Consider the following 230,686-nt stretch of genomic DNA (forward strand, 5'->3'; position numbering starts at 1 on the left):
TACCTGACGAAACCCATGAGCTGGCCGACCTGATCAACCTGATGCTCCAGAATCTGCGCGATCTGGTGGGGCACATCAAAAAGGCTTCGGGCAAACTCACCAATTCCGCCCGGGAGATCAACTCCAACGCCCTGGAGATCAGCGCCTCCACCGAAGAGGTCGCCCAGGCCATCGAACAGATTTCCCGCGGCGCCGAAACCCAGGCCGAGATGGTGGAAAAGACCTCCAAGACCATTCGCGAGATGGCCGTTTCCATCGAACTGGTCGCCTCCCGCGCCAAGGAAACCGCCAAGGCGGCCCGGGAGACGAGCCTCACCGCCCAGCACGGCGGCACCCTGGCCACCGATTCCCTGGAGCGGATGAAGGATTTTTTCGACTGCCAGGAACAGATCGGCCGACAGTTCGACGTTTTCAGTTCCAAGCTGCAGAAGGTCGGCAGGATCGCCGATTTCATCGCCGACGTGGCCCGTCAGACCAATCTTCTGGCCCTGAACGCCTCCATCGAGGCGGCCCGGGCCGGGGAATACGGCAAAGGCTTTGCCGTGGTGGCGGATGAGGTGCGCAAGCTTGCCGATGGCTCGGCCCAGTCGGCGGCGGATATCAACGAGATGATCGAAAGCCTGCGGGAAGAGAGCCATCGGGTGCACGAGATCATCCAGGAAAGCTCCCGCACCATCAGGGAGGGGAAGAAAAACATCGACGTGACCGCCACGGCCTTTCAGGAAATCCTCACGACCGTCCTGGAAACCGAACGCAGGGCCAACAGCATCGCCGATCTTTCCCAGATGCAGATGGACGGCTCGGGCAAGATGGTCAAGTCGGTGGACGAGATCGCCAAGGTGGCCGACGATAATGCTGCCGCCACCGAGCAGGTCTCGGCCGCCACCGAAGAACAGTTGGCCGCCATGCAGGATATGGCGCTGGCCACCAATGAGTTGGCAAAACTGGCGGAAGGGCTGCTGGCGGTGGTGGAACGCTTCAAGGTCGACCGCGACGAACCGGATCAGGCGTGACCCGGCACCAGCACGGATACCTCCTTTTTACCCTGCAGGGGCGGCGGTTTGCCGTCAACCTGCTGCAGGTGGCCGAGGTCGACGAACCACCGCTCACCTGGCCCCTGCCCGGCGCGGATCCTTGTTATGTCGGTGCAATGAATTTCCACGACACCATAGTTGCGGTCATGGATCTGGCCGCCTTCCTGGGGCTGCCCAGTTGCCACGACCTGGAAAAGGTCGTCGTGGCCGACCCCCGCATCGCCGCACTGGCCTTTCTGGTTGAGCGGGTCATCAGGATTGCACCGCCGGAGCAGGCCACCCTGGGGGAAGCCCCGGACGATCCCTGCGTTTCCGCCCTGCTTCATCTGCCGGAAGGCGAATGCGTCCTGCTTGACGTGGCCGCTATTGCGCAGCGGGCGGCAGAAACCATAAATCCATAATCTGTTTGAAGATAAAGGTATGAGTATGACAGACGATTCACGCAAACTCCCCCCCCAGAGCCTGGAAGCGGAGATGTCCATCCTGGGGGGGGTCCTGATCGACAACGACGCCATCAACCGCGCGCTGGAGGTCATCGGGCCGGACGATTTCTACCGCGAAAGCCATCGCAAGATCTTCCGGGCCATGATCCGCCTCTCCGATCAGCGCGAGCCGTGCGACCTGATCACCATGACCGACATGCTCAGGAAAGAGGGCGAACTGGAGGAGGTGGGGGGGGCGGCCTACCTGGCGACCCTGGTGGACTATGTCCCCACGGCGGCCAATGTCAGCTATTACTGCAAGCTGGTGAAGGAAAAGTCCATCAACCGCAAGCTGATCTCCGTGGCCACCGAGATCGCCACCCGCGGCTACGACGGGCAAACGGACGTCAACGAGCTTCTGGACCTGGCGCAGAAGGACCTGTACGAGATCTCCGAGAACAAGCTGCGGCCCCAGTACGTGCCGGTGCAGGAGATCATCAAGGACACCTTCAAGATCCTCCAGACCCTGCACGACCGCAAGGAACACGTCACCGGCGTCCCCACCGGCTACACGGAACTGGACAACATGACCGCCGGCTTCCAGCCGGGCGACCTGATCATCGTTGCCGCCCGCCCCTCCATGGGCAAGACCACCCTGGCGCTCAACATCGCCCAATACGCCAGCGCCGAGGCCAAGAAAAAGGTCGCCTCGGTGATCTTCTCCCTGGAGATGGGCAAGGAGCAGTTGGTGATGCGTTTCTTCGCCTCCATCGCCCGGGTCGATTCCGGCAAGATGCGTACCGGCCACTTCCAGGATTCGGATTGGCCCCGGCTGCAACGGGCCGCCAGCATCCTCTACGACTCCAAGATCTTCATCGACGACACGCCGGCCATCAGCGTCCTGGAGTTGCGCTCCAAGGCGCGGCGCCTGAAGCGCGAGCACGACATCGGGCTGATCATCATCGACTACCTGCAACTCATGCGGGGCGGCGCCAATACCGAATCGCGCCAGCAGGAGATTTCGGACATCTCCCGTTCGCTCAAGGCCCTGGCCAAGGAGTTGAACGTGCCGGTGGTGGCCCTCTCCCAGCTCAACCGCAGCCTGGAGAGCCGTGGCGACAAACGCCCCATGATGAGCGACCTGCGCGAATCGGGCGCCATCGAGCAGGACGCCGACGTCATCATGTTCGTCTACCGCGAATCGGTCTATTGCGAGCACTGCCGCAAGCGGGACGGCTCCTGTACCCAGAACCATGAAAGGAATGCGGAGGTCATCATCGGCAAGCAGCGTAACGGCGCCATCGGTACGGTGGAACTGGTGTTCCTCGGCGAGCATACCCGTTTTGAGAACAAAAGCGACCGGCCCGATGCGTGATGCCGTTTCCCGGCATCTCGACGGGGCGGCAGACGTGCGTTGCGACTCCAGGAGGGCAGCATGGCAGAGTTAGTGAAAAAAGGGTCCCTGGGCCATATCCTCTCGTCTTCACAGATCATCACCGAGTCGGATATCGTCAACGCCCTGGAAGAACAGAAACGTTTCGGCATCCGTTTCGGCGAGGCGCTGGTCAACCTGGGGGTCGTCACCCAGGAGGATATCGACTGGGCGCTCTCCAATCAGTTGGACCTTCCCTACATCCGACTGAAGAAGGAGATGATCGACCCGGAAGCCATTGCCCTTGTGCCGGCCGACGTGGCCCGGACCTATAACCTCATCCCCCTGATCTGCACCGGCGGCGAACTGAACGTTGCCGTTGCCGATCCGCTCAACCGGGCGGCGGTCGAAGCGGTCGAGGCCCACACCGGTCTGCGGGTCAACCTGTCCGTGGCGCTGATCCGGGAGATACGCCAGATGGTCGACGCGTGGTACGGCCCGGTCGGCCAGGAGCGTCTGGGCTTCAGTTCCACCGCCTTTTCCGACAAGGCCCTCGAGGCCATCAACGACGATATCGGCGGCGACACGCTGCTCAACTATCTGATGGTGTTCATCATCCAGAATCGTCTCTCGTCCCTCTCCCTGCAACCCCTCGGCGACGAGGTGGCCATCACCGGGAAGCGGGGGGGGATCACCCGTCCCATCGGCACCCTGGCCCCCAATTACTACCCCGACGTCATCCTCCGGTTGCACAGGAGCGCTGCGATCGGTCCCCTGGCCGAACGGAGCGCCATCGGCCTGCTCCCCTTTACCTACCAATCCCGTCCGGTGACCTTCCAGGTCGTGGTCATGCAGGGCCAAGGGGGCGACTACGTCACCCTGCGGACCCATGTCAGCGCCACCGTTCCTCCCCGGGTAGCCGAGCTGCACCTGCCGGTGGCCCAGGAGGCCGCCTTCAACCGGATGGCCCGGGCGCATCGGGGCATTACCTTTTTCGCCTCGCGCAACAGCCAGGAACGGTGCCGTTTCATGGATCTCATGCTGGAGGAGGCCGATACCGCCGGAAAGAACGTCATCATCCTGGGAGAAGGGCCGGGGCGGATGAACAAGCGGTTTCCGCGCATCCCCCTGCCCCGTTCCGAGGCGGACCGGGCCCGGCTGATCATGGACGCCCTGGACCATGACCCGGATGTGCTGGTGATCGAGGACGCCACCGAGGGGATGCCCTTCACCGCAGCCTGCCGCGCCGCCATGCGCGGCAAACTGGTGCTCGCCGGCCTGGAGATACGCGGCACCCGTAATGTCCTGCGGCACCTCCTGCTCTACCAACAGAAAAACTACTTCCTGTCGGGGTTCGTCAACGGTCTGGTCTCCTTCAAGGGGATCCAAATTCTCTGCCCCGCGTGCCGGACCGCCTACGTCCCGCCGCAGGAGGAGCAGGCCGTCATGCATCTGGACCAGCCCCCGGCCGGTTTCTACCGCACCAGCGGCTGCGACGAGTGCGGCCACAGCGGATTCAGCACGCGGCGTTTCCTGGTGGACGCGCTGGTATTCGACGACGAATTCCTGCGGGTCTTCACACAGTCATCGGATGTGACGGCCCTGGACAATTACCTGCGCCAGGTGGAGTATCACGGTAGCGACCAGGAAGGGTTGCGGCTTTTGATGGAGGGGAAGGTGTCGCCGGAGGAGTACATAGCCTCGGTGGTACTGTAAGCCGCGCCCGTATTCACGGCATCTTTGCCCCGGCCTCAATCGCAAAATCCGTAGGCGTTGCCCTTGCTACGCCTGCGGTTTTGCTCAATCGGCCAGGTCAAATCTGCCGCAAATCCGGGCGCGGTCCTCGCGGCAGTTAGTTACGGACAAGTATTTCCTTGGGAACAGTGGAGGGATCCCAACATGGCTAAGATCGATGCGCTTTTCAGGATGATGAGGGAGCAGGGGGCGTCGGACCTGCATCTCTCCACCGGGAATCCGCCTATTTTCCGTCTGAACGGCGAGATGGTGCGGCTTAACTTCAAAAGCCTGGCACATGAAGAACTCCGGGAGGTCCTGTTCGAGATCCTGGACGAAAAACAGCGCGCCCAGTTCGAGGCCACCAAGGACCTGGACTTTGCCTACTCCGTGCCCGACCTGGCCCGGTTCCGCGGCAACATCTTCATGCAGCACCGCGGCATCGCCGGCGTGTTTCGCATCATTCCCACCAAGATTCTCTCGGCCGACGACCTCCATCTGCCGGAGGGGGTGCGGCGCATGACCAACTTCAAGAAGGGGCTGGTGCTGGTGACCGGGCCGACCGGTTCGGGAAAGTCCACCACCCTGGCGGCCATGATCGACCTGATCAATTCCACCCGCAAGGAACACATCCTGACCCTTGAGGACCCGTTGGAGTTCATCCACGAGAACAAACAGTCCCTCCTGAACCAGCGCCAGATCGGCGAGCATACGGAAAGCTTCGCCTCGGCCCTGCGCGCGGCCCTGCGCGAAGACCCGGACATCATCCTGGTGGGGGAGATGCGCGACCTGACCACCATCTCCCTGGCCATGAGCGCCGCCGAAACCGGGCATCTGGTCTTCGGCACCCTGCACACCAACACCGCGGCCAAGACCGTGGACCGTATCATCGACGTCTTCCCCACCGACCAGCAGGAACAGGTGCGCGCCATGCTGTCCGAATCCCTCAAGGGGGTGGTCTGCCAGCAACTGCTCAAGACCGCCGACGGCAAGGGGCGCACCGCGGCCCTGGAGATCATGATCGGCACGCCGGCCATCGGCAACCTGATCCGGGAGGGGAAAACCTTTCAGATCCCTTCCATCATCCAGACCGCCAAGAGGGATGGCATGCAGCTCATGGACCAGCACCTGCTGGACCTGCTCAAAACCAAGCAAATCAACCCGGAAGAGGCCTACCGCTGTTCCATCGACAAGAAACAGTTCGAACAGTACCTCCCTGCCCAGCAGGGGGGGGCGCCGGGGATGCCGGGGCATTGAGGTTGTTGAAAAACAGCCATCAGGCCTTCGTCCTCAAAAACTCCCTTTGTGCGGCGTAGCGCCCCTCATCCTATCCTTCTCCCCCGGGGAGAAGGGATACCGTTACCCTCCCCCTCCGGGAGAGGGTGGCCAAAGGCCGGGTGAGGGCCTCCGCGGGGTTTTCTGCGGGTGCGACGATCTGGCTATTTTTGAACAACCTGGCGTTTCGGCAACCTGAAAGGCCCAACATAGGGCCTTTCAGCCAATTCCGTCTTCGCAACGCAGGGGGCAGGGCAGCATGAACCACATGGGGGCCTTTCAGGAACTTTTGGCAGCATCACCGGTCATCCTGGCCGAAGGGGCGGTCATCGAACGCCTGCGGCGCATGCCCGACATCCGCCTGGACGAGCAGGTGGTCAACTCGGCCCTGATCTACGACGACCACGGGCGGTGCGCCCTCGGGCGGATCTGCCGCCAGTACCTTGAGATCGGCCGCAACTACGGCCTGCCGCTCCTGCTTTCCACCCCCACCTGGCGTGCCGGTCGCGAGCGTATCGCCGCCGCCGGGCTGGCCGGCCGCGACCTGAACGGCGACAACTTCCGCTTCCTGGACGGTCTGCGCCGGGAGCAGGGGGATTACGGCAAGAATGTGATCATCGGCGGACTGATGAGTTGCAAGGGGGATGCCTATAAGCCGGAAGAGGCCCTGAGCGCCCCCGAGGCGCGCGCCTTCCACGCCTGGCAGGCCGAAGCCCTGGCCGCAGCCGGGGTCGATCTGCTCAAGGCTACCACCCTGCCGGCCCTGAGCGAGGCCATCGGCTTGGCCCAGGCCCTGGCGGCCACCGGGCTCCCCTATCTGATCAGTTTCGTGGCCCGCCCGCAGGGGACCCTGTTGGACGGCACGCCGCTCAAAGACGCTATCGCCGCCATCGACAGCCAGGCCTCACCGCCGCCCCTGGCCTACCTGATCAACTGCACCCACGCCTCGGTCTTCCGCCGCGCCCTCTGCCACGAGCGTAACTCGTCACCGCTGGTCAGGGAGCGGGTGATCGGCCTGCTGGCCAACACCGCCGCCCTGAGCCCGGAAGAGCTGGACAACAGCACCGAGCTGGTGGAAGAGGCGCCGGAGCTCTTCGGCGCGGCGGTGGCCGCCCTGCACGGGGATTTGGGTATGAAGGTGCTGGGAGGGTGCTGCGGTACGGACGAGCGCCATATCGACTCCCTGGCGCGGCGCCTTGCCGCCCGGTTGCCACACGTGCAGGAGGGGCTATGACTGCCGCCCCGGCTCGGCTGCGCCCCGGCCGTTACCGGCACTACAAGGGAAACGAATACGAGGTGGTCGCCATCGCCCGCCACAGCGAGACCGAGGAGGAGATGGTGGTCTACCGCCAGTTGTACGGCGACCGCTCCCTGTGGGTCCGGCCGCTCGGCATGTTTCTGGAGGAGGTTCAGGTGGGTGGGCGGCAGGTGCCGAGATTCCAGTGGGTGGGGGAAGGGCATGGGACACTTGATGGGGGAAATTGGGGAAATTTGAAAGTTTAACTTGCAAATTTCCCCCAGTCTTCTCGCCATCCGAGGTATAACGTTATGGCGAGAGTTTATTATAACCAGCGAATGCACGCAACCGCGCCAAGCCCGCACCCCGTGATCCACACAACCGTTACAGTCAATCAAACCATCAGATATTGAGGTATTCGTGGCACTTATCACCCTTCGCGACATAACCCTGGCCTTCGGCGGGCCACCGCTCTTCGACGGCATCAACCTCCAGATCGAGCCGGGGGACCGCCTCTGCCTGCTGGGCCGCAACGGCACCGGCAAATCGACGCTGCTCAAGCTGATCGGCGGCGAACTCCCCCTGGAGGGGGGCGAGATCCAGCGCCAGCAAGGGCTCCGGGTCGCCCTGGTCTCCCAGGATGTGCCCATGGGGGTCGACGGCACGGTCTTCGACGTGGTGGCCTCGGGCATGGGCAACGCGGCCGAGCTCTTGGCCGAGTACCACCGGGTCGCCCACCGCCTCTCCCTGGAGGGGAGCGAGGCGCTCCTGGCCGAACTGGAGGAGTTGCAGCACAAGCTGGAGGAAAGCGGCGGCTGGAGCCTGCACCATGAGGTGGAGCGGGTGTTGAAGCGGCTGCACCTGGACGCCGAGGTCGCTTTCTCTTCACTCTCCGGCGGCACCAAACGCCGGGTGCTGCTGGCAAAGGCGCTGATCGCCGCACCGGACATCCTGCTCATGGACGAGCCGACCAACCATCTGGACATCGACACCATCCTCTGGCTGGAGGATTTTCTGCTGCATCAGGTCAAGACCCTGGTCTTTGTGACCCATGACCGGGCCTTTGCCCGGCGTTTGGCTAATCGGGTGGCGGAGCTGGACCGGGGGCGGATTTATGCCTTCAACTGCGGCTACGACGAGTTCGTGGAGCGCCGGGAAGCGCTCTTGGAGGCCGAGGTTACCCGTCAGGCGCTGTTCGACAAGAAACTGGCCCAGGAAGAGGCCTGGATCAGGCAGGGGATCAAGGCCCGCCGGACCCGGAACGAAGGACGGGTGCGGGCCCTGAAAAGCCTGCGCGAGGAGTACCGCCAGCGCCGGGAGCGCCAGGGCACGGCCAGGATCCAACTCCAGGAGGGGGAGCGTTCCGGCCGCCTGGTGGCGGAGGTGGAGCACGTCTCCTTTGCCTACGACGGCCGTCCGATCATCGCCGACCTGACCACCACCATCATGCGCGGGGACCGGGTGGGGATCATCGGCCCCAACGGCTCGGGCAAGACCACCCTGCTGCGCCTGCTGCTGGGGGAGTTGACGCCGGACCAGGGCGCGGTCAAGGCGGGCAGCCGCCTGGAGATCGTCTATTTCGACCAGATGCGGGAACAGCTCGACCCGGACAAAAGCGTACAGGACAACGTGGGGGAGGGGAACGACACCCTGGTGATCAACGGCAAGAGCCGCCACATCATCGGCTATCTCCAGGACTTCCTGTTCTCACCCGAACGGGCCCGCAGCCCGGTCTCGATCCTCTCCGGCGGCGAGCGCAACCGGCTGCTTTTGGCCAAGTTGTTCACCAAGCCCTCCAACGTGCTGGTGATGGACGAACCGACCAACGACCTGGACGCCGAGACCCTGGATCTGCTGGAGGACCTGCTCCTGGAGTATTCCGGGACCCTGCTTCTGGTGAGCCATGACCGGGAGTTTCTCAACAATGTGGTGGGGAGCACGCTGGTACTCTCCGGCAATGGTGCGGTCCGCGAATACGTGGGGGGATACGACGACTGGCTCCGCCAGGCCGCCGCGGAGGCGCCCGCTGCCCCCGTTGTTACCTCCAAACCGGCACAGGAGAAGGGGCGGCCCCAGAAGGAGCGCCCCCGCAAGCTCTCCTTCAAGGAGGAGCGGGAGTTGGCCGCCCTGCCGGACCGCATCGCCGCCCTTGAGGAGGAACAGGGGCGGCTGCACGCCACCCTGGCCGATCCAGATTTCTACAAGTCGGCCGGTGCCGAGGTGGCCGCGGTCAACAGTCGGCTTGGGGAGTTGGAGCAGGAGTTGGCCGCCGCCTATGGCCGCTGGGAAGAGCTGGAGGCGCTGCAATAGGATGTGCAATCCGGCGGCCGGGGGGGCCGCCTATCACACGCGAAGCGTACGAGGAAACAATGAAAGTCACGGAAAAGCAACTCAAGGCCCGCTGCACCGACCTGAACCTGGGGCCGCTCAAGGACACCGCCTTTGGCCTGAAGATCGAGCGCACCTCCAAGGGGTACACCTGCAGCCTGGTGTACCGGGACAGTACGCCGCCCGAGATACTGATCGCCGATGCCAGCGCATCGGAAGCCGACGCCTGCATCTCCGGCGTTGCCACCACCTCCACGGTCTACAAGGCCATCCAGGGGACCATCAAGCCGGAGTTCGTGCCCCAGGAGGTGTTCGTCAAACAGCATGGCGAGCGCTGCCCCAAGTGCGGCTCCCGGGACATCAACCCCGGCCACATCACCGCGGCGAAAGGGGAATTGGCACAGTGGCACACCTGCGGCCGCTGCGCCACCGCCTGGCACAACCTCTACCGTCTGACCGGGTATGAACTGCCGGTGGTCATGGAGGATGGGGCCGCATCCTGACGGGGCGTGGGAGGATCGGGCCCCTGGCGTAACGCCGGTCGCGGACCGGGATGGTGTTGGTGATCGATCCCCTCAATCTTGCGCATAATTATATACACCCCCTTTGATCCGGTCCAAAGCCGTCAAAGCCCCATCCGTAGCGGGGTTGTCGTTTTCTACCCCTCCACGGGTGTATGGTGTTGCAATACACCTCCCGGCGCGTGCCACCCCCATATCCCGGCCGCGATCTCGCTGTAAAATTATTAAATCAAGTTATGTCGCAATGTTATGAAACTGGTTTCTCCTGGGGAGTGTTTTGGCACGCACGATGCTAGATAAAGGTCAAGAGCGTAACGGATCACAAAATAAAAGGAGGACGCCATGAAAACGTTAGCTACCATTATCGGAACCATCGCACCCGCAACCGCATTTGCAGCCTCTGCTCCGCGTGTCGATGACAGCGGGCTCTTCGTCTGGATCTTTCTCGGCTTTTGTGCGCTGATCGTCGCGGCACAGCTCATGCCGGCCCTCCTGCTCATGTTCGGCATGGCGAAAGGCGTGAAGGGCGTGGTCAAGGGCGAAGCAAAAACGGCAACACACAAGGCCTAGCACAAATCAAGGAGGTAACCATGCAACAGGACCTCTGGTGAAGGGGCCGCGAACCGCGGCCCCTTTTCTTTTGCCCTCATCCGGGCCCCCTGCTCCTCGTGTTGCCAAACCGATAAAGTTGCCTGCAGTAGGCGGCCGAACACCCCAGGAGCGAGATTCAGAACCTGTTCGGGAATGGTCTCCGAACATTCGGGGGCGCCTGGGTGCGCACGTAAGAGACAGCGGCTGTAACGTCCCTCCTGGGGCGTCATTGGAACATCCCTCTGGACAGAGTTTCATCCCCTCTGATAAAGTAGCCACCCCTATGAAAATAAAACGTCTCGAAATATCGGGCTTTAAGTCCTTCGCCGACAAGGTGGTGCTGGACTTCCAGCAGGCGGTGACCGGCGTGGTCGGCCCCAACGGCTGCGGCAAGTCCAATATCGTGGATGCCATCCGCTGGTGCATGGGTGAACAGTCGGCCAAGAACCTGCGCGGCAAGGCCATGGAAGACGTGATCTTTGCCGGCAGCGAGACCCGCAAGCAGTTGGGGGTGGCCGAAGTGTCCCTGGTCTTCTCCACCGAGGACGGCCGGGCACCGGCCAAGTACCTGGATTATGCCGAGATTCAGCTTACCCGCCGCCTCTACCGGGACGGCGAAAGCGATTACCTGATCAACAAGACCCCCTGCCGCCTGCTGGATATCACCGAACTGTTCATGGATACCGGCGTCGGCACCCGCGCCTATTCGATCATCGAACAGGGCAAGATCGGCATGATCCTCCATTCCCGCCCGGAGGAACGGCGCTTCCTGATCGAGGAGGCCGCCGGGGTCACCAAGTTCAAGTCGCGCAAAAATCTGGCCTTGAAGAAGATTGAGGGGACCCGCCAGAACCTCTCCCGCCTGAACGACGTGCTGGGGGAGATCCGGCGGCAGTTGGCCTCGTTGCAGCGCCAGGCGAAAAAAGCCGAGAATTTCCGCGCGTACCGGGACGAACTGCGGGAGATCGAACTGCTCTTCGTGGGGCGCGAGTACCGCGACACCCAGGTCCGGCGCGGCGAGGCCGAGCGGGAACTGGCGGCACTCAACGAGCGTATCCGCGGGGCGTTTGCCGGGGCTGCCCTGGGGGAATCCCAGGTGGAAGAGGCCCGGCTCCGGCTGGTGGAGGCGGAGAAGCGTCTGGCCGCGACCCAGGAGGATATCTTCCGGGTCAGGAGCGAGTTCAGCGCCGCCGAGAACGGCGTGATGTTCCAGCGCAAGGAGTTGGCCGCCCTGGAGGGGAGGCTGGAGCGTCTCGGCGGCGAGGCGGGCGAGCGGGAGAAGCGTCTGGCCGAGTGTTCCGAGCGCCGGGGATTGCTGCAATTGCGCCGGGACAGTTCCACGACCGATACCGCCGCCATGCAGGCCGAGTTGCAACGGGCCGAGGAGGCGTTGGCCGGGCACCAGCAGGCCGAGGAGGAGCTCAACCGCAGGCAGGAGGCCCGGCGCAAGGAGTTGTTCGCGGCCCTGGCCGAGTCGTCCCAACACAAATTCCGTTACGAAACGGCCCAGAAGCGCTTGGCCGGCCTGACGGAACGGTTCGAACGGCACCGCCGCGAAGAGCTGCAACTCAGGGAACGCCGGGAACTGGCCGGCCAGCGCGCCGGTGCGCTGGATGCCCAGGTGGCCGAGGCGCAGGTGGAGCAGGAACAGCTCCAGGTGGAGTTGAACGCCCTGCGCGGACGGGAGGCCGAGTTACGGCAGCGCCTGCCCGAGGTGGAAAAAAAATGGCAGTCCCGGCGGGATGAACTGAACCGCAGTTCGTCTCGTCTCCACTCCCTGCGGGAGTTGGAAAACCAGTTTGCCGGTTACGGTCAGGGGGTGCGCAAGCTCATGAAGGACGAGGGGCTGCGCTCCCGCTTCAGCGGGGTCGTGGCCGATGCCGTCGAGGCCCCGCCCGAGCTTGAGGCGGCGGTGGAGGCGGTCCTGGCGGACCGGCTCCAGTGCATACTCTGTGCGGATGATGGCGACGCCCTAGCGGCCCTGCGCTTTCTCAAGGGGAATAACGGCGGCCGGGCCGGCATCGCTCTCCCTCTGGAGCCTAAGACGGGAACTGTCCCTGTGGTGCCGGGCGCTACGGCGCTGGCCGACCGGATGGCGGTCAGCGGACCGTTCGGCGGCCTGATCCGGTTCATGCTGGCCAATGTCCTGCTGGTGGACGGGATTGCCGACGCCATTCGCTTGGCCCGGCAGCACCCTGAGCTCATTTTTGTCACCCCGGATGGTGATATGGCGGCATTGGGCGGGATCGTGACCGGAGGCTCCGCCGAACAGGTACAGAAGGGGATCATCCATAAAAAGCGGGAAATCAAGGAGTTGGAGGAGGCGGTGGCCGGGTTGGAGCGGGAAACCGAATCCCTGGCCAAGGAACGTGACGAACTGCGGCACCGCTCCCTGGAGGTGGCGGAGGAGTTGAAGGTCACCGGGAGCCAGCTGCACCAGGCCGAGTTGAAGCGGACCGGCCTGGCCAAGGACCGCCAGCAGACGGCCGACGAGATCGCCCGGATCGAGGAGCGTCTGGCCCTGCAGGCCCTGGAGACGGCCACCCTGGACGAGGAGCGGGAAGGGCTGGAGGCCGAGCTGAAGCAGTCCCAGACGCGTTTGGGAGAGACCGGCGATGTCTCCCGGGAGCTTGAGCAGGAGGTGGGACGCCTGAAGGAAGAATTGGAGGCCCGCCGGAAGGATCTGGCCGCCGCCCGGGAGCGGGTCACCGCCATCCGGGTGCAGACGGCCACCCTCAAGGAACAGCATGAGGCCCACCTGCGCGACATCGCCGGCCTGGAACGCCAGGTGGAGGAACTCACCCGGCGCTTGGCCGCCGACCGGCTGGAACTGGAGACGGGTGGCGGCGAGCGGGTGCGCCTGGAGGGTGTCATTGCCACGGAAGCCGAGCGCCTGGAAGGGCTCGTCCGCCGCCAGGCCGAAGCGGAGAGCCTGCTGGCCGGTGTGCGCTCCGCCAGCGAGGAGGCCGCCGCGGCCCTGGCCGAGGCCGAAGCCAGGACCAAGAAGGCCCGTGAGGAGAGCGACGCGGTCCGTCAACTCCAGGCGGATCTGAATCTGCGTTTTTCCACATTGACGATGCAGGCCGAACATTTAGAACGTTCCGTGCAAGAAAACAGTCGCACCAGCATGGCCGAGGTCCTGGCACGGCTGGAAGGGGTGGCATTCGACGAGGCGGCCCGCCGGGCGCGCCAAGTCGAGTTGCAGCGCCTCCTGGACGATATGGGCGAGGTAAACCTCCTCGCCATCGAGGAGTGCGCCGGCATGGAGGAACGCTTCAACTTCCTGTCGTCCCAGAAAAACGATCTGGAAGAGTCGCTGCGCAGCCTCCAGCAGGCCATCCAGCGTATCAACCGTACCACCCGGCAGCGCTTTCTGGAGACCTACAACCAGGTCAACGCCACGTTTCAGGAGGTCTTTCCGCGCCTGTTCTGCGGGGGGCGGGCCGAGTTACGCCTGACCAACGAGGAAGACCTTCTGGAGACCGGCATTGATATCATCGTGCAGCCGCCGGGCAAGAAGCTCCAGAATGTGACCCTCCTCTCGGGGGGGGAGAAGGCGTTGACGGCGGTGGCGCTGATCTTCTCCATCTTCCTGATCAAACCGACGCCCTTCTGTCTGCTGGACGAGGTGGATGCGCCCCTGGACGATGCCAATATCGGCCGTTTCAACGACATGGTGCGGGAGATGAGCGCCGTTTCCCAGTTCATCATCATCACCCACAACAAGGCCACCATGCAGGTGGCCGACACCCTCTACGGCATCACCATGGAAGAGCCGGGGGCGTCGCGGATCGTGTCGGTCAGGCTGCACTGAAGGTGGTGCCGGGAAGAAGGAAGCCGGGGCTCGCCGTGGCCCCGCGGTCCGGCAGGACGGCATGACATTTGTTTTTATGCCCCGTGCGGGTGCTGGTATTTTGTCGTGAGGATATGATAATGCCGTTTCAACGTATTCTGAAAACGCTGGTCGAGGAAACCCCCCGGGCGGTGGGAGCCATTCTGGTGGATTGGGAGGGTGAGGCGGTACAGGAGTGGTGTCTCTGCGATCCTTATGAGATGCGCTTCATCGGCGCCCACAAGGGGATCATCCTGGCCCGGTTGAAGGAGATGCAGGGGAGTGCGCAGGTGGGGGCCATTGAGGATGTGGTGGTGACCGCCAGCGAGCGCCACCTGATCATCGGCTGCATCGACGACGATTATTCCCTGGTGATGGATGTCGACCGCGCCTGCCCGGTGGCCTTGGCGTTGCATCATTTTCGCGCTGCCGTGACGCGGCTCAAGAAGGAGATCTGATGGAGCAGCAGGAAAAGAAGGGCTTTTTCCGGGGGTTGGTGGATAAAATCGCCGGGACCGGGCAACCGCAGACGAATGATAGCGAACCGCCACCGCCGGCCGGGGCGGAAGAACGCCCGGATAGTGGGCCCGGTTTCTTCTCGCGCCTCAAAAACGGCCTGAAAAAGACCAAGGATGGGCTGGTGGGCCGCATCGACGCCCTGGTGCTGGGGAAAAAGGAGATCGATGCCGACACCCTGGAGGAGTTGGAAGAGATCCTGATCACCTCGGACATCGGCGTCAAAACCACGGTGGAGTTGATCCGCTCCCTGGAGCAGCGCCTGGGGCGTAACGAACTCAAGGACGGCGAGGCGCTGCGGGCGGCCCTCAAGGCTGATATCCTGGCGCGCCTGAACGCCCACCATAGCGTACTCGACACCGATGCGCGGCACCCCTTTGTACTGCTGGTCATCGGCGTGAACGGGGTCGGCAAGACCACCACCATCGGCAAGCTGGCCTCCCGTTTCACCGGCAAGGGGAAACGGGTGCTCCTCGCTGCCGCCGATACCTTCCGCGCCGCGGCTGCCGAGCAGCTCGAGGCCTGGGGGGAACGCTCCGGCGTGGATGTCGTCCGCCACAAGGAGGGGGCCGACCCGTCCGCGGTGGTCTTCGACGCCTGCAAGGCTGCCGTGGCCCGGCAGGTGGATATCCTGATCGTCGATACGGCCGGCCGGCTGCATACCAAGGTCAACCTGATGGAGGAGATGAAGAAGATTCACCGTGTCATCAGCCGCGAGATTCCCGGTGCCCCCCATGAGACGCTGCTGGTGCTGGACGCGGCCACCGGCCAGAACGCCGTCTCCCAGGCGCGGCTTTTCAAGGAGGCGGCCGGGGTCACCGGCATCGCTCTGACCAAGCTGGACGGCACCGCCAAGGGGGGGATCGTGGTGGCGGTCAGCCATGAATTCGGTCTGCCGGTCCGCTATATCGGTGTTGGGGAGGCGATCGACGACCTGCGCGACTTTAATCCGCAGGAGTTCACGGATGCCCTCTTCCAGGCCTGACAAACCCGCTGCCAAACAACGCCGAAGGGCCGGAGAAGCCCGAGATTTCACGCAATTAGGGCTTGACTTCACTGTGTCCTCTGGGTATAGTAATCTGTCGCGAAAGGAAGCTTGCATCATGGATCAGGAACTGTTTACAGCGTTGGAAAAGAAGGTCGATGACCTGCTTGACAAGTATTCAAGCCTGAAAGCCGACAACGCCCGGCTGGCTGAGGAAAACGGGCGCCTCCTGGCGGAGCGCGAAGGGCTCAAGTCGCGTGTCGATGCCATTCTCGGCAAGCTCGAAGGAATTTGAATTGCCGGGAAGGCGGCGGCTGCGCCGATACCGGACCGTCTCTGCCGACAGCTGGGGCGGGTGTGCCGGGATACCGGCAAAACACGACAGGTGCCGGTGAACCCCTATGAAAACGACCCATCTGGTGACGGTGCTTGGCCGGGAGCTTTCGGTCAGGAGTTCGGCTTCCGCCGAAAAGGTCCAGGCGGTGGAATCGTTTGTCAACGCCAGACTGCACGAAATCGGCAGTGCCCTCAAGAACGGCGATGCCCAGTTGGTGCTCATGCTGGCGCTGCTCAACGTCAGTGAAGAGTTGCTGGAACTGCGCAGTTCCGCAGAGCGGGGCGGCCTGATCGATGCCTCGCTGCACCGGTTGATGGAAAAGTTGGAAAAAGCGTGATGAGCTCGGAACATCCGGCTGCACGTACAAGGTCTCGTAAGGGAGACTTGATCATATATTCGCACCAGCATCACAATCAGTCCCGGTAGGTGTGGCGACGCTGGTCCCCGCCTGCTGATAACCTGACACCCGCAGAATATATTCAACGACGAAAGGAAGGAATCGCTCCCGAGGAAAAACCAGCGCCCAACCAAATTCTGCGGCACTCACGAGCCATTCCCCTTTCACCCTCCCTGATCGACCTTCCCAGGACCCTCTTCCTCTGGGCACTCTCTACTTGTCTGTTTGTAAACGAATTTTGCGTGGAATCGATAGTATGCCCAAGCGGTCATTACGGCAGCAGATGTTGGCCCTGCGTCTGGCGCTCAGCCAGGAAGCGTGGCATGCCTCCAGCCTGCTGGCCCAGCAAAACCTGCTCGACCTCGAAGAGTACTCACGGGCGGAGTGTATTGCCCTCTACGCCCCGGCGCGCAACGAAGCCGATACCACCGAGATCGTGGCAGCCGCCTTCAGGGCCGGGAAGCGGGTGCTGTACCCGGCCGTCTGCGGGGAACACATGGTGTTCCGCCAGGTGGAGGGACTGGCTAGTCTCGAGCAGGGGAGTTTCGGCATTCTTGAACCGTGCCCCACCGGCGTCGATCACCACGCCGATGAGCCGGACCTGATCGTGGTGCCGGGGGTGGCCTTTGACCTGAACGGGCATCGTATCGGCTACGGCAAGGGGTTTTACGACCGTTTTCTGCGACATCCGGGACGCACGGCCCACTTGGTGGGACTGTGCCATGATTTTCAGATTGTCGGGGGGGCGATCCCGGCAGAAGGGCACGATATACGAATGGAGATCATCGTCAGCGATCGGCGGGTTGTCCGCTGCGGAAGTAACCGGAGCCATCTCGGTGGTCCGGATTAAAAAACAGGCTGGTGCGACCGGAGCGGGGTGGGTGGGACACGACCCCGCGGTAACGCTTCAACAGTCTGATAGAGGAGGTTATTGATATGGAAGTGAGTATCTGGATGGTTGTCACCATCCTGGCGGTGGCCGCCGGGGCGTATTTTGCCGGCACCAGGTTCAGCAAGAAGGATGCGGACGCCATCGTCCGTCAGGCGGATGACCTCGCGAACAAGGTCATCGAGGATGCCCGGCGCGAGGCGGAGACCATCACCAAGGAGGCCGAGCTCAAATCAAAGAACGCGGCCATCGAGGCCAAGGAAGAGTACGAGCGCGAGATGCGGGAGAAGAAGCGTGAGCTCCAGAATCTCGAAAAGCGTTTGTTGCAAAAGGAAGAGAATCTGGACAAGAAGGTTGCCCTTTTTGACCAGAAAGAACTGGATATCCTGAAAAAAGAGCAGGTTCATTCCGCCAAGGAACAGGCCCTTGGCGAACGCGAAGACGAACTGAAAAAGGCGGTCGGTGCCCAGATGGCCAAACTCGAGCAGATTTCGGGCATGACGGCCGGCGAGGCCAAAAAGGAACTGATGAACGCCATGGAGAGCGAAGCCAAACACGATGCGGCCAAGCTCATCAAGGTTATCGAAGAGGAAGCCCGGGAGACTGCCGACAAGAAGGCCAAGGAGATCATGGCTCTGGCCATTCAGCGGTATGCCGGCGAATACGTGGCGGAGCGGACGGTATCGGTGGTGCCGCTCCCTTCCGATGAGATGAAGGGGCGCATCATCGGGCGCGAGGGGCGCAACATCCGTGCCCTGGAGGCGGCTACCGGCATCGATCTGATTATCGACGACACCCCCGAAGCGGTCATCCTGTCCGGTTTCAACCCGGTTCGCCGCGAGGTGGCCCGTCTCTCCCTGGAGAAACTGATCGGCGACGGCCGCATCCATCCCGGCCGTATCGAAGAGGTGGTGGCCAAGTCCACCGAAGAGGTGGAACTCTCCATCAAGGAAGCGGGCGAACAGGCGGCCTTCGACCTGGGGGTCCACGGCATCCATCCCGAGGTGCTCAAGCTGATCGGGCGCCTCAAATACCGCACCTCCTACACCCAAAACGTCTACCAGCATTCGCTGGAGGTGGCGTTCCTCTGCGGCATCATGGCGGCGGAACTGGGGATCAACGTCAAACAGGCCAAGCGTGCCGGCCTGTTGCACGACTTGGGCAAGGCGGTTGACCACGAGGTGGAAGGGTCCCACGCCGTGATCGGGGCCGAGTTGGCCAGGAAGTACGGTGAATCACCGAAGATCGTGCATGCCATCATGGCCCACCACGAGGACGAAAAACCCTCCACCGTGCTGGCGGTGCTGGTTCAGGCGGCCGACGCCCTTTCCGGCGCACGTCCCGGAGCCCGGCGCGAGATGATGGAAACCTATGTCAAGCGTCTGGAAGATCTGGAGCGCATTGCCACCTCCTTCAGCGGCGTAAGCTCTTCCTTCGCCATTCAGGCCGGTCGGGAGATCCGCGTGATGGTGTCCAGCGAACAGGTCAGCGACGAACAATCGCTGATCATGGCCCGGGACATTGCCAAAAAGATCGAGGCCGAGATGACCTACCCGGGGCAGATCAAGGTGAACGTGATCCGCGAGACGCGAGCCGTCGAGTTCGCCCGCTGATCGTCTGCCGCCTGTCCCCTCACATCTATCGCATCCCCCCCTCCCCATGGGAGGGGGGCGTAGAGAAAGCACTCAATGAGCATCAAAATCCTCTTCATCGGCGACATCATCGGCAAGCCGGGGCGTCAGGCCCTTTCCCGTGAACTGCACCGTCTGGTTGACCGGCACGCGGTGGACCTGATCATCGCCAACGGCGAAAACGCTGCCGGCGGTTTCGGCCTGACCACCGAAACGGCCAAGGAACTGTTCGACACGGGTGTACACTGCCTGACCAGCGGCAACCATATCTGGGACAAGAGGGAACAGGTCCCGCTCGTGCTGGCCGACCGCCGTATCCTCCGGCCGGCCAACTATGGCGCGGAGGTGCCGGGTACCGGCAGTGTCGTCGTCACCACCCCGGGGGGCGTCAAGGTTGGGGTGCTCAACCTGGAGGGGCGGGTCTACATGAAGAATCTGGAATGCCCCTTCCGCGTCGCGGATCGGGAGATCGAACTGCTGAGGAAGGAAACGCCGCTCATCTTCGTCGATTTCCATGCCGAGGCAACCTCGGAGAAGTCGGCCCTGGGATGGTATCTCGACGGCCGGGTCAGCGCCGTTGTCGGCACCCACACCCACGTGCAGACCGCCGACGAGCGTATCCTCCCCCAGGGGACGGCCTACCTGACCGACGCCGGCATGACCGGAAGCTTTGATTCCGTGATCGGTATCGGCAAGGAAGAGGCCATCCGCAAGTTTCTCACTCAACTGCCGGTAAAGTTTGAGATTCCCAAGAAGGATATCCGCCTGAACGGGGTACTGGTCGGGATTGACCCGGAAAACGGCAGGGCGCTCAGCATTGAGCGCATTACCGTGGGTTGTTGAGTGCTTTGATGATTTTGGCTTGACTTGATCCAGTGAACGGGCTAGTTTTTAAGCGAACATATTTACTCGGAGGTGCTCCCTGTGGGCATTTTAGTCGGTACCGGTCTCGTTGTCAGGATTGTTCTGTTTATTCTCATCGCCTTCTCGGTCCTGTCGTGGACCATCATCATGTTCAAGTTTTTCCAGATCTACAAGGCCAACAGCGATTCGGAACGCTTCATGGACTTTTTCTGGAAATCCAAACGTTTTGACGCCATCGCCTCCCAGGTGGACCGTTTCACCGGTTCGCCGCTGACGGTGCTCTTCAACGAGGGGTACGGCGAGCTGGGCAAATTCGTTGCGGGGAGCGGCACGACCGACACCAGCGTCCTCAGCACCGACCTGGGAGGGATCGAAAACGTTTCCCGCGCCCTGCGCCGCGCAACCAACTCGGAGATCACCCGTCTCGAAAAGTATACGACCTTCCTGGCGACCACCGGCTCCACATCGCCGTTCATCGGGCTGTTCGGGACGGTCTGGGGCATCATGACCGCTTTCGAGGGGATCGGCAAGACCGGCTCCGCCTCGCTGGCCGTCGTCGCCCCCGGCATCGCCGAGGCGCTGATCGCCACCGCCATCGGCCTGGTGGCCGCCATTCCGGCCGTCATGGCCTATAATCACTTCCAGCACAAGATCCGGGTTCTGATCAACGAGATGGACAGTTTCTCCACCGAGTTCCTCAATATCGTGCAACGCAACGTGGCAGGAAAATAAGCGATGGCAATGGGCGGACGTAATGACAACAGGGGCACGATGGCGGAGATAAACGTCACCCCGCTGGTCGATGTCATGCTGGTGCTCCTGGTCATCTTCATGGTGACGGCGCCGATGATGCAGCAGGGGGTGCAGGTCAACCTCCCCAAGGCCGACACCAAGGCCATGAACCCGGCGGAGGAAACGGTGGTGGTCACCGTCGATAAGAACAACAAGGTCTTCATCAACAAAGAGGAAACCCCTGCGGGGGAATTGCGCTCCAAGCTGACCAGCATGTTCGAATCGCGAACCAAGAAAGAGGTCTTTCTCAAGGCCGATGCCGGCGTTCCCTATGGCGAGGTTGTCAGGATCATGGCCGACATCAAAGGGGCCGGAATAGAACGGCTCGGTATGGTGACGGAGCCGTCTCCGAAATAAGATGATCACAACGCAGGACACACATGACGCCGGAATGGGCGTTAGCTTCAGTATTTCCGCCGTCATTCATCTGGCGGTTTTTTTGTTGCTGCTGTGGTGGGGGCAGCTTTTCCCGACCACGGCAACCGTTCAGGAAACCTATTATGTCGATGTGGTCAACCTGCCGGTAGCCAACCCCCGGGCCGGCAGTCCGACCCAGAAGGGGAACGATGCCGAAGCCCCGCCTCCGCCCCAAACCCACGAAGCCCCGTTGAGCATGCCGTCCCCCCCGCAACCGAGCACCAAGGCGCGCACCGCACCGACCGGAAAAGCCCAAAAGGCCGAGAAAGCCGAAAAGACGGACACCGCCAGCGATACGGCCTTTGCCGAAAAGATGGCGAAGCTTGAGAGCAAGGCCGAGTCCCAGCAACAGGAGGCCGCCCTGGAGCGGCTCCGCAAAAAAGTCAAGACGTCCGGGAGCGGCAGGGCCGGGATGCCGGCCGGCAGCGGCAGCGAGGCCGGCAGCGACTACACGGCATACGTCCAGTCGCGCCTGAAGGACGCCTTCTATCAGACCATCTCCTATACCAGCAAAAATCCCGAGGTCGTTGTCCACTTATATATCGACGCCGACGGCAAGGTGACCCGTCAGAAGATCGAAAAGAGCAGCGGCGACCGGACGTTTGAACTGTCGGTGCTGCGGGCGGTGGAAAAGGCCGGCGATAAACTCGTTCCGCCTCCCAACCACAAGGTCTTCGAGGGGACGTTTGTCTTCAAGCCCAAAGGCATTTCCCGCAACAAGCTGTAACGAGGTCTCAATGAAACTGCTTTTAACCCTGATGCTGCTATTTGTCCTGCCGACCGCCCTCCATGCCCAGCCCGGATATGTCGAGGTGACGGCGCCGGGCAATCGCCAGCTCAAACTTGCGGTCGAAATACCCCACGCGCAAAACGCCGCGTCGAGTGCGGGCGCCGCCAAGGAGATGGCCGGCGTGATCGCCTTCGACATGAACATGTCGGGTCTGGCGAATGCCGAGATCAGGGAGCCGTTGCCGCTTGCCGGCGGCCTCATGTTCGGGGCGACCGATTTCGCCCCGTGGCTGGCTGCGGGGTTCGACATGCTGGTGCGCGGCGAATACAGCATCAGCGGCGACAACCTGACGGTGGAGTTTCGCCTGTACGACGCCCTCAACAACAAGATGATGACCGCCAAGCGGTACTTGGGGAAGAGCAAGGATCTGCGCCGGTTCGCCCACTCCTTCTGTGACGAGGTGCTGCTGCAGATGACCGGCGAACGCGGCCCCTTTACGACCCATATCGCCTTTATCTCGACCCAGTACGGCAACAAGGAGGTCGCCGTCATGGACTGGGACGGGCACAACCTGTTGCCGTTGACCAGAAACGGCTCCATCAACCTTAACCCCGACTTCTCGCCCGACGGGCGGGAGATCGTCTTCACCTCGTACAAACGGGGCAACCCCGACCTGTATAAGCGCGCCCTGTCGAGCACGGTCGAAATCCCCCTGTCCAAACGCAAAGGGCTCAACATCACCGGCGCCTGGTCGCCGGACGGCACGAAGATCGCCCTAGCCCTCAGCAAGGACGGCAACGCGGAAATCTACACCATCGCCAGGGACGGCAGCAACCCGGTGCGCCTGACCGTCAGCCCTGCCATCGAGGTCTCGCCGGTCTGGTCGCCGGACGGCAAACGCATCGCCTTTGTCTCCGACCGGTTGGGCAAGCCGCAGATTTTCGTGATGGACGCCAACGGCGGCAACGTGCGCCGGTTGACCACCGCCGGGGGGTATAACGTCAACCCCCGCTGGTCCCCCAAGGGGGACAAGATCGCCTATGCCCGCATGCATGGCGGGGCATTCCATATCTACGTCATCAATGCCGACGGCAGCGGCGACACCCAGCTTACCACCACGGGGAGCAACGAAAATCCCGCCTGGTCTCCGGACGGGCGTTTCATTGCGTTCAGCTCGAAGAGGGGCGGCCCTGACGGGATCTATGTGATGCGGGCCGACGGCAGTGGCCAGATCAGGGTCAGCCAGGGCAAGGGAAATGGGAGCCAGCCGGCCTGGTCGCCCCGCTGACAGGCTATTTTGAAGAACCGGGGCGGGGCCGTTTCCGCGACGGCGCAACCGGCCAAACACCGGGGATTTGTTTCTCCAACAGGTGTGAAATTATTCCCTATTCGCAATTGCAAATCTTTTTGTCTGTTGTATAATTCGTTAACGCTTTGATAGTCAGGCGGCAGATCATAATAAATCCAAGACCAAGGAGAATTGTTATGAAACGAGGAACCATGGTAGTGCTGGCAGCGCTTAGTCTGGCGGCTTTGCTGGCCAGCGGTTGCGCAAACAAGGAAGTCGTCAAGAGCGAGGAACCGGTTGTCAAGGCCGAGCAGCCAAAGGCCCCCGAAGTTGCCAGGCCGGAAGTCGCACCCCAGCCGACCAAACAGGCTCAGCCTGAGCAGGCTACCCCGGCGGCCGAGCCGATCAAGCAGGCTGAAGCCCCTGTTGCCGCCGCTCCGGCTGCGGAAACCGCTTTTGAAAGCGTCTATTTTGATTTCGACAAATCAGACCTGAGCCAGGATGCCCGTGACGTGCTCAGCAAAAACGCCGAGATCCTGCTGAAAAACAAGCCCGGCATCAAGGTCCAGATCGCCGGCCATTGCGATGAACGCGGCTCGGCCGAATACAACCTGGCCCTGGGTGAGCGCCGTGCAAAATCGGCCCTGCACTACCTGACCACCCTGGGGGTCGCCGCCGACCGCCTTTCCATCATCAGCTACGGCAAGGAAAAACCGGCGGTCGATGGCCACGATGAGGCCGCCTGGGCCAAGAACAGAAGGGATGAATTCGTTATCGTGCAATAAGCACGCCTGCTACACATAGGCGACCGTCATGATATACGCCGGAATGCTGACCGCATCCCGGCGTATTCTTTTCGGGGGGCCCTGCGCGTCGAGATGGGAGTTTGCGAGACGTTTCCCTTGACATTCCGAAAGATAATATATATTGTTTTTCATATATTAATCTATTTCTGGGAGCTACTCGGTGAAACAGGCATTCATTATTCTCATGCAGGTTGTGGTGATGGCGGGGCAGGCAAACGCTGCGCCCGCGGTTCAGCACCTGACCCTGAAGGAGGCCATCGGCGCAGCCCTGGAGAATAACCATCTCATCAGGGCCGCCGGCCACCATGCCGACGCGGCGCGCCAGGGGGTTGCCATCGCGGAATCGTACTACTACCCCTCCCTCACCTTCGAGGAGGCCCTTACCGCCTCCAATGCCCCCACCCAGGCCTTCATGATGAAGCTTGACGAGGCACGTTTCACCCAGAACGACTTTCTTACCAATAATCTCAATCACCCCTCCGCCTCCCATGACTTCAGAACCGCCCTGACGGTCAATCAACCGTTATACCGTCCCTCCATCGCTCCGGCCAGGGAACTGGCCGCCCGGGAGTCCGAAAAACAGGACCTGGGATTGGAGGCTGCCCGGCAGGATATCGCCTTCCAGGTTTTCAGGCGCTATCTGGAGGTGCAGAAGGCGGTTGCGCAACTCAAGGCCGCCGACCAGGCGATCGGAGACGCCCGCGAAAACCTGAGGCTGGCAGGGGTGCGCCGCGATGCGGGGGTTGGGCTGCTTTCCGACGAACTTCGCGCCAGGACGCACCTCTCCGCCGTGGAGCAGCGACTCATCAGCGTCCGTAACGACCTGGAACTGGCAAAGCTGCACCTGGCCGATGTGGTCGGCCTCAAAAACGGACAGGAACTGGACATCGCGGAATCGGCGCCAGCCTTTGCCCCGCCCCTCGCCTCCGAAGACCTGGTGGCCGTAGCACGGGAGAACAGGAAAGAGTTGCAGCAGTACCGTGCCGAACTGGGGAAATCCGAGGCGGCCCTCAAGCTGGCCCGCAGCGCCTATCTGCCCGAAGTGGGCGCTTTCGCCTCGTACCAGATGAACGCCAGGGATGTCCCGTTGGGGGCCGATAACGACGCCTGGGTGGCCGGGGTGAGCCTCACGTGGCAACTCTTCGACGGGTTTCGCCGCTATCGCGACCGGGACCGGGCCGTTGCCGAACGTTCGGCAACGGCCGAGCAACTGGAACAGGCAAACAGGGATATCGCCCTCCAGGTGCGGGAAAACCGCCTGCGAAGGGAGGAGATGGGCAAGCGGCTCGAGGTGGCCCGCAATGCCCTGCGGGATGCCGAAGAGACGGTGCGTCTGCTGACGCGGCGTTTCGAAAATTCCCTGGCGACCATGGTTGACTTGCTGGACGCCCAGAACGCCCTCAATCAGGTCCGCTCGAACCTGGCAGAAAGCGAGGCCAACTATGCCCTGGCCGGTGGGCGGGTCTATCATGCGGCCGGGACATTCCTGAAGGAGATTATGAAATGACGAGGTTTTCGTATCTGCTCGCCGTAGGCCTGTGGGCGGCAATCCTCGCCGGTTGCGGCGGGAAAGGGCCGGAGGCCGGGCACGGGGAACGTTCGCCGGCAGTGGTCGTCAAGGGCGTCCAGGTGGAAACGGTGAAGGCCGTTGCCGTGCCGGATCTCATGGAGGTGGTCGGCACCGTAAAGGCGCGTACCAGCGCCGTGGTTTCGGCCCGTATCCCCGGCACCGTCACCGTGCTGAAGGTGCGGGAAGGGGACCGGGTCAGGAAGGGACAGCTCCTGGCCCGCCTTGATGCCCAGGAAACCGGGGCGACCGGAGCCGCTGCCGTGGCGGGCAGTGACGAGGCCCAGCGCGCGCTGGATGAAGCTCAGGCCCGCAAGCGGCTGGCCGACGTGACGTTCGACCGCTATCAGCGCCTCTATAAGGAGCAGGCCGTCACCCGCCAGGAATTCGACACCAAACAGACCGAACAGGAGGTGGCCGCCCAGGGCGTTGCCCGGGCCCAGGCCCGTTACCGGCAAGCCAGGGAAGGGGCGCGGGCCGCCTCCCGCATGGCCGATTACGCAACGATAGTTGCCCCGATCTCCGGGGTCGTCACTGCCAGGCAGGTTGACTTGGGGTCCACGGTCTTCCCGGCCCAGCCGTTGATGACCATCGACAGCGAAGGGAGTTACCAGCTTGAGCTGGCCTTGCCGGAATCGCTGGCAACCAGGGCCAAGGTGCAGACGCCGCTTCAGGTCACGCTGGATGCCCTGCAGGTGACCATCAGCGCCAGGATCGCCGAGATCGTCCCTTCTGCCGATCCCCAGAGCCGCACGTTCATCGCCAAAGTGCCCCTGGACCGGAAAGGGGTGGCATCGGGTATGTTCGGGCGCGCTTCCATCAGCCTGGGAAGCACGGCCAACGGCATCCTGCTGCCGGAGCGCGCCGTTGTGGAGCGCGGGGCGCTGACCTCGGTCTGGGTGGTGGATCAGGCTCATACCGCGCGCATGCGGCTGGTGAAGAGCGGCAAGAGCGTTGGCGGCAAGGTGGAGATCCTCTCCGGCCTTTCCGACGGCGAGCGGGTGGTGGTGTCGGGCGCGGATAAGGTCAGCGAAGGCGCGAAGGTGGAATAGACCATGGAACGTCTCGGCTTCGCCGGAAAAATAGCCCACGCCTTCATCGACTCCAAGCTGACGCCGCTGATCGTTGCCGCCTCGCTCCTTCTGGGCGTCTTTGCGGTCAAGATGACCCCGCGGGAGGAAGAGCCCCAGATCGTCGTGCCCATGGTGGACATCTACCTCCCCCTCCCCGGCTCCTCACCCCAAGAGGTGCAGGAACGGGTGGTGAAGCCCTTCGAAGGCAAGCTCTGGGAGATCAAGGGGGTCGAATACCTTTACTCCATGAGCCGCCCCGGCATGGGGATCATCACGGTGCGCTTCCTGGTGGGGCAACCCATGGAGGAGTCGCTGGTCAAGCTCTACAACAAGGTCATGAGCAACCGCGGCATCCTCCCGCCGGGCGCGGGGGAACCGCTGGTGGTGCCGAAATCCATCGACGATGTCCCCATCATGTCCCTGACCCTCTGGTCCCCGCGCTATGACCACGCCACCCTCCGCACCCTGGCCCGGGAGGTCTGCGATGACCTGAGAAAGGGCGACAATGCCGCCGAAACGGAGATCAAGGGCGGCTTGACGCGCCAGGTGCGGGTGACCCTGGATGCCCCGCGACTGGCCGGTTACGGCCTCTCGCCCCTCCAGGTGGCGGCGGCCCTGCACAAGGGCAACGCCGCGCTCGCCTCCGGCTCCTTCACCAGCGGCAACCGGGAGATGCTGGTGGAAACCGGCAATTTCCTGGAGAGCGGCGATGCGGTCAAGCGTCTGGTGGTCGGGGTGTACAACGGCAAGCCGGTGTACCTGGCCGACGTGGCCCAGGTCACCGACGGGACGAGGGTGCCGGATACGTATGTCTTCATGGGATTGGGACCGGGGGCCCGTGCCAAAGGCCTGACCGGCGACCCGAACCGGGATTACGCCGCGGTGACCATCTCCATCGCCAAGCGCAAGGGGGCCAACGCGACCTGGGTGGCCGAGGACCTGCTGAAAAAGGTCGAGGCACTCAAGGGGAAAGTGATCCCCTCGGATGTGCAGGTCACCGTAACCCGCAACTACGGTGAGACCGCCAAAGAGAAGAACAACGAACTCCTGTTCCACATGTTCCTGGCGGCGCTTTCGGTCACGATCCTGATCGCCCTGTTCATGGGGTGGCGGGCCGGAGCGGTGGCCGCCATCGCCATCCCGGTCACCCTGGCCCTGACCATGCTGATCTTCTACCTGATCGGCTACACGCTCAATCGCATCACCCTGTTCGCCCTGATCTTCTCCATCGGCATCCTGGTGGACGACGCCATCGTGGTGGTGGAGAACATCCACCGCTACTTCACCACCACGGTGCTCAAGCCGTTGGAGGCCGCCGTCCGCGCGGTGGACGAGATCGGGAACCCGACGGTGCTGGCCACTTTCGCGGTGATCGCTTCGATCCTGCCCATGGGCTTCGTGGGCGGGCTGATGGGACCGTACATGCGCCCCATCCCGGTGGGGGCCAGCATGGCCATGCTCTTCTCCATGCTGATCGCCTTTATCGTGACCCCCTACTTTGCCTACCGCTTTATGAAGGGTGAATCCCATTACGGTTCCGACGAGGCGCCCGAGGATTCAAAGCTGACCGCCTTTTACCGCAAGGGCATGGGGGCCCTGATCCACAACGCCACCCTGCGCCACGGCTTTCTGGCAGGCGTGGTGGTCCTGTTGCTGCTCTCCTGCTCGCTGATCTGGTTCAAGGCCGTTACGGTCAAGATGCTCCCCTTCGACAACAAGAACGAGTTGCAGGTGATCGTCGATGCGCCGGACGGGACGCCGCTGGAGCAGACCGCCCGCATTACCCGCGAGATGGGGGATGCCCTGCGGGGCGTGCCCGAGGTCAGCGATTTCCAGCTCTACATCGGCACCAGCGCGCCCTTCAACTTCAACGGTCTGGTACGCCACTACTACCTGCGCCGTGGGCCGAATCTGGCCGATATCCAGGTCAACCTGCTGCGTAAGGACGAGCGCAGGGACCAGTCCCATGCCATTGCCAAGCGCATTCGGCCGCTGCTGAAGGCGGTCGCCGACAAGTACGGGGCGCGGGTCAAGGTGGCCGAGATTCCCCCCGGACCGCCGGTGCTCTCGACCCTGGTGGCCGAGGTCTATGGACCGGACGATGCCAGCCGTGCGGGGGTGGCCGCCAGGGTCAAGGCGATCCTGGCCCGGACCGCCGGGGTGGTTGACGTGGACTGGTATCGGGAGGACGACCAGCAGAAGGTGACCCTCGCCGTTGACCGGGAAAAGGCCGCCCTGGCCGGCATCCCGGTGGAGGATGTGGCGCGGACGCTCAGGATCGCCCTGGGGGGAGAGGATGTGGGGCTGTTGCATCTGCCCCGGGAAAAGGAGCCGGTCACCATCAACCTGCGCCTGCCGGTCTCCCAGAGAAGCTCCGTGGCCGACCTTTCGTCGATCTCCCTCCCCGGACCCGGGGGCAACGTACCGCTCTCCCAACTGGTGCGGGCCACCCCGGGGGCCGAGGAAAAGACTCTGTATCGCAAAAATTTGAAGAATGTCGTCTACGTGATCGGCGACGTGGCCGGCGAGATCGAGGCCCCGGTCTACGCCATCCTCAAGGTGCGCAAGGAGATCGCCGCCCTGCCGACGCCGGACGGTGCAAAGATCGAGGTGCTGGCCTCGCGGCAGCCGTGGAGCGAGGAACACGTGGGCATGAAGTGGGACGGCGAGTGGCACATCACCTACGAGGTCTTCCGCGACCTGGGCATGGCCTTCGGCGCGGTGATGGTGCTGATCTACATCCTGGTGGTGGCCTGGTTCAGGGACTTTACCACCCCCCTGGTGATCATGGCCCCCATCCCCCTGACCCTGATCGGCATCCTGCCGGGGCACGCCCTGTTCGGGGCGTTCTTCACCGCCACCTCCATGATCGGCTTCATCGCCCTGGCCGGCATCATCGTACGCAACTCCATCATCCTCATCGACTTCGCCGAGATGAAGCGCCGGGAGGGGATGCCCCTGGACGAGGCGATCATCGAGGCCGGCGCGGTGCGTTTCCGCCCCATGCTCCTGACCGCCGCCGCCGTGGTGGTGGGGAGCTTCGTGATCGTCTTCGATCCGATTTTCCAGGGACTGGCCATCGCCATGATGTGCGGCGAAATCGCCTCCACGACCCTGTCCCGGGTGACCATACCGGTCCTGTACTATCTGGTGCAGAGTTGGAAAGAACGGCATAATAAGGGACAAGAGACATAATGAAACCGGGGGACGGGGGAGGGGCCCAATTGGCCCTTTGCCCGCATCCGCCAATCAACATACGAGAGAGGGATTCATGTTCTGGTCGAAAAACAAACAAACGGCGCCGGAAGCGGCGGAACTGGCCGAGCAGTGCCGGAGCGAGGCCGAGGCGCTGTACCGCTCGGGGAAATATCATTGCGCCGAGGCGGTGCTGGCGGTGGTCAGGAACCATTTCCGCCCCGACCTGCCCGAGGAGGTGGTGCAGATGGCCAGCGGTTTCGGCGGCGGCTCCGGCTCCGGCTGTATGTGTGGCGCCGTCTCCGGCGCCACCGTGGGACTGGGGCTGGTGTTAAAGGAAGACAAGAAGCTGATCAGCCATCTTACCCGTGAACTGCATACCTGGTTCAAGGGAAAGTATGGCGTAACCTGCTGCAAGACCATCCGCGCCACCAACGACAAGGGCATCTGCCCGGTATTGACGGGGGAGGTGGCGGGGAAGATAGCGGAGATGTTGGCAAAAAGATAGAAGCGGGCAATTTGCGCTTCTGGAGGATGGAATGCCTGTGGGTGTTCCGCCGCAGAGAAACAGAGGAGAAATACACATGAAGGAAGAATATTACGTCGAACGGGTGGTCCGCATCATCGCCGGGTCATTCATCATCGTCTCGTTGCTGCTGGCCCATTTCCATTCGCCCTACTGGCTCTGGTTCACCGGCTTTGTCGGCCTCAACCTGTTCCAGTCCGGCTTTACCCAGTTCTGCCCCCTGTTCACGATCCTGGGGAAGATGGGGGTGCCGCGGTTTCCCAAGGGGGCCTGCCCGCCGCGGGACTAGCAGGCTGTTGAAAAACTCAGGTTGTTCAAAAATAGTCAGATCGCCGCATCCGCTAGACAAGCCCTGAGGAGGCCCTCACCCGGCCTTTGGCCACCCTCTCCCGGAGGGAGAGGGTAACGGTATCCCTTCTCCCCTGGGGAGAAGGATAGGATGAGGGGCGCTACGCCGCACAAGGTGGCTTTCGAGGACGGCGGCGAGATGGCTGTTTTTCAACAACCTGCTACAGCGTGCACATCACCTGGCGGACCCGATATTCGCCGCCGATGATCAGGTACTCCCCCTCGCCCTTCATGATGCTGCCGGGTAGCAGGTCGTTGTAAAAGAAGATCTTGCTGAGCGGCACCTCGACCCGCCACACCGTGGAGCCGAACTCCCAGGCCCGCTCTTCGTCCGAGGTGAACGAGACCAGGTTGTTCAGGCGGACGATCTGCTCCCGTTTGCCGATCTGCTCCAGCACGCTGTGCTCATTGGCATCGTAGGTGCCCCGGTAGAGGGGGATGTTTTTTGTTGCGGGGTACTTGCGGACCAACTCATACTGGCAGTATTCGTAGAGCAGGTCGAGTTGGGACTGGATGGCGTTGGTGCGGGCGCTCCCCTTCATGACATCCACCGAAAAATCGAAATAGGCCTCGCTGTGGATGTCGGAAATCCTGGCGCGGTGGAAGGTGGGGGTGATGCCCATGCGGCTCTCGACCCAGCGTTTGAGCACCGCGCCCTCGATGGAGTTGGAATCCATCATCCAGCCGCGCAGGAAACGCAGGTAGCTGTTCTTGATGCTTTTGCGGGCGGTGTCGGTGGCCTGGTCCTGCCAGTTGTGGAGCTGAAACTTGACCGACATGAAATCGTTGAAGATCAGGGCGCGCTCCTCCTGGGAGGCGATGGCGGCCAGCTTTTCGAACAGGAAGCGGTTGCCCTCCTTGACGCCCTGAATCTCCAGCGGTTGAGGATTGTCGTTGAAGTGGCGCGAGGCGATAACCCACGGCGGCAGGTTGCAGTAGTTAAAGGAACCGTTTTCCACAGGTTATCACCTCATTGTGAAAGATTACTCTCTCGAACAGGCTACAGAATCTTTGCCAGTTCCACCAGCGTGGCCTTAATGGGGCCGGACACCGCGAAAGCGCTAATCCCCAGTTTTTCCAGTTCACTCTGGGGGTGCTCGCCCATCTGGGCCGTCACCACCGCCCGGCATCCCGTAAGCGCCTCGGCAATCCCTCGCAGGGCGTGGCCGCGCAGCGGGTTCTCCGGGTCGAAGCTGCAGTAGCGTTCCACCCTCTTCTCGTCCACCAGTTTGGCTTCGTTCTGCTCCACGTCATAGATCAAAAAACGCTCGGCATGGCCGAAGTGCTGGTTGATTTCCTTGCCGTCCTTGGATGCGACTGCGATGAGCATACCACCTCCTTGCCGCAATCCGGCAGATTTTTCAAACCTGCCGGATTCCGACCGGCCTTCTACAGTGCGACCGGCTCAAAGGTAAAGCACTTCTTGGAACAGGTGCGGCCGCACGCTTGGCAACCGATGCAGTTGCCGTCGTTCTCGATCTTCATGAACATCTTGGCCGAGTCGTCCTCGTCCAGTTCCTCGAAGGCCAGGACGTCGTGGGCGCAGACCTTGAAACAGCGGCCACAGCCGATACAGAGCTCTTCGTCGATGGACTTGATGAATTGGGGGGTCCATTCCTGTTTGTTCTTGGTCAGGGCGGTGATGTAAGACATGGTTCTTTCCTCCGTTATGATTGTGTGGTGTGGCGCGTGTCCTGCGGGTACATCAATCCTCTAAAAACGAGGTGGCCTGTTCCTTGTTCATTGCCTTTCTGAGCCATGGCGGCGCGTTGCCGCGCAGGACCTCCTGAAGCCGTTCGACGGTCTCCTTCAGGTTTACCTCCGAGCCGGTTTTCATGGGGTGGATCTTCTTGGCGACCAGTTTGGCCGCCGCCGGGCCGCCGATCTGCATGGTATAAACGATGGCGCAGTCGGCGATGGCGCTGGCCCGGGCCATGATGCGATCCTCCTCGTCCTCGGCCGTGGTGATGGCGCTGACGGTCGTGAGAAACCCCGCCTCGTCCGGGCCGACCTCCCAGATGTGGAAGCTCTGGCACTGGCCGAAGTGCTGATCGATCATCTCGCCGGTTGAAGTGGTGAATGCTATTTTCATGGTTGACTCCTTTGCTGAAAAACTTTCCAACAGGGGAAATGCAGTTCACCACAAAGACACAAAGGACACAAAGCTACACAAATAATGATTTCAGTTAGTTGTATGGCAATTTCACAACTGGGGGGACTCAACTTCGAGAGAATGCCCTTTCATCGGTAACTCTGTGAATCCTTTGTGCTCTTTGTGGTGAATAACTGTCGTCCTCAGATCTAATTATGCGCCACCCGCAGCGCTTCCTTGGCATTGGCCTGGAACAGGGTGGCGACCTCGAAGACCAGATTCATGGTCCCCCGGTAGCCGACCCAGACCTTCTGGTGGGCGCCCAGGCGGTCGAAGACCGGCACTCCCGTCCGCAGGTGCGCTCCGATCTTGAGCTTGCCGGCCGCCTGGCGGCCGTTGGAGTTGGCCACCAGCAGATCGACCCCCTGGGCCGCCTCTTCCAGGTCCTCCAGATCGCCCACGGCGACATTGGCGCTCGGCAGTCCGTCCAGCCCCCTGGTGCGGGTAGCGCTGAGGGCCGCCTGGATTTCGCATCCCATGCCGCTCAGGAAGGTGGTCAGCGCCTTGAGGTTGTCCGACTCCAGGGCAAGGGCCACCTTCTTGGTGCCGAACTGGTAGTGGCTGTCGAGCATGGCGTCCATGAGGCGGCTCCGCCAGCGGCGCTGCTTTTCCGGTACGGGGAGCCCGGCGATGGCGCTGAGCGTCTCCATGAAGCGGTCGGTTTCGGCCAGTCCGGTCAGGGAGTTGAACCCATAGGCCGGGATACCGAATCGTTCCTTGAGTTTCAGGCCGGCCTTGGCCAGGGAGTCGCCGATATACAGGGTCGCGACGCTGCGGCCCGCCGTGCGGATCGCATCCACCGTAATGCCGCCGGTGGAGAGGGGGGAAACCACATCGTCAACGTGTCCGTCCATGGCATTGGCGATGTCCGGGATGGTCAGCACCGTCAGGCCGAAGGACTCGACCAACTCCTTGACCTCTTCCACATCGGCGGGCGTGAGGTGCGCGCCCGGCAGCAGGTTGACCTGCCGCTCGATGGCCGGGCCCCCTTCCGGCAGGGTCGCGAGGATGGCTTCCACGGTGGCGGCGTACCCTTCCTGGAGGGAGCCGCAGTAGTCGGGGGTGGATGCCCATACAATAGGCACATCGGCGCAATCGGGGTTTTCCTGGCGGAAGTGGACGATGGCGCTCTGCACGTCGTCACCCATGGTTTCGGTCAGGCCGGAGGTCATGATGCCCACCACCTCGGGCTTGAATTTCTCGATCACCCGCTTGATGCCCTTCTTGAGGTTCTCCCAGCCGCCGAAGATCGCCGTTTCCTCGCTCATGGTGGTGGAATTGAGGGCGATGGACTCCTTGTAGTGCCGCGCCAGTTGCAGGCGTATGAACGTGGAACACCCCTGGGCGCCGTGCAGCAGCCCCAGCATGTTGTCGATCCCCAGGTAGGCCATGGTGGCACCCAGGGCCGGGGAATTCTTCTGCGGGTTGACCGTGGCGCATTTTGTAGAAACCTTGACCCGGGAGGCCGAGAGGTCCTCGGCCAGGAACGTGGCGGCGTGACCCGCAGCCGCGGCAACATCGGCGGCGAGGTCGTCATCGCTTTTTTCCCACGGCGCCGGGGCGTTCACCACCGGCCAGATCGGATTGTTGACCGTCAGGTCGAGCTGGCGGGCAAAGGTCACCATGCCCTCGTAACCGGCGTAGGGGTGGGAGCGTCCATGGTTGATGTCCAGAAACGGGGTCTTGGTTTTGAGCGCCAGATACTTTGTTTTACCGCCGGCCACGATCAGGTCCGGCATCTTCTCGGCCATGACCCCCAGGAGCCCCGCGGTGGAGGTGTCCTCGATAATCTTGGCGTCCTTGTGCATCAGGCTTTTCATGCGGTAGAAATCTTCCAGGGTCGAGTTCTGGGTGCCGGCCGCCAGGATCTCGACGCCCAGTTCCCGCAGGGAGTTGACCATGGACCAGGTCTTGACGCCGCCGGTGAACAGCACGGCCCGCTTCCCCTCCAGCCGCTCGCGATAGGGGGCGATGCGCCGGCGGCACAACTCCTCTTCCTCGGCCAGGAGCAATTCCACCCGGTCCTGCATGGTCCGTTTCTCCAGGCCGTTCACCGTGTTGTCCAGTTCGCGGGCGATGTCCCTGAGCGCCTTGGCCGTGTCGGTCATGCCGTAAAAAGACTCTTCCAGGTAGGGCATGCCGTAGGTTTTCTGCATCTTCTTGGCCAGGTTGGTCAGGGACTTGGAACAGATAATGATATTGAGCTTCGCCCGGTGGGCGTAGCGCAACTCCTCGAATTTGGCGTCCCCGCTGATACAGGAGAGGATCTGGATGCCCAGGCGGTTGAAGAGCGGCATCATGCCCCACAGGTCGCCGGCGATGTTGTACTCGCCGATCAGATTGATGGGATAGTCGCCCAGCACCGGTGGCTCGGCCGTGCCGACGACATATTTGAACAGGATCTCGCCGGCCAGCCGGTTGCCGATGTTTTTGTCGCCGATAAAGCCGGGGGTATTGACCGGGATGATCGGGATGGGGGTCTTCTCCGCTGCGGCCTTGCACACCGCCTCCACGTCGTCGCCGGTCATGGCGGTCACGCAGGTGGCGTAGACGAACATGGCGTTGGCCTGTCCCTTGTAACGCTCAGCCAGGTCCAGAATGGCCTTGTAAAGCTTCTTCTCGCCGCCGAAGATGACGTCGTTTTCCAGCATCTCGGTCGTGAAGCCCCGGCGGAAGAGCTGTGATCCCGAAGAGCGGGCGCCGCGGTTATCCCAGGAGTTGCCGGCGCAGGCGATGGGGCCGTGCACCAGATGGATCACGTCGGTAATCGGCATCAATACGACACGGGCGCCGTCGTAGGCGCAGGAACGTTCGGTGCCTTCGCCGGGTTCGGATTTTTTGCAGAACTTCGGCGCGCCCTTGTCGTGGGTTTCGCAGTCGGTTGTGTCGTACCAGTCGGGCTTTGCCATGATGTCTGTCCCTTACCTCTCTCCGGGAAAACCTGCCGGCTCCCCAATAAAAAAGGCGCGCCATTTTCGGTAAATGGTTGGCGCCTTTGCCAAATATCTTCCCCTGTTTCGGTTATGCATGTCTGTCGTTCTGGTATGCTGGCACTCTGCATGTGGTATGCCAAACTAATTGTTGTAGCAATATCGAATTGTTAGGTTTGGGGATGGGGCAAAGAGAGGGCTATGCGGGATGCTACTGCCGTTTTTTTGTGCACTAAAGCGCCGTGGGAGAGCAGGGGAAGGTGTCGGTGATGACTAAGATGTGGGCATTTGCGTTCGCAACTCCAGCGGGAGAGGGGCTGCTCCCGGTGCGCCGGTGCCACAACCGCGACCTGGGACGGTGGCCGACGACGCAGGATGTTTGCCGGCAGACGGCGGCCTCGCCCGGCCGCAGATACAAAAAAACGGGACGGAATCTGTCGATTCCATCCCGCCGATATTTTCGAGATGCCGGGCAGTTAGCCCTTTGAGGCCCGTTTCCGTTTGGTCGGGTCCAGTTCCTTCTTGCGCATGCGGATCGAGAGCGGGGTCACCTCCACCAACTCATCGTCGTCGATGAATTCCAGGGCCTGCTCCAGGGTCAGGACGCGCGGCGGCGTCAGTTTGATGGCGTCGTCCGTGCCGGAGGCGCGCACGTTGGTCAGCTTTTTCCCTTTGCAGGGGTTGACGTCCAGGTCGTTGTCCTTGGCGTGCTGGCCGATGATCATGCCGCCGTAGACTTCCACCCCGGCCCCGATGAAGAGGGTGCCGCGGGGCTGGAGGGCGTCCAGGGAGTAGGCCGTGGTCTCGCCGTGCTCCATGGCGATGAGCACGCCGTTCTTGCGGCCCGGGATATCACCCTTGTAGGGGGCGTAGTCGTGGAAGGTGTGGGTCATGACCGCCGTGCCGCGGGTATCGGTCAGCACTTCGCCCCGCAGGCCGATCAGGCCGCGGGCCGGGATGACGAACTCCAGGCGCACCATGTCGCCCATGGGACTCATGGCTGCCATTTCACCCTTGCGCGGTCCCATCTTCTCGATGATGACACCCTGGAACTCGGAGGCCACGTCCACCACCAGGTATTCCATCGGCTCCATCTTCTGCCCATCCCGTTCGCGGATGATGACCTCCGGTTTGGACACGGCCAGCTCGAAGCCTTCGCGACGCATATTCTCGATCAGGATCGACAGGTGCAACTCGCCACGGCCCGAAACCTTCAGGGTGTCCGGGGAGTCGGTATCTTCCACCCTGAGCGATACGTTGGTGCGCAACTCCTTGGTCAGGCGCTCCCGGATGTTGCGTGAGGTGACCCATTTCCCTTCCCGGCCGGCAAAGGGGGAAGCGTTGACCATGAAGTTCATGGCCAGGGTCGGTTCGTCGATGGAGACATAGGGGACGGCGATGGGGTTCTCCGCCGAGGCCAGGGTCTCGCCGATGCTGATCTCGTCGAAACCGGCCACGGTAACGATATCGCCGGTTTCCGCCACGCTGATTTCCACCTGTTTCAGCCCTTCGTACCCCAGCAGTTTGGTGATGCGCCCCCGCTGGATCGTGCCGTCCTGTTTGATCATGGCGACGGTCTCGCCGGAGGCGACGCCGCCGTTGAAGATGCGGCCGGTGGCCATGCGGCCGATGTAGTCGTTGTAGTCGATGTTGGCCACCAGCATCTGGAAGGGGGCCTTGGCATCTCCCTGGGGGGGGCGGACATTGCTCTCGATCACGGCGAAGAGCGGTTCCATGCTGCTGGAATCGGCACTGACGTCCAACTTGGCGTAGCCCATCTTGGCGCTGGTGTAGACCACCGGGAACTCCAGTTGTTCGTCGCTGGCGTTCAATTCGCAGAACAGGTCGAAGACCATGTTCAGCACCTCGTCCGGCCGGCTGCCGGGACGGTCGATCTTGTTGATGACCACGATCGGCTTCAGTCCCAAGTCAAGGGACTTCTTGAGGACGAAGCGGGTCTGGGGCATGGGGCCGTCCAGGGCGTCGACCAGCAGGAGTACCGAATCGACCATCTTCAGGACGCGTTCCACCTCGCCGCCGAAGTCGGCGTGACCCGGGGTATCCACGATATTGATCTTGTAGCGGCCATGGTGGATGGAGAGGTTTTTGGCCAGAATGGTGATGCCGCGCTCCTTCTCCAGGTCGTTGGAATCCATGACGCGTTCGGTGATGGCCTCGTTTTCCCGATAGACGCCGGAATGGCGCAGCATGGCGTCGACCAATGTGGTTTTGCCATGGTCGACGTGTGCGATGATGGCGATATTTCTGATACGTTCCTGCATGGTAAAACTCCTAATCATTCAAAATAAAAGGACGGGCATACGCCCGTCCAGATTAACTCCTGTTACTATGTCAGTTTTTCTGGCCGCTGGCAAGCAAATATCGTGTAACAATTCATAATGCCGGATATTTTGCGGCTCTGTTTCGTTGGAAACAGGCTCAGGCCGGTTTTAAACGCCCGCATTCCGTGTTAGTGGTCATGGTACCCCAGCACCACCAGCAGGCAACTCCCGTCGGCAATGACATTGACGTGCCGCTGCCGGCAGAGGGCCACCGCCTCGGGGTGTTCCGCCCCCGGCTGCATCCAGATGTTCTCGATCCCTCTTTCCAGGGCCAGGGGCACCAGCCGGGCAGTTACCTCGGGCGGGGTGATCATGGAGATGCTCTTGACCTGGGGGGGAAGATCGTTGATGGCGGCAACGCAGGCAACCCCTTCGATCTCCTGTTCATTGGGGTTGACCGGTATGGTCTCGTAGCCGTGCTGCAGGTAGCAGCGCAGCACCTTGTTGCCGTACTTGGAGCGATTCTTCGATGCCCCCACGACCCCGAAGGCCGGGGAGGCGAGGAACGTGTCGATTTGTTGCTGCGTGGTCATGTGCGGCTCATTTCTCCGGTCAGACCCGGACCTGTCCGTCGCCGTAGACGATGAACTTGGTGGTGGTCAGATCCTCCAACCCCATGGGGCCGAAGGAGTGCAGCTTGGTGGTGGAGATGCCGATCTCGGCCCCCAGGCCGAGCTGGCCGCCGTCGGCGAAGCGGGTCGAGGCGTTCACCAGCACGCAGGACGAGTTGACCTCGCGGATGAATCGCTGGGCCCGGCCGTAGTCGCTGGTGACGATGGCCTCGGTATGCAGGGAGCCGTAACGGTTGATGTGGTCGATGGCCGCATCCATGTCGTCCACCACCCGGCAGGCGAGGATCAGTTCCAGGTATTCCGCATGCCAATCCTCCTCGGTGGCGGGCGTGGCCGAGGGGGCATAGCGCCGGAAGGCTTCGTCGCCGCGCAGTTCCACCTGGAGCCCTTCCAGGGTGGCGGCGATGCGGGGGATGAAGGCGGCCGCCACATCCTTGTGGATCAGGAGGGTTTCCAGGGCATTGCAGACGCCCGGGCGCTGCACCTTGGCATTGACGACGATCTTTTCGGCCTTGTCGAAATCGGCCGTGGCATCCACAAAGACGTGGCAGACCCCCTTGTAGTGCTTGATGACCGGGATGCGCGAGTTTTCCGAGACAAAGCGGATCAGGCTCTCGCCCCCCCGGGGGATGATCAGGTCGATGGACTCTTCCTGTTTGAGCATCTCCAGCACCCCTTCCCGCTCGGTAAAGGGGAGCACCGCCAGGGCCGCCGGCGGGATGTTCAGGTCGGCCATGACCCGGGTCAGGATTGCGGCGATGGCCAGGTTGGAGTGGATCGCCTCCGATCCGCCCCTGAGGATCACGGCGTTTCCCGCCTTGAGGCACAAGGCGGCCGCATCGGCGGTCACGTTGGGGCGGGCCTCGTAGATGATGCCGATCACCCCCAGCGGGATGCGCATCTTGCCCACCATCAGGTCGTTGGGGCGCTTCCGCATCCCGGTGATCTCTCCCACCGGGTCGGGCAGGGCGGCCACCTCGCGCAGGGCGGCGGCAATGGCGGCAATCCGTTTGTCATCCAGCATCAGGCGGTCGAGCATGGCGGCGGAGAGCCCTTTCCGGCGCCCCGACTCCAGATCCTTGCCGTTTTCGGCGATGACCCGGGCCGCGTCCCCTGCCAGGGCATCGGCCATCCGTACCAGCATGTCGTTTTTGGCGGCGGTGGACAGACGCGCCATAACCAGCGAGGCCTGACGGGCCTCCACGGCGATTTGTCTGATCTGTTCGGCAATACTCATAATCGGTTTCTCCTGCGGCCACGGTCCCGGGCCCGGTGGTATCAGCATGACATCAGTTTACGCAAAAAGTCCCCATCCTTCAAGATAATTACGGTGTTCGTCCGTCACTGCCGGGTGTCTGGAACGGTTGTAATGATATTGACCTGCATTTTCAAAGGAGTATAATAATGTCGTAGGTGACTATGGTGCACAAAGGAGGTGCATGGTCATGAGAGGCACGACACATCTCAGATCTGTACGGGACACCGGTGAAACCGCAACGGTGCCGGTAACGGCGGAGCATGTGCCCGAAACCCGGGGGAGTTGGCTCGAAACCACACGGCTCCCCAGCCTGATCGACGACATGGAACGGATGATGAATGAGATGTTCCGGCGCCCGTTCTTTGAAACGGGCATGGCACCGTTCAGGGGCTTCCTGCACGACATGGGGCGCGGCGGGATGGCGCCATCGGTGGATGTCTTCGAGGACGCGGGCCATATCGTCGTCAAGGCCGATTTGCCCGGCCTGACAAAGAACGACATCACCGTGAAGCTGATCGACAACACCCTTGAGATCAGCGGCGAGAAGAAGAGCGAGGAAAAGGTCGACACCCGCGATTACCTGAGGCTTGAGCGTGGCTACGGCAAATTCAGCAGGACCCTGCGGTTGCCGGAAGGGCTGGACGCCGACAAGGTGACCGCCAGGTTCACCGAGGGGGTTCTGGAAATCAGGGTCCCGAAGGTGGAGGACAAGCGGGTGGTGAAGAATATCGCCATTAAATGACGATACCAGCCATGAGAAGGTGCAACAGACGCGGGGCGGCAGAAAAATGCCGCCCCGTTTTTTACACCCCTGAATCCGTGACGCCTCCATGCCGTGTTTGTCTGGAAGGCCTCAGCCTTCAGGGCGCCCTCCGGCTTACCGGGTGCAGCGGTGGGCCGCAATCACCGCTTTGACCGCCGTCACGACGTCGGCGGCATCCTCTTTCGTCATCTTGGGGAAGAGCGGCAGGGAGAGTATCCGCTCCGAGGCATAGGTGGCCACCGGCAGGTCGCTGTCGGCTATGCCCAGGTGGTCGCGATAGTAGGGATGGTGGTGGATGGCCTTGTAGTGCAGCCCGCTGCCGATGTTGTGCTTCTTCAACTCCGCCATGAACTGGTCGCGGTCGATGTCCAGTTTTTCGATCCTGACCAGCGGCGTGTACAGGTGCCAGGCGTGACGCTGGTCATAGGGGGCATAGGCGGGCAGCGCCAACTCGGCGACGTCGGCGAACTCCCGGTTGTAATAGGTCGCGATCTCGGTCCGCTTCTGGATGAAACTGTCCAGTTTGGGGAGTTGGTGGATGCCGATGGCGGCCTGGATATCCATCATGTTGTATTTGAAGCCGGGCAGGAGGATGTCGTAGTTGGGGGTGCCGCTGGCGGCAAAGCGCTTCCAGGCCTCGCGGCTCATGCCGTGGAATTTGAGCAGGGAGATCTCCTCGGCCAGCGCCTCGTCGGCCGTGCAGACCATGCCCCCCTCGCCGGTGGTGATGTTTTTGTTGGGGTGGAAGGAAAAGATGGAGATGGAGTCCAGGGAGCCGATGCGCCGCCCTTTGTATTCGGTGCCCGCGGCGTGGGCCGCGTCCTCGATGACGGTGAGGTTGTGTTCCCGGGCCAGGGCGAAGATCGGGTCCATGTCGCAGGACTGGCCGGCAAAGTGCACCGGGATGACGGCCCGGGTGCGGGGGGTGATCTTTTCCCTGATCCTGGCCGGATCGATATTGAGGGTGCCGGGTTCGATGTCCGCCAACACCGGTGTGGCGCCGCAGAGGATGATCATGCTGACCGTGGAGGCGAAGGTCATGGGGGTGGTGATGATCTCGTCCCCCTCCTTGATGCCGAGGGCCAGCAGGGTCACGTGCAGGCCGGCGGTGGCCGAGCTCAGGGGGATGGCGTAGGGAGCCCCCACATAGGCCTTGAAAGCATCCTCGAAACGCTTGACCTTGGGGCCGGTGGTGATCCAGCCGGATTTGAGGGAGTCGACGACCTCATTGATCTCGGCGTCTTCGATGGTGGGGGTGGAGAAGGGGAGAAAGGTTTCGCGCATGGAAGAACTGCTCCTTGATGTTTTTGGAGGGCAGCCCGGCAAGGCCGCCCGGTGTATTGAATGGATAAAAGACTACCGGTTCGATATCAGCCGCCGCCGGCCCGCTTCTCCCGCAATTCGCGGGGCGGGGTGGAGCAGCGGAAGCAGGCGGTCCAGTTCGCCCTTTTTGAGGATGATCAGCACCGGGGTATCGCTCTCCCACATCCGCAGCAGCGCCTGCTGGTCGGGAAACCAGGCGGATTGATCCCCCTGTTTGCTGCCGAACTCCAGTTCGTCCAGCTTATCGGTGACCATGATCCGACGCTGGGTGTACCAGGAGACCCCCTGCTGGGGGCCGAAGGTCACGATGCGTGTGTGCGGTCCGGCCAGGGAACGGGCTTGCAGCGCCAGGGGGCGGGAGGATTCGGCCTGGGCGATGGGCACCATTATCAATCGCGGGATGAAAATTACAAGCAGAAAGGAGCAGAGGCAGAGCGTAACCACCATGCGGAGCGGGTTACTGCCCGCAAAGACCATGGCGGCTATCCCCTGTATCAAAAACAGTGCTGCGATGAACGTGCCCCCCGCTGCGGTCACCGGCGGGGCGTTGTTGATGAACTGGTGCAGCGGGTCGCTCAGCCTCGGCAGAACCCCGGCAAGCAGGTCGGCCAGCCCGGGAAGGCGGGCATAGGCCAGGGCCGCGACGCCCAGAATGGTCAGGGTCATGCCCAACAGAATGGAGGCCAGCTTGAGCTCTCGTCCCTGGCCGTCCAGCACCCGGTCGATGCGGTTGGCGATCAGGATGGCCAAGGGCGGAAAGATCGGCAGGATGTAGGGGACCAGCTTGGAGTTGGACTTGGAGAAGAACAGGAAGATCAGAACCGTCCAGATCAGGAGGTAGAGCCCGGCCTGGCTGTCGTCGTGATGGCGGTCGCGCCAAGCCCGTTTCAGGGCTCCGGGGATGAAGAACGACCAAGGGAGCAAGGTTGCCGCCAGGACCGGTAGAAAAAACCAGAACGGCTGATAGCGGCCATGCACGGTGCTGGTGAAGCGTTCAAAGTGCTCATGGATGAAAAAGAAGCGGGCGAATTCGGGATTCCGCAGGGAAACCACCACGAACCAGGGAGCGGCCAGAGCCAGGAACAGCGTCAGGCCGGTGGGGATGCGCATCTCTCCGAGCAGGTTCCAGCGTCCGCTCAACAAAAGGTACAAGAAGATGATGCCGGCCGGGAAGACGATGCCGATCAACCCCTTGGCCAGCACCGCAAGGGCGCAGAACAGATAGAAGGCGTACCAGGGCCCCCCAGTGCTGCGTCGCCCCTCGCGCTGGCTGGCTATGATAAAGGCCCCCAGCGCTGCCGTGAGGCAGAAGGTCAGCAGCATATCGGTCAGGATGATGCGCGACTGGAGCACGAAACCGGCCGCCGTCCCCAGGATCGCCGCCGCAATCAGGGCCGTGCGCCGGCCGTAAAGGCGTCGGGCGATGATATAGGTCGCCAGCAGGGTCAAAAGGCCGCACAGTGCCGACGGGAAGCGGGCGGCCTGCTCGGTGAGGCCGGAGAGCTTGAGGGAAGCGGCGTTCAGCCAGTACAACAGCGGCGGCTTCTCGAAATATTTGACGTAATTGAGGGTCGGGGTGACGAAATCCCCCTGCTCCACCATCTCCCGGGGGATCTCGGCGTAGCGCCCTTCATCGGGATCGATCAGCGGCAGTCCGCCCAGAAACTGGAAAAAGGGGAGGCCCAGGACAAAGGCCAGAATCACCATGTCCCGCAGCCAACCGCTCCCCCCGTCGTGGACGTACCCTTTCAGATCCCTCACGGCGTTTCCCCCTTTGCCCGGCGCACGAGGTCAAAGGGCTCGGCCGCGAAGGGGGGGGTAAGGAGAATGCGCTGGTTGGGGTTGGCGGCATCCGCCTCGATGGAATCTCCCTCCGGCGTCAGGATTTGCATATCCCGTATCGTCAGCCGCTCCGCCCGCATGCCCGGACCGATGAACTCCAGCTCGTCACCCGAACGGATGCGGTTGCGCACCCCGACCACAACCTCGCCGCCGGTACGTGCCGTTTCCACCAGGCCGACGAACTCGTGGCTGCGGATGTAGGCCGAGTGATATTCCTGCCCCACGTTGCGGGGAGCGCCGAAGAGAAAGCCGGTGGTATACCCCCGGTGGCTCAGTTTGGCCAACTCCTCCAGCCATTCGGGCCGGCAGTGCCAGTCGGACGGGTTTGCGCGGTACTCGTCCAGCGCTTGGCGGTAGACCCGCAGCACCGAGGCCACATAATTGATCCCCTTCATGCGCCCCTCGATCTTGAGTGCGGCAACCCCGCTCTGCACCAGTGCCGGCAGATGCTCCAGCAGACAGAGGTCCCGGGAATTGAAGATGAAGGTGCCGTTTTCGTCCTCCACCACCGGGAAGTATTCGCCGGGGCGGGTTTCCTCCACCAGATGATAGCTCCAGCGGCAGGGGTGGGCGCATTCCCCCTGATTGGCGTCGCGGCCCGCCATGGCGCTGGAGATCAGGCAGCGGCCCGAATAGGAGATGCACAGGGCGCCGTGGACAAAGGCTTCGAATTCCACCTCCGGGGCATGGGCCACGGTCTCGCGGATAGCCTCCAGGCTCATCTCCCGCGCCAGGTTGATCCGCCTGACCCCCTGGCTGGCCCAGAACCTGGCGCTCTGCCAGTTGGTGGTGTTGGCCTGGGTGGAAAGATGCAGTTCGCGTTGGGGGGAGACCTGGCGCACCATGGCCATGACGCCCGGGTCGGCCACGATGTAGGCATCGAAGGGAAACGGCGCCGCTTGGCGGAGAAATTCCTCGAGCCGGAGCAGCGCATCGTTGTGGGGATAGCTGTTGACCGTCAGGTATGCCTTCACCCCGTGGCTGTGGCAATAGTCCAGGGCTGCCGGCATCTCCTCGATGTCGAAGTTGTCCGACAGGTTGCGCAGCCCGAAGGAGCGCCCGCCCAAATAGACGGCATCGGCGCCGTAATGGACGGCGATCTTGAGCTTTTCCATGTTGCCGGCCGGAGCCAGAAGTTCGGGGGTATTCACGGATGGTTCCCGTCGTGATGTTGGTGGCTGGATGCGTGGAAAGAAAATGCTAACATATTCTGCCCGTTAATTAAACCAAGAAAAACAGTCGGCCGCAGTTCACGCTTTTGCTTGGCGGCCCCTGCCGCCGTCCCTTCGGTCGAAAAGCCAGCTTTCGCTTGACAAACGAAAGTTTATGGCTTTAATTTATGAAAAAATCCTGACATTTGGAGGAATTATGCCATCCGGCATCCGGTGGGCCGTATGTGTTGCCGCTTCTCTCGCGCTGGCCGGTTGTGCGGCGAACGACCTCATGGTCAAACGCCAGACCGAGACCGAGGCGAAGGTCGAACATCTCATCCAGTCCGACAAGCGGGCCGAACAGCGTATGAATGAGTTGTCCGGCCAGGTCCAGTCCCAGGAAGATCAGGCCAAGGCCGTTAGCGCCCAACTCAAGCAGCTTCAGGACACCATCAGGGAATTGCGGACCGCCCAGGATGAACTCAAGGCGCGCATCACGCTGCAGGCGGCGCCCAAGATCGAGGTCATCAATCAGGAGGCCGCCTCCAAGGGCAAGGATTATGGGCCTCCTGCCGACTATGTCAAGGCGTTCGGCCTCTATAGCGCCAACAGCTTTCCGGCCGCTATCGAGGCGTTTGCAGCATTTCTCAAAAACGACCCCAAAAGCAGCTATGCCGCCAACGCCGTCTATTGGATCGGCGAGTGCCACTATAGCCTGTCCGTGCTTCCCAAGGCGCGCGACGCCTTCAAGAAGGTTGTGGACGATTACCCCAAAAGCGCCAAGGCGCCGGATGCGCTTCTGAAGCTGGGGTATACGCTGGCGGCCATGGGGGAAAAGGATAAGGCTACGGCCGCCTATGAGCGCCTGATCAAGGCCTATCCCGGCAGCCCGGTCGCGGCCAGGGCGCGGGAGCGACTGACCGCCAATTAAGAGCTTGTAGCGTTTCCCGCTGTTTACTCTTTCAGGAACGACCGAGGTGCGTATGAGAATCAAGCTTGCCATGCTGTTGTTCACCGTAGCGCTTTTCGTGCCCGGCCTGGCCCCGGCCGCGGATGAGGAACCGACCATCTACGTCATAAAGCAGGGCGATACCCTCTGGGGCCTGTCCGACCGCTTTATCAAAAGCCCGCGCTACTGGCCGAACATGTGGTCCAGGAACAGCCAAATCACCAATCCGCACCTGATCTATCCGGGGCAAAAGGTTCGGGTATTCCCCGACCGGCTGGAATTCGAGCCCAGGGAACAGGCCGCACCGGCGGCTCAAAAGGCGGCCGCTCAGGCGGACACCATGGCCGAGGTGGCTGCCGAACGCATCTATAGTGTGCGGGGGAGTGAAGGCTTTCTGATGGAGACCGACGCCAAGCCGGCCGGTTTTATCGTCGCCATCCACCATGACCGTATCGTGGCCGGGGACGACGATATCGTCTACACCGATATTGGCAAGGTGCAAGGCGCGAAAGGAGGGGAAAAGTTTTCGGTCTACCGGAAGGAGGGGACCGTCAGCCATCCCGTCACCAGCGAGATCATGGGCGCCAAGGTAATTCCGCTGGGCACGCTGCAACTGACCGACCTGGAGCAAAAGGCCTCGCGAGCCATCATTACCAAGACCTATCAGGAAATCTCCCCCGGCTCCTACCTTATGCCGTATCGCGACGACAAGCGCCGGGAGGTCTCCCTCAAGATGCCGACCAGGGAGTTGAAAGGGTATATCGTCGAGAGCTACAGCGGGACTGAGATCATCGCCGCCGGCGACATCGTCTACATCGACCTGGGAAGCGCCCAGGGGGCCGAGGCAGGCAACATGCTCTATATTGTCCGCGATGTGGCCTTTGACCGGAAATACGTCGAAGGGCGTATCGAGCGCTTGCCCCAGGAGTTGCTGGGGGCATTGGTCATTCTGGAAACCGGTAGAAGAACAGCGACCGCCCTGGTGGTCAAGAGCATCGATGCGATCTATAAGGGCGACAAGCTCGTCAGCCTGACAAAATAAGGATGAACGCACCACACGAGACCGGCCGGGGGGCCGGTCTTTTTTTTCTCTCATGTCCGCGGGAGCGGCGACTGGAGGGTGTGGGACATGGAAGAATTCTACTGGCTGGGTCTCAAGGCGGTGCCCGGCATCGGCAATGTCACCTTTCGACGCCTGCTGGAGCGTTTCGACGCCCCTAGGGCGGCGCTGTCCGCATCGCCTTCGGAGTTGGCGGGTGTCAGGGGGATGACCCCGGCCGTGGTGGGAGCGATCAGGGAAGGGAGCTGGAAGCGCTTTGCCGACGAGGAGTGCCGTCGGCTGGCGGGAAGCGGCGCGCGGCTGGTCACGTTCGTCTCGGCCGACTACCCCAAGTCCCTGTTCGAGATCCCCGATCCGCCCCCTTTTCTGTACGTGCGGGGCGAACTGCGCAGTAGCGAATTGGCCGTAGCGATCGTTGGCTCACGCCGGGCGACCTCCGCCGGGCTGATGGCCACGGGACGTCTCGCCGAGGCGCTGGCCGGGCATGGCGTGGCCGTGATTTCGGGCATGGCCCGCGGGATCGATACCGCCGCCCACAAGGGAGCGCTCCAGGGTGGCGGCAGAACCGTCGGCGTCCTGGGATGCGGCATCGACAAGGTGTATCCGCCCGAAAACCGCGAACTCTTCGAGGCGGTGTCCGAAACGGGGTGCCTGGTGTCGGAGTTTTCCCTGGGGACGTTGCCGCTGGCGGAGAACTTTCCCCGCCGCAACCGGATTATCAGCGGGCTGTCCCGCGGCGTGCTGGTGGTGGAGGCTGCCGAAAACAGCGGCTCCCTGATCACGGCCCAGTATGCCCTTGAACACGGTCGCGACGTCTTTGCCGTTCCCGGCAACATTTCCTTTGCCGCCTGCCGCGGCAGTAACCGTCTGATCAAGCAGGGGGCCAAACTCGTCGACTGCGTGGAGGATATCCTGGAGGAGCTTCCCGGCCGCCCGGCCCTGGACGGGGAGCGTGCCCCGGAGCAGGCCGTCGCACGAACCTTCAGCCTGACCCCCCGGGAAGCCGCCGTATACGAGCTCCTGGCCCGTTCGCCGCTGCACATCGACGACATCATTGCCCAAACGGAATTGACAGCCGGAGAGGTTTCCTCTATGTTACTGCACCTTGAGCTCAAGGGGGCGATAACACCGCTGCCGGGCAAGCATTTTGCCGTAGCGGGGTAATGGTGAAGCAGGCTACGGAGCCTCTCCCCCGTGTGCTGAATTATTATTAATTATATCAGAAGGATGTCTTCATGTCGCAGAATCTCGTCATCGTAGAATCGCCCGCCAAGGCGAAGACCATAGAAAAGTTCCTGGGCAAGGATTACAAGGTCTTGGCCTCGTTCGGCCATGTACGGGCCCTGCCCAGCAAACAGGGCTCGGTGGATATCGGGAACGATTTCGAACCCAAGTACCATGTGCTGCCCGAGAGCAAGAAACATATCGACGCCATCAAGAAGGCCCTCAAGGAATCCGACCGGCTGCTTCTCGCAACTGACCCCGACCGCGAGGGAGAGGCCATTTCCTGGCATCTGCTGGCGGCCCTGGGGCTGGACAAAAAGAAGAATCCGGGCATCGAGATCCAGCGCGTGGTGTTCCACGAGATCACCAAGGATGCCATCATCCATGCCGTCGAACATCCCCGCACCATTGCCGCCGAACTGGTGGACGCCCAACAGGCCCGCTCGGTGCTGGATTACCTGGTCGGTTTCAACCTCTCCCCCTTCCTGTGGAAGAAGATCCGTTACGGCCTTTCGGCCGGCCGGGTGCAATCGGTGGCCCTGCGCCTGGTCTGCGAACGGGAAAAGGAGATCCAGGCCTTTGTCGAGCAGGAATACTGGACCATAGCGGCCCGCCTGGGGGTTGCACCGGGGCAGGAGTTCAAGGCCGGCCTGGTGGCGGTGGGCGGCAAGAAACTGGGCAAGTTCGACATCCCCGGCGAAGAGGTGGCGACCGGTCTGAAAACGGCCCTCCAGTCGGGCGCCTACCGGGTCGACAAGATCACCAAGACCGAGAAGAAACGCACCCCGGCACCGCCGTTCACCACCTCGACCCTCCAGCAAGAGGCCTCCCGCAAGCTGGGCTTTTCGGCCAAGAAGACCATGTCTACAGCCCAGAAGCTCTACGAAGGGATCGACATCGGCGAGGGGGGCACGGTCGGTCTGATCACCTATATGCGTACCGACAGCGTCAATCTCTCCAACCAGGCCCTTCAGGAGGCCCACGACGTCATCTCCGCCGCCTACGGCCCGGAATACGCCCTGGCCAAGCCGCGTCTCTACCGTACCAAGACCAAGAACGCCCAGGAGGCCCACGAGGCCATCCGGCCGACCTATATCTCCAAAACCCCGGCCGAGTTGAAGAAGTTCCTGACCCCCGATCTGCACAAGCTGTACGAACTGATCTGGAAACGCACCGTGGCCTGCCAGATGGCCGAGGCGCTCCTGGATCAGACCTCGGTGGACATCGTCGCGGACCTGGCCGCGCCCCCCGTCGCCGGCCCGTTCAGCGGCGCCCGGCAGGCCGGTCTGCGCGCCAGCGGCACGGTGATCCGGTTTCCCGGCTTCATGAAACTCTATATCGAGGGGCTGGACGATCAGGACGAGGAAAAGGAAGGGTTGTTGCCCGCCATGGGCGAAGGTGCCTCCCTCAAACAGCACGAGATCATCCCGGAACAGCATTTCACCCAGCCGCCGCCGCGCTACACCGAGGCCACCCTGGTCAAGACCCTGGAGGAGTACGGCATCGGCCGCCCATCCACCTATGCCTCGATCATGAACACCCTGGTGGAGCGCAAGTATACCCGCCTGGACAAGAAACGCTTCTTCCCCGAGGATGTGGGCATGGTGGTGAACGACCTCTTGACGGCCCATTTCGCGCGCTACGTGGACTACAACTTCACCGCCGGCCTGGAGGAGGAACTTGACCAGGTCTCCCGGGGCGAAAAACAGTGGAAGCCGCTCCTGAAGGAGTTTTGGGAGCCGTTCTCCACCCTGCTCAAACAGAAGGAGGGGGAGGTCAGCAAGTCCGACCTGACCACCGAGGCCATGGACGAGGCGTGCCCCGAATGCGGCAAGCCGTTGGTGGTCAAGCTGGGCAAGCGGGGCAAGTTCATCGCCTGTTCCGGCTTCCAGGACGGCTGCAAATACACCCGCAACATTGATGCGGAAAAAGGTGCCGAGTCGGCGGAGCCGGTCCTGTCCGACGAGAAGTGCGAAAAATGCGGCCAGCCGATGCTGATCAAGGACGGTCGCTACGGCAAGTACCTGGCCTGTTCCGGGTATCCGGCCTGCAAGAACATCCAGCCGCTGGTCAAGCCCCGGGGCACCGGCGTGGTCTGCCCGGAGTGCAAGGAAGGGGAGTTGACGGAAAAGAAATCGCGCTACGGCAAGATGTTCTACTCCTGCAACCGCTACCCCCAGTGCAAGTTTGCCCTGTGGGACCTGCCGGTGGAGCGGACATGCCCCAAGTGCGGCTTCCCGCTCCTGGTGAAGAAGATCAGCAAGCGCGAGGGGGAGTACGTCAAGTGCCCCAAGGAAGGGTGCGACTTCAAAGAGGGCGGCAAGGAAAAGAAATAAGTGGAAACTCTTACCATCATCGGCGCGGGTCTGGCAGGTTGCGAAGCGGCGTGGCAGGCGGCGCAGCGCGGCGTTTCCGTCGTCCTCCACGAAATGAAGCCCGAGCGTTTCTCCCCGGCCCACCATCTGGCGGGCCTGGCGGAGTTGGTCTGTTCCAACTCCCTGCGGGGGGATTCCCTTGAAAACGCCGTGGGGCTGTTGAAGGAGGAGTTGCGGCGCAGCGGTTCCCTCATCATGGAGGCGGCCGAAGCCACCCGCGTCCCGGCAGGCGGCGCCCTGGCCGTGGATCGGCAACTCTTCTCCGACTATGTCACCGCAAAGATCGCTGCACACCCCCTGATCCGCCTGGAGCGGGGCGAGGTTACCGACCTGCCCGCCGCCGGCACGGTGGTCGTCGCCTCCGGCCCCCTGACCAGCGATGCCCTGGCGGAACCGCTGGCCCGCTTGACCGGGGACCGGCTGTACTTCTACGACGCCATCGCCCCCATCGTTGCCGCCGACTCCCTGGACATGGCCACGATCTTCGCCGCCTCACGCTACGGCAAGGGGGACGGGGACGATTATCTCAACTGCCCCTTGAACGAGGCGGAGTACCTGCGGTTCGTGGATGAGCTGGTGAAGGGGGAAAAGGTCCCGGCGCGGGATTTCGAGAAGATCGTCCACTTCGAGGGGTGCATGCCGGTTGAGGAGATGGCGGAGCGGGGCGTGGAGACGCTCCGGTTCGGCCCGATGAAGCCGGTGGGGCTGGCCGATCCGCGCACGGGCGTGGAGCCCCACGCCGTGACCCAGCTTCGGGCCGAGAACCGGGAACGGACCATGTTCAACCTGGTGGGCTTCCAGACCAAGCTGACCTGGCCGGAGCAGCGGCGCATCTTCCGCATGATTCCGGGACTGGAGCGGGCCGAGTTCGTCCGGCTCGGCTCCCTGCACCGCAATACCTTCATCAATGCCCCGGCCCTGCTGCTGGAGACCCAGCAGCTGAAAAGCGACCCCCGCATCATCTTTGCCGGCCAGATCACCGGGGTGGAGGGGTATGTGGAGTCGGCGGCCAGCGGCTTCCTGGCCGGCATCAACGCCGCATGTCTCCAGCAGGGACGCCCCCTGCCGGTGCCCCCCGCCGAAACGGCCCTGGGGGCGCTGGTGCATCACATCACCAACGCCGACGTGCGCCACTTCCAGCCCATGAACGTCAATTACGGCCTGTTCCCCGAGCTTGCGGGGCGGGTGAAAAAGAAGGAAAAACGCCAGAAACTGGCGGAACGAGCCCTGGAGAAGCTTGAGGATTGGCGCGCCGGTTTGTAGGCGCCCCTACTCTCCGGCCCGGTACTCATCCAGCACGCTGATCTCCGCTTCAGCGCCCCCTCCTTTTGCCCGCCTGCCCAGATCCTCCGGCAGGATGGAAACGATCATCCCCCCCAGGATCAACAGAGCCCCGGCCAGACCATAGATGCCCAGCCGCTCGTTGATCGCGTACCAGGCGTACAGGGCCGCGAAAACCGGTTCGGTGCAGAAGATCAGAGCCGTGTTGGTGTGGCTGATGAAACGCTGCATGGACGTCTGCACCAGAAAGGCGAACACGGTTGCGATCAGCGAGCAGACGATCAGTGTCCACAGAAGCTGGGGATGCCAGATGAAGACCTGCTTGCCGCGGATAACGGCGCCGGCGGTACTCAAGAGGGCCACCATGCCCAACTGGATGGCGGTCAGCCAGTAGTAGTCGCTTTGGCGGGCGAACTCGCCGGTATAGATCAGGTGCAGCGAGACACAGAGGGCGCAGATGGCGGCCAGGATATCGCCGGTGGTCAAGTGCCAGGAGCCGTTGCCGCACAGGAGGAACAGGCCGGCAACGGAAAGGATCACGGCGACCCTAACGGTCTTGGGAATACGCTGGCGCAGCATGAGCGCCGAGATGACCGGCACCATGACGACGTTCAACCCGGTCAGGAAGGCGGTATTGGAGGCGCTGGTGTAGAGCAGCGCGACGGTCTGGAAGGCATAGGAACCGAACAGGAAGACCCCCATCAGGCACCCTTGGCGCAGGGTCCCCCTGTCCAGGCGCTTGCCCTTGATCATGCTGACCGGCAGGATCAGGGCGAAGGCCAGGATGAAGCGCTGGGCCAGAAATACGAACACATCGACGCTTGCCACGGCCTCCTTGACGACCGTGAAGGTCACCCCCCAGAAAAAGGTGGTGGTCAGCAGCAGCACTGCTGCTTTGAATCGGTTCATTGCGTAATGCTCCAGAATCTCGAGGAATGGTTTATTTTTATCAAAAATAGTAATATCCACATGTTTCATAAACGAAGGAGCCCGTGAGGGCAAGTAAAAAGCTGCGACATGGTGTCAATGGTTTCCGAAACGTTACGAACCGGTGTTTTTTTGTTGACAATACCGCGTTACATCCCCTAAAAGAACAGCGTGGTCTTACCATTATCGTTTACAGTTTAATGAAAAAGGAGAGGATCCAATGAAATTATTGCGTACGCTTACTGCAACTGCGGCCTTGCTGGCCGCTTTGTCCCTCACCGCATTTGCCGCCCCCAAGAGCATCAAGGTCGCCACCGACGCCACCTGGCCGCCGATGGAGATGGTTGACACGAACAAGCAGATCGTCGGCTATGATATCGACTTTTTGAAAGCCGTCGCCAAAGAGGCGGGCGTGGCGGCCGTGATCAAAAATACCGCGTGGGACGGCATCTTTGCCGGTCTTGATGCCGGCCAGTACGACGCCATCATCTCTTCCGTCACCATCACGAAAGAGCGCCAGGCAAAATATGATTTTACCGAGCCGTATACCAGCATCGGCCAAATCCTTGTCGTTCCCAAAACCAACAAAACCGCCAAGGTCATTGCCGACCTGAAGGGCAAGAAGGTCGGTGCCCAGATCGGCACGACAGGCGCCATGGAGATCAAGAAGGTCGCCGGCGTCGAACTCAAAACCTATGACGAGATCGGCTTGGCCTTCGAGGACATGGCAGCCGGCCGCATCTTCGGTGTGGTGTGCGACGAGCCGGTTGCCGCCCACTTTGCCCTCCAGAAAAAAGAGTACAAGGACAAATTCAAGATCGTCGGCAAATCCTTCACCAAGGAAGCCTACGGCATTGTCGTGAAAAAGGGTAACAAGGACCTGGTCGCCCTTCTCAACAAGGGGATCAAGGCGGTGAAGGCCAAGAAGCTGGACACCAAGATCCACACCAAGTGGGTGAAATAATTTGCTGAGGAGGGGCGGCTTCCCGGCCGCCCCTCCCCCTGCTCAACGCCCATGTCAAAGAACCCTACATCCCATACCCCCATAGATGTCGGCGACGGAGCCGCCATCCCCAACAAGAACGACGCCGGGTTGTTTACCGCCTGGCGCATCGCTTTTTTTGGCGCGATCTTCGTCTCCCTGTATCTTGCCTTTGGCAAGTCTGACCCTTATTACGAGATCTTCAAATTCGTCCCGGACGGCATCCTGGTCACCTTCAAGGTCACCCTCGGAGCCATCCTGCTGGCCACGTGCATCGGCCTGATCACCGGGCTGGGAAGAATCTCCGGCAACCGGTTCATCAACGGTGCCGCTTCACTGTATGTGGAGGTGATTCGCGGCATCCCGCTTCTGGTCCAAATCTTCTACATCTATTACGCCCTGGGCCGTTTCGTGAAAATCCCGGATATGCTGAGCGCCATCATCGCCATGGCCGTCTGCTACGGCGCCTACATGGGCGAAGTCTTCCGGGCCGGCATCCAGTCCATCCCCAAGGGGCAGATGGAGGCGGCCCTGTCCCTGGGCATGTCCCGCGGCCAGGCCATGCGGCAGGTCATTCTGCCCCAGGCTTTCAAGGTGGTGCTGCCCCCCATCGGCAATGAGTTCATCGCCCTGCTCAAGGACTCCTCCCTGGTCTCCATCCTGGCCGTCTCCGACCTGCTGCGCCGCGGCCGGGAGTATGCCTCGGAAACCTTCAGCTATTTTGAAACCTATACGGTTATCGCCCTGATCTACTTGGTCATGACCCTGTTTTTTTCCAAGTTGATCGGTATCATGGAGGAACGGCTCAATGCAGGAAAATAGCCGACTTATGATAGAGGCGCGCGGAGTCTCCAAGTTCTATGGGTCGTTCCAGGCGCTGAAGAATGTCTCCTTCAGCGTCCGGGACGGCGAAAAAGTGGTCATCATCGGCCCCAGCGGTTCGGGCAAGAGTACCATCCTGCGTTCCATCAACCGTCTTGAGACCATCGACCGGGGCACCATCATCGTGGACGGCATGGATGTCAGCGACCCGAAGGTCAATATCTGCAAGGTGCGGGAAGAGATCGGGATGGTGTTCCAGTCCTTCAACCTCTTTCCCCACAAGACCGTGCTGGAGAACCTGACCCTGGCCCAGACGGTCGTCCGCAAACGCAACCGGCGGGAAGCGGAACAAATTGCCCTGGAACTGCTCAAGAAGGTCGGCATCGCCGAGAAGGCCGCCGCCTATCCGGCCAAGCTCTCCGGCGGCCAGCAGCAACGGGTGGCCATTGCCCGCTCCCTGGCCATGAACCCCAAGGCGATCCTGTTCGACGAACCGACCTCGGCCCTTGATCCGGAGATGATCGGCGAGGTGCTGGACGTTATGAAGAACCTGGCCCAGGAAGGGATGACCATGGTGGTGGTGACCCACGAGATGGGTTTTGCCCGCGAGGTGGCCGACCGGGTCATTTTCATGGACCATGGCCAAATCGTGGAGGAAGGAACGCCGGAGCATTTCTTCACCAGTCCCGACCATGAGCGTGCCAAGCTGTTTCTGAGCCAAATACTGTAATGCGCAGTACGCGCACTCCCTTTGAAGGGGGGATGTAATCAGCAGAACATCACACACAAGGAGGAAGTACCATGAAAAGACGTAATGTCCTTGCAGCGCTGGCCATTCTCGGCGTGACCGCCGCTGCGACCACTCCGGCAATGGCGCTGGAAAACGAGTTCCACGGCATGTTCCAGGCGCAGTACATCAACTCCAACTTCAACGGAGCAGCCACGACCAGTTTCCCCGGTAATAATGCCGCGTCTTACGGCGGAGACACCCAGTACGTCCCCTTCGGTCAGCCCAAGCATGTGTACTCGGCCAACTTCGTCGAGCAGCGCGCCCGTCTCGGCTACACCGCCAAGGCCAGCAGCGACCTGAAACTGGTCACCCAATTTGAGCTGGACTACGCCTACTGGGGCGACAGTTCCTATGGCACGCATCGCAATCACGGTGGTGCCATCGGTGCCGACCAGACCAACATCGAGACCAAGAACATCTACCTGGATGCCAACATCTTCAAGGACGTCAACATGCGGCTGGGCATGATGCCCTATAACGACTCCTTCAAAAGCATCATGTTCGACGCCGACATGGCCGGTATCGCCTTCTCCAGCAGCTACAACAAATTTACCCCCACCATCGGCTTCTTCCGCTTCAACGACACCGGCAACAATAAAGACAACGTATTGGGTCACATGACCAACGACCTGTTCGTCCTGGACGGCAAGTACGAAGTGAACAAGGACCTGAAGGTCGGCGCCGCCTACTACTTCTTCAGAAACAATGCGGATACAATTGACAGCAATGCCGTCTTTACTTTCAATGCTGATGGTGCCATAACCACTCAGCAGGACGTCAAGCTCCATACCTTGGGCCTGAACGCCGAGTACACCGCCGGTCCGCTGACCCTGAACGGGTTCGGTATCCTGGAAGTGGGCACGGTCAACGCGCGTGCCACCACCGCCTACGCCCTCAATGCCGGTGCCAAGTACAAGGTCGGTTCTGGTAAAGCCCATGCCGAGTTCCTGTATGTATCCGGCGATTCCGGCACGACCGGCCACAGCAACGCCTTCTACGCAGTGTTCAATAATGTTGGCACGGCTGAGCACGGTTACTATGACAACGAGATGGTCATCCTGGGCCGCGATAAAAACGCCATGACCACCGACAACTCGATCATCGCCACTGCCGGCAACTTCGGCCAGGGCCAGATCGGCGGCTATATCGGCTATGAACTGCCGCTCACCGACCGCCTGACAACTGCCGCCAATGCCGGCTTTGCCGCCGTGGCCAAGGATAACGGTGCGTTCGGCAAAGCTCACAAGAGCAATTACCTGGGCACGGAGATCAACGCCGAGGCCAACTACAAGCTGCTCGAAAACCTTACCGGCGGTGTCCGTGTCGCCTATGTGTTCCTGGGCGATTACTACAAGGGAGTTGCCTTGAACGGCGAGACACCGGTCAATCCCTATGATGCCAAGATCATCTTCAAGTACTCGTTCTAATTTCTGAAACTGATGGGGCGCTTCTGCGCCCCTGCTTCATTCCAAAGAAAAGGAGCAGACCCATGAAAAAAGTTCTGATTGCCGTACTGACGGCCTTTGCCCTCTCCGCCGCCACCGCGGCCTTTGCAGCCGATGTGAAGAGCAGTGAAAAAGACGAGTGCCTGCTGGCCTCCAAGGGGTGCAAGGATCAGGTGGACAGCATCCAGCAGCGGATCAGGAAGATCAACACCGAGATCAAGAAGGGCAAGAAGGTCTATTCCGCAGAGGAATTGAAAAAATTGCAGCAGAAGCTGAAGGAAGCGGACGAAATTCTGAACAACCTCGATAAGCCGGGTCGCTAACCAGACACTATCTCTCCAAGGGAGGAAACCATGAACTTCAAGAAGAGTGCTGCCCTGTTGTTGGCTGGTGTACTGGCCCTGTCCGTAACCGCCGGCTGCAAGAAAAAGGAAGAGGCAAAACCTGATGCGGCTTCCAAGGCTGCCGGAGACACGGTAAAGATCGGTTTTCTCGGCGCCCTGACCGGTGACGTCGCCATGTTCGGCGCGCCGACCCTGGCCGGCATGAAGATGGCGGCCGAAGAGATCAATGCGGCCGGCGGCGTCAACGGCAAGAAGATCGAGATCGTTGAAGCCGATGACCGCGGCGACAAGCAGGAAGGGGCCTCGGTCACCCAGAAGCTGATCAGCCGCGACAACGTTGTGGCCATCGTGGGCGACCCGACCACCGGCATCACCAAGGTTGCCGCCCCCATTGCCCAGAAGGCCCAGGTCGTGCTGCTCTCGGCCGGCGCCACCGGTCCGGGCGTGGTGGAGATCGGCGATTACATCTTCCGCGACACGCTGCTGGACAGCGTGGCGATCCCGGCCCTGCTGGATTACTACGCCAAGAACCTCAAGTTCAAGAAGGTGGCCATGCTCACCTCGGACAACAACGATTACAGCGTCGGCATGTCCCAGCTCTTCCGTGACTCCGCCAAAGGCGCCGGTATCGAGATCGTGGCCGACGAGAAGATCAAGGACGGGGACAAGGACTTCTCCGGTCAGATGACCAACATCAAGGCCAAAAAACCTGACATCCTCTTCTACTCCGGTTACTACACCGAAGGCGCCCTGCTCATGAAAGAAGCCCGCAAGCAGGGGATCAAGGTCAATATATTCGGCGGCGACGGCCTGTTCTCGCCCGAGTTCATCAAACTGGGCGGCACAGCGGTCGAAGGTGCCATGTCGTATGTCGGGTTCTCCCCCGAACAGGCGTCACCGGTGACCGCCAAATTCATCGAAACCTTCAAGAGCAAGAACAACGGCGCCCTGCCGGGCCTGTTCGACGCCCAGGGGTATGATGCGGTCAAGCTTATCGCCTCTGCCATGACCGCCGCCAAGAGCAACGATCCGAAGGTGTTCAAGGACGCCATCGCCAAGATCAAAAACTTCGAAGGCGTTTCCGGCACGATCACCATCCGCAACAACCGCGAGCCGATCAAGTCGCCGCTCTGCCTGCTGGAAGTCAAAGGCGGCAAATATGTCCTGAAGGCCAAGGTCCCGGTCAAGATGGACTAAGGAGGTTGTTGAAAAACAGCCATCTCGCCACCGTCCTCGAAAGCCCTTTTGTGCGGCGTAGCGCTGCTACGCCTCCGCAGGGCCTTCTGCGGGTGCGACGATCTGACTATTTTTGAACAACCTGAGTTTTACAGCAGAGTACCTTGTAGCGATTCGTGGGTGCCTCCGCGAATGCAAACGCCGTGCGACCATTATGGTTGCGCGGCGTTTGTCTTTTCAGCTTGAACCGGAAAAAGGCTAGGCCTCCTTCTCCTCCATATAGGCGTTGAAGCGTCGCACATGCCCCTGGGCCAGTTCCCGCGCCGCCTCTTCGTTTCTTTCCGTCACGGCGGCCACGATTACCCGCAGGTCGTCGAAATTTTCCTGGAGTATCTTCTTCCCCCGGGGCAGGTAGTTCTCGTAGTAGGTGTGGATGTTGTAATAGACGCTTTCCAGGACGGAGATGAAGAGTTGGTTGCCGCTCATGCGGGCCAGGGCCATGTGGAGCATCTCGTCGGTGCGGATGAAGGCGTCCCACCCCTTGCGTCCCTCTTTCAGATGCTCCTCGGCCTCGGTCAAGAGCTTCCTTAACAGGGCCATGTCCTGCTCCTGCCCCCGCTGGGCCGCCAAGGCCGCCACGCCTCCCTCCATCCCCTCGCGGAACTCGGCCAGGTCGCGCAGGGAAACCGTCCGGTTGCGAATCAACAATCCCAGATTCTCGCTGAGCTGTTCGCTGTTGACCTCCCTGATGATGGAACCCCCGGCCACGCCGGTGCGGATCTCGATCAATCCCTTCTGCTCCAGTACCCGCAACGCTTCACGCAATGTCCCCCGGCTGACGCCGAACTGTTCCTTCAAGTCCCGTTCGGCCGGGAGTTGGCTCCCCGGCTTGAGCGTACCCGCTATGATGCCGTCCTGGATCTGTTCGACCACATCCTGGTAGGCGCGGCTCTGTTTGACATGTTTGAACATGTTGCTATCCTTTCCCAAGGAACTTTTCCCGTTTTTCACGTCCCAAATGGTTAAACCACACTACCATTTTTAGCGGCCCGAGACAAGCGACGGCTGGCCGTTTGCCGTTTTGCCCCCTTGACACCCGGCATAAAATTGCGTAGTAATGGTTAAACCATTCGCAATAGATTCCGTATCACACTCACGGCGGCACAAGGAGAGTCATATGCAGAATCCAGAGATCAACACGAAGATCGTAGCGCGCGGCAAGGATTTCTTTTCCACCATCTCCGGGGAAAAGCCCTCGCTCTTCAACAAAGGGGCTTGGATGGGCAAGGTTATGGACTGGAGCATGCAGAACGAGCAGTTCAAGGTCCAGATGTTCCGCTTTGTGGACGCCTTCCCCTCCCTGACGACCTCCAAACTCCTGACCGACCATATCCGCGAGTATTTCGGCGAGGAGAAGGACATGCCGCCGGTGCTCTCCACCGGCGCCAAGATGGCCGGGATGCTCGGCTCCCTGGGTGGGGCGATGCTCAACAAGTTCATCTCGGCCAATATCCAGGAGATGGCGCGCCAGTTCATCGTGGGCGAAAACACCAAAGAAGCCATAAAGAACATGGAAAAACTGCGCAAGGACGGTTTTGCCGCCGTGGTGGACGTGCTGGGCGAGGCCACCCTCTCGGAGGAAGAGGCCGAGGTTTACGTTACGACCTACCTGGAGTTGCTGGACGCCCTCAAGAATGAGCAGAAGGGGTGGAAAGGGCTGGCCGGCCACGGCGGAGATGGAAATCTGGACTGGGGCCACGCGCCCAAGGTCAATATCGCCGTCAAGCCGACCGCCCTGTTCTGCCTGGCCAACCCCCAGGATTTCGAGGGGTCGGTGGAGGCCATCCTGCGCCAGATGCGCCGGATCTGCGCCAAGGTGGTGGAGATGGAAGGTTTCCTCTGCATCGACATGGAGTCCTACCGCTTCAAGGAGATCACCCAGGAGGTGTTCCGCCGCCTGAAGATGGAATACAAGGAGTATCCCCACATCGGCATCGTGTTCCAGGCCTACCTGAAGGATACGGACAAGGACCTGGCCAATATGCTGGCCTGGGCCAAGGCCCAGAATACGCAGATATCGATCCGCCTGGTCAAGGGGGCCTACTGGGATTACGAGACGGTCAAGGCCAAGCAGATGGGCTGGCCGATCCCGGTCTGGACCATCAAGGCCGAAAGCGACGCCGCCTATGAGCGCCAGGCGCGCCTGATCCTGGAAAACCACCAGATCTGCCATTTCGCCTGCGCCTCCCACAACATCCGCACCATCTCGGCCGTCATGGAGATGGCCAACGCGCTGCACGTGCCCGAGTCGCGCTACGAGTTCCAGGTGTTGTACGGCATGGCCGAACCGGTCCGCAGAGGTATCCTCAAGGTCGCGGGGCGCATCCGCCTCTACTGCCCCTACGGCGACATGGTGCCGGGCATGGGATACCTGGTGCGGCGCCTGCTGGAAAATACCGCCAACGAATCCTTCCTGCGCCAGAGTTTTGCCGAAGATGCCCAGATCGAGCGTCTCCTGGAAGACCCGGACAAGACCGCGGAACGGGAACGGAGCGAACGGGCCGCCAAGCCGAAGAAGGCGGTGGCCGGGCCCGGCGGCCTGCCCCGCTTCGCCAACGACCCCATGGTGGATTTCACCCGCCCTGACCATCGCGCCGCTTTCCCGGCGGCCCTTGCCCAGGTGCGCACCGCTTTCGGCACGACCTATCCGCTCTTTATCGGCGGCCAGGAGGTGATGACCGCCGATCTGATCCCGACCGTCAACCCCGCCAAGCCGTCGGAGGTGCTGGGCCAGATCTGCCAGGCCGGCATCCCCGAGGTGACCAGGGCCATCGCCGCCGCCAAGGCGGTCTTCCCGGCCTGGCGCGACACGCCGCCACGCGAACGCGCCCAGTATCTGCTCAAGGCGGCCGAGATCGCCCGCAGGCGCGCCTTCGAACTGTCGGCGTGGCAGGTGCTGGAGATCGGGAAACAGTGGGACCAGGCCTATGCCGACGTGGGCGAGGCGATCGACTTCCTGGAGTACTATGCCCGGGAGATGATCCGTCTGGGAGCCCCCCAACGGGTCGGCAACGCGCCCGGCGAACTGAACCACTACTTCTACGAGCCCAAGGGGCTGGCGGCGGTCATCGCACCGTGGAACTTCCCGCTGGCCATCAGCATGGGCATGGCCTCCGCCGCCATCGTGACCGGCAATCCGGTGATCTACAAGCCTTCCAACATCACCGGCATCATCGGCCATCACCTGATGGAGATCTTCAAGGAGGCCGGGCTGCCGGCCGGCGTGTTCAACTACGTCCCTGGCCGTGGCAGCGTGATGGGGGACTTCCTGGTGGATCACCCGGACATCAGCCTCATCGCCTTCACCGGTTCCATGGAGGTCGGCCTGCGCATCGTCGAACGGGCCGCCAAGGTCTATCCGGGCCAGCCCAACGTCAAGAAGATCATCTCCGAGATGGGGGGCAAGAACGCGATCATCATCGACGACGACGCCGACCTGGACGAGGCCGTGCCGCATGTGCTCTACTCGGCCTTTGCCTTCCAGGGGCAGAAGTGCTCGGCTTGCTCAAGGGTCATCGTCCTGGATGCGGTCTACGACAGGTTCACGGAACGGCTGGTAAAGGCTGCCCAGGCCTATCGGATCGGCCCCTCCGAGGACCCGGCCAACACCATGGGGGCCGTGGCCGACGCCGCCGCCCAGAAGAGCATCCTCGAGTATGTCGCCTTGGGCAAGCAGGAAGGGAAGCTGCTCTTTGAGAGCCCGATCCCCCAGGGGGAGGGATACTGGGTGCCGCTGACCATTGTCGGCGGCATCACCCCGCAGCACCGGCTGGCCCAGGAAGAGGTGTTCGGCCCGGTGCTGGCGGTCATGCGCGCCAAGGATTTCGACCAGGCCGTGGAGTGGGCCAACTCGACCCGCTTTGCCCTGACCGGCGGCATCTTCAGCCGCAGCCCCGAGCATCTGGCCCAGGCGCGCCGCGATTTCCGGGTCGGCAACCTGTACATCAACCGCAACAATACCGGCGCCCAGGTGGAACGCCAGCCCTTCGGCGGGTCGCGCATGTCGGGCGTCGGCACCAAGTCGGGCGGCCCCGACTACCTGCTGCACTTCATGGACCCGCGGGTGGTGACGGAAAACACCATGCGCCGGGGGTTTGCGCCCATAGAGGCGGACGACGACTGGGTGGAGTAGGGATGCGCCACTTTTTCGCAATCTCGGCGTCAGGCTTCACTTCTCCTCGTGACCCGGCCTGACACGCCCCCTCATCCGCCCCTTCGGGGCACCTTCTCCCCGGGGGAGAAGGGAATGAATTCTTCCCTCTCCCCCGGGGAGAGGGTGGCCGAAGGCCGGGTGAGGGGATAAACCGGATAACGCCTTACAAGAAAAAAGCTCGCCTTGGCGGGCTTTTTTCTTTTCAAAGCAGCAAAACTCTGAAAAAATGCGCGGCATGACGGAATCGACCAAAGGAACCATCTATGCCCTGCTGTCCGTGGGCATGTTCGCCACCCTCGGCACCGGTTTCAAGGTGGCGGTGACCCATCTGGGCAGCTTCTCGGTCGTGGTCTGGATGGGTATCTGGGCCACCCTGGCCCTCTTGGCGTGGCTGGCATGGGAGCGGAGGCTCGGGCTCATGGCGGCCGAATTCCGCCGCCGGCCGCTGTTTTTCGTCCTTGCCGGGGTGATCGGCCTGGGGGTGCAGCAGCTGCTCTGCCTGAAGACCTACGAATATATCCCGGCCAGCCAGGCGGTGATCCTGCACTATACCTATCCCCTGGTCATGCTCTTCTTGTCGTGGCTGCTGTTTCGGGAACGGTCCGGCTGGCGAGCGGTGTTCTGCGTGGCGCTGGGGTTCGCCGGGGTCTGCGTGCTGGTGACGGCCGGCGGCGGGTTGGGCGATGTGCGCCTCTCGGTCGGGGTGGCGCTGGCCATGGGGACCTCCCTCTCCTTTGGCCTGTTCTGCGTGTTGATCAAGCATGCCCGTTTCCCGGTAACGGCCGGCATGTTTCTCTTCAATCTGTTCGGGCTGCTGTTCCTGCTCTGCCTCGTGCCCTTCTACCCCGTACGCTGGACGCCCGGTGGGGGCGACATGCTCCTGTTGGCCTACCTGGGGGTGGTGACCACCGCCCTGGCCCTGATCCTCTGGAACCGCGCCCTGCGCATGATCCCCACCAGCCGCTCGTCCAACTGCGCCCTGCTGGTGCCGATCCTGTCGCTGATCTGCATCGCCCTGGTGCTGAAGGAACACGTATCGGGCATGCAGGGGGTGGGCATGGCGGTCGTCATCGGCTCGGTCTTCCTGAACGTCAAGCTGGCAAACGTATCAAAGGCGTGAGCCCCGAATCCGCGGGGCCCGCGCGGCTCCTCTCGCTTGCATGCCTCTGTCCCGGCGTTGCCGGTCGTATTCCCCTTCCGGGCGGAGTACGTGCAGTAGAGCCGGCATGACGCTCCACGGGCGGCGTCGGGACCCCGGCCATGCCGCTCGCTCCGCCGCACAGGCCCCACGGATTCGGGGCGCGGCCGGATGCGGTTGGTTTGGGCAACTCACCTCTCCCGGATGATAAATCTATGGCACAGACATTCGATTGCGTGAAAGAGGGGATGAAGGCGGCGTGGCCGATCTGCCTGGGGTATTTCCCCATCGGTCTCTCCCTGGGGGTGCTCGCCCAAAAGGGGGGACTGCTCCCCTGGCAGGTAGGGCTCATGTCGATCGTAGTCTATGCCGGCGGCTCCCAGTTCATCGCCGTTGCCATGATCGGCAGCGGCGCCTCCATCCCGGCCATCGTTACCACCACCTTCATGGTCAACCTGCGCCACATGCTGATGAGCTCGGCTCTGGCGGTGCATTTTCCCGGCGTCTCCCGGCGGTTCCTGGCCCTGTTCGCCTATGGCCTGACTGACGAGAGTTTTGCCGTCAACATGGTCCGGTTCAACCGGGGCGACTGGGAGCGGCAGAGCGCCCTGACGCTCAACCAGGCTACCAACTTCACCTGGTTCGTCAGCACCGTGGCCGGGGTCTATGTGGGGCAGTTCATTCCCTCCGGCGCCCTGGGGATCGACTACGCCCTGACCGGTATGTTCATCTGCCTGCTGGTCTTCCAGTTGCGCGGCCCGGTTTTCGTTGCCACCGCCCTGATGGCGGCCTTCTGTTCCGTGGTAGCCTATCTCTGGCTGCCGGGCAACGCCTACGTGATCGTTGCCTCCACTGTGGCGGCAACGGCCGGATTCATGCTGAAACGCTCCCTGCGGCACCGGGGAGGGCGGCCATGAGCGCCACCGGCTACCTCCTGCTGATCCTCTGCATGGGCGTTGTGACCTACCTGCCGCGCATGCTGCCCCTGGTGACTTTCTCCCGCCGGAAACTTCCCCCCTGGTTTGTGGAGTGGCTGGAGTTGATCCCCCCCGCCATCCTGAGCGCCCTGATCGCTCCGACGCTGTTTACCCAGGCGGCGCCACGGCTGTTCGTCCTGGGCAAGATCGAGTTGCTGGCCGCCCTGCCGACCCTGGCCTTCGCCCTCAAGACCCGCTCGTTGGCCGGGACGGTGGTGGTGGGGATGCTCTGCTACTGGGGGCTGCATTATCTGGTATAATTCGACCTGCATCCGCGACACCTCCGCGACACCTCCACGGCTCCTCTCGCGTGACCTGCCCCAGTCCCGGCAGTGCCGGCATGATGCGGAATGGGCGGCGTTGGACTCAGGCCAGTCGCTCGTTCTGCCGTTCAGGCGCCACGGATTCAGGTCTCGTCCCACCCGGAACAGGGCTTTGTGGTTGCCAACGGGGCGGTTTGTGGGTAAAAGGAACAGGTAGACAATAGAGATCGGAGATCGGCAACAATGCATGTGGCGGAATGGAAGATAGGGCCGGAGTCGGTGCGGATGCTGGAGTTGGGGCACCCCTGGATCATTGCCGACACGTACACCAAGCGCTGGCCGACCGGTCAGGCCGGTCAACTGATTGAGCTGGCCGACGGCCAGGGGCGCTTCCTGGCAACGGCCCTGCTCGATCCGCAGGATCGCATCGTGGCACGGGTGCTGTCCCGGGAGCGGATACGCCTGGACCGCGCCTGGCTGACGAAGCGTCTTCAGGCGGCCCTCGAATTGCGCCACAACCATGCCGACCTGGGGGACACCACCGCCTACCGGCTGGTCAACGCCGAGGGGGACGGGCTTCCCGGCTTGACCGTGGACCGTTACGGCGATTACCTGATGGTGCAGGTCTACTGCGCCGGCTGGCGGCCGTACCTGAAGCTCGTGACCCAGGCCTTGGGCGACCTGCTCGCCCCCCGGGGGATCTACGAGAAGAGCCGTCCCCAGAAGACGCGCCAACTGGAAGCGGTCAGCGACACCAAGAGCTACGGCAGGCTGCTTGCCGGTACCGCCGCGCCCCAGCGCCTGGAGGTGCGGGAAAACGGCCTCAGTTTCCTGGTGAGCCTGGAACAGGGGCTGAACACCGGGCTGTTCCTGGACCAGCGCAAAAACCGCCGGGACCTGATGTCCAGGGTGGCCGGCAAGCGGGTGCTCAACCTGTTCGCCTACACCGGCGCCTTCTCGGTGGCTGCCGCCTCGGCCGGGGCCGTCCAGGTGACGAGCGTGGACGCCTCGCCCGGCTATACCGAGTGGGCCAGGGCGAATTTCGGCCTCAACCGGCTCAATCCCAAGCGGCATGAGTTCATCGTGGGGGACTGCCACCAGGTGCTGACCGACCTGGGCAGCCGCGGGTGCCGTTACGACGTGGTGCTGATGGACCCCCCCTCCTTCTCCACCACGGCCAAGAGTCGCTTCACGACCCGCGGCGGCACCTCGGACCTGGTGGCGGCCGCCCTGCCGCTCTTGAGCGGCAACGGCCTTTTGATCGCCTCCTCCAACCACCAGAAGGTGGATACGGCAGAGTATCTCAAGGAGTTGCGCCGCGGCGCGCTCCAGGCGGGCAGCGACCTCAGGGTGGTCGGCCTGGCGGGGCAGCCGGAGGATTTCCCCTATCCGGTGACCTTCCCCGAGGGGCGCTACCTCAAGTACGCCCTCTGCGTGAAGGGGGCCTGAACAGGCTGGGGCATTTCGCTCGATCAGCCGTTCGGCGTCACCGATTCGGAAAAACCTGAATCCGTGGCGCCTCCATGCCTCCACTTGTCCGGAAGGCCTCTGCCTCTGCCGGGATGCTGACAGTCGGCCGCCCGGCGGCGGACCGGCGTGGTGAGAGGCTTGCTGCGGCATGGGCGGCGTGCGGGCTCCGGCTCTTCCGGCAACTCCGGCATTCCGGCGTCGCGGATTCAGGAAAAAACAATGCACGAGGGTGCGCCATGACCATGAACTACGGGTTCCTCAAGGATTTTGCCATTATCGTCGGCGGCCTGGTGACCATCTTCGCCTTTGTCAACGGCCTTCTGGAATACCGGCGCCAGGGGCGGCAGAAGCGGGAGGAGCATTTCACCCTGCTGCGCCGCCGCCTGAAGGAAAACCCGCGGTTCAAGGAGATCTGTTCCCTGATGTTCGCCGACGATCCGCGCCTGGCCCAGATCGACGCCCAGGACAAACGGGATTTCGTCGGCCTGCTGGAGGAGGTGGCCCTCCAGATGAACTCCGGGCTGATCCGCCCGGAACTGGCCCATTATATGTTCGGCTACTACACGCTTAAATGCATGGAGAGCAGGGATTTTTGGGCCAACCTGACCCTCGACGAGATCTATTGGAACCTGTTCCACGATTTTGCCCGGGAGATGAAACGCATGGAGACCTCCTTTGTCTTCGATCGGCGCAAGTTGCGCTTCTGATGCCGCTTCCACCCCATGTCTGTCGGTGGCCATGAAAGGGTGCTACAATAGGAACAGGGATGTGTACGCATCAGAATGTTCGAGGTGCAGGAGGTTTGCGATGAAAATCGTGGCCATGGCGGCGATAGCCCTCTGTTGCACGGTTGCCGGGGGCAACGCCCAGACGTACCGTTGGATCGATGACCAGGGAGTGGTCAATTTTACCGATAGCCTGGAGGCGGTGCCGGCCAAGTATCGCCACAAGGTTCTCAAGGGGCCGGATATCACCACCCGCGACCCGCGGATCAAGGAAGAGATACAACAGCAGGAGGAGCGGGCTCGCCAGGAGGATGCATCCCGGCCGCCGGTGACCACGACGCCTGACTATGTGCCGCCGCCGATGGAGATCGCGCCGCCCAAGGTTGAGAGCGACGAGCTCCCCCCCGGACGGACGCGGAGCCAGAAAATCCTGGACAACATAGAGCGGCGCAAGGCCGAAGAGGAAAAGGCCCAGCAGTCCGGCAGCCAGCAATGAGGGGAATAGGTGGGAGATGTGCGATGATGGGGATGCCATGACGGTTGAGATTCGTGAATCCGACATAACGGTGGAGTTCTACCGCGGGTCCGGGCCGGGCGGCCAGCACCGGAACGTGACCGACTCGGCGGTGCGCATCCGCCATCTGCCGACCGGCATCGTGGCCCAGGCCTCGGAGAGCCGTTCCCAGCTCCAGAACCGGGAGGTCGCCATGGCACGTCTGCGGGTTGCGTTGGAAAAGCGCGAACGCAAGGTGAAGAAGCGCATCGCCACCCGTGTGCCCAGGAAGGCCCGGGAAGAACGCCTGAGCGCGAAGAAGATCGTGTCCCAGCGCAAGCGGCTGCGTACGACGCTCGATTGAGAGACGAAGATTCATGTTTTCCACATCCGGCCATACCATCCACTGGCTCAAACCCGACATCGGCGAGGAAGAGTGGGAATTCCTCAACCATCCCGACAAGCAGGGGTTCTACCGGCGCCATGGCATCGAATGGGAGCGGCTGGTTGCGGCCTTCGACCGGGGGCGGCTGGAGGCGTACCCCCGCTCCGACCGGCTCGGGGGGATCGTGGTGAGCGGTGCCTATCACACCTACGACGACTATGCCACATACCTGGCCAAGGCCAAGCGGGGCTACCGGAAGAGTTACAGCGCCATGGAGAATTCCCTGCAACGCGCCGGCACCCTGACGCTGAAGGCCCCCATCGTCATCTGCTGCCGGGAGGAGGCCCTGCTGTTTTCCGGCTACCGGCGGCTTTGTCTGGCCTGGAATTACGGCATGGTGCCCTATGTGTGGCTGGTGACCCTGTCGTAGCCTCCGGGCGGCAAGTTTTTTGTCAATGATCATGGGGTTGTACCAGTTTACCGGCTGGAGTTTGCGGCCTGGGAACGGGGAAGGGCGATGGCTGACCAGACGATACTGCAACGGATATTCAATGATGCGGGATTTTCCGATTTCCGCTGGATCGATCCTTCCGAGATCGTTGTTGCACAATGGGTGCGGATGAAATGCCGGTTCGGCTGCAACGAGTATGGCAGGAACGCCGCCTGTCCCCCCAACACCCCTGCCGTGGACGAGTGCCGGAAGTTCTTCCATGAATTTCGGTTGGGTGTGCTCTTCCATATCCCCATGCGTCTGGAAGACCCGGAACAGCGGCATGACTGGTCACGGGAGGTCAACCGCGCGCTGCTGGAGGTGGAACGGCAGGCGTTCATCAGCGGCTACCACAAGGCCTTCCTCCTCTTCATGGACAGTTGCACACTCTGCCGGGAGTGCGCCGGCAGCCGGGACCACTGCCGCAATCGCAAGCTGGCACGCCCGTCCCCCGAGGGGATGGGCGTGGATGTCTTTGCCACCGTGGCCAAGTTCGGCTATCCCCTTGCGGTGTTGCCCGATTACGAACAGGAGATGAACCGTTACGCATTTCTGATGATAGAGTAGTTTCCGCCCGGAAAGGGCTCTTCCCCCGACCGCAGCCCAAGGAGGCAGTTTGTCATGAGTAACCTCTTCACACCGCTCGCCATGCGTTCCGTTACCTTCCGCAATCGTATCTTCGTCTCTCCCATGTGCCAGTATTCCAGCCGGGACGGCCTGCCCACCGACTGGCATATGGTCCATCTGGGCAGCCGTGCCGTGGGAGGCGCCGGCCTGGTGATGGTCGAAGCCACCGCCGTGAGTCCCGAAGGACGTATCAGCCCCGACGACAGCGGCATCTGGAACGATGATCATGTGGCGGCATTCAAGCCGATCGTCCGTTTCATCCGCGAGAACGGGGCCGTACCGGGCGTCCAGTTGGCCCATGCCGGACGCAAGGCGTCCTGCGACCTCCCCTGGCGCGGCAGTGGACCGGTGGGGCCGGATGCCCGGGGGTGGCAGCCGCTGGCCCCCAGCCCGGAGCCGTTTGCCCCCGGCCACCCCGTGCCCCATGAACTTACCCTTGCCGACCTGGATACGGTCGAAAACCAATTCCGCGCCGCGGCGCGCCGCTCCTTGGCGGCCGGTTTCCAGGTGGCGGAGATTCACATGGCCCATGGCTACCTGCTGCACGAATTCCTCTCCCCCCTGGCGAACCTGCGGGAGGACGACTACGGCGGCAGCCTCGAGAACAGGATGCGCTTCCCGCTGCGGGTGGCCCGGGCCGTGCGCGAGGAATGGCCCCTGGATTTGCCGCTGTTCGTGCGGCTCTCCTGCGTCGACTGGGCCGAGGGGGGCTGGAGCCTCGACCAGTCGGTATGTCTCTGCCGCCTGCTCAAGGAGCTGGGGGTTGATCTGATCGATTGCTCGTCCGGTTTTGTTGCCTCGGGCGAGCGGGTGCCCTTTGCCCCCGGTTTCCAGGTCCCCTTTGCCGCCGCAATCCGCGCCGAGGCGGCCCTCCCCACCGGTGCGGTCGGCCTCATTACCGACCCGGTCCAGGCGGAACAGATCCTGGTTACCGGCCAGGCCGATGCCGTATTCCTGGCCCGGGAGATGCTGCGCGATCCCTACTGGCCCCTGCATGCCGCCCGCGAACTGGGGGTGGAGGCTGTCTGGCCGGATCAATACCTGCGGGCCGGGAAACAGGGATGAAAAACTGCCCACGGCCGGCCTGGCGACCTCGGCACTACTCGATCCCGTCATCCATGGAATGCCCGAACTGCCGCTCCCACCGTTTCCTCACCGTTTGTCGGGACGGAAGGAGCGGCCGCGGTAATGATTCTTTTCCTTGAGAAAGGTACGGTACTCCAGATCGCGAAACTGGCGGATGTTCTCGATCCTGTACTTGCGGATGATCGGCGGCAGAGTGTCGTGGTGCGCAATTGTCCAAGGACCTTTGTAGCTGGCCGCCCGGTACCAGGAGTTGCCCCAGTAGAGGTAATAGGTGTCATAGGCAAAGACAATATCATAGGGGGTCTCCACACCTGCATAGAAGCCGAGGCGTGGCGGCGTGATGAAGAGCGGCGGGTTCGGGATCACCACGTTGGGCGGACCAACGGCAACGGCTGGCTGGGGGGCCGGGCCGCTGCCGGTGACGTCCCCCGTGGCCGCAGCCGGTGCGGTGGACGCCATGAGCAGGACGGCGGCGATTGATACCACGAAGCTCGTGCGCATGGAGGTCTCCTTTGCGACGGGTTTTTTATTCGAATTATAGCAAGTGTGGTGCCGGCCGGCCATTGCGAATTGCACTCTGGGGGTTACCGACCCTGCGGCGGCTTGCTTGGGACGGTGCAGGAGTATGCCGGGGGGGGGCGGGCGGGAAGGTGGTTTTACCGAGGGGCTCCGGCCGGGCGCGTGGCGCCGATGTCGGTAATATAGACCGTCAGATCGCCATTGGGGCGCCTGATAACAACCTCGTCGTCGAGCTTTTTCTGCAGCAGGGCCTGGCCGACCGGCGAATCGATGCTGATTCGCCCCTGGCTTACGTCGAATTCATCCGGGCCGACCAGCTGATAGCAGCGCTCGTTGCCATCCTCGTCTTCGTAGGTTACCCAGCAGCCGAAGGAAACCATCTGGGGGTTGGCCGGGGGGGTGGCCGGTTTGAGCAGCTTGAGCCGGCTCCCCAGGTGTTTCAGCTTGCGGTCGATCTCCCGCAGCCTTTTTTTGCCGTAGATGTATTCCGCATTCTCGGAGCGATCCCCTTCCGCCGCCGCGTCGGACACCCCCTGAACGATCTTGGGGCGTTCCACCCGCCAGAGGTAGTGGAACTCCGCTTCCAGTTTCTTTAATCCCTCAGGGGTAATCAGGTTTGTCATAAGCCATCCATGCCGATTTATTTTCGAACCAACAAAAATAAAGCCCCGGATTTCTCCGGGGCTTTATCAATCACGCTATAGGATATAAGTGATTAAACCCTGGTAACGTTGGCGGCCTGCAGACCTTTCGGACCACGGGTTATTTCGAACGTAACCCTGTCGCCTTCAGCGAGGGATTTGAAGCCGTCGCCAACAATCGCGGAAAAATGAACGAAAACATCCTCGCCACCTTCCTGCTCAAGAAAACCAAACCCCTTGCTGTCGTTAAACCATTTCACTGTTCCGTTTACCATGTCTTTACCTTCTCCTGATACAACTCGTTTAATGTGTCCGGGACGAACCGTAGACGTTATATCAACGTAACAGTATTTTATCCACAATGTCAAACTTATTAATTATCCGATGCAAAATAATTTATTCCCGCAAAGCTGCCGCGGCATGAGACTTGCCGAGGTAATATTCGTAATTCCCCTCGTAGACGCGCATTTCGCCGTGGTCGATCTCGAATACCCGGTCCACCAGCAGGCGCAGGAAGTGGCGGTCGTGGCTGACCAGCACGACGGTTCCGCCGAACCCCTGCAGGGCCTCCAGCAGGATCTCCCGGGATCTGATGTCCAGATGGTTGGTCGGCTCGTCCAGCACCAGGAAATTGACCGGCCGCGCCAGCAGCGTCGCCAGCACCACCCGGCTCTTCTCGCCGCCGGACAGGTTTTCGATGCGTTTGTCCACCGTGTCTCCCTGGAAGAGAAAGGCGCCCAGCAGGTTGCGGATCATGCCGATAGTGGCCAGGGGCATGGCTGCCTGCACCGTTTCGAAGACGCTCTTCTTTGGGTCGAGGATGTCCATGGCGTGCTGGCTGAAATAGCCCAGTTCCACATTGGCACCCAGATTGACGTGGCCCGCGGTCTGTTCGGTCCGGCCGGCAAGGACCTTGAGGAAGGTGGACTTTCCGGCGCCGTTGACCCCCACCACGGCGATCTTGTTCTGGCGGCGGATGATGCCGGATACCCCGCTGAAAACCGGGTGTACCCCGCCGCCGGGCAACTGCCAGCTCTTGGCCAGCCCCTCCATGACCACTACGTCGTCCCCGCTCCGGGGCGGTTCGCTGAACTCGAAGCGCACCACCCGCTCCTCGGGCGGGATCTCGATGCGCTCGATCTTGTCGATCTTCTTGACCCGCGACTGCACCTGGGCCGCATGGGAGGCGCGGGCGGCAAAACGGGCGATGAACTCCTCCTCCTTGGCCAGCATCTCCTGCTGGCGGCGGTGGCTGGCCAGAAGCTGCTCCCGGCGGATGTCGCGCTCCCGTTCGTAGAAATCGTAATTGCCGCCGTAGGTGGTAACGGTCTTGTTGGCCACCTCGATGATGCGGGTGACGATGCGGTTCATGAAGTCCCGGTCATGGCTGGTCATGAGCAGCGCGCCGTCGAAGTCGTTGGCCAGCCACTCCTCCAGCCAGATGATCGACTCCACGTCCAGGTGGTTGGTCGGTTCGTCCAAGAGCAGCACGTCAGGTTTGAGGGTCAGTATCTTGGCCAGGTTGATGCGCATCTTCCAACCGCCGCTGAAGGACTCCACCGGGTGGTCGAAGCGGTCCGGCCCGATGCCGAGGCCGGTCAGCACGGTCTGGGCCCGGGTGTCCAGGTCGTAGCCGCCCCGATGCTCGAACTCCTCCTGGGCCACGCCGTAGCGCTCCAGCAGGGCGGCCATGTCGTCGTCGGACCGGGGCAGGCACATGGCCGCCTCCATCTCCTTCAACTCAGCCGCCAGGCGCATGGTCTCCGCCGAGCCGGCCATGACCTCCTCCAGGGCCGAGCGCCCCGCCATCTCCCCCGCATCCTGGGAGAAATAGCCGATGGTGGTCCGTTTGGCGCAGGTGATCTCGCCGCCGTCCACCTCTTCTTCGCCGGTGATGATGCGGAAGATGGTGGTCTTGCCGGCCCCGTTCGGCCCCACCAGGCCGTTGCGCGTGCCGGGGAGTATCTGGAAGCTGGCGTCGCGGAACAGGACCTGCGAGCCGTGCTGCTTGGTGATATTGGAAAGGTGGATCATTGGTGTGACGTCGCTCCTCGTACTGGAATGGACTGCACCAGATAGCACGAGCGGCGTCGCCCCGCAACCAATTTTTGCGCCGGCGGCTCCGGGTACTTGACCGGCGGGGAAAGTATGTTTCAATAAACCTGGTGCCCCAAGCGGGACCGAACGAAATCACCGGGTAAAGGAGCTGTCGCCATGAAGGGAAACGACAAGATCATCGAACACCTCAATCTGCGCCTGGCAGAGGAGCTGACCGCCATCAACCAGTATATGGTCCATGCGGAGATGTGCGACAACTGGGACTACGACCGGTTGCACAAGGCCATCGAGAAGCGCGCCATCGACGAGATGAAGCACGCCGAAAAACTGATTGCCCGCATCCTCTTCCTGGAAGGGCGCCCCATCGTCAGCGACCTCAACAAGATCCATATCGGTGCCGAGGTGCCCAAGATGCATGCAAACGACCGGAGTGCCGAAGAGGCCGCCATCAAGGGATACAACGAGAGCATCAGGCTGGCGGTGGAGGTGGGCGACAACGGGACCCGCGAATTGCTGGAGGACATCCTGGAGGAGGAAGAGGCGCACATCGACTGGCTGGAAGCACAGCTCGACCAGATCAAGCAGATGGGTGCCCAGAACTACCTGGTGGAGCAGATGCACTGACAGGCTGTTGAAAAACAGCCATCAGGCCTTCGTCCTCGAACGCCCTTTCGTGCGGCGTAGCGCCCCTCATCCTATCCTTCTCCCTAGGGGAGCAGGGATACCGTTACCCTCTCCCTCTGGGAGAGGGTGGCCAAAGGCCGGGTGAGGGCCTCCGCGGGGCTTGTCTAGCGAGTGCGCCGATCCGACTATTCTTGAACAACCTTGAGTTCTCTCCAGACCGTGACGATGTGGCGGTAATCCTCGGGGGTGTCCATGTCCAGCACCACCCCTTGATCCTCGGTCTCCAGATGGCGGAGCCGCCCCGGGTCGCGGCGGACCAGGTCGCGCAGGGTGCCGGTGTCGTCGAGTTCGTCGAGAATCCCGCGGGGGAAGCAGGTAGGGTGGCCGCGCCTCCCCCCGTGGGAGGGGATGATGATGGCCCTCGGGTCGCGGCGGTGCGCCGCCAGCAACCCGGCGACGGTTGCGGGCAAGACCAGGGGGTGGTCGCAGGGGGCGATGAGGACCCCGCTGACGGTGGGCGGCAGTGCCGCGCGGCCGGTCCTGACCGAGCATGCCATATCGCCGTGTGGGTCCGTGGTCCGCACGATGCGAACCGGATGGCGGCGGGCCTCCTCGGCCACGGCCTCCCCCTGGGGGCCCACCACCACGATGACCTCTTCCGCCCCCCCGGCCAGCAGGCCTTCCAGGCAGCGGGTAATGACCGTCGTACCGCCCAAGGGGAGCAGTTGCTTGCAGGTCCCCATGCGCCGGGAGAGGCCGGCGGCCAGGAGGATCGCCCCGACCCGGCCCGTCACGGTTTTTTCCTGAGTTGGATCAACTGCCCTACGATGCTGACTGCGATCTCCTCCGGGGTCTGGGCGCCGATGTCCAGGCCGACCGGGGTGACGATCCGCCTTCGCTGTTCCTCGCCAACCCCCTCCTGCTCCAGGAGCGCCAGCAGGGTCTCCCGCTTGCGCCGGCTTCCCAACAGGCCCACGAACCCGGCCTCGGTGGCCAGGCATCCCCGCACGGCGTCGAAGTCGTGCAGGTGCCCCGGCGTGGCGATCACCACGAAGCTCTCCCGGTCGAGCGCCAGCTGCCCGAAAGCCTCTTTCCCCGGGGCGCAGACGATGGCGTCGGCCCCGGGGAGCAGGGCGTGGGTGCTGCAGTCGGGACGGTCGTCAACCACGGTCACGCGGAAGCCGCAGGTATGGGCGAGCAGTGTGACCGCCCTGCCCACATGACCGGCCCCGAACATGACCAGGAGCGGCCGGCGCCCCTGGGGGTCGATAAAGACCGTCATGCTGCCGCCGCAGGCAAAGCCCTGCTCCTCGGTCAGCACAAAGGGGAGGGTACGCTGTTCACCGTCGCCGAGGGCGGCCTGGGCCGCCCGGACGCTCTCCAACTCCACCCTGCCGCCTCCCACGCTCCCCAGCACGGTCCCGTCATTCCGCACCAGCATCTTGGCGCCGGACTTGCGGGGGGACGAGCCGCTGTGGGCGACGACGGTGGCCAGGACAAACGGTTCGCCCTGCCGGGCGAGCCGCGCCATCTCCTCGTAGAGTTCCAGATCGGTCATGCCGTGCCCCGGGCGGCCGCTACCTTCTCCGGCGTCAGGGGGAGCGAACGCACCCGGGCGCCCGTGGCGGCGAACAGGGCGTTGGCCACGGCCGGCGCGATGGGGGGGACGCCCGGCTCGCCCACGCCGCCGGGCGGCTCGTCGCTGGGGATGATGTGCACCTCCACCCGGGGCGAGCCCTGCATGCGCACCAGCGGGTAGGTATCGAAGTTGCCCTGCTCCACCCGGCCGTTCTTGAGGGTGATGGCTCCGTAGAGCGCCGCCGAGAGCCCGAAGACGATGCCCGATTCCATCTGGGCCGCGATGGTGTCCGGGTTGACGATCCGGCCGCAGTCGATGGCGCAGACGACGCGATGGACCTGCACCTGGCCCGCGGCATCCAGGGAGACCTCGGCCACCTGGGCGATAAAGCTGCCGAAGGACTCGTGCACGGCGATGCCCCGGCCGGTGCCGGCTGGCAGCTTCGTACCCCAGCCCGCCTTTTCGGCCGCGGTCTGTAGCACGGCCAGGTGGCGGGGATGGTGTGCCAGCAGCGAGCGGCGGTACTGGTAGGGGTCTAAGCCTGCGCTGTGGGCCAATTCGTCCAGGAAGCTCTCCACCACAAAGGCGTTGTGGGAATGCCCCACCGAGCGCCACCAGAGCACCGGCACCCCGTTCGTCGTGGTGTGCAGGTCCACCAGCACGTTGGGGATGTTATAGGATATCTCCGAGGCGCCCTCAACCGAGGTGTGGTCGATACCCCCTTTCACCATGGCCGACTCGAAGGGGGTGCCGGCGATGATGGACTGCCCCACGATGGTGTGGCGCCAGGCCAGGGGGAAGCCCGTGCCGTCCAGGCAGGCGGCGATGCGGTCATACCACATGGGGCGGTAGTAGCCGGCCCGCATGTCGTCCTCGCGGGAGCGGATCACCTTGACCGGTTTCCCGACCGCCTTGGCCACCTGCACCGCCTCGATGACGAAGTCCGACCCGGTGCAGGCCCTCCGGCCGAACCCCCCGCCCAGGAAGGTGGTCTCCAGGCTGACCTGTTCCGGCTTGAGCCCGGCCTCCCGAGCAGCGGCGTTGCGGTCCGCGGTCTGGAACTGGGAGCCGGTGCGGATCAGGCAGCTCTCCTTCTTCAGATCCACGAAGCAGTTGAGCGGTTCCATGGTGGCATGGGCCAGGTAGGGCACCTCGTACTCGGCCTGGAGGGTGCGGGCCGCCTTGGCCAGTTCGGCCGGGGCGTCGCCGTCATGGCGTGCCGCCAACCCCGGCATGGCGGAGAGCCGGCTATACTCCTCGCGCATGGCGGGTGTGGAGATTTGCGCCCACTGCCCCTCGTTCCAGGTAATCTCCAGCAGTTCGCGCCCCTTCTGGGCCGGCCAGAAGCCGTCGGCCACCACCGCCACCCCGGCGGGCACGGCCACCACCTGCTTCACCCCCGGCACCGCCAGGGCCTTCTGCGGATCGAAACCTTTCACCGTGCCGCCGAAGACCGGCGGCCGGGCGATGACCGCGGTCAGCATGCCGGGGGTGTGCACGTCGATGCCGAAGAGCGCCGTGCCGTTGATCTTGGCCGGGCTGTCCAGGCGGTGGATCGCTTTGCCGAGCAGTTGCCGTTGTTTTAGGCCCTTCAGCTTCGGCTCCCGGGGTACCGGCAGTTTGGCGGCCCGGGCCGCCAGGCTGCCGTAGCCGGAGCGCTTGCCGCCGGGGCCGATGACCACGCCGTTCTCGGCCCGGCAGGTTGCAGGCTCCACCCGCCACCCCTTGGCTGCCGCCGCCACCAGCATCTCGCGGGCCGCCGCGCCGGCCCTGGAGAGCCGCTCCCATTCGGAGCGCACGCTGCTGCTGCCGCCGGTCACCATGAAAGGGCCGTACTGGGCATGGTTGTATTCCGGCGCCACCGGTGCCGCCTCGACCCGCACCTTGTTCCAGTCGCACGCAAGCTCCTCGGCGATCAGCATGGGGAGGGAGGTGTAGACCCCCTGGCCCATCTCGGACTTGTTGACGATGACGGTCACGCTGCCGTCGGTGCCGATGCGCAGGAAGGCGTTGGGGGCGAAGGTCGTTGTCGCGGCAGCGGCGGCAGCGGCGCGGCCGCCCAGGGGGATATGGCAGGCCAGGACCAGCCCGCCTCCCGCCAGTAGGCCGGTCTTGATGAAGTCCCGTCGGCTCACCTTGATGATCCCGCTCATGACTGTTTACCTCCCTTCCCGCCCGCGGCGGCGGTATGGATCGCCCGCCGGATGCGGCCGTAGGTGCCGCAGCGGCAGAGGTTGCCGCTCATGGCGCTGTCGATGTCCGCATCCGTGGGGTGGGGCTTCTCTTTCATGAGCGCCACGGCGCTCATGATCTGCCCCGGCTGGCAGTAGCCGCACTGGGAGACCTCGTCGGCCAGCCAGGCCTTTTTCACGGGATGGTTTGCGGCGATCCCCTCGATGGTGGTGACCTTTTTGCCCTGTACCTCGCTCAGCGGCGTGATGCAGGAGCGTTCCGCCCGGCCGTCGATATGGACCGTGCAGGCGCCGCACAGACCCTCGCCGCAGCCGAACTTGGTGCCGGTGAGATGCAGGTGGTCCCGCAGCACCCAGAGGAGCGGGGTGTCGGGGCTGAGGTCCACGGACTGTTTCTTGCCGTTGAGGGAGAAGGTGATCACGGTTTCCTCCTTTAGTATGGCGCTGCCATGGGGGGAGAAGGCGGAGAGGTCGTTCTCATGTCGTGCAGAAAAATTGTAGCCGGAAACCGTGCCATGGCAAGGGGGGGATGCATTAAAATGGTATAAAGTCAAGTGGGGTATCAGGCTGCAATAGCAGTGGAAATGTCTCGGGAAGGGAAAAGGGCGGTTGCCGTAAAATGAGCTAGTGCAGCCTCACCCACCCCCGAACCCCCTCCCGTTGGAGAGACCGGAGTCAGGGGAGGGGGCTTGAATGCTTCAATCTGCTAGGCCCGCTCCAGCCCGGCGAACCGGAGCAGGAGCTTCTTGGGGCCGGCCGAGTTGAACCAGACGATGGCCTTCTGGGATTCGCCGCTCCCCTCGATCTTCCTGATGGTGCCCTGGCCGAATTTGGCGTGGCGCACCTTCATGCCCACATAGACCTCGCCGTACTCCTCCGGCGGCTCGGGAACGATCTCGACCTCGTTGGTCGTGCCGAACTGGGCGGCAGCGGCCAGGTTGTGGCTTGGGGCATATTCCTGGCGGATCGCTGACGTTTGCCCGAACGGCCGCTCCGTCCGGTAACCGCTCACCCCCCCGGTTCCCTCCTCATCCAGCAACTCCCCCGGTATGTCCTTGAGAAAACGGGAGGGCGGGTTGGACTGGTCCTGGCCGAACAGGTAACGCCGCCGGGCGTTCAGCAGGTAGAGCCGTTCCCGGGCGCGGGTCATGCCGACGTAGCAGAGGCGTCGCTCCTCCTCCATGCCGTCCATATCGTCCAGGGCGCGCACATGGGGGAAGAGCCGCTCCTCCATGCCGATCATGAAGACCGCCTTGAATTCCAGCCCCTTGGCGGCATGCAGGGTCATGAGCGTCACCGAGGGCTTGCCCTGCTCCCCCTGTTCCAGGTCAGACACCAGGGATACCTGCTCCAGGAATTCGGACAGGCCGGTCTCGGGGTTCTTCTCGCAGAACTCTTCCATGGCCGCCAGGAGCTGCTCCAGGTTCTCCAGCCGTTCCGCGTCCTCCTCGTCCCGGCTCTCCTTGAGCCGGGTCAGGTAGCCGCTCTCCTCCATCACCATGCGGGCCAGTTCCGGCAGCCCCAGGGATGCGCCGGTCTCACGGAAGCGTTCCATCATGGCGGCAAAGACCGCGACCTTGCCCCGCGGCCCGGCCCCCAAGAGTCCGCTTTCGGCGGCATCTTGCAGGGCGGCGTACATGCTGATTCCCCCCCGGCTGGCCTGGAGGGAAATCTTGTCGATGGTGGCGGTGCCGATGCCTCGGGCCGGGACGTTGATGACCCGTTTCAGGGAGATCTCGTCGGCCGGGTTGTCCAGCACGCGCAGGTAGGCCAGGATGTCCTTGACCTCCATGCGGGCGTAGAACCTGACGCCCCCCACGATGTGGTAGGGGAGCGCCTCGGACACGAGAGCCTCTTCAACCTGGCGCGATTGGGCGTTGGTGCGGTAGAAGACCGCCATCTCCTCCAGGGGGACGCCGTCCGCCCGCAAACGGGAGATCTCGCGGCAGACGGTGCGCGCCTCGTCCCGGTCCGACTCCACCCGCAGGTAGCGGATGTTCTCGCCGGCAGGGTTTTCGGTCCAGAGGGTCTTCCCCTTGCGGCCGAAGTTGTGTTTGACCACCTCGCCGGCGGCCTTGAGGATCGTGGCGGTGGAACGGTAATTCTGTTCCAGCCGGACCACGCGCACGCCGGGGAAATCCTTCTCGAATTCCAGGATGTTGCGGATGTCGGCCCCGCGCCAGGAGTAGATGGACTGGTCGTCGTCCCCCACCACGCACAGGTTGCGCCGTTCCCCCGCCAGGAGCTTGATCAGGCGGTACTGCACCGGGTTGGTGTCCTGGTATTCGTCCACCAGGATCCACTGGAAGCGTTCCTGGTAGGTCTGGCGCACCTCGGGAACGTCGGTCAGCAGGCGGACGGTCTGGATCAGCATGTCCCCGAAGTCCAGGGCGTTGCACTTCTTCAGGCGTTCCTGGTAGGCGGCATAGATCTGCACCAGCCGCTCGTTGAAGATGTCGCCGGTGGCCACGGCGTCCAGGTCCTCGGGGAAGAAGCCCCGGTTCTTGAAGTCGTCGATCTTGGCGCCGATGGTCTTGGGGGGAAAGCGTTTGTCGTCCAGGTCGAGTTCGGCCAGCACATCTTTCAGGAGCCGTTCGGAGTCCTTGTCGTCGTAGATGGCGAAGGACGACTCGAAGCCCAGATGATGGATCTCCCGGCGGAGGATGCGGCCGCAGGCGGCGTGGAAGGTGGCAATCTGGGGCACCTCGCCGCCGCCGAGCAGTTTTCTGACTCGCTCGGCCATCTCGTTGGCGGCCTTGTTGGTGAAGGTCACGGCCAGGATGTTCCGGGGGTGTACGCCCCGCTCCCGGATCAGGTGGGCGATGCGGTGGGTAATGACGCGGGTCTTGCCCGATCCGGCGCCGGCCAGGATCAAAAGCGGCCCCTCGCCGTGCAGCACGGCCTCTTTCTGGGGCGGGTTGAGGTTGGTAAGGAGATTCATGGTTCTTTTTTAGACGCTGGAGGGGGGCGCGTCAAGCGGAAAGCCTTCAGGAAAGCGTCAAACGACCTTTCGCGCGGGGGCCGCATTCATTTTCCTGCGCGTCCGTACACTATGCCGAGCTTGTCCATTCGTCCCCTCAGGGTGCTCGGATTGATGCCGAGCAACTCCGCCGCGCCCCCGCGGCCATGGACTTTTCCCTCCGTCATCCTGAGGACCTTGCTGATATGGAGCGACATCGCTTCATCGAGCCGTAACGGCCCCTCACCCTTTTCTTCCCGGACGGGCTGCGGTTCACCCTCTTTTTCACCAAGCGGCACGGAGTCGAATCTGAGTGGCCCCTCCCGATGTCTGATCAACTCTCTCTCCACCAAATTTTCCAGTTCGCGGACATTCCCCGGCCATCCGTAGTTCGTCAACCTCTCCAGTGCGCCCGGTGCAATGGATGGAGGAATGCCGATCCCGAATTCACGGCATTTCAGCGCCACAAAATGACGTGTGAGAGCCGGGATGTCCTCTCTTCTCTGTCGTAATGGGGGAACGATGATCGGAAAGACGTTCAACCTGAACCACAGGTCTTCGCGAAACTGATTTTCCGTGACCATGGCCCCCAGATCGCGGTGGGTGGCGGCAATGACCCGGATATCCACCGGGATCGGCTTGTCTCCGCCCACCCGCTCGACCTCGCGGTTCTGGAGCACGCGCAGCAGCCGCACCTGCGCCTGGGGCGGGAGTTCGCCGATCTCGTCGAGAAAGATCGTCCCGCCGTTGGCCCGCTCGAAGCGCCCCCGCTTTTCCGCAACCGCCCCCGTGAAGGCCCCTTTTTCGTGGCCGAACAGTTCACTGTCGATGAGGCTTTCCGGAATGGCGCCGCAGTTGACCTTGATGAAGGGGCCGTCCTTGCGGGGCGACATAAAATGAATGGCATTGGCGATGACCTCCTTGCCGGTTCCCGTTTCCCCCATCAAGAGGACGGTGTTGGACAGGGGCGCCACCTGCCGGACCATTTCCATGACGTTGCCCAACCCGGAGCTTCCGCCGATGATTTCGTCCCCCGCCTGGGACAGCAGTTCCCGGCGCAGAAAGCGGTTGTCGTCCAGGAGGATGTCCCGATACTTCACCTCCGCCTCGTGGGCGAGGGCATTGGCGAGTACGACGGCAAACGGTTCGGCCGCGACCGCCAGCAGGTCCAGGTGCTCATTCGTGAAACTTCCCTCGCCCCGGGCGCGGAGGATCAGAAACCCGATAAGCTCCTCTTCTATGCGAAGCGGCACCGCAAGGTCGGAAAATCCTTCCAGCTTGATACGCGGTGCAAAGGCCCGAACCTGTTTGTCCTGATCGGAGGCGGACAGGACAAAGGGGGCGCGCATCTCCCCGACCCACTTCCAAAGTTCTTCGGGGAGCGGCAGGATCTCCCCGGGATTCTCATAGCCGATGGCAGCAATGTGACGACACGCGCCGAGGGTCTTGTCGGCTATGTCGAGAAGCATGAACTCGATGGGGAAGATCTCCCGCAGATAGTCGTACACCCGTCCCAATGCCGTATTGATCTGGAGGCTGCTGCAAATCCTGAGCGTCACTGCTCTGAAGAATTCATCTTTGTCCACCGCCATGATCGTTGCCCCTGATGAGGTCGGTTGCCGGATGCAACTGCCGTATTCAGCAATTTATCCATTTTAGCTGAATACGGCAATAATTAACTGCTGTATTTAACAAACATGGTGAGCATAAGATTATAACACGCTGATTTATATGTATTTATATTTTGGCACGGACTTCGCTAATACCGATGGGATATTGGCTGTTTCACGTACTGCATTCCAGAAAGGGAGATCACATGGAAAGCCTTATCGCAAAAGCGCTACACCTGGAAACCGAGCCTGTTGCCATCTGCTATTCCGACACAAAGCCGGAAGGGGCGGTCCAATTCGCGCCCGGAACCGTCACCTCGTGCGTCATGTTCCTGTTCGCGTCCGCCCTCCGCGGGAAAACCGTCGTTTTCGACCGTGAGTCCTACGGTTGTTTCGGCGGCGGGGTCGGTATCGGGTTGGGCAACACCTATGAGCAGTTTCCGGGGGGAGTCCCGGGTTTCTGCCGCTTCCTGTCCAACGGCAATGAGAGCGACCCGGTTGGGAATGCGATTGGCGAGGGAATGAAAACCGCCGGCGTTCCGGGCCAGTTTGTGGACCAATTCCTCCACGGCGAGCTTTACAAAAAATCGCCGGAACTGGCCGACCAGTTCGTAGCCGATCTTCCGATCATGGAAATACCGGCGCGCTACGTTGTCATGAGACCTCTCTCGCAGATCGTTCCGGAAAGGGACAAGCCGGTTTCGGTGTCGTTCCTGGTGAACCCTGACCAGCTTTCGGCGCTGGTCATCCTTGCCAACTATGACCGGCCCGGTCAGGAGAACGTGGCGATCCCCTATGCCGCGGCATGTCAGGTCATCGGGATTTTGTCGTACAAAGAGGCGGCCTCCGAACGGCAGCGGTGCATGGTCGGTATGACCGACATCTCCGCGAGAAAGAATCTCAAAGGGCAGGGGATGGCGGACAAGCTCACTTTCACCGCTCCTTTCCGCCGCCTCTGCGAAATGGAGTCCCAGGTGCCGGGAAGTTTCTTCGAGAGGACGACATGGGGGAGTATCGTTTCCTAAAAGCTGCACGGTCAGGACCAGCATGCCGCCGAAGTCATGCCGCTTTCCGGGGGGTAAGGAGATTCATGGTTCTTTTTTAGTCGCTGGAGGGGGCGCATCAACGAAACAAGCCCGGCCGTCGGGCCGGGCTTGGGGGAACTGTCCTCAAGGGGGCTACACGAGGCCGTGGGCCACCATGGCGTCGGCAACCTTGGTGAAGCCGGCGATATTGGCGCCGAGAACGTAGTTGCCCGGTGCCCCGTACTCCTCTGCAATATCGTGGCAGAGTTGATGGATGTTGACCATGATGTCTTCCAGTCTCTTCTCGGTGTAGTCGAACTTCCACGAGTCGCGCTGGGCATTCTGCTGCATTTCGAGGGCCGATGTGGCAACCCCGCCGGCATTGGCCGCCTTGCCGGGGCCGTAGACGATGTTGGCGTCCAGGAACACCTTGACCCCCTCGGGGGTGGTGGGCATGTTGGCCCCCTCGCCCACGGCGATGCAGCCGTTTTTCACCAGGGTAGCCGCATCCTTGCCGTTGATCTCGTTCTGGGTGGCGGAAGGCATGGCCACCTGGCAGGGAATCTCCCAGATCTTGCCGTTGGGTACGTACGTGGCGTGCTTGTGGAAGGAGGCGTAATCCTGGATGCGCCGGCGTTCCACCTCTTTCAGTTGTTTGATCAACCCCACATCCAGTCCCTTTTCGTCCACGATGACCCCGTTGGAGTCGGAGCAGGCGATGCACCTGCCGCCCAGTTGGTGGATCTTTTCTATGGTGTAGATGGCCACGTTGCCGGAGCCGGAGACCAGGCAGGTCTTGCCGTCGAACGAGTCCTTGCGGGTCTTGAGCGCCTCGTTGATGAAAAAGGCGGCACCGTAGCCGGTCGCTTCGGTACGTACCAGGGAGCCGCCGAACTTGAGCCCCTTGCCGGTGAGAACGCCCGCCTCCCAGCGGTTTGTGATGCGCTTGTACTGCCCGAACATGTAGCCGATCTCCCTGCCGCCCACGCCGATATCGCCGGCCGGCACATCGGTATGCTCGCCGATATGGCGGTAGAGTTCGGTCATGAAGCTCTGGCAGAAGCGCATGACCTCGTCATCGGACTTGCCTTTCGGGTCGAAGTCGGAGCCGCCCTTGCCGCCGCCGATGGGCATGCCGGTGAGTGAGTTTTTGAAGATCTGCTCGAAGCCAAGGAACTTGATGATCCCCAGGTAGACCGATGGGTGGAAGCGCAAGCCGCCTTTGTAGGGGCCCAGGGCGCTGTTGAACTCAACGCGGAAACCTCGGTTGATATGCACTTTTCCCTTGTCATCCTGCCAGGGAACGCGGAAAATGATCTGGCGTTCCGGTTCGCAGATGCGTTCGATGATCTTGCGTTCCAGGTACTCGGGATGTTTGCTGACGACCGGGCCCAGGGATTCCAGAACCTCCAGAACCGCCTGATGGAACTCCGCCTCCCCGGGATTGCGCTTCAAGACCTCTTGGTAAACGCCTTCAAGTTTTTCATCGAGCTTTGCCATGTCCCCTCCAGTGATTAAAAATGTGGCATATGGTAGTCGAAAACAGGATTTATTGCAAATTTATTAATCACGTGTTTAAATATTGTGCACTGGTGGCGGCGGGCTGAATCGATGTGACCGGTTTTTATGCCGTTGCTTGTTCGGCCAAAGCTGATACCTTTTTTAAAACCCTGTGCATTTTTTTTAGGCGTTTGGCGCGAAAATTTGCACAGCAACGGCTCGTCGGGTTTGCCGGGCCTCGCATTTGCGTAACCCCCTGTGGGTGAGTTGCCCCTGGCAACCCATTAACGTAGCAGCAGAGTTGGTCTTTGTTGTCTTGTGTATACTTTTGACGTGGGTCAAATCGGCACGCTTCCTGCTCATGGTAAACTTCATTCCGTCTTTGGCGGGATTCGAGATTGGGCACCGGAGCCCGGCATTGACCAGAGTGCCGGGCTTATTCTTTTTTAAAATTCAGCCGCGAGGCACTGCAGGAGAACTTCATCCATGCTCGTAGTTGCCTGTATCAAACAGGTCCCCGACACCACCCAGGTGCAGATCGATCCGGTCACCAACACCCTGGTGCGCGAGGGCATCCCCTTTATCGTCAACCCCTATGATACCCATGCCCTGGAAGAGGCGCTGCGCCTGAAGGACCGCTTTGGGTGCAAGGTCGCCGTCCTCTCCATGGGACCGCCCAATGCCGAGGCAACCCTCAGGAAGGCCCTGGCCCTGGGAGTCGATATAGCCATCCTGCTCTCCGACCGGGTCTTCGGCGGAGCCGATACCCTGGCCACCAGCAATGTGCTTTCGGCGGCAATCCGCAAGCTGAACAGCGAGGTGGACGAGGTCGGTCTGGTGCTGTGCGGCAAGCAAACCATCGACGGCGATACGGCCCAGGTCGGCCCCGGCATCGCCACCCGCCTCGCCTACCAGCAACTCACCCTGGTGGACCGCATCGACAACCTGGATGTCGGGGGCAAGCGCATCCGGGTCAGCCGCAAACTGGAAGGACGCCACGAGATCGTGGAGGCGCCCCTGCCCGCCATGCTGACCGTGGTGCGCGAACTGAACCGGCCGCGCTATCCCCGCGTCCCCATGCGCCTGGCCGCGGCCGATGCCCAGGTGGAGGTCTGGAACAATCAGGTCCTCAAGCTGGACGAGCAGTCCATCGGTCTCAAGGGGTCGCCTACCTGGGTCAGCAAGATCTTTTCGCCGGAGCGGGCCAAGGGCGAGATCCTGGGAGACGGCGCCGCCGATCCCGAGGGTACGGCGGCGCTTTTGATCGACAAGCTGCTGGCGAAGGACATGCTGCCGCTGTAATAGATGTGAAACGTGAATAGTGAAACAAATGCTTGAAGTTTTTTCACCATTCATCTGGTTATTGAAGATTTTCTGAACCATTCACCTTTTATCCAAGGAATTCCCATGAGTGAACCACAACCTAAAGTGAAAAAACCCCGGGGCAAGGCGCACCTCATCACCGGCAAGTGTATCGCCTGCGGCGCCCGCTGTCAGAGCGTCTGCCCGGTCAATGCCATCGAGATGAACGATGCCGGCGAACCGATCGTCATCCCGGAGAAATGCATCGGCTGCGTCAAATGCGTCAAGATCTGCCCGGCCAGCGCCCTGGAGATGTTCTTCACCCCCGAGGAGTTGAAGATACTGGAGCAACTGGCGGCAAGCGCCGCTCCGGCCGAAGAAGAGGTGGACGAGGAGGCCGCGGCCCTGGCCAAAAAACTGGCCGCCTACCGGGGAGTCTGGGTCTTCGTCGAACAGACCGAGGGGGAACCGGCCAAGGTCTCCTGGGAACTGCTCGGGGCGGGAGCCCGGCTGGCCGCCTCCCTGGGGGTCGAGTTGTGCGCCCTGGTGATCGGCGACAAGGTGGAACACCTCTGCACCGAGGCCTTCGCCCACGGGGCCGCCAAGGCCTATCTGCTGGATGCGCCGGTGTACCGCAACTACCGCACCGAGGCGTATCTGGAGGCCTGCTGCCACCTGATTGCCACGTACAAACCGGAAGTCGTCCTGATGGGCGCCAGCGGCATGGGGCGCGACCTGGCCGGAGCTGTCGCGACCCGGGTGGCCACGGGGCTGACCGCCGACTGCACCGGTCTGGATATCGACGACAAGCGTAACCTGATGCAGACCCGCCCGGCTTTCGGCGGCAACATCATGGCAACCATCATGTGCGACAAGTTCCGCCCCCAGATGGCCACGGTCCGCCCCAATGTCATGCCGATGCCGGAACGGAAGGAAGGCGCCACGGGCACTATCGTCCGGGTGGACTTCGTGGTCCCGGAGGAGAGCATCCTCACCAAGGTCATGGAGATCATCCGCGACGCCACGAGCAAGGGGCACGTGGACATCACCGGCGCCGACTTCATCGTCTCCGGCGGCCGCGGCATGATGGCGCCCGAGAACTTCGCCATCCTGCAGGAGTTGGCCGAGGAGTTGGGCGGCGTGGTGGGGGCCTCCCGCAGCGCCGTGGATGCCGGCTGGATGCCGGGTGACCGCCAGGTCGGCCAGACCGGCAAGACCGTCCGCCCCAAGATCTACATCGCCTGCGGCATCTCCGGCGCCATTCAGCATCTGGTGGGCATGCAGGACTCGGACATGGTCATCGCCATCAACCGCGACCGCCAGGCGCCGATCTTCGAGGTCGCCACCTACGGCATCGTCGGCGACCTGTTCCAGGTGGTGCCGGCCATAACGAAACGGATCAGGGAATTGAAACAGCAGCAAAGTACCCACTAACATAGCTCCCGAATCCGTGACGCCTCCATGCCACAGTGCCCGGAAGGCCTCAGCCTTTGCCGTTAAGAAGACGCCGGCAACCCGTCCGAGGACCGGCAGAGTGAGCGGCTTGCTGCGACACGGGCGACGTGCGGGCTCCGGATCTTCCGGTCACTGCGGCACTCCGGCGTCACGGATTCAGGCAGTTTTCATTTGCAAAAGATCGAGGTTTAGACATGACACCCAATCCGACCATATTCACCCCCCTCCTGATCATCTCCCTCGGCATCTTTGCCTGGGGGTGTTGGCGCAGGCTCAGTCTGGTGGCCATAGGCCAAGCGGAGAACCGGTTCGACAATATCGGCACCCGCATCGGCGAAATGCTGAAATACGCCTTCGGCCAAAAACGGGTCCTGGCCAAGCCGTTCGGCCTCAATCATTTCGTCATCTTCTGGTCGTTCATCATCCTGCTGGTCTCCAACACCGAGTTCCTGCTGCACGGCGTCTTCCCGTCCATCAGTCTGGCGCACCTGCCCGACGGCATCTATTTCCCGCTCCTCTTGGTGATCGATATCGTGTCGCTTCTGGCCCTCGTGGCGGTGGTCATCGCCATGGTCAGACGGATCATCGCGCCCCCCTATCCCGAGGCCCGCACCATCGAGGCGTTCTTTATCCTGGCGCTGATCGCCACCCTGATGCTGGCCAACTTCGGCATCAACGGGGCCAGGATATCCCACATGCCGGAGAATTATCTCGCCGTTGCCCGCACCTATATGCCGGTTTCGAGCTTTGCGGCCGGCCTGATTACGCCCTCCGCCGGAGCCCTGGTGTTCGGTGTCAGCTGGTGGGCCCATGCCGCCGCCCTTCTGCTCTTCATGTGCTATCTGCCCCACAGCAAGCACATGCACATCCTGACCGCCATCCCCAACTGCTTCTTCCGGCGGCTGGAGAAGCCCAATACCCAACCCCGCGAGGAGTTCGTCAGCGGCAACACCTTTGGCGTCGCCCAGGCGGACCGCTTCACCTGGAAAGATCTGCTTGATTCCATGGCCTGCACCGAATGCGGCCGCTGCCAGAAGGTCTGTCCGGCCAATATCACCGGCAAGCCGCTCAATCCGCGGGCCGTTGTCCACGATATCAAGGTCAACCTGCTGGAGAACGGCGCCCTGCTCAAACAGGGGGCAACGCCGGCTACCCCCCTGATCGGTGACGGGGGCGAGGGGAGCGTGGCCGAAGAGGTGATCTGGGGCTGCACCACCTGCGGAGCCTGCATGGAGGTCTGCCCGGTCTTCATCGAGCAGATGCCCAAGATCGTCAAGATGCGTCGCCACTTGGTGGAGAACGAGGCCCGCTTCCCCGAGGAGTTGCTCAATCTGTTCGAGAACATGGAGGGGCGCAGCAACCCCTGGGGCATCGCCCCGTCGGAGCGCACCAAGTGGTGCGCCCAGATGGAGGTCAAGCCTTTCGACAAGAATACCACCGAGTACCTGCTCTACGTCGGCTGCGCCGGTTCGTTCGACTCGCGCAGCAAGCACGTCAGTGTGGCCCTGGCCCAACTGCTGGACAAGGCCGGCGTCTCCTGGGGCATCCTGGGCAAGGACGAAAAATGCTGCGGCGACAGTCTGCGCCGCCTGGGCAACGAGTACGTCTTCGACCGCATGGCCAAAGAAAACGTGCGGATCTTCACCGAGCGGGGCGTCAAGAAGGTCATCACCCAGTGCCCCCACTGTTTCTCGACCCTGAAAAACGATTACCGGCAGTATGGGCTCGAGCTGGAGGTGATCCACCACAGCGAGTTCCTGCGCAACCTGGTGCAGGACGGCCATCTCAAGCTGGAGGGGACGTCCGCGGAGTTGGGGGCCACCGTGTTCCACGATTCCTGCTACCTGGGGCGGCATAACGATGTGTACGACGCGCCGCGCGAGGTGATCGAACTTGCCACCGGAGCCGCCCCGGCCGAGATGGAGCGCAACCGCAACAACGCTTTCTGCTGCGGGGCCGGCGGCGGCAGGATGTGGATGGAGGAGCATACCGGCGAGCGGATCAACCTCACTCGGGTCAGGGAAGCGTTGGAAGAGAAGCCGGACACCATCTGTGTCTCCTGTCCCTACTGCCTGACCATGTTCGAGGACGGGCTCAAGGACGTGAAGGCCGACAGCGTCAAGGTGCGCGACGTGGCAGAAGTCCTGGCCGAGGCGGCGCTCCGGTAAGCCTGCTGGATAAGGGACTGAAACAATTGTGCAAATTCGTGGCCCCGGCAGTAAATGCCGGGGCTTTTTTGTGGACAATGGCATATTAGATGCACATCAAGTCCGTATCCGATGGTTACCGGGAGGATGCTACATGAAAACAGTTTTGATATGCGACGATGAGCCACTCATCAGGATGAGCCTGAAGGCCATGCTCATGGAGCTTGGCTTCGAGGATGTGCTGGAGTGCGGGGACGGCAAAAGCGCCGTGGAAATGGCCATGGCGAGCTTTCCCGATATGGCGGTGCTGGATGTGGCCATGCCCATAATGGACGGTATAACCGCGGCAAAAGAGATCAAGAAAAAGCTCAAGATCCCCATCATGCTCCTGACCAACTGCTACGATGCCCAGACCGCGAAACGGGCAGCGGAGAGCGGAATTGCCGCTTTTTTAACCAAGCCGCTCCGGGAGCAGGACCTCATCCCGGCTATCGAGATCGCCCTGGCCCATACCGAACAGGTGGAAGACCTCAAGGAAAAGATCGAGGACCTCAAGGAAACCATCGAGAATCGGAAGGTGATTGAAAAGGCCAAGGGGACGTTGATGGAAAAACAGCGCTTGAGCGAGGCCGACGCCTATCGCGCCATGCAGAAACTGGCCATGGACAAACGCAAAAGCCTGCGCCAGGTTGCGGACGGCATCCTGAAGGGGGTATAAGGTCTACCCTGAATCTGTGACGCCTCCATGTCTCCGCTGGTCCGGAAGGCCTCTGCCTTTGCGTTTGAGCACTCTGCGACCATCAGGCGGCGGACCAGCCTGGTGAGTGGGCTGTCACGATACGGCGGCGTTCGGGCCCCGGCTCTTCCGGGCGCTGCGGCATTCCGGCGTCACAGATTCAGATTTACATCATGCTTCCCGCCGGGCTGGCGGCAATCAACCGCCCGGCCAGCGTGGTGATCTCGCTAATCACGTTCCTATCCACCTTCTTCAGCCAGCGCTGGGGAATCCCTTCCATGCCGTAGTAGGCCCCGGCCAGCATGCCGCAGATGGCGCCGGTCGTATCCGCGTCAGCCCCCTGATTGACGGTCCCCACGACGCACTCCTCGAAGTTCTTCCCTTTGAAAAACCAATGAAAGACGGTCTGGAGCGTATCCACCACGTAGCCGGTGGCCAGCCCCCGGTAGGGCTCGAAATGAAAGGTGGGAAACCGGGCCACCAGGCCGTCGGCCTGACGGCGCAGACGAGTCCGGGATGCACCGCAGATCGCCAGGTGCAGAAGTTCTCCCAGGCAGACGCAGGCCGCGTCCGACAGGGGGTTGTTGTGGGTGATGTGGGCCTGTTCGAGCGCATATTTCTTCAACAGTTCACCGTCGGGGAGGGAGAAGAGCGCCACCGGCACGATCCGCATGGCAGCGCCGTTGCCGGCGTCCCACTCGTTCGGGGGCGATTCCAGGGTGCCGTTCAACATGTAGGCGCGGATACCCTTGCGGCAGGTGTCGCCGCAATCCACCGGCCGGGATTTGAGCCAGGCGGCAAAATTGCGGGCGATGCTCTCCACGGACCATCCCTGGTTTTCGACGATTGCCCGGGCGATGCAGAGGGCCATCTCGGTGTCGTCGGTTACCTGCCCCGGCTTCAGGCGGAGCCAGCCGCCGCCGATGATCTCCTTGAAGGTGCCGTATTTTGCGGCAATCTCCGACGCCGTCATGAACTCGACCGTCGCGCCGAGGGCGTCGCCGATGGCCATGCCGATAAAGGCTGCCGTGGCTCTGCTGCTGATTTCTGCGGGATTGTACAGGTTGAACATGGGGCAACCGTCCAGAGGGGAATTGGCAGAACTTCCACGTATCCCTGCTAAGGCCTGCAAAAGCGAAACCAGAATGCAAAATAATATTAATGCTCAAGAAATAGGCATTATCTCGGCCCGCTCCGTCGCCACCAAAGGGTAAAACTGTGGAGGATCAGATGGCAACAGGCCGTTATACGAGCCTTTGCAGCATAATTTGAAATCGAAAGGACTCTCTGGCACGCTCTATGCCTTACCCCTATGCGTAGGACGCATCAGAGGACAATGATATCAACTCAGCGACAAGGCAACGGAGCCTGCGGAGAGAGCCGCAGGCTTTTTGTTTGAAAGGAGCATACCCATGGCGAGTGCATGTGACATGAAGAACAGGATTCAAGGGCACCCCTGCTTTGGCGGCAACCATCACAAAAACGGCCGCATGCATCTGGCGGTGGCCCCCCGGTGTAACATCAAGTGCGGTTATTGCACCCGCAAACACGACTGCGCCAACGAATCCCGGCCCGGTGTGACCAGCCGCCTGCTGACCCCCCAGGAGGCGATCGTCAAGGTGCGGGAGGTGATGGCCAGCCCGGTGGTGGGCCCGATCATCAAGGTGATCGGCATCGCCGGCCCCGGCGACCCGCTGGCCAACGAGCAGACCTTTGAAACCTTCGAACTGGTCAAAAAGGAATTCCCGCACCTCATGCTGTGCATGAGCACCAACGGCCTGCTGCTCCCCGAGTCCATCGACCGTCTCTACGAACTGGGACTGCATAGCCTGACCGTCACCATCAACGCCGTCGATCCCGAGGTTGGAGCCCAGATCTATCGCCATGTCATCTATCACGGTCACCACTATACCGGCGTGGAGGGGGCCCGGATCCTGATCGCCAACCAGTTCGAAGGGCTGAAGCGGGCCGCCGAATTGGGGCTGACCATCAAGGTCAATACCGTGCTGGTGCCGGGAATCAACGATAGCCAGGTGCCGTTGATCGCCGAGCGGGTCAAGAAATTGGGCGCCTTTGTGATGAATATCATGCCGCTCATTCCCCAGGCCGAACTGGCACACATCGAACCGCCCGACGAACAGCGGCTGGCGGAGGTGCGCAAGGCCAACGAGGCCATCATCGGGCAGTTCAGCCATTGCAAGCAGTGCCGCGCCGACGCCATCGGCCTGATCGGGCAGGACGTGACGGTCGGGGAATCCGCCTGTGCGGCACCGCCGCAAGGATAGGGGCGAGGAGTAACCGGGCATGACCATCGAGCCGTTTCGAAAAGAGGATGTGCCGCGTTTTCTGAGGCTGGCCGCCGCTGAGAACTGGGTGGCGGAACCGTGGGAATTCGATTTCCTGCTGTCCACCTTCCCCGACGGCTGTCTCTCGGCGCGGGACGAGGCGGGCGCTGCCGTCGGCTTCGTGACCTCCCTGCGCCACGATTGCAGCGGCTGGATCGGCAATCTTATCGTCGATCGGGACTGTCGCGGCACCGGCATCGGCGAAGCGCTGTTCCTCGGGGCGTTTGACAGCCTGCGGGCGGCCGGCGCCGAGACCTTCTGGCTGACCGCCTCGAAAATGGGCAAGGCCCTGTATGAAAAGCACGGATTCAATAGCACCGACACCATCATCCGCTGGACCGGCAGGACCGGTGCGCCAACGGATACGGCTCCTGCCGCGGCAGGGGCGTGGGACGCGGCCCTTGACCGGCTCGGATGGGGGGATCGGCGCGACGGCCTGCTTGCCGCTACCTGCCGGCGCGGGACGGTCCTGGCGGCTGATTCCGCCTTTGCGGTTATTCAGCCCTGCGGCCAGGCGGTGCAGCTGGGACCGTTCGGCGCCGTTTCGCCGGATCGGGCCGCGCGCCTGCTCGACGAGGCCCTGAGCAGCCTGCCGGCCGGCGTCACCGTGTATATCGACACCCCGGCCTGCAACTCGGGCGCGGTTGCGCTGCTCCAGGAGCGGGGCTTCAGGGATCACGGCACCAATGTCCTCATGTATGCCGGCGTCAAGCCGGATTACCGGCCGGAGTACATCTACGGCCTGGCAACCATGGGCAGCTGCGGATGATGTAAGAGGTTGTTGAAAAACAGCCATCAGGCCTTCGTCCTCGAAGGCCCTTTTGTGCGGCGTAGCGCCCCTCATCCTATCCTTCTCCCCAAGGGAGAAGGGATACCGTTACCCTCTCCCTCCGGGAGAGGGTGGCCAAAGGCCGGGTGAGGGCCTCCGCAGGGCTTGTCTCGCGGGTACGACGATCTGACTATTTTTGAACAACCTAAATTTTTCAACAGTTTAACGAAGGAGGCGACCATGAACGAGCCAGCCATCATCATTGACGATACTACCCTGCGGGACGGGGAACAGACCGCAGGCGTGGTCTTCAGCAGGCGCGATAAGATCGCCATCGCCCGCATGCTCGACTCCATCGGCGTACAGGAGCTGGAATGCGGCATCCCGGCCATGGGCAAGGATGAGCAGAGCGATGTCAGGGCGTTGGTGGACCTGGGGCTCAATGCCCGGCTGATCACCTGGAACCGGGCCACGGTGCCGGATATCCAGGCCAGCATCGACAGCGGCGTCACGGCGGTGGATATCTCCCTGTCGGTTTCGGACATCATGATCCGCAACAAGATCAGGAAGACCCGCGAATGGGTCAAGGAGCAGCTCAAGGTGGCCCTGGGATTCGCCAAGGGGAAAGGGTTGTACGTCTCGGTCGGCGGGGAGGACGCCAGCCGGGCCGATATCCCCTTCCTCATCGAACTGATGCAGATCACCTGGGCCATGGGTGGCGACCGCTTCCGTTTCTGCGATACCCTTGGCATCCTCGATCCCTTCGGCACGTTCGACATGGTGCGCGCCCTGCGTACGGCCGTGCCCGAACTCCCCCTCGAGGTGCATACCCATAACGATCTGGGGATGGCCACCGCCAACGCCATTGCCGGCATCCGCGCCGGTGCCGTGTTCGTCAATACGACGGTCAACGGCCTGGGGGAACGGGCCGGCAACGCCGCACTGGAAGAAGTGGTGATGGGGCTCAAGCATGCCAGCGGCATCGACACCGGCATCGATACCCACCGCTTCCGGGAGTTGTCCCTGTTCGTGGCCAAGGCCTCCAATCGGCCGCTGCCGGCCTGGAAGGCGGTGGTCGGCGAACGGGTCTTTGCCCACGAATCGGGGCTGCACGCCGACGGGGTCATCAAGGACCCCCGGAACTACGAAGGATTCGACCCGGCCGAGGTGGGACTCGTGCGGCAGATCGTGGTGGGCAAGCATTCCGGCACCAGTGGGCTGATCGAACGGTACAAGGATATGGGGATTGCCATCAGCCGTTCCGAGGCCATGCACCTGATGGACAAGGTAAGAAAGATTGCCCAGCAGACGCGGCGGCCGCTCAACAACAACCAGTTGATCAAGCTGTATGGCCTCAAGAAAGCCGCGTGAGCCTGCCTTCTGCGGGGAGGGGCGCATCACACGAAAGGCACCGACCACGGTGCCTTTTTTGTGGGCATACTCGTGAGGGGCGGGGCGAACCGGGAAGATGCATGGGTGCATAATATATGGGCAGTTTGCAGGCGCTCCAGCGGCACGGTGGAGGAGCTTTTTGAAAGAGTTGCTTGAAATTCGGCAGGTTGCAAATTGGCATGTAGGATGCATTAGCCAATAACAAAACATTCGGCATGCTTGGTAATAGCAATAATCGAATTCGGCAAAGGCGCCGCCATTCAGAGGAATGGGGCGCCTTTTTTGTTGCCCCGAACATATCTCGAAGGCTCACGGATTGGTGAGCGAAAGGAGCAGTATCATGAGACAGATCGCAATCTACGGTAAGGGCGGCATCGGCAAATCGACGACAACACAAAACACGGTAGCCGGTCTGGCATCCATCGGCAAAAAGGTCATGATCGTCGGTTGCGACCCCAAGGCCGACTCGACCCGTTTGATCCTGCATGCCAAGGCCCAGAATACGGTTATGGATCTGGTCCGCGAGTTGGGCACGGTCGAAGACCTGGAGCTTGGCGATGTCATGAAGGTCGGCTACGGCGACGTGAAATGTGTCGAGTCCGGCGGCCCCGAACCGGGCGTCGGCTGCGCCGGCCGCGGCGTCATCACCGCCATCAACTTCCTGGAAGAGAACGGCGCCTACACCCCGGACCTGGATTTCGTCTTCTACGACGTTCTCGGCGACGTCGTCTGCGGCGGGTTCGCCATGCCGATCCGCGAGAACAAGGCCGAAGAGATCTACATCGTCTGCTCCGGCGAGATGATGGCCATGTACGCCGCCAACAACATCGCCAAGGGTATCCTCAAATACGCATCTTCCGGCAAGGTCCGCCTGGGGGGGCTTATCTGCAACTCCCGCAACACCGACCGGGAGGACGAACTGATCGAGGCCCTGGCAAAACGCCTCGGTACCCAGATGATCCACTTCGTGCCCCGCGACAATCAGGTTCAGCGCGCCGAGCTGCGCCGCATGACGGTCATCGAGTACTCGCCCGACCACAAACAGGCCGAAGAGTACCGCACCCTTGCCAAAAAAATCTCCGAGAACAAAATGCTGGTGGTTCCGACCCCGCTGGAGATGGAAGAGCTCGAAGAGCTTCTGATGGAGTTCGGCATCATGGAAGTCGAGGATGAAACGATCGTCGGCGTGGCAGAGGCAGCGGCCTAGTTTCGGAAGGCATACGGCAGAGGCTGTTCGCCTCTCATAATCAGAGGAGACCTATTATGTCAGACAAGATACGAAAAGTTGAAGGTATCACCAAGGAGTCGACGGAAGCCTTGATCGCCGAAACCCTGGCGGTATACCCCGAAAAGGCCAAAAAGAAGCGCGCCCCGCATCTGGGCGCCAATGACCCGGCATCCGGTTCGGCCTGCGTCAAGTCCAACAAAAAGACCGTCCCCGGCGTCATGAGCGCCCGCGGCTGCGCCTATGCCGGTGCCAAAGGGGTGGTCTGGGGACCGATCCGCGATATGGTCCACGTCTCCCATGGCCCGGTCGGCTGCGGCTGGTACTCCTGGGGCACCCGCCGCAACATGATGAGCGGCATCACCGGCGTTACCAGCTTTCCGATGCAGTTCACCTCCGATTTCCAGGAAAAGGACATCGTGTACGGCGGCGACAAGAAACTTAAGACCCTGCTGGAAGAGGCCCATGACTTGTTCCCGCTGGCCAAGGGAATCTCGGTCCTTTCCGAATGTCCGGTCGGCCTGATCGGCGATGACATCAACTCGGTAGCCAAACAGTCGGCCAAGGATCTGGACATCCCCATCATCCCCTGTAACTGCGAGGGGTTCCGCGGTGTCTCCCAGTCGTTGGGGCACCATATCTCCAACGATACGATTCGCGACTTCATCATCGGCACCCGCGAGTATCCCGAGCCGGAAAGCCCCTACGACATCGCCCTGATCGGCGAATACAACATCGGCGGCGATGCCTGGTCGACGAAGCCGCTTCTCGAAGAGTGCGGTTTCAACGTCAAGGCCGTATGGACCGGCGACGGCGAGCTGGAGAAGATCGCCGCCACCCACAAGGTCAAGCTCAACGTCATCCACTGCTACCGTTCCATGAACTACATGTGCAAGGTTATGGAAGAGAAGTACGGCATTCCTTGGGTCGAGCTCAATTTCTTCGGTCCGACCAAGATTCGTAACAGCCTCAGGCAGCTTGCCGCGTTGTTCGACGATACCATCAAGGCGAAGGTGGAGGCGGTGATCGCCAAATATGACCCGATCATGCAGGCAGTGATCGACGAGTACAAGCCGCGTCTGGATGGGAAGAAGGTCATGCTGCTGGTTGGCGGGCTCCGCCCGCGCCACACCATCGGCGCATACGAGGACTTGGGCATGGAGTGCGTTGGCTCCGGCTACGAATTTGCCCACACGGACGACTATGACCGTACCGCGCCGGAGATGCCTGACGCCACCGTGGTCTACGACGACCCAGCCGAATACGAGTTCGAGAAGTTTGCCGGCGCCCTCAAGCCCGACCTGATCGGTTCCGGCATCAAGGAGAAATACGTCTTCCAGAAGATGGGTGTCCCCTTCCGCCAGATGCATAGTTGGGACTATTCCGGTCCGTACCACGGCTACAAGGGTTTCGAGGTATTTGCCCGCGATGTTGACATGGCGATTAACAGCCCGACATGGCAGCTGGTGAAGGCGCCTTTCTGATCATGTCGGTTGCCCCTACGGGAAAAAATAACCGTACCGTGGACAGATTGGTCCCGGACGGCTTAAGGAGAGATAAATCATGTCAAACGCACTAGGACTTGAAGTCAAAACGATCGTCGAGACGCCGCCGGAAGAGGTGGAGCGGGTCAAAGAATGGATCAACACGGAAGAGTATAAAGAAAAAAACTTTGCCCGTCAGGCTCTGGTGATCAACCCGGCTCACGCCTGCCAGCCGTTGGGCGCCCAACTGGCGGCCCACGGCTTTGAAGGGACGCTCCCCTTTGTCCACGGCTCCCAGGGGTGCGCATCCTACTACCGCTCGACCCTCAACCGTCATTTCCGCGAGCCGGCTCCGGCCGTGTCGGATGCCATGACCGAGGACGGCGCGGTGTTCGGCGGCCAGAACAACCTGCACGAGGGGCTGGAGAACGCCAACGCCCTCTATAAGCCGAAGATGATTGCGGTCTTCACCTCCTGCATGCCCGAGGTCATCGGCGACGACCTGACCGCCTTCATCAAGAACGCCAAACAGAAGGGATTTGTGCCCAAGGAACTGCCGGTTCCCTACGCCAATACCCCCAGCTTCAGCGGCACCCATATCAACGGTTACGACTCCATGCTGCTTTCGATCCTGCAGAATCTGACCGAGGGAAAGCAGATTGAAGGCCGCTGCACCGGCAAACTCAACCTGATCCCCGGCTGCGACTTCAACACCGGCGATTACCGGGAGTACAAACGCATCCTGGAGGCATTCGGCATTCCCTACACCGTCCTGGCCGACATCTCCGACAGCTTCGATTCTCCCTGCGACGGCGATTACCACATCTACGCCGGGGGCACCAAGCTGGAGGACGCCGCCGACTCCATCAACTGCAAGGCCACCATCGCCATCGGTTCCTACTCCACTGCCAAGACCTTCGGCTGGCTCAAGGACAACTTCTCGGGCAAGCATGCCTCCCTGCCGATGCCCATGGGGATCGGGAAAACCGACGCCTTTATCATGAAGGTGGCCGAACTGTTCGGCAAGGATGTGCCGGCCTCCCTGAAAAACGAACGCGGCCGCGCCGTGGACGCCATCACCGACACCCATCAGTACATCCACGGCAAGAAGTTCGCCGTGTACGGAGACCCGGACTATCTGCTGGGCTACGTCTCCTTCCTGCTGGAAGTGGGGGCCCGTCCGCACCACATCCTCTGCAGCAGAGGAAACAAGAAGGTCGAGAAGGATCTGCAGGCCCTGTTGGATAGCTCCCCGTTCGGCCAGGGGGGCAAGATCTACATGAACAAGGACCTGTGGCACCTGCGGAGCCTTTTGATGACCGACCCGGTGGACGCCATCATCGGCGATAGCCACGGCAAGTTCGCCGCCCGTGATGCGAAGGTTCCGCTGTTCCGTTTCGGCTTCCCGGTTTTCGACCGGGTCAACAAGCATCGTTACCCGTTGATCGGCTACCAGGGTGCCATCAACATGATGACCGAGATCTGCAACAAGTTCATCGATATCAAGGATGACACGTGCGAGGATCGTCAGTTCGAATTGATGCGGTAGGCGGGATGGAATTTCTACAATACGGATAACAGAGGGAGGCGGCCATGGTGCCGCCTCTTTTTATTTGTGAACGGGAGAGCCGGGCGGGACGGGGTCCAACGCATACCTGCTCAACATGCAACCATACGACGGGGAGGTATCCATGGCGCGGGTGATTTTCTACGAAAAACCGGGGTGCATAAACAACGGGAAGCAGAAGGCGTTGCTGCGGGCTGCGGGGCATGACCTGGCAGAGCGCAGCATCCTTACCCATCCCTGGACCGCAGAGGAACTTGTGGCGTTCTTCGGTGCCCTGCCGGTGCGGGAGTGGTTCAACCGGGCCGCGCCGCGGGTGAAAAACGGCGAGGTGGTCCCGGAGCGGATGGAGCCGGACAGCGCCATCGCCGCCATGCTGGAGGAGCCGCTCCTCATCAGGCGCCCCCTGATGCAGTCGGGCGAACGGCGCATGGTCGGTTTCGATCAGGATGCCGTCCATGCCTGGATCGGCCTCTGGCCGGAGGAGGCGCCCCGGCACCGGGAGGATCTGCAGCACTGCCCCAGGACCGGGACGGGAGAGAACTGCACCGAACCCTCAATATGACGGTTTTGTTGCCGGTCCCCCGTTTGATCGGAAACAAGGCGGATCGTTGCAAAAAGCCGCACCTGCGCTCTTTCTCGCTGGTGCGGCTTTTTACATCTCGGTTGGAAGCCTTGGAAGGCGTTTGTGTTACGATCCGGCGAGGTCGAAACGGTCAAGGTTCATTACTTTGTTCCACGCCGCTACAAAGTCGTGCAGAAACTTCTCTTGGGAATCCTCGCATCCGTAGACTTCCGCCAGGGCCCTGAGTTGGGAGTTGGAACCGAAGACGAGGTCGACCCGGGTGCCGGTCCACGTGAGTTCGCCGCTCGTGCGGTCACGCCCCTCGAACACGCCGTCGGCTTCCGGGGCTGCCTGCCACGCGGTGCGCATGTCGAGCAGGTTCACGAAGAAGTCGTTGGTGAGCGTCCCGGGCCGCTTGGTGAAGACGCCGTGCCGGGACTGGCCGACGTTGGCGTCCAGGACGCGCATGCCGCCAAGGAGAACCGTCATCTCGGGGGCGGTCAGCGTCAGCAACTGCGCCCGGTCAACGAGCAGCTCCTCCGCCGATACGGTGTATGCGGTTTTGAGGTAGTTGCGGAATCCGTCCGCAATCGGCTCGAGGACGGCGAACGACGCCGCGTCGGTCTGCTCCTGAGAGGCATCCGTGCGTCCCGGCGTGAAGGGAACGGTCAGCTCATGGCCGCCATTCCTCGCAGCTTGCTCGACAGCGGCGCATCCCCCCAGCACGATCAGGTCGGCGAGGGAGACCCGCTTCCCGTCCGTTTGCGCGCCGTCGAACTCCGCCTTGATCCCCGCCAGGGTCTGGAGCACCGTCGCCAGTTGGGCCGGCTGGTTGACCTCCCACTCCCTCTGCGGCAAGAGGCGGATGCGCGCGCCGTTAGCCCCGCCCCGCTTGTCGGAGCCGCGGAAGGTGGCGGCCGAAGCCCAGGCCGTGGCGACCAGGTGGGAGACGGACAGGCCCGAAGCAAGGATCTTGCCCTTGAGGGAGGCGATGTCCCGTTCGTCGATCAATGGGTGAGTGACCGGGGGGACCGGGTCTTGCCACAGGAGGTCTTCATGGGGTACATCAGCGCCGAGATAGCGCGAGCGCGGCCCCATGTCGCGGTGGGTCAGTTTGAACCACGCCCGGGCGAAGGCGTCCGCGAACTCCTCGGGGTTCTGCTGGTAGTGCCGCGCGATCGGCTCGTAGATCGGGTCGTTGCGAAGGGAAAGGTCCGCCGTGGTCATCATCGGCCGGTGCTTCTTCAACGGATCGTGCGCGTCAACCACCAGGTCCTCGTCGGCCACGTCCCTGGCCAGCCACTGATTCGCGCCGGCCGGGCTCTTCACCAGCTCCCACTCGTACTTGAACAGCGTGTTCAGGTAGCCCATGTCCCAGGTGGTCGGTTTCGCTTTCCAGGCGCCCTCGATGCCGCTGCCGATCGTGTCGCCCCCTGTGCCGCTGCCGAAGCTGCTCCTCCAGCCGAGGCCCTGTTCTTCGATGGGTGCGGCCTCGGGTTCCGGGCCCACGTGCGACGCGGGTCCGGCGCCGTGGCACTTGCCGAAGGTGTGCCCGCCGGCGATGAGGGCGACCGTCTCCTCGTCGTTCATCGCCATGCGCGCGAAGGTCTCGCGAACGTCACGGCCGGAGGCGACCGGGTCCGGGTTGCCGTCCGGCCCTTCCGGGTTCACGTAAATCAGCCCCATCTGCACGGCGGCGAGGGGGTTCTCCAGGTCCCGCTCGCCGGAGTAGCGGCTGTTGGGCTTGTCGCTGGTGGCCAGCCATTCCTTTTCACCTCCCCAGTAGATATCCTCTTCCGGTTCCCAGACGTCTTCACGCCCGCCGCCGAAGCCGAAGGTCTTGAACCCCATGGACTCCAGGGCGCAGTTGCCGGCGAGGATCAGCAGGTCGGCCCAGGAGATCTTCCTGCCGTATTTCTGTTTGATCGGCCACAGCAGACGGCGCGCTTTGTCGAGGTTGACGTTGTCCGGCCAACTGTTGAGGGGCGCAAAGCGTTGGCCGCCGGACCCCGCGCCCCCGCGGCCGTCGCCGGTGCGGTAGGTGCCTGCGCTGTGCCACGCCATCCTGATGAAGAGCGGTCCGTAGTGGCCGTAATCGGCCGGCCACCACTCCTGCGAGTCGGTCATGAGCGCGGAGAGGTCCTTCTTCACCGCCTCAAGGTCGAGTTTGCCGAATTCCTCGGCATAGCTGAACCCTTCGCCCATCGGGTTGCCCTGGGGAGAATGCTGATGAAGGATCTTCAGGTTCAACTGGTTCGGCCACCAGTCCCGGTTCGAGGGGCCGCTGCCGGCAGTGGGCCTGTCAACTCTGCCCGTTACCGGGCACTTGCTCTCTTTAGTCATCGCTGCTCTCCTTTCATGGTAGATTATGCCTGCCCTGCCGTGCGAACCGGCTGGCTCTCCCGGGGCCCGCGTAGGTAACCGGCACCGCCTCAAATTACCGGTGCATGGAAAGTTTTTAAGCATAATTATTAGATAGTAAAAATTACTATAGTTGTGTCAAAAAAAACACCAGCCACCGGGGCAGTTATCCGCCCAGACAGTTTTTACAGATCCCGTAGGCCACCACGCTCCGGTTGTCGATCCTGCCCCACTCTTTGACCGTTTCCGGCAGCGGCGTCTCGTCCATGGACGGCCATTGGAAGTCCATGATCGTGTTGCATCTGCTGCAGATCAGGTGATGGTGGGGAGCGAGCGTCACCTCGAAGCGCCCCTGGCTCTCGACGGTTTCCACCTTGGTAATCATACCATGTCGTGCGAAGGTTGCCAGTGTCCGGTACACCGTATCCAGCGACAAGGTGGGGATCTTTTTGCGCAACCGCTGGTGCAGCGCTTCCGCAGAGGGGTGGTCGGGTGACCGGACCAGTTCGCTGAAGATCTCCAGGCGCTGATGGGTGAGCTTAAGGCCTGCTTCCCGGCAGGCCTCCCCGAACTGTTGTACCTGCTTCTGCAAAGCGTCCATGGTCCGTCCTCTGATCCTTGTTGGAGTTACTATTACTATGTAAGAATAATAACTATCTGCTGCGGGCGTGTCAAGCAACACGCGGGCGGTACGTGCATGCCGCTGTCGATAAATCACCGTCACCCTCGCAGGGAGGCGGCGCGGTCGGCGCAATTTTAAGCGGTACCCTGGTAAAGTGTGGCAGGGGTGGTTATAGTTACTCCATGGAGCACACGGGCGAAATACGCGAGTCATACGAGGAAGAATGGTCGGAGGTCACTCCCGGGCCGGTCGCGTCGTCGGCGATCATGCCTCCTGCCACGGGGCGGGTCCAGCTCTGGGCGCTGGTCCTGGATGCCCGCTCCGTGCCGTGCCGTCTCGAACGCAGCGGGGGCGGCTTATGCCTGTTGGTGCCGGTCAGCCATCTGGAGCGGGCCCGGGAAGAGCTGCGCCTCTTTGAGGAGAAAAACCGCGACTGGCCACCGGCGGCCCCTCCCGCCCGCCCCCTGGCCGAAAATACCCTGGCCACCCTCTCCATTCTGGTGCTCCTGGCAACCTTCCACAACCTGACTCAGCTTGAAGGCATGCTGCTCACCTTTTCCCAACCGGACTGGGCTGCGCTCGGCACTGCCCAGGCCGCCGAGATCAGGGGGGGGCAGTGGTGGCGGCTCGTGACCGCCCTGACGCTGCACGCCGACAGCCTGCACCTGGTCAGCAACCTGGCCATCGGCGGCATCTTTGTCCTCTTCCTCTGTCGTGAACTCGGCTCCGGCCTGGCCTGGAGCCTGCTCCTGGGGGCCGGCGTTCTCGGTAACCTTGCCAATGCCTACGTTCAGGCACCCGGCCATAGTTCGGTGGGGGCCTCCACCGCGGTATTCGGCGCTGTGGGCATTCTGGCGGCGCTCAGCCTGGTGCGGTACCGGCAGCAGTTGCAACGGCGCTGGCCGCTCCCCGTGGCGTCGGCCCTGGCCCTGTTGGCCCTGCTCGGCACAGAGGGGAAAAACACCGATCTGGGGGCGCACCTGTTCGGTTTTCTGTTCGGGACCTGTCTCGGCCTGCTGACGGAATATCTGCTGGGAAGGTACGGCCGCCCCGGCCGCCTGATGAACGTCCTGCTGGCGCTGCTCAGCGCTGTCGTGGTCATTGCCGCCTGGTGGGCGGCGCTGGCGTTCGGGGAGTAATGCGGAGAATTGTTCGCCGCTCCGTCTGGCAGGCTGCAAGCGGCTCGCCTGGGACTAAAATGGCAAACAAGAATATGGCAATCCTGAAACAAATGCTATAATAAGCAAAAATACCGGGTGCGGACGGATTTTGAATGGGCGCGGTTCGACAGGATACCCGTGCGTGGCGGGGAGGGAGGTTCTCCATGAACGTGATTGTGGATCTGTGTATCATACCGATCGGCGTGGGCGTATCGTTATCGCCGTATGTGGCGGCCTGTGAGAAGGTCATTTCCCAGGCGGGCTTGAAGGGGGTGCTGCATGCGAACGGGACGAATATCGAAGGCGAGTGGGATGCGGTGTTCGCGGCGGTCAAACGGTGCCACGAGGTCGTGCATGGCATGGGCGCCCCCCGGATCTCCACGACCATGAGGGTCGGGACGCGCACGGATCGTATCCAGACCATGGAAGACAAGGTGAAGAGTGTGCAGGGTAAGCTGGGAGGAGCGGTTGAAGGTGTCTGACCGGCGGGGCGATGCCGCCAATATCGTGCTGATCGGCATGCCGGGGGCGGGCAAAAGCACGGTCGGCGTGATCCTCGCCAAGCTGGCCTCGCTGGGTTTCATCGACACCGACGTCCTTATCCAGAGTTGCGAGCGCCGCTCACTCCAGAGCATCATCGACTCCCAGGGGTATCTGGCCCTGCGGGAGATCGAGGAACGCATCCTGCTCGGCCTGGAGTGCCGGGGGCACGTCATCGCCACGGGCGGGAGCGCGGTCTATAGCCGGCCCGCCATGGCGCACCTGGCCGAGAACGGGGTTGTCGTTTTCCTGGATGTTGACCTGGCTACCCTGGAGTCGCGGGCTCTGGACCTGGGGAGGCGAGGGATCGCGAAACACCCGGATCAGAGCTTTGCCGAACTCTTCGAAGAACGCCGCAGGCTCTACCTGGCGTGCGCCGATGTGGTGATCGACTGCCGCGGGCTTGGGCACGACCTGGTCTGCACCGAGATCCTCGGCACGCTGCACGTGGCGGGCTAGGAGGAAAAAGGAGATATTGTCATGCCGATTCTTCGCCAGATCGCCCAACTGGGCCAGCCGGTTCTCCGCCAGGAAACCGCCTGTGTCGGCAACCCGGCCGATCCGCTTATCCAGACCCTGATCGACGACATGCTGGCGACCATGGCCGAGGCCAATGGCGTCGGCATCGCCGCCCCACAGGTCTTCGAGCCGCTGCGCCTGTTCATCGTGGCTTCCCATCCCAATCCCCGCTACCCTCAGGCCCCGGTAATGGCACCCACCGCCATGCTCAATCCGGAGATCCTTTGGCGATCCGATGAGATCGAACAGGGGTGGGAGGGGTGCCTCAGCGTGCCCGGCATCCGCGGCCTGGTGCCGCGCAGCCTGCGCATCGGCGTGCGCTACCTGTCCCGCGGGGGCGGGGTGTGCGAGGAGGAGTTGTCCGGCTTCATCGCCCGCGTCTTCCAGCATGAACACGATCACATCAGCGGCATGGTCTTCCTCGACCGGGTCGCAAGCAACCGTGATCTGATCAGCGAACGGGAGTACCTGCGGCTCGTCTCGGCCTGAAGCGGAGGTGCCGTCGAATTCCAGTCCAAATTGAGGAGCATGACATGAAACACCACCCACGTATCGCGCTGGCAGGGCTGGCCCTCCTCCTGGCCATCTTCGGCCACAGCCCAGCCTCGGCCGCCCCCAGTGCGGGCGAATACCGGCTTTCAAAGGGACAGGCCGTGTACGTGCCGGTCTATTCCAATGTCTTCAGCGGGCCGAAAGCGCTGCCTTTCAGTCTGGCGACCATGCTGAGCATCCGGAATGTGGACCTGCACCACCCGATGAGGGTCACCGCCATAGACTACTACGACACCGGCGGCAAATTGCTCCGCTCGCACCTCGCCAAGCCGCTGACGCTGCCGCCGCTGGGCTCCACGTATGTCTACCTGGGAGAGCAGGATACGGCCGGCGGATTCGGGGCCAGTTTCGTCGTCCGCTGGGACGCCCGCACGGCCATCAACGCGCCCATCGTGGAGTGCGTCATGATCGGCGCCAAATCCGGGCAGGGGATCTCCTTTGTCAGTCCGGGGCAGGTGATTAAAGAGAACACGCGCTGACGGCGGGCAGTAAAGAGATGATTTTTACCGGCCGGGATGCTATAGTCCCTGCCCACAAGCAGGTTTGAATCCCATGCGGGGGACGCAGGCAATGACACAGCAGAAGATCTATCTGGTGGGGGCGGGCATCACGGGCTGGGAGGGGTTCGGCTCCAAGGCGCTGGAGATCATCGCCAAATCCGAGGTGATGATCGGCCACCAGCGGCACCTGGATTGCTTTCCCGATTTCGCCGGCGAAAAGATGCTCTTTGGCGAGCTTTCCGACCTCCTGGATTTTCTGAAAAAGACCGAAAAGCGCGTGGCCATACTGGCTTCGGGCGATCCCACCTTCTTCGGCGTCTCCCGGTTCCTGCTGCGCAACCTGGCCAAGGAGCGCATCGAGATATTCCCCAATGTCACCAGCATGCAGTACGCCTTTGCCCGCATCAAGGAACCGTGGGACGACTCCATCTTCGTGTCGGTGCATGGCCGCGGCCTGCAACCGGCGGTGGACAAGATCGTGGCCGCTGAAAAGGCGTGCGTGCTGACCGACAAGAACAATACCCCGGCCGCCATTGCGGCCGAACTGATCGAACGGGGCGCCGAGGGGTACGAGGCGTGGCTCTGCGAAGACCTGGGGCTGCCGGGAGAGAAGTTCACCAAGACCTCGGTGCGCGGCCTGCTGGAGTTGCCGTTGCAGCCTTCCGGCCTCAATATCCTGATTCTGATCCGGACCTACGCGCCGAATCTCACCCACTACCCCCTGATCGGCATCGACGATGAGGAGTTCCAGACCTCGAAGAAGCTGATCACCAAGCAGGAGGTGCGGGCCGTCACCCTGGCCAAGCTCCAGCTGCAGGACGACCTGGTGCTGTGGGACGTGGGGGCCGGCAGCGGTTCCGTCTCCATCGAGGCGTCCAACCTGATGCCCAATGGCCGTATCTTTGCCGTGGAGCAGAACGCCCAGTGTCTGGCCTTTATCCGGGAAAACCTGAAAAAGTTCACGACCCGCAACGTGAAGCTGGTGGAAGGGGAGGCGCCGGACGCCTTGGACGAACTGCCGGACCCGGACCGGGTCTTCATCGGCGGCTCGGGGGGACACTTGGAGGAGATCATCATTACGGTGGACAGCCGCCTCAAACCGGAGGGGGTGGTGGTGCTGAACGCCGTGACCCTGGATACCCTGACCAAGTCGATCGAGTTTCTGGAAGACCACGGCTTTACGACCGAGGCGGCCTGCGTCAATATCGCCAAGACCCGCAACCTGACCGAGTACAAGATGTTCGAGGCCCAGAATCCGGTCTACGTGATCACCGCCCGCAAGGGGAACGAATAATGGCCACGATCTTTGCCGTCGGTGTCGGCCCCGGCGATCCCGAGTTGCTGACCCGCAAGGCCGAGCGCGTCCTGCGCCAGGCGGATACGATCCTTGCGCCGGTATCCAATCCTTCAGAGGCCAGCGTCGCCCTGGCGACGATCCGCGGATTTCTGGATGAAAGCCGCCAGGAGGTCATCGTCCACCAGTTTCCCATGACCTCGGACAAGGCCCGCCTGCTGCACGCCTGGCAGGAGGCGGCCGCCCTGATCGCCGTCCGGGCCGAGGACGGCAAGGATGTGGCCTTCGTGACCATCGGCGACCCGCTGTTCTATTCCACCTTTATCTATCTGCAGCGTATCCTGCGGGAGATCTGCCCCCATATCCCCATCGAGATCGTCCCCGGCATCTCCAGTGTCAACGCCTCTGCGGCCGCGGCCGGCATACCGCTGGTGGAGGCCGATGAGAAGATGGTGGTCATCCCCGCCACCGCCGGCGTGGAGAAGATCGCCTTTGCCTTGGCGCGGTTCGAAACGGTCGTGCTGCTCAAGGTCAAGCCGGTCTTCGGGGATATCCTGGAGCTTATCCGGCAGACGGGCCGCGAACGGAGTACCGTTTTTGTGGAACGGGTCGGGAGCGACCGCCAGAAGGTCCTGACCGATTTTGCCGAGATCGCCGCCCATGCGCCCGATTACCTGTCGCTGATGATCATCAGATGTTCCTGCTGAAGCTTGCCGCCGCCAACCTCCTCATCATCGCCTGCGTACTGCTGGGCAGGCGCGTCCCGTCCCTGGGGGGGCTGATCGCCGCCATGCCGCTCATCAGCCTGATCGTCCTGGTGTGGCTGGCCACGGATCGGCCGGGAGACGGAGCGCTCATCGACGGCTATCTCAAAGGGGTATTGTGGGGGTTGCTGCCCACGTGCGTCTTTTTTGCGGCGGCATACCTCTGTCTGCGGAAGGGGATGGGGCTGCCGGCGGCGCTGGGCATGGGGGGCGTCCTGTGGCTGGGAGGGGCGCTCCTGCACCAATGGCTCTTGCGCTGAGAAGCGTATAACGTCATAAACAACGACGCCTTTCCGAAGAGTACCGGAAAGGCGTCGTTGTTTTCTGGGCAGGACCCCCTAACCGGGGACGTCCGGCAGGACTGGCCGTTACAGCGTGCTCCCCTTGGCGGGGACGATCTCGTCGGTGGCCGGCGCGACAGGAACAGCAGGTGCGGCCGGAGCCACGGACGGCACGGCGGCAGGCTGGCTTGCCGCTGCGGGTGGGGCGGGCTGTTCGACCGGCTTCGGCTGTTCCGCCGGGCGGGGCACCGGCTTGCTGGCCGGTATGGTGCCTTTCTTCTCGTCGTCGGCATCATACTTCAGCAGCGAGACGATATCCCCGAACTGCTTGCCGTAGACCTCCGATTCCTGGGTCTCCCGCAGCAGGAGGTCCTTTTGCCGCTGGTCCAGCGTTCGCCTGATGCCGTCGATGGTTTTGAACTTCAGGTCGGCTTGGCTTGCAAAGTTGGCTTCCGCCTCGCTGAAATCGGGATACTGGAGATTGATCAGGGGCGAGTATGACAGTATCCGCCCGCGGAAGTTGGGGTACTCCCAGAGGATGGTGCCGTCGCCGTCAAGTATCTGGGCAGTCAGAATGAGGTAGTTATAGTCGCTGGTCTGGGACGCCAGCAGGGTGTTGGAGTACACCTTTTCGTTCTGGGTGAGGCCGCTGACTACCAACAGCATGACCGCATCCAGATTGTTTTTCTTGAGGTAGTCCCGCAATTCGTCGGTTTTCCAAAAGTATTTGTTATACCGGATGGTGGCGTCGTCCCGTTTTTCGCTGCGGAAGAAGAGATTGGCGAAGATGCGCTGCGGGTCGCCGTCCAGGAGCGCCACGGTGTAGAAGTTGCCGGTCGCTTTGAGCTTGCGCACGAGTTGCTGCTCATACTTGCGGTTCATGTCGCCAAGCAGGGCGACGAGTTGCTCTTTCTCGGGGTGTTTGATCTCGGAGTTCACATCGACGATGATGGGCGCCACGCCGAGGACCTTGACCTGTGCAGCAAAATGTTCCGCAGGGACATTGAAATGATTCTGGGCGCAACCGAACATCACCGCCAAAAACGGCAACAAGAACAGGCGTTTCATATTTCCTCCTCGGACGTGCTTGATCCTTCATGATTTCGGCATGTTTTATATCAGATGCCCCGCCCCTTTTCCAGCTAATTTGACACCGTGGGGAGCCGCCTCGGGCCGGGTTTTTCCCGTCTCGCCATCATCTGCCGGATACGGGGCCGTCGCACCCCGCCACGCTCCTCCCTCCACGCGTCGCAGGGCGGGCGGCACGCTGGTTACTGCGGCAGCATATTTGGTTGACAATGTTCATGTTCTTCCACTATTCTTGTTCGATAGACCTGCTTATCGAGAGTGGTGGAGGGAAAGGCCCTGCGAAGCCACAGCAACCGGCCAATGAGGCGTCAGGTGCTAATTCCTGCCGAAAGGCAAAGATGAGGGGTGTGCTGTAAACGTCGCGTTTCAGCCCCTTCTCATACCGCGTGAAGGGGCTTTTTCATGTCCGTCGGCATCGTCACGGCACAATCCAGAACCTTCGAGTCCGGCATCAGGCTGGACAGCGGGCGCCTCCTTGCCCCGATCACGCTTGTGTATGAAACCTACGGCCGCCTCAACGCATCCCGTTCCAACGCCATCCTGGTGGAACACGCCTGGACCGGTGACGCCCACCTGGCGGGCAAACACCGGGAAGAAGACGCCAAACCGGGCTGGTGGGACGCCATCGTCGGGCCGGGGCGCCTGCTGGACACCGACCGCTATTTTGTAATATGCTCCAACGTCATCGGTTCGTGCCACGGCTCCACCGGCCCCACATCCATTAACCCCAAAACCGGCAAACGTTACAACCTCGCCTTTCCGGTCATCACCGTACGCGACATGGTGCGCGCCCAAAAGCTGCTGATCGATGCCCTGGGCATCGAAAAGCTCTTCTGCGTCATGGGGGGGAGCATGGGGGGGATGCAGGCCCTGGAGTGGGCCACCCAGCATCCCGGGAGCGTCGCCTCGGCCATTGTGCTGGCGACGACGCCGCGCCCGTCCCCCCAGGCCATCTCCCTCAACGCCGTGGCCCGCTGGGCCATCTTCAACGACCCTACCTGGCGCAAGGGGGAGTACAAGCACAACCCCAAGGACGGTTTGGCCCTGGCCCGGGGCATCGGCCATATCACGTTCCTGTCGGACGAATCCATGAACACGAAATTCGGCCGGCGTTTCTCGGCCAAGGACGGCCAGTTCGACTTTTTCGGCCAGTTCGAGGTGGAGCGCTACCTGAATTACAACGGCTACAACTTCGTGGACCGCTTCGATGCCAACTCCTTCCTGTACTTGGCCAAGGCGCTGGATCTTTATGACGTGGCCCTGGGGTGTGAATCGCTGGCCGAGGCCTTTGCCCCGGTCGCTGCACCGGTGCAGTTCTTCGCCTTTACCTCCGACTGGCTCTATCCCCCCTACCAGACCGAGGAGATGGTTGAGTGCCTGCGCGGCCTCGGGAAGCCGGTGGAGTATCACCTGATCACCTCCGCGTACGGCCACGACGCCTTCCTGCTGGAACACGAAACCTTTACCCCCCTGGTGCGGGACTTCTTCTCCCGTGTGGAACAAAGCGGGGGATTGTGACGCTATGATGCCGGCGCTTGACGAATTCAAAAACAAGGGGCTTCTCAGAAGGTTGCGGCATGGGGTCGGCCGGGCCGTTGCCGACTTCGGCCTGATCGAGGAGGGGGACCGTATTGCCGTGGCGGTGTCGGGGGGGAAGGATTCCTATACCCTGCTGCTGTTGTTGGAGGAGTTGCGGCGGCGCGCGCCCGTTTCATTCGAGATCGTGGCGGTCAACATCGATTCCGGGTATCCCGGTTACCGCACGGACGTCATCGAGCGGTTCCTGCGGGAGAACGGGTTCACCTACCGCATGGTGCCCACCGAGCACTTCACCCTGATCCAGGAGAAGCGCCGCCCCGGTTCCTCCTACTGTTCGATCTGCGCACGCTTCAAGCGCGGCGCCCTCTATACGGCGGCCCAGGAGTTGGGCTGCAACAAGCTGGCATTGGGACACCACCAGGACGATTTCATCGAGACCCTGCTCTTGAACCAGTTCTTTGTCGGCTCGCTCAAGTCCATGGCCGCCTCCATGCTGGCGGACAACGGCGAGACTGTGGTGATCAGGCCGCTGGTGTATCTGCCCGAAGAGGATATCATCCGTTTTTCCCGCGAAGCCGCCCTGCCGGTGGTCTGCTGCTGCTGCCCGGTCTGCGGCACCGCCGACCTGCAACGCAAGCGGATGAAACGGCTTCTGAAAGAGGTGGAAAAGGATATCCCCCACGTTAAGAACAGCCTGTTGAAGGCGATTTCAAACGTACACCCCCGCCACCTTCTTGATCGGCGCTTGCAGGTAGCGCCCCCCGCCCCGTGCACGTCCGTCCCGCCTGGCGGCACGGATGGGCAGCAGGGCTGAAACATCCTTCCGCAGGTCCAGCCACGCCACGTACCCCCCATAGGCAACCGCGATCAATCCCAGCAATACCATCGGTTCCATCGAGCACCTCCATATTGTTTTAGGAAACAATAGCACGGGGATGTGACAGAACATGTCGCTATTGGGAAGAAGGCGCTTTTCGAGGGAGATGCGGCACAAACTGTGGGGAGGAAGGCGGGAAAATGGAGACCGGCCGGGTGTTGTTTCAGGGCTCGCCGCGCTCGCCATCCCCGGAGAGCAGAACCATATCCACGCGACGGTTCTTGGCACGGTTTTCAGGTGTGGAGTTGTCCGCGACCGGGCGGAATTCCCCGTACCCGGTGGCGGAGATCTTTTCGGGCTCCGCGTCGTAGTATTTGAGGAGGTATTTGAGGACATTGGTGGCGCGGGTGGTGGACAGCTCCCAGTTGGATGGGAACTGGGCGGTGCTGATGGGGGCGTTGTCCGTATGCCCCTCGATCCGCAGCGGGTTGTTATACTGGGTCATGACCTCGGCGATGGTGTTGAGCAGTTCATAGGCGCTCTGTTTGATCTGGGCCTGGCCGGAATCGAAAAAGCCTGCCTCCTTGAGGCTGACGATCAGGCCCCGCCGGGTAATGGTGAGGTTGACCTTGTTTTGGGCGCCCTGTTTCACCAGATAAGCCTCGATGGAAGATTTGATCTGGCGGAAGTCCTTCTCCTCGGCTCGGGTACGGGCCTGACCGCTCCGTGACCTTCCGGATGGGGCAACGGACATCTCCGGCTTGATGGTCGGTATGATGCTGATCGGTTTGGACTGGATGACGTTGATCTTGGGCGCGGGCGCACCGGCGGTGACCATGCCGAAGGATTGCTGAAGCGACTGCATGACCTCCTCGACCTTTTTCTTGTCGGTCTGGGACATGGCATACAGGGTGACGAACACCGCGAACAAAAGGGTGATGAAGTCGCCGTAGGAAACGAGCCAGCGTTCGTGGTTCGGATGTTTTTCGGGCTCTCGCTTCAGTGCCATGGCGGGTTAGTGGGCGCCTACAAAGGCTTTGAGCTTCTGTTCGATGAAGTGCGGGTTCTCGCCGTTCTGGATGGCGATCAGCCCCTCAAGGATCATGACCCGCCGCAGCACCTCTTCCTTCATGCGGATCTTGAGTTTGGTGCCGATGGGGATGCAGACGATGTTGGCCACCATCAGGCCGTAGATGGTGGCGACAAAGGCCACGGCGATGCCTGCCCCCAGTTTGGAGGTGTCGGACAGGTTGCTCATGACGTGGATCAGGCCGAGGACGGCGCCGATGATACCGATGGTCGGTGAGTAGCCGCCGGCCGACTCGAAGAACTCGACACTGTGTTTGGTGTGATCTTCGTAGGACATGATGTCGGCTTCCAGGGTTTCCCGCAGCTTTTGCGGGTCAATGCCGTCAACCACCAGCGAGATCCCCTTCTTGATGAAGGGGTCCTTGGCCGACTGTGCCTCCTGTTCCAACGATATGAGGCCGTTGCGCCGCGCCTTGGTGGCGTAGTTGATGATGTCCTTGACAACCGCCTCGTGATCGACCTTGGGGGGGAGGAAGGCGTTTTTGACATCCTTGAAGGCCTTGATGATGGCAGGAAGCGGGAAGCTTACGAACGTGGCGCCAAAGGTGCCACCAAGAACGATCAGGGCTGCGGTCGGCTGAATCAGGGCGCTCATGTGCAGCCCTTCCAACGCAGCGCCGCCGAAGACGGCCCCGAACCCCATTAACAAACCTATAAGTGTTGCTATATCCATGTCCTAGAATTCCTGGCTGTGAAATGGAACGCGCTCGTGCTCGTCGCGATTGGCGATGGAACTGTCTCTGTTCAGCGTGGCCCTGCTAAAAAGATTCTTTTTCGTCTTGTCGAGGTACTTCCTGCCGGTGGGGCCTCCGGCGCGTCGAATGATCCTTGCGCGGAATGCCACGACCTTGGTGATGATGTCGGCAGCGGGTTCCTTGACGATGAAGTGGTAACCGTTGAAGAGTGTTATGACCGTATCGGGTGTCTCCTCGATACTGACGATGTGGTCGGGGTTGACATACATCACCTGCTTGTCCAGACGGGTCAATGGGATCATAATACCACCGGAAATATGAATGTTTGTCTATAAATATCAAAAACCGTGTCAGGTCAAGAAGTTTTTGCCTGAAATTAAAAGCGGCATATTATCGTTCATCACAACAATGTGCATTACAACAATGCATCGATAGCCGCAAAGTCGATGTAGCTTTCAGAGGTGGAGTTGATCAGTTCGATCTTTTCCAGGTCATCCGGGCCGATCTTCGAGACATGCTCCCTGAGGCGGTAAAAAACCTCCGAAGAGGTCTCCTCGACGCGGATATAGGGGATTTTGCTGTCGTCGAGAATCTGCTGGGTGATGAGCGACATGGGGGCGTGCCCGCTGATGACCAGGCCGGTCAGGCGCTTTTTGAAATCCGGTATATGGTGCAGCGAAGAGGCGGTGACAATCAACTCATCCCTCGAACTGGTCACGATAAGCAGCGTGGACTCCTCAAGATGGTCGATGACCCGCTGCGACGATGCCGCTCCCAACTGGATATTATGGCAGATGCGGCTTTTCTCTGCGGGGTTCCCCTTGAGCGGCAGGCCGAGCATCTGGGCCACATGTTGCAAGGTCGGATGGGCCAGGACCGGGCTGTAATCGAAGGCGCTCGTCACCAGCAGGTCGCTTCCGCCAAAGGCCTTTTTCAGATAGGCAAGGGAGCGTTCGCGCTTTTCCGGCAGCAGCTTGTTGACCATGACAACGCGAACGTCGGCTTTTTCCCGCTCGTAGAGTGCCAGGTTCAACTCCACGGCGTCTACCACATTGCCGATGCCGCCGTTGGTAACCATGAGCACCGGTGCGCCCGCCATGGTCGCCACCTGGGCGTTGTTCGCCCCGACCACCGATCCGACGCCACCGTGGCCCGCCCCCTCGATGATCAGAAAATCGTATTTCTGCTCAAGCTCGCGAATCGCGCCGGTGATAAGCATGCGGGGCGTTTCCGGGGCAATCTTGCCGTCCAGGAATTTTCTGGTCGAACCGGGCGTGAGGGTCATGGGCGACATGAGGTGCGCGTCCTCATCCAGCCCGTAAACGCTGGCCACCATGGCCGCATCCATGTCCATGGTCAGGCCGTGGTACTCGATGCACTTGGGGCCGATCGGCTTGATGAAGCCGACCCGCTCATATTTTTTGCGGGCCAGATGCATGAGCGACAGGCTGATGGTGGTTTTGCCGCAATGCTGCCCGGTGGCGGCTATGAATATCTTTTTGCACACCATACTCTGCCATCCTTCCCAAGGCCATGAAACCGTCGAGAGTCCATCGTCTGCCGCCAACCGTGGTTATGCCGTTTCAAGAAACCGGAGGAAGTGCTCTTCGCCGGCCTGAAAATGTAAAAAACGCACCCCCATGCCGCTTTTCTTGACCAGGTGGAAGAGGTTTTGCGGCACTTTCTTTGCCCACATGACCCGGGCATCAACCTGAACCAGCTGGTCATCGACAGTAAATTCGATCCTGATTCTGCTGTTGGGCGGGCAGACATTGGCGCTTTTGATGAACATGCCGGTTGCCGATATATCCTCGCTGAATGCCACACGGTTGGCGCCGTCGATGCCGAAACGGATCGTTAAACGCTTTTTGAGCCGCCGTATAATCCTCTTTTCGGTCATTATGGCCTCAAACTAAAGAGCTTATTCTGTAACGAAAACGCCAAGACTATAGCACAAAATAGCGGATGGGGGAGAAGAATTGAAAAAACGCGGGGTTCAGTTTTTTATTTTCGCCCCTGTGCCGGTATAAATTCGATTGACAGCGTCGCGTCAATACACTAGGTTAATGTAAACGCTGGGGGAGTTTCGACTGAGAGCGGCGCTGCGTCGCGACCCTTAGTACCTGATCCGGGTAATGCCGGCGTAGGGAAGCGCAAACATTCAGATGTTCCAAGCCGCTTCCGCGGCTTTTTGCGTTTTGGGGGCACAGACATGAATATTGTACTGAACGGCGAGACGACAGACATCGCCGCGGGGTGTACGGTCGCCGGGCTTCTGGAACATCTGCAACTCCCGCGCGAACGGGTGGCGGTGGAGGTCAATCTGGCTATCGTTCCCAAGGCGGCCTACGACAGCCGTGGGCTGTCGGAGGGGGACAGGATAGAGATCGTCCACTTCGTGGGCGGAGGATGAAAAACGGGCAGGGAGGCGGTGGGGCAAATTGCGCGCCAGCCCCCTGCGCCTGAAGTCAACACGTTGCTGCACAAGGAGACATGCTGCTATGACAACCCAAAAGGATACATGGACGATCGCCGGCCGCGAGTTTACCTCCCGCCTGATGGTAGGCACCGGCAAATACGCCAGTTTTCAACAGACTGCCGAGGCCCTGGAGGCCTCGGGGGCCGAGATTATTACCGTGGCGGTACGGCGGGTCAACCTGGACCGGAGCAAGGAATCGCTCCTGGATTATATCGACCCCCGGAAATACACCCTGCTCCCCAATACCGCCGGCTGCTACACGGCTGACGACGCCGTGCGCACCTGCCGCCTGGCCCGCGAGGCGGGCATGTCGGATTTCGTCAAGCTCGAAGTGCTGGGGGACGAGAAGACCCTGTTCCCGGATAACGAGGAGTTGCTCAAGGCCGCCCGGATCCTGGTCAAGGAGGGCTTCACCGTGCTCCCCTACACCAGCGACGACGTGATCATGTGCCGGAAGCTGGAGGATATCGGCTGCGCCGCGGTCATGCCGCTGGGGGCTCCCATCGGCAGCGGCCTGGGGATCCGCAACCCCTATAACATCAGGATCATCCTGGAGTCGGTCAAGATCCCGGTGATCGTGGACGCCGGGGTCGGCTCGGCCTCCGATGCGGCCGTCGCCATGGAGTTGGGCTGCGCCGGCGTGCTTATGAACACCGCCATTGCCGGAGCCCGGGACCCCATTGCCATGGCCCGCGCCATGAAGTTGGCCGTGGAGGCGGGACGGCTTTCCTACAAGGCCGGCCGGATTCCCCGCAAGCTTTATGCGAACGCCTCCAGCCCCCTGGACGGCATGATAGTCTGATAGGTTGTTGAAAAACAGCCATCAGGCCTTCGTCCTCGAAAGCCCTTTCGTGCGGCGTAGCGCTGCTACGCCTCCTCATGGCTCTCTGCGGGTGCGACGATCTGACTATTTTTGAACAACCGGAGTTTTTCAACAATCATCTTCACGGCTTCTTGTTACGTATGTTCACCATGTCCCTATGAAACCCGTCGATTTCTCACTCTATCTGATTACCGACCGCACCCAGACCGCCGGCCGGCCGCTTTTGGACGTGGTGCGCGCCGCCCTGGCCGGCGGGGTGCGCGCCGTGCAACTGCGGGACAAGGACCTGCCGGACGGCGAGTACGTGGAACTTGCCCGGGCGCTTCGGGTACTGACCCGGGAGTTCGGAGCCCTGCTCTTCATCAACAGCCGGGTCGATGTCGCTCTGGCGGTGGGGGCCGACGGCGTCCATCTCGGGGCGGCCTCCGCACCCGTGGCCGAGGTGCGCCGCCGCTGCGGTCGGGCGATGCTGATCGGCTATTCCAGCCACGGCCTGGCCCAGGCGCGCCAAGCGGTGCGTGACGGGGCGGATTTCATCACCTTCGGCCCGGTCTTCGCCACCCCCTCCAAGGCGGCCTACGGGGCGCCCCTGGGGCGTGAAGCCCTGCAGCGGGCGGTGGAGGCGCTGCCGGTCCCGGTGTTCGCCCTGGGCGGCGTGAAGCCGGAAAACCTGCCCGCCCTGTGGGAGGCCGGCTGTTCCCGCATCGCCTTGATCTCGGCCGTCAGCGCGGCCCCCGACCCGTGCCGCGCAACGCAGGAGCTCCTGGTAAACCTGGGAAACCCGCTGCCCACCGCAATCCATCACGAACTGCGCATCAACTCCTACGGCCATTACCTGCGGCGGCGCTTCGGCTGCCGGATCAGCAAGGTCAACGTGGACGCCGGCTTCACCTGTCCCAACCGGGACGGCAGCAAGGGAACCGGCGGTTGCATCTACTGCAACAACGTCTCTTTCTCCCCCAAGGACACCCAACCGGTCATCCCGCTGGAAGAACAGCTCGCGGCGGGCATGGCCTACCATCGGCACCGTCTCGGCTCCGGGAAGTTCATCGTCTATTTCCAGAAATACACCAACACCTACGCCTCGGTGGAACTGCTGGCCGACCTCTACCGCCGCGCTCTGGCCCATCCCGATGTGATCGGCATCTCGGTCGGCACCCGGCCCGACTCCCTGACCGACGGGGCGCTGGGCCTTTTGACGGAGATCGCCCGCGATCATTACGTCTGCCTGGAGTTGGGGCTGCAATCCCGGGACGACGCCATCCTGGCGCGGATCAATCGCGGCCATACGGTGGGGGATTTCATCGCCACCGTGAAGCGGGCGGCGGGGCGGAATTTCGACATCTGCGCCCACCTGATCCACGGCTTTCCCGGGGAACGGCGGGAGGAATTCCTCAAAAGCGCCGACCTGATCGCCTCCCTGCCGATCGACTCGGTCAAGCTCCATCAGCTCCATGCCGTCGAAGGGACCGAGTTGGCCGCCATGTACCGCCGGGGCGAATTCGTACCGCTCACCCTGGAGAAATACGTGGCCGCGGCCGCCGATTTTCTGGAACGGCTGCCTGCCCGCGTCACGGTACAGCGTCTGTACGGTTCGGCGCCGCTGGCGATCTGCGTCGCGCCCCGGTGGGGGCTGAAGAACAACCAGATGTGGTTCGCCGTGGTCAACGAACTGCGGCGGCGCGGCACGTGGCAGGGCTTTCTGGCCGGCCGGGGCGCCGGAGAGCGGTGATGTATTCGTTTTCCGCCGGGGAAAGTGCTTTTTTCGACCGGCCGGCGGTGCTATAGTAACCGTCCGCAAAGATGCCACGCTTCTGCCGCACTTAAAATAGTCAAGGAGATTCACCATGTCCGACCTGCGCGTCCGTTTCGCACCCAGCCCCACCGGCTACCTCCACGTGGGGGGAGCCCGTACCGCCCTGTTCAATTGGCTGCTGGCCAGAAAACAGGGGGGCACCTTCATCCTGCGCATCGAGGATACGGATGTGGAACGTTCCACCCAGGCCTCCATCGACGCCATCCTCCAGGCCATGGAATGGCTCGGGCTGGACTGGGACGAGGGCCCCTTCTACCAGACCGACAACTTCGGCCTCTACCGGGAGTATGTCCAGAAGCTGCTGGCGGCGGGCAAGGCCTACAAGTGCTACTGCACGGCCGAAGAGCTGACGGCCAAGCGCGACCAGGCCATGAAGGAAGGGCGCAAGCCCAAGTATGACGGCACCTGCCGCGAACTGGGCGAACAACCGGCCGACAAGCCGTTCGTGGTCCGCTTCCGCGCCCCCCAGGAGGGGGAGGTGGCTTTCGACGACCTGATCAAGGGGCGCATCGCCTTCCCGGCCGAGGAGCTTGACGACCTGATCATCCAGCGCAGCGACGGCACGCCGACCTACAACTTCTGCGTCGTGATCGACGACGCCATCATGAAGGTCACCACCGTGATCCGCGGCGACGACCATGTCAACAACACCCCGCGCCAGATCCAACTCTACGAGGCACTGGGCTTTCCGGTGCCCCGGTTCGCCCACGTTCCCATGATCCTGGGGAGCGACAAGGCCCGCCTCTCCAAACGCCACGGCGCCACCAGCGTGATGGCCTACCGCGACATGGGCTTTCTCCCCGAGGCGCTGGTGAACTATCTGGTACGCCTGGGGTGGAGCCACGGCGACGACGAGATCTTCACCCGCAAGGAGATGATCCAGAAGTTCGACATCACCAACATCGGCCGCTCCGCCAGCGTCTTCAACACGGAGAAGTTGTTGTGGCTGAATGCCCACTACATCAAGACGGGCGATCCTGTCCGGCTGGCCGGGCTGCTCCTGCCCCACTTGGCAACCCGCGGCATCGACCCCCAGGGCGGGCCCGAGGTGGCCGCGGTGGTAAAGACGCTTCAGGAACGGGCCCAGACCCTGGAAGAGATGGCCGACCGGGCCGCGTTCTATTTCAAGGCCCCCGACGCCTACGACGCGGCTGCTTTGGCCAAGTTCGACAAGGAACATCTGCGGGCGGTCTACGATGCGGTGGCCCAAAGGCTGGTCGGTTCCGCCGCAACCACGGTCCCGGAGATCGACGCCCTGTTCAAGGAGATTTGCGCCGACAAGGGGTGGAAGATGGGCCAGGTGGGACAGCCGGTACGCGTCGCCCTCTCGGGCGGCAGCCAAGCCCCCGGCATCGGCGAGATCGTCGTCACCCTGGGGATCGGGGAGGCCGTCAAGCGGATTGTCAAGGCCAGGGAGACCGTGGCGGCGTAGCAGCCTCACCTCTTCCCCTCACCCGGCCTCCGGTCACCCTCTCCCCGGGGGCGAGGGTGGATTCCTGCCCTTCTCCCACAGGGAGAAGGTGCCCTAAAGGGGCGGATGAGGGGGACGAGGTGAATATGAATGCCTTGCCCCCCCGCCTGACATCCCCTCGAAGCGTGGTACACTCTTCACCATGGGCACGACCATCACCATATCCCCGGTGAGCCGCATCGAGGGGCACGCCGCCATCACCATCCGGCTGGACGAGGCCGGACAGGTGGCGGAGGCCCGCCTGCACGTCCGGGAATTCCGCGGGTTCGAATCCTTTTGCCTGGGGCGTCCCTTTTGGGAGATGCCGACCATCACCGCCCGGGTCTGCGGCATCTGCCCGGTCAGCCACGCCCTGGCCGCGGCCATGGCCGGGGAACGCATCATGGGGGTGGACATCCCCCCGGCAGCGCAGCACCTCCGCCGGATTCTCTCCCTGGCCCAGTTGATCCTCAGCCATTCCCTCAGTTTTTTTCACCTCTCTGCCCCGGACATCGTCCTCGGCCTTGACAGCGACCCCACGGAACGGAATATCGTCGGCCTGGCGCGCCACCGCCCCGAGGTCATCCGCAAGGGCATCCGCCTGCGCCAGATCGGCCAGGAGATCGTCAACCTGATTGGCGGCGGCCGCCTGCACCCGGAGCATATCGTGGCGGGGGGCATGGGTGAGCCGTTGGGCGAGGCGGGACGCGACGCCATTGCGGCCCTGCTCCCCGAGGCGCGGGAGTTGACGCGCTTTGCCCTCGATCTGTGGCAGGAACGGAGCGAGGGCTTTCGGTCCGAGATGGGGCCCTGCGGCGATTTCCCCAGCCTGTTCCTGGGGTTGGTGGGCGTGGACGGGTGCCTCGACCATTACGAGGGGCGGCTTACGTTCGCGGATGCGGCCGGCGGGACGGTCGGCGACCTGGCGCCGGAGAGGTACGCCGCCGCCATCCGGGAGACCGTGACCCACGACAGCTACCTGAAACCGACGGAATGCGCCTTTGGCGGGGATCGTCTCTACCGGGTCGGCCCCCTGGCCCGCCTTTCCGTGGCCCCGTTCGCGGCTGCGCCCCAGGCGGAACAGGCCCGCACGGAACTGCTGGGGGGGCGGCGGACCGCCACCGCCAGCCTCGATTACCACCAGGCCCGGCTGATCGAGATGCTCTACGCCGTGGAGCGCATCGCCGGCCTGGTGGACGACCCGCTGTGCGTCGAGCGGCAGGTCCTGGCCCGGGCAGGGGGCAACGCCGCCGAGGGGGTGGGCGTCACCGAGGCGCCCCGGGGCACCCTGATCCACCACTACCGGGTGGACCGTGACGGCCTGTTGACCGGGGTCAACCTGGTCGTGGCCACGGCCCACAACAGCCGCGCCATGGACCTGACCATCACCGACATCGCCCGGCACCACCTCCAAGGGGGGGCGCTCGGCGAGGGGCTCCTCAACCGGGTGGAGCACGGCATCCGCCTCTACGACCCCTGCCTCTCCTGCGCCACCCACGCGGTCGGCAGGATGGGCATGACCGTCGTGCTCAGGGCGGCGAACGGGAAGGTGCTGGACAGGGCCGTCCGGTAAGGCTAGAATAACTCCATGAGTTCGAGTGCATCCCCCTTCAAACTTGCCACAGCCTATACCCCCCGGGGCGACCAGCCCCAGGCCATTGCCGAACTGGTGGAAGGGATCGAGCGCGGCGACCAGCATCAGGTATTACTGGGGGTGACCGGCTCGGGCAAGACCTTCACCGTGGCCAACGTCATCGCCCAGACCGGCCGGCCGGCCCTGGTGCTGGCCCCCAACAAGACCCTGGCGGCCCAGCTCTACGGCGAGTTCAAGGAACTCTTCCCGGACAACGCCGTGGAGTATTTCGTCTCCTACTACGACTACTACCAGCCGGAAGCGTACCTCCCCACCACCGATACCTTCATCGAGAAGGACTCGTCCATCAACGACGAGATCGACAAGATGCGCCACTCGGCCACCCGCAGCCTCCTGACCCGGCGCGACGTGATCATCGTGGCCTCGGTCTCCTGCATCTACGGCATCGGCTCGCCCGAGGCCTATGCCAGCCTGCACATCTTCTTCCACCAGGGGGAGGAGTACGGCCGCGACACCCTGCTGGAAAAGCTGGTGGAGATTCAGTACGAACGCAACGACATGGACTTCCACCGCGGCACCTTCCGGGTGCGGGGCGACGTGGTGGAGGTCTTCCCCGCCTACGACAGCGACAAGGCGCTGCGCATCGAGTTCTTCGGCGACGAGGTTGAGGCCATCAGCGAGATCGACCCCCTGCGGGGGGCGGTACTCCAGAAATTGCCCAAATGCGCCATCTATCCGGCATCCCACTATGTCTCCACCCGCGAGACCCTGGAAAGGGCGGTGGAGCAGATCCGCACGGACCTGGGGGAACGCCTCCGTTATTTCGGGGAGCGGAACATGCTGCTGGAGGCCCAGCGCATCGAGCAGCGCACCTTCTTCGACATCGAGATGATGGAGGAGATGGGCTTCTGCCAGGGGATCGAGAACTATTCCCGCTATTTCGACGGGCGCACGGAGGGGGAGCCCCCCTACACCCTGATCGACTACTTCCCCGAGGATTTCGTGCTCTTCGTGGACGAGTCCCATATCACCATCCCCCAGGTGGGGGGGATGTACCGGGGAGACCGCAGCCGCAAGGAAACGCTGGTGCAGTACGGCTTCCGCCTGCCGGCGGCCCTGGACAACCGGCCGCTCAACTTCCAGGAGTTTGAAAAGCGCATCCGCCAGGCGGTGTACGTCTCGGCCACGCCGGCGGATTTCGAGATGGAGCGGAGCGGCGGCGTCTTCGTGGAACAGGTCATCCGCCCCACCGGGCTGGTGGACCCGCGGATCGAGGTCCGGCCAGCCACGGCGGGGGCGGAGGCTTCCCTCGGCCAGGTGGACGATCTTCTCCACGAGGTCCGGGAGACCGTGGCCAAGGGGGAGCGGGTACTGGTGACTACCCTGACCAAGCGCATGGCCGAGGAGTTGACCAACTATTATCAGGAGTTGGGGGTCAAGGTGCGCTATCTGCACTCGGACATCGTCACCATCGAGCGCATGCAGATCCTGCGCGACTTGAGGATGGGGGAGTTCGACGTGCTGGTGGGCATCAACCTGCTGCGGGAGGGGCTGGACCTGCCGGAGGTCTCCCTGGTGGCCATCCTGGACGCCGACAAGGAGGGGTTCCTCCGTTCCGCCCGCTCCCTGATCCAGACCTGCGGCCGGGCCGCCCGCAACGTGGACGGCCGGGTGCTGATGTACGCCGATACGGTGACCCGCTCCATGCAGGCCTGCCTCGACGAGACCGAGCGCCGTCGCGCCAAGCAGTTGGCCTATAACCAGGAGTTCGGCATCACCCCCGAGACGGTCAAAAAGGGGATGGGCACGATCCTGGGGTCCATCGAGGAGAAGGATTACTACACCCCGGCAAGCGGCGTGGCCGAGACGGCCGAGGAGTACGTGGCGCCCAAGGAGATTCCCAAGCTGGTCAAGAAGCTGCGCAAGGAGATGCTGGCGGCGGCCAAGGCGCTGGATTTCGAAAGCGCCGCCGGGCTTCGGGACCGGATCAAGCGGCTGGAGGAGATGGAGTTGGCGCTGCGGTGAACCCAATTGTCTGGAATCGTTGTTTTTTGTTTGTCTTACGCTTGGTTTTCCCCGTGTCTCCGTGGCAGATTTGCCGTTTGGATCATAGGATCGAAGTTTGAACTTGACCCCTGAGCACCTCACCAACCACTACTGTGAGACCGGCCCCCTTGCCCCCGCAACGGTCACGGCCTTCCGGAAACTTGTCCTGGCCCACCACCGGGCCAACCCCCGCCCCATGCCGTGGCGGGAGACCCGGGATCCCTATTGCATCCTCATCTCCGAGATCATGCTCCAGCAGACCCAGGTGGAACGGGTCAAGGCCAAGTATGCCGAGTTCCTGGCGGCCTTTCCCACGCTTGCCGACTTGGCCGCCGCTCCCTTGCCGGAGGTATTGCGGGTATGGCAGGGGTTGGGCTACAACCGCCGTGCCCTGGCCCTCAAGCGGTGCGCCGAGGAGATCGTGGAGCGCTTCGCCGGTAACTTCCCCACTACGATTGAGGCGCTGGAATCCTTGCCCGGCATCGGCCCGTACACGGCCCGGGCCGTGGCGACCTTCGCTTTCGGGGCGGTAGAGGCGTTCATCGAGACCAACATCCGCACGGTCTTCATCCATTTCTTTTTTCATGGCAGGGACAAGGTGGGGGACCGGGAGATCATGCCCCTGGTCGGGGCGACCCTGGACCGGGCAGATCCCCGCACCTGGTACTACGGGCTGATGGACTACGGCGCGCTGCTCAAGCAGAGCTATCCCAATCCGGGCCGCCGCAGCGCCCACCACACCCGGCAGTCGCGATTCGAGGGGTCGAACCGCCAGCTGCGCAGCCGCATGTTGCGGGCGGTCATGGCGCATCCGGGGATAACGGCGGAAGGGTTGGCCGAACTGCTCGGGGCCGAGGCGGAGGCGGTGCAGAGCAATCTCGAGACCATGAAGCGCGAGGGGTTTCTCTGCAAACAGGGGAAGGGGATGGGGATCAGGGGATAGCAGGCTGTTGAAAAACAGCCATCAGGTCTTCGTCCTCGAACGCCCTTTCGTGCGGCGTAGCGCCCCTCATCCTATCCTTCTCCCCAAGGGAGAAGGGATACCGTTACCCTCTCCCTCCGGGAGAGGGTGGCCAAAGGCCGGGTGAGGGCCTCCTCGGGGCTTGTCGAGCGGGTGCGACGATCTGGCTATTTTTGCACAACCTGCTGAAACAGGAAGAGGGCAGCACCGGTGCTGCCCTCCCTTCAAGCGTCGTCAACCGTTCAAACGGTTACTGTTTGTGGCAATCTTTGCAGGAGGTCGGCCCTTTGGCCATGGTGCTGTGGCAACCTTTGCAGGTCTTGTGGGCCCAGTCCTTGCCGAACCCTTCGATCTTGCCGCCGGCTGCGGAAGCGTGGCATTTCGTACAGTCCTTCAGCATTTCCTGGTGGGCCTTGTGATTGAACGTGACGCCTCTTTTCAGTGTGATCACGTCGGCGGCAAAAGCGGTCCCGGCAAAGGCTGCGATGGCGAGGATGGCGATGGCGGTCTTTTTCATGATTTCTCTCTCCTTGATGGTGGTGTGCTGCAAATTTTTGTATACGTGATAATGCATTGTAAGGCCGAGGTCCGTCAATCTATTTTTTATCCGTGACTTTTCCGGCCGCGTCCCTTGTTTTCCCTGCGGCTTCCGGCAGCTGGTTCGCCCGGGGCAGGGCGCTTGCGTCGACGAGATGGCCGGCTTTTTCATGCTCAGTTGTTCGTTGCTCTGACACAATACATGTTGCGTGCCAAAAGATCAGAATTTAGCAACAGGCTTAAATCATTGCGTTTGTTTGAGGCGGTGCCAAAGGGATGTGCCGGCTCTCTGCCGCAATTGCGGTAGCGCCTTGTTCTTTTGGGATAGATGGCGGCGGCCTGAAAAAGCCTTGCCATGCGGCCCTGTTCATGTAAAATCCCTAGCAGCAGGGAATCACACAGATGGAGGACACGGAGATATGAAACAACTCAACAACCGGCGCGGCTTCACCCTCATCGAGATCATGGTGGTGATCGTCATCCTGGCGCTTCTGGCTGCCTTGGTCGGACCCAAGATCATGGGCCGCACCGACGACGCCAAGATCCAGACCACCAAGACCCAGATCAGAAACCTGGAGTCGGCCCTCAAGCTCTATAAACTCGACAACGGCGTCTATCCCTCCACGGAACAGGGGTTGAACTCCCTGGTGACAAAAACGGCCGTGGGGGTTATCCCCAAGAACTTCAAGGAGGGGGGCTATCTGGAGAGCAAGAGCGTGCCCAAGGATGGCTGGGGCAACGACTTCCTCTATGTGTCGCCGGGCGAACACGGGGATTACGACCTCTACTCCTACGGTGCCGACGGAGCCAAGGGGGGTGACGGGAAGAATGCCGATATCACCAGTTGGGATCTGAAGTAGCCCCTGGTTCGCATTTAAGGTTGAAATTTTGTTTTTCTGCGTTATAGTTGACCGTCTAACCTATTATTTTAATTATGAATAAAAGTTTTTAGCCGGTCTAAAGCACGGTTCTCTATCATCCTTGAGGAGGCAGCATTATGACGCAGAAGTATGTGTATTTCTTTGGCAACGGTCAGGCTGAGGGCCGGGCGGAGATGAAAAATCTGTTGGGGGGCAAGGGGGCCAATCTGGCGGAAATGACCAGTATCGGACTTCCCGTCCCCCCCGGTTTTACCATCACCACCGAGGTCTGCACCGAATTTTATAAGAACAACCAGGTGTATCCCGAATCCCTGACTGCGACCGTAGCCGAAAACCTCAAAAGGGTCGAGGCGCTGATGGGGAGAAAATTCGGCGACCCCAAGAACCCCCTGCTCGTCTCCGTCCGTTCCGGCGCCCGCGCCTCCATGCCGGGCATGATGGACACCATCCTCAATCTCGGCTTGAACGATACCACGGTTCAGGGCATCATCGCCCAGAGCGGGGACGAACGGTTCGCCTATGACGCCTACCGCCGTTTCGTGCAGATGTATTCCGACGTGGTCATGGGCATGGAGAAGGATATCCTCGAACACCTGCTGGAACAGAAGAAGGAGCAGCGGGGCGTCCACCAGGATACGGAGCTGACGGCCGCCGACTGGCGGGAACTGGTCGGGGCGTTCAAGCTCAAGATCAGGGAGGAACTGGGGAAGGAGTTTCCCGAAGACCCCCACGAGCAGTTGTGGGGGGCCATCGGCGCCGTTTTCGGCTCGTGGATGAACCCGCGCGCCATTACCTACCGCAAGCTCAACAGCATCCCCGCCGAGTGGGGCACCGCCGTCAACGTCCAGTCCATGGTGTTCGGCAATATGGGCGACGATTGCGCCACCGGCGTGGCGTTCACCCGCGACCCCTCCACCGGCGAAAACTACTTCTTCGGCGAATTCCTGGTCAACGCCCAGGGAGAGGACGTGGTGGCGGGCATTCGCACCCCCCAGCCGATCAACCGCGTCAAGGACAAGGACGGCAAGCTCCCCTCCATGGAGGAGGTTCTGCCCGAATGCTACCGGCAGTTGGCGGATATCCGCAACATCCTGGAAAAGCATTACAAGGACATGCAGGACATCGAATTCACCATCGAGAAGGGCAAGCTCTTCATGCTGCAGACCCGCAACGGCAAGCGCACCGCGCCGGCGGCCATCAAGATCGCCGTGGACATGGTGAAGGAAGGGCTGATCGACGAGAAGGAGGCGGTCCTGCGGGTCCAGCCCTCCCAGCTCGACCAGCTCCTGCACCCTTCCCTCGATCCCGCCGCCGCCAAGCAGATCATCGCCAAGGGGCTGCCGGCCTCGCCGGGCGCCGTTTCCGGCCAGGTGGTCTTCAGCGCCGATGAGGCCGAGGCCGAAGCCAAGGTGGGCAAGAAGGTGATCCTGGTGCGCATCGAGACCAGCCCCGAGGACATCCACGGCATGCACGCCGCCCAGGGCATCCTCACCGCCCGGGGCGGCATGACCTCCCACGCGGCGGTCGTGGCCAGGGGCATGGGGAAATGCTGCGTGGCCGGCTGTGGCGACATCAAGGTGGACTACGCCGGCGAAACCTTTACGGCCCGGGGCGGCGTGGTGGTGAAGAAGGGGGACACGATCACCCTGGACGGCTCCTGCGGTGACGTGATGCTGGGCGCCGTGCCGACGGTCGCCCCGGCCATGACCGGAGACTTCGCCCAATTGATGACCTGGGTCGATACCTACCGCAAGCTCAGGGTCCGCGCCAATGCCGACACCCCCCACGATGCCAAGGTCGCCCGCCAGTTCGGCGCCGCGGGGATCGGCCTGTGCCGCACCGAACATATGTTCTTCGACGCCGAGCGTATCGCGGCCGTCCGGGAGATGATCCTCTCCGAGGAGGTGGAAGGGCGCGAAAGGGCCCTGGCCAAGATCCTGCCCATGCAGAAGGGGGATTTCATCGGTCTCTTCCGCGAGATGAAAGGGCTGCCGGTAACCATCCGTCTGCTGGACCCGCCGCTCCACGAGTTTCTGCCCCAGGAGGAAAAGGACCTGGAGGAGCTGTCAAAGACCATGAAGGTGCCGGTGGGCGCCCTCAGGCACAAGGTGGAGTTCCTGCACGAATTCAACCCGATGCTCGGTCATCGCGGCTGCCGCCTGGGCATCACCTTTCCCGAGATCTACGACATGCAGGTGCGGGCCATCATGGAGGCGGCCTGCGAACTGGTCAAGAACGAGGGATTCACCATCGTCCCGGAGATCATGATCCCCCTGATCGCCACGGTCAAGGAGCTTCAGGTGCTCAAACAGAACGCCGTGGCCATCTGCGACGAGGTCGTCGCCCGGTACGGCGTCACGCTGGAGTACCTGATCGGCACCATGATCGAGTTGCCCCGCGCGGCGCTGACCGCCGACGAGATCGCCGGCGAGGCCGAATTCTTCTCCTTCGGCACCAACGACCTGACCCAGACCACCTTTGGCCTTTCCCGGGACGATGCCGGTAAATTCCTGCCGTTTTACGTGGACCACGGTATCCTGGCGGAGGACCCTTTTGTGTCGCTTGACCAGAACGGCGTCGGCCAATTGGTCAAAATGGCGGTGGAGAAGGGGCGCGCCACCCGCCCGAAGATCAAGCTGGGCATCTGCGGCGAGCATGGCGGCGACCCGTCTTCGGTCATCTTCTGTCACAAGGCCGGGCTGGACTACGTCTCCTGCTCCCCCTTCCGGGTACCCATCGCCCGGCTGGCAGCGGCCCACGCGGCCCTGGCCCCCTGATCCCGCTTCCCCGCAACAGAGCCTGATTACGAAGGCCCCCCGGAATAATATCTCTCCGGGGGGCCTTCGTTAATTCTCTGCCTGTGGTGTTGGAACGTAACGTTTTAACGTGCTGAATATGTGGGTATATTTTTTTTACAAGCGTTCTTCATTATGTCGTTTTGAGACATTTGGGGATATCGACTGGATTTCCATTCCAGGCTCGTGGCAGAACTGCTCGAAAAATGGTCGCCCTGGGTATAAACGTGGCTAGGAAAGTTTAAAGCGGTTTACCATCTGCTGGAGTTCCGCGGCCGATGTGGCCAAGCCGGAGGCGGCCGACTCCGTCTGCTCAGCCCCGGAGGCGGCCTCGCTGATGACGCGGGTAATGAGATGCATGTTCTCGGTTATGGCCGAGGTGGTTGTGGACTGGCCGGTGGCGGCGGTCGACACCTGGGACACCTGGCCGTGGAGGACGCCGATCTGGCGGAGGATTGCGCCAATGGCCTCGCACGAGTGGCGTACCCCTTCGCCACCTTCGCGTACGCTGCCTGAGCTCTGCTCCATGGAAGAGACCACGTTTCCGACATCCTTCTGGAGAGCGTCAATAATGGTCTGAATCTCGCGGGTCGCCGACGTGGTCCGCTCGGCGAGGCTGCGCACCTCGTCGGCGACCACCGCAAACCCGCGTCCCTGCTCGCCCGCCCGTGCCGCTTCAATGGCTGCGTTCAGGGCCAGCAGGTTGGTCTGGTCGGCGATGTCGCCGATGGTGGCCAGGATGTCGCCGATGCGCGTCGAATTGTCCCCCAGGGATTTTACCGCCTCGGTGGTCTCGGTGATTACCCCCTCGATGGCCCCCATGGTTCCGGACATGCCGGAAATGATCTGTTCCCCCTCCCGTGACACCTGCTCCGCCTCCCTGGCCATGTCGGACATTTCGAGGCATCTGGTGGATATGTCCGTGCTCGCGGTCGCCAGGTTATCGACTGCGGCGCTGACCGAGGCGGCCTGGGTGGCGGCGCTTTCGGTGCCGTCGGCGATGGTTGCGGAGGTCTGCCGCAGCTGCTCCGAGGAAGCGGCGATCTGGCCCGACGTCGTCTGGATCCCCATGACGATTCCCCGCATCGAGTGCTGAAGTTCCCGAAGGGAACGCAGTATGGCGCTCACCTCATTGTTGCGTTTGATCTGGATATCCCGCTGCAGGTCGCCGGTGGCCATTTCCTTGAGATAGCCAATGGTCCTGTTGATGGGCGAGGTGATGGACCAGATGTTGATCCCACTGAACAGGGTGCCGAGAATGGTGAAGAGGATGACGGCCAGGGATGTGGCCGAGAGGGATTGGGTCTGGCCGACCGCTCCGGCTGCGATGATGCAGAAACTGTAGCATATGCAGAGGATGATGATGCGGACGCGGATGGTCAGGTTAAGATACATGTTCCAGAGAGTTTTCATTGAACGTCCCCATTCTGTGCAATGTTTGGACCGCGTGCCGGCGTAGTGCATCGGCTCAGGGATATCCCCTGACGACATGCCACGGGTCCGGATGGTGCGATTCAGCCCCTGGTAAACCGCTTCGCGATTACTGCTCGCCGAACACCAGGGCGCTAAAGATATAGATGTCGCACTCCTTCTGCCAGGCGTTCTCGGGCAGACCGGCCTTGATGCAGGTATGTTTCAGGAAGGTGTCCCGATCCCAACCGTATTCGGTGGCCACCTGGGGGAGCAGGACGCCCCGGTAGCTGTCCTTGACGATATAGAGGCCGTGTTTCCCCACCTGGATCTGGTCGGCCGACGTGATCTTCTCCAGGGGGGAGAGTACCGATATCTCAAGGTTGAAATCGTCCAGGTCCTGGGGTTTCATGGGGTAGAAGCGCGGGTCGCGGGTCGCGGCCGACACGGCCATCTCCTGCACCAGACTGGAGAGCGGCTTGTCCGAGACGAAGTTGCCGATGCAGCCGCGCAGGCGCTCCTGCTGCTTGATGGTCACGAAACAGCCGTTTTCGCAGGCGAGCCCCTTCGAGGGGGGCCCGACCGGGGGGACCTGCCCGGTGGCCACATAGGCGACGATGGTGTCGCGGGCAATCTTCAGCAGTTCCTTCCGTTCCTTTTTGGTCAAAAGTTCCGCCATAACGCCTCCTACCTGTAGTTCTTGCGCCGGAACAGTCCGGTCTTCAGGCTGACGATCCGGTCCAGAAACAGGATGCCGTCCAGGTGGTCCATCTCGTGCTGGATGGCCACCGCCTCGAATCCGGTTGCGGTGATGACCCGCTCCGTTCCCCCCGGCTCGTCGTACCTGACCGTGATCTCGGTGGCCCGTTCCACATCCCCGGTATAGTCCGGCACGCTCATGCACCCCTCGCGCATGACGGCGGTGCCGCTCCGGGCCGTAATCTCCGGGTTGATCATGCACAGTTGGCCGTGGTTGTTCTCCTTGCCGTGCCGGCTGGCCGACACGTCCACCACGCAGACCCGCAGGGTGACGCCGATCTGGGGCGCCGCCACCCCGACCGACCCCGGCCCCTCGCGCATGGTGTCCAGCAGATCCCGGATCAGGTCATGTATCTCGTTGTCAATGGTTACAACCCGGTGGCAGAGTTTCTTGAGCACCGGGTGCGGATAACGCAGGATAGGTTGAGTTGCCATAGGTCAGAGGGCCACCGGCGTAACCACCCGCACGCCGATTTCCACGTTCAGCTCCTTTTTCAGATCTCCCAGCAGCGCTTCAAGCTCTTCAGGGGTTTGCCCGTCCGGCAGGGCCGCTTCCAGCATCATCACGTAGACCGGCTCGTCGTCCGTGCCGATCAGTTTGGTATTCAGGTCCGTGATATTGACGCCCCGCTCCGCCAGTTCATTGGTCACGCGGTAGACGATGCCCGGCTGGTCGGCTCCGTAGACCGAGATCAGGCAGATCTCCCCCGGGGTTTCCAGGCGGGCGATCTCGTCGGCCTGGAGGGTGCGTACGGCCAGGGACATGCCGAGCCCATCGCAGACCGGCTTCAGTTCGTCGTAGAGGCGGCTCTTGCTGAACGGCTTTACATGGGATACGATCAGGATCACGGCAAACTCGCCGGCCAGCATGGTGCAACTGGAGTCGGCGAGGTTGCACCCCAGGCGGAAGAGCGCTGCGGCAATGCCGGAAACGATGCCGGTGCGGTCCTTGCCGACAACGGATACGGCATAATGCAGGATGTCAGGCTGCGGTGTCATATAACCCCCCTCGGGATTCGGTCATGGTCTTCGTGACGGAATCGAATTTGGTCTGCACAAGAAAGAAAATCCAAGTATAATATTTTATCCCGCATATCAGGAAGGAAAATCTCCATGAGCCCCAACATTGTTCGCTCCGTCTGCCCCTACGATTGTCCCGACACCTGCGGTTTGCTGGTGGAGGTGGAGGATGGCCGTGCCGTGCGTGTTGCCGGCGACCCCGCCCATCCCGTGACCCGCGGCCTGCTCTGCCCCAAGATGCATCACTACGAGCGTACGGTCCACTCGCCGCGCCGTCTGGCGACTCCGCTGATGCGCACCGGTCCCAAGGGGGAGGGGCGTTTCGAACCTGTTTCGTGGCCGGAGGCGATCGAGCGCATCTGCACCTGTTGGAAGGGGCTGATCGCCAGCTACGGGGGTGAATGCGTCCTCCCCTATTCCTATGCCGGCACCATGGGGCTGGTGCAGCGGAACAGCGGACACCCTTTCTTCCACAAGCTGGGGGCCTCGCGCCTGGAACGGACCATCTGCTCCCCGGCCAAGGATGCGGGATGGAAAGCGGTCATGGGGGACACCCCGGCCATGGAACCGGGGGAGGTGGAGCAGAGCGACCTGGTGATCCTGTGGGGGATCAACGCCAGCGCCACCAGCATCCACGCCATGCGGGACGTCCAGGTACCCCGGCGGCGCGGCGCCCGGGTGTGGGCCATCGACACCTACCGCACCCCCACCTGCGAGGCGGCGGACGAGGCCTTTATCGTGCGTCCCGGCGGCGACGGCGCCCTGGCCCTGGGGATGATGCATGTCATGGTCCGGGACGGCTTGGCGGACCATGATTTTATTCGTGATAACGTCCTCGGCTTCGAGGAGTTCGCCGCAAAGGTGCTCCCCGAGTGCGCCCCGGAGCGGATGGCGGAGGTCTGCGGCCTGCCCGCCGCTGTCATCGAACGCCTGGCGCGGGAGTTTGTGGCTGCAAAGGCCCCCTTCGTCCGTCTGGGGAGCGGCCTCTCCCGCTACGGCAACGGCGCCATGACCGTCCGCACCATCGCCTGCCTCCCCGCCGTCAGCGGGGCCTGGCAACGTCCCGGCGGCGGCGTGTTCCCCGGCACCTCCACCGGCGGCGCCTTCCCCCTGCACCGGGTCACGCGGGAGGAATTCATGGAACGGCCGACGCGCCTGGTGAGCATGAACCAACTGGGGAGCGCGCTGACCGAACTGGACGACCCGCCCATCATGTCCCTCTACGTCTATCACTCCAATCCGGCCGCCGTGACCCCGGATCAGAATGCGGTCATCAGGGGGCTCGAGCGCAACGACCTGTTTACGGTAGTGCACGAGCGTTTCCTGACCGATACGGCCCGCTATGCCGACATCGTCCTGCCGGCCACCACCTCCCTGGAACAGCCGGACCTGTACCGCTGTTACGGCGGCTACCACAGCCAGCGTTGCGGGGCGGCCCTGCCGCCGGTGGGGGAGGCCAAATCCAACTGGGAGGTGTTCTCGCTTTTGGCGGCCGGCATGGGGTGGGACGAGCCCTTTTTCAGGCTGTCGGCCGACGACCTGGTGGAACAGCTGCTGGACTTCGACACCCCCTGGCGGGACCGGGAGACGACCCGGCGCCTGCGCCAGGGGGAGCCGGTGTTGCTGACGCCCCCCTCGAATCCCAAAGGCGACTGGAAGACCCCCTCGGGCAGGATCGAGATCCTGAACTCCCGGGAGTCGGAGCCCCTGCCGCGCCTGCTCCCCACCCATGCCGCAGGGGACGGCTTTCCCCTGCGCCTGCAGCCGGCCACCACCCCCTATGCCCTCAATTCCAGCTTCTACGAGCAGGACGACCTGCGGGAGAACCAGGGAACCGTGGCGTTGCGGATGCACCCGTTGGATGCGGCTGGGCGGGGGTTGTGTGACGGCCAACGGGTGACGGCATACAATGGGCTTGGCGAGGTGGCATTTGTTCTGCGGGTTACGGAGATGGTTCCGGCGGGGACCGTGGTCACGGAAGGGGTCTGGTGGCGGGAGTTCTGCCCCGGCGAGCGGGGGGTGAACGCCCTGACGTCCCAACGCCTCACCGACGGTGGCCGGGGGAGCACGCTGTACGATGTGGCGGTGGAGGTGCGGGGGGCGTAAGCCCCCTCGGCCACGGTAAAGGCCCCCTCATCCGCCCCTACGGGGCACCTTCTCCCTGAGGGAGAAGGGTCAAATTTTACCCTCGCCCACCGGGAGAGGGTGGCCGAAGGCCGGGTGAGGGGAAAACGCAGGAGTTGGCCTTGCCGCATTCAGGAATTGTGTGATTGAGAATCAACTGAGAGAGCAAGCGCCCCATGCAGCGCTTCAAGAACCATCTCGGTATTCCGCAATACGTCATTATTCCAGAAACGTAGAACTTTTATTCCCGCCCCTTCAAGCTCTTTCGTCCGCTCGCAGTCGTAGGTTGCCTGCTCCTCTGTTGCATGCCCCCCACCGTCAAGTTCAACGGCAAGCCTGCACTCATGGCAATAAAAGTCGAGGATGTACCCGCTTATCGGATGCTGGCGACGGAATTTGAAGCCACAAAAACGCCGATCCCGCAGCAACATCCAGAGTAGATTTTCTGCGTCGGTATGTGTCCCCCTCAGTTCTCGGGCGAATTTGAGAATGTGGCTGGGCACAGCCATGATAGGCTCCCCTCATCCGCCCCTCCGGGGCACCTTCTCCCTGAGGAAGAAGGGTATAAATCTGACCCTCGCCCACCGGGAGAGGGTGGCGCGGAGCGCCGGGTGAGGGGATTCTACCTCTTCCGCAGCACCCGTTTGTCCCCCACCCGGATGGTGAGCTTCTCGCTGTCGAAGTATTCCAGGAGCGGGATGAGGTACTTGCGCGACAGGCCGGTCTGTTCCCGGTATTCGGGCGGGGTGATCTCCCCCTTGGCCTGAAGGAGTGCCACCAGCTTCTCCCGCAGGCCGTCCAGGGCCGGGGCGGCGTAGAACAGATCGCTGGAGATGCGCACCGCCTCCCCCTTCCTGATTAGCAGGGCCAGGTTATCGCGCACGCCCTTTTCGTCGCAGCGGAACCGTTCCATGATCTCCTTGATGGTCGGCGGCTCGCTCCCCTTCTCTCCCAGGAACGTTGCGATCTTCCCGGCCAGGCTGTCGCCGGCAGGTGAGCTCTGCACAACCCGTCCGACCGGTTTGACGATGTCCCGTTCCAAGAGGAGGGTGCCGTCCCGCTCCATGGCCGACAGCAGCGGGGTGAAGAAACGCTGGTCGCTCCTCTTGGGCAGGCGCGTTTTCAATTCCTCCTTGCCCATTCCCTCCCTGAGCGGATTGGCTGCCAGAAAGGCGGTGACCTCCCCCAGCAGGCCGCTTTTCAGGGCCGCAAACGCCTCCCGTGACAGGAAGGTGCGGGGTTCCCGGATCACCTGAAGGACCTCCCCGGAGGAGAGGAGCCCGGCCAGGGCTGTCTCGGCCGCTTTGCGCGGGATGCCGGAACGGAAGAGGATCTCCTCGAAGGCGATCCCCGAGAGCAGGCTTTGGTTGACGAGCAGGGCGCAGATGCGCTGGTGCTCCTCGCTGCCCAGCACCCCCAGCAACTGGAGCGCCTCGTCGCTGCGCCGGCGGCGGCGGGGAGGAAAGGGGTCCAGCACCACGCCGCCCCCCACCGTGGTGGCGGGAGAGGCGACCCGCAGGATGTAGCTGTCCCCCGGCAGCAGCAAGGCCGGTTCCTTGAGGCGCAACTGCACGAACGCGCTCTCCCCCGGCAGCAGCGTGTCCCGGTCCAGCAGGATCACCTGGGCCGGCACCTCGTAGGTGGCGGAATGGAGCCGCAGGGTGGCGCGATGTTTCAACTCCCGGGGCGCCGAGGCCAGGTGGTCCAGGCGCGCATCCACCGTCCGGGTCGCCCGGAAGATCCCCCGCGGTACGAGCACGTTGCCCCGGTGCACCTGATCCAGGTCCACGCCCTGCACGTTCACCGCCAGGCGCTGTCCCGCCATCCCGGTATCGACCTTGCTGCCGTGGGCCTGGATGCCGCGCACCCGCCCCTCCCGGCCCGAGGGGAGCAGTTCCAGTTCGTCGCCCACCCTGATCTCGCCCGAGAGCAGGGTGCCGGTCACCACCGTGCCGAAGCCGGCCATGGTGAAGACCCGGTCCACCGGCAGGCGGAAGTGCCCTTCACGCCGTTTTTCCGCGCTCAGTTCCGCCAGTCTGCCCAGTTCTGCCTTCAGCGCACCCAGCCCCTCGCCCGTGCGCGCCGAGACCGGTATGATCGGCGCGTCTTCCAGAAAACTGCCGGCCGTGAATTCCCGCACCTCCTCGGTGACCAGGGCCAGCCACTCCGGGTCCACCATGTCCCGCTTGGTCAGGGCGATCAGTCCGCTCTTCACCCCCAGAAGCCGCAGGATGTCCAGGTGCTCCCGTGTCTGGGGCATGATCCCCTCGTCGGCGGCGATCACCAGCATGACCAGGTCCATCCCCCCCACGCCGGCCACCATGGTGCGCACGAATTTTTCGTGGCCCGGCACGTCCACGATGCCGAAGCGGATGCCGCCCGCCAGTTCCAGGTGGGCGAATCCCAGCTCGATGGTGATGCCGCGGGCCTTCTCCTCCTTGAGACGGTCGGTGTCGATGCCGGTCAGGGCCTTGACGAGCGAGGTCTTGCCGTGATCGATGTGCCCGGCGGTGCCGAGAATGAGATGTTTCATAGGGGGTTCCTTCTTGCATTCATCCCTGGGAAGGGGTGATGAGGGGGAGACTATGCCTGCCGGCTGAAGCGATACCCCACCCCGCGCACGGTCTGAAAATGGATCGGTTTGCCGGGGTCGGGCTCGAAGTACCTGCGCAGGCGGACGATGAAGTTGTCCAGGGTTCTGGTCTCGGTGTCGCTGGTGTAGCCCCATACCGACTGGAGCAACTCGCCCCGCGGGATGATCTCTCCCTCCTTCTGGAAGAAGAGCGCGAGGACGCGCACCTCCATCTCGGTCAGGTCGATCTCCCCCTGGGCGGTGCGGGCGCGGTAGGAAAGCGGGAACACCTCGTTGGCCCCGAAGCGGTACCCCTCCTCCACCGGGTCGGGGCGATACCAGGACGACCGGCGCAGCATTCCCTTCACCCGCAGCAAAAACTCCATCAGGTTGAACGGTTTGGTCAGGTAGTCGTCGGCCCCGTTCTCCAGTCCTTCCACCCGGTCGCTATCCTCGGAGCGGGCGGTCAGCATGAGAATCGGCACGCGCGGGTCCAGTTTGCGCACGGCGCGGCAGACCTGGAAGCCGTCCATGCCGGGCAGCATGACGTCCAGGATGATCAGATCGAAATGTTCCACCTCCAGGGTGACCAGCGCTTTTTCGCCCGAGTCGAAATGGCTGACGCGGCAACCCTCCTCCTCGAGGTTGAAACAGATGCCGCGGGCCAGGTGGATCTCGTCCTCGACAAGCATGATGTGGGGTTTATCGTTTGTCATACTCTGCATATCCTCAAGCAGCGGGGATTTTGATGGTAAAGGTGCTTCCTTTGCCAAGCCCTTCGCTTGTTACGCCGACCGTTCCGCCGTATCCCTTGACGACCGACTGGACGATATAGAGCCCCAGCCCGGTCCCCCGCACATATTCGTCGGTCTGGCGGACGCGGTAGAACATCTCGAAGATCTTTTTCAGTTCCTTATATTCCAAGCCACGCCCACAGTCCCTGACCGAGAGAATGAGATGAGCCCCTGCTTTGCTGAGTGTCACGGAGATATCGGGGGACTCGGGCGAATAGAGTTCGGCGTTTTCAAAAAGATTGCGCAGAACCATGCCCATTTCTTCGGGATCGACGGAGGCCTTGAGCCCCGCCTCGGTTTCCAGGGAGATCGTCCCCCCCTGGGCCAACCTGCTGCGCTCCCGCTCCACATGCTCTTCCAGGAGCGTCGAAATATCGGTCAGGCGCCGCTCGGGCGGTTTGCGGCGCTGTTCCAGGCGCGCCGCCATGAGCAGGTTGTTGATCAGGTAGTGCAGGCGTTCCGTATCGGCCAGCATGGTGCCCACGAAGTTGTCCAGTTTTTCCTCGGACGGCCGTCGCAGGCGGATGGTTTCGAGGTGGAGCTGGATGGAGGCCAGGGGCGATTTCAACTCATGGGTCACCTGGGAGATGATGTTACGCTGCTGGGCGTAAAGGTTCGACTGGCGGTTCCAAAAGTGGAAGATGACGTACACGCCGACCAGGATGGCCACCAGCATGACCAGCCCTTCGACCATGACCGGCCAGTTGTACCCCTGGCCCAACAGCTCCGGGCGGTATTTCTCCGCCAGTTTGCGAAACTCGCGGTGCTTGCCGATGAACCAATAGATCCAGCAGACCACCAGGGTGATCCAGACCACCTGGACGGCGATCAGCGCCATGACCGGATTCAATATGCGTCGAAGGAGTCGCATGTCAGTGGAACGCCATGAGCAGTTTTCTGATGTTGACCTGCATCAGTTCAAGATAGTTGCCGCTCATCATATCCGGATGTTCGTTTCCCATCACACCCAGGGGCACCAGGGTGGCGTCGATCCTTTTGGCGATCTGGGTGAGCGGCCGGCTAGGGGGGCGGTGGTTGCGGAAAATCAGGTGCACCCCCGCCAGCCTGCCCCTGGCGATCATCCGCGACACCCTTTCCGCGCTGATCTCTGCCCTCTCGTCGGGCACGACCACCTCCACAGGCGCCAGGCCGTAGCGGTTGAAGAAAAAGCTCCAGGCCCCGGTTTGGGCCATAAAGGGTTTGGGAGGCATCTGCGCCAGCAGGGCCCCGGTTTCGTTATCCATCTTTGAAAGTTCAAAGAAGAGGCGGCGGGAATTGCGCTTGAATTCCGCTGCCCGCGCGGGGCGCAACTCGACAAGGGCCTGCAATACGGCGGGCGCGATGCGGTCGCGGACGATCCGCGGGTCCAGCCAGACGTAGAGTTGCGGGATGGAGGGGCCTCCGGCACCGGCCGGTTCCCGCGACCTGGCGAAGCGGTTCGCGATGGCAAGATCTTCCTGGCGGGCGGCGTTGATGACCGGTACCCTTGCGCCGATCGCCGCAATGAGGCGGTCGCTCCAGGGGTCTCCCCCCTCCCCGATACGGATGACCAAGTCCGTGCCCCTCATCTTTGCCAGGTACCCTTCGCGAAAGAGGTATTCGGAGGGGTATATGCCGGGCGCCAGGACGGTGGACACCACCACCTGTCGTCCGCCGATCTTGCGGACAATGTCACTCAAAGGAGATACCGTGCCGACCACCCTGATCGGCCCATCGGCCGCCGAAGCGGCAAAGGGGAGAACGGTAAGCCAGAGGATCACGACCGTGATCGTTCTGAGCGATGTTACCACCATCTGACAGCTCCTTATGAAGGCTTGCGTATAACCGTGTTATTCTGTTATAAACTCAGGGCGCCGCCAACGCAATCCATTATTGCCGCCGGGGAGAATAAATGACCATGCCCAATCCCGATGTGAAGCGGGTTCACCGCACCATGATTGTTTACCGCGTTGTCCAGGTTGTGCTGATTGCCCTGTTGGGATATATGGCGTTCAATTTCCAGAGGCTCTTTGCCCTGCGCGGCCGGCCGGACCAATTCATAACCAGTATCGTCGCCGCCATCGTGGCCCAGTTGATCCTGATCTATCCGATTTACCGGCTTGCCTGGCGCGACGCCGGGATCGAGATTGAGGGGAGCGTGCCCGGCCTGTCCAGCGAACAACTGGCCGCGTTGCGTAAGAGACGCCTGATGGGCGACCTGTGGAAATCCTGCGCCGTCATCTTTTTTCTCACCTTCGTCGTCCTGGCCCCCGATCAGGCAAAGGCGAAGGCGGCGCCGTTGGTGCTTTCCTGTACCCTGTTCTCGTTTCTCTTCGCCTGCCTGTCCTACTTCCAATGTTTTAATTTCAGTGTCAGGAAGCGTCTGAAACAGCCGGAGTGACAGGGATGCCCTGAGAAGGGTCGCGGCGGCGATATCGCCAAGTGGTATCCCCTTGCCGTGCGCAGCAACCACCTTGCGCGGTGGAATCGGCTGCGCCCTTACGAGACGGGCTCGCCAAAAAACGCCGCCATTTTTCTGAAGACCTCCTCCGTAGTACCTTTCACCAGCGCCGTATCGGGCAGAGAGCGCAGAAAAATCCTGCCGTAATTCTTGGTGGTCACCCGCCGGTCGAGGATCAGCACCGCGCCGCGGTCATCCCTGCTGCGGATCAGGCGGCCGAACCCCTGGCGGAATTTGATGACCGCCTGGGGCACGGAAAATTCGCGGAACGGATCGCCGCCGGCGGCCTGGATCTGTTCGGTGCGGGCCTGTTGTACCGGCTCGGTCGGCACCTGGAAGGGGAGCCGGGCGATGATCACCAGCCTGAGCGCCTCCCCCTTGACGTCCACCCCCTCCCAGAACGAATCGGTGCCGAACAGCACGGCGTTGTTCTCTTTGCGAAAGCGGGAGAGCAGGGCATGGCGACCGGTTTCCCCCTGCTTGAGGGCCGTAAGCCCCCGTCTGGCCAGTTCCGGGGCCAGGGCGCCGTGGACGCGGTTGAGCAGGTCGTAGGAGGTGAACAGGATAAAGGCCCCCCCTTTCGAGATGGTCACGGCTTGCAGGATGCGTTCCTCCAGCGCCTGGCGAAACCCGGGCGCGGTCGGCTCGGGCATGTCCTCCGGGATGCCGGCGAAGACCTGGGAGGCGTAGTCGAAGGGAGAGGCCAGGCGCAGTTCTCCCAGGCGCTCGGGCGCCAGAAGGCCAAAGCCGGTACGTTTCTTCAGGTAGCCGAAATCGCCCCCCACGGTCAGGGTGGCGGAAGTGACGATGATGGTCTTGATCCGGTCCAGGATGGTCTCCTTGACCTGGCCCGAGATATCCAGCGGGGCGGCGCAGAGACGAGCCTGCACGCCGCGGTGGCCGGAACGGGCCTCGATCCAGCGGCAATAGCCTTCGGCATCGGAGGTGAAGAACAGGAGGCCGTCGGCCATGGCCTGGAGGCGCCCTTCGATGCCCCCGGCATCCAGCAACTGGTCGGCCATCTTCTCCCGCAGTTTGTCCGGTAGGTCCTCGCAACGGCGCAACAGGCTGCGCAGGGCCGAGGTGTAGTCGTTCACCGCATCGGCCAGAGCGTGGGCCCGCCCTCGGCATTCCTGCCAGAAAGCGCCCTGTTCCAGGGCCGGCGTGATCCGCAGCTTGCGCTCCCGCCCCCCTTCGCCCCCCGCCTCCCGCTCAACGGCCAGGGCCAGCCAATCCATGCTCTGCTCGGTCAGGCCGGTCAGGTCGTGGGCCTTGGGAAGCAGGTGGCTCTCAAGCAGGGCCGACAGCTCGGTATAGAGCGCCTCCATGGTGTCCGGCAGATCCCGGGCCAGGCGGGCGGAGATGATGGTCAACAGGCCACTGCGGTTGGCCTTCGGGGGGACCAGCCGGTACAACTGGCGCAGGATACCGCCGCGGGAGATTATCAGGGAGAGGTGGTTGGTGGCCACGTCCTCCAGGTGATGCCCTTCGTCGAAAATCAGGCGGGTGAAGGGAGGGAGGATGGCGGTGGCGTCGTAGCCGGTCTCCTTGCGCAGGACAATGTCCGACAGCAGGAGGGCATGGTTGACCACCAGCACCTTGGCGGCCGAGGCATCGCGCCGGGCCCGGTAGAAGAAACAGCGGTTGAAATGCTTGCAGCGGGAGCGGCTGCACTGGTCCGCCTCGCAGCAGACCTCCTCCCAGGTGCCTTCCCGCGGGGTGAAGGCCAGGTCGCTGCGGCAGCCGTCCTGGCAGCTTTTGCTCCATTCGATGATGGCGGTCAACTCCGCCGCCGCCTCGTCCGGGAACAGGGAGGGCTCGGCCTCGGCGTTTTCCAGCTTGCGCAGGCAGGCATAGTTGCCGCGCCCCTTGACCAGCACCGCCTTGAATTCCAGCGAGGAGTTGCGCGCCAGAAAGGGGAGGTCCTTGCGGATCAACTGTTCCTGGAGGTTGATGGTATTGGTGGACACCACCACCCGCTGGTTGTTGCGCACCGCCCAGAGGATGGCGGGCACCAGGTAGGCCAGGGATTTGCCGGTTCCGGTGCCGGCCTCCACCAGGACCACCCGGTCGCGGTTGAACGCCTCGGCCACGGCAAAGGCCATGTGCACCTGTTCGTCCCGCTGCTCGTACCCCTTGAGGTGAGCCATCATGCCGTCCGGCGCAAAGACCCGGGCGATCTCGTCCAGGGAGAGCAACTCCCCCTTTTTCTCGGTAAAGGGGGATACCACCTGATAGCAGCGCGTGCAACCGTTGTCGATGATCGCGAAACCGATCCCCTGGTTGCCGGCCACCGAGGCGATGTCCATGTCGGCCCCGGAGGGGGTCAGATCACCGGAGGGGTGGTTGTGAATGACCACGTCGCCGCAGGCCGCACGGGTGAGGATTGCCGGTACGGCCTGTTTGCTGCCGCGGGCGATGGCCTCCACCTCGAAAACGATGCCTTCGAGATCGGCCCGGCCGATGAAAAAGACCTCGTTGCCGGCGGCCGCCTCTATCTCGTGGCGCATCAGCAGCAACGCGTCGTCGCTGAAATATTTGTGCATTGGTTGTGTGTGCTTCTTTCGTGCTGGTCGGGGTGCCGGAAGGATGCCGCAGATCTTCTTGAGAGTTTAGCAGCGCTGCCGGGGAGCGGCAAGGAAAAAGGGTGCGGTGCCCGGTTGAAATGATTGCCTGAGTCCGGGCCTCCGTGATACATATATCAAGCGGTTGCACTATTGTACTAACAGGCTGTTGAAAAACTGAGGTTGTTCAAAAATAGTCAGATCGTCGCACCCGCAGGAAGTCCTGAGGAGGCGTAGCAGCGCTACGCCGCACGAAAGGGCTTTCGAGGACGGCGTCGAGATGGCTGTTTTTCAACAACCTAAAGGAGCTTTGTATGTCCTTCCGCACCATTGAGTGGCGTGACAACGCCGTGATCATGATCGACCAGACCCGGCTGCCGGGGGAAGAGGTCTACACTACCTATGAGGATTTTAAATCCGTGGCCGAGGCCATCAAGGGGATGATCATCCGGGGAGCCCCGGCCATCGGTGTTGCGGCGGCCATGGGGGTCGCCCTGGGGGCGCGGGAAATCATCGCCGATACCCATGAGTCCTTTTTCCGCCAGTTGGAGAACGTCTGCGAGATCATGGCCCGCACCCGTCCCACGGCGGTCAATCTGTTCTGGGGCATCGAGCGCATGAAGCGGGTGGCCGAGGCCCACCGCGGCAAGAGCCTCGATCAGATTCGGGAGGCGCTCAAAAAGGAGGCCATCCGTATCGAGGAGGAGGACCTGACCATCTGCCGCAATATCGGCAAATGGGGCGCCACCCTGATCCCCCAGGGGGCTACGATCTTGACCCACTGCAATGCCGGAGGCCTGGCGACCGCCGGCTACGGCACCGCCCTGGGGGTGATCCGGGCCGCCCATGAGGCGGGCAAGGATATCAAGGTTTTTGCCGATGAAACCCGCCCCTGGCTGCAGGGGGCTCGGCTGACCGCCTGGGAGTTGGTGAAGGAGGGGATCCCCGCCACCCTGATCTCCGACAACATGGCCGGGTTTTTCATGAACCGGGGCGAGATTACCTGCTGTGTGGTGGGGGCCGACCGGATCGCCGCCAACGGTGACACGGCCAATAAGATCGGCACCTATTCGGTGGCCGTGCTGGCCAAGGAGAACAACATTCCGTTCTATGTCGCCGCGCCGCTCTCGACCCTGGATCTCTCCCTGAGCGACGGCAGCCGGATTCCCATCGAAGAACGCCCGAGGGACGAGGTAACCCACATCAAGGGTATTGCCATCGCCCCGGCGGGGGTCAGTGTGCGCAACCCTGCCTTCGACGTTACCCCGGCCCGTTACATTACCGCCATCATCACCGAAAAAGGGATCGTCAGCGGTGATTACCTCTTCGGGCTCAGAAAGGCCGCGGGTATCTGACCTATGCACGTGGAACGTTTTTCCCATGAGTTCAGCCGCATCATGGGCCTTGCCGACCAGGGGGACCGGGCACGGGCGCTGGCCTCCTTTCTGGAGTTCCACGGCTATCTCCACGGTGAGCGTTCGGCAGAAAATACCATCCTGTCCGGGGCGCACCTTTCCGTCGATGCATTGCACCGCATTATTGTCGGCTCGCTTTTGACCCCCGTGCCCGACATGGCGCTCAACGCCTTTGAACGCCTGACCGCCGTCATCCCCACCCAAGACCTGGCCGAAGTAGCCCAGCGCCGAAAGCGTCTGGGACAATTTATCCAGGTGTGCGGTTCCTCCCCGTTCCTGGTCAACCTGATGTATAAGACCCCCGCCACATTCCGCTGGCTGTTTCTGGAGAACGCCGTCGATCTTGCCCGCAAGGATGGGGAGATGCTGGCCACCCTCCGCTCCCGGGTGGATGAGGGAACCGATTTCACGGAACTGCTCAGGGTGCTGCGCTGTTTCAAACGGGCCGAGATCCTGCGGATCGCCGCGCGCGATCTGAACGGCCTGGCCTCCCTGGAGGAGGTGACCGGCGAACTTTCCTGCTTGGCGGCCGCGTCGCTGCAGGTGGCCTACGAGGTCTGCCGCCGTTGCCTGATCCGGGAGTACGGCGTCCCTCTGGTTGAGGGCGAAGACGGCCTCCGGGAAGCGGAGATGACCGTGATCGGCATGGGCAAGCTGGGGGGGAATGAACTGAACTTCTCCTCGGACATCGATATCATCTATTTTTATGAGTCGGACCGTGGAGAGACCAGTGGCATAGAGAATGGCCCCGGTGTGAGGAAGGGGGTGGTCTCCCTGCACACCTTTTTCAACAAGCTGGGGGAGATGATCAGCAAGGCGCTCTCCCTGGTTACCGAGGACGGCTTCGTCTTTCGGGTGGACGTGGGGCTGCGACCGGAGGGCAAATCCGGCGATATGGCGATTTCCCTGCGTTCTGCGGAGATCTACTACGAATCCTGGGGCCAGTCCTGGGAGCGTACGGCCATGCTCAAGGCGAGGCCGGTGGCCGGTTCCCTGGAACTGGGCAATCAGTTGCTGAAGCTGCTCCAGCCGTTCGTCTACCGCAAATACCTCGATTACAACCTGATCGAGGATATGAAGAACATGAAGCAGAAGATCGATGCCTCCCTGGCCCGCTCCATGGAGGGGGAGGCCAACCTCAAGCTGGGGCGTGGGGGGATACGGGAGATCGAGTTTTTCATCCAGGCTCTGCAACTGGTCTATGCCGGCAAGAATCCCCATCTGCGGGAGCGTAATTCGCTCAAGGCGTTGGACACCCTGCTGGCGGCGCACCTGATCACGGACGACGACCATCGCAGACTTTCCGAGGCCTACCGTTTTCTCCGCACGGCCGAGCACCGTATCCAGGTGGTTCAGGAGCGTCAGACCCATAATCTCCCCGCCAAAGAGGAGGAGTTGGAGGCCCTGGCCCGCCGCTGCGGTTTCCTGCGCCCCAACGGCCCGGAACGATTTATGGAAACCCTGGAGGAACATCGCAGTAACGTCTCCTCCATCTACGGCAACCTGTTCCTTTCCCGCGACGAGAAGCTCAAACAGGATGTGGACCCCAAGGTGCTCCTTTTCCTCGATGCCAAGGCCGATCCCGACCTGGTCAAGGATATGCTGGCCGAGCGCCGTTTCGAGGACGTGGAGCGTGCCTACGAGAACCTCCAGGCGCTGCGGCGCGGCCCTGAGAGCGGCAACCTCACCGAGCGCGGCCGCCGCACCCTGGAAAAGATCGCTCCCCTGCTGTTACAGGAGATCTTCCTGTCGCCCGACCCCGATATGGCCCTTGCCAACCTGGAACGTTTTCTGGCCATCATCGGCACCCGCTCCTCCTACTATGCCCTGCTGGCCGAAAATCGTGAGACGCTCAAGCTGCTGGTCTCACTGTTCGGCATGTCCGAATTCCTCTCCAAGATCCTGATCAGCCACCCGGAGCTGCTGGACAGCATGGTGGCCCGCAGTTATGCCTCCACGCTCAAACCGAGGGAGATGATGGACCGGGAACTGGTGGGCCTGCTGGAGCGATCCGACTATTTCGAAGAACAGTTGGACGTGCTGCGGCGATACCGCAACGAGGAGTTCCTGCGCATCGGCTTGAACGATATCCACGGCAAACTGGGCCAGGGGGAGGCCACCGCCCAGTTGACCGTGCTGGGCGAGGCCTGCCTGGGGGCGGCCTACCGCTTGGCGGTGCAGGACCTGAAGCGTTTCGGCCGCCCGATGTTCCGCTTCGAGGGGAACGATGCCGAGGCGTCCCTGGCGGTGATCGCCATGGGCAAACTGGGGGGGGGCGACCTCAACTATCATTCCGACCTGGACATCATCTTCGTCTATGATCGCCAGGGTACGACGAACGGCGAGAAACGGATCTCCAACCACGAATACTTTGCCAAACTGGCCCAAAAGATCATCTCGATCCTGAGCATGCAGACCCGCGAGGGATATGTGTACAAGATCGACACCCGCCTGCGACCGTCGGGCAACGCCGGTCCACTGGTCACCTCCCTGGATTCGTTCCTGGAATATCACCGCAAGGAGGCGCAGATATGGGAACGCCAGGCGCTTACCAAGGCACGGGTGGTGCTGGGAAACGATAGCCTGGGGGTCCAGTTGCACGACGTGATCCGCCATACGGTCTACGGGACCTCGATCGATGACGAGGGACGCCGCGAGATCCATCGGCTGCGGATGCGCATGGAGAACGAACTGGCGCGGGAAAAGGACGGCAGCTACAATATCAAGACCGGCCGGGGCGGCATCGTCGACGTGGAGTTCGTCACCCAGTATCTGCAACTCAAGTACGGGTGCCGGTATCCTGAACTGCGCACCACCAGTACCTTGGTGGCCCTCAGGGAGATCGGGGGGCTGGGCCTTGTGCCGGAAAACGGCGCCGAGGTGCTGCTCTCCGGTTTCACCTTCCTGCGCAAGCTGGAAAATCGCCTGCGCATCATCCACGACTACTCGGTGAACGATCTGGCCGGGTCGAAAAACTACCTGAACAAGCTGGCCCGGCGCTTGGGCTATGATCCTGCCCTGAAAAACCCGGGCGCGGCGCTGATCAGCGATTACGAGGAGACCACCGGGAAAATCCGGGACTGCTATGCCCGGATTCTGGGCGAATTGGCGTAACAAGGAGAGGGGGAGCCATGAACATCCGCAAGAAGTTCCTTGACTATGAGTACGAAGAGGTGCTGGACGGCCGCACGCGCGAGCTGATCCGCGTGGGCTGCGCCATCGCCGTGGGGTGCCCCACCTGACTGAAGAAGCACTTCGCGGCCGCGAAGTCCCATGGCGCTACGGATGCGGAACTCCGTGAGGCGATCGCCTACGGCGCGATAGCCCCCGGCGGCAGGGCCAAGAATTTTGCCCTGGATATGCTGGCGGAGATGGAACAGGAATAGCAAAAGATACGGGTGGGGGAGGTCTCCGCCCGTATCTTTTGCGTATCAGGCGGTTTCTGAAGCCGGCTCTTCCTGGAGGATCACCTGGCTCAACGCCTCGTCGATTTTGTTGATATCGACGGTGGTATTGAAACAGGGGCCGAAAGGACGGTCGTTGAGGATGCCGATTACCGGCAAGGGATAACAATCCTTGATGCCGGAGGTGAGGTCACGTTCGCAGGCCACGGCCAACACCAGTTTCGGGCGCTTCTCCACGATCACCTTGCGGGCCAGTGTGCCCCCGGTGGCCACGGAGATGTCCACATGGTACTTTTTGCCGATGCCCACCAAGCCTTTGATGTCGCAACGGCCGCACTGCACGCATTTCTTGATGTCGCCCGTGACCTTGATCTCGCAGTCGAACAACTGGATGCAGTGGGGGAGCAGCACCAGGATACGGTCGGGCTTGACTTTCTGGCGCTGGGAGATGACCAGGCTGTTGTTCATGGCGATGAAGGATTGGCGGATGCTGTCCTTGTCGAGCCCCAGCCCCCGGCCGACCAGTTCGATCATCGGCAGGAGAAACTTGATGACCACCAGGCGCATGAAACGGGTGAAAAAGATGTCCTTGCCCAGGGCGGTGGTCAGCACCAGCAGGCCGGTCCCCAGGATGGCCACCCCCGAGAGCACCGCCACGACGATGCCGACGATGTGGGGCAGTTGGGGGTGGATGTTGGCAAGGCCGCGATTGGGGACCCACCAGGCAAGAAAGGTCAGGCCGACCACGAGCAGGCAGGTGAAGCCCATCAGGGAGATGAACAGGCGTTTGCGGGGTGGGGTGGTGGTCCCTTGCGTGTCGGTCATTACGGTGTCTCTCCGCCACTGGTTTCTATCCCGAGCAGGGAACCTTCCGAAACCGGGTAGCCGGCCAGGAAACTGGCGGCGTCCAAGCGCTTTTTCCCTGCCGTCTGCAATTCCTCTATAATGATGCTCCCGGTTAGGCAGGCGATTTCGAACGCGCCTTTGGCCGCCCGCAACACCGCGCCGGGTTGGCCGCTGCCGTTACCGACCCGGGTGCGGTAGATTTTGAGCACGTGGCCGTCCATGAAGGTATAGGCGCCGGGCCAGACGCTCAGGCCGCGCACCTGGTTATGGATGGCGCGGGCGTCGCGGGACCAGTCGATCAGGCCGTCCTCCTTCTTCAGCATGGGGGCGTAGCATGATACGGCATTGTCCTGTTCCCGGGGCGGTATGGAGGTGGTCTTGAGCCCGTCCAGGGTCTCGGCCAGCAATTGCGCGCCCATGACGGACATGCGGTCGTGGAGAACGGCGATATTCTCGTTCTCGTCAATGGGCGTGGCCCGGGAGAGCAGCATCGGGCCGGTATCCAGGCCGACATCCATCAGCATCGTCGTAACGCCGGTTTCGCTCTCGCCGTTGACGATGCACCAGTTGAGGGGCGCAGCCCCACGGTACCGGGGCAGGAGCGAAGCGTGGACGTTGATGCAGCCATGGGGGGGAATTTCCAGGAGCACCTTGGGAAGAATCTGCCCGAAGGCCACCACCACGATCACATCCGGTTCGAGCCGGCGGATCTCGTCGATGAAGGCCGGGTCGCGCACCTTGTGGGGTTGGTACACCGGGATGCCGTGACGCTGCGCCACTTCCTTTACCGGCGGCGGCATCAGCTTCTGGCCGCGCCCTTTGGGCCGGTCCGGCTGGGTGACCACTGCCAGCAGGTTTTCGCCGCGGTCGATGAGGACCTGCAGTGTGGGGCACGCGAATTCGGGAGTCCCCATGAAAATGATCCGCCAGCCGGTCATTTGTCGCCCCTTTTCTCTTCGGCGGCTTTGCGGAACTTGCGCTGGAACAGGTCGCGCTTGAGCGGGGAAAGGTGATCGACAAAAAGAATCCCGTCCAAATGGTCGATCTCATGCTGGAAGGCGATGGCCAGCAGATCTTCCGCCCGCCAGGTCTTTTCGTTTCCGGCCGGGTCCAGGCCCTTGACCACAACGCTGGCATGGCGGCGGACATTGGCGGAGTACCCCGGAACGGAAAGGCATCCCTCCTCTTCGTAGGCTTCCCCCTCGGCATGGACAATGACCGGGTTGATTGCTACAATCAATGCCGGCGGTTCGTCCTTGGCGGAGACATCGATCACCACGATGCGCTGGTGTACGCCGATCTGCGGGGCGGCCAGGCCGACCCCCGGTGCGTCGTACATGGTTTCCGCCATGTCCTTGACCAGTTGTTGGATGGAATCGTTGATAACGGCGACGGGTGCCGACTTCTTTTTGAGTTCGGGATTGGGATAGGTGAGAATTGTACGGATCATAGACATCCTTGCGGCGTATTCGCTCTGCTCGGCGCCATCGTAGGGCGCTGCCTGAGTTGAGAGTTTAGAGATTCATCGACCATTCTGGCATCATATAAAATATAACGATACTATTTCAGGCGAAAAAAATCAATTTATCATCTTGGTCGATGGCACGGGAGGGAATATGACGGATTCGGTCAGTGGTATCAGCGGGGTGAAGGAAGCCGGCAGGAACAGCTCCCCGGGCGGGGGCGTCTTCAAAAAGGGGAAAGGGGCGGGGCACCGGAAGGAGCCGGAAGAGGACCGCATCGATATTTCCCGGGAGGCCAGTGAAAAGGCGTTGGAAGAAAAGGCGGGGAACGGTCCCTGAAGCGTTTTCGGCGCCCTTCCTAGCTGAAGAAGCCCTTGTCCCGGTTAAAGGCCGTCACGAAGGTTTCCAGGAGGAACGTCATCTCCTTCTCTTCGATGTTGAGCAGGATGGCGGGCGGCGTCTCGTGGAGGGGAAGCTCCTCCGGTTCGCGCACGCCCACTCCGACCCGGTGGCAGAAGAGATTTGCCAGGCCGACGACACTGGTCAGGCGCATCTGATAGGGGTCCTCGTCGTCGGCGAAATCAAAGGTGTGATGTTTCTGGACCGCCTGCATGAGGATCGTGGGGAAGTTCCACTTCTTGATGACCAGCGCCCCCACATCGGCATGGCTGTAAGGATAGACCTGTCGTTCGGCCTCCAGGAATGAAATCCGATCATTATAGCATTTCTGCATGACGGCCTGGAACTGCTGGCTGTCCATGGTATTCATGATGATCTTGCCGATATCATGGAACAACCCCCCCAGGAATGCCTCCTCCTCATTCACCAGCCGGGTTACGCCGGCAATGATGCGGGCGGCAAGGCCGGCGCCGAAGGAGTGTTCCCACAGCATCTTTTCGGTCAAACCGTAGGGTTTGTACACCTGTTTGACCGAGGCCGCCACCACGAGGCTCTTCAAGGTGCTGAAGCCTAAGATCATGATGGCGTGGGACAATGTCTGGATCTGACGCTGGCACCCGTAAAATGAGGAGTTGGAGATCTTCAGGACGCGGGCGGCAACGGCCGGGTCGGCCGCCACGATCTTGGCCAGCTCTTCCGATGTGGTGGTTTCGCTTCCGATCATCTGCATGACCTTGGTCGCAACCACCGGGATGGTGGGCAGGTCGCTGGCATTCATGATCAACGTCTCTAGCTCTTGATTCATCTCGCTGCTCCTTAATGCGTACCGGCTCGGGGGTGTGCGGTCGGCAGGCCTCACAGGGGGAGAATTATTGCATAAAAATGTAAATAATCAAAGATATTTGCCTAAATAATTGAATTTTGAACGGGCGCCATGTATAATCCGCTCCCAACACATCGATCTTGCCAAGGACAATCCAAGCACATGCCAATGATTCGCTCATATCTTGCCCTGCCCTGCGCGGTACTCATGCTGACCGGTTTCACCTGGGGGTTTGGGGCCGACAAATGCCCCAAGGCCCTGGAACTTACCGGGCAGTTGGGGGCGCTTCGCGATGAAGCCCAGGTGCGTCAGGCCGAGGCTGAGATCCTTTCCATCTGCCCCGACGGCGCCGCCGGTCATTACGTCACTGCCCTGCAGTTAGAGCGGGTCGGCAATCTGGATGGCGCGATTGCGGAGTATCGCAAGGCGCTGCAACTGGAACGGTCTTTCCCCTTGGCCAGCGGCAATCTGGGGCTCCTGTACGCCCAGAAAGGGATGAACGACGAGGCCTCGGTGGAGCTGGCCCGCGGCTTGGCGACGATTTCCAACCCCAAATACCATAAGGCCATGGCCCTGATCCTGGCGGAGCGCAAGGTTTACCCGCTGGCCATCTATCACTTCAATGAAGCGGGCCGCGAGCTGACCACGGACGCCAGTGTGTTCACCGGCCTGGCGGAGATTTACGTCGCCATCGGTCAACCGGCTAAGGCGCTGGAGGAGTATCGCCGGGCGCTCCAGGCCGATCCGAATTCCGAAAGGGCCCATATGGGCATTGCCGCCATCCATCTGGAGCGCAACGATCTGAACAAGGCGCTGGACGAACTCAAAAAGGGTTCGCTGTCCAGCCCGCAGAATCGCGAGATCCATCTGATGATGGCCGATATTTATACGAAAAAGGGCGATAGCAAACAGGCCGAGTATGAAAGACTCCTGGGGGGTAAGGGTAAGCCGGCCCCGGCCACTTCACCCGCCCCGGCCATCGTCCCGCGCCCGCTCGCTTCCCCGGCACCAGTTGTTGCCAAGCCGGTTGTCGCCCCCCGCCCCAAGGCAGAGCTGGAAAAGGCGATCGAAAGGTTGAAGGCGACCATCAAGGATCAACCCGATGCCGTGGCGTCGTACGAAGAACTCGGCAACCTGTACCGTGCCGCGGGTATGGACAACGAAGCCATTGCGGCCTATAAGGAAGCGGCCTACCGCAACAGCACCAGCAGTGACGTGTACCTCAATCTCGGTATTCTCTATGAAAAACAGGATATGCTGGACGAGGCGGTGGTCGCCTACAAACAGGCCGTGCAGGTCAAACCGCAGAACGCCGACGCCAGGCTGCGCCTGGCGGATATCTACCTGAACCGCGGGAGCAACGCCCCGGCGGTGGAGCAGTACGGCGAGTTTCTCAAGCTCAAGCCGAACAGTCCCGATATCCAGCTCAAATTGGCCCGTCTCTTTGCCCGCAACAAGGAAACGAATCTGGCCATCGAAGGGTATCTGGCGGTGCTGAAGCAGTCGCCCGACAACGTGGACGCAAACCGGGAAATCGCCGCCCTCTACAAGACCAAAAGCTTGAACGACAAGGCCATCGAGCATTACAAAAGGGTGCTGACGCAACAGAAAGACGACGTGGAAACGCGCAACGCCCTGGTGTCGCTCTACGTCAAGGACAAACGCTACGATGAAATCACCGACCTGCTCAAGGGCACGGCGGAACTCTTCCCCGATGACCCCAACAACCATTACAAGCTGGGCTTGATCTACGATTTCAAGAAAGACTACGACAACGCCATTGCCTGCTATAAACGGGCCCTGGCGCTGAAACCGGACCACGCCCGCTCTCTTAACGCGCTGGGACGCCTCTATCTGAAGACCGGCCGGCTCGCAGAGGCAAAAGTGGCACTCGAAGCGGCCAAAAAGGCCGATCCCTCCCTCGAAGAAGCCTCGGTGCTGTTGAACAATATCCGTGACGAGTTCAGCCCGGAACCGCGAAAAATCAGCAGCAAAATCGGCAGCAAGAGCAAGAAAATCAAGGCCAAAAAGACAAAGAAGACGAAAGCGTCCAAGAGCGGCAAGTCCACAAAAACGGAAAAGAGCAAAGCCAGGAAAAAACATTAGCACTCATGTTGCGTTCATCGGTTCGGCGGATTACGGGCAGTCCCGTTCCGCCGTTCCCGCCGCCGTACCCCTCACGCTCACGGCTGGACACAGATATGACTGAACTGAGCAGCGCGCTAGCCTACTTCCCCCGCACCATCCAGATATCCGCCCAATATTGGCGCGACCTCGACCTGGGAGCGCTTTCGCACCTCATCGCCATCCGCGGCATCCCCGCCGTCGTATTTTACCGCCAACTCGCCTTCAAGCTGAATCGCGGCAAAGCTCCCGCTGCGCCGCCGGTTTCCGCCGGCCATCTTGTCCTGTACGCCATGCTGCTCAAGGCCTACCGCCATATCATCGACGTCTATGGGGAGCGCGCAACACCGGGGGTGATGGTGGATGCCCTGCAACGCGGGGGGTATGATCCCGCCGGGGCTGGAACGGTGGCAACCCTGGAGCGTTTCGTGGCGCTCTTCCCGCCGGATGAGGTCCTGCAAGGCGCGCAGCAGAGCGACGAGTGGCTTGGTGCCGCCGGTGAAAGGGGGCGCCGCCTGGTCCTGCGGGAACTGCTGCTGCTCAGGCTGGCCGCCCAAAACCCGGCCCTCGACAGCTTTCGCCCTCTCCTCGACGACCGGGCCCTGGCGGATGCGACCGCATACCCGGCCATGGCCGCCGGCATGCAGACCGCCCTGAAACAGGGGCCCCTTCTGGCGGAGTTGCGCTGTACCCTGGGCGAGGCTTTGTGGGCGCCCATCGGTTCCGCTCCTACCTCGCTCGCCGGCCAACTGGACTTCATCCGCACCCAATGGGCCAAGCTGCTGCCGCCGGAACTGCTGGAAGAGGTGACGGTCGCCTTCGATATACTGCTGGAAGAGGAACGGGAGTGGGGCGGAACCGGAGAGCCGGGGCCACCGCCGGTTCTGGAGTTCGGCCGGGGCGGGCACGGGCAGGCCGGGGGGAGTTCGGTCTTCGGGGGCTATGATTACCCCGAGTACGAGCGATTCTCGCCGGATGCGGACTGGATGTCCAATGTGGTGCTGATGGCCAAGATGGTCTATGTCTGGCTCGACCAGCTCTCGAAACAGTACGGTTGGCCCATCACCCGCCTCGACCAGGTGCCGGACGGGGAGTTGGACCGGCTGGCGGCCGCCGGCATCACCGGACTCTGGCTGATCGGGGTGTGGGAACGTTCGCCGGCCTCCCAGCGTATCAAGCAGTTGTGCGGCAATGCCGATGCCATCGCCTCGGCCTATTCCCTGTACGATTACGAGATCGCCGCGGACCTGGGGGGATGGGATGCGCTGGGCAGCCTGCGGGAGCGGGCCGGCCGGCGGGGCATCCGCCTGGCCAGCGACATGGTCCCCAACCACACCGGCATCTATTCCCGCTGGGTCGTCCAGCACCCGGACTGGTTCGTCCAGACCGATTATCCCCCGTTCCCCACCTATCACTTCACTGGCGACGACCTGTCCCGTTCGGGCGACGCCTGCATCCAGATCGAGGACGGCTACTGGACCAAGACCGATGCCGCCGTGGTCTTCCGGCTGATCGAACGCGCCACCGGCCGCATCCGTTACATCTACCACGGCAACGACGGCACCAGCATCCCCTGGAACGACACGGCCCAGCTCAACTACCTGATTCCCGAGGTGCGGGAGGCGGTCATCCGGACCATCCTGCACGTAGCCCACAATTTTCCGATCATCCGTTTCGACGCCGCCATGACCTTGGCCAAGAAGCACTACCAGCGCCTCTGGTTCCCGATCCGCGGCCTGGGAGGCGGTATCCCGTCCCGGGCCGAACACGGCATGAGCCGGGAGGAGTTCGACGCCCTCTTTCCCGTGGAGTTCTGGCGCGAGGTGGTGGATCGGGTAGCGGCCGAGGCGCCGGGCACCCTGCTTTTGGCCGAGGCATTCTGGCTGATGGAGGGCTATTTCGTGCGGACCCTGGGGATGCACCGGGTCTACAACAGCGCCTTCATGAACATGCTCAAGATGGAGGAAAACGCCAAGTACCGCCAGACCATCAAGAATGTCCTGGAATTCAATCCCGAGGTGCTCAAGCGTTTCGTCAATTTCATGAACAACCCGGACGAAAAGACCGCCGTGGAGCAGTTCGGGGCCCAGGGCAAGTACTTCGGCGCCTGCGTGCTGCTGGCCACCATGCCGGGGTTGCCCATGCTCGGCCACGGCCAGATCGAGGGCTTCCACGAAAAGTACGGCATGGAGTACAAGCGGGCCTACTGGGACGAGGCGGTCGACGCGGGGCTGGTGCGCGGCCACGAAATGTGGATATTTCCGCTGCTGCGCCGGCGTTGGCTCTTCTCCGGCGCGGAGAACTTCGTGCTCTACGATTTCTACGCCGGCAACGCGGTTGACGAGAACGTCTTCGCCTATTCGAACCGGGTGGGCGAGCAGCGGGCGTTGGTCCTGTACCACAACCGGTACGCCAGTTGCGCGGGATGGATCAAGGATTCCGCCGCCTTTGCCGTCAAGACCGACGGCGATGCCACCGAACTGCGCCGGACGACACTGGGCGCCGCCCTCGGCGTTACGGCTGACGATCATCTCTATTACGCTTTCCGCGACCATACCCGGGGGCTGGAATATGTGCGTAGCGGCCGGGAACTGACGGAAAAGGGGCTCTATGTGGAGCTCGGCGAATACCAGTTCCATGTCTTCATGGATTTCCGCGAAATCCGCGACGATGGAGAGGGGAACTGGCGGAATCTCTGTGCGGCCCTGGGCGGCCGCGGCGTGGAAAACCTGGAGGACGAACTCAAACAGCAACGTTACGCCTCCCTGAATGCCGCCTTCCGGGCCCTGCTGCAACTGGTCCCGGTGCCCAGGGAGAGCGCTGTTCCGGCAAAGCCTGCCGATGTGGCCCGGGCTGCCCAGCGTTTCCTGGCGGTCCTGCATGCCCACCTGGCTGGGGGCGTGAGCGGGGCTGATGCCGTGTTGAAGACCATGGCCGTCTGGCACGAGTTCGTGACGGCCTTCACGGCGTTGAAACCGGCTGCCAAGGCCGCCCGGTCAGCGCATGCCGGGCTGGTGGAACTGTTGGATGCCCCTGCGGGCGCCCGGGTGCTGATGGGGTGGCTGCTCCTGCGGGATGCCGGGGCGGGATGCCTGGATACCTTCGGGCTCGATTGCACCCTGCGACGCGTGTTGGAGGAGGATTCGGACCGGGAGGGAGCGCAACGTGCCGCTCAACTCCTCGGAGCCTTGCTGGCAGGGGCCGCCCCGGATGGCTGCGGTCAGGGCAGGGTGCCAACGGCGGCCATGGCGAGAGCTTTTTCCTCCCCGGCCTGCCGCGACTTCATGCTGGTTCACGAAAGCGGCGGCGTCGAGTGGTTCAACAAGGAGCGCTTTGAGGAACTGGCCGCATGGCTCACCGTGGCCGGCCTGGTGGCATTGGCGCTGCAACGGCCGGCCAGCCGCACCGTCTCGGCGTGGTTGGCCGCGGCCGGCCGGGAACGGGAGGCCTGTATCGCCCTGGCCGCCCATGCCGGCTACCGCAGCAACCTGTTCCAGCAGCTATTGGAACCGACGTTGAAGGCCAACGTTGGAACTCCAGCGAAAAAGGGCAAGGGAAAGGGCACGGATGCTCAAGGCGACGCTCGAGCGCATACGGCAAAAACATCGGACGACACGCTACCCCGCTGAACCGGCGTCCCTGCCGGAGCTGTTCCGGGGGTATCCGCAGCTCGACCCGGCCAGGTGCCCGCCCGGCTGCACCTGCTGCACCGAGGCCTGCCCGGTGGCTGCCATCTACCACGCCAACGGTCTGGCCGTGGACTTGGGCAAATGCCTCTTCTGCCCCGAATGCGAACAAGCCTGCCCCACCGGCGCGGTGCGCTTCACCGCCGACGAAAAGCTGGCCACGTCGGAACGTGAGGACCTGGTGGTCCGGGAGGGGGAAGAACGCCGGCTGGCCCATGATCTGGGCAAGGAGTTGGTGTCCCTGTACGGACGCTCCTTCAAGCTGCGGGAGGTGAGCGCCGGCGGCTGCGGCGCCTGCGAGGCCGACACCAATGTCCTCTCCACGGTCGGGTACGACCTGGGGCGCTTCGGTATCCAGTTCGTGGCCTCGCCGCGCCATGCCGACGGCATGTTCGTCACCGGGCCGGTCACGGAAAACATGCGCAGCGCCCTGCTCAAGACCTGGGAGGCGATCCCCGGCCCCAAGGTGCTCATCGCCGCCGGGGCCTGCGCCATCGATGGCGGCCCGTTCCACGGACACCACGAGGTGCATGACGGTGTCGATACCTTTCTGCCGGTGGATCTCTACATCCCCGGCTGCCCGCCCCATCCCCTGACCATCCTGGACGGGTTGCTGCGGCTGTTGGGGAGGAGATAGACCGATGAAGCAGACGACGATAGACGGTATTGCCCTGAATCTGGCCTCGCCCGTGAGCCTGGCCCTGAAGTGGGTGGGGCAGGAGGAGTTGCTCACCCAGCTTTTGGCGGCCTGGATGGTGATCGACGCCCGGGACATCCCCTTCAATCCCCGCCTGGTGGGCAGGCCGGGGGTGGGGAAGACCACCCTGGCCTATGCCGCGGCCCAGCGCCTGGGGCGGCCGGTCTATCTCTACCAGGCCACCATGGACACCCGGCCCGAGGACCTGATCATCTCGCCGGTGATCAGCCCGGACGGGAAGATCCAGTACGCCGCCTCGTCCCTGGTTTCGGCGATGCTCGCCGGCGGGGTGCTGATCCTGGACGAGGGGAACCGCATGAGCGAGAAGGCCTGGGCCTCCCTGGCGCCGCTGTTGGACGACCGCCGCTACGTGGAGTCCATCGTCACCGGCCTGCGCATCCCGGCAGCCCGGGATTTCCGCATCGTCGTCACCATGAACGAGGACTCCTCCACCTTCGAGGTGCCGGAATACATCCACTCCCGGCTCCAGCCCCAGATCTACATCGACTTTCCGGCTGCCGACGAGGAGTTGCTGATCCTCAGGGAGAACCTCCCCTTCAGCAGCGGCCGCATCCTGCAGTATGTGGTGGATTTCCTGCAGCGCGCCCATGCCGCCGATGAAGCGTACTCCGTGCGGGACGGCATCAATATCGCCCGCTATGCCCTCAAGATGATGCGCGTGCAAGGGACGGAGGCGGTCGAACTGCTCCACTTGGCCGTGGAACGGGTGCTGGGGGACGAGGCCCTGGAGTATCTGAAATAGAACCTGAAACCGTGACGCCTCCATGCCTTCGTTGGTCCGAAAGGCCTCTGCCCTTGCCCTTGAGAAGGTGCGCACCAGGCCGGCGGAGGACCGATGAAGCGAGTGGTTTGACGCGGCAGGGCGGCGGGCAGGCCCCGGCTCTTCCGGACACTGCGGCATTCCGGCGTCACGGTTTCAGGTAAGAGAGTCCTGACCTATGACCAGCCGCCTCCACCTGGAAACCTTCGGTCCCGTCCACGCCCTGCCCATACTGCATTACCGCATGGAGTTCGCCCACCTGGTGCGCCAGACCGTCCAAGAGATCCGGCCCGACTGCATCGCCGTCGAACTCCCCGCCACCCTGGAGGAACGTTTTCTCCAGGCGGTACGCAGACTGCCCCAGGTCTCGGTCGTCTCTTACGATACTATCCCCCGTTCCGCTTCCACCGCCGCCCAAAATCGAACCCTCCATCTGCTGGTGGAACCGGCCGACCCGCTGGCGGAGGCCGCCCGCTGTGCCCTGGAACAGGCGATCCCGCTCCACCTGGTGGATGTCGACCTGGACGACTACCCGGCGGTGCAAGAATTTCTGCCCGATTCCTATGCCGTTCAGCGCCTCGGCCTGGCCGACTATTATCGGGAATACTGCCGTGCCACAGAGGGGGCGGTGCCGGGCCGCGAGGATCTCCGCCGCGAACAGGGGATGGCGTTTCGGCTGCAACGGCTGGCGGAGCGCCATGAACGCATCCTGTTCGTGGGGGGGATGGCCCATGTGGGGCGGATCAGGGAGTTCTACGGGCAGGCGCGCACTGAACCGCTGGGCAGGGTGCGCCGCCATGATGTCCGCATTTTCAACCTCCATCCCGACTCCTGCGGAGAGGTCATGGGCGAGTTCCCCTTTGCCTCGGCCATCTACGAGATGCGCCGTAACGGTCCGCCACCGGAGCGGAAAGACGCGGCGCCCTCCCTGCGGCGGCGTTTTAACGCCCTGGAGTTGATCGCGGGGGGGAAGCAGGCCATTCCCGAACAGGAGGTCATGCGGGCGGCCGTGGAAAGCAGCGCTGGAAAAGTAGGGGCGAGCGGGGAGATGCCGGACCGGCAGCGCATCCATCTGCGCCTGTTCGAGCAGGCCGCCCGGCACTACCGGCAGGAAACGGGAGAACAACTCCACTACTGGCAGAAACGGGCCTTCTTTCGTTTCTGTCGCAACTATGCCGCCCTTTCGGGACAGTTGCTCCCGGACCTCTTCCAGCTCCTGACCGCTGCCCGGGGGTGCGTGGACGACAACTTCGCCTACGCTTTCTGGCGCTTGGCCGGATGTTACCCCTGGCAACGGGAGGAGGCGGAGATTCCGGTGGTGCGCCTGCGGGTCGAGGACCTGTGGGACCAGAGCCGCACGATCCGTTTTCGTCCCCGCAAACAGTCGGACAAGGGACGCTCCGGTTTGCGCTTCCTCAAACGGAAACGGGAACAGCGGCCGGGCGAATGGCTGGAGGGATTCGACGACGGTTCGATCTGTTCCTGGCCGCCCGAGGACATCGTCATCGAAGACTACGGCAAGTTTCTGCGGCGGACCGGGATACGGCAGCTTTCCGAGGAGCAGAGCCGGGTGGAACCCCTGAGCACTTCGCTGCTGGACGGCATCGACCTGCGCGAAACGATCCGTAATCAGCCCCACGACGGCCGCATCTACGTGTGGGAGCGGATGCGGATCAAAGGCGGCGTGGGCAGCGTGGTGGTCATCTTCGACGAAGATCGCCGCAACCGCTACCCTTTTGCCATGACCTGGCTGGGAGAGCACGAACAGGAATCCGACATGGCCTTTTACGCCACCGAACCGGGAGACAACGTGAGCGGGCCGGGCATCTGCCGTTGCGAGTACGGCGGGCTGCTGCTCTCCTATCCGCCGCGTCGGATGCGGGATGTGTGGCAGGACCCATCATACCGGGGGTGGGGGACCAAGGCCGAAATCCTCCTCATGGCCGCCCTCGATTATTCGCCGGACCCCCATGTGGTCTATGCGGCGGCCCGTCCGCCGCGCAGCATCTTCAAGCGCATAGCGGCCGGCATGGGAAAGAAGATTGTCTACATCCCCCTGGGGAGCCTGTCTCCTCCCGCGTTGAAACGGATCAGGGTGATGCACCTGCTGTTTGGACATGACAAACGGGAGATCGCAAAGGACTACATCTGGTAGCGGGTGGGGCGGACAATAAAAAAGCCCCCCGAAGTCTTCAGACCTCGGGGGGCTTTTTATTGGTCAAAAAGCGGTTATTCGAACGGGTTGCGCAGGATGATGGTCTGGTCGCGGCGCGGACCGACGGAAACCAGCACGATCGGGCAGCCGGCCAGTTCTTCCAGGCGCTTGACGTAATCGCGGGCCTTCTGCGGCAGGTCTTCGTAGGTCTGGGCCCCGGTAATATCGCTCTTCCAGCCGGGCAGTTCCTCGTAGACCGGCTGGCACTGCTCGAAGAGTTCCAGGCTTGCGGGCAAGGTTTCCAGGGTCCTGCCGTTGCAGGTGTAGCCGGTGCAGATCTTGACGGTGTCGAAATCGGAGAGCACATCCAGCTTGGTCAGGGCAATGCCGGTCAAGCCGTTGACCCGCACGGCATAACGGACCACCATGGCGTCAAACCAGCCGCAGCGCCGCGGCCGGCCGGTGGTGGCGCCGAATTCCCCGCCGTCCTGGCGCAGCTGCTCGCCGGTCGCGTCCAGCAGTTCGGTCGGGAAGGGGCCGCTCCCCACGCGGGTGACATAGGCCTTGGAGATGCCGATGATCTCGTGGATATCACGCGGGCTGACACCGGAGCCGGTACAGGCGCCGCCGGCGCAGGTGGATGACGAGGTGACGTAGGGGTAGGTGCCGTGGTCCACGTCCAGGAGCGTCCCCTGTGCCCCTTCGAAGAGCGCCTTCTTGCCTGCCTTCAGATCCTTGCTGAGGACCAGCGAGGTGTCGGCGACGTACTTTTTCAACACCTCGGCATAGCCGCTGTATTCGGCCAGGATGGCATCGAAGTCGCAGGGCGCCTCGCCCAGCAGTTTCTCCAGGATGACGTTTTTTTCGGTCAGTACCTCCCGCAGCTTGCGGGTGAAGATGTCCTTGTCAAGCAGGTCCATCAGGCGGATGCCGCGCCGGCCGATCTTGTCCTCGTAGCAGGGACCGATGCCCCGGCCGGTGGTGCCGATCTTCTTGTCGCCGCTTTTGGCCTCACGGGCGATGTCGATCTGTTTGTGGTAGGGCATGATGATGTGCAGCGATTCGGAGAGCAGCAGGCAGGAATCGTCGCTGATCCGGCCGGACTCCTTCAGCTTCGTGATCTCCCGGATGAATACCTCCGGGTCCAGCACCACCCCGTTGCCGATGATGCAGCGCTTGCCCTCGTGCAGTATGCCCGAGGGGATCAGGTGCAGGACCACCTTTTCGCTCCCCACCACCAGGGTGTGACCGGCGTTGTTGCCCCCCTGGTAGCGTACGATGTCATCGGCGTGCTCTGTGTAGATATCGACAACTTTGCCCTTGCCTTCATCGCCCCATTGGGCTCCTACGACTACAACGTTTGCCATGTCTCGTGGTCTCCCTATGAAGGTTGTTGAAAAACAGCCATCTCGCCGCCATCCTCGAACGCCCTTTTGTGCGGCGTAGCGCCCCTCATCCTATCCTTCTCCCCAAGGGAGAAGGGATACCGTTACCCTCTCCCTCCGGGAGAGGGTGGCCAAAGGCCGGGTGAGGGCCTCCGCGGGGCTTATCTCGCGGGTGCGACGATCCGACTATTTTTGAACAACCTTAGTTTTCAATAGCCTGCTGGTTTTCTTCAATAAAAGTAACAAGATTTTCGTTCAGTAGCATTTCCCTGGTGATTTTGAACCGTTTGCCGTCACGGACACGCACGGCGGTATAGGTGTCGTTGCCGCACGCTTCATCGCCAACGATAAGCATGCTGCGGATATTCATGCGTCGGGCATAGGTCAGAGAGTCTTCGTACTCCCTGCGGATGATGTCCCGTGCGGCGGTGTAACCGCGGGAACGGAGCATGCGCGCCACCTCCAGTACCTCGCGCCGGTCGTCCCGGCTGTTGAACAACAGGAAGTCACGGGCCGTGCTGGCCTCAACGTCGGGCCGCCGTTCCAGCGCCTGGAGCAGGCTGAGCACGTTAAAGGTGAAGCCGGTGGCCGGGGCGGCGAAACCATAACGGGCCGTCAGGTTGTCGTAACGGCCGCCGCTGCAGACCGGTTCGCCCAGGCCGGTGACAAATCCTTCGAAGGTGATGCCGGTGTGATAGCCCAGCCCACGGATCTCTCCCAGGTCTATGGTCAGATGGTCGCTGACCCCGTGGATATCCAGGATAGCCAACACCTGGCGCAGGTTCGCAAGCGCCGCGCGGGAACGCTGGTTGACCACCACTTTCTCTGCCTCCGCCACTACTTCGCGCCCGCCGAAAAGGCGCGGCAGGGCAGCGATCTCACGATGTGATGTTTCCGTAACCGTGCTGGCGGCCAGTATTTTCGAAACGGCCGACACATCCTTGCGCGCGATGGCCTCCTGCAATTCCCGCAGCGGCTGGCCGTCCAGGCCGGAGGCGGCCATGATCCCGCGGCAGAACTCCACCTGCCCCAGGTCGATCTTGAAGTTGTCGAAGCCGAGTTGCTGCATGGCCTCGATCGCCATGGTCACCATTTCAGCATCCGCCTCGGGCGAGTCGAGGCCGATCAGTTCCACCCCCGACTGAAAGAGCTCCCGGCTGCGGCCGGTCTGGCTTTCGGTCTGACGCAGGACACGCCCGTTGTAGCTGATGCGGTGGGGCAGGGGCCACCCGGACAGGCGGGTCGCCACGATGCGGGCGATCTGCGGCGTAATGTCCGGCGGGAAAGCCAGCAGGCGCCCGGTTTGACGGTCGTCGAAACGGTAGGTCTTGCCCCTCAGCTCCTCTCCCATGCCGATGGTCAGCACATCCTCGTATTCCAGCTTGGGGGGGATGATGCGCCGAAACCCCCATAGCTCGAAGACGTGGCGGATCTTCGCTTCGATGAAACCGATCTTGGCGGCGGCGTCGGGCAGGAAGTCGCTGACGCCGCGGGGGAGTGAAATGTCGGGTGATAATATGGTCATGTAGATCTATTCCTGAAAAGGATTGTCTTTCACACGCCCGGTCAGCGACGAGTACAAAGAATTCGGACCGGGAAGCCGTCCAAGGAGGAGAACGGCTTCCCGGTCCGTGTTGCCTGGGGCCGGGTGGGTGGGCTATTCCACCTTCTTGATCGCCAGTGATGACGCCCCGCGGGTGGTTATCCCGGGGCGCTGCACGGTTTGCAGGATCAAAAGCTCGTTACGGGCCTCGTCGAAATAATAGTCGGGCATGTAATTCTGGGTATCGCGGGTACGCCACTTTTCTTCCAGGGTCGAGCCATTCCAAGCCATGCAGTAGACCGTGCCCTTCTTATAGGCCCGGGCATTGCCCAGCACCCAGAACCCGTCGTTCTTGCCCACCAGGATAAGGCCTCCGGCGGTTACCTGAATACGCATGTTCATGAATATCCAGCGATATTTATCCCCGGTTACGCGGGCGTTGACCGTGGTGTCCTCTTTCTGGAAATACAGCTCCGAACCGCCGAACCTGTCGTTACTGCGCCAGAGCTCTTTCCGGTCCTGGTCGTATACGATCAGGTAACCATCCGAGTTGATGACGACAGTAAACATCTTGCCGTCCTGGTCGCGGAATTGGTTGAAGGAGTAGATGTCGCCGAAGCGCGGCATCTTGATGGGGTTTTTCAGGGAAATCTCGTTGCCGGAGCGGGTCGCCTCGAATACCTCGCCGTAGAAATCGGCATCGCGGCCCATTGCCTGGGCATAGAGCTTTTTCGGCCCGCCGGCCAAGCTGAAGGTGCGGAAGAAGTAGGACAGGTCTTCGGCAAGCTTCACCAGCTTGTCCCCCTGTACCTGCCAGACCTGGGAGGCGAGTTCGTCGCCGCGAATGAGCGTCACGTAGATCTCAAGGCCCTTGCTGCCGGTGATCGTATCCAGGGAGAGAATCTTCTCGGAGCTCCTGAATTCCGTCTCCGCGACCAGTTTCATGGTGCCGCCCTTGCGATAGTAGGAGAGGCGGCGGTCCTCGGCCAGAAATACCTCGCGGCTGCCGTCGGGCAGGGTATCCCCCAGGGCCACCAGATTGGCGGCACCGGTGAGGCGTTTGCTCTGCCAGCCGCCGGTGTTCCCCTGCTCCGTTTCCTTGGGTTTGATGAACTCACCGACCGGGGCCACGCTGACCTGTTCTTTTTTGATGATATCGGACTTTGGCGCAGCAAGCGGTGTCTGAGTGGCTGCGGTGACTGCTGCTGCAACCCCGGGAATGGCGGCCACGGGAGCGCCGGGTGCCGGTTGCCCGCTGAAATAAACCTTGTCCAGTTCGGCGGCCAGTTTTTCCGCCAGTTTTCCCACCGACGGGATCAGTTCCTCGCTGCTGTCGCCCTGGATGTAGGCGCGGGTCAGGGTCTTGCCGGCGCTCGTCCTGGCCATGGCATCCATGCTGAAGACCTTGCCCAGAACGATATAGGTCCCGCTCACCACGGCATCGGCCTCGGCCGCGCTGCCGACGGCTATGATCTTGTCGCTGTTCAGGCGTGCGGCCAGCAGGGCCTGGAGAGTGGCTTTCATCTCATCTTTGTTCGGCACGCCGATGGCGTTCATGTCGGCCACGAACACCCGCACCTGGGCTGCAAAAGCCGGCAGTGCCACCAGCGGAAGGGATAGCACGGCAAGCAGTACGATCAGTTTTTTCATGGTTTCTCCTCAGCCTGTTTCGGGGAACATTTGTTTCGGGACGGTCTAGTTAGCATTGAAATGATGAAGAACAATAGGCCGTGGGATTATCGCAAAATAGGCCGGACATGTCAAAAAAAAAGGGCGGGATTGCTCCCGCCCTCAAGGGTTTATTACAGATGAAACGGTTTAGAATGCGTAGCTCAGCACAATGCGTGCGGTGTAGGGGTTGTCGGGATCGGCCGCGCCGGTAGTGCCGGCTTTGTACACCGAGTTCTTGTAGTAGCCGCCCAGGATAACGTAGGCGGCCTGGAGTTTGGCGGTCAGGTTGTCGTACATTTTGTAGCCGGTTTCCACGTTAATTTCCGTACCCTGGAAGTTGCTTGCATTTTGGAAGGAGCCGCTGGTGATGCTTTTGTCGGTCGGCTTCAGGGCGTTGTTGTGAGCGGCCCAGAGGAAGCCGACATTCGTGTTGACATAGGCCTTGGGGGTGATGGAAAGGTCGTAACCAAGGGTGTAGAGGTACATGCCCTGGGCATTGACCGGATTGGTACCGTTGCCGGTGTTGTAGGCGATACCATAGTCGGACGTGGTGCCCTGGCTGAGGGCGTTGCGGTTGAGGAGCATCATGCCGGATTCGTTGTAGGAACAGGTGCCGTTGCCGCCAGCGTTGTTCCATACGGCTGTCCCGTTCGAGGTCGCGCCCTGGGTCTGGGTGGTGCCGACCCAGCCGGTCAGGTGTTTGCCGGGATTGCTGCCGTTGCCGGAGGTGAAGAGCAGGGCGCTGTGCAGGGTGCCGGGGCCGACGGCGGCCTTGGCGGCTACGTTGTAGGCCAGGGAGTTCAGGTAGGCGCTATCGGCAGAGCCGTTGATGCTCCTGACAACCCCGCCCTGGTAGGCAGCAAAGCCGCTCAGGGCCACGGGACCGACCTTGGCGTCGCCGTAGAGTCCGACGACATGCACCAGGAGGTCGCTGGCGGTGACGGGGACCGCGGTAGTATTGAGGTTGGTGTTGCGGCCATCCTCATAGACGTAATAGTCGAGGCCGATGTTTGCATCCTTGTTGAGGGCGTACTTGAATTCAAGGGCGCCGATATTCAGGTCCTGGTTGCCGAGGATGCCGCTTTTTGAGACGCCGTTGGTGGTGCCGCTGACGTTGGTGCCGGTGCTGGAGTTGGTGGTCAGGCTGCCGCCGAAGGCGCCGTCATAACCGCGGAAATAGCCGGCAACAACGGTAGCGTTGTCCATCTTGGTCGAGGTGACGACGCCGGCTGCGTCAAAATCGGCGAAGATCCCTTTGAGGTTGTCCTTGAAGGGCTGGACGCCGGCAATGACCGTGGTGGGGGTGGACGGTATCTTGAACTGCAGATAGACCCATTTGGTTTCCAGGTTGACGGCGTCGGATTCCAGGGCGGCGCCGCTGTTGCGGTATGTATTTCCCTGAGCCCTGTCGCCCCAGACGGAGTCGATCTCGAAACCGGTCACCAGTTTCAGGTCGTCATTGGCTTTGGCGGTGTAGAACAGGCGGGCGCGCTGCTCGAAATAGTTGTTGGTTTTCAGGTTTGCCGTCGTATTGCCCGAAACGCCTGTACCCGTAGTGGTGGTGCTGGCGGAGGGGAGAATGATGCCGCCGCCACCCTGCTCATAGTTGGACAGGAAGTATTTCAGGGTGTAGCTGCCGTGGAATTCGTTCTCGAATGCCATTGCCGGCACAGCGGCCATGGCGCCGAGGGCGCTTGCTGCTGCAACTGCCAAAATCCTTTTTTTGATACTCATGTGTGCCTCCTTCAATTTTTATTACATGCTTGATACTACTGCTGGCTGCAAACAGATCGGTTTCGTTTTCGATGAATCACCACCCTTCATTGCGAAATTGGGCATCGGGCAACGTATTACGGCTGTGAAATCATGGCTGTAAAAACACAAATACCTCCAAGCCTCCTGTCTGAGACAGGTTGCCTGGAGGTAATAGAAGACCTTCGCGCTTTTTTCGATGATTCTCCGAAACGGTTCACAGTGTCATTCGCTCCCTTGGTCGTTGTCGCTTGAAGTGGCAAAAGTGACAATAAAACAACAGGATAGCTATTTTGGCGGATCGTCTGTTTCAGGATATGTTCTAAAAAGTTGTGCAAAATATACAATAAATAAAACCGAAGTCAAGCAAAAAGTGGTTTCCACGGGGCTTCGCGGCCCTTGGACCGTGCCGCGAACGTGGTTGTCAAGAGCCTTGTTTCATGCTACAAAAACAGTCCTCGCAAGGACTAATTTCTCTGTAGTGGAGCATGGTGTCATGAAAATATCGGTTGCCGAGGTTGAGTATGTGGCCCGTTTGGCCCGTCTGGAGTTGAACAAGGCTGAAACGGACCTTTTTGCCGGACAGATGGATGCGATTCTCGGCTATGTGGAAAAGTTGAATGAACTCGACACCGCCGATATCCGTCCCACCTCCCATGCCGTTCCGGTGGAAAACGCTTTCCGCGAGGATGCAACCAGTCCTTCTCTTGGCGTCGCGAAGGCCCTTGCCAATGCTCCGGACAGGGCCGACAGCTTCTACCGCGTACCGAAGGTCATCGAATGATGCTGCCCGCTCCCCGCACGGTTCACAGGACATAAGGTGCACACCATACGCTGCAAAATTGGAGATGGGGTTGCCGTAATGTTTCGTTTGCGTTACATGCGGGGTTGTTGTTGAGAAACGATTTGAATCGGAGATGCTATTCACATGGATATTTTTGAACTTACCATACATGAACTGCACAGGAAGCTGAATGCGCGGGAGCTGTCCTCCGCCGAAGCGACCCGGGCCATGCTGGAGCGCATTGAGTCGGTTGAGCCCCGTGTCGGTTCATTCATCACCCGGACCCCCGAGTCGGCCCTGGCCGAAGCGGCGGCCGCCGACCGGCGCATCGCTTCCGGAGATGCCCACATCCTCACGGGGATTCCCCTGGCCCTCAAGGACATCTTTCTGACCGAGGGTATCCGCACCACCTGCGGTTCGCGCATGCTCCATAACTTTATCCCCCCCTACAGCGCCACCGCCTGGGAGCGGCTGCGCGATTGCGGGTCCGTTTTGCTGGGCAAGCTCAACCAGGACGAATTCGCCATGGGATCATCCAACGAATCCAGCGCCTTTGGCGTTACCCGCAACCCCTGGGATACCGCCCGCATCCCGGGCGGGTCGTCCGGCGGCTCGGCGGCGGCCATTGCCGCCCGGCAGGCAACGGCGACCCTGGGCACCGATACCGGCGGCTCCATTCGTCAGCCATCCTCCCACTGCGGCTGCGTCGGCCTCAAGCCCACCTATGGCCGCGTCTCGCGCTACGGCGTAATCGCGTTCGCGTCCTCCCTTGACCAGGTGGGCCCGATCACGCGTGACGTAACCGATTGCGCCATCATGCTGGGGGCGGTCGCCGGCTACGACTCCAAGGATTCCACCAGTGTCAATACGCCGGTTCCCGATTACACGGCTGCCTTGACCGGCGACATCAAGGGCCTGAGGATCGGCCTGCCCAAGGAGTACTATATCGACGGCCTCGACCGGGACGTTCAGGCGGCCATGGACCGGGCCATCGAGACCTATCGCCGGCTGGGGGCGGAATTCGTCGACATATCCCTGCCCCACACCGACTATGCCGTGGCGACCTATTATCTGATCGCCACTGCCGAGGCCAGCTCCAATCTGGCCCGTTACGACGGCGTCCGTTTCGGGCATCGCAGCGAACAGGCCGAAGGGCTGATCGACATGATGACCAAAAGCCGTAGCGAGGGGTTCGGGGCCGAGGTCAAGCGCCGCATCATGCTGGGCACCTACGCCCTCTCCTCCGGTTACTACGACGCTTATTACGTCAAGGCCCAGAAGGTGCGCACGCTGATCATGGGCGATTTCACCCGCGCCTTCGAGAATGTGGATGCGATCCTGACCCCGGTGGCCCCGACGCCGGCCTTCAAGATCGGCGAGATGGTCGATGACCCGTTGCAGATGTACCTGTCGGATATCTTCACCATCCCGGTCAACCTGGCCGGTACCTGCGCCATGTCCGTGCCGGCCGGTTTCTCCGCTTCCGGCCTCCCCATCGGCCTGCAACTGATCGGCAAGCCCTTTGGCGAGGAGACCATCCTGCGCGCGGGCCACGCCTTCGAGCAGGCAACGGAGTGGCATACGAGGAAGGCGGAGATTTAATTTTAAAATCTGCCACGGAGACACAGAGACACGGAGAAAATCTTTGTGTATCTTCGAGAAACAACCCCTTTTCATGGTCACGGTTGCTTTTCTCGATGAAATCTCTGTGAACCTCTGTGTCTCCGTGTCTCTGTGGCAGGTTTATTTATATGCTTGAGCGTTTCAACTTAGTTTTTTGGAGCCACTACCTATGAAATTTCAGCCTGTTATCGGCCTTGAGGTCCATGCCCAGCTCAAAACCGGGTCAAAGATATTCTGCGGCTGTTCCACGACCTTCGGTTCCGAGCCCAACTCCCAGACCTGCCCCGTCTGCCTGGGGCTGCCGGGTGCCTTGCCGGTGCTCAACAAGAAGGTGGTCGAGTTCGCCATCAAGGCCGGGCTGGCCACCAATTGCACTATCGCCCATCATAGCGTCTTTGCCCGCAAGAACTATTTTTATCCCGACCTCCCCAAGGGATACCAGATCAGCCAGTTCGAGGATCCGATCTGCCGCAAGGGGTGGCTCGATATCCAGTTGGAAGGGCAGGGGCCCAAGCGTATCGGCATCACCCGTATCCACATGGAAGAGGATGCGGGCAAGCTGGTGCATGGCGACGTCCCCGGCCTGGAGAACGGCTCCGGGGTTGACCTGAACCGGGCCTGCACGCCGCTTCTGGAGATCGTTTCCGAACCGGATTTGCGCTCATCGGATGAAGCGGTGGCCTATCTGAAACAGTTGCACCGGATCGTGACCTGGCTGGGGATCTGTGACGGCAACATGGAAGAGGGAAGTTTCCGCTGCGATGCGAACGTCTCGGTCATGCCGGTCGGTTCCGATACCCTCGGCACCCGGGCCGAGATCAAGAACGTCAACTCGTTCAAATTCGTCAAACAGGCCATCGAGTATGAGATCCAGCGCCAGATCGACCTGATCGAGGACGGGGACAGTGTGGTTCAGGAAACGCGCCTGTTTGACCCGAACAGCGGGGCGACCCGCTCCATGCGCAGCAAGGAAGAGGCCCACGACTACCGTTATTTTCCCGATCCCGACCTGGTGCCGTTGGTAATCGACGCCGATTGGGTACAGCGTGCGCAAAAGGCATTGCCGGAACTCCCCGAGCATCGGCAGCAGCGTTTCATCACCGAGATGGGGTTGTCGGAGTACGATGCGGAGGTTCTCACCGCCAGCCACGAACTGGCCGATTACTTTGAAGAGTGCGTGGCCTTTCACCACAACGCCAAGGCCGTATCCAACTGGTTGATGGGCGAGGTGACCCGGGCGCTCAACGATTCGGGAACTGCCATCGCGGCATGTCCCGTCATCCCGCGCCAATTGTCCGAACTGATCAAGTTGATCGACAGTGGCGCCATTTCCGGCAAGATAGCCAAGACGGTCTTTGAGGAGATGTGGAAAAACGGCGGAGACCCCAAGTCGATCGTGGAAAAACAGGGATTGGCCCAGGTCTCCGACAGCGGAGCGATTGAAGCCATTATCGATGAGATCATTGCCGCCAATGCCGCCCAGGTGGAAGAGTTCCGGGGGGGCAAGGAAAAGGTGTTCGGCTTCTTTGTCGGGCAGGTCATGAAGGCCAGCAAGGGCAAGGCTAACCCTGCGGTGGTGAACGAGCTTTTATTGGCCAAACTCAAAGGCTAATACCCGGTAGCCGTCACGGATGGTTTTGCGCCGCACCTCGCTGTTTATGTACCCGATTTGCCGCCCACGAGTGCAATGGAGGCCACAATGAGTAATGCTAAGGTGATGATCGTCGATGACGCCCTTTTCATGCGCAAGAATCTCGGCACAATCCTGAGAGACAAGGGCTATACCGTGGTGGCCGAGGCGGCCAGCGGCATAGAGACCATGAAAAAACTCCACGACTGCGATCCGGACATCGTGTTCCTGGATATCATCCTGCCCGACGCCAATGGGATGCAACTGTTGGATTTTATTAGAAATATTAAGCCGCAGGTCAAGGTGATCCTCTGCTCGGCCATCGGCCAGGAGGCGATCGTGAAGAAGGGATTGGAGTCGGGCGCCAGTTTTTTTGTCCAGAAGCCCTTCAACCCGGAAAAGATTGCGGAAGCGCTGGAAAACCTGGGGGAGTGACCCATGGATATGTCCCAATACCGGGATTTGTTCGTCTCAGAATCCAAGGGGCACATCCAGGTATTCAATGAGCTGATTGTCGTGCTTGAGGAGAGCGCCGCCGACCAAGCCGCCATCGACGAGTTGTTCCGCCATGCCCATTCACTCAAGGGAATGGCGGCAACCATGCAGTACCAAGCCATCGCCGACCTTGCCCATCGCATGGAAGACCTTTTGGGCAAGGTGCGGAGCGGAGCGTTCGGCTTCAGCCCGGGCCTGGCCGACCTCCTGCTGGAAGGGAGCGACGCCCTCGCCGCAATGGTCTCGGCAATCGAAGCCGATGACGAGCGCTTGCCGGATGCCGCCGACCTGATCAATCGCTTGGCCGGTTTCGACGCTGCCGGCAATCCGCCTCCCCCCCCACAGCCGGTCGCCGCCGCAGATGCCGCACCCGGCATCGATGATCGCGATCAGGCCGGCACGGTCCCGGATCACCAACCCCGGCACACCGATTCCTTCAAAAGCGTCCGCGTCAGGACCGAAACCCTGGACCGGCTGGTCAACATCACCGGTGAGTTGCTCACAACACGTTACCGTCTGGCCGACCGCGCGCTGCACTGCGAGGGCGCACAACTCGAAGAGCCGCTCAACCGGCTTTCCATGCTGTTGCGGGAACTGCGGGACGAGGTGTTCCAGGCCCGCATGCTCCCTTTCTCCTTTGTTGCCGATCGTTTCCCCCGGCTGGTGCGCGACCTGTCCCGCCGGCAGGGCAAGGAGATCCTCTTTCAGGTGGAGGGGAAGGAGATCGAGTTGGATCGGGGGGTTCTCGAGGAGATAAGCGAACCGTTGGTGCATATCCTGCGCAACGCCGTCGACCACGGCATGGAAACGCCCGAAGAGCGGGTCGCTGCCGGCAAGCCCGGCATCGGCACGATTCGCATCGTCGTCACCCGCGACAAGGATTGCGTGAATATTGTCGTTGCCGACGACGGGCGGGGCATGGCCCCCGACAGACTCGCCGACAAGGCGGTGGAAAAGGGGATGATCAGCCGGGAACATGCCGATGCCCTGACGCGGCATGAGGCGTTCATGCTGATCTGTGCCCCCGGTTTTTCCACGGCTGAAACCGTGAGCGACATCTCGGGCCGGGGCGTTGGCATGGATGCCGTCAAGGTTGCTGTGCACGCCTTGGGGGGAGGGCTCGTCATCGAATCGGAGATGGGGCGGGGAAGCCGTTTCCTGCTGAGGCTCCCCATTTCGGTCTCGATCATTCACGCCCTCCTGGTGGAGTGCGGCCCCCTGACGGTCTCCTTTCCGGTCAATGCCGTCAACCGCACCATTGAACTCGGGCGTGAGGAGATATTCGAGGAGCGGGAACAGTTCTTTTTCATGCTCGACGGCAGGCAGGTGCCTCTCAGAAGTCTCAACCGTCTGCTCGGGCAAGCGCCGGCACCCGATGCACGGGCGTTCGTCCCGACGGTCGTGATCGAAATGGGTGACACGATGGTGGGGCTGGCTGCGGATCGTCTGCTCGGCCAGAGAGAGATCTTCGTGAAGCCGCTCGGTATTCCCCTGAGCCGCATCAAAGGGCTTAGCGGCGGGGCCATCATGGGGGACGGCCGCATCGTATATGTCATTGATGCCACTGCGCTGTGATACCATCCAATGTTCAAAACCGGTTGCGATAGGTGCGGTCCTGTGGCAGAATTAACGACCGGTTTACGCCATTTTGCATTTTTCAGGAAAGGTTACCCATGATACGCTGGTTAACATGCAGTTTGTCTCTTCTTCTGCTGGTTTTGGTCTGGACACCGTCGCAGGCTGCCGATAGGTCTGCAAGCCTCAAGGATGTGATCGGGGCGCTGGAAAAAGGGTATGCAGGCCTGCAAGACGTTCGTGCCGATTTTTCCCAACGGACGCTTATCGCCGGGGTCGGCCGCGAACAGAAAGGCAACGGCGAAGTATTCCTGAAACGGCCCGCTTCCAGTACCGCCATGTTCCGTTTCAACTACACAAAGCCCAAACAGCAGATCGTCTCCAACGGCAAGCAGGTCTGGTTCTATTTGCCCGAAAACCGGCAGGTGATGGTCAGCACGGTGGCCGAAATGTTCAAGGGCGGCAATGCCATCGCACTCTCCTATCTGACCGGCCTGGGGCATGTGTCGCGCGATTTCACCGTGTCCTTTGCCAAGGAACAGCGTGATAAACACGGCGACTACCAGTTGGAATTGATCCCCAAAAAGCCTACGCCGGTCCTGGCACGGCTCCAGTTGACGGTGTCGGCAGAGGCGGTGGAGCGTTTTCTGCGCCAGGGCAACGTGCAGGATCTCTTCCCGGTGCAGGCGTCGGTCGTGCATGATGCCGGCGGCAACCAGACCCGCATCGACTACAGCCATGTCAGGGTCAACAAGGGGGTGGACAACAGCAAGTTCACCTTCAAGGTCCCCGCGGGGGTTGCGGTCGTCAAGCCGTAAGACGCTACCCGTCGCCCAGGGAGCCACAAGCATGCCGGGCTGAACGTCTGCCCTGCATCCCCTGTACTGTTTCAAGGGGATGTAGTATACTAGTATACTTTCGGAGGTTGCCTCTATGCCGTCATTCGACATCGTTTCAAAAGTGGATATGCAGGAAGTGGACAACGCGATCAACCAGGCGATCAAGGAAATCGGCCAACGCTACGACTTCAAAGGGTCCAAGAGCGAGATCAGCCAGGAGAAGGACGCCGTCAAGATTCTTGCCGACGACGACTACAAGCTCAAGGCCGTGGTAGACGTGCTCCAGTCCAAATTCCTCAAGCGCAATATCTCCATCAAGGCCTTGCAGTACGGCAAGGTCGAACCTGCCTCGGGTGGGATGGTGCGGCAGCTCATCACGGTCCAGCAGGGAATCTCCAAGGAAAAGGGGAAGGAGATCGTCGCCGTCATCAAGGAGAGCAAGGTGAAAGTGCAGGCGCAGATCCAGGACGACCAGGTACGGGTAACCGGCAAGAACCGGGACGACCTGCAGGGGACGATTCAACTCCTGAAAGGGAAGGACCTGGGGGTGGAGATGCAGTTCGTGAATTTCAGGGAATAGGAGGTTGTTGAAAAACAGCCATCAGGCCTTCGTCCTCAAAAGCCCTTTCGTGCGGCGTAGCGCCCCTCATCCTATCCTTCTCCCAAGGGGAGAAGGGATACCGTTCCCCTCTCCCTCCGGGAGAGGGTGGCCAAAGGCCGGGTGAGGGCCTCCTCAGGGCTTGTCTCGCGGGTGCGACGATCTGACTGTTTTTGAACAACCTGGGTTTTTCAACAGCCTTATAGTGAAAAAATGAAGAGGTGTCTGTGAGCGAAAGGGTTAAACAGAAAGTGAGCATGGTCAGCCTGGGCTGCCCCAAGAATCTGGTGGATGCCGAGGTGATGCTCGGTGTGCTTGCCAAGGATGACTACGAGATTACGACCGACGAAAAGGATGCGGACGTGATCATCGTCAATACCTGCTCGTTCATCAAGGAGGCCAAGCAGGAGAGCATCGACGCCATTTTGGACTTGGCGGAACGCAAGCACGACGGGCGTTGCCACACCCTGATCGTCTCCGGTTGTCTGCCGCAGCGGTATCAGGAGGAGTTGGCCAACGATCTGCCCGAGGTGGATATCTTCATCGGCACCGGCGATTACCCCCGCATTGCCGAGATTCTGGCGGAGAAAAAAGGTTCCGACAGCCAGCTGCGCTACGTCGGCGACCCGGATTACATCTATGACGAAACCCTGCCGCGCCTCAACTCTTCGCCGGCATGGTACTCCTATCTCAAAATCGGCGAAGGTTGTTCCAATTGCTGCTCGTACTGCGTGATCCCCCGGTTGCGGGGCGCCTACCGGTCCCGGCCGCTGGAGTCGCTGGTGGCCGAGGCGGAGCGGCTGGCCGCCCGCGGGGTAAAAGAGATCAATGTCATCTCCCAGGATGTCACCCGTTACGGCAGCGACCTGGACGACGGGTCCACTCTCGAGACACTGCTGCGCCGGTTGGCTGCCATTGAGGGGATTCGGTGGATCCGCCTCTTGTACGCATATCCCGACGGGATCACCGACGGCCTGATCGAACTGATTCGGGACGAACCCAAGATCTGCAAATATCTGGATATTCCGATCCAGCACATCGCCGACGCGGTTCTCAAGCGGATGAACCGCCGGAGCAGCGAGGCTCAGATTCGAAACCTGATCGCCACCTTGCGCCGGGAGATCCCCGGCATTGCGCTGCGCACCTCCTTGATCGTCGGCTTTCCGGGCGAAACGGTGGACGATTTTGCCAGCCTGATGCAGTTCATCGAGCAGACCCAATTCGATCGCCTCGGGGTCTTCTGCTACTCCCGGGAGGAGAATACGCCGGCAGCCTCCATGCCGGACCAGGTCTCGGAGCGGGTCAAGCGCGAGCGCTACCGCAAGTTGATGCGCGCCCAGGCGCGGCTTTCGTTCCGTCGCAACCGGGCTCTCATCGGCACCACGGAACAGGTCATCGTGGAGGGGTACAGCGAAGAAACCGACCTGCTCCTGAGGGGGCGCTCGTCGCGTCAGGCGCCGGATATCGACGGGCAGGTCTATATCACCGCCGGAACCGCCGAGGTTGGTGATATCGTTTCTCTCAAGGTCACGGACTCGTCGGATTACGACCTGATCGGTGAAATAGTCGTCGAATGATGCCTCCGGTTGTTTGGCTTGACAAACAATCCGTTTTCTGCAATAGTTTGCCCCCTTTTCAGGGGTGGTACGAAAGCAGACCAGGGGAGTGAGGGCAACATGGCCACGAAACCGGCAAAAAAGAAATGGCAGGAAATAAGGGAAATCCTTCAACAAATGAAGGAGGATACCCTGCGGGAAATATCCAAAACTGTCAAGAACGGCGCCGAAACCACGGCCGTCGGAGAGCCGAGCGGCGACATCTATGACCAGGCCTCATCGGAGCGGGATCGCGAACTCGGGCTTTTATTGGGTGACCGGGAACGGGAAAAATTGCACAATATCGACGAGGCCCTCCTGAGAATCGACGAGGGAGAATATGGCCTTTGCGAAGAGTGTGAAGAGGAAATCCCCTTGGGGCGGCTCAAGGCCATGCCGTTCGCGCGGTATTGCGTCAAGTGCAAATCCGATCTGGAAAAGCTTCAGGCCCAGACCAAGCGCTTTGAGGAGGACCGCACCTACCGCGAGATCCCTCTCGGCGGCGAGGAAGAAGACGCCTAGCGCCGTTTCCCCCGTGGACGGCTGAAAGCCGTTGCTATCCTCAACAATGCCCCTCGCCGCACCTGCATGGCGTCGTGGGGGCACAATTCGCGGCAGCACCAACAACGAATACAGCTCTTTTGGTTGACCACCAGGGAGCTGTTTTTTATTTGTATGGCTTCCGGCGGGCAGGCGTCCCGGCAAATGCCGCACAGCACGCATCGGCGGGCGTCGGCCACGGGGAATGACAGGAGGTGGCGCCTGAGGCCGTTTTTGATAAAGGCCGGCAGGCCGAACTGAACATCCAGGCCGGTGGGGAGGTTGAACCGCTTCCCTCCGAAGCGGTCAAGGGGCACGCCGAAAAGTTCCAGTGCGCCTATCTCCGTTCCCGGCAGCCCCATGCGTGCCGCTTCCCGTTCCACATAGAGCAGCTCTGCGGGTATCCCCGCCAGGCGGCCGGCCACCGTATCCACCGCCACCGGATTGATGCCGGCGATCAATGCGCCCAATTCGATCGGGTCGCCGCTTCCGGGGCCGTTCCCCTCCATGGCCACGACGGCATCCACAATATTCAGGGTCGGCTTTTTCAACAGGTATATCTCCAGCAGCAGTCGGGCGAACTGTTCGCGCGAGGTTCCCGCCTTGAGGTGCCACGCCGGCTTTTCCGCCCCCACAACTACGCCGAAAAGGTTCTTCACCGCGCAGGTCATGGTCATCATCTCGTGGGTTTTCAGCTTGGGCAGGTTGATGACCTTGTCCGCCTCCCAGTAAGCCCGCGCTATGGCGATGCGGCGGAAGGTTCCCGCGCCGTTGAGCTCGATGGTCTCGTCGAATGCGACCAGTTCGGCGCCGCTCTCCCGGGCCGCCTGGCTGATGCCGCTTTTGTCGGCCACCTTCCGGAACCCGCCGATGCCGGGGCTGTCGCCGATCAGGACCCGGCCCCCGGCCTCCCTGACCAATTCCGCAACAGCCTTCACGACGGCAGGGTGGGTGGTTACCGCCGCTTCCGGATCTTTGGCGGCCAGCAGGTTGGGCTTGAGCAAGACCCGCTCTCCCGGCCGTACGAAGGCCCCCATGCCGCCCAACGGCTCCAGGAGCGAGACTAGTGCCTCCCGCACCCGGGTGGGATCATAATCGTTGCACTGGGCAAGGCTGATTTTTTTCATCCTAGCTTCCTTTGGCGGACGTTCGCCGACCTACTTGCGGCGGGCCGATTGTGCGATACACTGGTGGACACAGGGGCATCCAATACGAAATCGGTTTGAAGCCATGGCGCCACCGGTTCTCTATAACGACATATCCTTGCTGTATGCCGAGGACGACCAGATCACCCGGGACACGGTTTCGCGCCTGCTCATGCGTGCGGTCGGCACCGTGTATGTGGCCGCCGACGGCAGGGAGGGGCTCGATATGTACCGGGCCCATGTCCCCGATGTCGTGGTGACCGATATCAGGATGCCGGGCATGGACGGTATGACCATGGTTCGCGAAATTCGCCGTCTTCAGCCGGATTGCCCCGTCATCGTTTTGTCGGCATTCAACGATACCGAATACCTGCTGGAGTGCGTCTCAATCGGCATCAACCATTACATCGGCAAGCCGGTCGATTTCGCCAAGCTTACGGAGGCCGTGGCCCAATGCTGTGATTACGTCAACCTCAAGCGCCGCCTCAGAAAACAGGACGAGTCCCTCAATCTGCTCTCCCAGGCCATGGAACAGGCCCCCACCTCGGTTCTCATCACGGACCTCAACGGCACCATAGAATATGTCAATGCGACATTTACCAAGGTGACCGGCTACCGCGCCGAGGAGGTCATCGGGTTGAATCCGCGCATCCTCAAGTCGGATCTCACCCCCTCCGAACGTTACCAGGAACTCTGGGACAGTATCAGGGCGGGAGAGGAGTGGGAGTGCGAGTTGGCCAATTGCCGCAAGGATGGCCAGGTTTATTGGGAGTTGGCAAAGTTTTGCCCGCTACGCAATTCCGAGGGTGCCGTCATCAAGTATCTCAAGGTATCCCAGGATATTACCGAGCGCAAGCACTATGAAGAGAACCTGCGGTATCTCAGCACCCATGACTCGCTCACCAATCTTTACAACAGGGCGTATTTCGAGGCCGAGATGAGCCGGCTGGCCGCCAGCCGGGATTTTCCGGTCAGTATTGTCATCGCCGATATTGACGGCCTCAAGACGATCAATGACAACTACGGTCATGATGAGGGCGACCGATTGATTCGCATGGCTGCCGATTTGCTCCTGTCCGCCTTTCGGGCCGGAGACGTCGTTTCCCGTATCGGCGGGGATGAATTCGCCGTGCTGCTGCCGCGCACCGACTTGGAAACCGCCCAGGCGGCGGTGCAGCGCATCATCCAGGGTGGCTGCCGCCCCAGAAGGGAAAAAAACGGTTATTCGCGCGGCCTGTCCCTGGGGGTGGCAACTGCCCGTGACGCATCCGAACTCTCTGTCGCCCTCAAGCTGGCCGACCGGCGCATGTATCAGGACAAGTACGACAAGAAAGGGCGCACGACAGAGCGGCCTCGCGCCGAGGATGATGGCATTGCCGGAGATTAATTGTTACGGATAAAAAATAATTGTTGACTCCACCTTATTTATATTGTAAAAATGCAATTCTCTTTGAGCCGCTAGCTCAGTTGGTAGAGCACCTGACTTTTAATCAGGTGGTCGTTGGTTCGATCCCAACGCGGCTCACCACTGAAAACGTCCCCTTCGTCTAGCCCGGCCCAGGACACCGCCCTTTCACGGCGGCGACACCGGTTCAAATCCGGTAGGGGACGCCAAAAACAACGGCCCTGGACATTACGTCCGGGGCCTTATTTCGTTGGGCACATAGCTTAGCTGGTAGAGCAGCCGACTCTTAATCGGCAGGTCGACGGTTCGATCCCGTCTGTGCCCACCAAAATTTAAGGACCTGACACCTTGTCAGGTCTTTTTTTGTTGGTATGCCCGGAATTTCGCTTCCGGGGCAGCGAACACCGCCGTTTTCCGGGCGAGGCGCGGGACCGCTCCTTTGCCCGTGCCCGGATTCCCGGCCCTTCCTCCTGTTTCCCACTGCTTCGTGCGCCCGAATAACGCGTTTTCTTGCCGCACTCGGCATTTGGTGTTGAAAATATCCGCGCAAATAGATATATTAACTCTCTTTATACGTCGTTTGAATACCCCCATTACAAGAGCATGCACCGTATCACGTTCATCCTCTACCCGCCTCACCGTCGAGCGGTACATAACAAGATACCAGCACCATACATAAAGGTAGCCATATGAAAAACATCGAACCACCTAAAAAGCAGGGCCTCTACGATCCCCAGTTCGAACACGACGCCTGCGGCGTCGGTTTCGTGGCCAATATCAAGGGGGCGAAATCCCACGAGATCGTGCGTCAGGCTCTGACGATGCTTGTCAACCTCGATCACCGCGGCGCCTGCGGCTGCGAACCCAATACCGGGGATGGCGCGGGCATTCTCCTGCAGGTGCCGGACCGCTTCCTGCGCAAGGTCTGCGCGCCGTTGGGCATAGAGCTGCCCGAGCCGTTCCGCTACGGGGTCGCCATGGTGTTCACCTCGCCCAGCGCGACCGAACGCAACAGCGCCCGCCATGTGCTGGAAAAGATCGTTGCCGAGGAAGGGCTCGCGATCATCGGCTGGCGTGATGTGCCCACTGACCACGCTTCCCTTGGCGCTACCGCCCGGGCCAGCGAACCGGTGGTGCGCCAACTGTTTTTCAAAACCTGCGAGGAGTGCGCCGACGAACAGGAGCTCAACCGCAAGCTGTACATCGTCAATCAACGCGCCGTCAACGAGATCCGCCGGGCCGGGGTCGACAAGTGCTGGTACGTGGCCAGCATCTCCAGCCGGACCATGATCTACAAAGGCATGCTCATGCCGGTTCAGGTGGACCAGTACTACCCCGACCTGCGCGATCCTGACATGGAGACCGCCCTGGCGCTCGTGCATTCGCGTTTTTCCACCAATACCTTTCCCAGCTGGGACCGGGCCCACCCCTACCACTTTTTGGCCCATAACGGCGAAATCAACACCCTGCGCGGCAACGTCAACTGGATGCATGCGCGCCAATCGCTTTTTGCCAGCCACCTGTTCGGCGACGACCTCAAGAAGGCGCTGCCGATCATCAACACCGACGGTTCCGATTCGGCCATGTTCGACAACTGCCTGGAACTTTTGGTCATGGCCGGCCGTTCGCTGCCCCACGCCGTCATGATGATGGTCCCCGAGCCGTGGGAAAATCATGAGACCATGGAGCCCGCCAAAAAAGCCTTTTACGAGTACCATTCCTGTCTGATGGAACCGTGGGACGGTCCCGCGGCCATCGCCTTTACCGACGGCCGCAGCATCGGCACCGTGCTCGACCGCAACGGCCTGCGGCCGTCACGGTATTATGTCACCAGCGATGATCTTGTTATCATGGCCTCCGAGGCCGGGGTGCTGCCGATCGAGCCGGAGCGCGTCCTGCAGAAGGGGCGCCTGCAGCCCGGCCGGATGTTCCTGGTGGATACGGAGCAGGGGCGCATCGTGCCGGACGAGGAGATCAAACGCGAATTGGCGGAGGCCCGCCCTTACGGCGAGTGGTTGCGCGATAATCATATCCTTCTCGAGGACCTGCCCGATGCGCTCCATGTGTACGGACCGGACCATGATACGGTCCTGCAGCGCCAGCAGGCTTTCGGCTACACCTTCGAGGATCAGCGCGTCATCCTGGGGCCCATGGCGCTGAACGGCGTCCAGCCGCTCGGTTCCATGGGCACCGACACGCCGCTGGCGGTGCTGTCCGATCAGTCGCAACTGCTCTACAACTATTTCAAGCAGCTCTTCGCCCAGGTGACCAACCCCCCCATCGACCCGATCCGCGAGGAGATCATCACCTCCACCACCACCCTGATCGGCTCCGAGGCCAACCTGCTCAAGCCGACCGCGGCCAGCGCCCGCATGATCAGGCTGGAACACCCCCTGCTCTCCAACGAGGAGCTTGAAAAACTGCGCCATGTGGAGAAACCCGATTTCAAGGCGGTCACCCTGTCGCTGCTCTTCCCGGTAGCCGAAGGAACCGCCGGGCTGGAGAAGGCCCTGGAGAGGCTTTTCGAAGCCGCCGTCATAACGGTCGAGGCCGGCACCACCATTGTAGTCCTCTCCGATCGCGGAGTTGACAAGGACCATGCCGCCATTCCCGCCCTGCTGGCGGTTTCCGGGCTTCACCATCACCTGATCCGGACGGCCACCCGCACGCGGGTATCGCTGGTACTCGAATCGGGCGAACCGCGCGAGGTCCACCACTTCGCCGTGCTGCTCGGCTACGGCGTCAACGCCATCAACCCCTATCTGGCCTTCGAGTCCCTGGACGACATGATCCGGCAGGGGATGTTGCCGGACATCACCTACAAGAAGGCGGTGAAAAACTTTATCAAGGCGTCCATCAAGGGGGTCGTCAAGACCATGGCCAAGATGGGCATCTCCACCGTGCAGAGTTACCGCGGCGCCCAGATCTTCGAGGCGGTCGGCCTGCATCAGTCGGTGATCGACCGGTACTTTACCTGGACGCCGTCACGTATCGGGGGCACCGATCTGGAGGGGATCGCCACGGAACTCCTGGCGCGGCACCACCGGGCCTGGCCCGAACGGGTGCCCGCCGATCCCACCCTGGACGCGGGCGGGGTCTACCAGTGGCGCGAGGCCGGGGAGGAACACCAGTACAACCCGCTCACCATCAGTTCGCTCCAGAAGGCGGTCCGTACCGGCGACTACCATGAGTTCAAGCAGTTCTCCTCACTGATCGACGAACAGGACACCCGCCTGTACACCCTGCGCGGCCTGCTGGATTTCCGGGAAACGACCGTCCCGGTGCCGATCGAGGAGGTCGAGCCGGTGGAAGAGATCATGAAGCGCTTCAAGACCGGCGCCATGTCCTACGGCTCCATCAGCCAGGAGGCCCACGAGGCGTTGGCCATCGCCATGAACCGGATCGGCGGCCTCTCCAATACCGGCGAGGGGGGGGAGGACCCGGAGCGCTTCACCTGGACCAACGAACTGGGCGATTCCAAGAACAGCGCCATCAAACAGGTGGCCTCGGGCCGCTTCGGCGTTACCAGCGACTATCTCACCAATGCCCGGGAGATTCAGATCAAGATGGCCCAGGGGGCCAAGCCGGGTGAAGGGGGCGAACTGCCCGGCCAGAAGGTGTTCCCCTGGATCGCCAAGACCCGCCATACCACCCCGGGGGTCGGTCTGGTTTCGCCGCCGCCGCACCACGATATCTATTCCATCGAGGATCTTGCCGAACTGATCCATGACCTGAAAAACGCCAACCGTCGCGCCCGCATCAGCGTCAAGCTGGTGTCCGAGGTCGGGGTCGGCACCATCGCGGCCGGCGTTGCCAAGGCCCACGCCGATGTGGTGCTCGTCAGCGGCTACGATGGCGGCACCGGCGCCTCGCCGGTATCCAGCATCAAGCACGCCGGTCTCCCCTGGGAGTTGGGCGTGGCGGAAACCCACCAGACCCTGGTGTTGAACAACCTGCGCAGCCGCATCGTCATCGAGGCGGACGGCCAGCTCAAGACCGGCCGCGACGTGGCCGTCGCCGCCCTCTTGGGGGCCGAGGAGTTCGGCTTCGCCACCGCGCCGCTGGTCTCTCTCGGCTGCGTCATGATGCGGGTCTGCCACAGCAATACCTGTCCGACCGGCGTGGCCACCCAGGACCCGGTCTTGCGGGCCAAGTTTGCCGGCAAGCCGGAATACGTGGTCAACTTCATGCGTTTCGTGGCCCAGGAATTGCGGGAGATCATGGCCCGGCTCGGTTTCCGGACCCTGAACGAGATGGTCGGGCGCGCGGACGTTCTGGAACCCCGAAAGGCCATTGCCCACTGGAAGGCCAAGGGGCTCGATTTCACCAATATCCTTTACCAGCCCCAGGTCGGCCTGGATGTGGGACGCTACTGCACGGAGCCCCAGGACCACGGCCTGGAGAAGTCCATCGACATGGCCAGGCTGCTTGACCTCTGCATGCCCGCCATCGAGCACGCTGAGAGGGTCGAGGCGGAACTGCCCATCACCAACGTCGACCGGGTGGTGGGAACGATCCTCGGCAACGAGATCACCCGCCATCACGGCCCCCAAGGGCTCCCGGACGGGACCGTCAACCTGCTGTTCAACGGTTCGGCCGGCCAGAGCTTCGGCGCTTTCGTCCCCAAAGGGGTCACCCTGGGGTTGTGCGGCGACGCCAACGACTACCTGGGCAAGGGGTTGAGCGGCGGCACGATCCTGGTCTATCCCCCCAAGGGGTCGCCCTTCAAGGCGGAAGAGAACATCATCGCCGGCAACGTGGCTTTCTACGGCGCCACCAGCGGTGAAGCCTTTATCCGCGGCATGGCCGGCGAGCGTTTCTGCGTGCGCAACTCCGGCGTCAATGCCGTGGTAGAGGCGGTGGGCGACCATGGCTGCGAGTATATGACCGGCGGTACGGTGGTGATCCTCGGTCCGACGGGGCGCAACTTTGCGGCCGGCATGAGCGGCGGCGTGGCCTACGTGCTCGATGAAGAGGGCGTTTTTGCCGGTCGCTGCAATACCCAGATGGTCGGGCTCGAGGAGTTGGACGAGCGGGATGCGGCCACCCTCAAAGACATGATCGGCCGCCATGGCGCGTTGACCGGGAGTGAGCGTGCAGCGGCCGTATTGGCGGATTGGGATGGATTCCTCCCCCGGTTTGTCAAGGTCATGCCCAAGGACTACAAGCGGGTCGTGCAGGCTCTGGAAAGGGCGCAGGCCGCCGGCCTGAGCGGCGACGAGGCGCTGGCCGCCGCCTTCGAGGAAAATGCCCGGCTCGAGGGGAAATAGGCCGTCGGCGCGTTAGTAGGTTACATGGGGTCGAATTCAAGCACATCGATATAGGAAAACGACATGGGAAAAAGCACCGGATTTTTGGAATACCAGCGGGAAGTGCCGGCCGACCGGGAGCCGTTGGAGCGGATCAAGGGGTGGAACGAGTTTCACCTCCATATGGACGACGAGGCCCTGCGTACCCAGGGGGCTCGCTGCATGGATTGCGGCATCCCCTTTTGCCATACCGGAAAGCTCATCAGCGGTATGGCCAGCGGTTGCCCGGTCAATAACCTGATCCCTGAGTGGAATGACCTGGTCTACCGCAATCTCTGGCGGCAGGCGCTCGACCGGCTGCACAAGACCAACAACTTCCCGGAGTTTACCGGGCGGGTCTGCCCGGCCCCCTGTGAAGGGTCCTGCACCCTCGGCATCATCGACCCGCCCGTCACCATCAAGAATATCGAGGTCAGCATCGTCGAGCGGGGTTTTGATGAGGGGTGGATCGTTCCGGTGCTGCCCCAGGTCCGCACCGGCAAGCGGGTGGCGGTGGTCGGGTCGGGGCCGGCCGGCCTTTCGGCGGCGGCGCAGCTCAACAGGGCGGGCCACAGCGTGACGGTCTTCGAACGGGAGGACCTGCCCGGGGGGCTTTTGATGTACGGTATCCCCAACATGAAGCTCGACAAGCGTCGGGTGGTCCAGCGTCGCCTGAAGCTGATGGAGGCGGAGGGCATTACCTTTGCCTGCAACACCGAAATCGGCACTGCAGCCTTCCCGGCCGACCGGCTGCGCAGCGAGTTCGACGCCGTGGTGCTGGCAACCGGGTCGACCGTCCCGCGCGATCTCCCCGTCGAGGGGCGTGCCCTTACCGGAGTCCACTTTGCCATGGATTTCCTGACAGCCAATACCAAGGGGGTGCTCAACCGATCCGGCGACGTCATCTCGGCCCGGGACAAGGACGTGGTGATCATCGGCGGCGGCGACACCGGCACCGACTGTGTCGGCACCTCTTTGCGCCATGGCTGCCGTTCGGTCACCCAACTGGAGATCATGCCCCGTTCGCCCGGGGAACGCGCGGCGGACAACCCCTGGCCCGAATGGCCCAAGGTGCACAAGGTTGACTACGGCCAGGAGGAGGCCGCCGCCAAGTTCGGCGCCGACCCGCGGACCTACCTGACTACCGCGACGGGATTCGAAGGGGACGGAAGCGGCACGGTCACGGCGGTCCGCACCGTCGAGGTCGCCTGGGAAAAGAACGACCGTGGGCAGTTCACGCCCAAGCCGGTGCCGGGCACCGAACAGGTGCGCCCCGCCGGTCTGGTATTGCTGGCCATGGGCTTTCTCGGGCCGGAACAGTCGTTGCTCGACGCCCTGGGACTGGAACGGGACCCGCGCGGCAACATCAAGGCAGAGTATGGCCGGTACGCCACCAGCCTGCCGGGCGTCTTTGCCGCCGGGGATTGCCGCCGCGGCCAAAGCCTGGTGGTCTGGGCCTTCAACGAGGGGCGCGGCGCGGCGCGGGAGTGCGACCGTTACCTGATGGGCTCCACGGAATTGCCGTAAATCAATCGTGGCGGTGCCGAAACGGCACCCCGCCGCAATAATCTTCTTGGATATGCGACCATCCGTGCGCCGGCAGAGGAATTTCATTCGACTGCCGGCGTTTTTTCGTTGCAGGGGCGGCATGGGAAGAACCGCCCCGCCTCCCCTCCCGCCGTCGCCGTAGAACCGTGCGGCTCAAGGCGAAATTGCCTCCCCCGCTGCCTTCTCTCCCGGCGGTATCCGCCCCACACCTCTCGTGCATCATCGCGCCATATACCAGTAAAAAGACCGGATTAATCGTTTGACAGCCGTTAATTGCAGTACTAGTCTAGTATCCGATTGTATTTTTGTGGTATTGTTACAAAATCGCATATCGCTCCCCGATTTCCGTGGGGCGTGCATACGGACAAACTTTGCAGTACCGGGAAAAGGAACGTATTTGTGGAACACCCTCAAGATCCCCTCAAGCGAGTTGAAAAAGACCTGAAAAAATGTGTGAAATGCGGCGCCTGCCGGGCAAACTGCCCCGCCTTCACCGCATTCCGGCGTGAACCGGCCGTTGCCCGCGGCAAGGTGGCCCTGGCCCAGCATATTCTCAAAAACGACATCGAGTTGGACGACCAGACCTATGTGGCCATGTCCAAATGCCTGTTGTGTGGCAGTTGCGTGGAGAAGTGCCCGAACGAGGTGCCGACCGACGAGATCGTTGTCGCCGCACGGGAGGCCCTGGCGCAGCGTCGCGGCCTGACCACCTTCCACGCGGCTGTCGGCCAGGTGATCAAGCACCGCACCCTGATGAAGATGGGGGCCAAGATGGCCAGCCTCCTCGGCCCGCTCTTTTTCAGAAAGGTTCCTGAAACATCGGGGCTGCGGCTGCGCTTTCCGGTGCCGTTTATCGGCCGGAAGCGCCATATCCCCACCATCGCCAAAAAACCGTTCATGGACCGGCATCCCGAAGTCATCCCGGGCGAACCGGGCAAGCCGCGGATCGTCTTCTTTGTCGGCTGCATGACCAACTTCGTCTATACCGAGATCGGCGAAGCGGCCCTGGCGCTCTTTCGCCACCTGGGCTGCACGGTGATCATCCCCAAGGGGCAGCAGTGCTGCGGCCTGCCGGCCATGTCCGGCGGCGACATCGCCACCGTGCGCGGCCTGGCTGAGAAAAACCTGGCTGAGATGGAACGCTATGAAGCCGACTATGTCATGAGCGCCTGCGCCACCTGCAGCGGCGCCCTTCATCGCTTCTACCCGCTGGTGGTGGGCAAGCGCAATCCCGAACTGCGGGCGCGGCTGGATGCCCTGGCGGCAAAGACCGTGGATGCCTCCCAACTGCTGTACCACCTGGGGCTCAGCCCCGCCGAAACCGGCGCGGGCGACGCCGTGCGCGTGACCTACCACGATCCCTGCCACCTGCGCACCCGCGGTTTGACCAAGCAGCCCCGGGAGCTTTTGCGGGGAACGCCGGGCATCGAACTGACCGAGATGGAAGGGGCCGACCGCTGCTGCGGCCTGGGCGGCACGTTCAATGTCTACCACTACGGTTCGTCCATGACCATCAACGACGCCAAGAGCCGCGCCATCATCGATACCGCCGCCCAAGTCGTGGCGACCGGGTGCCCCGGCTGCATGATGCAACTTTCCGATGGTTTGAAGCAGCACGGTTCCCGCGTCCAGGTGCTGCACACCGTGCAACTTCTTGCCCGTCAACTGAAGCGGTGATACATCTTTTTATTGTCGCTAAAGGTTTTTTATCACTGCTTATATACTTTGTTCTTGATAAAAATTTTTTATTGACATAACAATACAAATTGTATACAAAGCCCGGCATAAAAATGGGTTCTATTTCTGGCAGGGTATGAATGAGCGACTTCAATATTGGGGCAAAAATCAAAAAATTGCGCCTCGCGAAGAAAATGACCCTTCAGGCAGTGGCCAGGGAAACGGGATTTTCTCCCGCCCTCATCTCGCAGATCGAGAATAACAACGTCTCTCCGCCCATTGCCACGTTGTCCAAGATTGCCAAGTTCTTTGATGTCAAGATCGGGATGTTCTTTGCCGAGGACGAGGAGGAATGCCGCTTCGAGGTGGTCCGTTCCAACGAGCGCAAGGTTATTCCGCGGGTGATCTCCCGCGCCGGTACGAGCCAGGGCTATTCCTATGAATCGCTTTCCTTCCGCAAGCAGAGCAAGAAGATGGAGCCCTTTCTTCTGACGGTCGCGGAAAAGGCGCTTGAGGAGAACACCTACAGCCACGACGGCGAGGAGTTCCTTTTCGTCATGAAAGGAACGGCCGACCTGCTGCTGGATGACCGCAAGATCACCCTCTACGAAGGGGATTGCGTCTACTTCGATTCCGCCCTGAAGCATCGCCTGCTTTCCAAGGACGGGGAAGAGGTGAAGGTGCTGGCCGTCGTGACGAGGTAGTTTCCGCCCGGAAAAAGGTTCTTTTCCGCCCATGCGGCGTCAATCTTCGGGATTGCTTGGCCTGGACGACAACGAGCACCGCGAGTTGGACCGCGAAGGCGCTCCGAAGGAGGCGACCGTAAGGTCGAGTCAAAAAGCCCTCCTTTCCGAATCGGAAACTGCTCGTTTTCATCCGTAGTTTCCGAATGAAAACGAGGTAGTTTCCCTCCGGGACACGGCAAGTCCGCTCCTGCCGCCCCTTCTGTTCCCATGGCAATTTCATGCACAATAAACAAGATGTGTTTGCTGAATAGAACCTGACGCTGCTAAAAAAATCCCCTGTATCGGAAGGATAGCGGAGATGTCCAAGAAAGCGATTAAGCCGTCACTGCAAAACCCGTTTGCCCCGCCTGAGGTTGTCAAATTCACGATTCCCGGAGAGATCCCCGGCAAGACCGGCGGTTATGAAGAGGTGATGAAGGATGGTCATGACCTGATTCATCGCCCCATCAGATCGGTCAAGATCGATCAGATCGAAAAGCAGCACTTTAAAAAGCGGATGACCGTTTGGGAGAGGATCCGCGTCCTTACCGAAAACGAGCCGAATATCCTGTTCCAGAACTGGGGTAAGAACCTGGATGGCGCCTCCCTGGTAACCGGCATCCTCAATATCCGCGGCCGAGATGTGGCGGTCTATGGCCATGACTTCACGGTCCGGGCGGGTTCCATGGACGCCACCAACGGCAACAAACTGGCCCGACTGTTCCAGATGGCCGGGGAAAAGGGAATCCCGCTGATCGGCATGAACGACAGCGCCGGCGCCTACGTGCCTGCGGGGGTCGGCGGCCTGGACGGCTATGCCGAGGCCTTTACGGCGCTGCGCAAGATCAGCGGCGTTGTCCCCAGCATCATGTGCATGTTCGGCTTCAATGCCGGCGGCGGCAGCTACCTCCCCCGCCAGGGCAGCTTTGTGATCCAGCCCAACGATACGTTCTTCGGCCTGACCGGCCCCGGCGTCGTCAAGTCGGTCCTGGGTGAGGATGTCACCCCCGAGGAGCTCGGCGGACCCAAGGTGCACGGGCTGTCGGGCGTTGCCGACCTCACGGTCGAGGACGAGGTGGGCGCCCTGAGAAGCGCGCTTCAACTGCTCAACTACCTGCCGGACAACAACAGCGTCCTGGCCCCTTTCCAACAGACGAGCGACCCCCTCGACCGCAAGACCTGGGAGATCAACACGCTCCTGAAAAAGGCCTTCAACTCCCCCACCGGCTTCAATACCCCCTTCGATGTGTCGATTATGATCCAGCAGATCTGCGACCATGGCGACTATTTCGAGATGCAGCGGGATCGGGCGCGCAATGCCATCACCGCCTTTGGCCGCCTGGGGGGCAACGTGGTCGGTTTCGTGGCCAACAACAGCGCCGTGGCCTCCGGCCAGATCGATGTGGATGCGGCCTACAAGATCGCCCGCTTCAACCGTTTCTGCAACATCTACAACATCCCGCTGATCTTCATGGAGGATACCACCGGCTTCCTGCCGGGGCGTGAGCAGGAGGCCCGCGGCATCGTGCAGGCCGGCCGCGCCATGCTGGATTCCATCGTGGATATCCGAACCCCGCGCATCCTGCTGATCATCCGCAACGCCTACGGCGGGGCCTATGCCTCCTATAACAACTACCCCACCGGCGCCGACCTGGTGCTGGCGCTGCCGACCACCCGCCTGGCGGTCATGGGGCCGGCCGGCAAGGAGTTCGTCTACAAGGACGAACTGCGCAAGGTGCGCAACGCGGTCGCCGAGCAGGTGAAGCAGGGGACCCAGGAGCGGACCGCGGCCGGCATGGAGCCGGGCGAGGCCAAGAAAGAGGCGGAAAAGGACGCGACCGAGTGGCTGAAGGCGCGGGAGGCCGAACTGAACCTCCGCTATGAAAAGGAGCTGATGAACCCCAAAGAAGCGCTCAGCCTGGGCTCCATCTCCTCACTCGTGATGCCCACGGACCTGCGCAAGGTGCTTGGCGAGAACCTGAATTTCTTCCTCCGCCATTACAAGCCTTCTCCAATGCAGGGCGTGCAGCGCGAGTTCCACTAATCTATTTTACGACGAGATTGGAGATAGAGACCCATGTCACAAGCTTCCGATTACTACCTGAACAACCCCCTGACCCACCGGGCCCGTCGCCTGAGCAGTGCCGCTTCCGAGTGGGTGCGCTCCTTTTCCTGCGAGGACCTGAAGCCGCTCATCGTCTGCCGCGGCCCGATCCGGAAGGAGGCGATGGATGTGTACCAGGAGATGGGCATCACCCACTACGGTATCCTGCTCTCCGAAAAGGATTCCATCGTGTATCCCACCGCCCTGGCCCCCGAACTGCGCCAGCTGACCGATTCCAACCGGGTGCATCGCGTGCCCGACTATACCGGCGCCAGCAAGGAGGAGCGGGTGGAGCGCATCCACCAGATCATCGAGATCGCCCTGGATAACGGTTACGACTCGATCTTTGCCGGCTACGGCTTCATGGCCGAGGATGAGGAATTCGTTGCCGAGATCGAGAAGGCCGGCCTCGCCTTCATCGGTCCCTGCGCAAATACCCAGGCCCGGGCCGGCAAAAAGGACGAAGCCAAACGGACCGCCCTTACGGTGAATGTCAGCGTCACCCCCGGCGTCAACAACGTAACGGCCCTGACCCTGCTCAAGAAGCATCCCACCCGCGAGAAGCTCCTGGCGCTGGTCAAGGCCGAGGGGCTCGTCTGCGATGCCAAGGTGCTCAAGGACGCCAAGGTGCCGCTTGAAGCGTTGGCCGACCATGTCCTGACCGCCTCCTATGCCAAGGGGATCGACCTCTTTACCATCGAGGAGTTGTGCGCCCAGGTCCAGAACGAGGTGGCCGAACTGTTCCGCAACTACCCCCGTAACCGTTTCCGCCTGAAGGCCATCGGCGGCGGCGGCGGCAAGGGGCAGCGCATCGTCGGCGCCGCGCTGTTGGCGGCGAAGCATGCCGACGAAAAGATGATCGCCAAGGCGGCCGCCGAGGCGCCGGCCATGGTCCGGGAGATCCTCAACGAGGTCAAGGCCAACGGCGTCGGCGACAACAAGAACATCCTGATCGAACTCAACATCGAGCAGACCCGCCACAACGAGATCCAGCTCTTGGGCAACGGCGAGTGGTGCATCGCCCTTGGCGGGCGTGATTGTTCCCTGCAGATGCATGAACAGAAGCTGCTGGAGGTCTCCGTCACCCAGGAAAGCCTGGCCGCGGCCATTGCCAAGGCAAAGGCAGCAGGCAGGAAGGAAGAGGTCAAAGCCCTGGAGAGCGACCTGAAGGTGCTCCAGCGTATGGAAGAGGAATCGGCCCGTTTCGGTCAGGCGGTCGGCCTGGACTCGGCCTCGACCTTCGAGTGCATCGTTGACCGCGACCGTCACTATTTCATGGAGGTGAACACCCGTATCCAGGTGGAACACCGGGTCACGGAGCTCTGCTACAGCCTCAAGTTCGTCAATCCCAAGAACAAAAACGACTTCTTTGTCGTCGAATCCCTGGTGGAGGCCATGGCACTGTTGGCGCGGCACAAGAAGCGCCTCCCCAAACCGGAGCGGATCGTCCGTTTCAATGCGGCCGTAGAGGCCCGCCTGAACGCCACCGACGCCTCCCTTTCCCCCCACGCCGGCGGCATGATCCGCTACTGGTCGAAGCCGATCGAAGGGGAGATCCGGGACGATCAGGGGATCAGCATGCTGAACCCCGACACCGCCGTCTTCATGAAGTACAAGGTGGCCGGGGCCTATGATTCCAATATTGCCCTCCTTCTGACCAAGGGGGAGGACCGCTTCGCCAGCTACGAGCATCTGTCCGAGGTATTGCGCAGCACCACACTGCGGGGCAGCGCGCTGGCGACCAACCTGGAGTTCCATTACGGCCTCGTGAACTGGTTTTTGGGCAGGAACGTCATGGCCAAGCCGACCACCCGGTTCGTGGTCCCGTACCTGACCCTGGTCGGAACCCTGAAGGAAGAGGCCAACAGGCTGGACCCGGTGTACGCCTTCCTGCAGATGAAGAAGCACTATGACAAGATCGTCTGCGAACAATACGCCGATCAGCCCGAGGTGTGCGCCAGGGAGCGCAAACACATGTCGGCCCTGCTGGACCGCAAGGGGACCCTGATCACCCGCCCCATGGAGCGCCTCCTGGGTGACCCCCACCTGCTCTCCGGCTGGCTGAGCATGAATACGATCAACTTCCGCATCGAGAAGGGACGCGTCATTTGGCTGCGCAACCCCTTGGGCGTCCTCAACGAGACGTACGAATATATGCACATGTCCTATCGTCCGCACAAACCGGCGGCCGAGATCATCTGGAACCATGACAACGAACTGCTCCAGCAGTCGCTGCATTTCTACCGTACCCTGCGCGAGAAGTTGGGTCTGGCGCGCGACGAATATTTCCAGCTCAACGAACTGCTGAAAAAGGAACAACCCCAGGGCGGCTTTGACGCCGAGCAGTGGGACCAGATCCGTTCAGCCCATTTCGGCTACGAGGCCGGACTCGAACTGCTCGGCATGCTGTTCCTGGTCGGCGGAAACACCCGGTTCTGGGATATGCACGTCCAGGACGACCTGGAGATCGTCATTCCCGATTACCTCACCGACCCGGACCTGCAGGCGCGGATGAAAAAGATCCTGGTGCCGCCGCCCGCAACCAAGGCCGATGAAATCGTCGCCGCCTGCGGGGGGATGTACTATGGCCAGGAAGCGCCGGGACTCCCCATGTTCGTCTATGAAGGGATGCACTTCGAGAAGGATCAGCCGCTCTACATCATCGAGGTCATGAAGATGTTCAACACGATCAAGGCGCAGTTCTCCGGGACTATCGACAAGATCATCATGGACGGCGGCGACGGGACGATCGTGCAGAAGGGGCAACCGCTCTTCAAGATCACGCCTGACGAGAAATTCGTCGAGGTGGACCCCAAGGTTCTGGAACGCGAGAAGCGCGAACGGACGGCCGAATACCTGAAGGCGGTCATCTGACCGGCAATCCGGCTCATGGGGTAAGGAACGGCGCCGGGACCGGCTCTTGATCCCCGAGGTATCAGCGGACCCCGCCTGAAAAACGGGGTCCGCTGATTTCGTGAACGCGGGGGATGCTAGGGGCCGGAGGAGTTGGTGTCGTCCCCCTCCACGCACTCCGATTGTGCCTGCAGAAACGACTTTCTATGGGGGTCCTTGACGATCTCGACAGCGCCGTGATTAATCGACCATACGGTCCCGCAGGAACGGCATTCCATGATCTGCTCGGCAAATCCGTCGGTCTGCAGGTCGATAGCGCTGTAGTCGTAGCTGCTGCATAGGGGGCATTTCATGGTCTGTTCCTTTCCGTCGGATACCTGGAGAACCGTGGCGACAAAGGGGTAGGTGAGGTATGCCTCTAGTATAGCGCCATCCCATGTCTCTGCATGCAAAAATAAAGACATGCTGATCTGCGTATAGGGTAGATAGTTCTATCATTTTCAATGGTGAGGAGATCATCTCATGAGTATTCCCGAAGACAAGAAGGCGTGGCAGGACGGCATCGTTGCGAAAAGTATCGCCAAGTCGCCGGAGCGCAAACCGGAGTTCCGTACCAGTTCCAACATCGAAATGGAGCGTTGTTTTACCCCGGAATTCGATTACCCCGGCTACGGCGACCAGCTCGGGCTCCCCGGCCAGTACCCTTACACCCGTGGCGTGCAGCCGACCATGTACCGCGGCCGTTTCTGGACCATGCGCCAGTATGCCGGTTTCGGCACCGCCAAGGAGTCCAACGAACGCTACAAGTACCTGCTCCAGGCGGGCCAGACAGGGCTGTCCGTCGCCTTCGACCTGCCGACCCAGATGGGCTATGACTCCGATGCGGCCATGGCAGCCGGCGAGGTCGGCAAGGTCGGCGTCGCCATCGACTCCCTGGCCGATATGGAGACTCTCTTCGACGGCATCCCGCTGGACAAGGTTTCCACCTCCATGACCATCAACTCCACCGCCGCCATCCTGCTCTGCATGTACATCGCCGTGGCCGAGAAACAGGGGGTTCCGGCGGACAAGATCTCCGGCACCATCCAGAACGATATCCTCAAGGAGTATATGGCCCGCGGGACCTATATCTACCCTCCGAAAGAGTCCATGCGGATCATCACCGACATCTTCGCCTACTGCAAGGATCACGTGCCCAAGTGGAACACCATCTCCATCTCCGGCTACCATATCCGCGAGGCGGGTTCCAGCGCGGTGCAGGAGGTTGCTTTTACCCTGGCCGACGGCATCGCCTACGTGGAGGCCGCCATCAAGGCCGGGCTGAACGTGGATGAGTTCGCCCCGCGTCTGGCCTTCTTCTTCAACGCCCACAACAACCTGCTGGAGGAGGTGGCCAAGTTCCGCGCCGCACGCCGTATCTGGGGCAGGATCATGAAGGAGCGCTTCGGCGCCAAGGACCCCAAGTCACAGATGCTCCGCTTCCACACCCAGACCGCCGGTTGCACCCTGACCGCCCAGCAGCCGGACAACAACATCATGCGCGTCACCATCCAGGCCCTGGCGGCCGTGCTGGGGGGCACCCAGTCGTTGCACACCAATTCCCGGGACGAGGCCCTGGCCCTGCCGACCGAGGATTCGGTCCGCATCGCCCTGCGCACCCAGCAGGTAATCGCCTACGAATCGGGCGTGGCCGATTCCATCGATCCTTTGGCCGGCTCGTTCCTGGTGGAGTCCCTGACCGATCAGGTGGAAAAGGCGGCCATGGAGTACATCGAGAAAATCGACAAGCTGGGCGGGGCCGTGGAGGCCATCTCCCGCGGCTTCCAGCAGAAGGAGATTCAGGATTCGGCCTACGCCTACCAGAAGGCTATCGAGTCCAACGATATGGTCATCGTGGGGGTCAACAAATTCACCGTCCAGGAACCGCCGCCCGCCGGCCTGCTCAAGGTCAAGGAGGAGGTGGAGATCTCCCAGAAACAGACCCTGGGCGCAGTGAAGGCCGGACGGGACGCCGCGGCGGTACGGGCAGCCCTGAGTGCCTTGGAAACGGCCGCCCGGGGGAGCGACAATCTCATGCCCCACATCCTGAAGGCGGTCAAGTCCTACGCGACCTTGGGCGAGATCGCGGATGTGTTCAGGGAGGTGTTCGGCAAGCACCACGAAACCGTGGTGCTGTAGAAGGTTGTTGAAAAACAGCCATCTCGCCGCCGTCCTCGAAAACCCCTCGTGCGGCGTAGCGCTGCGGTCCCTCACCCAATCCCTCTCCCGGAGGGAGAGGGCAAAGCATGCTCTCCCCCTCTGGGGGAGAGATAGAGAGAGGGCTGCCTCCGCGGGGCTTTTCTGCGGGTGCGACGATCTGGCTATTTTTGAACAACCTGTTAGAAAGAGAGGTTTCCATGCTTACCAAGATCAATCATATCGGCATTGCCGTGCGGTCCCTCGATGAGACCCTGCCGTTCTACCGGGACAATCTGGGGATGGCCTTTGCGGGCATCGAAGAGGTTGCCGAGCAAAAGGTGCGGGTCGCCATGCTGCAGGTGGGCGAATCCAAGATCGAACTCCTGGAGCCGACCGGCGAGGACAGCCCGGTGGCGAAGTTCCTGGAAAAGAACGGTCCCGGCATTCACCATCTGGCGTACGAGGTGGAGGATATCGAGGCGGCCATAGCCCGGCTGCTGGCCGACGGGGCGCGGATGATCGACGAGCGGCCGAGAAGCGGCGCCCATGGGACGCGGATCGCTTTCGTGCATCCCAAGAGCAGTAACGGCGTCCTGACGGAGCTGTGCCAGTCAGGGCACTGACGGGCCGCTGAAATCCCGAATAAATCGGAGACTCTGCCCAAATATTTAAAGAGTCTGATTTTTTTGTTGACAGGCCGCCATTCTTTCAGTAAGTTACATCTCTTCGAAAAAACCATGGTCTGTCTCTAACAGATCGTGCAGCATGTGAGGAAGCTATGAAAACCGAAGTTGCAAAAGCGGAAGACGTAAAACGTGATTGGTATATTGTGGACGCGCAGGATGTCGTGTTGGGACGTCTTGCCACCCAGGTCGCCAATGTGTTGCGCGGCAAGAACAAGGCCATTTTTACCCCCAGCGTGGACACCGGTGATTTCGTTATCGTGGTGAACGCCGAGAAGATCGCACTGACCGGCCGCAAGCTGGATGGCAAGGTCTACTACAACCATACCGGTTTTCCGGGTGGACTGAAAGAGATCACTGCCGGCAAGCTTCTGGAGAAAAAACCGGAAGACCTCATCCGCAAGGCTGTCAAGGGCATGCTCCCCAAGAACAAACTTGCCCGGCACATGCTCAAGAAGCTCAAGGTCTATGCAGGCGCCAGCCATCCCCACGACGCCCAGCAGCCCAAGAACCTGGCATTTTAATACTCTGAGGAGATACACGATATGGCAGCAGTCAGCTATTATGGTACAGGAAAACGCAAGAGCTCGATAGCCCGCGTATGGCTCAAGCCGGGCGCCGGCAAGATTACGGTCAACGACAAGACCCTTGACGAGTATTTCGGCCGCGAGACCTCCAAAATGGTCGTGCGTCAGCCGTTGGAACTGGTCGAGAAGGTCGGCGTGTACGATATCTACGTAACGGTTCAGGGGGGCGGCGACTCCGGTCAGGCCGGTGCCATCAAGCACGGCATCACCAAGGCCCTGCTGGAAACCGACGCCGAATTGCGCGGCGTGCTCAAGAAGGCGGGTTTCATTACCCGCGATTCCCGCGTGAAAGAACGTAAGAAATACGGTAGAGCCGCAGCCCGCGCACGGTTCCAGTTCTCCAAGCGTTAATCGCTGGATTACGCCGCACTGGTATGGTAGAAGGGGAAATCCGCAAGGGTTTCCCCTTTTTTGCTTGGAGGTTGTTGAAAAACAGCCATCTCGCCGCCATCCTCGAACGCCCTTTCGTGCGGCGTAGCGCTGCTACGCCTCCTCGGGGCATTCTGTGGGTGCGACGATCTGACTATTTTTGAACAACCTGAATTTTCAACCTTTCAGGAGGTTTGCCATGTTGAACGTCGCCATTGTCGGAGCCAGCGGTTACACCGGCCTGGAGTTGATCCGCATCCTGCACTGTCACCCCGAGGTCGCGGTGACCTGCCTGACCTCCGAGCAGAGCGCCGGGAAGCGGGTCTCCGAGGTCTTCCCCACCCTGCGGGGGCGCTGCGATCTGGTGCTTGAAAATCTGGAGCCGGTACGGGTTGCGGAAAAAGCCGACGTCGTCTTCACGGCCCTGCCCCACAAGGCGGCCATGGAGGTGGTGCCCACCTTCCTGAGGTTGGGGAAAACGGTGATCGACCTGTCGGCCGACTACCGGCTCTCCGACCCGGACGTCTATGGGGCCTGGTACGAAAAACACCTCAACCCGGCCAACCTGAAAAAGGCGGTCTACGGCCTGCCGGAGATCAGGCGGGTCAAGATCAAGGGGGCCCGGCTGGTGGCCAACCCCGGCTGTTACCCCACCAGCATCATCCTCGGCCTGGCGCCGCTCTTGAAAAGGGGGCTGATCGACCCGCACGGCATCATCGCCGATGCCGCCTCGGGCACAAGCGGCGCCGGCAGGTCGGCCAAGGTCGACGGCCTGTACTGCGAGGTCAATGAAGGCTTCAAGGCCTACGGCGTCGGCGGTGCTCACCGGCATACGCCGGAGATCGAGCAGGAGTTGTCGCTGTTGGCTGGGGCCGGCCTCAAAATCACCTTTACGCCGCATCTGGTCCCCATGGACCGGGGGATACTCTCCACCATCTACGCGACCCCGGCAAAAGAGACGACAACCGGGAAATTGGTCGCCCTCTACGAGGAGTTCTATAGCGGCGAGCCCTTCGTGCGCGTGCTCCCCCAGGGGAGCCTCCCTTCCACCGCTTTCGTGCGCGGGTCCAACTTCTGCGATATCGCACCCCTGGTTGACGGCCGTACCGGGCGGGTCATCGTGGTTTCGGCCATCGACAATCTGGTCAAAGGGGCCTCGGGCCAGGCGGTGCAGAACATGAACCTCGCCTGCGGGTTCCCGGAGACCTTGAGCCTGGACGGCCTGGCGCTCTTCCCGTGACCGGGCACCTGCCCATACACCTCGCTGAAGCGAGGGCCAGGGGGTGGGACGAGCTGGACGTCGTCTTTGTCAGCGGCGACGCCTACATCGACCACCCGGCCTTCGGGATTCCGCTCCTGGCCCGCTGGCTGGAGGCCCACGGTTTCCGGGTGGGAATCATCCCCCAGCCGGACTGGCGCTCAAAGGAACCCTTCATGGCGCTGGGGCGCCCGCGGCTGTTCTTTGCCGTATCGGCCGGGGCCATGGATTCCATGGTGGCCCACTATACGCCGGCGCGCAAGCTGCGCCACGATGATGCCTACACCCCGGGCAACCGCCACGGGGCCCGCCCCAACCGCGCCACCATCATCTATACCTCGCGTCTGAAAGAGGCCTACAAGGACGTGCCGGTGGTCATCGGCGGCATTGAGGCCTCCCTGCGCCGTTTTGCCCACTACGACTATTGGGAGAACAAGGTGCGCCGCTCGATTCTCCTGGACGCCAAGGCCGACCTTTTGATCTACGGCATGGGGGAAGCGCCCCTGCTGGAGGTGGCCAGGCGCATGGCAGAGGGGGAGCCGTTTGCGGAGATACGCAACGTGCGGGGCACCTGCCGTGTCGGGCGGGGGGCTGAAGACGGCCCGACAGATCCCGAGGGCAAGGGGAGCGTGTCCATCCCCTCCTTCGACGATGTGGCCGTTGACAGGAAAAAGTTCGCCGAGGCGTTCCGCCTGGCCTACCGGGAGCAAAACCCCTTCTCCGCCCGGACGCTTGTCCAGCCCCACGGCGACCGCCTGCTGGTGTGCAATCCGCCGGCCCTCCCCCTGAACCAGGCGGAGATGGACAGGGTCTATGCGCTCCCCTATGAAAAGACGCCCCATCCCTCCTACCGGGAACAGATACCGGCCTGGGAGCAGATCAAGACCTCCATCACCAGCCATCGGGGCTGTTTCGGCGGTTGCGCGTTCTGCGCCATCACCATGCACCAGGGCAAGGTGATCCAGTCCCGCAGCGAGGCCTCCATTATCGCCGAGGTGGACGCCCTGTCCCGCCAGAGGTGGTTCCGGGGCAGCATCAGCGACGTGGGCGGGCCGACCGCCAATATGTACGGTCTGGCCTGCAAAAATCCCGAGGCCATGCGGGTCTGTCGCCGGGAGAGTTGTCTCTTCCCCGCCGTCTGCGCCCATCTGGATACGACCGACAAGCGTGCCGTCGCCCTCTTGCAGCGGGTACGGAACCGGCAGGGGGTCAAACACGTGGCGGTCTCGTCGGGGGTGCGCTACGACCTCATGGAACGGCAACCGGGCTATTTTAGCGAACTGGTGGGGCATCATGTGAGCGGCCTGCTCAAGATCGCCCCCGAGCATCTCGCGGAGCATGTCACGGCCCTGATGCGCAAACCGGGGAGGAAGGCCTTCGAACGTTTTCTCACCCGTTTCCGCGAGGAGAGCATTCGCCTCGGCAAACGGCAGCATCTCATACCCTACCTGATCTCGGGCCACCCCGGCTCTACCGTGGCGGATATGCTGGATCTGGCCCTGGCGCTCAAGAAGCTGGGGCTGACCGTCGAACAGGTTCAGGATTTCACCCCAACGCCGGGAACGCTCTCCACCTGCATGTACTACACCGGCATCGATCCGGCAAACGGCAAACGGGTGTATGTTCCGGTCAGCGACCGGGAGAAGGGGCAGCAGAAGGCGCTCTTGCTGTGGCACCAACCGGACGAGCGGAACAAGGTGCTGGAAGCGCTCAGGGAGATGGGACGTGAAGATGCGGCGGCGCTGCTGGGCGTGGCGGGCAAGATGGCGGTCCGGCCGCCGGTTGCGAAGCCAGGGACAAAAAAAACCCGCTGAGGTGGCAGCGGGTTTTTGGTGTTCATGGGTGGCTTGAATTACTTGATCTTGTTGACGTTGGAAGCCTGGAGGCCTTTGGGGCCCTGGGTAATGTCGAAGGTGACCGCGTCGCCTTCAGCGAGGGATTTGAAGCCGTCGCCTGCGATGGCGGAAAAATGTACGAATACGTCCTCGCCGCCTTCCTGCTCGATAAAGCCGAAACCCTTGGTGTCGTTAAACCATTTAACCTTGCCCTGTGCCATTTTCCTACCTCCTTTTTTCTCCGGACCGTCGCCGGAACAGATGGGTTACCGCTTAAGTTTCCGGAGTCTTGATGCAGGAAAACCGCCAAGCTTGGTAAAACTTGATACTGCAACGTTCTGCAAAAACTTCCGAAACTTGCTGCCCGTGTCGTTTATCATAGACATAAAGCACGTGTCAAGAACTTTTAACGATAAAATTCGTGCCTTGTTACGCTGTTACGGGGCCTTCAGTTCATCGGTTTTCGTCTTGAGTTTCTTTACCAGTTCATTGTAGCCGTTGGTGGTGATGATCTTGTTGAACTGGGTGCGGTAGTTGGAGACCAGGCTGACCCCCTCGATGACCACGTCGTACACCATCCACTTGCCGTTCTCTTTGAGCAGGCGGTAGTCCAGCGAGTATTCGTCGCGTTTCGGGGTGATCACCTTGGACCTGACCTCGGCATGGTCCCCGTCGACGGTTTCCTTCAGGTACATGATCTTTTCGTTGTTGTAGGACTCGATCTTGCCGGCATAGGAGTTTTCCAGAAGCGAGGCGAAGAGGTCGGTAAACTGCCGGCGTTCCGCCTGACTACGCTGGCTCCAATGCTTGCCGAGGGAGCGTTTCGCCATCTCGGAATAGTCGAAGATAACGCTGATGGTCTTCTTGAGGGCCTGACGCCTCTGCTGGTCGTGTTTCTTCAGGTTTTTGTCGGAGACGACGTGGACCACCTCGTCCACGGTCTTTTTCACATCGTCGGTCGCCCCGGCAAAGGCGTTGCTTGCCAGGAACAGCCCGGTGACGACAGCTACTGCGTAACGTCTCAACATCGTTTCCTCCCGCTTATTTGGCGCCGTCCAGTGGTGCTTCGCCGACGGCATAATCCAGGTTGGCCCTGGCAATCTTGTAGTTGTAGATCGATTGGAAGTAGGCGGCGCGCATGCGGGCGTAGGCCTGCAGGGCATCGAATATCTCCTTGGCCGGGCCGACGCCGAAATCGAAGTTGGCCAGGGCCGCCACCGCCCATTTCTTCCCGTTGGAGTAGGCCGATTGGGTTGCCGTAACGCTCTGTTCGGCCTCCTTCAGGTCCAGGTAGAATTTTTTGATCTGCAACGGGATATTGGCGTCGGCAAACTCCTTGGTGCTGAGCAGCCGGTTATACTGGGCCTGCTCGCCGGCCACCTTGGCGCCGGTGATGCCGAAATCCAGCTTCCAGCGCAGCCCCAGGGCGGCTCCGCCGTAAAAATGCTTGTACTGGTCGGTAATATAGGGGTTGTTGATGCGGTCCCGGTCATCGGCGTAGGCCCAGGAGGCGAGGCCGCCCAGGAAGACATCGGGATAGTAGTTGGCCTTCGCCGCCTCGACCAGCGCTGCCCGGGCCTTGATGCCCTCCGCTATCTGGCGGAATTCGGGGCGCCGCAAACGCGCCCTGTCGACAAAGGCGTCATAGGAGGGAACAGTCTCCTCGTCCATGGTCAGCCGCTCGCTGCCGATGTCCAGCGGGGTAATGGCCGAAAGCCCGAGGCGCGTCTTGAGCGCCGCCAGGGCCAGCTTCTCGCCCTTTTGGGCCTCTTCCAGCAGTTTGGCGACCTCACCGGAGAAGGCGTCCAGTTTGTAAATATCAATCTGGTCGACCGATTCGGAACCGTCGTCCAGAAGTTTTTGCGCCTTTTTCCGCGCCGCAGCCAAGTCTTCCTGGACCTCGAGCACCACCTCTTTCAGCTCCCGGGCCAGCATCAGGCCGTAATAGTACTCCCGCACCTTGAGGGTTATCTCGTTGGCCCGCTGCTCCTTGCGGGAACGGTCCACTTCGATGCCGTGGGTGGCGGCCTTCATGTTCTCCGAGATCTTGCCGAAGGTGTAGAGCGGCTGAATAAGCGTGGCGTCGGCGCTGGTAAACCAGGTGAGCCTGTTGAGCCTGGTACTCCTGTCGGTGGCGATCGTGGGGGTAATGTCCTGCGCCCGGGCCTGGGGTGCAGGGCCGAACAGGCTCATGACCTCTAGCTGGGGATAACGGTAGGATTTGGCTTCATCCAGCTTGCTGGCGGTCTGCTCGATATCGGCCTGGGCCTCGCCCAGTTCCGGCGCGGCTTTCAGGGCCATGCGGATGCAGTCGTTCAGCCCCAGCACCAGGTTGCCCTGGGCGGCATCTTCTGCGGCGTGGCTGCTGGAAGGGGGGCCAAAGAGCGCTCCGACGATCAGGAGCGATGTGAAGAGCGATTTCATGGTGCTTCCCCTTGGATCAGACCTTTCCGTGGATGAACTTGCTGACCAGTTCTTCTATGTCGATGGCAGATTCGGTCTCGCGGATCGTGTCGTTGTTCTTGAGAAAGTGGTCGGAGCCGCCCGGTTTGAGCTTGATGAACTTGTCGCCGATGATGCCGCTGGTGCGGACGGAGGCGATGACGTCGTCGCCGATCCTGGTGCCGCTCTTGATCTTGAGGTAGGCCAGGGCCTGGTCCCAACCCTTGGGATCGAGCTCGATGCGGTCGACCTTGCCGACCTCCACGCCGGCGATCTCCACCCGCGCCCCCGGCTTCAACCCCGACACCGAGTCGAATTTGGCCGAAACCGTGTAGTAGTCGCCCCCCATCAATTCCATCTTGCCGAGCTTGATGGAGAGGTAGCCCAGGCAGAGTATGCCGACGATCATGAATGCGCCGACCATCATTTCCAATTTTGCCATGTTCATGGTTCCTGCTTCCTCACTATATTTTTACACCATATGAATGGGGCCGTCCAGACTTCCGCTGATAAACTGCCGGACGACCGGGTGGGTCGAGTTCTGGATCTCGTCCGGCGTCCCGTGCTGGAGGATCTTTCCCTGGTAGAGCATGGCCACGTTCTGGGCGATATCGAAGATCTCCGGGATTTCATGGGAAACGATCACCGCCGTAAAGCCGAATTTGGCATGGGTCTCGCGGATCAGGTGGTGAATGGCCCGTTTGATGACCGGATCGAGCCCTGTGGTCGGTTCGTCGAAGAGGATGATTTTGGGGTTGAGAACCACCGCCCGCGCCAGTCCGACCCGTTTCTTCATCCCGCCCGAGAGTTCGTCCGGGAACTTGTTTTCGACGTTCTTGAGCCCCACATCCTCCAGGGCCGACAGCACCCGCCGGCGGATCTCGGCCCCGGACAGCTTCGTTTTCTCCTGGAGCGGGAAAGCCACATTCTCGAACACGCTCATGGAGTCGAACAGGGCCGCATTCTGGAACAGCATGCCGAACTTTTCCCGGATGCGGTTCAACTGGGAGCGCCGCAACCCCTGGATGTTCTCGCCGTCCACCTCGATGCTGCCGCTATCCGGCTGCAGGAGGCCGATGATATGCTTGAGCAGAACGCTCTTGCCCTCGCCGCTGGGGCCGATGATGGCCGTAATCATACCCTCGGGGATCTCGAGGTCGAGGCCGTTGAGAACCATCTGGGTGCCGAATGATTTATGTACGTCGGTCAGTTTGATCATAAGAGTATTGAGGTCAGGAAGTAGTCCCACACCAGGATGATGACGGAGGTAAGCACGACCGATTCCGTCGTGGCCCGGGAGACGCCCTCGGCGCCATGGCCGCTGAAATAGCCCTTGTAGCAGCCGATCCAGGCAATGATAATTCCGAACGAGAATGATTTGACGATGCCTGAGTAGACATCGCGCCATTCCACCGATTTCTCCATCTCGTAAAAATAGGCGCCGGGATTGACACCCAGCAATTTGACCCCCACCAGCCAGCCGCCGTAGATGCCGACGACATCGAAGAGCGCGCACAACAGCGGCAGCGAGATCATGGCGGCGATGAACTTCGGGGTGATCAGGTACTTGAAGGGGTCCAGCGCCATGGTTTCCATGGCGTCGATCTGCTCGCTGATGCGCATGATGCCGATTTCGGCGGTAATGGCGCTGCCCGCCCGGCCGGTCACCATCAGGGCCGACAACACCGGACCCAGTTCGCGGATCAGGGAGAGGGCCACGGCGGTCCCCAACATCCCCTCGGAACCGAATTTTGCCAGGGTGTAATAGCCCTGCAGACCCAGGACCATCCCGGTGAAGGCGGCGGTCAGCACGATGACGAACAGCGACTTGGTGCCGATGAAGCGCATCTGTTTGAGTATGTAACGGGGACGGCCCGGCCGGCGGGCAATCATATAGAGGGAATACAGGATAAACCATCCCATTCTCCCCAGGCCCCGCACATGTTTTATTGTTATCTGGCCTAAGGCCTGAACCGGACTGAACACGCCACACATCCTCTGAAATAATGAAAGATTATTCTCCACGGCACGTTATTGGCAAATGTAAAGCATGAACTGGTGTTGAATGAATAGTCATTCATATTTATAATGTTCGCACAGCCATTTGTCAAGCACTTCATGGAATTTTTCCAATCGGGAAAATTGATGCCGGAGAAAGCGGCGGTAAGCGGGCCGCTGTCCTGCGGCCTGGGGAAGTTGCCTGCTCGCCTCGCCTCGCGGGTGTCCTTGATGTGCCGGGGGGGAGGGCGAAATAGTCAGGCGAGCTCCTCGATCTTGCCCCCCGGCCTGAGCCGGAAGCGGCTGCCGCGCCATTCGACGCGATTGCCCAGGAAGGAGAGCGCCCAGGTGAAGAAGGCCAGCATGTCCCGGAGCGGGATCAGCCAGAGCCAGACGGGGAGAAGGTTGTCGCGGACGAAGCGGCGGCTGAAGGCGGTGGTGACGGCCAGGCGCACGCAATAGAGCAGGGCAATTGCGGCCAATGCCAGGGGGAACGACGGGGCGACGAATGCCGCCAGGAGCGCTTCGGGGAAAGGGAGCGTCATGCCGGACGCCAGGTAGCCTCCCGGCCTGCTGGCCCGCATGGTGCGGGCCCAGCGCAGTTGCCGCGCGAGTACCGTCACCACATCTTCCGCCTTGAGCATGCTTTCCACGAAGGTGCCGTCCAGGGCGATGCGCCAGCCGGCACGGTGCACCTTGTTCCCCAGTTGGTAGTCGTCGGCCAGGTAGTCGGCCAGGGCCTCAAAACCGCCGATGGAGGCCAGGGCTTCCCGGCGTACGGCCATGGAGGCGCCCAGGGCGAAGGACAGCCCCTCCAGGTGGAGCGCCACCAGGACGTTGGGGATCATCTCGGCGGTAAAGCCGGTCGCCTCGATGGCCGCGGCGATGGTGGGAACGCTGGAGGTGCGGTAGAGCGAGGTGACCAGGCCCACCCGTGGATCGCTGAAACGGGCGGTCACGCTTTTCAGGTAGTCCGGGGGAACGCGGATATCGCTGTCGCAGACGATGATGATGTCGTGCCGCGCTTGGGGAAAGGCGTTGATCAGGTTGGAAACCTTGTAGTTCGGCCCGTGGATGGCCGGGTTGACCACCAGGGCGACGCGGTCGCCGCCGAACTCCTCCCTGAGCCGGTGAATGACCGGAATGACCGGATCATCCGCCGATGCCGCGGCAAACAGCAGTTGCACCGGGCCTGCGTATTCCTGCCGGCAGAAGGAGGCAAAGTTCTCATAACTCCCGGCATCCATCCCCTTGACCGGCTTCAGGATGGTCACGGCCGGGGCCTCCGGCGAGCGGGGGGGCGGTACGGAGAAGAAGCGCCGGGCACAGGCAAGCGCAATCAGGCTGTAGGCCACAGAGGGCAGGATGACGACGAAAGGGAGCAGGGAGCGCAGCATGTCAGGCCCCCTTCTGGACGCAGATAACGTAGGGCGCGTCGGCCGTGACATTGGTCTGCCCCATGCGCCAGGCATGGAACAGCGGTGCCGGGAGTTGCCCCGCCCATTCTTCCACCAGGCGCCGCTCTGCGTCGCCCCCCCTGTGGCCGGGGTAGATGGTCAGCGCCACGATGCCGCCCGGCGCCAGGAGGCCCAAAGCCTGTTCCAGCGCCGCCCCGGTGGTTTCCGGCCGGGTGATGACGCTGCGGTCGCCCCCCGGCAGGTATCCCAGGTTGAAGACCACGGCGCTCAGACCGGCCTCGACCTGTCCGGCCATGGTCTCGTGACCCGCGGCCACCAGGGTCACCCGCTCCTCAAACCCTTGTGCCGCCAGCTTGCGGGCGGTGCCGTCCACGGCCTCCCGCTGGATGTCGAAACCCCAGACCTTGCCGGTCGGCCCCACCAGCTCCGCCAGCAGGAGCGTGTCGTTGCCGTTGCCGCAGGTGGCGTCCACGACCCGGTCGCCGGAGCGGACAAAGTGCCGCAGCAGCAGATGCGTCAACGGTACCGGGCCGCGCAGTAGCGGGATATGGTGAAGCGGTTCAAAACTCATGGTGGCAGAGGGTACCAAAGAAGAGCCTCATTTTCCACAGGGAATTTATTCTCTATAAAGCAGTTCACCACAAAGACACAAAGGGCACAAAGAATGATTTCAGTTGGTTACATGACAATTTGCTGATTGACTGGTTTCACCTTCTGCTGTTTTTAGGTTTATTGATTGCATTGCAGCAGGGAATCGGGGTAGTAACGGGATCATGATATGTAAGAAAATTGTGGCAGAAAATCAGGGGGGGCGGCGGCTGGACGATGCCGTGGCGCTCTTGTTCGACGGCCTCAGCAAGTCCGAGGCACGGCGAATCATCGACCGTGGCGGCTGCAGCGTCAACAGCGCCATGGTCCGGGTGGCGTCGCGCACCGTCAAGCAAGGGGATACGGTCGAGGTGGGCGTGATGGAGCCGGGTCGGTTCCAGGAACTCGTCCTTCCGCCCGAGGCGCTGTTGTACGAGGACGACGAGCTGATTGCGGTCAACAAGCCGGCCGGGGCGAATACCCAGCGAACCCCCTATCAGCTCAAGGGGACCATGGAGTTCTGGGTCGCCGAATACTTTCGTCAGCACGGGATCAACGAGCCGGCCCGGGTGATCCACCGCCTCGACCGGGGCACCTCGGGGGTGATGGTGTTCCCGAAGCATAGGAGGGCCGCTGCCTGGCTTTCGGCCCGCTTTCACGACGGGCTGGCGGACAAGCGGTATCTGGCCCTGGTCAGCGGGCAGCCGCCGCAGGAGGCCTGGCGGGTGGACGGCCCTATCGGCAAGTTGGGCACGTCGCGCTACGGCATCATGGCGGGAGGCAGGTCGGCCCTGACCGAGTTCCGCGTGGTGGCTGCCGCCGCCGGGGGCGCCCTGGTGGAGGCGCATCCCCTGACCGGACGCACCCACCAGATCCGCGTCCACCTGGATGCGTCGGGACTGCCCATCGTCGGCGACGCCACCTATGGCGGCGCACCGGCGGAGCGTATGATGTTGCACTGTGCGCAGCTCTCCTTCGACAACGAAAAGGGTAGGGAGATCCGTCTCGAAGCTCCCCTGGACCGGGCATTCGAAGCCTGTCTGCGGCAGTGCGGGATCCCCTGACGCTGGGGGCGCTCTTCTGCCGCCTACCGGTTGCGCATGCCCCTTGCCGTCAGTGGCCGGACCGTAGCAACGCACTCTGCCCGGATCATGAAAAACTCGGCCTCGACGGGATGAAGGCCCTGGAGCGATACACCATCCGGAACAGGTAATCGTCCGCATTCATTCCTTTTTGCCGTGGCACCGTACGCATTCCGCGGCGGCGACCCGGCGTTTCAGCAAGCTCTCCATGTCTTTCGGTTCCCTCTTGCCCATCAGTCTGTCTCCAACCTTGTGACAGCCGAAACAGTTCTGTCCCTGAAGGGCCGTGTGCATGGCAACCATGCGGGGATTCTTGCTGTGGCAGACCTTGCATTCGAATGCCTCGGCACCCGTAGTCACGCAGAGGCCGATCGCCAGGGCGCAGAGTGGCATGAGCAATTTTTGCATGTGACGTAACCTCGCTTCATACATGATCAATTCGACCTGATCTTAAGCCGCTCCCGACGAAAAACACTTGACCGTCGTCAATAAACCACGGATGGTCTCTGGAAAAATATGCTTTGCACCTTGGGAACTTTATGGTAATTTTTCGCCCTTCGGCGATTTATAATCGCAATTCGTATCAGGCAAGGCCCGTGCTGTCATGTCCAAGATAATCTGCATCGCCAATCAGAAAGGTGGGGTCGGCAAGACCACCACCGCCGTCAATCTGGCCGCCTCGCTGGCGGCGGCCGAGAAGCCGACGCTTTTGGTTGACATCGACCCGCAGGGCAACGCGACCAGCGGTGTGGGAATCGACAAGTCCCGGCTGAAGCAGACCATCTACGACGCCCTCGTCGACGAGATCGATGCCCAGAGCCTGATCGTGGACATCGGGCAGCCCTTCCTGCACGTCATACCGGCCAACTCCGACCTTGCCGGCGCGGAACTGGAACTGGCTTCTGAAATCGGCCGGGAGTTGAAGCTCAAGTTCGCCCTTGCCTCCCTGGTGGAGCAGTACCGTTACATCATCATCGACTGCCCCCCGTCGCTCAATCTGTTGACCGTCAACGCCATGACCTGGGCCGATTCCGTGCTGATCCCGCTCCAATGCGAGTTCTACGCCATGGAGGGGCTTTCCCAGATACTGCACACCATCCACCTGATCCAGAGGGGGCTTAACCCGTTGCTGAAGATAGAGGGCATCCTGCTGACCATGTTCGATTCCCGCGGCAACCTGGGCAAAGAGGTCATGGCGGAGATCAGGACCCACTTCCCCGATCAGGTCTTCGATGCGGTCATTCCGCGCAACGTTCGTCTGGCCGAGGCCCCCAGCCACGGCAAGCCGGTCATTCACTACGACATATCGTCACGCGGTGCCGCCAGCTATCTGCAACTGGCCCGGGAAATAATCCAGAGGGAGACAGCCAATGGTTAAGAAAGGCGGCCTCGGGAGAGGGATGGCGGCGTTGCTGCAGGTTGTGGATACGGCCGAGGGACGCTCCGATTATTTCATCTGCCCGATCGAGAAAATCCGGCCCAACCGTAATCAGCCCCGCAAGTTTTTTGCGGCGGACAAACTGGACGAGTTGGCCGCCTCCATACGTGAGCAGGGCATCATCCAACCGCTGGTGGTGACCAAAAAGGACGGCTTCTACGAGATCGTCGCCGGTGAGCGCCGCTGGCGCGCCGCCCAGAAGGCGGGTGTCCGGGAAGTGCCGGTGGTTATCCGCGAGGCCAGCGAAGATGCGGTGCTGGAACTGGCTCTGATCGAGAATATCCAGCGCCAGGATTTGAACGCCATCGAGGAGGCCCAGGCCTATCGCTCCCTGGTGGAGCATTTCGGCATCTCCCATGAGGACGTGGCCAAGCGGGTCGGCAAGAACCGCACCAGTGTCACCAACTCCATGCGCCTGCTCAAGTTGCCCCCTGAGGTCCAGCAGGATATCGTGGAAGAGCGCATGAGCATGGGCCATGCCCGCACCCTCCTGGCCCTGGAAAGCCCCGAGTCGATCCTCAAGGCCCGTCATGAGATCGTGCAGCGCCAGTTGAGCGTCCGTGAGGCTGAGAACCTGGTGCGGCGGCTGAAGATGAACCCCCACCCGGTGCCGCACAAACGCCCGCAGCAACCCGATCTGCTCATGGGTGCCCTGGAGGAGCAGTTGCAGAAGCGATTCCAGGCGCGGGTCGCCATCCGCAGGGTCGGCACCAAGGGGGGGAGGCTGGAGATTCACTTCAGCGACCCCGATGAACTGACCCGCATCATCGACCTGCTCGAATTGTAAGAATTGCGGGGGGAATGCCGCTTGTCCCCGTTCCGTTGCTCGGTGCCCGCCACCGCCGCCCGCTGAAATCCGACGGTTTTCTTTGCAATACGTCTTGACAAAGTGTTGAAATATGTGGTAGCTAGGTCCGATATCTGATGGATACAGTATACAGGTATACAATTTATGCATGCCTGCAAGGGGTAGGTCGTGATTGAATTAAATTTGGCATTCGTTGTCCAGGTCATTAACTTCGGCATCCTCGTCCTCATTCTCAACGTTTTCCTCTACAAGCCGATCCGCAAGGTTCTGGCCGACCGCCGCCAGGTGATCGACTCTGCCCGTGAAAAGGCCGCCTCCGTCGACCTGGAGGTTCAGGAAAAGATGACCCGCTACGAGGCCCGCCTGCGGGACGCCAAAACCGAAGCCGCCGGCCGCAGGGCCGAGGCCCTCAAGGAAGCGCAGGCTGAGGAGACGGCGGTGCTGGAGAAGGCACGCAAGGAGGCAACCGCCTCTTTGGAGGCCATTCGCGGTAAAGTGGCCAAGGAGGCCGCCGATGCCCGCGCGTTGCTGAAACAGCAGGCCGAGGCCCTGTCCGGCGACATCTGCGAGAAAATCCTGGGGAGGAGCCTGTAACATGTTGATGGTATCCGATCGTACGAAAAAAATTGCCTTCTCCCTGGTCTACGTTGCCGTCATCGTTCTGGCCGCCTCGACCGGCTTTGCCAACGAGGGGGGCGAAGGCGCGCACCAGGCCGACCACGCCGCCGCCCAGATGAAGGATTTGGGGTGGCGGGTGCTCAACTTTGCCGTTCTGGTCGGCATCCTCGTGTGGGCCCTGAAAAAGGCCAATGTCAAGGGTACGCTGGCCGCCCGGCAGAGCCAGATCGAAAAGGATTTGAAGGACGCCCAGGAGGGGAAGGCCGCCGCCGAAGCCAAGCTGGCCGAGTACAGCACCAAGCTCGATCAGGCATCCCGGGAAATCGACGAGCTCCATGCCGCCATCATCCGTGAAGGGGAGCAGGAAAAAGAGCGCATTATCGCCGAGGCTCAGGTTGCCGCTCAGAAAATCGCCCTCCAGGCGACCCAGTCGGCCGAGCAGGAAACCCTCAAGGCCCGCGCCGAACTGCGTGCCGAGGCCGCACGCCTGGCGGTGGAGATTGCCACCGGCAAGTTGACCGGTGCCATCCAGAAGGCCGACCACGACCGATTTGTCGGCGAATATCTTGACAAGGTGGTACAGATCCAGTGATCAACAATACGATTGCGAGACGATACGCCAAGGCTTTGGTGCAGCTTGGCTCGGAGGCCGACCTGATCGACCGCTTCAGCGAGGAATTGGCTGCGATTGATCGCCTCTTCGCCGGCAACGGGGAATTGCGGGCCGCATTTGGGAATCCGGCCTTCACCGCCGAGCAGAAGAAAGAGATCATGAAGGAACTGGTGGCAAAGGCCAACTGTTCCGAACTGGTCGGCAACTTCCTGCTCCTTCTGGTGGACAAGAACCGGGTGTCCTTCCTCGACCAGATCGTTCAAACCTATAAAAAACTGGCCGATGAACATTCCGGCGTCATCCGCCCCTTCATCAGGACCGCCTTCCCGCTGGACGACGCCCAGGTGGCCTCCATCCAGGGCGCCCTGGAGAAGAAGACCGGCAAGAAGGTGGTGCCGCAGGTGACGGTGGACAAAGCCCTTCTTGGCGGCGTCGTGACCCAGATCGGCGATACGGCCTTTGACAGCAGCGTAAAAACTCAGCTTAAACGGATTCAAGATATACTACAGAAGGGGTAAATGCTTCCATGGAAATCAGAGCCGAAGAGATCAGCGAGATCATCAGGAAACAGATCAAGGAGTATGGCAAGGAGGTAGAGGTGTCGGAAACCGGCACGATCATCTCCATCGGTGACGGTATCGCCCGTATCCACGGCCTGGCTGGCGCCATGGCCGGCGAGTTGCTGGAGTTCCCCGGCGGCGTGTCCGGCATGGTTCTCAACCTGGAGGAAGACAACGTCGGCGCCGCCATCCTCGGTGAATTCGCCGAGATCAAGGAAGGCGACACGGTCAAGCGCACCGGCCGCATCACCGAGGTCCCGGTGGGCGACGCCCTGATCGGCCGCGTCGTCAACGCCATCGGCCAGCCCATCGACGGCAAAGGCCCCATCAACACCACGAGCTTCAGCAAGGTGGAGATCAAGGCCCCCGGCATCGTCAGCCGCAAGTCGGTGCATCAGCCCATGGCCACCGGCCTCAAGGCGATCGACTCCATGGTTCCGATCGGGCGCGGCCAGCGCGAACTGATCATCGGTGACCGTCAGACCGGCAAGACCGCCGTAGCCATCGACACGATCATCAACCAGAAGGGTGGCGACGTGGTCTGCATCTATGTCGCCATCGGCCAGAAGCGTTCCACGGTCGCCCAGGTCGTTTCCAAGCTGAGCGAGCACGGCGCCATGGATTACACCATCGTTGTCGCCGCCACCGCCTCCGAGTCGGCCCCGCTCCAATTCATCGCCCCCTACACCGGCGTCACCATGGGCGAGTACTTCCGCGACAACAAGAAACACGCCCTGATCATCTACGACGACCTTTCCAAGCAGGCCGTCGCCTATCGCCAGCTTTCCCTGCTGCTCCGCCGCCCCCCAGGGCGCGAAGCCTACCCGGGCGACGTCTTCTATCTCCATAGCCGCCTGCTGGAGCGTGCCTGCAAGCTGTCCGACGAGTGCGGCGCCGGTTCACTCACCGCCCTGCCGATCATCGAGACCCAGGCCGGCGACGTGTCCGCCTACATTCCGACCAACGTCATCTCCATCACCGACGGCCAGATCTATCTGGAAACCGACCTGTTCTTCTCCGGCGTCCGTCCGGCCATCAACGTCGGCCTCTCGGTTTCCCGCGTCGGCGGTTCCGCCCAGACGAAGTCCATGAAGCAGGTCGCCGGCACGCTGCGCCTCAGCTTGGCCCAGTACCGCGAGATGGCCGCCTTCGCCCAGTTCGGTTCCGACCTGGACAAGGCCACCCAGATGCAGTTGGCCCGCGGCGAGCGCCTGGTGGAGATTCTCAAGCAGCCCCAGTACCGTCCGATCCCCAACGAGAAGCAGGTTCTGATCATCTTCGCCGCCAACAACGGCTTCCTGGACGACTATCCGGTCGCGGCGCTCAAACGCTACGAGTCGGAAATGTACGCCTTTTTCGATAACCGCCAGGCCGATGTGCTGGCCGAACTGCGCGACAAGAAGGCCATCGGCGACGAGCTGAAGGGTAAGATCGCTGCCGCGCTGGAGCAGTTCAAGAAGGAATTCACCGCGTAAACAAGGACGGTTTGAGACATGGCAAGCCTTAAAAGCATCAAAAAACGGATCGCATCCGTAAAAAATACCCGCCAGATCACCAAGGCCATGAAGATGGTCTCGGCCGCCAAGCTGCGCCGCGCCCAGGAAAACGTCGTTGCGGCGCGTCCCTATGCCGGCAAGCTGGCCGAAGTGTTGCAGTCCCTGGCCGGCAACCTGGAAGGCGACCTCCATCCGCTTCTGGAGAAACGCGACGCCAAGAAGCTGCTCCTGATCGTGGTCACCTCCGACCGCGGCCTGTGTGGCGGTTTCAACGGCAACCTGTGCAAGGCCGCCGAGCACTTCATCAAGGACAAGCAGGGCGAGTTCGAGGAGATTTCGCTGATGACGGTCGGGCGCAAGGGGTATGAAGCGCTCCGGCATCGCCACGAGATCGCCAAGAATTTCCCCAACGTGTTGGCCAAGCCGAGCTACCAGACCGCGGTCATGCTGGCCCACGAGGTGATCGACGGCTACCTGGCCGAGGAGTACGATCAGGTCGTCCTGCTCTTCAACGCCTTCCGCACGGTCATGTCCCAGGACATCACCTTCCAGCAGCTCCTGCCGGTGGAGCCCGAGGCGAAAACCGTTGCCGACGAAACCCCGGTTGAGTACATCTACGAACCGTCGGTTGCCGAGCTTTTGGCCGAGATTTTGCCAAAGAACATCGAGGTGCAGATCTTCAAGGCCATGCTGGAGTCGGTGGCTGCCGAACACGGCGCCCGTATGACCGCCATGGACAGCGCGTCCAAAAATGCCAACGAGATGATCGGCAAGCTGACCCTCCAGTACAACCGGGCGCGTCAGGCCGCCATCACCACCGAACTGACGGAGATCATCTCCGGCGCCGAATCGATCAAAGGATAACAAGAGAACCGAATCACTATATGAGGCTTCACGGCCACAGGAGGACAGAGTTCCATGAGTCAGAACATCGGTAAAATTTCGCAGGTCATCGGCGCTGTTATCGACGTCGAATTCGAGCCCGGCAAACTGCCGGAGATCTACCACGCCCTGAGGGTGACCAATCCGGCCATCGACGGCCGGGAGAACAACCTGGTTCTCGAGGTCGCCCAGCACTTGGGAGAGAATTCGGTCCGCACCATTGCCATGGACTCCACCGACGGTCTCAAACGCGGCCAGGCCGTCATCGACACCGGCAAGCAGATCTGCGCCCCGGTCGGTCACAAGACCCTGGGCCGGATCATCAACGTCATCGGCGAACCGGTGGACGAGATGGGGCCCATCGGCAACGAAAAGGAATACGGCATCCACCGCGAAGCCCCCTCGTTCGAAAACCAGTCCACCAAGGTCGAGGCTTTCGCCACCGGCATCAAGGTCGTTGACCTCCTGGCACCCTATGCGCGCGGCGGCAAGATCGGCCTGTTCGGCGGCGCCGGCGTCGGCAAGACCGTGCTCATCATGGAACTGATCAACAACATCGCCAAGCAGCACGGCGGCTTCTCCGTGTTCGCCGGCGTCGGCGAGCGTACCCGCGAAGGGAACGACCTCTGGATGGAGATGAAGGAATCCGGCGTTCTCGACAAGGCTGCCCTGGTGTACGGCCAGATGAACGAACCTCCCGGCGCCCGCGCCCGCGTCGCCCTGACCGCGCTTTCCATCGCCGAGTACTTCCGCGACGAAGAAGGCCAGGACGTTCTCTTGTTCATCGACAACATCTTCCGTTTCACCCAGGCCGGTTCCGAGGTCTCCGCCCTTCTGGGCCGTATCCCCTCGGCCGTCGGTTACCAGCCGACCCTGGCCACCGAGATGGGCGAATTGCAGGAGCGCATCACCTCCACCAAGAAGGGGTCCATCACCTCGGTCCAGGCCATCTACGTCCCGGCCGACGACTTGACCGACCCGGCTCCGGCCACCGCCTTCGCCCACCTGGACGCCACCACGGTTCTGTCCCGCCAGATCGCCGAGCTGGGTATCTACCCGGCCGTTGACCCGCTGGACTCCACCTCGCGCATCCTCGATCCCCAGGTCATCGGCGAGGAACACTACGCCGTGGCCCGTTCCGTCCAGTTCGTGCTCCAGAAGTACAAGGACCTCCAGGACATCATCGCCATCCTCGGCATGGACGAACTCTCCGAAGAAGACAAGCTGGTCGTGGCCCGCGCCCGCAAGATCCAGCGCTTCCTCTCCCAGCCGTTCCATGTTGCCGAGGCCTTCACCGGTTCTCCCGGTAAATACGTCGAACTGAAGGACACCATCAAGGGGTTCCAGGAAATCGTGGCCGGCAAGCACGACGCCCTGCCCGAGCAGGCCTTCTACATGGTCGGCTCCATTGAAGAGGCCATCGAAAAGGCCGCCAAGCTGGCTGCGGTATAAATTAACCTTACGGGGGACACCCCTTTCAAGGACTGATATATGGCTGAAAAGATGAAGCTGGAGATCGTCACCCCTTACAAGAAGGTGGTTGACATAGAAGTGGATGAGGTCACCGCCACCGGCAAACTGGGCGAGTTTGGCGTCCTGCCGGGTCATGCCCCGTTTCTGACCTCGCTCAAGATCGGCGAGTTGGCCTACAAGTATGATGGCAAGGCCGAGCACATGGCCCTCAACTGGGGCTACTTCGAGATCAAGGACGACCGGATCATCGTCCTGGTTGAGACCGCCGAACTGGCCGAAGAGATCGACGTCGAGCGGGCCAAGGCTGCCCAGGGGCGCGCCGAGGAAAAGCTCAAGCACCTGACCACGGAAGACAAGCAGTTCAAGGTCTACGAAGCAGCCTTGGAACGCGCCCTGATCCGCATGCAGGTCGCGGGCAAGGCGGTTCGCAAGTAGCTTTATTGAATTATCCGTATGCAAAGAGCGGCAGCAATGCCGCTCTTTTTGTTTGTACTCTGCCGATCCTGACTGTCGAGCCACTGCAATCACTCGTCGGCACGGCAAGCAATTCAAAGCCCCGGTCGATGGGGATGAATAATTGGGGTCTCAGCTTTTCTAATAGTTGTCCATTACTTCCAAGCGGTGTAAAATTCACCCCATGATATTGGAGATGGATAACAGTCTTGCTGCCGGCACGAACGGCAAAAAACAACGGGTACCGGAAATGTACGATGCACGGGTGATCATCTGCGACGATGAAGTCGAAATAGTGCGCTATCTGAACAAGATCCTGACCACCCGGGGACTTGAGGTGGAGATTTTCACTTCCGGCGAGGCCCTGCTGCGCACCCTGGAGCATCGCGCACTGGAGGAAAGCGATCTGCTGCTGCTGGATGTGAAGATGCCCGATGTGGACGGCATCGAGATCCTCCGGCGGGTCAAGGAACTCAAGCTGGAAATACCGGTGGTCATGATGACCGCCTTCGCCTCCATCAGTTCGGCCATTGAGGCCATGAAGCTGGGGGCGTACGACTATGTCACCAAGCCGTTCCCCAAGGAGAAGATCTTCGGGATACTGGACAAGGTGCTGGAACGCAAGGAACTGCTTAAGGAAAACTCCGCCCTGAAGGACGAGTTGGGCAAGTCCGCCCCGTCGGGCTACCTGGTCTATACCAGCGATGCGTTCCGCCGGGTCCACGAGATGGCCGTCCAGGTGGCCCAAAGCGATGCCAACGTGGTCATACTGGGGGAGTCGGGAACCGGCAAGGAATTGATCGCCGGTCTGATCCACAGCGTGAGTCCTCGCAAGGAGCAACGTTTTCTCTCCATCAACTGCGCCACCCTCTCGGATACGCTCCTGGAAAGCCAGCTCTTCGGCCATGTGCGCGGGGCCTTCACCGGCGCGGTAACCCACCAGAAGGGGCTTCTGGAGGAGGCCCACAACGGGACCCTCTTCCTGGATGAGGTGGGAGACATGAGCCCCGCCATCCAGGCAAAGCTGCTGCGGGTCCTGCAGGAGGGCGACTACATCCCCGTGGGTGAAACCAAGGCCCGGTCCGTGGACATACGCTTTTTGGCGGCCACCAACAAGGATCTTGAGGAGGAGGTGCGCCAGAAGCGGTTTCGGGAAGACCTGTTCTTCCGGCTGAACGTCATCTCCATCCACCTCCCGCCTTTGCGCGAACGCGCCGAGGACATCGAGCCCCTGGCCAGGTACTTTTTACACCGGATCTCCCAGCGGATGAAGAAGGAGTTCGTCAACTTCACCCCGGAGGCCCTGCTGCTCATGCAATCCTACTCCTGGCCGGGAAATATCAGGGAACTGGAGAACGCCATCGAGCGAGCGGCTATCCTGGCACGGGGCACGGTGATCTCCGCCGAAAACCTGCCGGTCTGGAAAAGCGCCCCGCTTGCTGCTGCCGCCGAACAGCGGGGGGACGGCGAGCGGCTTCTCCCCCTAGAGGCCGTGGAGCGCGAGCATATCCTCCATGTGCTCCAGAAAACCGGCTGCAACAAGAGCCGGACGGCCAAGATCCTCAACATCGCCCGCCGGACCCTGGACCGGAAACTGGAAGAATACGGCATGCAGGACAAGGCCGCTCCGGCGGATGCGGACGATCCCTGATGCCGCGGCGCTTTCCCATCCGTGCCAAACTGACCGTCGGGGCGCTGGCGCCGTTGTTTGTCGCCTTTTTCATCTGTTCGCTCACCGGTCTCTATATCATCGACGCCAAAATCACCAGCCAGGCCCAGGAAAAGGTCAGAACCGACCTGAACTCGGCCCGTGAGGCGTACCGCAACGAGTTGCACCATATCGATGAACTGCTGGAACTGACCGCCGACAACCCCTTTGCCGCCCTATCCATCAGTTCCCGCAACCGTCCGGCCATCTCCTCGCTCCTCACCCCCCTCCTGCATAAGAAACATCTGGATATCCTGACCGCCGTGGACAAGAAGGGGCGGGTCCTGTTTCGGGCCCACAATCCGGCCCGGTTCGGCGACACACCGGTCGATACCTATTTTATCGACCAGGCGTTGAGGGGGAAAACGGTCACCGGCACTACGGTCCTCTCCCCCGAGCAACTGGCCGCCGAAAAAGACGAACTGACGGCCCAGGCGCGTATCGACGTGGTGACGACACCCCACTCCCGGCCCCGCCAGAGTTCGGTGGAGCGGGCGGGGATGGTTATGGTCTCGGCGGCGCCGGTGCTCGATAGCGCCGGCCGGGTTGCCGGCGCGCTGTATTGCGCGGAACTGCTTAACAACAATAACGACCTGGTGGACAAGATCAAGGACACCGTCTACGAGGGGGTGAAGTTCAAGGGGCAGGATGTGGGCACCGCCACCCTGTTCCTCGGCGATACCCGCATCGCCACCAACGTGCACGCGTCAGACGGCAGGAGGGCCATCGGCACGCAACTCTCCGCAGAGGTCTACAACAGGGTCATCCTGGAAAACAGGAAGTGGGTGGGACGGGCGTTCGTGGTGAACGATTGGTACCTGACCGCCTACGAACCGATTGTGGGCCTGCGGGGCGAGGTCATCGGCTCCCTGTATGTGGGGATGCTGGAAAAGCAGTACAGCGCCCTGAAGAACAACGTCAACACCATCCTGGGCGTCGTCCTGTTTATCAGCTCTCTGATCGGGCTGGCGGTTTCCGGCGTTATCGGCACCCACCTGGCCACCCCCATCAAGGAGTTGGAGCAACTCACCCGCAGGGTGACGCTCGGCGAGCGGGATCTGCACATAGACGTTCGTTCGGCCGATGAACTGGGGGACCTCGCCGGAGGGTTCAACCAGATGACCCGCGCCCTGGCCCACCGCGAGTCCGAGATTACCATGCTGAATCGCAGCCTGGAGCAGAAGGTGCTGAGGCGGACGGCGCAGCTCGAAGAAAAAAATGCGCTTCTGCTGGAAACCCAGGCGGATCTCGCCAAGGCGGAAAAACTCGCGGACTTGGGCGTTATTGCCGCCGGCGTGGCCCATGAGATCAACAACCCCCTGGCCGTCATCCGGGGCAACATCGAGTTCCTGGAGATGTGCCTGCCGCCCGATCACGCCAATCGGGAGGAGGTGGGGATCATCAGCCAGCAGGTGGAGCGGATCGCCAAGATCGTGGGCAATCTGCAGGTATTCGCCCGGCAGAAAGCGCTGCGCCAGGGGCAGGTCGACATCCACGAGCTTCTGGACGGCATCCTTGGGCAGATCGGCCACCAGGTTCCCATGGACGCCATCACCGTGGTGAGGGAGTACGCGTCTGATCTGGCCATGATCCGGGGGGATGGGGACCAACTCCGGCAGGTTTTCACCAACCTGATTCTCAATGCGGTTCAGGCCATGGGGAGCAAGGGGGTACTGACCCTGACGACCAAAGGGGTGGCCCCCTTGGATGGTTGCGAGGTCAGCGTCTCGGATACCGGCCCGGGGATCGGGCCCGGGCACCTGAAGAAGATCTTCACCCCTTTTTTCACCACCAAGGATACGGGCAGCGGCCTGGGGCTCTCCATCTCCTACGGCATTATCAAGGATCACGGCGGGGACATCAAGGTGTCGAGTGTGGAGGGGAAAGGGACGACCTTCAAGGTTACTATTCCCTAGAAAGGGTGCAAGGCTGTGACTTATGGGGCCTATGGGACTATAGGTCCTATAAGCCTTATACGTCCTATGAGGCGGGGCCGATAATCTGCACCTGGTCCCCCGACCGGATCTTCCCTCCGGTGATGACCTTGGCGAAGATGCCCTCCTTGGGCATGACGCAGTCGCCGGCCTGATAGTAAATGGCGCAGCGGGTGTGGCACTCCTTGCCGATCTGGGTTACCTCCAGCAGGGTTTCCCCCACCTGCAGGCGGGTGCCGATGGGCAACGTCACCAGTTCGATGCCGCGGGTGGTGATATTCTCGGCAAAGGCGCCGGCGGTCACGTTCAACCCCAGAGCCCGCATCTTGTCGATGCTCTCCTCGGCCAAAAGGCTTATCTGGCGATGCCAGTCGCCCGCGTGGGCGTCCCCCACGATGCCGTGGTTCTCCTGCACGGTGACCTCTGCCACCGGTGTTTTGCGCTCGCCCTTTTTCTCGCTGATGCAGACGGCGACGACGTGAGCCATCCTATCCCCCAATCTGTGCCATCGTAAAATTCCGGTGTTCATACCCGTTGCTGGTGATGTGGTGGCCCTTCGGCTTCGCCATGACGATCCCCTTCATGGCCTCCGTCAGGGCTGCGGGGTCCGGCGGCCGGAGATACGGCACCAAATCGGTTGTCTCGTCGGAGAACAGGCACCCCTTGGCCTGGCCGGTGGAGGTCACCCGGATGCGGTTGCACTCCCCGCAGAAGTGGCCCGAGACGGCGGTGATGATGCCGAGGGTCCCCTGGGCGCCCCGAATGCGGAAGTCGCGGGAGGGACCGGCAAAGGCCCCCTTGCACACATGCTCCAGGGTGTGGTGGGCTGCGATGCGTTGCAGGATCTCCTCGCCGGAGATGCAGTACCGTTGCCAGGCATCTTCCTTGATCACCGGCATGTATTCGATGAAGCGCACCGAGTTGCCCCGGCTCCGGGTCAGTTCGGCGAAATCCAGGATCTCCGCCTCGTTGACCCCGCGCATGACGACCATGTTGATCTTGGGGGGCGGGAAACCAGCCCGTTCGGCCGCATCCAGCCCGGCCAGCACTCTCTCCAGGTCGCCGCCCCGGGTGATGGCGGCAAAGGTCTCAGGGCGGAGGGAATCCAGGCTGACGTTCAGGCGCTGCACACCCGCTTTATACAGGTCTACGGCCATCTTGTCCAGCAGGAGGCCGTTGGTGGTGAGCGCCAGGTGGCACAGGCCGTCGATGCTCGCGAGGCGGGAGAGGAATTCGACGATGCCGGCACGCACCAGCGGCTCGCCGCCGGTGATGCGGATCTTCTCGATCCCCAGGCTGATCGCGGTTTCGGCGATCAGCTGCAGTTCCTCGTAGCGCAGGACGTCTGCATGGCGTTTCCGGGCGACGCCCTCGGCGGGCATGCAGTAGGAACAACGCATGTTGCAGCGATCGGTCACCGAAAGACGCAAATAGTTGATGGTTCTGCCCTGAGAGTCAGTCAGTTGCATGGATGATCCGTTCTTCAACGAAATCGGCTACCTGTGACGGGCTATTGAGATCCAGTACCGGCACATCCAGCTGCAATGGTTCATCACTGGCCACCGCCAGCAGGCTGGGGTCATGCGCCTCACCCCGGCAGAGCAGGGTGCCGCTCCGTTCCCGGCGATGGACCTCGATCTTGGGGAGGCCGCTCTTCTTGAAACCTTCGGTCAGGACCAGGTCAACATCGCCAAAGTAGACGGCGATCAACTCCTCGATAGGGGGCGATTCCGCGTGTTTCTTGATCACGGCCAGCTTCTCCGGCGAGGAGATCAACATGGTGTCGGCGCCCGCCTGGGTCAGGCGGTGGCTGTCCTTGCCCGGATGGTCGATGTCGAAGTGGTGGGCGTCGTGCTTGATGACCCCCACCCGGTAGCCCCGGCTCTTGAGCTCGGCAATCACCTTCTCCAGCAGGGTGGTCTTGCCGGTGCCCGATTTGGCGACGAATGAAACGGCGTGGGAGAGCATAGAGTACCTCCAGACAGGCTTTGGGGTTTACAACGTCGCGGCCGACGCCGCGATCTGGTGAACGGGAACACCGATGCCTGCCGGGATGGGGCGCTCGGCGATGAGATCCGCCTGCCCGATACCCCCGGCAACCAGGTGAATGGTCTTGCCGCCGAGACGGTCCGCATGGTTCGGTTCGTGGGTCGTCATGATGGTGCATACCCCTTGCCGGGGAAGGGAGATGATAAGGGATTCCAGCAACCGGGCGGTTTCGTGGTCCACGTTGGCGAGCGGCTCGTCCAGCAGAAGCACCCGCGGCTTGAGGGCCAGCGCCCGCGCCATGGCCACCCGGCGAATCTCGCCGCCGGAGAGCTGCAGCGCATTGCGCCGCGCGAAACTACCCAGATTGGTCTGGGCCAGGGCCGCGTCAACCCGCTGCCGCTGCTCCGCCGTACCCATCCCCCGCACCCCGAGGCCGTAGGCGACATTCTCGAAGACGCTGCCGGAGAAGAGGTAGGGAAACTGCTGCATGAGGGTGACGTTGCGCCGCAGCCTGAAGAGGGAGGGGCTCCCCCAGGGCACCGGGGCGCCGGCAAAGGTGACCTGGCCCGACGTGGGTGGGGTCAGAAATGCCAGGACATTGAGGAGGGTGCTCTTGCCCGCCCCGTTGGCGCCGGTCAGGATATGGAGACGGTTTCCCCCGATGGCCAGACGGTGCACGTCAAGCACCCGCTGGCCGTCGAAAACCATGGTGAGCTCATGTATGCTGTAGATGTCGTCCACGGACTACCTTTGCTGGAGTGTATTGAGAAACAGGTTGATCACCAGGGCCACGGTCATCAGGATCATGCCCAGGGCGAGACCGAAGGCGAACTCCCCCTTGCTCGTTTCCAGGGCGATGGCGGTGGTCATGGTCCGGGTATAGCCGCGGATGTTGCCGCCGAGCATCATGGCCACCCCGACCTCGGCAATGATCCGTCCGAAGCCGGCGATCAGGGCGGCGATGATGCCGAAACGCACCTGGCGCATCAACTGAAACACCGCCTGGAGCGGGCTGGCCCCCAGGGTCAGGGCCGTGGGCAGGATGCGCGGGTCGGCCCCCTGGATGACGCTGACCGTATAGTTGGCCACGATCGGCACCGCCAGGAGGGTCTGGCCGATGACCATGGCCGACGGCGTGAACAGGAGCCCCATGGCCCCCAACGGCCCCTGGCGGCTCAGTATCCCGTAGAGCACGAGACCCACCACGACGGTCGGCATGGCCATGAGCGTATTCAGCAGCGTAATGACGGCCCGTTTCAGGGGAAATTCGTGCAGCCCCACCGCAACCCCGGCCGGGATTCCGACCGCCGCCGCCAGGACGATGGCACCGCCGGAAACCGCCAGTGACGTCGTCACCGTCGCAAAGACCTCCGGGTCAAACGAGGCGATCAGCGCGACCGAGGTATGCAGGGATTCGGTGATAAAACCCACTTAACGACCCTTTTTCCCGTAAGTGAAGAAGACCGGATCACCGTGGACCCGGAAGGTGGCAATGACCTTCTGCCCCTCGGGACCGGTGATGTAGTCGATGAACTTCATGGCCAGGGCGTTCTTGACATGGGGGAAGCGCTTGGGATTGACGGCGATGACGCCGTAGGGGTTGAACAGCCCCTTCTCACCCTCGAAGACGGTCTTGAGGTCGGTCTTGCCGGAGCGGTAGGCGTTGTAGGTGCCCCGGTCGGCCAGGGTATAGGCCCGCCGTTCGGTGGCCATGGTGATCACCTCACCCATGCCCTGGCCCGATTCCACGTACCAGGAGCCGCCGGGCTTCATGCCCGCAGCCTTCCAGATCTCCTTCTCCTTCTGGTGGGTGCCGGACTCGTCGCCGCGGGAGACGAAGGGGGAGCGGGCGGCGGCGATGCGCTTGAACGCCTCTGCCGCGGTCTTGGCGCTCTTGACCCGCGCCGGGTCGCCGGCCGGTCCGATGATGATGAAGTCGTTGTACATGACGTCCCTGCGGTTGACCCCGAAACCGGCGGCCACAAAGGCGTCTTCAAGGGCGCGGGCGTGCACCAGCACCACATCCACATCGCCGGTCTCCCCCAGTTTCAGGGCCTTGCCGGTGCCGACGGAGATGACATCCACCGTGCAGTTGTACTTCTTCTCAAACGGAGGCAGGAGCACCTTGAGCAACCCCGAGTTTTCGGTGGAGGTGGTGGTGGACATGCGCAGGCGCTCGCCGGCTGCGGCCACGCTGCACAGGCCCAGCACAAGGGCAAGGGTCATCCCGAATTTCAAAAGCGTTTTCATTGCGTTCCTCCGCCTGGATAGGTGTGATGCATTCTGGAATACCATTGAAACCTCGATACAAAAAAGGGCTCCTTCCTTATGGAAAGAGCCCTTTGAGCGTGCAAGACAGCAGCATATCGCCATCGGGTCTCCTTTCCAAAAGGGAGGCGCAGCCGTTTCCCGCCGTGCCCATTGACCGGCCGCCACGGGGTAACCCGACAGGCGGAACGGCTCGGAGATTTGTCTGTTTTTGATATAATACCTGCTCAGTATACCTGAGTCAATTCCCTTGGCAATGGCCTTTCTAACTGCCTTGGGCGGCAAGGGAGGGGTCGGGGCGGTTCCTTACCCGTTCGCCGTCGCGCAACTCGAAGTAGTCGGCCGGAGTATTGATGTTCCTGAAGGAGTCGAGCGAGGGGTCGAAGGTCGTGACCTCGTCCCGGGAAAAGACGCTGACCCTGGCCTCGGGAAAGAAGGAGACGATCCTCCTGCTGCCCGATTGGAGCGCCTTTTCCATGGCGTCGCGGCATTGCCTGCCGTAAAAGGCGTGCAGCGGTTCCAGCCCTTTTTCCCCTTCGGGAATGATCACGTCGGCCTTGGTTCTCAGCGCGGCCAGCCGCTTGATCAGGGAGCTGTTCAGGTAGGGCATGTCGCAGGCCACGGCAAAGATATGGGGGGTGTCGCTGTGATACAGGCCCGAGTGCAACCCGGCCAGCGCTCCCATGCCGGGATGCAGGTCGGGCACTTTGCGGCAGGGGAGAAAGGCATATTCGTCCGGGGTGTTGGTGACGATGATGACCTCGTCGAATAGTTCCGACATCTGCCGGTAGATGGCCTCGATGAAGCGGCCTCCCTTGTAGGGGAGGAGCGCCTTGTTGCTCCGCATGCGGCTTGATTTGCCCCCGGCCAGGATGACGCCCGTGACGCCCGGGATCGTCCTGCCCGTGGGGGAGGCGTGCCGTCCCGGTTCGGCGGCAATGGTCCCGGGGTGGCTGTACACGGTGAACTTGCCGCCGCGCACGTAACCGATGAGGGTAATGCCGGCCTGCTCGCACATGGTGATGGCCATATCGGTGGGGGAGGTGCGGGAAGCGATGAGGGTGATGCCCAGCAAGGCGGCCTTGGCCGCCATCTCGGTGGAGATTCGGCCCGACGTGACCAGCAGCTTGCCGGCCAGGTCGATGCCCTTCAAGAGCGCCTCGCCGGCGATGCGGTCCAGGGTGTTGTGCCTGCCGATATCCTCGGCGGCGAGGATGATGCCCTGCTCGTCGCCCACCGCTGCCGAATGGATGCCGCCGTGGCTCTTGTACTGTTCCGACCGGCGGTTCAACTCGTCCATCAGGCGGAATATCGTATCCGCCGCCACCCGTGCGGGCGGTGCCGGGACGGTGCGCGCCTCGGCGCTGGGGAGGCTGAAGGTGATGCCGGTCCCGCAGCCGGAGGTGAGGACCGGTTTGAGCCGTTCCGGCAGTTCGCCCTTGATGCGGACATTGGCGGTGCCGAAATCTTCGCACACCGCCAGCATGTGGAAATCACTGATGCAGGTCACGAAACCCTGCAGGCGGAGAAAGCCGGCCACCAGGAAGCGGAGATCGTGGGGCGAGGCGATGAGGGTGGCTATCTCCCGGCCGTTGACATGGAGAACGACCGGAAACTCGCGGACGGTATCGCCCTGCTGTTCTTCAAGCCTCCCCTGGTGGTACACATGGGTTGTTTTCATACGTGCATAACCTATTCCGGGTTGTTGAAGGGGGCGCGGAAGCTGCACCGCGAACGGTATGACTTCCGTGCCCCCGGACAAGATGCTTGATCTATGCTTCGTGTGCCGCCTTGAGTCCCTCGGGGCCCTTTTCCAATTTGCGGAAATGGTCCGGGATGGTGTAGTCGGTGGCCTCGGGATGGTGTTCGAAGATCGGGAAATACTTGGCGATCAGCACGAAGAAGAGGATATGGGCGGAGATGATGCCCATGGTCACCAGAGACTCGATGACGGACGGGACGTAGATCTGCTGTCCCGGTTGTTCCATGCCGAACATGGAGACGTTGAAGCGGTTCAGGACCAGCCCGAACAACACAAAGCTGGCGGCCCGCAACTGCATTTTTTTGTCGGTGCGGATTCGGTTGCTCAGGTACATGCAAAAGGGCACAAACACCCCGACGACCATTTCAACCAGAAACAGGGCCAGGAGCACCGGCCGGTCGAAGAGCGGGCCGTGGGAGAGGAATGCCAGGGCGTAGGCCTTGACCGCGATATAGATCCCCATGACCCAGGGGATGATCTTGGTCAGGGTGGCCAACAGGTCCGACTCGTCCGGCTGCCCCATGTATTTATGCACCAGGCTGGCCTCGAAGATGACGATGGAGAGGCCGGTAAAGATGGAGGAAAGCCAGAACTGGAGCGGCAGAAGCGGGTTGTACCAGAGGTTGTGCAGCTTATCCACGGCGATCAGGAAGAACGTGCCCAGGGTTGACTGGTGCAGGGTCGAGATCATGGCCGCCAGGATGGCAAAGGGAATCTCCAGGGTGCGCAGCAGGCGCAGCGGCAGGTGCCAGCCGAAGCGCTCGGCCACCGGGTGGAGGAATTCCAGCGTCAGGACCGTGGTATAGGCCATGATGCACATGGAAACTTCGAACATGGGGGAGTGAACGTTCCAGTACAAGAGGACGTTGATGCCGCGCTGGGGCTGCCCCAGGTCGAGCAGCAGGCCGATGCAGACCAGGGAGTAGCCCAGGAAGCCGGTGATGATGGCCGGCCTGACCAGGGGCTCCAGCTTTTTGATGTGGAACACGTGGGCCACGACGCCGATGGTGAACGCCCCGGCCGCCAGGGGCACCGAGGTGACGACGTCGAAGGAGATCCACAGGCCCCAGGGATAGGTGTCGTTCAGGTTGGTGGTGACTCCCAGGCCGAAGATAAAGCGAGCCAGGGCGGCCAGGGCGCCGACTCCGGTCAGGACGATCATCAGTTGGATGAAACGGTGATAACCTTTGATTTCATTGATAACCAGCTTGGCCGCGGTCATTGATCCTCCTCCTTCTGCTCCGGGTTGACGCGGGAATTTTTGAACTCCTCCTCACGACGTATGCGCTCCTTGCGGTGCTGGAACCACGTAATGGCCGAGAGGGTGCCGCCGACCCCCAGGAAGATGCCCGGCACCAGGCGCAGGGCCTGCCAGGTGTAGGAGGGGAGGGGCCGCTTGGTCACCTGTTTGAAGCCCAATTCGTCCAGGGGCTGGTGGGTCAGGTAGAGGACGCTGGTGCCGCCGGCCTCTTCCTTGCCGTAGATGGCCTGGAAATAACGATCAGGCCGGCTTTTGAGGCGCCGCTCCGCTTCTTGCAGCATGTCCGCCCGGTCACCGTAGGTGATGGCCGTGGGGCAGGCGGTGGCGCAGGCCGGTTGCAGCCCTTCCTTGACCCGGCTGTAGCAGCCGGTGCACTTGCGCACCAGGGGGAAGGCCTTGCTCCATTCATACTTGGGTATGCCGAAGGGGCAGGCCACCATGCAGAAACGGCAGCCGATGCAGCGCTTTTCGTCGTAGACCACCGGGCCTTCCGCGGTTTTCTTGAAGGCACCCACCGGGCAGACCGAGGCGCAGGCCGGCTCGTTGCAGTGCATGCACATCTCTTTGTAAAAGGCGAACTCGTTCTGCCCGTGTTTCTGGTAATCCCGGAACTTGATCCGGGTAAAGGTGTACTCGGACATGGCGGGGGGGTTCTGGTACCCTTCGCCGCTGAAAAACACGGTCTTCTCCGCCTTGAGTTGGTTCCACTGCTTACAGGCCACCTGGCAGCCGCGGCAGCCGGTGCATTTGGTCGTATCGATCAGGAACGTCTTGGTTTTGTTGAAATCAATGTGTCCGCCACTCATGCTTTCGTACCCCCTTTCTCGATATTGCAGAGAAACGCTTTGAACTCGGGGATATTAGTGTTGGCGCATCCCACGGTCGGGGTCAGCAGGTTGGCGCTGTCCCCCTTGGCCAGGCCGGAGTAGCCGAAGTGCCACGGCATGCCGACCTGCTCCACCGGCTTGCCGTTCACGTTGAGGGGCTTCAGGCGGGAGGTGACCAGGGCCACCGCCTCGATGGCGCCACGCTCGGTGGTTACCTTGACCTTGTCCCCTTTTTTGATCCCCTTCTGTTTTGCCAGGGATTCGCTGATCTCCACGAACATGTCCGGCACCAGTTCCACCAGCCAGGGGAGGCTGCGGGTCATGCCGCCGGTCTGCCAGTGCTCGGTCATGCGGTAGGTTGTGCCGATGAGCGGGAACTTGGCGAGGTCGCTGCTGATGTTGGCCGGAATCTTCACCAGCGGGTTGTTCTGCACCTTGGAGAGTTGATTCCGGGCCGGGCTCTCCATGGGCTCGTAATGCTCGGGGAAGGGGCCGTCCTTCATATCCAGGGCGTACAGCCGGCCATGCCCCTCGGCCAGCATGATGAAGGGGTACTTGCCCTCCTTTGCGTCCTTCATGGGGGGCCAGGGGCCGTCCGGCACATCGCCCTTCCATTTTTTCTCAACGGCGTCCCAGGCGATGATCGGCCGCTTGGGGTTGAACGGCGCGCCGTCCGGCGTGACCGATGCCCGGTTGTAGATGATGCGGCGGTTGAGCGGCCAGCACCAGGACCATTTGGGGAACAGCCCCAGGCCCGTGGGGTCGGACGCGTCGCGCCGTGCCATCTGGTTTCCTTCCTTGGTATAGGAGCCGCAGTAGATCCAGCAGCCGCTGGTGGTGGAACCGTCGGCCTGCAGGTACTTGAACATCGGGACCTGGTCCCCCTTCTTGAATTCCAGGGTTTTGTCCTTGTCCACGATGGTCGTGTCCTTGGTGAAGGAGCCGTTGATCTCCTTGGCCACCAGGTGGACGTCGGGCTCGTGCCCCTCGCCGTAGTTCCAGGCAAGTTTGGTGATCGGCTCGGGGAATACCCCCTTGTCTTTGATGTAGAGAGCTTGCACGCGTTTGAAAAACTGGTTGATGATCCAGAGATCGCTCTTGGATTCGCCCACCGGTTCCACCGCCTTGTAGCGCCACTGGGCCCAGCGCCCCGAGTTGGAGATGGAACCTTCCTTCTCCACGGAAGAGGCGGCCGGCAGCATGAATACCTCGGTATGGATATCCTTCGGGTTGACGCCGGGGCGTTTCCAGAAGATGGAGGTCTCGGTCTGCCACAGGTCCACCGTCACCAGCCACTTCAGTTTATCCAGGGCACCCCGGGCGCTGTTTGAGTCGGGACCGCCCATGGCCGGGTTCATGCCCATGCAGACCAGTCCTTCCACCTCGCCTTTGCCCATCCGCTCGATGATCTTGGAGTAGGAATAGTTGCTGCTCCACTTGGGCAGGTAGTTGTAGCAGAAGTCGTTTTCCGGCGTGGCGTTGTCGCCGTACCACGCCTTGAGCAGGCTGGTGATGTATTTGGGGGTGTTGCCCCACCAGTTGGCGCTTTTGGCGTCCTTGGTCTTGGGGGTGTACTTCTCGATGTAGGCCTTGAAGTCCGTGTTGGCGAACTCGGGCAGCTTGAGGTAGCCGGGTAAGCTGTTGAAGAGCAGGCCGTAGTCGGTGGAACCCTGGACGTTGGACTCGCCGCGCAGGGCGTTGACCCCGCCGCCGGCGATGCCGATGTTGCCCAGCAGCATCTGGAGCAAGGCAACGGCCCGCACGTTCTGGGTACCGTGGGTCGATTGGGTGATGCCCATGGCATAGAGGATCGTACCGGCTTTGTCGGCGCGGCCCGTGGCGCAGAAGGTCTTGGCCACCTTGAGGAAATCCTCTTTCTTGGTGCCGGTGATGGAGCAGACCATGTCTGCGTCGTAACGGCTATAGTGCTTTTTGAGCAACTGGTAGACGCAGCGCGGGTCCTTCATGGACATGTCCCGCTTGGGGTTGCCGGCCGCGTCGTTCTCGTAGGCCCAGGATTTCAGGTCGTAGCTCTTCTCCTGATCGTCGAAGGAACAGAACAGGCCGTCCTGGAAACTGAACTTCTCGTTGATGATGAAGGCGGCGTTCGTGTACTCCCGAACGTACTCCTCGTGGATCATGTTGTTTTGCAGGGCATAGTTGATCATGCCGCCCAAAAAGGCGATATCGGTCCCCGGACGGAGCTGGGCGTAGATATCCGCCTTGGAGGCGCTCCTGGTGTAGCGGGGATCGGCGACGATCAGCTTTCCGCCGTCGTCCATGGCCTTCTCGATCCACTTGAAGGAGATCGGGTGATTCTCGGCCGGGTTGCAGCCGATGATGAAGATGGCATCACTGTTTTTCAGGTCAATCCAATGGTTGGTCATGGCACCACGACCGAATGAAGCCGCCAGACCGGCGACTGTAGCGGAGTGTCAAAGTCGGGCCTGGTGTTCCAGCATCCCGACGCCCATGGCGCGGGAGAACTTGGACCAGAGGTAACATTCCTCGTTGTCCAGTCCGGCCCCGCCGAAGAACGCCATGCCTTCGGTGCGGTTCACCACGTATTCCTTGTTGTCCTTCTTATTGATCTCTTTCGCCTTGAAGTTCTTGTCGCGGGTCTCCTTCATGCGCAGGGCGATGCGGTCCATGGCCCAGTCCCACGATTTCTCCTCGAACTTGTCCGAACCCGGTGCCCGGTACATGACCTTCTGCAACCGGTTTTCGTTG

The 230,686-nt window shown here is 61.8% G+C and carries 201 protein-coding genes, 3 tRNA genes, 2 pseudogenes and 3 riboswitches (2 of these 209 running past the window's edge); of the genes and pseudogenes, 132 read left to right on the top strand and 74 right to left on the bottom strand.

The window, feature by feature from the left end; genetic code table 11:
- From F6V30_RS04125 to F6V30_RS04260, 28 genes are all read left to right on the top strand, one after another.
- Positions 1 to 1,013, top strand: the 3' portion of a protein-coding gene (locus tag F6V30_RS04125) for a methyl-accepting chemotaxis protein (RefSeq protein ID WP_151155215.1). It extends 268 nt beyond the left edge of the window; the window shows 1,013 of its 1,281 coding nt (coding positions 269-1,281); its start codon lies off the left edge, out of view; its stop codon occupies positions 1,011 to 1,013.
- Complete coding sequence (locus F6V30_RS04130; RefSeq protein ID WP_151155216.1) at positions 1,010 to 1,435, top strand: chemotaxis protein CheW; 426 nt, start codon at positions 1,010 to 1,012, stop codon at positions 1,433 to 1,435. The genes F6V30_RS04125 and F6V30_RS04130 overlap by 4 nt, the downstream gene beginning before the upstream one ends.
- Positions 1,436 to 1,460: 25 nt before the next feature.
- Positions 1,461 to 2,831 carry a replicative DNA helicase gene (dnaB, locus tag F6V30_RS04135; protein ID WP_151155218.1) on the top strand — a complete coding sequence of 457 codons (1,371 nt, stop codon included), beginning with the start codon at positions 1,461 to 1,463 and terminating at the stop codon, positions 2,829 to 2,831.
- Between the two features lie 60 nt (positions 2,832 to 2,891).
- On the top strand, positions 2,892 to 4,544 hold the full coding sequence (locus tag F6V30_RS04140; RefSeq protein WP_151155220.1) for an ATPase, T2SS/T4P/T4SS family: 1,653 nt from the start codon (positions 2,892 to 2,894) through the stop codon (positions 4,542 to 4,544).
- 183 nt (positions 4,545 to 4,727) lie between these two features.
- Entirely contained in the window at positions 4,728 to 5,819 is a 1,092-nt protein-coding gene (locus F6V30_RS04145) for a type IV pilus twitching motility protein PilT (protein WP_151155222.1), read from the top strand.
- A 277-nt stretch (positions 5,820 to 6,096) separates the two neighbouring features.
- The gene (locus F6V30_RS04150) at positions 6,097 to 7,071 is read left to right on the top strand and encodes a homocysteine S-methyltransferase family protein (protein WP_151155224.1); all 975 of its coding nucleotides are present in this window, start codon (positions 6,097 to 6,099) and stop codon (positions 7,069 to 7,071) included.
- Entirely contained in the window at positions 7,068 to 7,340 is a 273-nt protein-coding gene (locus tag F6V30_RS04155) for a DUF1653 domain-containing protein (RefSeq protein ID WP_151155227.1), read from the top strand. Before F6V30_RS04150 ends, F6V30_RS04155 begins: the two co-directional genes overlap by 4 nt.
- A gap of 154 nt (positions 7,341 to 7,494) precedes the next feature.
- Positions 7,495 to 9,384 carry an ATP-binding cassette domain-containing protein gene (locus F6V30_RS04160; RefSeq protein WP_151155229.1) on the top strand — a complete coding sequence of 630 codons (1,890 nt, stop codon included), beginning with the start codon at positions 7,495 to 7,497 and terminating at the stop codon, positions 9,382 to 9,384.
- 59 nt (positions 9,385 to 9,443) lie between these two features.
- On the top strand, positions 9,444 to 9,905 hold the full coding sequence (locus F6V30_RS04165; RefSeq protein ID WP_151155231.1) for a hypothetical protein: 462 nt from the start codon (positions 9,444 to 9,446) through the stop codon (positions 9,903 to 9,905).
- A 360-nt stretch (positions 9,906 to 10,265) separates the two neighbouring features.
- Complete coding sequence (locus F6V30_RS04170) at positions 10,266 to 10,493, top strand: hypothetical protein (RefSeq protein WP_151155233.1); 228 nt, start codon at positions 10,266 to 10,268, stop codon at positions 10,491 to 10,493.
- A 304-nt stretch (positions 10,494 to 10,797) separates the two neighbouring features.
- Positions 10,798 to 14,328, top strand: a complete 3,531-nt coding sequence (gene smc, locus F6V30_RS04175) for a chromosome segregation protein SMC (RefSeq protein ID WP_151155235.1) — start codon at positions 10,798 to 10,800, stop codon at positions 14,326 to 14,328.
- Positions 14,329 to 14,447: 119 nt separating this feature from the next.
- A complete protein-coding gene (locus F6V30_RS04180) occupies positions 14,448 to 14,804 on the top strand; it encodes a roadblock/LC7 domain-containing protein (RefSeq protein ID WP_151155237.1) in 357 nt (118 codons plus the stop codon).
- Entirely contained in the window at positions 14,804 to 15,847 is a 1,044-nt protein-coding gene (gene ftsY, locus F6V30_RS04185) for a signal recognition particle-docking protein FtsY (RefSeq protein WP_151155239.1), read from the top strand. The genes F6V30_RS04180 and ftsY overlap by 1 nt, the downstream gene beginning before the upstream one ends.
- A 118-nt stretch (positions 15,848 to 15,965) precedes the next feature.
- Positions 15,966 to 16,142: a cell division protein ZapB gene (gene zapB, locus F6V30_RS04190; protein WP_151155241.1), complete on the top strand. Its 177-nt coding sequence runs from the start codon at positions 15,966 to 15,968 to the stop codon at positions 16,140 to 16,142.
- 106 nt (positions 16,143 to 16,248) lie between these two features.
- On the top strand, positions 16,249 to 16,521 hold the full coding sequence (locus tag F6V30_RS04195; protein ID WP_151155243.1) for a cell division protein ZapA: 273 nt from the start codon (positions 16,249 to 16,251) through the stop codon (positions 16,519 to 16,521).
- Positions 16,522 to 16,837: 316 nt separating this feature from the next.
- Entirely contained in the window at positions 16,838 to 17,431 is a 594-nt protein-coding gene (locus tag F6V30_RS04200; RefSeq protein ID WP_151155245.1) for a 5-formyltetrahydrofolate cyclo-ligase, read from the top strand.
- A gap of 104 nt (positions 17,432 to 17,535) precedes the next feature.
- Positions 17,536 to 19,083: a ribonuclease Y gene (gene rny, locus F6V30_RS04205; RefSeq protein WP_476739151.1), complete on the top strand. Its 1,548-nt coding sequence runs from the start codon at positions 17,536 to 17,538 to the stop codon at positions 19,081 to 19,083.
- Between the two features lie 75 nt (positions 19,084 to 19,158).
- Positions 19,159 to 19,944, top strand: coding sequence for a TIGR00282 family metallophosphoesterase (locus tag F6V30_RS04210; RefSeq protein WP_151155249.1), 786 nt, complete (start codon positions 19,159 to 19,161; stop codon positions 19,942 to 19,944).
- Positions 19,945 to 20,025: 81 nt separating this feature from the next.
- Entirely contained in the window at positions 20,026 to 20,697 is a 672-nt protein-coding gene (tolQ, locus tag F6V30_RS04215) for a protein TolQ (protein WP_151155250.1), read from the top strand.
- Between the two features lie 3 nt (positions 20,698 to 20,700).
- The gene (gene tolR, locus F6V30_RS04220) at positions 20,701 to 21,114 is read left to right on the top strand and encodes a protein TolR (protein ID WP_149307539.1); all 414 of its coding nucleotides are present in this window, start codon (positions 20,701 to 20,703) and stop codon (positions 21,112 to 21,114) included.
- 34 nt (positions 21,115 to 21,148) lie between these two features.
- A complete protein-coding gene (tolA, locus tag F6V30_RS04225; protein ID WP_191965574.1) occupies positions 21,149 to 21,901 on the top strand; it encodes a cell envelope integrity protein TolA in 753 nt (250 codons plus the stop codon).
- Between the two features lie 10 nt (positions 21,902 to 21,911).
- A complete protein-coding gene (gene tolB, locus F6V30_RS04230; protein WP_151155254.1) occupies positions 21,912 to 23,192 on the top strand; it encodes a Tol-Pal system beta propeller repeat protein TolB in 1,281 nt (426 codons plus the stop codon).
- 197 nt (positions 23,193 to 23,389) lie between these two features.
- On the top strand, positions 23,390 to 23,977 hold the full coding sequence (pal, locus tag F6V30_RS04235) for a peptidoglycan-associated lipoprotein Pal (RefSeq protein ID WP_151155256.1): 588 nt from the start codon (positions 23,390 to 23,392) through the stop codon (positions 23,975 to 23,977).
- Between the two features lie 181 nt (positions 23,978 to 24,158).
- Entirely contained in the window at positions 24,159 to 25,505 is a 1,347-nt protein-coding gene (locus F6V30_RS04240) for a TolC family protein (RefSeq protein WP_151155258.1), read from the top strand.
- The gene (locus tag F6V30_RS04245; protein ID WP_151155259.1) at positions 25,502 to 26,617 is read left to right on the top strand and encodes an efflux RND transporter periplasmic adaptor subunit; all 1,116 of its coding nucleotides are present in this window, start codon (positions 25,502 to 25,504) and stop codon (positions 26,615 to 26,617) included. The genes F6V30_RS04240 and F6V30_RS04245 overlap by 4 nt, the downstream gene beginning before the upstream one ends.
- Before the next feature lie 3 nt (positions 26,618 to 26,620).
- On the top strand, positions 26,621 to 29,833 hold the full coding sequence (locus tag F6V30_RS04250; RefSeq protein ID WP_151155261.1) for an efflux RND transporter permease subunit: 3,213 nt from the start codon (positions 26,621 to 26,623) through the stop codon (positions 29,831 to 29,833).
- Positions 29,834 to 29,909: 76 nt separating this feature from the next.
- Entirely contained in the window at positions 29,910 to 30,341 is a 432-nt protein-coding gene (locus tag F6V30_RS04255) for a C-GCAxxG-C-C family protein (RefSeq protein WP_151155263.1), read from the top strand.
- A 76-nt stretch (positions 30,342 to 30,417) separates the two neighbouring features.
- Entirely contained in the window at positions 30,418 to 30,648 is a 231-nt protein-coding gene (locus F6V30_RS04260; RefSeq protein WP_151126422.1) for a YgaP family membrane protein, read from the top strand.
- A 220-nt stretch (positions 30,649 to 30,868) separates the two neighbouring features.
- Here F6V30_RS04260 and F6V30_RS04265 read toward each other — a convergent pair whose 3' ends face one another.
- From F6V30_RS04265 to F6V30_RS04300, 8 genes are all read right to left on the bottom strand, one after another.
- The gene (locus F6V30_RS04265) at positions 30,869 to 31,666 is read right to left on the bottom strand and encodes an NAD(+)--dinitrogen-reductase ADP-D-ribosyltransferase (RefSeq protein WP_151155266.1); all 798 of its coding nucleotides are present in this window, start codon (positions 31,664 to 31,666) and stop codon (positions 30,869 to 30,871) included.
- A gap of 41 nt (positions 31,667 to 31,707) precedes the next feature.
- The gene (locus F6V30_RS04270) at positions 31,708 to 32,037 is read right to left on the bottom strand and encodes a NifB/NifX family molybdenum-iron cluster-binding protein (protein ID WP_151155268.1); all 330 of its coding nucleotides are present in this window, start codon (positions 32,035 to 32,037) and stop codon (positions 31,708 to 31,710) included.
- 59 nt (positions 32,038 to 32,096) lie between these two features.
- Entirely contained in the window at positions 32,097 to 32,360 is a 264-nt protein-coding gene (fdxB, locus tag F6V30_RS04275; protein WP_151155270.1) for a ferredoxin III, nif-specific, read from the bottom strand.
- 52 nt (positions 32,361 to 32,412) lie between these two features.
- Positions 32,413 to 32,799 carry a nitrogen fixation protein NifX gene (nifX, locus tag F6V30_RS04280; protein WP_151155272.1) on the bottom strand — a complete coding sequence of 129 codons (387 nt, stop codon included), beginning with the start codon at positions 32,797 to 32,799 and terminating at the stop codon, positions 32,413 to 32,415.
- Between the two features lie 209 nt (positions 32,800 to 33,008).
- On the bottom strand, positions 33,009 to 35,768 hold the full coding sequence (locus F6V30_RS04285) for a bifunctional nitrogenase iron-molybdenum cofactor biosynthesis protein NifEN (RefSeq protein WP_151155274.1): 2,760 nt from the start codon (positions 35,766 to 35,768) through the stop codon (positions 33,009 to 33,011).
- 497 nt (positions 35,769 to 36,265) lie between these two features.
- Positions 36,266 to 38,071: a translational GTPase TypA gene (gene typA / locus F6V30_RS04290; RefSeq protein WP_151155276.1), complete on the bottom strand. Its 1,806-nt coding sequence runs from the start codon at positions 38,069 to 38,071 to the stop codon at positions 36,266 to 36,268.
- A 188-nt stretch (positions 38,072 to 38,259) separates the two neighbouring features.
- Positions 38,260 to 38,664, bottom strand: a complete 405-nt coding sequence (locus F6V30_RS04295) for a CoA-binding protein (protein WP_151155278.1) — start codon at positions 38,662 to 38,664, stop codon at positions 38,260 to 38,262.
- Between the two features lie 19 nt (positions 38,665 to 38,683).
- Entirely contained in the window at positions 38,684 to 39,940 is a 1,257-nt protein-coding gene (locus tag F6V30_RS04300; protein WP_151155280.1) for a glutamate-5-semialdehyde dehydrogenase, read from the bottom strand.
- Between the two features lie 208 nt (positions 39,941 to 40,148).
- Here F6V30_RS04300 and F6V30_RS04305 point away from each other — a divergent pair, with 208 nt between their 5' ends.
- Complete coding sequence (locus F6V30_RS04305; protein ID WP_191965575.1) at positions 40,149 to 40,703, top strand: Hsp20/alpha crystallin family protein; 555 nt, start codon at positions 40,149 to 40,151, stop codon at positions 40,701 to 40,703.
- A 135-nt stretch (positions 40,704 to 40,838) separates the two neighbouring features.
- Here the strand turns inward: F6V30_RS04305 and F6V30_RS04310 are convergent, their stop codons facing one another.
- From F6V30_RS04310 to F6V30_RS04320, 3 genes are all read right to left on the bottom strand, one after another.
- Positions 40,839 to 42,008: a DegT/DnrJ/EryC1/StrS family aminotransferase gene (locus F6V30_RS04310; RefSeq protein WP_151155283.1), complete on the bottom strand. Its 1,170-nt coding sequence runs from the start codon at positions 42,006 to 42,008 to the stop codon at positions 40,839 to 40,841.
- A 72-nt stretch (positions 42,009 to 42,080) separates the two neighbouring features.
- Complete coding sequence (locus F6V30_RS04315) at positions 42,081 to 43,808, bottom strand: phospholipid carrier-dependent glycosyltransferase (RefSeq protein ID WP_246163203.1); 1,728 nt, start codon at positions 43,806 to 43,808, stop codon at positions 42,081 to 42,083.
- Positions 43,805 to 45,040: a peptidase U32 family protein gene (locus F6V30_RS04320; protein ID WP_151155285.1), complete on the bottom strand. Its 1,236-nt coding sequence runs from the start codon at positions 45,038 to 45,040 to the stop codon at positions 43,805 to 43,807. Before F6V30_RS04320 ends, F6V30_RS04315 begins: the two co-directional genes overlap by 4 nt.
- Before the next feature lie 217 nt (positions 45,041 to 45,257).
- Between F6V30_RS04320 and ybgF the strand changes: the two genes are divergently transcribed.
- The 5 genes from ybgF to trmFO all read left to right on the top strand — a co-directional run bounded on the left by ybgF (position 45,258) and on the right by trmFO (position 51,911).
- Positions 45,258 to 45,971 carry a tol-pal system protein YbgF gene (ybgF, locus tag F6V30_RS04325; protein ID WP_151155287.1) on the top strand — a complete coding sequence of 238 codons (714 nt, stop codon included), beginning with the start codon at positions 45,258 to 45,260 and terminating at the stop codon, positions 45,969 to 45,971.
- Positions 45,972 to 46,023: 52 nt separating this feature from the next.
- Entirely contained in the window at positions 46,024 to 47,031 is a 1,008-nt protein-coding gene (locus F6V30_RS04330; RefSeq protein ID WP_151155289.1) for a LysM peptidoglycan-binding domain-containing protein, read from the top strand.
- 87 nt (positions 47,032 to 47,118) lie between these two features.
- On the top strand, positions 47,119 to 48,213 hold the full coding sequence (gene dprA / locus F6V30_RS04335) for a DNA-processing protein DprA (RefSeq protein WP_151155291.1): 1,095 nt from the start codon (positions 47,119 to 47,121) through the stop codon (positions 48,211 to 48,213).
- A gap of 71 nt (positions 48,214 to 48,284) precedes the next feature.
- Positions 48,285 to 50,609 carry a type I DNA topoisomerase gene (gene topA, locus F6V30_RS04340; RefSeq protein WP_151155293.1) on the top strand — a complete coding sequence of 775 codons (2,325 nt, stop codon included), beginning with the start codon at positions 48,285 to 48,287 and terminating at the stop codon, positions 50,607 to 50,609.
- Positions 50,610 to 51,911, top strand: coding sequence for a methylenetetrahydrofolate--tRNA-(uracil(54)-C(5))-methyltransferase (FADH(2)-oxidizing) TrmFO (gene trmFO, locus F6V30_RS04345; RefSeq protein ID WP_151155295.1), 1,302 nt, complete (start codon positions 50,610 to 50,612; stop codon positions 51,909 to 51,911).
- 6 nt (positions 51,912 to 51,917) lie between these two features.
- Here trmFO and F6V30_RS04350 read toward each other — a convergent pair whose 3' ends face one another.
- Positions 51,918 to 52,838: a DMT family transporter gene (locus F6V30_RS04350; protein ID WP_151155297.1), complete on the bottom strand. Its 921-nt coding sequence runs from the start codon at positions 52,836 to 52,838 to the stop codon at positions 51,918 to 51,920.
- 238 nt (positions 52,839 to 53,076) lie between these two features.
- On the opposite strand from F6V30_RS04350, the gene F6V30_RS04355 reads away from it, so the two are divergent.
- The 6 genes from F6V30_RS04355 (at position 53,077) to F6V30_RS04380 (ending at position 58,436) form a co-directional block, all read left to right on the top strand.
- Positions 53,077 to 53,820: a basic amino acid ABC transporter substrate-binding protein gene (locus F6V30_RS04355; protein ID WP_151155299.1), complete on the top strand. Its 744-nt coding sequence runs from the start codon at positions 53,077 to 53,079 to the stop codon at positions 53,818 to 53,820.
- A gap of 51 nt (positions 53,821 to 53,871) precedes the next feature.
- Positions 53,872 to 54,660 (top strand): amino acid ABC transporter permease, encoded by a 789-nt coding sequence (locus F6V30_RS04360; protein ID WP_151155301.1) that lies wholly within the window; start codon positions 53,872 to 53,874, stop codon positions 54,658 to 54,660.
- A complete protein-coding gene (locus tag F6V30_RS04365) occupies positions 54,647 to 55,390 on the top strand; it encodes an ATP-binding cassette domain-containing protein (RefSeq protein ID WP_338042758.1) in 744 nt (247 codons plus the stop codon). The genes F6V30_RS04360 and F6V30_RS04365 overlap by 14 nt, the downstream gene beginning before the upstream one ends.
- 71 nt (positions 55,391 to 55,461) lie before the next feature.
- On the top strand, positions 55,462 to 56,877 hold the full coding sequence (locus F6V30_RS04370; RefSeq protein WP_151155305.1) for a hypothetical protein: 1,416 nt from the start codon (positions 55,462 to 55,464) through the stop codon (positions 56,875 to 56,877).
- A gap of 62 nt (positions 56,878 to 56,939) precedes the next feature.
- Positions 56,940 to 57,218 carry a hypothetical protein gene (locus tag F6V30_RS04375; RefSeq protein ID WP_149307509.1) on the top strand — a complete coding sequence of 93 codons (279 nt, stop codon included), beginning with the start codon at positions 56,940 to 56,942 and terminating at the stop codon, positions 57,216 to 57,218.
- 30 nt (positions 57,219 to 57,248) lie between these two features.
- Positions 57,249 to 58,436, top strand: coding sequence for an ABC transporter substrate-binding protein (locus F6V30_RS04380; protein WP_151155307.1), 1,188 nt, complete (start codon positions 57,249 to 57,251; stop codon positions 58,434 to 58,436).
- Between the two features lie 237 nt (positions 58,437 to 58,673).
- On the opposite strand, the gene F6V30_RS04385 is transcribed toward F6V30_RS04380, so the two are convergent.
- Positions 58,674 to 59,387: a FadR/GntR family transcriptional regulator gene (locus F6V30_RS04385; RefSeq protein ID WP_151155309.1), complete on the bottom strand. Its 714-nt coding sequence runs from the start codon at positions 59,385 to 59,387 to the stop codon at positions 58,674 to 58,676.
- A 205-nt stretch (positions 59,388 to 59,592) separates the two neighbouring features.
- On the opposite strand from F6V30_RS04385, the gene pruA reads away from it, so the two are divergent.
- From pruA to F6V30_RS04440, 11 genes are all read left to right on the top strand, one after another.
- Positions 59,593 to 62,607 (top strand): L-glutamate gamma-semialdehyde dehydrogenase, encoded by a 3,015-nt coding sequence (gene pruA, locus F6V30_RS04390; RefSeq protein WP_151155311.1) that lies wholly within the window; start codon positions 59,593 to 59,595, stop codon positions 62,605 to 62,607.
- 256 nt (positions 62,608 to 62,863) lie between these two features.
- On the top strand, positions 62,864 to 63,748 hold the full coding sequence (locus tag F6V30_RS04395) for a DMT family transporter (protein WP_191965576.1): 885 nt from the start codon (positions 62,864 to 62,866) through the stop codon (positions 63,746 to 63,748).
- A 233-nt stretch (positions 63,749 to 63,981) separates the two neighbouring features.
- On the top strand, positions 63,982 to 64,683 hold the full coding sequence (locus F6V30_RS04400) for an AzlC family ABC transporter permease (RefSeq protein WP_151155315.1): 702 nt from the start codon (positions 63,982 to 63,984) through the stop codon (positions 64,681 to 64,683).
- Complete coding sequence (locus F6V30_RS04405; RefSeq protein WP_151155317.1) at positions 64,680 to 65,003, top strand: AzlD domain-containing protein; 324 nt, start codon at positions 64,680 to 64,682, stop codon at positions 65,001 to 65,003. Before F6V30_RS04400 ends, F6V30_RS04405 begins: the two co-directional genes overlap by 4 nt.
- A gap of 246 nt (positions 65,004 to 65,249) precedes the next feature.
- Positions 65,250 to 66,455: a class I SAM-dependent rRNA methyltransferase gene (locus F6V30_RS04410; RefSeq protein ID WP_151155319.1), complete on the top strand. Its 1,206-nt coding sequence runs from the start codon at positions 65,250 to 65,252 to the stop codon at positions 66,453 to 66,455.
- 257 nt (positions 66,456 to 66,712) lie between these two features.
- Positions 66,713 to 67,183, top strand: a complete 471-nt coding sequence (locus F6V30_RS04415; RefSeq protein ID WP_151155321.1) for a hypothetical protein — start codon at positions 66,713 to 66,715, stop codon at positions 67,181 to 67,183.
- 100 nt (positions 67,184 to 67,283) lie between these two features.
- Complete coding sequence (locus F6V30_RS04420) at positions 67,284 to 67,697, top strand: DUF4124 domain-containing protein (protein WP_191965577.1); 414 nt, start codon at positions 67,284 to 67,286, stop codon at positions 67,695 to 67,697.
- Between the two features lie 37 nt (positions 67,698 to 67,734).
- Positions 67,735 to 68,058 (top strand): peptide chain release factor family protein, encoded by a 324-nt coding sequence (locus tag F6V30_RS04425; RefSeq protein WP_151155325.1) that lies wholly within the window; start codon positions 67,735 to 67,737, stop codon positions 68,056 to 68,058.
- 13 nt (positions 68,059 to 68,071) lie between these two features.
- Positions 68,072 to 68,509: a hypothetical protein gene (locus F6V30_RS04430; RefSeq protein ID WP_151155327.1), complete on the top strand. Its 438-nt coding sequence runs from the start codon at positions 68,072 to 68,074 to the stop codon at positions 68,507 to 68,509.
- 87 nt (positions 68,510 to 68,596) lie between these two features.
- Positions 68,597 to 69,136 carry a DUF2284 domain-containing protein gene (locus tag F6V30_RS04435; protein ID WP_151155328.1) on the top strand — a complete coding sequence of 180 codons (540 nt, stop codon included), beginning with the start codon at positions 68,597 to 68,599 and terminating at the stop codon, positions 69,134 to 69,136.
- Between the two features lie 54 nt (positions 69,137 to 69,190).
- The gene (locus F6V30_RS04440; protein WP_151155330.1) at positions 69,191 to 70,261 is read left to right on the top strand and encodes an NADH:flavin oxidoreductase/NADH oxidase; all 1,071 of its coding nucleotides are present in this window, start codon (positions 69,191 to 69,193) and stop codon (positions 70,259 to 70,261) included.
- An 87-nt stretch (positions 70,262 to 70,348) separates the two neighbouring features.
- Here F6V30_RS04440 and F6V30_RS04445 read toward each other — a convergent pair whose 3' ends face one another.
- The 4 genes from F6V30_RS04445 to F6V30_RS04460 form a co-directional block, all read right to left on the bottom strand.
- Entirely contained in the window at positions 70,349 to 70,783 is a 435-nt protein-coding gene (locus F6V30_RS04445) for a hypothetical protein (protein ID WP_151155332.1), read from the bottom strand.
- 155 nt (positions 70,784 to 70,938) lie between these two features.
- Positions 70,939 to 71,424 carry a transcription elongation factor GreB gene (gene greB / locus F6V30_RS04450; RefSeq protein ID WP_151155334.1) on the bottom strand — a complete coding sequence of 162 codons (486 nt, stop codon included), beginning with the start codon at positions 71,422 to 71,424 and terminating at the stop codon, positions 70,939 to 70,941.
- Positions 71,425 to 71,516: 92 nt separating this feature from the next.
- On the bottom strand, positions 71,517 to 71,717 hold the full coding sequence (locus F6V30_RS04455; protein ID WP_149307493.1) for a cold-shock protein: 201 nt from the start codon (positions 71,715 to 71,717) through the stop codon (positions 71,517 to 71,519).
- Between the two features lie 121 nt (positions 71,718 to 71,838).
- The gene (locus tag F6V30_RS04460) at positions 71,839 to 73,476 is read right to left on the bottom strand and encodes an ABC-F family ATP-binding cassette domain-containing protein (RefSeq protein WP_151155336.1); all 1,638 of its coding nucleotides are present in this window, start codon (positions 73,474 to 73,476) and stop codon (positions 71,839 to 71,841) included.
- A gap of 180 nt (positions 73,477 to 73,656) precedes the next feature.
- On the opposite strand from F6V30_RS04460, the gene bfr reads away from it, so the two are divergent.
- Positions 73,657 to 74,124 carry a bacterioferritin gene (gene bfr, locus F6V30_RS04465; protein WP_151155338.1) on the top strand — a complete coding sequence of 156 codons (468 nt, stop codon included), beginning with the start codon at positions 73,657 to 73,659 and terminating at the stop codon, positions 74,122 to 74,124.
- A gap of 185 nt (positions 74,125 to 74,309) precedes the next feature.
- Here the strand turns inward: bfr and F6V30_RS04470 are convergent, their stop codons facing one another.
- The 6 genes from F6V30_RS04470 to F6V30_RS04495 all read right to left on the bottom strand — a co-directional run bounded on the left by F6V30_RS04470 (position 74,310) and on the right by F6V30_RS04495 (position 82,446).
- Positions 74,310 to 74,918, bottom strand: coding sequence for a nucleotidyltransferase family protein (locus F6V30_RS04470; RefSeq protein ID WP_151155340.1), 609 nt, complete (start codon positions 74,916 to 74,918; stop codon positions 74,310 to 74,312).
- A complete protein-coding gene (locus F6V30_RS04475; protein WP_151155342.1) occupies positions 74,915 to 75,682 on the bottom strand; it encodes an XdhC family protein in 768 nt (255 codons plus the stop codon). Before F6V30_RS04475 ends, F6V30_RS04470 begins: the two co-directional genes overlap by 4 nt.
- A complete protein-coding gene (locus F6V30_RS04480) occupies positions 75,679 to 77,856 on the bottom strand; it encodes a xanthine dehydrogenase family protein molybdopterin-binding subunit (RefSeq protein WP_151155344.1) in 2,178 nt (725 codons plus the stop codon). Before F6V30_RS04480 ends, F6V30_RS04475 begins: the two co-directional genes overlap by 4 nt.
- The gene (locus F6V30_RS04485; RefSeq protein WP_151155346.1) at positions 77,853 to 78,317 is read right to left on the bottom strand and encodes a (2Fe-2S)-binding protein; all 465 of its coding nucleotides are present in this window, start codon (positions 78,315 to 78,317) and stop codon (positions 77,853 to 77,855) included. The genes F6V30_RS04480 and F6V30_RS04485 overlap by 4 nt, the downstream gene beginning before the upstream one ends.
- 284 nt (positions 78,318 to 78,601) lie before the next feature.
- Positions 78,602 to 80,836, bottom strand: coding sequence for an ATP-dependent helicase (locus F6V30_RS04490; protein WP_151155348.1), 2,235 nt, complete (start codon positions 80,834 to 80,836; stop codon positions 78,602 to 78,604).
- A gap of 86 nt (positions 80,837 to 80,922) precedes the next feature.
- Complete coding sequence (locus F6V30_RS04495) at positions 80,923 to 82,446, bottom strand: sigma-54-dependent Fis family transcriptional regulator (protein ID WP_151155350.1); 1,524 nt, start codon at positions 82,444 to 82,446, stop codon at positions 80,923 to 80,925.
- Positions 82,447 to 82,670: 224 nt separating this feature from the next.
- Between F6V30_RS04495 and F6V30_RS04500 the strand changes: the two genes are divergently transcribed.
- Positions 82,671 to 83,489 carry a DUF169 domain-containing protein gene (locus F6V30_RS04500; RefSeq protein ID WP_151155352.1) on the top strand — a complete coding sequence of 273 codons (819 nt, stop codon included), beginning with the start codon at positions 82,671 to 82,673 and terminating at the stop codon, positions 83,487 to 83,489.
- A gap of 153 nt (positions 83,490 to 83,642) precedes the next feature.
- On the opposite strand, the gene gdhA is transcribed toward F6V30_RS04500, so the two are convergent.
- A complete protein-coding gene (gdhA, locus tag F6V30_RS04505) occupies positions 83,643 to 84,989 on the bottom strand; it encodes an NADP-specific glutamate dehydrogenase (RefSeq protein WP_151155354.1) in 1,347 nt (448 codons plus the stop codon).
- Positions 84,990 to 85,475: 486 nt separating this feature from the next.
- Here gdhA and F6V30_RS04510 point away from each other — a divergent pair, with 486 nt between their 5' ends.
- From F6V30_RS04510 to F6V30_RS04525, 4 genes are all read left to right on the top strand, one after another.
- The gene (locus F6V30_RS04510) at positions 85,476 to 86,291 is read left to right on the top strand and encodes an electron transfer flavoprotein subunit beta/FixA family protein (protein WP_151155356.1); all 816 of its coding nucleotides are present in this window, start codon (positions 85,476 to 85,478) and stop codon (positions 86,289 to 86,291) included.
- A gap of 105 nt (positions 86,292 to 86,396) precedes the next feature.
- Positions 86,397 to 87,725 (top strand): electron transfer flavoprotein subunit alpha, encoded by a 1,329-nt coding sequence (locus F6V30_RS04515; RefSeq protein ID WP_151155358.1) that lies wholly within the window; start codon positions 86,397 to 86,399, stop codon positions 87,723 to 87,725.
- Positions 87,726 to 87,940: 215 nt separating this feature from the next.
- Entirely contained in the window at positions 87,941 to 89,914 is a 1,974-nt protein-coding gene (locus tag F6V30_RS04520) for a heterodisulfide reductase-related iron-sulfur binding cluster (RefSeq protein ID WP_151155360.1), read from the top strand.
- Between the two features lie 133 nt (positions 89,915 to 90,047).
- Positions 90,048 to 90,611 carry an ANTAR domain-containing response regulator gene (locus F6V30_RS04525; RefSeq protein ID WP_151155362.1) on the top strand — a complete coding sequence of 188 codons (564 nt, stop codon included), beginning with the start codon at positions 90,048 to 90,050 and terminating at the stop codon, positions 90,609 to 90,611.
- A gap of 184 nt (positions 90,612 to 90,795) precedes the next feature.
- On the opposite strand, the gene draG is transcribed toward F6V30_RS04525, so the two are convergent.
- Positions 90,796 to 91,701, bottom strand: coding sequence for an ADP-ribosyl-[dinitrogen reductase] hydrolase (gene draG / locus F6V30_RS04530; RefSeq protein WP_151155364.1), 906 nt, complete (start codon positions 91,699 to 91,701; stop codon positions 90,796 to 90,798).
- Positions 91,702 to 92,041: 340 nt separating this feature from the next.
- Between draG and F6V30_RS04535 the strand changes: the two genes are divergently transcribed.
- The 7 genes from F6V30_RS04535 (at position 92,042) to F6V30_RS04565 (ending at position 99,973) form a co-directional block, all read left to right on the top strand.
- Positions 92,042 to 92,914 (top strand): radical SAM protein, encoded by an 873-nt coding sequence (locus tag F6V30_RS04535; RefSeq protein WP_151155366.1) that lies wholly within the window; start codon positions 92,042 to 92,044, stop codon positions 92,912 to 92,914.
- A gap of 19 nt (positions 92,915 to 92,933) precedes the next feature.
- On the top strand, positions 92,934 to 93,743 hold the full coding sequence (locus tag F6V30_RS04540; RefSeq protein ID WP_151155368.1) for a GNAT family N-acetyltransferase: 810 nt from the start codon (positions 92,934 to 92,936) through the stop codon (positions 93,741 to 93,743).
- A gap of 240 nt (positions 93,744 to 93,983) precedes the next feature.
- Positions 93,984 to 95,114 carry a homocitrate synthase gene (gene nifV, locus F6V30_RS04545; RefSeq protein ID WP_151155370.1) on the top strand — a complete coding sequence of 377 codons (1,131 nt, stop codon included), beginning with the start codon at positions 93,984 to 93,986 and terminating at the stop codon, positions 95,112 to 95,114.
- A 361-nt stretch (positions 95,115 to 95,475) separates the two neighbouring features.
- Positions 95,476 to 96,342: a nitrogenase iron protein gene (gene nifH, locus F6V30_RS04550; protein WP_151155372.1), complete on the top strand. Its 867-nt coding sequence runs from the start codon at positions 95,476 to 95,478 to the stop codon at positions 96,340 to 96,342.
- Between the two features lie 56 nt (positions 96,343 to 96,398).
- Positions 96,399 to 97,844 (top strand): nitrogenase molybdenum-iron protein alpha chain, encoded by a 1,446-nt coding sequence (gene nifD, locus F6V30_RS04555; RefSeq protein ID WP_151155374.1) that lies wholly within the window; start codon positions 96,399 to 96,401, stop codon positions 97,842 to 97,844.
- A 79-nt stretch (positions 97,845 to 97,923) separates the two neighbouring features.
- Positions 97,924 to 99,393, top strand: coding sequence for a nitrogenase molybdenum-iron protein subunit beta (gene nifK / locus F6V30_RS04560; RefSeq protein WP_151155376.1), 1,470 nt, complete (start codon positions 97,924 to 97,926; stop codon positions 99,391 to 99,393).
- Between the two features lie 142 nt (positions 99,394 to 99,535).
- Positions 99,536 to 99,973: an ArsC/Spx/MgsR family protein gene (locus F6V30_RS04565; protein ID WP_151155378.1), complete on the top strand. Its 438-nt coding sequence runs from the start codon at positions 99,536 to 99,538 to the stop codon at positions 99,971 to 99,973.
- 126 nt (positions 99,974 to 100,099) lie between these two features.
- Here the strand turns inward: F6V30_RS04565 and katG are convergent, their stop codons facing one another.
- Both katG and F6V30_RS04575 read right to left on the bottom strand, forming a co-directional pair.
- Complete coding sequence (gene katG / locus F6V30_RS04570) at positions 100,100 to 102,316, bottom strand: catalase/peroxidase HPI (protein ID WP_151155380.1); 2,217 nt, start codon at positions 102,314 to 102,316, stop codon at positions 100,100 to 100,102.
- A 184-nt stretch (positions 102,317 to 102,500) separates the two neighbouring features.
- On the bottom strand, positions 102,501 to 102,935 hold the full coding sequence (locus F6V30_RS04575; RefSeq protein ID WP_151155382.1) for a Fur family transcriptional regulator: 435 nt from the start codon (positions 102,933 to 102,935) through the stop codon (positions 102,501 to 102,503).
- Positions 102,936 to 103,138: 203 nt separating this feature from the next.
- Between F6V30_RS04575 and F6V30_RS04580 the strand changes: the two genes are divergently transcribed.
- The 8 genes from F6V30_RS04580 (at position 103,139) to F6V30_RS04615 (ending at position 108,545) form a co-directional block, all read left to right on the top strand.
- On the top strand, positions 103,139 to 104,095 hold the full coding sequence (locus F6V30_RS04580; protein WP_151155383.1) for a rhomboid family intramembrane serine protease: 957 nt from the start codon (positions 103,139 to 103,141) through the stop codon (positions 104,093 to 104,095).
- Positions 104,096 to 104,280: 185 nt separating this feature from the next.
- A complete protein-coding gene (locus tag F6V30_RS04585) occupies positions 104,281 to 104,598 on the top strand; it encodes an MTH1187 family thiamine-binding protein (RefSeq protein WP_151126570.1) in 318 nt (105 codons plus the stop codon).
- On the top strand, positions 104,591 to 105,115 hold the full coding sequence (locus F6V30_RS04590; RefSeq protein ID WP_246163206.1) for a shikimate kinase: 525 nt from the start codon (positions 104,591 to 104,593) through the stop codon (positions 105,113 to 105,115). Before F6V30_RS04585 ends, F6V30_RS04590 begins: the two co-directional genes overlap by 8 nt.
- 21 nt (positions 105,116 to 105,136) lie before the next feature.
- Positions 105,137 to 105,664: a peptide deformylase gene (gene def, locus F6V30_RS04595; RefSeq protein ID WP_151155384.1), complete on the top strand. Its 528-nt coding sequence runs from the start codon at positions 105,137 to 105,139 to the stop codon at positions 105,662 to 105,664.
- 44 nt (positions 105,665 to 105,708) lie between these two features.
- Positions 105,709 to 106,206 (top strand): DUF3124 domain-containing protein, encoded by a 498-nt coding sequence (locus F6V30_RS04600; RefSeq protein WP_151155386.1) that lies wholly within the window; start codon positions 105,709 to 105,711, stop codon positions 106,204 to 106,206.
- A 91-nt stretch (positions 106,207 to 106,297) separates the two neighbouring features.
- Entirely contained in the window at positions 106,298 to 107,521 is a 1,224-nt protein-coding gene (gene cbiE / locus F6V30_RS04605) for a precorrin-6y C5,15-methyltransferase (decarboxylating) subunit CbiE (protein WP_151155388.1), read from the top strand.
- Positions 107,521 to 108,228 carry a precorrin-2 C(20)-methyltransferase gene (gene cobI / locus F6V30_RS04610; RefSeq protein ID WP_151155390.1) on the top strand — a complete coding sequence of 236 codons (708 nt, stop codon included), beginning with the start codon at positions 107,521 to 107,523 and terminating at the stop codon, positions 108,226 to 108,228. The genes cbiE and cobI overlap by 1 nt, the downstream gene beginning before the upstream one ends.
- Positions 108,216 to 108,545, top strand: a complete 330-nt coding sequence (locus tag F6V30_RS04615) for a DUF3147 family protein (RefSeq protein WP_151155392.1) — start codon at positions 108,216 to 108,218, stop codon at positions 108,543 to 108,545. Before cobI ends, F6V30_RS04615 begins: the two co-directional genes overlap by 13 nt.
- Before the next feature lie 108 nt (positions 108,546 to 108,653).
- Here F6V30_RS04615 and F6V30_RS04620 read toward each other — a convergent pair whose 3' ends face one another.
- Positions 108,654 to 109,634: a hypothetical protein gene (locus tag F6V30_RS04620; RefSeq protein ID WP_151155394.1), complete on the bottom strand. Its 981-nt coding sequence runs from the start codon at positions 109,632 to 109,634 to the stop codon at positions 108,654 to 108,656.
- A gap of 267 nt (positions 109,635 to 109,901) precedes the next feature.
- Positions 109,902 to 110,000, top strand: a riboswitch (SAM riboswitch).
- Between the two features lie 57 nt (positions 110,001 to 110,057).
- Between F6V30_RS04620 and metX the strand changes: the two genes are divergently transcribed.
- Together metX and ttcA are read left to right on the top strand one after the other, a co-directional pair.
- Positions 110,058 to 111,173, top strand: coding sequence for a homoserine O-acetyltransferase MetX (gene metX, locus F6V30_RS04625; protein WP_151155396.1), 1,116 nt, complete (start codon positions 110,058 to 110,060; stop codon positions 111,171 to 111,173).
- A gap of 4 nt (positions 111,174 to 111,177) precedes the next feature.
- Complete coding sequence (gene ttcA / locus F6V30_RS04630) at positions 111,178 to 112,008, top strand: tRNA 2-thiocytidine(32) synthetase TtcA (RefSeq protein WP_275938121.1); 831 nt, start codon at positions 111,178 to 111,180, stop codon at positions 112,006 to 112,008.
- A 226-nt stretch (positions 112,009 to 112,234) separates the two neighbouring features.
- Here the strand turns inward: ttcA and F6V30_RS04635 are convergent, their stop codons facing one another.
- The 5 genes from F6V30_RS04635 to F6V30_RS04655 form a co-directional block, all read right to left on the bottom strand.
- Entirely contained in the window at positions 112,235 to 113,020 is a 786-nt protein-coding gene (locus F6V30_RS04635) for an OmpA family protein (RefSeq protein ID WP_151155398.1), read from the bottom strand.
- Positions 113,021 to 113,026: 6 nt separating this feature from the next.
- A complete protein-coding gene (locus F6V30_RS04640) occupies positions 113,027 to 113,773 on the bottom strand; it encodes a flagellar motor protein (RefSeq protein WP_149307459.1) in 747 nt (248 codons plus the stop codon).
- Positions 113,774 to 113,776: 3 nt separating this feature from the next.
- Entirely contained in the window at positions 113,777 to 114,097 is a 321-nt protein-coding gene (locus tag F6V30_RS04645) for a flagellar FlbD family protein (protein ID WP_151155401.1), read from the bottom strand.
- Between the two features lie 113 nt (positions 114,098 to 114,210).
- A complete protein-coding gene (locus tag F6V30_RS04650; RefSeq protein ID WP_151156409.1) occupies positions 114,211 to 115,302 on the bottom strand; it encodes an AAA family ATPase in 1,092 nt (363 codons plus the stop codon).
- 66 nt (positions 115,303 to 115,368) lie between these two features.
- Positions 115,369 to 115,695, bottom strand: coding sequence for a PilZ domain-containing protein (locus F6V30_RS04655; protein WP_151155402.1), 327 nt, complete (start codon positions 115,693 to 115,695; stop codon positions 115,369 to 115,371).
- Between the two features lie 167 nt (positions 115,696 to 115,862).
- Positions 115,863 to 115,962, top strand: a riboswitch (TPP riboswitch).
- A 45-nt stretch (positions 115,963 to 116,007) separates the two neighbouring features.
- Here F6V30_RS04655 and thiS point away from each other — a divergent pair.
- From thiS to F6V30_RS04690, 8 genes and pseudogenes are all read left to right on the top strand, one after another.
- The gene (gene thiS / locus F6V30_RS04660) at positions 116,008 to 116,208 is read left to right on the top strand and encodes a sulfur carrier protein ThiS (RefSeq protein ID WP_151155405.1); all 201 of its coding nucleotides are present in this window, start codon (positions 116,008 to 116,010) and stop codon (positions 116,206 to 116,208) included.
- Between the two features lie 88 nt (positions 116,209 to 116,296).
- Positions 116,297 to 117,076, top strand: a complete 780-nt coding sequence (locus F6V30_RS04665) for a thiazole synthase (RefSeq protein WP_151155407.1) — start codon at positions 116,297 to 116,299, stop codon at positions 117,074 to 117,076.
- A 178-nt stretch (positions 117,077 to 117,254) separates the two neighbouring features.
- Positions 117,255 to 117,872 (top strand): annotated as a pseudogene (gene thiE, locus F6V30_RS17260) (thiamine phosphate synthase); the annotation flags it as partial.
- A gap of 9 nt (positions 117,873 to 117,881) precedes the next feature.
- Positions 117,882 to 118,829, top strand: a complete 948-nt coding sequence (gene mnmL / locus F6V30_RS17265) for a tRNA modification radical SAM protein MnmL/YtqA (protein WP_218043311.1) — start codon at positions 117,882 to 117,884, stop codon at positions 118,827 to 118,829.
- Positions 118,830 to 118,944: 115 nt separating this feature from the next.
- The gene (gltX, locus tag F6V30_RS04675; RefSeq protein WP_151155411.1) at positions 118,945 to 120,345 is read left to right on the top strand and encodes a glutamate--tRNA ligase; all 1,401 of its coding nucleotides are present in this window, start codon (positions 118,945 to 118,947) and stop codon (positions 120,343 to 120,345) included.
- Between the two features lie 181 nt (positions 120,346 to 120,526).
- Positions 120,527 to 121,936, top strand: coding sequence for a Ni/Fe hydrogenase subunit alpha (locus F6V30_RS04680; protein WP_151155413.1), 1,410 nt, complete (start codon positions 120,527 to 120,529; stop codon positions 121,934 to 121,936).
- A 15-nt stretch (positions 121,937 to 121,951) separates the two neighbouring features.
- The gene (gene uvrB / locus F6V30_RS04685) at positions 121,952 to 123,982 is read left to right on the top strand and encodes an excinuclease ABC subunit UvrB (RefSeq protein ID WP_151155415.1); all 2,031 of its coding nucleotides are present in this window, start codon (positions 121,952 to 121,954) and stop codon (positions 123,980 to 123,982) included.
- Positions 123,983 to 124,079: 97 nt separating this feature from the next.
- Positions 124,080 to 124,946, top strand: coding sequence for an HhH-GPD family protein (locus F6V30_RS04690; RefSeq protein WP_246163209.1), 867 nt, complete (start codon positions 124,080 to 124,082; stop codon positions 124,944 to 124,946).
- Positions 124,947 to 125,214: 268 nt separating this feature from the next.
- Here the strand turns inward: F6V30_RS04690 and F6V30_RS04695 are convergent, their stop codons facing one another.
- Positions 125,215 to 125,481 carry a cytochrome c7 gene (locus tag F6V30_RS04695; RefSeq protein WP_151155417.1) on the bottom strand — a complete coding sequence of 89 codons (267 nt, stop codon included), beginning with the start codon at positions 125,479 to 125,481 and terminating at the stop codon, positions 125,215 to 125,217.
- Positions 125,482 to 125,920: 439 nt separating this feature from the next.
- Between F6V30_RS04695 and gspG the strand changes: the two genes are divergently transcribed.
- Together gspG and ppdK are read left to right on the top strand one after the other, a co-directional pair.
- Positions 125,921 to 126,361 (top strand): type II secretion system major pseudopilin GspG, encoded by a 441-nt coding sequence (gspG, locus tag F6V30_RS04700; protein ID WP_151155419.1) that lies wholly within the window; start codon positions 125,921 to 125,923, stop codon positions 126,359 to 126,361.
- Positions 126,362 to 126,498: 137 nt separating this feature from the next.
- Entirely contained in the window at positions 126,499 to 129,159 is a 2,661-nt protein-coding gene (gene ppdK, locus F6V30_RS04705; RefSeq protein ID WP_151155420.1) for a pyruvate, phosphate dikinase, read from the top strand.
- Between the two features lie 249 nt (positions 129,160 to 129,408).
- Here ppdK and F6V30_RS04710 read toward each other — a convergent pair whose 3' ends face one another.
- The 4 genes from F6V30_RS04710 to F6V30_RS04725 form a co-directional block, all read right to left on the bottom strand.
- Positions 129,409 to 130,590, bottom strand: a complete 1,182-nt coding sequence (locus F6V30_RS04710; RefSeq protein ID WP_151126608.1) for a methyl-accepting chemotaxis protein — start codon at positions 130,588 to 130,590, stop codon at positions 129,409 to 129,411.
- Positions 130,591 to 130,717: 127 nt separating this feature from the next.
- Complete coding sequence (gene amrA / locus F6V30_RS04715) at positions 130,718 to 131,266, bottom strand: AmmeMemoRadiSam system protein A (protein ID WP_151155422.1); 549 nt, start codon at positions 131,264 to 131,266, stop codon at positions 130,718 to 130,720.
- A gap of 8 nt (positions 131,267 to 131,274) precedes the next feature.
- Positions 131,275 to 131,781 (bottom strand): peptide deformylase, encoded by a 507-nt coding sequence (def, locus tag F6V30_RS04720; RefSeq protein ID WP_151155424.1) that lies wholly within the window; start codon positions 131,779 to 131,781, stop codon positions 131,275 to 131,277.
- 3 nt (positions 131,782 to 131,784) lie between these two features.
- On the bottom strand, positions 131,785 to 132,345 hold the full coding sequence (locus tag F6V30_RS04725; RefSeq protein ID WP_151155426.1) for a glycine cleavage system transcriptional repressor: 561 nt from the start codon (positions 132,343 to 132,345) through the stop codon (positions 131,785 to 131,787).
- Between the two features lie 114 nt (positions 132,346 to 132,459).
- On the opposite strand from F6V30_RS04725, the gene F6V30_RS04730 reads away from it, so the two are divergent.
- Positions 132,460 to 134,472 carry a molybdopterin-dependent oxidoreductase gene (locus F6V30_RS04730; protein ID WP_151155428.1) on the top strand — a complete coding sequence of 671 codons (2,013 nt, stop codon included), beginning with the start codon at positions 132,460 to 132,462 and terminating at the stop codon, positions 134,470 to 134,472.
- A 149-nt stretch (positions 134,473 to 134,621) separates the two neighbouring features.
- Here the strand turns inward: F6V30_RS04730 and F6V30_RS04735 are convergent, their stop codons facing one another.
- From F6V30_RS04735 to F6V30_RS04755, 5 genes are all read right to left on the bottom strand, one after another.
- Complete coding sequence (locus F6V30_RS04735) at positions 134,622 to 134,999, bottom strand: endonuclease domain-containing protein (protein WP_151155430.1); 378 nt, start codon at positions 134,997 to 134,999, stop codon at positions 134,622 to 134,624.
- A gap of 113 nt (positions 135,000 to 135,112) precedes the next feature.
- Positions 135,113 to 137,023 carry a selenocysteine-specific translation elongation factor gene (gene selB / locus F6V30_RS04740; RefSeq protein WP_151155432.1) on the bottom strand — a complete coding sequence of 637 codons (1,911 nt, stop codon included), beginning with the start codon at positions 137,021 to 137,023 and terminating at the stop codon, positions 135,113 to 135,115.
- A gap of 50 nt (positions 137,024 to 137,073) precedes the next feature.
- Complete coding sequence (locus tag F6V30_RS04745) at positions 137,074 to 137,778, bottom strand: response regulator transcription factor (RefSeq protein WP_151155435.1); 705 nt, start codon at positions 137,776 to 137,778, stop codon at positions 137,074 to 137,076.
- Positions 137,779 to 137,791: 13 nt separating this feature from the next.
- Positions 137,792 to 138,727 carry a sensor histidine kinase gene (locus tag F6V30_RS04750; protein WP_151155437.1) on the bottom strand — a complete coding sequence of 312 codons (936 nt, stop codon included), beginning with the start codon at positions 138,725 to 138,727 and terminating at the stop codon, positions 137,792 to 137,794.
- Position 138,728: 1 nt separating this feature from the next.
- Positions 138,729 to 139,649, bottom strand: a complete 921-nt coding sequence (locus F6V30_RS04755) for a metal ABC transporter substrate-binding protein (protein WP_151155439.1) — start codon at positions 139,647 to 139,649, stop codon at positions 138,729 to 138,731.
- 98 nt (positions 139,650 to 139,747) lie between these two features.
- On the opposite strand from F6V30_RS04755, the gene F6V30_RS04760 reads away from it, so the two are divergent.
- Positions 139,748 to 140,236, top strand: a complete 489-nt coding sequence (locus F6V30_RS04760) for a hypothetical protein (RefSeq protein ID WP_151155441.1) — start codon at positions 139,748 to 139,750, stop codon at positions 140,234 to 140,236.
- 98 nt (positions 140,237 to 140,334) lie between these two features.
- On the opposite strand, the gene F6V30_RS04765 is transcribed toward F6V30_RS04760, so the two are convergent.
- On the bottom strand, positions 140,335 to 142,842 hold the full coding sequence (locus F6V30_RS04765) for a helicase C-terminal domain-containing protein (RefSeq protein WP_151155443.1): 2,508 nt from the start codon (positions 142,840 to 142,842) through the stop codon (positions 140,335 to 140,337).
- A 332-nt stretch (positions 142,843 to 143,174) separates the two neighbouring features.
- Here F6V30_RS04765 and mtnA point away from each other — a divergent pair, with 332 nt between their 5' ends.
- The 3 genes from mtnA to F6V30_RS17420 are packed head-to-tail and all read left to right on the top strand — an operon-like array spanning position 143,175 to position 147,661.
- Positions 143,175 to 144,215 (top strand): S-methyl-5-thioribose-1-phosphate isomerase, encoded by a 1,041-nt coding sequence (gene mtnA, locus F6V30_RS04770; protein ID WP_151155445.1) that lies wholly within the window; start codon positions 143,175 to 143,177, stop codon positions 144,213 to 144,215.
- A gap of 3 nt (positions 144,216 to 144,218) precedes the next feature.
- Entirely contained in the window at positions 144,219 to 147,389 is a 3,171-nt protein-coding gene (gene glnE, locus F6V30_RS04775) for a bifunctional [glutamate--ammonia ligase]-adenylyl-L-tyrosine phosphorylase/[glutamate--ammonia-ligase] adenylyltransferase (protein ID WP_151155447.1), read from the top strand.
- A gap of 17 nt (positions 147,390 to 147,406) precedes the next feature.
- Complete coding sequence (locus tag F6V30_RS17420) at positions 147,407 to 147,661, top strand: GSU3128 family (seleno)protein (RefSeq protein WP_275938122.1); 255 nt, start codon at positions 147,407 to 147,409, stop codon at positions 147,659 to 147,661.
- Between the two features lie 45 nt (positions 147,662 to 147,706).
- Here the strand turns inward: F6V30_RS17420 and F6V30_RS04790 are convergent, their stop codons facing one another.
- The 3 genes from F6V30_RS04790 to def (F6V30_RS04800) are packed head-to-tail and all read right to left on the bottom strand — an operon-like array spanning position 147,707 to position 149,975.
- Positions 147,707 to 148,504 (bottom strand): DUF116 domain-containing protein, encoded by a 798-nt coding sequence (locus tag F6V30_RS04790; protein ID WP_151155449.1) that lies wholly within the window; start codon positions 148,502 to 148,504, stop codon positions 147,707 to 147,709.
- Positions 148,504 to 149,463 (bottom strand): methionyl-tRNA formyltransferase, encoded by a 960-nt coding sequence (fmt, locus tag F6V30_RS04795; protein ID WP_151155451.1) that lies wholly within the window; start codon positions 149,461 to 149,463, stop codon positions 148,504 to 148,506. The genes F6V30_RS04790 and fmt overlap by 1 nt, the downstream gene beginning before the upstream one ends.
- Positions 149,460 to 149,975, bottom strand: a complete 516-nt coding sequence (def, locus tag F6V30_RS04800) for a peptide deformylase (protein ID WP_151155453.1) — start codon at positions 149,973 to 149,975, stop codon at positions 149,460 to 149,462. Before def (F6V30_RS04800) ends, fmt begins: the two co-directional genes overlap by 4 nt.
- Positions 149,976 to 150,141: 166 nt before the next feature.
- On the opposite strand from def (F6V30_RS04800), the gene F6V30_RS04805 reads away from it, so the two are divergent.
- Complete coding sequence (locus F6V30_RS04805) at positions 150,142 to 150,327, top strand: hypothetical protein (protein ID WP_151155455.1); 186 nt, start codon at positions 150,142 to 150,144, stop codon at positions 150,325 to 150,327.
- 19 nt (positions 150,328 to 150,346) lie between these two features.
- On the opposite strand, the gene F6V30_RS04810 is transcribed toward F6V30_RS04805, so the two are convergent.
- The gene (locus tag F6V30_RS04810) at positions 150,347 to 151,192 is read right to left on the bottom strand and encodes an HDOD domain-containing protein (RefSeq protein WP_151155457.1); all 846 of its coding nucleotides are present in this window, start codon (positions 151,190 to 151,192) and stop codon (positions 150,347 to 150,349) included.
- A 180-nt stretch (positions 151,193 to 151,372) separates the two neighbouring features.
- On the opposite strand from F6V30_RS04810, the gene F6V30_RS04815 reads away from it, so the two are divergent.
- From F6V30_RS04815 to F6V30_RS04835, 5 genes are all read left to right on the top strand, one after another.
- A complete protein-coding gene (locus F6V30_RS04815) occupies positions 151,373 to 153,316 on the top strand; it encodes a tetratricopeptide repeat protein (protein WP_151155459.1) in 1,944 nt (647 codons plus the stop codon).
- A gap of 95 nt (positions 153,317 to 153,411) precedes the next feature.
- A complete protein-coding gene (locus tag F6V30_RS04820) occupies positions 153,412 to 156,963 on the top strand; it encodes an alpha-amylase family protein (protein WP_151155461.1) in 3,552 nt (1,183 codons plus the stop codon).
- The gene (locus F6V30_RS04825; protein ID WP_151155463.1) at positions 156,902 to 157,657 is read left to right on the top strand and encodes an NADH-quinone oxidoreductase subunit B family protein; all 756 of its coding nucleotides are present in this window, start codon (positions 156,902 to 156,904) and stop codon (positions 157,655 to 157,657) included. The genes F6V30_RS04820 and F6V30_RS04825 overlap by 62 nt, the downstream gene beginning before the upstream one ends.
- 4 nt (positions 157,658 to 157,661) lie before the next feature.
- Positions 157,662 to 158,480: an AAA family ATPase gene (locus F6V30_RS04830; protein ID WP_151155465.1), complete on the top strand. Its 819-nt coding sequence runs from the start codon at positions 157,662 to 157,664 to the stop codon at positions 158,478 to 158,480.
- Positions 158,481 to 158,676: 196 nt separating this feature from the next.
- Complete coding sequence (locus tag F6V30_RS04835) at positions 158,677 to 160,653, top strand: TraB/GumN family protein (protein ID WP_151155467.1); 1,977 nt, start codon at positions 158,677 to 158,679, stop codon at positions 160,651 to 160,653.
- A 74-nt stretch (positions 160,654 to 160,727) separates the two neighbouring features.
- On the opposite strand, the gene F6V30_RS04840 is transcribed toward F6V30_RS04835, so the two are convergent.
- The 4 genes from F6V30_RS04840 to F6V30_RS04855 all read right to left on the bottom strand — a co-directional run bounded on the left by F6V30_RS04840 (position 160,728) and on the right by F6V30_RS04855 (position 166,986).
- Positions 160,728 to 162,020, bottom strand: coding sequence for an adenylosuccinate synthase (locus F6V30_RS04840; RefSeq protein ID WP_151155469.1), 1,293 nt, complete (start codon positions 162,018 to 162,020; stop codon positions 160,728 to 160,730).
- Positions 162,021 to 162,240: 220 nt separating this feature from the next.
- Positions 162,241 to 163,563, bottom strand: coding sequence for an ATP phosphoribosyltransferase regulatory subunit (locus tag F6V30_RS04845; protein WP_151155471.1), 1,323 nt, complete (start codon positions 163,561 to 163,563; stop codon positions 162,241 to 162,243).
- Between the two features lie 132 nt (positions 163,564 to 163,695).
- Entirely contained in the window at positions 163,696 to 165,231 is a 1,536-nt protein-coding gene (locus tag F6V30_RS04850) for a VCBS repeat-containing protein (protein ID WP_151155473.1), read from the bottom strand.
- A gap of 168 nt (positions 165,232 to 165,399) precedes the next feature.
- Entirely contained in the window at positions 165,400 to 166,986 is a 1,587-nt protein-coding gene (locus tag F6V30_RS04855; RefSeq protein ID WP_151155475.1) for an alginate export family protein, read from the bottom strand.
- A 514-nt stretch (positions 166,987 to 167,500) separates the two neighbouring features.
- Between F6V30_RS04855 and gatC the strand changes: the two genes are divergently transcribed.
- The 9 genes from gatC (at position 167,501) to F6V30_RS04900 (ending at position 176,665) form a co-directional block, all read left to right on the top strand.
- Positions 167,501 to 167,788: an Asp-tRNA(Asn)/Glu-tRNA(Gln) amidotransferase subunit GatC gene (gene gatC / locus F6V30_RS04860; RefSeq protein ID WP_151155477.1), complete on the top strand. Its 288-nt coding sequence runs from the start codon at positions 167,501 to 167,503 to the stop codon at positions 167,786 to 167,788.
- 144 nt (positions 167,789 to 167,932) lie between these two features.
- Positions 167,933 to 169,390 (top strand): Asp-tRNA(Asn)/Glu-tRNA(Gln) amidotransferase subunit GatA, encoded by a 1,458-nt coding sequence (gene gatA / locus F6V30_RS04865; protein ID WP_151155479.1) that lies wholly within the window; start codon positions 167,933 to 167,935, stop codon positions 169,388 to 169,390.
- A gap of 190 nt (positions 169,391 to 169,580) precedes the next feature.
- Positions 169,581 to 171,023 carry an Asp-tRNA(Asn)/Glu-tRNA(Gln) amidotransferase subunit GatB gene (gene gatB / locus F6V30_RS04870; RefSeq protein ID WP_151155481.1) on the top strand — a complete coding sequence of 481 codons (1,443 nt, stop codon included), beginning with the start codon at positions 169,581 to 169,583 and terminating at the stop codon, positions 171,021 to 171,023.
- Between the two features lie 87 nt (positions 171,024 to 171,110).
- Entirely contained in the window at positions 171,111 to 171,476 is a 366-nt protein-coding gene (locus F6V30_RS04875) for a response regulator (RefSeq protein WP_151155483.1), read from the top strand.
- Between the two features lie 3 nt (positions 171,477 to 171,479).
- Positions 171,480 to 173,111, top strand: coding sequence for a chemotaxis protein CheA (locus tag F6V30_RS04880; RefSeq protein ID WP_151155485.1), 1,632 nt, complete (start codon positions 171,480 to 171,482; stop codon positions 173,109 to 173,111).
- Positions 173,112 to 173,209: 98 nt separating this feature from the next.
- A complete protein-coding gene (locus F6V30_RS04885) occupies positions 173,210 to 173,929 on the top strand; it encodes a LolA family protein (RefSeq protein WP_151155487.1) in 720 nt (239 codons plus the stop codon).
- Positions 173,930 to 174,044: 115 nt separating this feature from the next.
- Complete coding sequence (locus F6V30_RS04890; RefSeq protein WP_151155489.1) at positions 174,045 to 174,530, top strand: YajQ family cyclic di-GMP-binding protein; 486 nt, start codon at positions 174,045 to 174,047, stop codon at positions 174,528 to 174,530.
- Positions 174,531 to 174,805: 275 nt separating this feature from the next.
- On the top strand, positions 174,806 to 176,125 hold the full coding sequence (rimO, locus tag F6V30_RS04895) for a 30S ribosomal protein S12 methylthiotransferase RimO (RefSeq protein WP_151156412.1): 1,320 nt from the start codon (positions 174,806 to 174,808) through the stop codon (positions 176,123 to 176,125).
- A gap of 99 nt (positions 176,126 to 176,224) precedes the next feature.
- The gene (locus F6V30_RS04900; RefSeq protein ID WP_149307415.1) at positions 176,225 to 176,665 is read left to right on the top strand and encodes a TraR/DksA family transcriptional regulator; all 441 of its coding nucleotides are present in this window, start codon (positions 176,225 to 176,227) and stop codon (positions 176,663 to 176,665) included.
- Here the strand turns inward: F6V30_RS04900 and F6V30_RS04905 are convergent.
- On the bottom strand, positions 176,662 to 177,810 hold the full coding sequence (locus F6V30_RS04905) for a DUF362 domain-containing protein (protein ID WP_151155491.1): 1,149 nt from the start codon (positions 177,808 to 177,810) through the stop codon (positions 176,662 to 176,664). The two genes, F6V30_RS04900 and F6V30_RS04905, sit on opposite strands and share 4 nt — an antisense overlap.
- A 103-nt stretch (positions 177,811 to 177,913) precedes the next feature.
- Here F6V30_RS04905 and F6V30_RS04910 point away from each other — a divergent pair, with 103 nt between their 5' ends.
- From F6V30_RS04910 to F6V30_RS04955, 10 genes are all read left to right on the top strand, one after another.
- Complete coding sequence (locus F6V30_RS04910) at positions 177,914 to 179,215, top strand: sensor domain-containing diguanylate cyclase (protein WP_151155493.1); 1,302 nt, start codon at positions 177,914 to 177,916, stop codon at positions 179,213 to 179,215.
- Between the two features lie 65 nt (positions 179,216 to 179,280).
- Positions 179,281 to 179,356: transfer RNA gene (locus F6V30_RS04915), tRNA-Lys, on the top strand.
- Positions 179,357 to 179,364: 8 nt separating this feature from the next.
- Positions 179,365 to 179,442, top strand: a tRNA-Glu gene (locus tag F6V30_RS04920).
- A gap of 43 nt (positions 179,443 to 179,485) precedes the next feature.
- Positions 179,486 to 179,561, top strand: a tRNA-Lys gene (locus tag F6V30_RS04925).
- Positions 179,562 to 179,922: 361 nt separating this feature from the next.
- On the top strand, positions 179,923 to 184,503 hold the full coding sequence (gltB, locus tag F6V30_RS04930; protein WP_151155495.1) for a glutamate synthase large subunit: 4,581 nt from the start codon (positions 179,923 to 179,925) through the stop codon (positions 184,501 to 184,503).
- A 63-nt stretch (positions 184,504 to 184,566) separates the two neighbouring features.
- On the top strand, positions 184,567 to 186,048 hold the full coding sequence (locus F6V30_RS04935; RefSeq protein WP_151155497.1) for a glutamate synthase subunit beta: 1,482 nt from the start codon (positions 184,567 to 184,569) through the stop codon (positions 186,046 to 186,048).
- 420 nt (positions 186,049 to 186,468) lie between these two features.
- Entirely contained in the window at positions 186,469 to 187,746 is a 1,278-nt protein-coding gene (locus tag F6V30_RS04940; protein WP_151155499.1) for a (Fe-S)-binding protein, read from the top strand.
- A gap of 140 nt (positions 187,747 to 187,886) precedes the next feature.
- Positions 187,887 to 188,450 carry a helix-turn-helix domain-containing protein gene (locus F6V30_RS04945; RefSeq protein ID WP_151155501.1) on the top strand — a complete coding sequence of 188 codons (564 nt, stop codon included), beginning with the start codon at positions 187,887 to 187,889 and terminating at the stop codon, positions 188,448 to 188,450.
- 340 nt (positions 188,451 to 188,790) lie between these two features.
- Positions 188,791 to 190,515: an acyl-CoA carboxylase subunit beta gene (locus F6V30_RS04950; RefSeq protein WP_151155503.1), complete on the top strand. Its 1,725-nt coding sequence runs from the start codon at positions 188,791 to 188,793 to the stop codon at positions 190,513 to 190,515.
- Positions 190,516 to 190,548: 33 nt separating this feature from the next.
- Positions 190,549 to 193,449 (top strand): ATP-binding protein, encoded by a 2,901-nt coding sequence (locus F6V30_RS04955; protein ID WP_151155505.1) that lies wholly within the window; start codon positions 190,549 to 190,551, stop codon positions 193,447 to 193,449.
- 116 nt (positions 193,450 to 193,565) lie between these two features.
- Here the strand turns inward: F6V30_RS04955 and F6V30_RS04960 are convergent, their stop codons facing one another.
- Entirely contained in the window at positions 193,566 to 193,781 is a 216-nt protein-coding gene (locus F6V30_RS04960) for a hypothetical protein (RefSeq protein ID WP_151156413.1), read from the bottom strand.
- A gap of 169 nt (positions 193,782 to 193,950) precedes the next feature.
- Here F6V30_RS04960 and F6V30_RS04965 point away from each other — a divergent pair, with 169 nt between their 5' ends.
- The 6 genes from F6V30_RS04965 (at position 193,951) to F6V30_RS04990 (ending at position 200,317) form a co-directional block, all read left to right on the top strand.
- Positions 193,951 to 195,606, top strand: coding sequence for an acyl-CoA mutase large subunit family protein (locus tag F6V30_RS04965; protein ID WP_151155507.1), 1,656 nt, complete (start codon positions 193,951 to 193,953; stop codon positions 195,604 to 195,606).
- A gap of 218 nt (positions 195,607 to 195,824) precedes the next feature.
- Positions 195,825 to 196,229 carry a methylmalonyl-CoA epimerase gene (mce, locus tag F6V30_RS04970; RefSeq protein WP_151155508.1) on the top strand — a complete coding sequence of 135 codons (405 nt, stop codon included), beginning with the start codon at positions 195,825 to 195,827 and terminating at the stop codon, positions 196,227 to 196,229.
- 155 nt (positions 196,230 to 196,384) lie between these two features.
- Complete coding sequence (rplM, locus tag F6V30_RS04975; protein ID WP_151155509.1) at positions 196,385 to 196,813, top strand: 50S ribosomal protein L13; 429 nt, start codon at positions 196,385 to 196,387, stop codon at positions 196,811 to 196,813.
- Positions 196,814 to 196,834: 21 nt separating this feature from the next.
- Positions 196,835 to 197,227 (top strand): 30S ribosomal protein S9, encoded by a 393-nt coding sequence (gene rpsI / locus F6V30_RS04980; protein WP_149307402.1) that lies wholly within the window; start codon positions 196,835 to 196,837, stop codon positions 197,225 to 197,227.
- Between the two features lie 217 nt (positions 197,228 to 197,444).
- A complete protein-coding gene (argC, locus tag F6V30_RS04985) occupies positions 197,445 to 198,485 on the top strand; it encodes an N-acetyl-gamma-glutamyl-phosphate reductase (RefSeq protein WP_151155510.1) in 1,041 nt (346 codons plus the stop codon).
- Entirely contained in the window at positions 198,482 to 200,317 is a 1,836-nt protein-coding gene (locus tag F6V30_RS04990; RefSeq protein WP_151155511.1) for a YgiQ family radical SAM protein, read from the top strand. The genes argC and F6V30_RS04990 overlap by 4 nt, the downstream gene beginning before the upstream one ends.
- 38 nt (positions 200,318 to 200,355) lie before the next feature.
- Here F6V30_RS04990 and F6V30_RS04995 read toward each other — a convergent pair whose 3' ends face one another.
- From F6V30_RS04995 to mnmM, 8 genes are all read right to left on the bottom strand, one after another.
- On the bottom strand, positions 200,356 to 200,559 hold the full coding sequence (locus F6V30_RS04995) for a cold-shock protein (RefSeq protein WP_149307399.1): 204 nt from the start codon (positions 200,557 to 200,559) through the stop codon (positions 200,356 to 200,358).
- 216 nt (positions 200,560 to 200,775) lie between these two features.
- Positions 200,776 to 201,366 carry an MlaC/ttg2D family ABC transporter substrate-binding protein gene (locus F6V30_RS05000; RefSeq protein ID WP_151155512.1) on the bottom strand — a complete coding sequence of 197 codons (591 nt, stop codon included), beginning with the start codon at positions 201,364 to 201,366 and terminating at the stop codon, positions 200,776 to 200,778.
- A gap of 13 nt (positions 201,367 to 201,379) precedes the next feature.
- Complete coding sequence (locus tag F6V30_RS05005; RefSeq protein WP_151155513.1) at positions 201,380 to 202,762, bottom strand: TolC family protein; 1,383 nt, start codon at positions 202,760 to 202,762, stop codon at positions 201,380 to 201,382.
- Between the two features lie 16 nt (positions 202,763 to 202,778).
- Positions 202,779 to 203,222, bottom strand: coding sequence for an outer membrane lipid asymmetry maintenance protein MlaD (gene mlaD / locus F6V30_RS05010; protein WP_275938123.1), 444 nt, complete (start codon positions 203,220 to 203,222; stop codon positions 202,779 to 202,781).
- 30 nt (positions 203,223 to 203,252) lie between these two features.
- Entirely contained in the window at positions 203,253 to 203,999 is a 747-nt protein-coding gene (locus F6V30_RS05015; protein WP_151155517.1) for an ABC transporter ATP-binding protein, read from the bottom strand.
- The gene (locus F6V30_RS05020; RefSeq protein ID WP_275938124.1) at positions 203,996 to 204,703 is read right to left on the bottom strand and encodes an MlaE family ABC transporter permease; all 708 of its coding nucleotides are present in this window, start codon (positions 204,701 to 204,703) and stop codon (positions 203,996 to 203,998) included. Before F6V30_RS05020 ends, F6V30_RS05015 begins: the two co-directional genes overlap by 4 nt.
- Positions 204,704 to 205,035: 332 nt before the next feature.
- A complete protein-coding gene (hpnI, locus tag F6V30_RS05025) occupies positions 205,036 to 206,175 on the bottom strand; it encodes a bacteriohopanetetrol glucosamine biosynthesis glycosyltransferase HpnI (protein ID WP_151155520.1) in 1,140 nt (379 codons plus the stop codon).
- Between the two features lies 1 nt (position 206,176).
- Positions 206,177 to 206,785, bottom strand: a complete 609-nt coding sequence (gene mnmM, locus F6V30_RS05030) for a tRNA 5-(aminomethyl)-2-thiouridylate-methyltransferase MnmM (RefSeq protein WP_246163212.1) — start codon at positions 206,783 to 206,785, stop codon at positions 206,177 to 206,179.
- Positions 206,786 to 206,969: 184 nt separating this feature from the next.
- Here mnmM and F6V30_RS05035 point away from each other — a divergent pair, with 184 nt between their 5' ends.
- Positions 206,970 to 207,848 (top strand): RluA family pseudouridine synthase, encoded by an 879-nt coding sequence (locus F6V30_RS05035; RefSeq protein WP_151155522.1) that lies wholly within the window; start codon positions 206,970 to 206,972, stop codon positions 207,846 to 207,848.
- Positions 207,849 to 208,007: 159 nt separating this feature from the next.
- Here F6V30_RS05035 and F6V30_RS05040 read toward each other — a convergent pair whose 3' ends face one another.
- A complete protein-coding gene (locus F6V30_RS05040) occupies positions 208,008 to 208,274 on the bottom strand; it encodes a cytochrome c3 family protein (protein ID WP_151155524.1) in 267 nt (88 codons plus the stop codon).
- Positions 208,275 to 208,470: 196 nt separating this feature from the next.
- Between F6V30_RS05040 and F6V30_RS05045 the strand changes: the two genes are divergently transcribed.
- From F6V30_RS05045 to F6V30_RS05095, 11 genes are all read left to right on the top strand, one after another.
- Entirely contained in the window at positions 208,471 to 209,244 is a 774-nt protein-coding gene (locus F6V30_RS05045; RefSeq protein ID WP_151155526.1) for a ParA family protein, read from the top strand.
- On the top strand, positions 209,237 to 210,091 hold the full coding sequence (locus F6V30_RS05050; RefSeq protein ID WP_151155528.1) for a ParB/RepB/Spo0J family partition protein: 855 nt from the start codon (positions 209,237 to 209,239) through the stop codon (positions 210,089 to 210,091). The genes F6V30_RS05045 and F6V30_RS05050 overlap by 8 nt, the downstream gene beginning before the upstream one ends.
- Positions 210,092 to 210,280: 189 nt before the next feature.
- A complete protein-coding gene (locus tag F6V30_RS05055; protein ID WP_151155530.1) occupies positions 210,281 to 210,706 on the top strand; it encodes an ATP synthase F0 subunit B in 426 nt (141 codons plus the stop codon).
- A 1-nt stretch (position 210,707) separates the two neighbouring features.
- The gene (locus tag F6V30_RS05060; protein ID WP_151155532.1) at positions 210,708 to 211,322 is read left to right on the top strand and encodes a F0F1 ATP synthase subunit B family protein; all 615 of its coding nucleotides are present in this window, start codon (positions 210,708 to 210,710) and stop codon (positions 211,320 to 211,322) included.
- Positions 211,319 to 211,861, top strand: a complete 543-nt coding sequence (locus F6V30_RS05065; RefSeq protein ID WP_151155534.1) for a F0F1 ATP synthase subunit delta — start codon at positions 211,319 to 211,321, stop codon at positions 211,859 to 211,861. Before F6V30_RS05060 ends, F6V30_RS05065 begins: the two co-directional genes overlap by 4 nt.
- An 8-nt stretch (positions 211,862 to 211,869) precedes the next feature.
- A complete protein-coding gene (gene atpA, locus F6V30_RS05070; RefSeq protein WP_151155536.1) occupies positions 211,870 to 213,378 on the top strand; it encodes a F0F1 ATP synthase subunit alpha in 1,509 nt (502 codons plus the stop codon).
- 18 nt (positions 213,379 to 213,396) lie between these two features.
- Positions 213,397 to 214,263 (top strand): ATP synthase F1 subunit gamma, encoded by an 867-nt coding sequence (gene atpG / locus F6V30_RS05075; RefSeq protein ID WP_151155538.1) that lies wholly within the window; start codon positions 213,397 to 213,399, stop codon positions 214,261 to 214,263.
- 54 nt (positions 214,264 to 214,317) lie between these two features.
- A complete protein-coding gene (gene atpD, locus F6V30_RS05080; protein ID WP_151155540.1) occupies positions 214,318 to 215,733 on the top strand; it encodes a F0F1 ATP synthase subunit beta in 1,416 nt (471 codons plus the stop codon).
- 39 nt (positions 215,734 to 215,772) lie between these two features.
- A complete protein-coding gene (locus tag F6V30_RS05085; protein WP_151126731.1) occupies positions 215,773 to 216,189 on the top strand; it encodes a F0F1 ATP synthase subunit epsilon in 417 nt (138 codons plus the stop codon).
- A 268-nt stretch (positions 216,190 to 216,457) separates the two neighbouring features.
- Positions 216,458 to 217,858, top strand: coding sequence for a sigma-54-dependent transcriptional regulator (locus F6V30_RS05090; RefSeq protein WP_151156415.1), 1,401 nt, complete (start codon positions 216,458 to 216,460; stop codon positions 217,856 to 217,858).
- Complete coding sequence (locus tag F6V30_RS05095) at positions 217,858 to 219,831, top strand: sensor histidine kinase (RefSeq protein ID WP_151155542.1); 1,974 nt, start codon at positions 217,858 to 217,860, stop codon at positions 219,829 to 219,831. Before F6V30_RS05090 ends, F6V30_RS05095 begins: the two co-directional genes overlap by 1 nt.
- A gap of 64 nt (positions 219,832 to 219,895) precedes the next feature.
- Here F6V30_RS05095 and F6V30_RS05100 read toward each other — a convergent pair whose 3' ends face one another.
- The 11 genes and pseudogenes from F6V30_RS05100 to fdnG form a co-directional block, all read right to left on the bottom strand.
- On the bottom strand, positions 219,896 to 220,336 hold the full coding sequence (locus F6V30_RS05100) for an MOSC domain-containing protein (RefSeq protein ID WP_151155544.1): 441 nt from the start codon (positions 220,334 to 220,336) through the stop codon (positions 219,896 to 219,898).
- Position 220,337: 1 nt separating this feature from the next.
- On the bottom strand, positions 220,338 to 221,318 hold the full coding sequence (moaA, locus tag F6V30_RS05105) for a GTP 3',8-cyclase MoaA (RefSeq protein ID WP_151155546.1): 981 nt from the start codon (positions 221,316 to 221,318) through the stop codon (positions 220,338 to 220,340).
- Complete coding sequence (gene mobB / locus F6V30_RS05110; RefSeq protein WP_151155548.1) at positions 221,305 to 221,817, bottom strand: molybdopterin-guanine dinucleotide biosynthesis protein B; 513 nt, start codon at positions 221,815 to 221,817, stop codon at positions 221,305 to 221,307. The genes moaA and mobB overlap by 14 nt, the downstream gene beginning before the upstream one ends.
- Positions 221,818 to 221,844: 27 nt before the next feature.
- Positions 221,845 to 222,579 (bottom strand): ATP-binding cassette domain-containing protein, encoded by a 735-nt coding sequence (locus tag F6V30_RS05115; protein ID WP_246163215.1) that lies wholly within the window; start codon positions 222,577 to 222,579, stop codon positions 221,845 to 221,847.
- A 3-nt stretch (positions 222,580 to 222,582) separates the two neighbouring features.
- Entirely contained in the window at positions 222,583 to 223,269 is a 687-nt protein-coding gene (locus F6V30_RS05120; protein ID WP_151155550.1) for an ABC transporter permease, read from the bottom strand.
- A complete protein-coding gene (locus F6V30_RS05125; protein WP_151155552.1) occupies positions 223,270 to 224,088 on the bottom strand; it encodes an ABC transporter substrate-binding protein in 819 nt (272 codons plus the stop codon).
- Positions 224,089 to 224,200: 112 nt separating this feature from the next.
- Positions 224,201 to 224,317: riboswitch (molybdenum cofactor riboswitch) on the bottom strand.
- Positions 224,318 to 224,371: 54 nt separating this feature from the next.
- Positions 224,372 to 225,124, bottom strand: coding sequence for a molybdenum cofactor guanylyltransferase (gene mobA / locus F6V30_RS17550; protein WP_476739152.1), 753 nt, complete (start codon positions 225,122 to 225,124; stop codon positions 224,372 to 224,374).
- Positions 225,104 to 225,787: pseudogene (locus tag F6V30_RS17555) on the bottom strand (formate dehydrogenase accessory sulfurtransferase FdhD); the annotation flags it as partial. The pseudogene F6V30_RS17555 and the gene mobA, both read right to left, overlap by 21 nt.
- A gap of 91 nt (positions 225,788 to 225,878) precedes the next feature.
- A complete protein-coding gene (nrfD, locus tag F6V30_RS05135; protein WP_151155556.1) occupies positions 225,879 to 227,090 on the bottom strand; it encodes an NrfD/PsrC family molybdoenzyme membrane anchor subunit in 1,212 nt (403 codons plus the stop codon).
- On the bottom strand, positions 227,087 to 227,935 hold the full coding sequence (locus F6V30_RS05140) for a 4Fe-4S dicluster domain-containing protein (protein WP_151155558.1): 849 nt from the start codon (positions 227,933 to 227,935) through the stop codon (positions 227,087 to 227,089). The genes nrfD and F6V30_RS05140 overlap by 4 nt, the downstream gene beginning before the upstream one ends.
- A protein-coding gene (gene fdnG, locus F6V30_RS05145) for a formate dehydrogenase-N subunit alpha (RefSeq protein ID WP_151155560.1) crosses the window boundary here: on the bottom strand, positions 227,932 to 230,686 show its 3' portion. 278 nt of this gene lie beyond the right edge of the window; only the last 2,755 of its 3,033 coding nucleotides appear in the window; its start codon lies beyond the right edge, outside the window — the gene reads right to left on this strand; it ends in the stop codon at positions 227,932 to 227,934. The genes F6V30_RS05140 and fdnG overlap by 4 nt, the downstream gene beginning before the upstream one ends.

The sequence above is a fragment of the Oryzomonas sagensis genome, assembly GCF_008802355.1.
Classification (GTDB): domain Bacteria; phylum Desulfobacterota; class Desulfuromonadia; order Geobacterales; family Pseudopelobacteraceae; genus Oryzomonas; species Oryzomonas sagensis.

Bases quoted from the DNA above. Each gene is read 5' to 3' on its own strand.
- F6V30_RS04735 (WP_151155430.1), bottom strand. From the start codon at position 134,999: ATGGCTGTGCCCAGCCACATTCTCAAATTCGCCCGAGAACTGAGGGGG.
- def (WP_151155424.1), bottom strand. From the start codon at position 131,781: ATGGCAACTCAACCTATCCTGCGTTATCCGCACCCGGTGCTCAAGAAA.
- F6V30_RS04510 (WP_151155356.1), top strand. From the start codon at position 85,476: ATGCTCGTAGTTGCCTGTATCAAACAGGTCCCCGACACCACCCAGGTG.
- glnE (WP_151155447.1), top strand. From the start codon at position 144,219: ATGCACGTGGAACGTTTTTCCCATGAGTTCAGCCGCATCATGGGCCTT.
- F6V30_RS04900 (WP_149307415.1), top strand. From the start codon at position 176,225: ATGGCCACGAAACCGGCAAAAAAGAAATGGCAGGAAATAAGGGAAATC.
- F6V30_RS04950 (WP_151155503.1), top strand. From the start codon at position 188,791: ATGTCCAAGAAAGCGATTAAGCCGTCACTGCAAAACCCGTTTGCCCCG.
- fmt (WP_151155451.1), bottom strand. From the start codon at position 149,463: ATGACCGGCTGGCGGATCATTTTCATGGGGACTCCCGAATTCGCGTGC.
- F6V30_RS04295 (WP_151155278.1), bottom strand. From the start codon at position 38,664: ATGACCACGCAGCAACAAATCGACACGTTCCTCGCCTCCCCGGCCTTC.
- F6V30_RS04395 (WP_191965576.1), top strand. From the start codon at position 62,864: ATGACGGAATCGACCAAAGGAACCATCTATGCCCTGCTGTCCGTGGGC.
- F6V30_RS04535 (WP_151155366.1), top strand. From the start codon at position 92,042: ATGGCGAGTGCATGTGACATGAAGAACAGGATTCAAGGGCACCCCTGC.
- F6V30_RS04845 (WP_151155471.1), bottom strand. From the start codon at position 163,563: ATGACCATATTATCACCCGACATTTCACTCCCCCGCGGCGTCAGCGAC.
- F6V30_RS04420 (WP_191965577.1), top strand. From the start codon at position 67,284: ATGAAAATCGTGGCCATGGCGGCGATAGCCCTCTGTTGCACGGTTGCC.
- F6V30_RS04480 (WP_151155344.1), bottom strand. From the start codon at position 77,856: ATGAGCGGGATCATCAAGGTGAGCCGACGGGACTTCATCAAGACCGGC.
- F6V30_RS04155 (WP_151155227.1), top strand. From the start codon at position 7,068: ATGACTGCCGCCCCGGCTCGGCTGCGCCCCGGCCGTTACCGGCACTAC.
- F6V30_RS04170 (WP_151155233.1), top strand. From the start codon at position 10,266: ATGAAAACGTTAGCTACCATTATCGGAACCATCGCACCCGCAACCGCA.
- mobB (WP_151155548.1), bottom strand. From the start codon at position 221,817: ATGCTCTCCCACGCCGTTTCATTCGTCGCCAAATCGGGCACCGGCAAG.
- F6V30_RS04730 (WP_151155428.1), top strand. From the start codon at position 132,460: ATGAGCCCCAACATTGTTCGCTCCGTCTGCCCCTACGATTGTCCCGAC.
- F6V30_RS05020 (WP_275938124.1), bottom strand. From the start codon at position 204,703: ATGGGATGGTTTATCCTGTATTCCCTCTATATGATTGCCCGCCGGCCG.
- F6V30_RS04875 (WP_151155483.1), top strand. From the start codon at position 171,111: ATGAGTAATGCTAAGGTGATGATCGTCGATGACGCCCTTTTCATGCGC.
- tolA (WP_191965574.1), top strand. From the start codon at position 21,149: ATGGGCGTTAGCTTCAGTATTTCCGCCGTCATTCATCTGGCGGTTTTT.
- F6V30_RS05005 (WP_151155513.1), bottom strand. From the start codon at position 202,762: ATGAAATCGCTCTTCACATCGCTCCTGATCGTCGGAGCGCTCTTTGGC.
- F6V30_RS04460 (WP_151155336.1), bottom strand. From the start codon at position 73,476: ATGATCCACCTTTCCAATATCACCAAGCAGCACGGCTCGCAGGTCCTG.
- F6V30_RS04375 (WP_149307509.1), top strand. From the start codon at position 56,940: ATGAAAAAAGTTCTGATTGCCGTACTGACGGCCTTTGCCCTCTCCGCC.
- F6V30_RS04165 (WP_151155231.1), top strand. From the start codon at position 9,444: ATGAAAGTCACGGAAAAGCAACTCAAGGCCCGCTGCACCGACCTGAAC.
- F6V30_RS04905 (WP_151155491.1), bottom strand. From the start codon at position 177,810: ATGAAAAAAATCAGCCTTGCCCAGTGCAACGATTATGATCCCACCCGG.
- F6V30_RS04890 (WP_151155489.1), top strand. From the start codon at position 174,045: ATGCCGTCATTCGACATCGTTTCAAAAGTGGATATGCAGGAAGTGGAC.
- F6V30_RS04830 (WP_151155465.1), top strand. From the start codon at position 157,662: ATGAAGCAGACGACGATAGACGGTATTGCCCTGAATCTGGCCTCGCCC.
- F6V30_RS04965 (WP_151155507.1), top strand. From the start codon at position 193,951: ATGAGTATTCCCGAAGACAAGAAGGCGTGGCAGGACGGCATCGTTGCG.
- draG (WP_151155364.1), bottom strand. From the start codon at position 91,701: ATGTTCAACCTGTACAATCCCGCAGAAATCAGCAGCAGAGCCACGGCA.
- F6V30_RS04695 (WP_151155417.1), bottom strand. From the start codon at position 125,481: ATGAAAAAGACCGCCATCGCCATCCTCGCCATCGCAGCCTTTGCCGGG.
- pruA (WP_151155311.1), top strand. From the start codon at position 59,593: ATGCAGAATCCAGAGATCAACACGAAGATCGTAGCGCGCGGCAAGGAT.
- thiS (WP_151155405.1), top strand. From the start codon at position 116,008: ATGAATATTGTACTGAACGGCGAGACGACAGACATCGCCGCGGGGTGT.
- cbiE (WP_151155388.1), top strand. From the start codon at position 106,298: ATGACACAGCAGAAGATCTATCTGGTGGGGGCGGGCATCACGGGCTGG.
- F6V30_RS04425 (WP_151155325.1), top strand. From the start codon at position 67,735: ATGACGGTTGAGATTCGTGAATCCGACATAACGGTGGAGTTCTACCGC.
- F6V30_RS04825 (WP_151155463.1), top strand. From the start codon at position 156,902: ATGCTCAAGGCGACGCTCGAGCGCATACGGCAAAAACATCGGACGACA.
- gatB (WP_151155481.1), top strand. From the start codon at position 169,581: ATGAAATTTCAGCCTGTTATCGGCCTTGAGGTCCATGCCCAGCTCAAA.
- F6V30_RS04210 (WP_151155249.1), top strand. From the start codon at position 19,159: ATGAGCATCAAAATCCTCTTCATCGGCGACATCATCGGCAAGCCGGGG.
- F6V30_RS04495 (WP_151155350.1), bottom strand. From the start codon at position 82,446: ATGGCGGTGGACAAAGATGAATTCTTCAGAGCAGTGACGCTCAGGATT.
- F6V30_RS04910 (WP_151155493.1), top strand. From the start codon at position 177,914: ATGGCGCCACCGGTTCTCTATAACGACATATCCTTGCTGTATGCCGAG.
- ppdK (WP_151155420.1), top strand. From the start codon at position 126,499: ATGACGCAGAAGTATGTGTATTTCTTTGGCAACGGTCAGGCTGAGGGC.
- nrfD (WP_151155556.1), bottom strand. From the start codon at position 227,090: ATGACCGCGGCCAAGCTGGTTATCAATGAAATCAAAGGTTATCACCGT.
- F6V30_RS04270 (WP_151155268.1), bottom strand. From the start codon at position 32,037: ATGCTCATCGCAGTCGCATCCAAGGACGGCAAGGAAATCAACCAGCAC.
- F6V30_RS04790 (WP_151155449.1), bottom strand. From the start codon at position 148,504: ATGACCGACACGCAAGGGACCACCACCCCACCCCGCAAACGCCTGTTC.
- F6V30_RS04515 (WP_151155358.1), top strand. From the start codon at position 86,397: ATGAGTGAACCACAACCTAAAGTGAAAAAACCCCGGGGCAAGGCGCAC.
- F6V30_RS04855 (WP_151155475.1), bottom strand. From the start codon at position 166,986: ATGAGTATCAAAAAAAGGATTTTGGCAGTTGCAGCAGCAAGCGCCCTC.
- rplM (WP_151155509.1), top strand. From the start codon at position 196,385: ATGAAAACCGAAGTTGCAAAAGCGGAAGACGTAAAACGTGATTGGTAT.
- F6V30_RS04840 (WP_151155469.1), bottom strand. From the start codon at position 162,020: ATGGCAAACGTTGTAGTCGTAGGAGCCCAATGGGGCGATGAAGGCAAG.
- F6V30_RS04615 (WP_151155392.1), top strand. From the start codon at position 108,216: ATGTTCCTGCTGAAGCTTGCCGCCGCCAACCTCCTCATCATCGCCTGC.
- F6V30_RS04635 (WP_151155398.1), bottom strand. From the start codon at position 113,020: ATGGCACTGAAGCGAGAGCCCGAAAAACATCCGAACCACGAACGCTGG.
- F6V30_RS04310 (WP_151155283.1), bottom strand. From the start codon at position 42,008: ATGCGCGAAACCTTTCTCCCCTTCTCCACCCCCACCATCGAAGACGCC.
- F6V30_RS04195 (WP_151155243.1), top strand. From the start codon at position 16,249: ATGAAAACGACCCATCTGGTGACGGTGCTTGGCCGGGAGCTTTCGGTC.
- F6V30_RS04645 (WP_151155401.1), bottom strand. From the start codon at position 114,097: ATGATCCCATTGACCCGTCTGGACAAGCAGGTGATGTATGTCAACCCC.
- F6V30_RS04945 (WP_151155501.1), top strand. From the start codon at position 187,887: ATGAGCGACTTCAATATTGGGGCAAAAATCAAAAAATTGCGCCTCGCG.
- F6V30_RS04665 (WP_151155407.1), top strand. From the start codon at position 116,297: ATGACAACCCAAAAGGATACATGGACGATCGCCGGCCGCGAGTTTACC.
- F6V30_RS04365 (WP_338042758.1), top strand. From the start codon at position 54,647: ATGCAGGAAAATAGCCGACTTATGATAGAGGCGCGCGGAGTCTCCAAG.
- F6V30_RS04150 (WP_151155224.1), top strand. From the start codon at position 6,097: ATGAACCACATGGGGGCCTTTCAGGAACTTTTGGCAGCATCACCGGTC.
- rpsI (WP_149307402.1), top strand. From the start codon at position 196,835: ATGGCAGCAGTCAGCTATTATGGTACAGGAAAACGCAAGAGCTCGATA.
- F6V30_RS04250 (WP_151155261.1), top strand. From the start codon at position 26,621: ATGGAACGTCTCGGCTTCGCCGGAAAAATAGCCCACGCCTTCATCGAC.
- gatA (WP_151155479.1), top strand. From the start codon at position 167,933: ATGGATATTTTTGAACTTACCATACATGAACTGCACAGGAAGCTGAAT.
- F6V30_RS05095 (WP_151155542.1), top strand. From the start codon at position 217,858: ATGCCGCGGCGCTTTCCCATCCGTGCCAAACTGACCGTCGGGGCGCTG.
- F6V30_RS04575 (WP_151155382.1), bottom strand. From the start codon at position 102,935: ATGGACGCTTTGCAGAAGCAGGTACAACAGTTCGGGGAGGCCTGCCGG.
- F6V30_RS05140 (WP_151155558.1), bottom strand. From the start codon at position 227,935: ATGAGTGGCGGACACATTGATTTCAACAAAACCAAGACGTTCCTGATC.
- F6V30_RS05090 (WP_151156415.1), top strand. From the start codon at position 216,458: ATGTACGATGCACGGGTGATCATCTGCGACGATGAAGTCGAAATAGTG.
- F6V30_RS04490 (WP_151155348.1), bottom strand. From the start codon at position 80,836: ATGAATCTCCTTACCAACCTCAACCCGCCCCAGAAAGAGGCCGTGCTG.
- rny (WP_476739151.1), top strand. From the start codon at position 17,536: ATGGTTGTCACCATCCTGGCGGTGGCCGCCGGGGCGTATTTTGCCGGC.
- F6V30_RS04350 (WP_151155297.1), bottom strand. From the start codon at position 52,838: ATGAACCGATTCAAAGCAGCAGTGCTGCTGCTGACCACCACCTTTTTC.
- topA (WP_151155293.1), top strand. From the start codon at position 48,285: ATGTCGCAGAATCTCGTCATCGTAGAATCGCCCGCCAAGGCGAAGACC.
- F6V30_RS04760 (WP_151155441.1), top strand. From the start codon at position 139,748: ATGACCATGCCCAATCCCGATGTGAAGCGGGTTCACCGCACCATGATT.
- F6V30_RS04810 (WP_151155457.1), bottom strand. From the start codon at position 151,192: ATGAATCAAGAGCTAGAGACGTTGATCATGAATGCCAGCGACCTGCCC.
- mobA (WP_476739152.1), bottom strand. From the start codon at position 225,124: ATGTGCGAGCAGGCCGGCATTACCCTCATCGGTTACGTGCGCGGCGGC.
- F6V30_RS04960 (WP_151156413.1), bottom strand. From the start codon at position 193,781: ATGAAATGCCCCCTATGCAGCAGCTACGACTACAGCGCTATCGACCTG.
- fdxB (WP_151155270.1), bottom strand. From the start codon at position 32,360: ATGTCTTACATCACCGCCCTGACCAAGAACAAACAGGAATGGACCCCC.
- ybgF (WP_151155287.1), top strand. From the start codon at position 45,258: ATGCCATCCGGCATCCGGTGGGCCGTATGTGTTGCCGCTTCTCTCGCG.
- F6V30_RS04385 (WP_151155309.1), bottom strand. From the start codon at position 59,387: ATGTTCAAACATGTCAAACAGAGCCGCGCCTACCAGGATGTGGTCGAA.
- F6V30_RS05060 (WP_151155532.1), top strand. From the start codon at position 210,708: ATGTTGATGGTATCCGATCGTACGAAAAAAATTGCCTTCTCCCTGGTC.
- F6V30_RS05100 (WP_151155544.1), bottom strand. From the start codon at position 220,336: ATGGCTCACGTCGTCGCCGTCTGCATCAGCGAGAAAAAGGGCGAGCGC.
- cobI (WP_151155390.1), top strand. From the start codon at position 107,521: ATGGCCACGATCTTTGCCGTCGGTGTCGGCCCCGGCGATCCCGAGTTG.
- zapB (WP_151155241.1), top strand. From the start codon at position 15,966: ATGGATCAGGAACTGTTTACAGCGTTGGAAAAGAAGGTCGATGACCTG.
- nifX (WP_151155272.1), bottom strand. From the start codon at position 32,799: ATGAAAATAGCATTCACCACTTCAACCGGCGAGATGATCGATCAGCAC.
- F6V30_RS04600 (WP_151155386.1), top strand. From the start codon at position 105,709: ATGAAACACCACCCACGTATCGCGCTGGCAGGGCTGGCCCTCCTCCTG.
- F6V30_RS04255 (WP_151155263.1), top strand. From the start codon at position 29,910: ATGTTCTGGTCGAAAAACAAACAAACGGCGCCGGAAGCGGCGGAACTG.
- F6V30_RS04525 (WP_151155362.1), top strand. From the start codon at position 90,048: ATGAAAACAGTTTTGATATGCGACGATGAGCCACTCATCAGGATGAGC.
- F6V30_RS05085 (WP_151126731.1), top strand. From the start codon at position 215,773: ATGGCTGAAAAGATGAAGCTGGAGATCGTCACCCCTTACAAGAAGGTG.
- F6V30_RS04360 (WP_151155301.1), top strand. From the start codon at position 53,872: ATGTCAAAGAACCCTACATCCCATACCCCCATAGATGTCGGCGACGGA.
- F6V30_RS05125 (WP_151155552.1), bottom strand. From the start codon at position 224,088: ATGAAAACGCTTTTGAAATTCGGGATGACCCTTGCCCTTGTGCTGGGC.
- gdhA (WP_151155354.1), bottom strand. From the start codon at position 84,989: ATGGCAAAGCTCGATGAAAAACTTGAAGGCGTTTACCAAGAGGTCTTG.
- amrA (WP_151155422.1), bottom strand. From the start codon at position 131,266: ATGGCGGAACTTTTGACCAAAAAGGAACGGAAGGAACTGCTGAAGATT.
- moaA (WP_151155546.1), bottom strand. From the start codon at position 221,318: ATGCAACTGACTGACTCTCAGGGCAGAACCATCAACTATTTGCGTCTT.
- F6V30_RS05000 (WP_151155512.1), bottom strand. From the start codon at position 201,366: ATGTTGAGACGTTACGCAGTAGCTGTCGTCACCGGGCTGTTCCTGGCA.
- F6V30_RS04935 (WP_151155497.1), top strand. From the start codon at position 184,567: ATGGGAAAAAGCACCGGATTTTTGGAATACCAGCGGGAAGTGCCGGCC.
- F6V30_RS04885 (WP_151155487.1), top strand. From the start codon at position 173,210: ATGATACGCTGGTTAACATGCAGTTTGTCTCTTCTTCTGCTGGTTTTG.
- F6V30_RS04745 (WP_151155435.1), bottom strand. From the start codon at position 137,778: ATGACAAACGATAAACCCCACATCATGCTTGTCGAGGACGAGATCCAC.
- F6V30_RS04475 (WP_151155342.1), bottom strand. From the start codon at position 75,682: ATGACCGATCTGGAACTCTACGAGGAGATGGCGCGGCTCGCCCGGCAG.
- pal (WP_151155256.1), top strand. From the start codon at position 23,390: ATGAAACGAGGAACCATGGTAGTGCTGGCAGCGCTTAGTCTGGCGGCT.
- F6V30_RS04405 (WP_151155317.1), top strand. From the start codon at position 64,680: ATGAGCGCCACCGGCTACCTCCTGCTGATCCTCTGCATGGGCGTTGTG.
- F6V30_RS04440 (WP_151155330.1), top strand. From the start codon at position 69,191: ATGAGTAACCTCTTCACACCGCTCGCCATGCGTTCCGTTACCTTCCGC.
- F6V30_RS04580 (WP_151155383.1), top strand. From the start codon at position 103,139: ATGGAGCACACGGGCGAAATACGCGAGTCATACGAGGAAGAATGGTCG.
- selB (WP_151155432.1), bottom strand. From the start codon at position 137,023: ATGAAACATCTCATTCTCGGCACCGCCGGGCACATCGATCACGGCAAG.
- greB (WP_151155334.1), bottom strand. From the start codon at position 71,424: ATGACAAACCTGATTACCCCTGAGGGATTAAAGAAACTGGAAGCGGAG.
- F6V30_RS04750 (WP_151155437.1), bottom strand. From the start codon at position 138,727: ATGCGACTCCTTCGACGCATATTGAATCCGGTCATGGCGCTGATCGCC.
- katG (WP_151155380.1), bottom strand. From the start codon at position 102,316: ATGACTAAAGAGAGCAAGTGCCCGGTAACGGGCAGAGTTGACAGGCCC.
- F6V30_RS04305 (WP_191965575.1), top strand. From the start codon at position 40,149: ATGAGAGGCACGACACATCTCAGATCTGTACGGGACACCGGTGAAACC.
- F6V30_RS04815 (WP_151155459.1), top strand. From the start codon at position 151,373: ATGCCAATGATTCGCTCATATCTTGCCCTGCCCTGCGCGGTACTCATG.
- mtnA (WP_151155445.1), top strand. From the start codon at position 143,175: ATGTCCTTCCGCACCATTGAGTGGCGTGACAACGCCGTGATCATGATC.
- F6V30_RS04200 (WP_151155245.1), top strand. From the start codon at position 16,838: ATGCCCAAGCGGTCATTACGGCAGCAGATGTTGGCCCTGCGTCTGGCG.
- ftsY (WP_151155239.1), top strand. From the start codon at position 14,804: ATGGAGCAGCAGGAAAAGAAGGGCTTTTTCCGGGGGTTGGTGGATAAA.
- dnaB (WP_151155218.1), top strand. From the start codon at position 1,461: ATGACAGACGATTCACGCAAACTCCCCCCCCAGAGCCTGGAAGCGGAG.
- tolR (WP_149307539.1), top strand. From the start codon at position 20,701: ATGGCAATGGGCGGACGTAATGACAACAGGGGCACGATGGCGGAGATA.
- F6V30_RS04710 (WP_151126608.1), bottom strand. From the start codon at position 130,590: ATGAAAACTCTCTGGAACATGTATCTTAACCTGACCATCCGCGTCCGC.
- F6V30_RS04805 (WP_151155455.1), top strand. From the start codon at position 150,142: ATGACGGATTCGGTCAGTGGTATCAGCGGGGTGAAGGAAGCCGGCAGG.
- F6V30_RS04300 (WP_151155280.1), bottom strand. From the start codon at position 39,940: ATGAGTATTGCCGAACAGATCAGACAAATCGCCGTGGAGGCCCGTCAG.
- F6V30_RS04415 (WP_151155321.1), top strand. From the start codon at position 66,713: ATGACCATGAACTACGGGTTCCTCAAGGATTTTGCCATTATCGTCGGC.
- F6V30_RS05035 (WP_151155522.1), top strand. From the start codon at position 206,970: ATGATATGTAAGAAAATTGTGGCAGAAAATCAGGGGGGGCGGCGGCTG.
- hpnI (WP_151155520.1), bottom strand. From the start codon at position 206,175: ATGCTGCGCTCCCTGCTCCCTTTCGTCGTCATCCTGCCCTCTGTGGCC.
- F6V30_RS05045 (WP_151155526.1), top strand. From the start codon at position 208,471: ATGTCCAAGATAATCTGCATCGCCAATCAGAAAGGTGGGGTCGGCAAG.
- atpD (WP_151155540.1), top strand. From the start codon at position 214,318: ATGAGTCAGAACATCGGTAAAATTTCGCAGGTCATCGGCGCTGTTATC.
- F6V30_RS04500 (WP_151155352.1), top strand. From the start codon at position 82,671: ATGGAAAGCCTTATCGCAAAAGCGCTACACCTGGAAACCGAGCCTGTT.
- gspG (WP_151155419.1), top strand. From the start codon at position 125,921: ATGAAACAACTCAACAACCGGCGCGGCTTCACCCTCATCGAGATCATG.
- F6V30_RS04355 (WP_151155299.1), top strand. From the start codon at position 53,077: ATGAAATTATTGCGTACGCTTACTGCAACTGCGGCCTTGCTGGCCGCT.
- F6V30_RS04850 (WP_151155473.1), bottom strand. From the start codon at position 165,231: ATGAAAAAACTGATCGTACTGCTTGCCGTGCTATCCCTTCCGCTGGTG.
- tolB (WP_151155254.1), top strand. From the start codon at position 21,912: ATGAAACTGCTTTTAACCCTGATGCTGCTATTTGTCCTGCCGACCGCC.
- F6V30_RS04330 (WP_151155289.1), top strand. From the start codon at position 46,024: ATGAGAATCAAGCTTGCCATGCTGTTGTTCACCGTAGCGCTTTTCGTG.
- nifK (WP_151155376.1), top strand. From the start codon at position 97,924: ATGTCAAACGCACTAGGACTTGAAGTCAAAACGATCGTCGAGACGCCG.
- F6V30_RS04725 (WP_151155426.1), bottom strand. From the start codon at position 132,345: ATGACACCGCAGCCTGACATCCTGCATTATGCCGTATCCGTTGTCGGC.
- F6V30_RS04995 (WP_149307399.1), bottom strand. From the start codon at position 200,559: ATGGCACAGGGCAAGGTTAAATGGTTTAACGACACCAAGGGTTTCGGC.
- F6V30_RS04585 (WP_151126570.1), top strand. From the start codon at position 104,281: ATGAACGTGATTGTGGATCTGTGTATCATACCGATCGGCGTGGGCGTA.
- nifH (WP_151155372.1), top strand. From the start codon at position 95,476: ATGAGACAGATCGCAATCTACGGTAAGGGCGGCATCGGCAAATCGACG.
- mce (WP_151155508.1), top strand. From the start codon at position 195,825: ATGCTTACCAAGATCAATCATATCGGCATTGCCGTGCGGTCCCTCGAT.
- F6V30_RS04370 (WP_151155305.1), top strand. From the start codon at position 55,462: ATGAAAAGACGTAATGTCCTTGCAGCGCTGGCCATTCTCGGCGTGACC.
- gatC (WP_151155477.1), top strand. From the start codon at position 167,501: ATGAAAATATCGGTTGCCGAGGTTGAGTATGTGGCCCGTTTGGCCCGT.
- argC (WP_151155510.1), top strand. From the start codon at position 197,445: ATGTTGAACGTCGCCATTGTCGGAGCCAGCGGTTACACCGGCCTGGAG.
- F6V30_RS04400 (WP_151155315.1), top strand. From the start codon at position 63,982: ATGGCACAGACATTCGATTGCGTGAAAGAGGGGATGAAGGCGGCGTGG.
- atpA (WP_151155536.1), top strand. From the start codon at position 211,870: ATGGAAATCAGAGCCGAAGAGATCAGCGAGATCATCAGGAAACAGATC.
- mlaD (WP_275938123.1), bottom strand. From the start codon at position 203,222: ATGGCAAAATTGGAAATGATGGTCGGCGCATTCATGATCGTCGGCATA.
- F6V30_RS04285 (WP_151155274.1), bottom strand. From the start codon at position 35,768: ATGGCAAAGCCCGACTGGTACGACACAACCGACTGCGAAACCCACGAC.
- F6V30_RS04145 (WP_151155222.1), top strand. From the start codon at position 4,728: ATGGCTAAGATCGATGCGCTTTTCAGGATGATGAGGGAGCAGGGGGCG.
- F6V30_RS04455 (WP_149307493.1), bottom strand. From the start codon at position 71,717: ATGGTAAACGGAACAGTGAAATGGTTTAACGACAGCAAGGGGTTTGGT.
- F6V30_RS04755 (WP_151155439.1), bottom strand. From the start codon at position 139,649: ATGGTGGTAACATCGCTCAGAACGATCACGGTCGTGATCCTCTGGCTT.
- nifD (WP_151155374.1), top strand. From the start codon at position 96,399: ATGTCAGACAAGATACGAAAAGTTGAAGGTATCACCAAGGAGTCGACG.
- uvrB (WP_151155415.1), top strand. From the start codon at position 121,952: ATGAGTTCGAGTGCATCCCCCTTCAAACTTGCCACAGCCTATACCCCC.
- F6V30_RS04520 (WP_151155360.1), top strand. From the start codon at position 87,941: ATGACACCCAATCCGACCATATTCACCCCCCTCCTGATCATCTCCCTC.
- typA (WP_151155276.1), bottom strand. From the start codon at position 38,071: ATGCAGGAACGTATCAGAAATATCGCCATCATCGCACACGTCGACCAT.
- F6V30_RS04835 (WP_151155467.1), top strand. From the start codon at position 158,677: ATGACCAGCCGCCTCCACCTGGAAACCTTCGGTCCCGTCCACGCCCTG.
- dprA (WP_151155291.1), top strand. From the start codon at position 47,119: ATGGAAGAATTCTACTGGCTGGGTCTCAAGGCGGTGCCCGGCATCGGC.
- F6V30_RS04245 (WP_151155259.1), top strand. From the start codon at position 25,502: ATGACGAGGTTTTCGTATCTGCTCGCCGTAGGCCTGTGGGCGGCAATC.
- nifV (WP_151155370.1), top strand. From the start codon at position 93,984: ATGAACGAGCCAGCCATCATCATTGACGATACTACCCTGCGGGACGGG.
- F6V30_RS04680 (WP_151155413.1), top strand. From the start codon at position 120,527: ATGGGCACGACCATCACCATATCCCCGGTGAGCCGCATCGAGGGGCAC.
- F6V30_RS04260 (WP_151126422.1), top strand. From the start codon at position 30,418: ATGAAGGAAGAATATTACGTCGAACGGGTGGTCCGCATCATCGCCGGG.
- F6V30_RS04140 (WP_151155220.1), top strand. From the start codon at position 2,892: ATGGCAGAGTTAGTGAAAAAAGGGTCCCTGGGCCATATCCTCTCGTCT.
- F6V30_RS05040 (WP_151155524.1), bottom strand. From the start codon at position 208,274: ATGCAAAAATTGCTCATGCCACTCTGCGCCCTGGCGATCGGCCTCTGC.
- def (WP_151155384.1), top strand. From the start codon at position 105,137: ATGCCGATTCTTCGCCAGATCGCCCAACTGGGCCAGCCGGTTCTCCGC.
- F6V30_RS04955 (WP_151155505.1), top strand. From the start codon at position 190,549: ATGTCACAAGCTTCCGATTACTACCTGAACAACCCCCTGACCCACCGG.
- F6V30_RS04820 (WP_151155461.1), top strand. From the start codon at position 153,412: ATGACTGAACTGAGCAGCGCGCTAGCCTACTTCCCCCGCACCATCCAG.
- F6V30_RS04640 (WP_149307459.1), bottom strand. From the start codon at position 113,773: ATGGATATAGCAACACTTATAGGTTTGTTAATGGGGTTCGGGGCCGTC.
- rimO (WP_151156412.1), top strand. From the start codon at position 174,806: ATGGTCAGCCTGGGCTGCCCCAAGAATCTGGTGGATGCCGAGGTGATG.
- F6V30_RS05050 (WP_151155528.1), top strand. From the start codon at position 209,237: ATGGTTAAGAAAGGCGGCCTCGGGAGAGGGATGGCGGCGTTGCTGCAG.
- F6V30_RS04765 (WP_151155443.1), bottom strand. From the start codon at position 142,842: ATGCACAAATATTTCAGCGACGACGCGTTGCTGCTGATGCGCCACGAG.
- F6V30_RS04430 (WP_151155327.1), top strand. From the start codon at position 68,072: ATGTTTTCCACATCCGGCCATACCATCCACTGGCTCAAACCCGACATC.
- def (WP_151155453.1), bottom strand. From the start codon at position 149,975: ATGATCCGTACAATTCTCACCTATCCCAATCCCGAACTCAAAAAGAAG.
- F6V30_RS04620 (WP_151155394.1), bottom strand. From the start codon at position 109,634: ATGAAACGCCTGTTCTTGTTGCCGTTTTTGGCGGTGATGTTCGGTTGC.
- F6V30_RS04540 (WP_151155368.1), top strand. From the start codon at position 92,934: ATGACCATCGAGCCGTTTCGAAAAGAGGATGTGCCGCGTTTTCTGAGG.
- F6V30_RS04880 (WP_151155485.1), top strand. From the start codon at position 171,480: ATGGATATGTCCCAATACCGGGATTTGTTCGTCTCAGAATCCAAGGGG.
- bfr (WP_151155338.1), top strand. From the start codon at position 73,657: ATGAAGGGAAACGACAAGATCATCGAACACCTCAATCTGCGCCTGGCA.
- gltX (WP_151155411.1), top strand. From the start codon at position 118,945: ATGTCCGACCTGCGCGTCCGTTTCGCACCCAGCCCCACCGGCTACCTC.
- F6V30_RS04380 (WP_151155307.1), top strand. From the start codon at position 57,249: ATGAACTTCAAGAAGAGTGCTGCCCTGTTGTTGGCTGGTGTACTGGCC.
- gltB (WP_151155495.1), top strand. From the start codon at position 179,923: ATGAAAAACATCGAACCACCTAAAAAGCAGGGCCTCTACGATCCCCAG.
- F6V30_RS04410 (WP_151155319.1), top strand. From the start codon at position 65,250: ATGCATGTGGCGGAATGGAAGATAGGGCCGGAGTCGGTGCGGATGCTG.
- atpG (WP_151155538.1), top strand. From the start codon at position 213,397: ATGGCAAGCCTTAAAAGCATCAAAAAACGGATCGCATCCGTAAAAAAT.
- F6V30_RS04445 (WP_151155332.1), bottom strand. From the start codon at position 70,783: ATGCGCACGAGCTTCGTGGTATCAATCGCCGCCGTCCTGCTCATGGCG.
- metX (WP_151155396.1), top strand. From the start codon at position 110,058: ATGTCCGTCGGCATCGTCACGGCACAATCCAGAACCTTCGAGTCCGGC.
- F6V30_RS04180 (WP_151155237.1), top strand. From the start codon at position 14,448: ATGCCGTTTCAACGTATTCTGAAAACGCTGGTCGAGGAAACCCCCCGG.
- F6V30_RS04435 (WP_151155328.1), top strand. From the start codon at position 68,597: ATGGCTGACCAGACGATACTGCAACGGATATTCAATGATGCGGGATTT.
- ttcA (WP_275938121.1), top strand. From the start codon at position 111,178: ATGATGCCGGCGCTTGACGAATTCAAAAACAAGGGGCTTCTCAGAAGG.
- smc (WP_151155235.1), top strand. From the start codon at position 10,798: ATGAAAATAAAACGTCTCGAAATATCGGGCTTTAAGTCCTTCGCCGAC.
- F6V30_RS04655 (WP_151155402.1), bottom strand. From the start codon at position 115,695: ATGACCGAAAAGAGGATTATACGGCGGCTCAAAAAGCGTTTAACGATC.
- F6V30_RS05015 (WP_151155517.1), bottom strand. From the start codon at position 203,999: ATGATCAAACTGACCGACGTACATAAATCATTCGGCACCCAGATGGTT.
- F6V30_RS04565 (WP_151155378.1), top strand. From the start codon at position 99,536: ATGGCGCGGGTGATTTTCTACGAAAAACCGGGGTGCATAAACAACGGG.